Annotated in this window: 174 protein-coding genes, 6 tRNA genes and 1 pseudogene; 93 read left to right on the plus strand and 88 right to left on the minus strand. The window is 39.9% G+C overall.

Annotation, left to right across the window (positions count from 1 at the left end; all coding sequences use genetic code 11):
- The first annotated feature begins 129 nt into the window (after window positions 1–129).
- A complete protein-coding gene (locus Q0465_RS06760) occupies window positions 130–543 on the plus strand; it encodes a hypothetical protein (protein ID WP_298614354.1) in 414 nt (137 codons plus the stop codon).
- Between the two features lie 27 nt (window positions 544–570).
- On the opposite strand, the gene mnmA is transcribed toward Q0465_RS06760, so the two are convergent.
- The 5 genes from mnmA to Q0465_RS06785 all read right to left on the minus strand — a co-directional run bounded on the left by mnmA (window position 571) and on the right by Q0465_RS06785 (window position 5,873).
- Window positions 571–1,650 carry a tRNA 2-thiouridine(34) synthase MnmA gene (mnmA, locus tag Q0465_RS06765; RefSeq protein WP_298614356.1) on the minus strand — a complete coding sequence of 360 codons (1,080 nt, stop codon included), beginning with the start codon at window positions 1,648–1,650 and terminating at the stop codon, window positions 571–573.
- A gap of 11 nt (window positions 1,651–1,661) precedes the next feature.
- A complete protein-coding gene (gene trmB, locus Q0465_RS06770) occupies window positions 1,662–2,414 on the minus strand; it encodes a tRNA (guanosine(46)-N7)-methyltransferase TrmB (RefSeq protein ID WP_298614358.1) in 753 nt (250 codons plus the stop codon).
- An 18-nt stretch (window positions 2,415–2,432) separates the two neighbouring features.
- The gene (locus tag Q0465_RS06775) at window positions 2,433–2,909 is read right to left on the minus strand and encodes a gliding motility lipoprotein GldH (protein ID WP_298614360.1); all 477 of its coding nucleotides are present in this window, start codon (window positions 2,907–2,909) and stop codon (window positions 2,433–2,435) included.
- 235 nt (window positions 2,910–3,144) lie between these two features.
- Window positions 3,145–4,935 carry a membrane dipeptidase gene (locus Q0465_RS06780; RefSeq protein WP_298614362.1) on the minus strand — a complete coding sequence of 597 codons (1,791 nt, stop codon included), beginning with the start codon at window positions 4,933–4,935 and terminating at the stop codon, window positions 3,145–3,147.
- Window positions 4,936–4,997: 62 nt separating this feature from the next.
- Window positions 4,998–5,873: an LD-carboxypeptidase gene (locus tag Q0465_RS06785; RefSeq protein WP_298614364.1), complete on the minus strand. Its 876-nt coding sequence runs from the start codon at window positions 5,871–5,873 to the stop codon at window positions 4,998–5,000.
- Between the two features lie 129 nt (window positions 5,874–6,002).
- On the opposite strand from Q0465_RS06785, the gene metG reads away from it, so the two are divergent.
- On the plus strand, window positions 6,003–8,033 hold the full coding sequence (gene metG / locus Q0465_RS06790; RefSeq protein ID WP_298614366.1) for a methionine--tRNA ligase: 2,031 nt from the start codon (window positions 6,003–6,005) through the stop codon (window positions 8,031–8,033).
- A gap of 180 nt (window positions 8,034–8,213) precedes the next feature.
- On the opposite strand, the gene Q0465_RS06795 is transcribed toward metG, so the two are convergent.
- A complete protein-coding gene (locus Q0465_RS06795; RefSeq protein WP_298614368.1) occupies window positions 8,214–10,775 on the minus strand; it encodes a glycoside hydrolase family 2 protein in 2,562 nt (853 codons plus the stop codon).
- A gap of 414 nt (window positions 10,776–11,189) precedes the next feature.
- On the opposite strand from Q0465_RS06795, the gene Q0465_RS06800 reads away from it, so the two are divergent.
- The 5 genes from Q0465_RS06800 to Q0465_RS06820 all read left to right on the plus strand — a co-directional run bounded on the left by Q0465_RS06800 (window position 11,190) and on the right by Q0465_RS06820 (window position 22,370).
- On the plus strand, window positions 11,190–13,919 hold the full coding sequence (locus tag Q0465_RS06800) for a TonB-dependent receptor (RefSeq protein ID WP_298614370.1): 2,730 nt from the start codon (window positions 11,190–11,192) through the stop codon (window positions 13,917–13,919).
- Window positions 13,920–13,954: 35 nt separating this feature from the next.
- A complete protein-coding gene (locus tag Q0465_RS06805) occupies window positions 13,955–16,432 on the plus strand; it encodes a choice-of-anchor J domain-containing protein (protein ID WP_298614372.1) in 2,478 nt (825 codons plus the stop codon).
- 209 nt (window positions 16,433–16,641) lie between these two features.
- Window positions 16,642–18,957 (plus strand): family 20 glycosylhydrolase, encoded by a 2,316-nt coding sequence (locus tag Q0465_RS06810; protein WP_298614374.1) that lies wholly within the window; start codon window positions 16,642–16,644, stop codon window positions 18,955–18,957.
- Between the two features lie 41 nt (window positions 18,958–18,998).
- Window positions 18,999–20,765 (plus strand): bifunctional metallophosphatase/5'-nucleotidase, encoded by a 1,767-nt coding sequence (locus Q0465_RS06815; protein ID WP_298614376.1) that lies wholly within the window; start codon window positions 18,999–19,001, stop codon window positions 20,763–20,765.
- A 195-nt stretch (window positions 20,766–20,960) separates the two neighbouring features.
- The gene (locus Q0465_RS06820) at window positions 20,961–22,370 is read left to right on the plus strand and encodes a nucleoside transporter C-terminal domain-containing protein (protein ID WP_298614378.1); all 1,410 of its coding nucleotides are present in this window, start codon (window positions 20,961–20,963) and stop codon (window positions 22,368–22,370) included.
- A gap of 128 nt (window positions 22,371–22,498) precedes the next feature.
- Here the strand turns inward: Q0465_RS06820 and Q0465_RS06825 are convergent, their stop codons facing one another.
- Window positions 22,499–23,452 (minus strand): DUF4922 domain-containing protein, encoded by a 954-nt coding sequence (locus tag Q0465_RS06825; RefSeq protein ID WP_298614380.1) that lies wholly within the window; start codon window positions 23,450–23,452, stop codon window positions 22,499–22,501.
- 217 nt (window positions 23,453–23,669) lie between these two features.
- On the opposite strand from Q0465_RS06825, the gene Q0465_RS06830 reads away from it, so the two are divergent.
- On the plus strand, window positions 23,670–25,589 hold the full coding sequence (locus tag Q0465_RS06830) for a HAMP domain-containing sensor histidine kinase (RefSeq protein WP_298614381.1): 1,920 nt from the start codon (window positions 23,670–23,672) through the stop codon (window positions 25,587–25,589).
- Here Q0465_RS06830 and Q0465_RS06835 read toward each other — a convergent pair.
- Window positions 25,564–26,070 (minus strand): regulatory protein RecX, encoded by a 507-nt coding sequence (locus Q0465_RS06835; RefSeq protein WP_298614383.1) that lies wholly within the window; start codon window positions 26,068–26,070, stop codon window positions 25,564–25,566. The two genes, Q0465_RS06830 and Q0465_RS06835, sit on opposite strands and share 26 nt — an antisense overlap.
- Window positions 26,071–26,153: 83 nt before the next feature.
- Window positions 26,154–27,011, minus strand: coding sequence for a peptide chain release factor N(5)-glutamine methyltransferase (gene prmC / locus Q0465_RS06840; RefSeq protein ID WP_298614385.1), 858 nt, complete (start codon window positions 27,009–27,011; stop codon window positions 26,154–26,156).
- 143 nt (window positions 27,012–27,154) lie between these two features.
- Here prmC and cls point away from each other — a divergent pair, with 143 nt between their 5' ends.
- Window positions 27,155–28,609, plus strand: coding sequence for a cardiolipin synthase (gene cls, locus Q0465_RS06845; RefSeq protein ID WP_298614387.1), 1,455 nt, complete (start codon window positions 27,155–27,157; stop codon window positions 28,607–28,609).
- Between the two features lie 77 nt (window positions 28,610–28,686).
- The gene (locus tag Q0465_RS06850) at window positions 28,687–31,062 is read left to right on the plus strand and encodes a bifunctional UDP-N-acetylmuramoyl-tripeptide:D-alanyl-D-alanine ligase/alanine racemase (protein ID WP_298614389.1); all 2,376 of its coding nucleotides are present in this window, start codon (window positions 28,687–28,689) and stop codon (window positions 31,060–31,062) included.
- 89 nt (window positions 31,063–31,151) lie between these two features.
- On the opposite strand, the gene Q0465_RS06855 is transcribed toward Q0465_RS06850, so the two are convergent.
- Complete coding sequence (locus Q0465_RS06855) at window positions 31,152–32,072, minus strand: NAD(P)-dependent oxidoreductase (RefSeq protein WP_298614391.1); 921 nt, start codon at window positions 32,070–32,072, stop codon at window positions 31,152–31,154.
- A 159-nt stretch (window positions 32,073–32,231) separates the two neighbouring features.
- On the opposite strand from Q0465_RS06855, the gene mfd reads away from it, so the two are divergent.
- The 5 genes from mfd (at window position 32,232) to Q0465_RS06880 (ending at window position 39,577) form a co-directional block, all read left to right on the plus strand.
- Window positions 32,232–35,534: a transcription-repair coupling factor gene (mfd, locus tag Q0465_RS06860; protein WP_298614393.1), complete on the plus strand. Its 3,303-nt coding sequence runs from the start codon at window positions 32,232–32,234 to the stop codon at window positions 35,532–35,534.
- 38 nt (window positions 35,535–35,572) lie between these two features.
- Window positions 35,573–36,316, plus strand: coding sequence for a type III pantothenate kinase (locus Q0465_RS06865; RefSeq protein WP_298614395.1), 744 nt, complete (start codon window positions 35,573–35,575; stop codon window positions 36,314–36,316).
- Window positions 36,317–36,416: 100 nt separating this feature from the next.
- Window positions 36,417–37,736 carry a hypothetical protein gene (locus tag Q0465_RS06870; protein ID WP_298614397.1) on the plus strand — a complete coding sequence of 440 codons (1,320 nt, stop codon included), beginning with the start codon at window positions 36,417–36,419 and terminating at the stop codon, window positions 37,734–37,736.
- 9 nt (window positions 37,737–37,745) lie between these two features.
- Window positions 37,746–38,324, plus strand: coding sequence for an LPS export ABC transporter periplasmic protein LptC (gene lptC, locus Q0465_RS06875; protein WP_298614399.1), 579 nt, complete (start codon window positions 37,746–37,748; stop codon window positions 38,322–38,324).
- Window positions 38,324–39,577, plus strand: a complete 1,254-nt coding sequence (locus Q0465_RS06880; RefSeq protein ID WP_298614401.1) for a hemolysin family protein — start codon at window positions 38,324–38,326, stop codon at window positions 39,575–39,577. The genes lptC and Q0465_RS06880 overlap by 1 nt, the downstream gene beginning before the upstream one ends.
- Window positions 39,578–39,817: 240 nt before the next feature.
- On the opposite strand, the gene Q0465_RS06885 is transcribed toward Q0465_RS06880, so the two are convergent.
- Window positions 39,818–40,882 carry a mannose-1-phosphate guanylyltransferase gene (locus Q0465_RS06885; protein WP_298614403.1) on the minus strand — a complete coding sequence of 355 codons (1,065 nt, stop codon included), beginning with the start codon at window positions 40,880–40,882 and terminating at the stop codon, window positions 39,818–39,820.
- 436 nt (window positions 40,883–41,318) lie between these two features.
- On the opposite strand from Q0465_RS06885, the gene Q0465_RS06890 reads away from it, so the two are divergent.
- Genes Q0465_RS06890 through Q0465_RS06905 form a run of 4 tightly spaced genes read left to right on the plus strand, consistent with a single transcriptional unit; the run spans window position 41,319 to window position 44,075 of the window.
- Window positions 41,319–42,056 (plus strand): ABC transporter permease, encoded by a 738-nt coding sequence (locus Q0465_RS06890; protein ID WP_298614404.1) that lies wholly within the window; start codon window positions 41,319–41,321, stop codon window positions 42,054–42,056.
- The gene (locus tag Q0465_RS06895; RefSeq protein WP_298614406.1) at window positions 42,056–42,808 is read left to right on the plus strand and encodes an ABC transporter ATP-binding protein; all 753 of its coding nucleotides are present in this window, start codon (window positions 42,056–42,058) and stop codon (window positions 42,806–42,808) included. Before Q0465_RS06890 ends, Q0465_RS06895 begins: the two co-directional genes overlap by 1 nt.
- Complete coding sequence (locus Q0465_RS06900) at window positions 42,808–43,743, plus strand: DUF4296 domain-containing protein (protein ID WP_298614408.1); 936 nt, start codon at window positions 42,808–42,810, stop codon at window positions 43,741–43,743. Before Q0465_RS06895 ends, Q0465_RS06900 begins: the two co-directional genes overlap by 1 nt.
- Entirely contained in the window at window positions 43,740–44,075 is a 336-nt protein-coding gene (locus tag Q0465_RS06905) for a hypothetical protein (RefSeq protein ID WP_298614410.1), read from the plus strand. Before Q0465_RS06900 ends, Q0465_RS06905 begins: the two co-directional genes overlap by 4 nt.
- Window positions 44,076–44,258: 183 nt before the next feature.
- On the opposite strand, the gene Q0465_RS06910 is transcribed toward Q0465_RS06905, so the two are convergent.
- The 4 genes from Q0465_RS06910 to Q0465_RS06925 all read right to left on the minus strand — a co-directional run bounded on the left by Q0465_RS06910 (window position 44,259) and on the right by Q0465_RS06925 (window position 48,614).
- A complete protein-coding gene (locus Q0465_RS06910; RefSeq protein WP_298614412.1) occupies window positions 44,259–46,328 on the minus strand; it encodes a pitrilysin family protein in 2,070 nt (689 codons plus the stop codon).
- 64 nt (window positions 46,329–46,392) lie between these two features.
- A complete protein-coding gene (locus Q0465_RS06915; RefSeq protein ID WP_298614414.1) occupies window positions 46,393–47,703 on the minus strand; it encodes a pitrilysin family protein in 1,311 nt (436 codons plus the stop codon).
- 35 nt (window positions 47,704–47,738) lie between these two features.
- A complete protein-coding gene (locus Q0465_RS06920) occupies window positions 47,739–47,960 on the minus strand; it encodes a helix-turn-helix transcriptional regulator (RefSeq protein WP_298614415.1) in 222 nt (73 codons plus the stop codon).
- A gap of 3 nt (window positions 47,961–47,963) precedes the next feature.
- Window positions 47,964–48,614 (minus strand): DUF2975 domain-containing protein, encoded by a 651-nt coding sequence (locus tag Q0465_RS06925; RefSeq protein ID WP_298614417.1) that lies wholly within the window; start codon window positions 48,612–48,614, stop codon window positions 47,964–47,966.
- Window positions 48,615–49,115: 501 nt separating this feature from the next.
- Here Q0465_RS06925 and gpmI point away from each other — a divergent pair.
- The 3 genes from gpmI (at window position 49,116) to Q0465_RS06940 (ending at window position 51,663) form a co-directional block, all read left to right on the plus strand.
- On the plus strand, window positions 49,116–50,636 hold the full coding sequence (gene gpmI, locus Q0465_RS06930) for a 2,3-bisphosphoglycerate-independent phosphoglycerate mutase (protein WP_298614419.1): 1,521 nt from the start codon (window positions 49,116–49,118) through the stop codon (window positions 50,634–50,636).
- A gap of 108 nt (window positions 50,637–50,744) precedes the next feature.
- Window positions 50,745–51,329 carry a DUF3109 family protein gene (locus Q0465_RS06935; protein ID WP_298614421.1) on the plus strand — a complete coding sequence of 195 codons (585 nt, stop codon included), beginning with the start codon at window positions 50,745–50,747 and terminating at the stop codon, window positions 51,327–51,329.
- Between the two features lie 260 nt (window positions 51,330–51,589).
- Window positions 51,590–51,663 (plus strand) — tRNA-His (locus Q0465_RS06940).
- Between the two features lie 219 nt (window positions 51,664–51,882).
- Here the strand turns inward: Q0465_RS06940 and Q0465_RS06945 are convergent.
- Window positions 51,883–52,725, minus strand: coding sequence for a PepSY-like domain-containing protein (locus Q0465_RS06945; protein ID WP_298614423.1), 843 nt, complete (start codon window positions 52,723–52,725; stop codon window positions 51,883–51,885).
- A gap of 533 nt (window positions 52,726–53,258) precedes the next feature.
- On the opposite strand from Q0465_RS06945, the gene Q0465_RS06950 reads away from it, so the two are divergent.
- The gene (locus tag Q0465_RS06950; RefSeq protein ID WP_298614425.1) at window positions 53,259–54,563 is read left to right on the plus strand and encodes a trehalase family glycosidase; all 1,305 of its coding nucleotides are present in this window, start codon (window positions 53,259–53,261) and stop codon (window positions 54,561–54,563) included.
- Window positions 54,564–54,770: 207 nt separating this feature from the next.
- Here Q0465_RS06950 and Q0465_RS06955 read toward each other — a convergent pair whose 3' ends face one another.
- The 6 genes from Q0465_RS06955 to Q0465_RS06980 are packed head-to-tail and all read right to left on the minus strand — an operon-like array spanning window position 54,771 to window position 62,426.
- On the minus strand, window positions 54,771–56,162 hold the full coding sequence (locus tag Q0465_RS06955) for an MFS transporter (protein ID WP_298614427.1): 1,392 nt from the start codon (window positions 56,160–56,162) through the stop codon (window positions 54,771–54,773).
- A gap of 47 nt (window positions 56,163–56,209) precedes the next feature.
- The gene (locus Q0465_RS06960; protein WP_298614429.1) at window positions 56,210–57,643 is read right to left on the minus strand and encodes a sialate O-acetylesterase; all 1,434 of its coding nucleotides are present in this window, start codon (window positions 57,641–57,643) and stop codon (window positions 56,210–56,212) included.
- A gap of 10 nt (window positions 57,644–57,653) precedes the next feature.
- Window positions 57,654–59,879, minus strand: coding sequence for a glycoside hydrolase family 2 protein (locus tag Q0465_RS06965; protein WP_298614431.1), 2,226 nt, complete (start codon window positions 59,877–59,879; stop codon window positions 57,654–57,656).
- 28 nt (window positions 59,880–59,907) lie between these two features.
- Window positions 59,908–60,570, minus strand: coding sequence for a D-lyxose/D-mannose family sugar isomerase (locus Q0465_RS06970; RefSeq protein ID WP_298614433.1), 663 nt, complete (start codon window positions 60,568–60,570; stop codon window positions 59,908–59,910).
- Entirely contained in the window at window positions 60,557–61,579 is a 1,023-nt protein-coding gene (locus tag Q0465_RS06975) for a carbohydrate kinase family protein (RefSeq protein WP_298614435.1), read from the minus strand. Before Q0465_RS06975 ends, Q0465_RS06970 begins: the two co-directional genes overlap by 14 nt.
- A 4-nt stretch (window positions 61,580–61,583) precedes the next feature.
- Entirely contained in the window at window positions 61,584–62,426 is an 843-nt protein-coding gene (locus Q0465_RS06980; protein WP_298614437.1) for a class II fructose-bisphosphate aldolase, read from the minus strand.
- 406 nt (window positions 62,427–62,832) lie between these two features.
- Here Q0465_RS06980 and Q0465_RS06985 point away from each other — a divergent pair, with 406 nt between their 5' ends.
- The 5 genes from Q0465_RS06985 (at window position 62,833) to Q0465_RS07005 (ending at window position 72,372) form a co-directional block, all read left to right on the plus strand.
- Window positions 62,833–65,883: a TonB-dependent receptor gene (locus tag Q0465_RS06985; protein ID WP_298614439.1), complete on the plus strand. Its 3,051-nt coding sequence runs from the start codon at window positions 62,833–62,835 to the stop codon at window positions 65,881–65,883.
- A gap of 45 nt (window positions 65,884–65,928) precedes the next feature.
- On the plus strand, window positions 65,929–67,458 hold the full coding sequence (locus Q0465_RS06990; RefSeq protein WP_298614441.1) for a RagB/SusD family nutrient uptake outer membrane protein: 1,530 nt from the start codon (window positions 65,929–65,931) through the stop codon (window positions 67,456–67,458).
- Window positions 67,459–67,477: 19 nt separating this feature from the next.
- Window positions 67,478–69,715, plus strand: coding sequence for a hypothetical protein (locus Q0465_RS06995; protein WP_298614443.1), 2,238 nt, complete (start codon window positions 67,478–67,480; stop codon window positions 69,713–69,715).
- A gap of 105 nt (window positions 69,716–69,820) precedes the next feature.
- The gene (locus Q0465_RS07000) at window positions 69,821–71,080 is read left to right on the plus strand and encodes a hypothetical protein (protein ID WP_298614445.1); all 1,260 of its coding nucleotides are present in this window, start codon (window positions 69,821–69,823) and stop codon (window positions 71,078–71,080) included.
- Window positions 71,081–71,127: 47 nt separating this feature from the next.
- The gene (locus Q0465_RS07005) at window positions 71,128–72,372 is read left to right on the plus strand and encodes a hypothetical protein (RefSeq protein WP_298614447.1); all 1,245 of its coding nucleotides are present in this window, start codon (window positions 71,128–71,130) and stop codon (window positions 72,370–72,372) included.
- A 91-nt stretch (window positions 72,373–72,463) separates the two neighbouring features.
- On the opposite strand, the gene Q0465_RS07010 is transcribed toward Q0465_RS07005, so the two are convergent.
- Window positions 72,464–73,342, minus strand: a complete 879-nt coding sequence (locus Q0465_RS07010) for an AraC family transcriptional regulator (RefSeq protein WP_298614449.1) — start codon at window positions 73,340–73,342, stop codon at window positions 72,464–72,466.
- 220 nt (window positions 73,343–73,562) lie between these two features.
- Here Q0465_RS07010 and Q0465_RS07015 point away from each other — a divergent pair, with 220 nt between their 5' ends.
- Window positions 73,563–75,860, plus strand: coding sequence for a GH92 family glycosyl hydrolase (locus Q0465_RS07015; RefSeq protein ID WP_298614451.1), 2,298 nt, complete (start codon window positions 73,563–73,565; stop codon window positions 75,858–75,860).
- A 234-nt stretch (window positions 75,861–76,094) separates the two neighbouring features.
- A complete protein-coding gene (gene gcvP, locus Q0465_RS07020) occupies window positions 76,095–78,983 on the plus strand; it encodes an aminomethyl-transferring glycine dehydrogenase (RefSeq protein ID WP_298614453.1) in 2,889 nt (962 codons plus the stop codon).
- Window positions 78,984–79,186: 203 nt separating this feature from the next.
- On the opposite strand, the gene Q0465_RS07025 is transcribed toward gcvP, so the two are convergent.
- Genes Q0465_RS07025 through Q0465_RS07035 form a run of 3 tightly spaced genes read right to left on the minus strand, consistent with a single transcriptional unit; the run spans window position 79,187 to window position 81,222 of the window.
- The gene (locus tag Q0465_RS07025) at window positions 79,187–79,735 is read right to left on the minus strand and encodes an RsmD family RNA methyltransferase (RefSeq protein ID WP_298614455.1); all 549 of its coding nucleotides are present in this window, start codon (window positions 79,733–79,735) and stop codon (window positions 79,187–79,189) included.
- Window positions 79,726–80,565, minus strand: coding sequence for a DUF3822 family protein (locus Q0465_RS07030; RefSeq protein ID WP_298614457.1), 840 nt, complete (start codon window positions 80,563–80,565; stop codon window positions 79,726–79,728). Before Q0465_RS07030 ends, Q0465_RS07025 begins: the two co-directional genes overlap by 10 nt.
- Before the next feature lie 12 nt (window positions 80,566–80,577).
- Complete coding sequence (locus tag Q0465_RS07035; RefSeq protein WP_298614459.1) at window positions 80,578–81,222, minus strand: hypothetical protein; 645 nt, start codon at window positions 81,220–81,222, stop codon at window positions 80,578–80,580.
- A gap of 183 nt (window positions 81,223–81,405) precedes the next feature.
- On the opposite strand from Q0465_RS07035, the gene Q0465_RS07040 reads away from it, so the two are divergent.
- Both Q0465_RS07040 and mtgA read left to right on the plus strand, forming a co-directional pair.
- On the plus strand, window positions 81,406–82,845 hold the full coding sequence (locus Q0465_RS07040) for an ATP-dependent RecD-like DNA helicase (protein ID WP_298614461.1): 1,440 nt from the start codon (window positions 81,406–81,408) through the stop codon (window positions 82,843–82,845).
- 56 nt (window positions 82,846–82,901) lie between these two features.
- Window positions 82,902–83,609 carry a monofunctional biosynthetic peptidoglycan transglycosylase gene (gene mtgA / locus Q0465_RS07045; RefSeq protein WP_298614463.1) on the plus strand — a complete coding sequence of 236 codons (708 nt, stop codon included), beginning with the start codon at window positions 82,902–82,904 and terminating at the stop codon, window positions 83,607–83,609.
- Window positions 83,610–83,976: 367 nt separating this feature from the next.
- On the opposite strand, the gene Q0465_RS07050 is transcribed toward mtgA, so the two are convergent.
- The 5 genes from Q0465_RS07050 to Q0465_RS07070 all read right to left on the minus strand — a co-directional run bounded on the left by Q0465_RS07050 (window position 83,977) and on the right by Q0465_RS07070 (window position 89,958).
- Window positions 83,977–85,722 (minus strand): phospho-sugar mutase, encoded by a 1,746-nt coding sequence (locus Q0465_RS07050; protein WP_298614465.1) that lies wholly within the window; start codon window positions 85,720–85,722, stop codon window positions 83,977–83,979.
- Window positions 85,723–85,922: 200 nt separating this feature from the next.
- Entirely contained in the window at window positions 85,923–86,276 is a 354-nt protein-coding gene (gene rplS, locus Q0465_RS07055) for a 50S ribosomal protein L19 (RefSeq protein ID WP_298614466.1), read from the minus strand.
- A gap of 394 nt (window positions 86,277–86,670) precedes the next feature.
- Window positions 86,671–88,368 (minus strand): C69 family dipeptidase, encoded by a 1,698-nt coding sequence (locus tag Q0465_RS07060; protein WP_298614468.1) that lies wholly within the window; start codon window positions 88,366–88,368, stop codon window positions 86,671–86,673.
- A gap of 129 nt (window positions 88,369–88,497) precedes the next feature.
- Window positions 88,498–88,971 carry a DUF4293 domain-containing protein gene (locus Q0465_RS07065; RefSeq protein ID WP_298614470.1) on the minus strand — a complete coding sequence of 158 codons (474 nt, stop codon included), beginning with the start codon at window positions 88,969–88,971 and terminating at the stop codon, window positions 88,498–88,500.
- A gap of 111 nt (window positions 88,972–89,082) precedes the next feature.
- On the minus strand, window positions 89,083–89,958 hold the full coding sequence (locus Q0465_RS07070) for a nucleoside phosphorylase (RefSeq protein WP_298614472.1): 876 nt from the start codon (window positions 89,956–89,958) through the stop codon (window positions 89,083–89,085).
- A 304-nt stretch (window positions 89,959–90,262) separates the two neighbouring features.
- Here Q0465_RS07070 and Q0465_RS07075 point away from each other — a divergent pair, with 304 nt between their 5' ends.
- Genes Q0465_RS07075 through Q0465_RS07085 form a run of 3 tightly spaced genes read left to right on the plus strand, consistent with a single transcriptional unit; the run spans window position 90,263 to window position 92,476 of the window.
- The gene (locus Q0465_RS07075) at window positions 90,263–90,682 is read left to right on the plus strand and encodes a hypothetical protein (protein WP_298614474.1); all 420 of its coding nucleotides are present in this window, start codon (window positions 90,263–90,265) and stop codon (window positions 90,680–90,682) included.
- Window positions 90,670–91,968, plus strand: a complete 1,299-nt coding sequence (locus tag Q0465_RS07080) for a DUF3440 domain-containing protein (RefSeq protein ID WP_298614476.1) — start codon at window positions 90,670–90,672, stop codon at window positions 91,966–91,968. The genes Q0465_RS07075 and Q0465_RS07080 overlap by 13 nt, the downstream gene beginning before the upstream one ends.
- The gene (locus Q0465_RS07085) at window positions 91,952–92,476 is read left to right on the plus strand and encodes a ParB/RepB/Spo0J family partition protein (RefSeq protein ID WP_298614478.1); all 525 of its coding nucleotides are present in this window, start codon (window positions 91,952–91,954) and stop codon (window positions 92,474–92,476) included. The genes Q0465_RS07080 and Q0465_RS07085 overlap by 17 nt, the downstream gene beginning before the upstream one ends.
- Window positions 92,477–92,635: 159 nt before the next feature.
- On the opposite strand, the gene rny is transcribed toward Q0465_RS07085, so the two are convergent.
- The 3 genes from rny to Q0465_RS07100 form a co-directional block, all read right to left on the minus strand.
- Window positions 92,636–94,171, minus strand: coding sequence for a ribonuclease Y (gene rny / locus Q0465_RS07090; protein WP_298614480.1), 1,536 nt, complete (start codon window positions 94,169–94,171; stop codon window positions 92,636–92,638).
- Window positions 94,172–94,487: 316 nt separating this feature from the next.
- Complete coding sequence (locus Q0465_RS07095) at window positions 94,488–94,790, minus strand: cell division protein ZapA (RefSeq protein WP_298614482.1); 303 nt, start codon at window positions 94,788–94,790, stop codon at window positions 94,488–94,490.
- Window position 94,791: 1 nt separating this feature from the next.
- Entirely contained in the window at window positions 94,792–95,085 is a 294-nt protein-coding gene (locus Q0465_RS07100) for a hypothetical protein (protein WP_298614484.1), read from the minus strand.
- A 167-nt stretch (window positions 95,086–95,252) separates the two neighbouring features.
- Here Q0465_RS07100 and Q0465_RS07105 point away from each other — a divergent pair, with 167 nt between their 5' ends.
- From Q0465_RS07105 to Q0465_RS07215, 23 genes are all read left to right on the plus strand, one after another.
- Window positions 95,253–96,890, plus strand: coding sequence for a M23 family metallopeptidase (locus Q0465_RS07105; protein WP_298614486.1), 1,638 nt, complete (start codon window positions 95,253–95,255; stop codon window positions 96,888–96,890).
- A gap of 96 nt (window positions 96,891–96,986) precedes the next feature.
- A complete protein-coding gene (locus tag Q0465_RS07110; RefSeq protein ID WP_298614488.1) occupies window positions 96,987–97,253 on the plus strand; it encodes a hypothetical protein in 267 nt (88 codons plus the stop codon).
- 106 nt (window positions 97,254–97,359) lie between these two features.
- Window positions 97,360–99,009, plus strand: a complete 1,650-nt coding sequence (locus Q0465_RS07115) for a hypothetical protein (protein ID WP_298614490.1) — start codon at window positions 97,360–97,362, stop codon at window positions 99,007–99,009.
- 159 nt (window positions 99,010–99,168) lie between these two features.
- The gene (locus tag Q0465_RS07120; RefSeq protein ID WP_298614492.1) at window positions 99,169–99,570 is read left to right on the plus strand and encodes a DUF3244 domain-containing protein; all 402 of its coding nucleotides are present in this window, start codon (window positions 99,169–99,171) and stop codon (window positions 99,568–99,570) included.
- A gap of 912 nt (window positions 99,571–100,482) precedes the next feature.
- A complete protein-coding gene (locus Q0465_RS07125) occupies window positions 100,483–100,980 on the plus strand; it encodes a hypothetical protein (RefSeq protein ID WP_298614494.1) in 498 nt (165 codons plus the stop codon).
- A gap of 643 nt (window positions 100,981–101,623) precedes the next feature.
- On the plus strand, window positions 101,624–101,815 hold the full coding sequence (gene rpsU, locus Q0465_RS07130; RefSeq protein WP_009138113.1) for a 30S ribosomal protein S21: 192 nt from the start codon (window positions 101,624–101,626) through the stop codon (window positions 101,813–101,815).
- A gap of 136 nt (window positions 101,816–101,951) precedes the next feature.
- Window positions 101,952–102,833: a tyrosine-type recombinase/integrase gene (locus Q0465_RS07135; protein ID WP_298614499.1), complete on the plus strand. Its 882-nt coding sequence runs from the start codon at window positions 101,952–101,954 to the stop codon at window positions 102,831–102,833.
- A gap of 19 nt (window positions 102,834–102,852) precedes the next feature.
- Window positions 102,853–103,152: a ribosome-associated translation inhibitor RaiA gene (gene raiA, locus Q0465_RS07140; RefSeq protein WP_298614501.1), complete on the plus strand. Its 300-nt coding sequence runs from the start codon at window positions 102,853–102,855 to the stop codon at window positions 103,150–103,152.
- A 227-nt stretch (window positions 103,153–103,379) separates the two neighbouring features.
- Window positions 103,380–104,567: an elongation factor Tu gene (tuf, locus tag Q0465_RS07145; protein WP_298614503.1), complete on the plus strand. Its 1,188-nt coding sequence runs from the start codon at window positions 103,380–103,382 to the stop codon at window positions 104,565–104,567.
- A gap of 45 nt (window positions 104,568–104,612) precedes the next feature.
- Window positions 104,613–104,685: transfer RNA gene (locus Q0465_RS07150), tRNA-Trp, on the plus strand.
- A gap of 72 nt (window positions 104,686–104,757) precedes the next feature.
- Entirely contained in the window at window positions 104,758–104,949 is a 192-nt protein-coding gene (gene secE / locus Q0465_RS07155) for a preprotein translocase subunit SecE (protein ID WP_298614505.1), read from the plus strand.
- 17 nt (window positions 104,950–104,966) lie between these two features.
- The gene (gene nusG, locus Q0465_RS07160) at window positions 104,967–105,515 is read left to right on the plus strand and encodes a transcription termination/antitermination protein NusG (RefSeq protein ID WP_298614507.1); all 549 of its coding nucleotides are present in this window, start codon (window positions 104,967–104,969) and stop codon (window positions 105,513–105,515) included.
- A 25-nt stretch (window positions 105,516–105,540) separates the two neighbouring features.
- Entirely contained in the window at window positions 105,541–105,978 is a 438-nt protein-coding gene (rplK, locus tag Q0465_RS07165) for a 50S ribosomal protein L11 (protein ID WP_298614509.1), read from the plus strand.
- 24 nt (window positions 105,979–106,002) lie between these two features.
- Complete coding sequence (gene rplA, locus Q0465_RS07170; protein ID WP_298614510.1) at window positions 106,003–106,698, plus strand: 50S ribosomal protein L1; 696 nt, start codon at window positions 106,003–106,005, stop codon at window positions 106,696–106,698.
- Window positions 106,699–106,727: 29 nt separating this feature from the next.
- The gene (gene rplJ / locus Q0465_RS07175) at window positions 106,728–107,246 is read left to right on the plus strand and encodes a 50S ribosomal protein L10 (RefSeq protein WP_298614512.1); all 519 of its coding nucleotides are present in this window, start codon (window positions 106,728–106,730) and stop codon (window positions 107,244–107,246) included.
- Window positions 107,247–107,289: 43 nt separating this feature from the next.
- On the plus strand, window positions 107,290–107,661 hold the full coding sequence (rplL, locus tag Q0465_RS07180) for a 50S ribosomal protein L7/L12 (protein ID WP_298614514.1): 372 nt from the start codon (window positions 107,290–107,292) through the stop codon (window positions 107,659–107,661).
- 93 nt (window positions 107,662–107,754) lie between these two features.
- Entirely contained in the window at window positions 107,755–111,567 is a 3,813-nt protein-coding gene (gene rpoB / locus Q0465_RS07185) for a DNA-directed RNA polymerase subunit beta (RefSeq protein WP_298614516.1), read from the plus strand.
- An 85-nt stretch (window positions 111,568–111,652) separates the two neighbouring features.
- Complete coding sequence (rpoC, locus tag Q0465_RS07190) at window positions 111,653–115,906, plus strand: DNA-directed RNA polymerase subunit beta' (RefSeq protein ID WP_298614518.1); 4,254 nt, start codon at window positions 111,653–111,655, stop codon at window positions 115,904–115,906.
- 288 nt (window positions 115,907–116,194) lie between these two features.
- Entirely contained in the window at window positions 116,195–116,509 is a 315-nt protein-coding gene (locus Q0465_RS07195) for a DUF3467 domain-containing protein (protein WP_298614520.1), read from the plus strand.
- A 505-nt stretch (window positions 116,510–117,014) separates the two neighbouring features.
- Window positions 117,015–118,184 (plus strand): BACON domain-containing protein, encoded by a 1,170-nt coding sequence (locus tag Q0465_RS07200; RefSeq protein ID WP_298614521.1) that lies wholly within the window; start codon window positions 117,015–117,017, stop codon window positions 118,182–118,184.
- A gap of 19 nt (window positions 118,185–118,203) precedes the next feature.
- Window positions 118,204–120,855, plus strand: a complete 2,652-nt coding sequence (locus Q0465_RS07205; protein WP_298614523.1) for a BACON domain-containing carbohydrate-binding protein — start codon at window positions 118,204–118,206, stop codon at window positions 120,853–120,855.
- Between the two features lie 30 nt (window positions 120,856–120,885).
- On the plus strand, window positions 120,886–122,337 hold the full coding sequence (locus tag Q0465_RS07210; protein ID WP_298614525.1) for a BACON domain-containing protein: 1,452 nt from the start codon (window positions 120,886–120,888) through the stop codon (window positions 122,335–122,337).
- A 329-nt stretch (window positions 122,338–122,666) separates the two neighbouring features.
- Complete coding sequence (locus tag Q0465_RS07215; protein WP_298614527.1) at window positions 122,667–125,462, plus strand: FAD-binding and (Fe-S)-binding domain-containing protein; 2,796 nt, start codon at window positions 122,667–122,669, stop codon at window positions 125,460–125,462.
- 32 nt (window positions 125,463–125,494) lie between these two features.
- On the opposite strand, the gene Q0465_RS07220 is transcribed toward Q0465_RS07215, so the two are convergent.
- Together Q0465_RS07220 and Q0465_RS07225 are read right to left on the minus strand one after the other, a co-directional pair.
- Window positions 125,495–128,077, minus strand: coding sequence for a leucine-rich repeat protein (locus Q0465_RS07220; RefSeq protein ID WP_298614529.1), 2,583 nt, complete (start codon window positions 128,075–128,077; stop codon window positions 125,495–125,497).
- A gap of 561 nt (window positions 128,078–128,638) precedes the next feature.
- Window positions 128,639–130,018: an Ig-like domain-containing protein gene (locus tag Q0465_RS07225; RefSeq protein ID WP_298614530.1), complete on the minus strand. Its 1,380-nt coding sequence runs from the start codon at window positions 130,016–130,018 to the stop codon at window positions 128,639–128,641.
- 503 nt (window positions 130,019–130,521) lie between these two features.
- Between Q0465_RS07225 and msrB the strand changes: the two genes are divergently transcribed.
- Window positions 130,522–131,598 (plus strand): peptide-methionine (R)-S-oxide reductase MsrB, encoded by a 1,077-nt coding sequence (gene msrB / locus Q0465_RS07230; protein WP_298614852.1) that lies wholly within the window; start codon window positions 130,522–130,524, stop codon window positions 131,596–131,598.
- Window positions 131,599–131,772: 174 nt separating this feature from the next.
- Here the strand turns inward: msrB and Q0465_RS07235 are convergent, their stop codons facing one another.
- Together Q0465_RS07235 and Q0465_RS07240 are read right to left on the minus strand one after the other, a co-directional pair.
- On the minus strand, window positions 131,773–132,912 hold the full coding sequence (locus Q0465_RS07235; RefSeq protein WP_298614532.1) for a trypsin-like peptidase domain-containing protein: 1,140 nt from the start codon (window positions 132,910–132,912) through the stop codon (window positions 131,773–131,775).
- Between the two features lie 21 nt (window positions 132,913–132,933).
- A complete protein-coding gene (locus tag Q0465_RS07240) occupies window positions 132,934–134,076 on the minus strand; it encodes a hypothetical protein (protein WP_298614534.1) in 1,143 nt (380 codons plus the stop codon).
- Window positions 134,077–134,419: 343 nt separating this feature from the next.
- On the opposite strand from Q0465_RS07240, the gene Q0465_RS07245 reads away from it, so the two are divergent.
- From Q0465_RS07245 to Q0465_RS07255, 4 genes are all read left to right on the plus strand, one after another.
- Window positions 134,420–134,545: a hypothetical protein gene (locus Q0465_RS07245; protein ID WP_298614536.1), complete on the plus strand. Its 126-nt coding sequence runs from the start codon at window positions 134,420–134,422 to the stop codon at window positions 134,543–134,545.
- A gap of 12 nt (window positions 134,546–134,557) precedes the next feature.
- Window positions 134,558–134,689: a GNAT family N-acetyltransferase gene (locus Q0465_RS13680; RefSeq protein ID WP_367274305.1), complete on the plus strand. Its 132-nt coding sequence runs from the start codon at window positions 134,558–134,560 to the stop codon at window positions 134,687–134,689.
- A 21-nt stretch (window positions 134,690–134,710) separates the two neighbouring features.
- On the plus strand, window positions 134,711–134,908 hold the full coding sequence (locus Q0465_RS07250) for a hypothetical protein (protein WP_298614537.1): 198 nt from the start codon (window positions 134,711–134,713) through the stop codon (window positions 134,906–134,908).
- A gap of 103 nt (window positions 134,909–135,011) precedes the next feature.
- Window positions 135,012–135,587, plus strand: a complete 576-nt coding sequence (locus Q0465_RS07255; RefSeq protein ID WP_298614539.1) for a lipocalin family protein — start codon at window positions 135,012–135,014, stop codon at window positions 135,585–135,587.
- A gap of 391 nt (window positions 135,588–135,978) precedes the next feature.
- Here Q0465_RS07255 and Q0465_RS07260 read toward each other — a convergent pair whose 3' ends face one another.
- Both Q0465_RS07260 and Q0465_RS07265 read right to left on the minus strand, forming a co-directional pair.
- Window positions 135,979–136,962 carry an alpha/beta hydrolase gene (locus Q0465_RS07260; protein ID WP_298614541.1) on the minus strand — a complete coding sequence of 328 codons (984 nt, stop codon included), beginning with the start codon at window positions 136,960–136,962 and terminating at the stop codon, window positions 135,979–135,981.
- A 184-nt stretch (window positions 136,963–137,146) separates the two neighbouring features.
- Window positions 137,147–138,049: an SDR family oxidoreductase gene (locus tag Q0465_RS07265; RefSeq protein ID WP_298614542.1), complete on the minus strand. Its 903-nt coding sequence runs from the start codon at window positions 138,047–138,049 to the stop codon at window positions 137,147–137,149.
- Window positions 138,050–138,255: 206 nt separating this feature from the next.
- On the opposite strand from Q0465_RS07265, the gene Q0465_RS07270 reads away from it, so the two are divergent.
- Window positions 138,256–138,726: a GNAT family N-acetyltransferase gene (locus Q0465_RS07270; protein WP_298614544.1), complete on the plus strand. Its 471-nt coding sequence runs from the start codon at window positions 138,256–138,258 to the stop codon at window positions 138,724–138,726.
- Window positions 138,727–138,832: 106 nt separating this feature from the next.
- On the opposite strand, the gene Q0465_RS07275 is transcribed toward Q0465_RS07270, so the two are convergent.
- The 4 genes from Q0465_RS07275 to idi all read right to left on the minus strand — a co-directional run bounded on the left by Q0465_RS07275 (window position 138,833) and on the right by idi (window position 142,847).
- Window positions 138,833–139,009 (minus strand): hypothetical protein, encoded by a 177-nt coding sequence (locus Q0465_RS07275; RefSeq protein ID WP_298614546.1) that lies wholly within the window; start codon window positions 139,007–139,009, stop codon window positions 138,833–138,835.
- Between the two features lie 326 nt (window positions 139,010–139,335).
- Window positions 139,336–139,923: a phosphoglycerate mutase family protein gene (locus tag Q0465_RS07280; protein WP_298614548.1), complete on the minus strand. Its 588-nt coding sequence runs from the start codon at window positions 139,921–139,923 to the stop codon at window positions 139,336–139,338.
- A gap of 61 nt (window positions 139,924–139,984) precedes the next feature.
- Window positions 139,985–142,225 carry a multicopper oxidase domain-containing protein gene (locus tag Q0465_RS07285; protein ID WP_298614550.1) on the minus strand — a complete coding sequence of 747 codons (2,241 nt, stop codon included), beginning with the start codon at window positions 142,223–142,225 and terminating at the stop codon, window positions 139,985–139,987.
- Between the two features lie 82 nt (window positions 142,226–142,307).
- The gene (gene idi / locus Q0465_RS07290; protein ID WP_298614551.1) at window positions 142,308–142,847 is read right to left on the minus strand and encodes an isopentenyl-diphosphate Delta-isomerase; all 540 of its coding nucleotides are present in this window, start codon (window positions 142,845–142,847) and stop codon (window positions 142,308–142,310) included.
- 620 nt (window positions 142,848–143,467) lie between these two features.
- Between idi and Q0465_RS07295 the strand changes: the two genes are divergently transcribed.
- Complete coding sequence (locus tag Q0465_RS07295; protein WP_298614553.1) at window positions 143,468–145,999, plus strand: COR domain-containing protein; 2,532 nt, start codon at window positions 143,468–143,470, stop codon at window positions 145,997–145,999.
- Window positions 146,000–146,056: 57 nt separating this feature from the next.
- On the opposite strand, the gene Q0465_RS07300 is transcribed toward Q0465_RS07295, so the two are convergent.
- From Q0465_RS07300 to Q0465_RS07335, 8 genes are all read right to left on the minus strand, one after another.
- Window positions 146,057–146,362 (minus strand): hypothetical protein, encoded by a 306-nt coding sequence (locus Q0465_RS07300; RefSeq protein ID WP_298614555.1) that lies wholly within the window; start codon window positions 146,360–146,362, stop codon window positions 146,057–146,059.
- Between the two features lie 52 nt (window positions 146,363–146,414).
- Window positions 146,415–146,717 (minus strand): hypothetical protein, encoded by a 303-nt coding sequence (locus tag Q0465_RS07305; RefSeq protein ID WP_298614557.1) that lies wholly within the window; start codon window positions 146,715–146,717, stop codon window positions 146,415–146,417.
- 54 nt (window positions 146,718–146,771) lie between these two features.
- Complete coding sequence (locus Q0465_RS07310; RefSeq protein ID WP_298614559.1) at window positions 146,772–147,059, minus strand: hypothetical protein; 288 nt, start codon at window positions 147,057–147,059, stop codon at window positions 146,772–146,774.
- A 73-nt stretch (window positions 147,060–147,132) separates the two neighbouring features.
- Window positions 147,133–147,456 carry a hypothetical protein gene (locus Q0465_RS07315; protein WP_298614561.1) on the minus strand — a complete coding sequence of 108 codons (324 nt, stop codon included), beginning with the start codon at window positions 147,454–147,456 and terminating at the stop codon, window positions 147,133–147,135.
- A gap of 404 nt (window positions 147,457–147,860) precedes the next feature.
- Window positions 147,861–148,175 carry a hypothetical protein gene (locus Q0465_RS07320; protein ID WP_298614562.1) on the minus strand — a complete coding sequence of 105 codons (315 nt, stop codon included), beginning with the start codon at window positions 148,173–148,175 and terminating at the stop codon, window positions 147,861–147,863.
- Between the two features lie 33 nt (window positions 148,176–148,208).
- Window positions 148,209–148,529: a hypothetical protein gene (locus Q0465_RS07325; RefSeq protein WP_298614566.1), complete on the minus strand. Its 321-nt coding sequence runs from the start codon at window positions 148,527–148,529 to the stop codon at window positions 148,209–148,211.
- 53 nt (window positions 148,530–148,582) lie between these two features.
- Window positions 148,583–148,915, minus strand: a complete 333-nt coding sequence (locus Q0465_RS07330) for a hypothetical protein (protein ID WP_298614568.1) — start codon at window positions 148,913–148,915, stop codon at window positions 148,583–148,585.
- A gap of 547 nt (window positions 148,916–149,462) precedes the next feature.
- Window positions 149,463–150,941 (minus strand): alpha-L-fucosidase, encoded by a 1,479-nt coding sequence (locus Q0465_RS07335; RefSeq protein ID WP_298614570.1) that lies wholly within the window; start codon window positions 150,939–150,941, stop codon window positions 149,463–149,465.
- A 753-nt stretch (window positions 150,942–151,694) separates the two neighbouring features.
- On the opposite strand from Q0465_RS07335, the gene Q0465_RS07340 reads away from it, so the two are divergent.
- Entirely contained in the window at window positions 151,695–152,189 is a 495-nt protein-coding gene (locus Q0465_RS07340; RefSeq protein ID WP_298614572.1) for a hypothetical protein, read from the plus strand.
- Window positions 152,190–152,772: 583 nt separating this feature from the next.
- Window positions 152,773–153,477 carry a ribose 5-phosphate isomerase A gene (rpiA, locus tag Q0465_RS07345; RefSeq protein ID WP_298614574.1) on the plus strand — a complete coding sequence of 235 codons (705 nt, stop codon included), beginning with the start codon at window positions 152,773–152,775 and terminating at the stop codon, window positions 153,475–153,477.
- A 146-nt stretch (window positions 153,478–153,623) separates the two neighbouring features.
- Here the strand turns inward: rpiA and Q0465_RS07350 are convergent, their stop codons facing one another.
- Entirely contained in the window at window positions 153,624–153,854 is a 231-nt protein-coding gene (locus Q0465_RS07350) for a hypothetical protein (RefSeq protein WP_298614576.1), read from the minus strand.
- 364 nt (window positions 153,855–154,218) lie between these two features.
- Here Q0465_RS07350 and Q0465_RS07355 point away from each other — a divergent pair, with 364 nt between their 5' ends.
- Window positions 154,219–156,543 (plus strand): FtsX-like permease family protein, encoded by a 2,325-nt coding sequence (locus tag Q0465_RS07355; protein ID WP_298614578.1) that lies wholly within the window; start codon window positions 154,219–154,221, stop codon window positions 156,541–156,543.
- A 440-nt stretch (window positions 156,544–156,983) separates the two neighbouring features.
- Here Q0465_RS07355 and Q0465_RS07360 read toward each other — a convergent pair.
- The 5 genes from Q0465_RS07360 to mtaB form a co-directional block, all read right to left on the minus strand.
- Window positions 156,984–157,071, minus strand: a tRNA-Ser gene (locus Q0465_RS07360).
- 184 nt (window positions 157,072–157,255) lie between these two features.
- Complete coding sequence (gene nhaA / locus Q0465_RS07365) at window positions 157,256–158,590, minus strand: Na+/H+ antiporter NhaA (protein WP_298614580.1); 1,335 nt, start codon at window positions 158,588–158,590, stop codon at window positions 157,256–157,258.
- 140 nt (window positions 158,591–158,730) lie between these two features.
- The gene (locus Q0465_RS07370) at window positions 158,731–162,177 is read right to left on the minus strand and encodes a WG repeat-containing protein (protein WP_298614582.1); all 3,447 of its coding nucleotides are present in this window, start codon (window positions 162,175–162,177) and stop codon (window positions 158,731–158,733) included.
- A gap of 392 nt (window positions 162,178–162,569) precedes the next feature.
- Window positions 162,570–163,586 carry an NAD-dependent epimerase/dehydratase family protein gene (locus Q0465_RS07375; protein WP_298614584.1) on the minus strand — a complete coding sequence of 339 codons (1,017 nt, stop codon included), beginning with the start codon at window positions 163,584–163,586 and terminating at the stop codon, window positions 162,570–162,572.
- A 298-nt stretch (window positions 163,587–163,884) separates the two neighbouring features.
- Window positions 163,885–165,168, minus strand: a complete 1,284-nt coding sequence (gene mtaB / locus Q0465_RS07380) for a tRNA (N(6)-L-threonylcarbamoyladenosine(37)-C(2))-methylthiotransferase MtaB (RefSeq protein WP_298614586.1) — start codon at window positions 165,166–165,168, stop codon at window positions 163,885–163,887.
- Between the two features lie 139 nt (window positions 165,169–165,307).
- Between mtaB and lpxB the strand changes: the two genes are divergently transcribed.
- The 9 genes from lpxB to Q0465_RS07425 all read left to right on the plus strand — a co-directional run bounded on the left by lpxB (window position 165,308) and on the right by Q0465_RS07425 (window position 176,035).
- Window positions 165,308–166,462 (plus strand): lipid-A-disaccharide synthase, encoded by a 1,155-nt coding sequence (gene lpxB, locus Q0465_RS07385; RefSeq protein WP_298614588.1) that lies wholly within the window; start codon window positions 165,308–165,310, stop codon window positions 166,460–166,462.
- 577 nt (window positions 166,463–167,039) lie between these two features.
- Window positions 167,040–167,594 (plus strand): DUF3575 domain-containing protein, encoded by a 555-nt coding sequence (locus tag Q0465_RS07390; RefSeq protein ID WP_298614854.1) that lies wholly within the window; start codon window positions 167,040–167,042, stop codon window positions 167,592–167,594.
- A gap of 15 nt (window positions 167,595–167,609) precedes the next feature.
- Window positions 167,610–169,040: a tetratricopeptide repeat protein gene (locus Q0465_RS07395; protein ID WP_298614590.1), complete on the plus strand. Its 1,431-nt coding sequence runs from the start codon at window positions 167,610–167,612 to the stop codon at window positions 169,038–169,040.
- Between the two features lie 95 nt (window positions 169,041–169,135).
- Complete coding sequence (locus tag Q0465_RS07400) at window positions 169,136–170,254, plus strand: FimB/Mfa2 family fimbrial subunit (RefSeq protein ID WP_298614592.1); 1,119 nt, start codon at window positions 169,136–169,138, stop codon at window positions 170,252–170,254.
- A 71-nt stretch (window positions 170,255–170,325) separates the two neighbouring features.
- A complete protein-coding gene (locus Q0465_RS07405) occupies window positions 170,326–171,270 on the plus strand; it encodes a hypothetical protein (protein WP_298614594.1) in 945 nt (314 codons plus the stop codon).
- A 132-nt stretch (window positions 171,271–171,402) separates the two neighbouring features.
- On the plus strand, window positions 171,403–172,512 hold the full coding sequence (locus tag Q0465_RS07410; protein WP_298614596.1) for a DUF5031 domain-containing protein: 1,110 nt from the start codon (window positions 171,403–171,405) through the stop codon (window positions 172,510–172,512).
- 7 nt (window positions 172,513–172,519) lie between these two features.
- Window positions 172,520–173,701 carry a hypothetical protein gene (locus tag Q0465_RS07415; protein WP_298614598.1) on the plus strand — a complete coding sequence of 394 codons (1,182 nt, stop codon included), beginning with the start codon at window positions 172,520–172,522 and terminating at the stop codon, window positions 173,699–173,701.
- 70 nt (window positions 173,702–173,771) lie between these two features.
- Entirely contained in the window at window positions 173,772–174,665 is an 894-nt protein-coding gene (locus tag Q0465_RS07420) for a hypothetical protein (protein WP_298614600.1), read from the plus strand.
- Window positions 174,666–174,769: 104 nt separating this feature from the next.
- A complete protein-coding gene (locus tag Q0465_RS07425; protein ID WP_298614602.1) occupies window positions 174,770–176,035 on the plus strand; it encodes an LruC domain-containing protein in 1,266 nt (421 codons plus the stop codon).
- Between the two features lie 153 nt (window positions 176,036–176,188).
- Here the strand turns inward: Q0465_RS07425 and Q0465_RS07430 are convergent, their stop codons facing one another.
- Both Q0465_RS07430 and Q0465_RS07435 read right to left on the minus strand, forming a co-directional pair.
- The gene (locus tag Q0465_RS07430) at window positions 176,189–176,671 is read right to left on the minus strand and encodes a GNAT family N-acetyltransferase (RefSeq protein ID WP_298614604.1); all 483 of its coding nucleotides are present in this window, start codon (window positions 176,669–176,671) and stop codon (window positions 176,189–176,191) included.
- Between the two features lies 1 nt (window position 176,672).
- Window positions 176,673–178,196 (minus strand): hypothetical protein, encoded by a 1,524-nt coding sequence (locus tag Q0465_RS07435; RefSeq protein ID WP_298614606.1) that lies wholly within the window; start codon window positions 178,194–178,196, stop codon window positions 176,673–176,675.
- A gap of 406 nt (window positions 178,197–178,602) precedes the next feature.
- On the opposite strand from Q0465_RS07435, the pseudogene Q0465_RS07440 reads away from it, so the two are divergent.
- Window positions 178,603–178,937 (plus strand): annotated as a pseudogene (locus Q0465_RS07440) (hypothetical protein); the annotation flags it as partial.
- A gap of 181 nt (window positions 178,938–179,118) precedes the next feature.
- Here the strand turns inward: Q0465_RS07440 and Q0465_RS07445 are convergent.
- Window positions 179,119–179,454 (minus strand): pyridoxamine 5'-phosphate oxidase family protein, encoded by a 336-nt coding sequence (locus Q0465_RS07445; RefSeq protein WP_298614856.1) that lies wholly within the window; start codon window positions 179,452–179,454, stop codon window positions 179,119–179,121.
- A gap of 181 nt (window positions 179,455–179,635) precedes the next feature.
- Complete coding sequence (gene araJ, locus Q0465_RS07450; protein WP_298614608.1) at window positions 179,636–180,787, minus strand: MFS transporter AraJ; 1,152 nt, start codon at window positions 180,785–180,787, stop codon at window positions 179,636–179,638.
- Between the two features lie 767 nt (window positions 180,788–181,554).
- Here araJ and Q0465_RS07455 point away from each other — a divergent pair.
- From Q0465_RS07455 to Q0465_RS07485, 7 genes are all read left to right on the plus strand, one after another.
- Window positions 181,555–182,493 carry a DMT family transporter gene (locus Q0465_RS07455; RefSeq protein WP_298614610.1) on the plus strand — a complete coding sequence of 313 codons (939 nt, stop codon included), beginning with the start codon at window positions 181,555–181,557 and terminating at the stop codon, window positions 182,491–182,493.
- A gap of 446 nt (window positions 182,494–182,939) precedes the next feature.
- Window positions 182,940–183,380, plus strand: a complete 441-nt coding sequence (locus Q0465_RS07460) for a Fur family transcriptional regulator (protein WP_298614612.1) — start codon at window positions 182,940–182,942, stop codon at window positions 183,378–183,380.
- 318 nt (window positions 183,381–183,698) lie between these two features.
- Complete coding sequence (locus tag Q0465_RS07465) at window positions 183,699–185,702, plus strand: heavy metal translocating P-type ATPase (protein ID WP_298614615.1); 2,004 nt, start codon at window positions 183,699–183,701, stop codon at window positions 185,700–185,702.
- Between the two features lie 533 nt (window positions 185,703–186,235).
- Window positions 186,236–186,439, plus strand: a complete 204-nt coding sequence (locus Q0465_RS07470) for a hypothetical protein (RefSeq protein ID WP_298614617.1) — start codon at window positions 186,236–186,238, stop codon at window positions 186,437–186,439.
- A gap of 575 nt (window positions 186,440–187,014) precedes the next feature.
- Window positions 187,015–187,500, plus strand: a complete 486-nt coding sequence (locus Q0465_RS07475) for a tyrosine-type recombinase/integrase (RefSeq protein WP_298614620.1) — start codon at window positions 187,015–187,017, stop codon at window positions 187,498–187,500.
- A gap of 34 nt (window positions 187,501–187,534) precedes the next feature.
- Window positions 187,535–187,807: a DUF1016 N-terminal domain-containing protein gene (locus Q0465_RS07480; RefSeq protein ID WP_298614622.1), complete on the plus strand. Its 273-nt coding sequence runs from the start codon at window positions 187,535–187,537 to the stop codon at window positions 187,805–187,807.
- Between the two features lie 61 nt (window positions 187,808–187,868).
- Entirely contained in the window at window positions 187,869–189,194 is a 1,326-nt protein-coding gene (locus tag Q0465_RS07485; RefSeq protein ID WP_298614624.1) for a PDDEXK nuclease domain-containing protein, read from the plus strand.
- A 65-nt stretch (window positions 189,195–189,259) separates the two neighbouring features.
- Here Q0465_RS07485 and hxsC read toward each other — a convergent pair whose 3' ends face one another.
- The 9 genes from hxsC to tsaD form a co-directional block, all read right to left on the minus strand.
- Window positions 189,260–190,123, minus strand: coding sequence for a His-Xaa-Ser system radical SAM maturase HxsC (gene hxsC, locus Q0465_RS07490; protein ID WP_298614626.1), 864 nt, complete (start codon window positions 190,121–190,123; stop codon window positions 189,260–189,262).
- Window positions 190,124–191,527: a His-Xaa-Ser system radical SAM maturase HxsB gene (gene hxsB / locus Q0465_RS07495; RefSeq protein ID WP_298614629.1), complete on the minus strand. Its 1,404-nt coding sequence runs from the start codon at window positions 191,525–191,527 to the stop codon at window positions 190,124–190,126.
- Between the two features lie 2 nt (window positions 191,528–191,529).
- A complete protein-coding gene (gene hxsD, locus Q0465_RS07500) occupies window positions 191,530–191,874 on the minus strand; it encodes a His-Xaa-Ser system protein HxsD (RefSeq protein ID WP_298614631.1) in 345 nt (114 codons plus the stop codon).
- Between the two features lie 4 nt (window positions 191,875–191,878).
- Window positions 191,879–192,709, minus strand: coding sequence for a peptidoglycan-binding protein (locus tag Q0465_RS07505; protein WP_298614633.1), 831 nt, complete (start codon window positions 192,707–192,709; stop codon window positions 191,879–191,881).
- 72 nt (window positions 192,710–192,781) lie between these two features.
- Window positions 192,782–193,120 (minus strand): helix-turn-helix domain-containing protein, encoded by a 339-nt coding sequence (locus Q0465_RS07510; RefSeq protein ID WP_298614635.1) that lies wholly within the window; start codon window positions 193,118–193,120, stop codon window positions 192,782–192,784.
- Window positions 193,121–193,471: 351 nt separating this feature from the next.
- Window positions 193,472–193,544, minus strand: a tRNA-Gly gene (locus tag Q0465_RS07515).
- Between the two features lie 190 nt (window positions 193,545–193,734).
- A tRNA-Tyr gene (locus tag Q0465_RS07520) sits at window positions 193,735–193,817 on the minus strand.
- 101 nt (window positions 193,818–193,918) lie between these two features.
- Complete coding sequence (locus Q0465_RS07525; RefSeq protein WP_298614637.1) at window positions 193,919–194,848, minus strand: NAD(P)-dependent oxidoreductase; 930 nt, start codon at window positions 194,846–194,848, stop codon at window positions 193,919–193,921.
- 54 nt (window positions 194,849–194,902) lie between these two features.
- Window positions 194,903–195,922, minus strand: a complete 1,020-nt coding sequence (gene tsaD / locus Q0465_RS07530; protein WP_298614640.1) for a tRNA (adenosine(37)-N6)-threonylcarbamoyltransferase complex transferase subunit TsaD — start codon at window positions 195,920–195,922, stop codon at window positions 194,903–194,905.
- Window positions 195,923–196,095: 173 nt separating this feature from the next.
- Between tsaD and Q0465_RS07535 the strand changes: the two genes are divergently transcribed.
- Window positions 196,096–200,520, plus strand: a complete 4,425-nt coding sequence (locus tag Q0465_RS07535) for a translocation/assembly module TamB domain-containing protein (protein ID WP_298614642.1) — start codon at window positions 196,096–196,098, stop codon at window positions 200,518–200,520.
- Window positions 200,521–200,660: 140 nt separating this feature from the next.
- On the plus strand, window positions 200,661–201,872 hold the full coding sequence (gene rocD, locus Q0465_RS07540; RefSeq protein ID WP_298614645.1) for an ornithine--oxo-acid transaminase: 1,212 nt from the start codon (window positions 200,661–200,663) through the stop codon (window positions 201,870–201,872).
- A 61-nt stretch (window positions 201,873–201,933) separates the two neighbouring features.
- Here the strand turns inward: rocD and Q0465_RS07545 are convergent, their stop codons facing one another.
- A complete protein-coding gene (locus tag Q0465_RS07545; protein ID WP_298614648.1) occupies window positions 201,934–203,580 on the minus strand; it encodes a nucleoside kinase in 1,647 nt (548 codons plus the stop codon).
- 205 nt (window positions 203,581–203,785) lie between these two features.
- Entirely contained in the window at window positions 203,786–204,730 is a 945-nt protein-coding gene (locus Q0465_RS07550; RefSeq protein ID WP_298614650.1) for a lytic transglycosylase domain-containing protein, read from the minus strand.
- An 82-nt stretch (window positions 204,731–204,812) separates the two neighbouring features.
- Here Q0465_RS07550 and Q0465_RS07555 point away from each other — a divergent pair, with 82 nt between their 5' ends.
- The 3 genes from Q0465_RS07555 (at window position 204,813) to Q0465_RS07565 (ending at window position 209,946) form a co-directional block, all read left to right on the plus strand.
- A complete protein-coding gene (locus Q0465_RS07555) occupies window positions 204,813–205,976 on the plus strand; it encodes a MalY/PatB family protein (RefSeq protein ID WP_298614652.1) in 1,164 nt (387 codons plus the stop codon).
- 684 nt (window positions 205,977–206,660) lie between these two features.
- Complete coding sequence (locus tag Q0465_RS07560) at window positions 206,661–206,852, plus strand: hypothetical protein (protein ID WP_298614654.1); 192 nt, start codon at window positions 206,661–206,663, stop codon at window positions 206,850–206,852.
- 325 nt (window positions 206,853–207,177) lie between these two features.
- Window positions 207,178–209,946, plus strand: coding sequence for an ATP-binding protein (locus Q0465_RS07565; protein ID WP_298614657.1), 2,769 nt, complete (start codon window positions 207,178–207,180; stop codon window positions 209,944–209,946).
- 34 nt (window positions 209,947–209,980) lie between these two features.
- On the opposite strand, the gene Q0465_RS07570 is transcribed toward Q0465_RS07565, so the two are convergent.
- The 10 genes from Q0465_RS07570 to pstS all read right to left on the minus strand — a co-directional run bounded on the left by Q0465_RS07570 (window position 209,981) and on the right by pstS (window position 219,851).
- Window positions 209,981–211,114, minus strand: coding sequence for an acyltransferase (locus tag Q0465_RS07570; protein ID WP_298614660.1), 1,134 nt, complete (start codon window positions 211,112–211,114; stop codon window positions 209,981–209,983).
- Window positions 211,115–211,553: 439 nt separating this feature from the next.
- Window positions 211,554–211,627: transfer RNA gene (locus Q0465_RS07575), tRNA-Pro, on the minus strand.
- A gap of 139 nt (window positions 211,628–211,766) precedes the next feature.
- The gene (locus tag Q0465_RS07580; RefSeq protein ID WP_298614663.1) at window positions 211,767–212,579 is read right to left on the minus strand and encodes a NigD-like protein; all 813 of its coding nucleotides are present in this window, start codon (window positions 212,577–212,579) and stop codon (window positions 211,767–211,769) included.
- Window positions 212,580–212,733: 154 nt separating this feature from the next.
- Window positions 212,734–214,533 (minus strand): ATP-binding protein, encoded by a 1,800-nt coding sequence (locus Q0465_RS07585; RefSeq protein WP_298614666.1) that lies wholly within the window; start codon window positions 214,531–214,533, stop codon window positions 212,734–212,736.
- A gap of 117 nt (window positions 214,534–214,650) precedes the next feature.
- A complete protein-coding gene (locus tag Q0465_RS07590; RefSeq protein ID WP_298614668.1) occupies window positions 214,651–215,334 on the minus strand; it encodes a response regulator transcription factor in 684 nt (227 codons plus the stop codon).
- Window positions 215,335–215,400: 66 nt separating this feature from the next.
- On the minus strand, window positions 215,401–216,111 hold the full coding sequence (locus Q0465_RS07595) for a PhoU domain-containing protein (RefSeq protein WP_298614670.1): 711 nt from the start codon (window positions 216,109–216,111) through the stop codon (window positions 215,401–215,403).
- Window positions 216,112–216,173: 62 nt separating this feature from the next.
- Window positions 216,174–216,944, minus strand: a complete 771-nt coding sequence (gene pstB / locus Q0465_RS07600) for a phosphate ABC transporter ATP-binding protein PstB (protein ID WP_298614859.1) — start codon at window positions 216,942–216,944, stop codon at window positions 216,174–216,176.
- Between the two features lie 41 nt (window positions 216,945–216,985).
- Entirely contained in the window at window positions 216,986–217,849 is an 864-nt protein-coding gene (pstA, locus tag Q0465_RS07605; protein ID WP_298614672.1) for a phosphate ABC transporter permease PstA, read from the minus strand.
- A gap of 22 nt (window positions 217,850–217,871) precedes the next feature.
- Window positions 217,872–218,723: a phosphate ABC transporter permease subunit PstC gene (gene pstC / locus Q0465_RS07610; protein ID WP_298614674.1), complete on the minus strand. Its 852-nt coding sequence runs from the start codon at window positions 218,721–218,723 to the stop codon at window positions 217,872–217,874.
- Between the two features lie 63 nt (window positions 218,724–218,786).
- The gene (pstS, locus tag Q0465_RS07615) at window positions 218,787–219,851 is read right to left on the minus strand and encodes a phosphate ABC transporter substrate-binding protein PstS (RefSeq protein WP_298614676.1); all 1,065 of its coding nucleotides are present in this window, start codon (window positions 219,849–219,851) and stop codon (window positions 218,787–218,789) included.
- A gap of 1,024 nt (window positions 219,852–220,875) precedes the next feature.
- Here pstS and Q0465_RS07620 point away from each other — a divergent pair.
- The gene (locus tag Q0465_RS07620; RefSeq protein WP_298614678.1) at window positions 220,876–222,846 is read left to right on the plus strand and encodes a BACON domain-containing carbohydrate-binding protein; all 1,971 of its coding nucleotides are present in this window, start codon (window positions 220,876–220,878) and stop codon (window positions 222,844–222,846) included.
- A gap of 187 nt (window positions 222,847–223,033) precedes the next feature.
- On the opposite strand, the gene Q0465_RS07625 is transcribed toward Q0465_RS07620, so the two are convergent.
- Complete coding sequence (locus Q0465_RS07625) at window positions 223,034–226,411, minus strand: glycoside hydrolase family 2 TIM barrel-domain containing protein (protein WP_298614680.1); 3,378 nt, start codon at window positions 226,409–226,411, stop codon at window positions 223,034–223,036.
- Between the two features lie 224 nt (window positions 226,412–226,635).
- Between Q0465_RS07625 and Q0465_RS07630 the strand changes: the two genes are divergently transcribed.
- Complete coding sequence (locus Q0465_RS07630; protein WP_298614682.1) at window positions 226,636–227,367, plus strand: ATP-binding protein; 732 nt, start codon at window positions 226,636–226,638, stop codon at window positions 227,365–227,367.
- A gap of 9 nt (window positions 227,368–227,376) precedes the next feature.
- On the opposite strand, the gene Q0465_RS07635 is transcribed toward Q0465_RS07630, so the two are convergent.
- The 4 genes from Q0465_RS07635 to greA all read right to left on the minus strand — a co-directional run bounded on the left by Q0465_RS07635 (window position 227,377) and on the right by greA (window position 229,784).
- Window positions 227,377–228,021, minus strand: coding sequence for an HAD family hydrolase (locus Q0465_RS07635; RefSeq protein ID WP_298614684.1), 645 nt, complete (start codon window positions 228,019–228,021; stop codon window positions 227,377–227,379).
- 70 nt (window positions 228,022–228,091) lie between these two features.
- Window positions 228,092–228,571 (minus strand): PaaI family thioesterase, encoded by a 480-nt coding sequence (locus tag Q0465_RS07640; RefSeq protein ID WP_298614686.1) that lies wholly within the window; start codon window positions 228,569–228,571, stop codon window positions 228,092–228,094.
- 282 nt (window positions 228,572–228,853) lie between these two features.
- Window positions 228,854–229,249 (minus strand): HIT family protein, encoded by a 396-nt coding sequence (locus Q0465_RS07645; protein ID WP_298614688.1) that lies wholly within the window; start codon window positions 229,247–229,249, stop codon window positions 228,854–228,856.
- Window positions 229,250–229,307: 58 nt separating this feature from the next.
- Window positions 229,308–229,784: a transcription elongation factor GreA gene (gene greA / locus Q0465_RS07650; protein ID WP_298614690.1), complete on the minus strand. Its 477-nt coding sequence runs from the start codon at window positions 229,782–229,784 to the stop codon at window positions 229,308–229,310.
- A 507-nt stretch (window positions 229,785–230,291) separates the two neighbouring features.
- Here greA and Q0465_RS07655 point away from each other — a divergent pair.
- A complete protein-coding gene (locus tag Q0465_RS07655; RefSeq protein ID WP_298614692.1) occupies window positions 230,292–230,642 on the plus strand; it encodes a tetratricopeptide repeat protein in 351 nt (116 codons plus the stop codon).
- Window positions 230,643–230,686 lie beyond the last annotated feature (44 nt).

Consider the following 230,686-nt stretch of genomic DNA (forward strand, 5'->3'; position numbering starts at 1 on the left):
TCACGCCGATGGTACTGCCGCACAGGTGGGAGAGTAGGTAGATGCCGAATTTAAGGAGCCGTAATTTGCGGCTCCTTTTTTTATTCGGTAAAAATTCTCTATTTTCGCAGATAAATTAATAAGATATATATGTTATCACGCGATTATATTTCACGCATTATCCGTACATTCTTTGATTCGTTGGAACTGATATTTACGGGAGATAAAGAAAAGGAGGACGAAAGGAAAGAGCAATTGGAAAAATTGTATACCAATTATTTCGGGCAATTTCGTGATTTCTTTCTGGAAGAAGAAAAGGAAAAGATTCTGGAAAAATTGTCGGAGGATGATTATTTTGTTGAAAAATGCGGTATGCTGGGGGAGATATTATATCGGGAATTTCAGAGAAGTGAAGATGACATCTTCAAAGTCAATCTTGCTCATAAAATCGTATATTTTTATAATTATGTGAACGATCATTCTACCGATTATTCACTGGTTTATGTCAGTCGGATCCTGGAATTGGAAAATTATTGTAAAGCACACCTTACAAAGATAAAATAATTTAGGTTTATACGGCCGCAAGGTGAACTAAGCGATAATACCTCCGCCGACGACGTCATTTCCTTCGTAAAAAACTGCGCTTTGCCCGGGTGTGATCGAATCGGTGGCTTCCTGAAAAACGATTCTGAATTGCTCATTTTCGGGAAATATAGCGGCTAAACCACCAGCATTCCGGTAGCGAATTTTGACGGAAACAATTAACCCTGCCGGGACGCTGGAATATTTCATTAGATTAATTCCCTTTACATAGAAAATTTTACCTTTTAATTCTTCCTTTGTACCCAGAACGACTTTATTTTCCAAAGCATTGATCGCTACAACAAACATGGGATGACCTAAAGCTATGCCCAACCCTTTTCTTTGTCCGATAGTGTAATTCGGAAAACCTTTGTGCTCTCCTAACACCTTACCGGAAGTATCTACGAAAAGCCCCGGACCGTAATTCCCGGAAAAATTTTCTACCTGATTCGCCAGAAAATTCCGGTAATCATTATCGGGGATAAAACAAATTTCCTGACTTTCACTTTTTTGAGATAATTTTTCATATCCCTGTTCCAGGGCAATCCGGCGGACCTGAGGCTTTGTCAGTTCTCCCAGAGGGAAAAGTGTCCGGGCCAGGTTTTCTTGCGTTAGTTTCCAGAGAAAATAAGTTTGGTCTTTCGTTTCATCTATTCCTTTGCGTAGAAAGTAGCGGTCGTTTTCTTTTCCGATCCGGGCGTAATGACCGGTTGCAATATAGGTACAATTATACTCCTCAGCGGTTTCCAGTAATTTTCCCCATTTAATTGTAGAATTGCATAATACACAGGGATTGGGAGTTCGGCCCTGTAAATATTCATCTATAAAATTCCGGATAACGGTATTTTTAAATTGTTCCCGGATATCCAGAATATGATGTTCAAAACCCAGTTTTTCAGCCATCCTTTTCGCTTCAAAAAGAGAATCAACACTGCAGCATCCCTTTTCTTTTTCCATACATCCCCTGGATATATTATCGAATGTCCGGTATGTTATACCTACCAGTTCGTAACCTTGCTCTAGCAATAACATAGCGGCAACAGTACTGTCAATGCCTCCGCTCATCGCCATTAAAACCCTCTTTTTCATTTTTCTGCAAATTATTGTTTGGGGGATAAGTTCATATAACGGGCTTCACTGTGGTAATCATCTTTTTCTAGTTCAATATCAGGTTCTTGTATAAAATCACTACCTTCTAAAGCGAATTGAATGTATTTGATTGTTTTGCCTCGGGACAACCATTGTTGCTCGTAAAAAGTTTGAATACCCAAAATTTTATCCTGGCCTTCACAACGATATAAATCCTCTGTACAAATAAAAGCTTTTAACTGATTGTGTCCGATCAATGCAACCGTATAAGCAAACAGAAATGGACTGTCCGTTTTCAGGTGAATATGGCCGTTGGGGATCAGGATTTTTTTGTAAAGATTTAAAAAGCGGCTTCCTGTTAGTCTTTTACGGGCTTTGGCCATTTGGGGATCCGGAAAAGTAATCCAGATCTCCGATATTTCGTGAGGGGCAAAGACCGATTCTAACATTTCTGCATAAATACGGAGAAAGACTGCATTGGGCAATCCCTTTTCCAGAGCTATTTTGGCACCGTGCCACATCCGGGCTCCCTTGATATCTATTCCGATAAAATTTTTTTCGGGATAGAGTTCGCTTAAGCCAACGGTATATTCTCCTTTTCCGCATCCAATTTCCAATACAATGGGATGATTATTCTGAAAAATTTTTTCTCGCCAATGACCTTTAAGGAAATAGTCTGTTCGGAATATTTCTTTGTGTTTTGGCTGAAAAACGTTTTTCAGGACCTCCATTTCCGCAAATTTTGCCAGTTTATTTTTAGCCATGTAAAATGTTTAAATTTATTACTTTTCAGTGGGAGCAGATTTTGTTGAGCGGACAATCAAACCAACGTTTTTAATTCCCTTTAACACAGGAATGCGCATTCCTTGACGGACAGAAATAACATATTTGCCTGTGTTTAAGGAATAAGGAACGGGCAAAGGATATTCCAACGTTTTGAGAAGATTTCCTTTGCCTCTCCATTTGCCGTCAGTATCTGCAACAGTAATATTAGCAGAATCCCTGTAAATTGCTCGGGTAGAGTCGGCAATAGAGAGAAAACACCAAAGATTAGCCATTTCGTAATCTGTCGAATGCCGGATACACAGAATAAAATCGTATTTCCCGTTTTGGGGAATTTCTACTTCAAATTGAATGTCCGAATTGATCTTCCATTTTTCCTGAGGAATGTTTTGATAATCTTCATAGATAGCAGAAGAAAAACATCCTTCGAGAAAAAGAAAGAAAAAAGGGAGAAATAACAATTTTATTTTTTGCATAAATTCTCTGATCGCCGTTTATATTTGTTTAAATGTTCAGCTGTTCAGCAGGAGAGTGATTGGTTTATTCTTTTCTTTGAAGCTGTTACACTTTGTCGGTTAGCCTGTCTTAACCGGTTACGAAACGCTCTTGGTCTTTTCTCCGCTGAATATTTTTACATCTGAGTATTGCTTTAGGGATACAAAAATATAAAAATAATAATTTGCTTTACCGGAATAAAGCTATATATATCTGCTACCTGTGTTTTCTGGCAGCATAATCTTGTACCGTTTGCATTACTCGTAATAGGTTTCCTCCCCATATTTTTTTTATACTTTCAGAAGAATATCCGAGGCGTAATAATTCACGGGTGATATTTACCATTTCATTTGAGGCGTTACAGCCTTCTATACCTCCTCCTCCGTCAAAATCAGAACCAATGCCAACATAGTCTTCCCCGATTAAATTGACGATATAATCGATGTGTTGTATGGCATCTTTCAGGGTAGAACGGTGAGTTCGGGAGAGAAATCCTTCATAAAGGCATACTTGTACGACTCCTTTTACAGAAGCGATGGCTCTCAGTTGATCGTCGTCCAGGTTACGTGGATGATCGCAAAGCGCTTTTGCCGAAGAATGTGAAGCAATAACAGGAGTGCGACTGATGCGGATTACGTCGTAAAAAGTTTTTTCTGAGACGTGGGAAATGTCCACCATAATCCCGGTTCGGTTCATTTCCTGTATTACCTTTTGACCGAATTTACTCAATCCGTTGTGTTCGGGTTCTCCTTTTGCAGAATCGCAAATGCCGTTATTGCCGTTATGACAAAGGGTCATATAACTTACTCCCATCTTCTGGAAACGGGCTACATTCCGGATATTCCTTCCTAAGGCATATCCGTTTTCTATGCCGATAAAAAAGGTCTTTTTCCCATTTCTTTTCAGGTAATATAAATCTTCGGGACAGGTAGCCAGGCCTACCCATTCCTGATTGGCTTCAATTTGCTGTTTGATTTGATTGATAATAGTGACAGTACGTTCTGTCGCTTGACGTAACGATTCTTCATCCCGTTCTCCCTGTTTTAAATAAGCCGCCATAAATATACAGTCGAGTAAACCTTCCTGCATTTTAGGCAGAGAGACTTTGGCCCCGTTTTCTCTTTGTGCAATAGAAAAATCCTCGGTAAAAAAAAGAGGAGTATCCACATGAGAGTCAATGGTATAAATATGGGTATGTATTTGTTTGCATTTTTTGTACAGCTGGGCCTGGCCGACAAAATACTGAAACAAGTTTACCATAGCCGGGTCATTGGCTGCAGCCATTTTTTCCGGATGCCATTGTACGCTTAAGATCTGCGGTCCCGTATCAGATAACGGTTCAGAAGCTTCCAGTATCCCGTCGGAAGACAGAGCTGTATTCCGGAATCCGGGAGCAATATCTTTGTTGGACTCATGATGAAACGTATTCACAAGAATTTTATCCTGCCCCAGGATTTCTTTGAGTTTGCTGCCGGGAGCTACTTCCACATAGTGAGTTCCCTGATTTCCTTCTGCAGTTTGCTGGTGTTTTAATAAAGGGGAATTTATCTGAGAGTAAATATCCTGATATAAAGTGCCTCCAAAAAAGATATTAATTACTTGATGGCCTCTGCAGATCCCAAATATAGGCAATTGCCTGTCATAAGCCATTTTTAATAACATCAGATCGTATTGATCGCGCAATGCGGACAAATTTCCCAGTGCCGGTAAAGGTTCTTCCTGATAAAATAAAGGGTTGATATCGCCTCCGCCGGTGAGCAGGAGACCGTCCAGGGAAGAAAACATTTCTTCAAGAATGGCTAAATCCGTGTGGACAGGCAGAATAACCGGAATGCCGCCACCTGCTATAATAGAGTTGGTGTAATCGTTTTTTACAGTGGAAATCTCATTTTCCAGATTTGCAGATACTCCGATTAAAGGCAGGCGGTTGTGAACAGAAGAAAGTGTATAGGAATCGCAAAATTCGCGCAAGGTTGTCAAATCAGATAAATACGTAGGTTTATTCATGAGTAAATTGTTTTTAGTCAAGCAGGATGATAAATCCTTTTAAAATTGATAATAGGGAAATTTTATACGAAGTCAACTTCAATATCCGAATCATTTACGGCAAACCGAAGGTTGCTACCCAGTAGGATCGGATAGCTGTCCGGCTGATCGGATGAAGGAATACCGGTGTATACGGGATAGTCATAAGTTTCCGTAATTTCCTGTATCAGTTGAGTTAATTCAATATTTGTATTTAAATTTTTATTACATATGATTAATCCCCTCAAATGTTGGAAGATTCGGGAGAGCTTCATATACCTTATTATTTTTTCTGTTTCCAGATCTGTATAGCTGCTATCCAGAAAAAGTACGGTGCCTTTCAGATCGTGTTGAATCGTAGTCGATTGTAAATGATGAATGATACAGATATCACCTCCGGTTAATTCGGCTTCTACAATTCCCGGATAAGCTAAGGCATTTTTTTCTATTTTATAGCTCGTTATGCTTCCGAATAAAAAACCTTTAATACGTTCCAAAGCCATTGCTGTGAGATTAGGATAAGCGCAAAGCATGGGGGCATATAAGCTTTCCAGACCCAATTCATTTATTTGCGAATGAAAGATGGAGATTTCCTGACAGCCGATCAGCCATTTCGGATTCCCCTGAAAGAGAGAATAATCTAATTTTTCAATAATTCTCAGGCAACCGTATCCGCCGCAGGTACAAAAAATAGCCCGGATTTCTTCTTCGTCCATAGCCCATTGCATGTCCTGTAAACGTTCGTAATCACTGCCGGAGAAATGATTATACCTGGAAATAGCGTATCTTCCTCTGACAGGGATAAGTCCCCAGGAACATAATATCTTTTCAGCGTATTCAATACATTCCGGAGCGATTATACCTGCAGGAGAAACCAAGGCGACTTTGTCTCCGGCTTGAAGATAGGGAGGACGTAACATAGGTCGATTTATAAAAATTCAAACAAAAAATAATTTCCGGTTCGGACTTTCGGTTTATTCGTGTGCGAAAATACGATTTTTTTGTAAATTTGCGCCTTAATTATTCCGCAAATCATTAAAAATAAAAATATGGGTCATTTCAAAAGAAATCTAGTAACGACGGCTTTACCATATGCAAATGGTCCGGTACATATCGGGCATTTAGCCGGGGTGTACGTACCTGCTGATATTTATGTGAGATATCTAAGGGCAAAAGGGGAAGAGGTGGTATTTATCGGAGGTTCCGATGAGCATGGAGTGCCTATTACGATAAAGGCCCAGAAGGAAGGTGTAACGCCTCAGGATATTGTGGACCGTTATCATAATCTGATAAAAAAATCTTTTGAAGAATTTGGGATATCTTTTGATATCTATTCCCGTACGAGTTCGGCTACTCACCATGAGTTGTCTTCAGCTTTTTTCAAAAAATTGTATGAAGAGGGAAAATTTATCGAAAAAACATCCCAGCAGTTTTATGATGAAAAAGCCGGGCAATTTCTGGCAGACCGCTATATTATCGGAAAATGTCCCATCTGTGGAAACGAGCGGGCATACGGTGATCAATGTGAATCTTGCGGAACCAGTTTAAACGCTACAGATCTGATCAATCCGGTATCTGCCATAACCGGGAATACCCCTCAGCTGAAAGAGACTAAACATTGGTATTTACCTCTGGATCAGTATGAAAACTGGCTGAAAAAATGGATATTGGAAGAACATAAAGAATGGAAGAGCAATGTCTACGGCCAATGTAAATCCTGGCTGGATAACGGGTTGCAACCCCGTGCCGTCACCCGGGATTTGGATTGGGGAGTGCCGGTTCCGGTAGAAGGCGCAGAAGGTAAAGTATTGTATGTATGGTTTGACGCGCCTATCGGGTATATTTCTGCTACGAAGGATCTGACACCGGATTGGGAAAAATACTGGAAAGATAAGGAGACCCGGATGATCCATTTTATCGGGAAAGACAATATCGTTTTTCACTGCATCATTTTCCCTGCTATGTTAAAGGCAGAGGGAACTTATATTTTGCCGGATAATGTACCTGCCAATGAATTTTTAAACCTGGAAGGAGATAAGATTTCTACTTCCCGGAATTGGGCGGTATGGCTCCATGAATATTTGAGGGATTTTGAAGGAAAGCAGGATGTTTTGCGATATGTGCTGACCGCTAATGCTCCTGAGACAAAAGATAACGATTTTACCTGGAAGGATTTTCAGACCCGTAATAATAGTGAATTAGTGGCCATTTACGGGAATTTTATCAACCGGGCTCTTGTTTTGACCCATAAGTATTTCGGAGGCATTGTTCCTGAGCGGGGAGAACTGACAGATTACGATAAACAGGTGCTGGCAGAGATTCCTCAAATTATAGAGAGGGTAGAGAAAAATCTGGATCATTTCCATTTCCGTGAAGCATTGAAAGAATGTATGGGGTTGGCTCGTCTGGGAAATAAATATTTGGCCGATACGGAACCTTGGAAATTAATTAAAACAGATGAATCGCGGGTAAAGACGATATTGAATATTTGTTTGCAGATTGCTGCTGACTTATCTGTCCTTACAGAACCGTTTATGCCGTTTAGTGCTGCAAAGTTGAGGTTTTTTTTGAATGTAGCAACTGTGGCTTGGGAAAAGATGGGAGGGGACGTTATCCCTGCCGGACACCGGATTAATGAAGCCGGTTTATTATTTGACAAGATTGAAGACGAAGAGATACAGCGGCAAATTGATAGATTACTGGCAACAAAAAAAGCCAATGAATTGGCTAGTGTAAAAGCTGCAGCTGCTAAAGAAAATATTTCGTTTGAAGATTTTCAGCAAATGGACATCCGTGTCGGAAAGATAGTGGCAGCGGAAAAGGTGGCCAAAACCAAAAAGCTGTTAAAACTGACAATTGATACCGGGATAGATACCCGTACTGTGGTTTCCGGAATTGCTGAGTATTATACTCCCGAAGAAGTGGTTGGCCAACAGGTAAGTATTTTGGTGAATCTGGAATCCAAAAATCTGAAAGGAATCGAATCCCAGGGAATGATTCTGATGGCTGCAAATGCCGATGGTGTTCTCTCTTTTGTCCGTCCGGACAAAGAAATGATGCCCGGTTCCGAAATCCGGTAGTGCTGTTACCCATACGTTGAACAAAGACATTGGGGAAATTTATATTCCCCAGGGACAGCTCTTTGTACGCGCGTATGCTTGTCCAAAGACCCGTTGATTCAGCATATTCCGTTTGATAAAAGGAGGAATTTTCATTTCGTTAATCAGCGTGCTGTCAATGAAGGGGTTGGCAGAAATCTTTCATTGGAGGAAGCGGGTATTTATTGTGTAATGTTCCGCTTCTGTCTGGAATTCGATGATATAAGTTTTGCCGGGCAAAAGGTCGATGTAATTGTTGGAAAAAGTCATCCGGGTATCCGGAGAATAGAAAAGCACATTGCATGCGATTTTATTGGTCGTTGCTGTCAGGTATTTTTTCCCATTCTTTACAGATGTTTGAATTGTGATTTGCGGTTGCTTGGGTAATTCCAGATTTTTAGGTTCTGTGAAATAAAAGTATTGTTCGTCTAGGGTATTTTTCCCTTGGCAGATTTTCAATACAGCTACTACTTGGGTTTTCTTTTTCCCTTTTAAAAAGTCCTCTATAGAACAGGAAACAATTTTGTGGGATTGATTTGCTCCGATAGAAAACCGGTCTTTCAGAGTATTGTGTTTTTGACCGTCGAAATCAAATAGCTCAATGGAATAAGTTCCATTGATTTTTTGAAGAAGATCATTAGCTACCCAAAGTTCCAGCTCCGCCTGTTCGGTCTGAAGAGGAATCAAAATGGTAGGCTTACAGCTCTCCCGAATAGCATAATGGGCGGCTTTCCATTGGTGATAATAGTCGGTGGTGGACCAGCTGGCAACCGGCCAGCAATCATTTAATTGCCATACGAGGGATCCCATACAATAAGGCATTGCCTGACGGTGTACCTGCAAGGCTGTTTTCATTGCCCGGGCTTGTAACAACTGACTGGTATAGAGAAATTGTTCAAAATCTTCCGGAAGGGAATAATACCAACCCATGTACTCCTGTATTCTCAGGTTTCCAATTCCGCTGCGCTGATGGGAAGCCATAACCTCTGATTCAATATTGTAATCTTCCGGAAGGGTATATTTTTTTATCGTTGCAAATTCAGGAAAAGACTGGAAACCGTATTCGCTCATAAACCGTCCGATATGATTGGAAAATTCTTCCAGACGGTGCTTGCCATGCCATACTCCCCAATAATGGTTATCGCCACTGTTTCCCGCTTGTGATTCGAAATCGAGTTTGCCCGATCCGCCCATTGGAGAGGAGGGCCAATAAGGAGTATTTACAGAGTACTTTGCTACTGCATCCGGAAGAATCCGGTGAAAGATGGTTGTATATGCTTTAAATAACGTATCCTGTTGTGCAATGGTATATTGTTTTTTCCAGCCCCAGCCTCCGGGAGATCCCTGATGCCAGGCACCCCCTATTTCGTTATTGCCACACCATAAGGCTATACACGGATGATTCCGTAAACGCAGCAGATTATCTTTCGCTTCCTGCCGGATATTTTCCAAAAATTCAGGTGTACCGGGATACATGGAACAGGCAAACATAAAATCTTGCCAGATCATAATTCCGTTTTTGTCACATAGTTCATAGAAATAATCATTCTCATATATGCCTCCGCCCCAGACCCGGAGCATATTCATATGGGCATTTTTAGCATCTGCTATTACTTTTTCGTAATCAGACGGATTTACACGTGGTAAGAATACATCATTGGGAATATAATTTGCCCCTTTGGCAAATACAGGAATCCCGTTTAATTCGAAATAAAACGTTTCACCGTTTGTATCTTTTTTCCGGATGAGATGTAAAGTCCGTAAACCGGTAGTGATTTGCCGACTATCCAATAGACTGTCATTTCTTCTTACATTTATTTGAAAAGTATATAATTCCGGTTTCCCTAACCCATTGCTCCACCATAGACGAGGATTCCGTATATTTGCGGGAAGTCCGATGTGATTTTTCCCGTTTTTAAGTATGAGATTTTGCTGACTGATCGTTTTATTACTGTTAAGGATTTCGATTGTCACTTCCTGACGGCCTGCTGAGGTTACTGAAATTTCTGCATTCAGTTGGGCTGCTTTTTGGTTAACTTTCAATTGGTGAATAAAGATGTCTTCAATTTTCACGTCTTCCCAGGCTTCTATTATTACATTCCGCCAAATTCCGGAGGTAACTAAGCGGGGGCCCCAGTCCCAGCCATAGTTATAAGGAGCTTTACGGGTGAATACGCTTACTTGATTGTTGCCCATACCACCTAATATACTTTGATCATTTCCGGCCGGTAGTTTCAGACCGTAATTTTCCATTGCTTTTAATCCTTCCGTGACAGGAGAATAAAACACTACCCTTAGTTCGTTTTCTCCTTTTTGTAAAGGAGAAGAAATGTCGTAACTCCAAGTCCTGAACATATTGTCGGCATGGCCTAATTTCTGCCCGTTTAGATAAATATCGGCATAAGTGTCGAGGCCTAAAAAAGTCAGTCTTTTATGGCTTTTGTTCCATACCGTATCATTTATATAAAAGGTCGTTTTGTATTCCCAGTTTAATTTATCAATCCATTGCAATTCTTTCTCGTTTACCCGGTAAAAGGGGTCCGGAATTTGCCCGTTATCCAGTAAATCCGTGTGTACAGTGCCGGGAACAGAAGCCGGTAGCCAGCACCCTATGTTATATTGACGAAACGTCCAGTTTTGATCCAGATTTAATTTGCAGGGAATATTTGCCTGAAGGGGTAAAAAAAAGCAAATTATAAAAAAAGAAAAGAGTAATTTATTCATGTCTGAACGATTTAGGTGCATACCAAACAAAATTAATAATTTTTTTAAATAGTTACAAAATATTGTTTCATTACTCTCTTTGTTTTGAAAGTTTTTAAGTCCCTATGGTTGCATTTAAGCAGATCAGCGGGCCTGAATAATACAGATTATAGAATATTTATTCTGTAATTCCGGTCTGTTTCCTGCCTCTTTTTAAAAGATTCCTATTCTGTAAATATATGATTTTTTGAGTATTAATGAGTTGTTAAATGTACAATATAAACAGCAAAGAAAAGAAGTTTTTGTTAAGATTGAAAAAAGCCTATGTTTTTCTTTTATAATATTTAACTTTGTGACATGATTTTTTAAAATATACCTAAAAAAAACGTACGTTTTTTTGGTGAGGTGGCTAAATTAATAATTAAACGTTTTTATATGAAGAAAACCTTTGTAAAATGTCTGGTGTGTATAGTTCCTATGCTGTTGCTGGCATGGACGACTATGGCTCAGGGAGTCGTAAAGGGCAAAATTATTGACTCGCAAACAAAAGAAGAATTGGTAGGGGCAACGGTTATGGTGCAGGGAACCGGAGAAGGAGCGGCAACAAAGCTGGATGGAAGCTTTGTCTTGGAGACTTCTAAGATGGAGGATCAGGTTTTGATTTTTCGCTGTGTAGGGTATAGGGAATTGAAAAAGGAAGTAAAGATTACTGCTAAACCTCTCAATTTAGGAATAATCAAAATGGAAACCCAATCCATCGGTTTAGGTGACGTTACGGTAACGGCATCTGTTGCTGTTCGGAGAAAGACGCCGGTAGCCATTTCTGTGATTGAACCGGTAGAGATTGAAAATAAACTTTCAACACAGGAATTTCCGGAAATTTTAAAATCTACTCCAGGGGTATATGCAACGAAATCAGGAGGTGCTTTCGGAGATTCCCGAATTAATTTACGCGGGTTTGAGCAGGCTAATATAGCTGTTATGATTAACGGTGTCCCGATGAACGATATGGAATGGGGAGGATTATATTGGTCAAACTGGGCTGGTTTGTCGGATGTAACGCGTTCTATGCAGGTTCAAAGAGGTTTAGGTGCTTCTAAAGTTTCTTCTCCTTCCGTGGGTGGTTCTATAAACATTGTAACGCGTACTACAGATGCTAAAGAAGGCGGTTCAATTTCATATGCTTTGGGAAATGACGGCTACAATAAAGTTATGTTCAATGTTTCAACCGGTTTACGAAAAGGCTGGGCAATTACTTTGTTGGGTGCTAAAAGTTGGGGGGATGGTTATATACAGGGTACGGAATTTGAAAGTTATTCGTATTTTGCCAATATTTCCAAGCAGATTAATTCTTCTCATATGCTTTCTCTTACTGTTTTTGGTGCGCCTCAATGGCATAATCAGCGTAGTAATTACGATGGATTAACAATAGAAGGATGGCAAAATGTCGAAAAATATATGGGTAAAGACAGGCAATACCGTTATAATCCTACTTATGGTTTCGGTTTGCATGGAGAACGGAAGACTTCCAGCTATAATCGTTATCACAAACCCCAGATTTCCCTGAATCATTTCTGGACGATTAATGAAAAATCCAGTCTTTCTACCGTATTATATGTTTCTATTGGCCGGGGAGGCGGGTATAAAGGATTGGGAAGTACTTCCGATTATGCGAATCAGTGGTTTGGTTCCAGCAACGGAACGTTGAATACATATTTCCGGAATGCCGATGGAACTTTTGCTTACGATAAGATTTATGAGCTGAATGCTTCCAGTGAAAATGGCTCTTATATGGCCATGTCAAATTCCATAAACGAGCACAATTGGTACGGCTTAATGTCTACTTATACGACTACTATCGGTAAATATTTTGATGTTTATGGAGGAGTTGACTTACGGTATTATAACGGAACACATACCAATAAACTGGTGGATCTTTACGGTGGAGATTTTTTTATCGATCGCTACCGTGCTCAGGTAAATGCGAATAATAATGCCAATGCCAATAATCCGGAATGGGTAAATCAGAAATTGAAAGTGGGTGATGTTGTTTACCGGGATTACGACGGTTATGTAATGCAGGAGGGAATTTTCGGACAGGCTGAGTTTAACCGGGAAGCGCTGAGTGTTTTTGTTGCCGGTGCGGTATCGAATACTTCTTATTGGCAAAAAAATCATTTCTATTACGACAAAGACCATGAAAAATCATCTACTGAGAATTTTATTGGTTGGAATGTAAAAGGAGGGGCTAATTACAACCTGACCGATAATCACAATGTATTTGCCAATATTGGTTATATCTCCCGGGCACCTTTTTATTCCGGTGGGGTATTCTTATATGCTTTGAACAGTAATGCGACTAATCCGGATGCGGTCAATGAAAAAGTCTTTTCTTTGGAAGTCGGTTACGGTTTCCGTTCTTCCTTGTTTAGTGCCAATTTAAATCTTTACCGTACAGAATGGTTAGACAAGACGATGACCCGGACGATGGATATTACTTTACCTGATGGTACCAAAGACCGTTCGACAATTAATATGAGCGGAGTGAATGCATTGCATCAGGGAATTGAATTGGATTTTGTATTCCGTCCGATTAAAGATCTGGATATTAATGGTATGCTTTCAATAGGAGACTGGAAATGGAATAGCGTATCTACCGGTTATTTCTACAATTCCAGCGGGCAACCTTTGAAAGACAATAAAGGAAATATTGCTTCTGGTATACAGGCAGAAGATCATGCCAAGATGGTATTGGATTTAGACGGTACCCGGGTGGGAAATTCTGCACAGACTACCTTTGCTTTGGGTGCTAAGTTCCAACCTTTAAAAGGGTTGAGGGTAGGTGCTGATTATACTTACTGGATGCGGAATTATGCAAATTTCAGTGTAGGAGGATCGAATGGAAGTGATTTGGTTATGAATGGGTTTAAGGCTTATGAAACTCCGTGGAGAATGCCTTCTGCCGGAGAATTGGATATGAATGTGAATTATTCCTTCTATATCGGTAAAATCCGGGCAACATTGTTTGGGAATGTGAATAATGTATTGGATAATAAGTCTATTTCAGATGCAACAGACGGGGCGAATCACGATTGGAAAACGGCTTATCAGGTATTTTACAGATTCGGACGTAATTACTCTATTCGCTTGAAAATCGCTTTCTAAAGGATTCTGATTAATTTTAAAGATAAGATTGCAGTATGAGAAAAAATAATATTTATTTTTATTTCGCAGCCCTACTCTTATTAGTAGGTTGTGAAGATTTCGATGATAAAAATTTTGATGGCTTGGATGATATGACTCGTCCGGAGAATCAGATTAATAAGGAATACACCCTTACGGCAGATGATTATGTTACAATTAGTGGCTTGACAGTAGAAGGAGTAGAAGCAGACGCACTGAAGGCCGTAAAGACTAATTTTTACCTGACGGCAGCGACTCCGGCACACGATGTGATTCCGGCATTTTTGGCTAAAAAATGGTTTACCGCTTCTTCTGGTTCTGCTGTAAAGGTTACTTACGACTTTGGAGGAGAAACACCGCTTTATTTGAGTGAATTGGCAGCAGCTCAGACCTATACTGTCAGTGCTGCAGATTATGTTACTGTTTGGGATAATGATAAATATGCCTTTTTTACTCCGTCCAAAAATCCGGATAAAAATTTACCTAAAATATTAGCGGCAGCTTTCCCGGAAGCTGAAGGCGGAGCTTATGTTTTGGCCTCTTATTTGTATTCGGCTACAGAGCCCGGAGGTGACGGGGAAGAACCCGGAGCTCCTTTTACAGAAGATTTCGAGACTGTTACCCCCAATGCTGATGTGGATTTATCCGGTTGGACCAACTTTACAGAAAAAGGAACAAAAAAAACCTGGCAGGGCAAAGCTTATGACGGGAATAATTATGTACAGTTTTCTGCCAACGGAAGTGGTGAGGCTGAAAATGTGGGCTGGTTGATTACCCCGGGTATTGACGTTAGTATTTATACGGCACCGGCATTTACTTTTGACTTAAAAATAGGATATTACAATGCTGAGTGTTTACAAATATTGGTATCTGAAGATTTTTCTGGGGATCCGCTGACAGCTACCTGGAAAGATATTACGGCTAATTTCTACCTTCCGAAAGAACCTACCAGCGGATATTCAGCTGATTGGATTGTAGCCGGTGTGGCTGATATGAGCGGTTATGACGGAAAAATTTTTATTGCTTTTAAATATTCCGGTTCCGGTACGGATGGAAAGACCACTACTTATCAACTGGATAATGTATATGTGGGAGATAATGTTCCGGTGAATACGACCGAAGTATTCAAGGAAGATTTTGAAAACGTTACCCCCAATGCGGATGTAAACTTACCGGACTGGACGAATTTTACGGAAAAAGGTACAAAGAGGACCTGGCAAGGTAAATCTTATGGAGATAATAAGTATATTCAATTTTCTGCCAACGGAAGCGGGGAAGCTGAAAATGTAGCCTGGTTGATTACTCCGGGCATTAATATCAGTGCAGATGCTAGTCCTTTATTCTCTTTTGATCTGAAGGTCGGCTACTACAATGCAGAATGTCTGCAGATTTTGATTTCGAAGGATTTCAGCGGGGACGTTTTGGCAGCCAGCTGGGAAGAGGTAACTTCTCATTTTGTATTGCCGAAAGAACCAACCAGCGGTTATGCAGATAATTTTTCTCTGGCCGGTACACTGAATTTAAGTGCTTATTCCGGAAAGGTACATATTGCTTTCAAATATGTAGGTTCCGGTACAGACGGGAAAACCACTACTTATCAGATCGATAATGTAAAAGTGATTTCTTATACGGCTTCTGCTTCAGCAATTAGGCCTCTGGCAAATATGATTACCGAAAACCGGCTGGCAATGTATACTTTCAACGGAACAGACTGGGCTGAAAAAGATAACGTGGCCGTTGTAAATCCTGCTGATTATAAAGCTATGGGTGAACCGGGAAGCCATAATAATTTCAGTTCTACAATCAAAGCAGAAAATTACCTGCCACAGTTCCTGGGCGTGAAATTCCCTTATGCACAGGAAGGAGAGGTGAAAGCTGTGGTATATAGTTACTATACGGGTTCTGTCAACGAATTGAAAGCAGACGAATATATTTTTACTGGCGGAGCGTGGAAATACAATAACATTCCGGTAGAAACGGTTGCTGAACAGTATACTTATCTCGGAAAGTGGTTATATAACCCGAATGTTACCCTGATACTCACTCCGGGTAAAGGAATGGGAACCGGACATTTCCAGGCGTTAGCGGATTGGGTATGGGAAAATATCGATGTACCGGCCGGTATAAGTAGTAAGGGACTCGGATATGTAACTTCATACGGAAATAACGAATATTACTTCGGTAGTTCTGAATACCAGAATAACTTCGATTTCCGCCCGTCTGCCTGGAAACAACAGAATGGGGATGCTTATAATGCCATGAGTGAGGAGGATTTGAAAGCATTGATGTGGGAGAGATTACCGGAAGGTATCAAAATTATGTTGGAATGCATGTATCCGGATGCAGCTCCTGTTGAAGGACTGACCGTTCTTTACACAGTAAGTGTGGGAGTATATGATGGCAGCTCTACCCCTTTGTATACCTTACAGTATGAATTAACCGGAACGGGAGAATTTACTTATGTAGAAGATTCTTTGAAGAAAGAAGAAGAATAATATACACTTTTTCCTGGGCAAAGAGTCTGTCGGAATGCTTTTCCGACAGACTCTTTTTATAATTGTTACCGAAAGGGCAGAAACAGAAATAGAGAGGATAAATAACGTTTTTCTGGGAGTAGAGAATGCTTTTTAATTTGCAGAATCCCGTCATTTATTATAACTTGCATGCCCGAAATCCATCAGTTTTAATTTAATGCAGTAGAAAAATGAAAAAAGTCAGTTTACTTTTTCTTACCGCAATATGTGGTGTCGTGTTTTATGCTTGTAGTGATACTAAAATGCAGCAGTTAAATGTTGTACCCCGCCCGGCAGAGGTGCAAATAGAGAGGGGGCATTTTTTGTTGACGCCTCAGACAGAAATTCGTGTGGCGGGAGGTGAGGATATAATGGCGGCTTGTCATTTTTTTGCCAATTATGTGGGAAGAGCGTTCGGAACTCCTTTGAAAATTGTGCAGGGTAATGGTGCAAAGGGGGCTATTAATGTCCGGATCGATACGACATTGAAGCAAGAGGCATACCAGTTGGAGGTAAACCCCAAGGAGATTGATATTCTGGGAGGAAGTGCCCCTGCTGTATTTTATGCTTTTCAGACATTGCGTCAAATGACTCCGGCTGACATGGAGAAAGGAGAAAAAATGTCTGATACAGCGATTCAAAATGTTAAGGTAAAGGATGAACCTCGTTTTGCCTATCGGGGAGCTATGCTGGATGTTGGACGGCACCTCTTTTCCGTAGAGGATATAAAGGCGTTTATAGATATCCTGGCCCTACATAAATTAAATCGGTTTCACTGGCATTTGACAGATGACCAGGGGTGGCGGATTGAGATAAAGAAATATCCGGAGTTGACAAAGGTGGGGAGCATGCGGAAAGAGACTGTTATTGGACGGAATAGCGGGAAATACGATGGTCAGCCCTACGGAGGGTATTATTCCCAGGAAGAAGTCAAAGATATTGTAAAATATGCGGCAGACCGTTATATTACTATTATTCCCGAAATAGAACTTCCGGGGCATGCGGGGGCGGCTTTAGCTTCTTATCCCTGGTTGGGATGTACAGGAGGACCTTATGAGGTGGTGAAAGAATGGGGCGTTTTTGAAGATGTTTATTGTGCAGGAAATGAAAAAACATTTCGGTTTATGGAGGATGTGCTGGAGGAAGTGATTGCACTTTTCCCGTCTGAATTTATACACCTGGGAGGAGATGAATGCCCCAAAGACGCCTGGAAAAAATGTCCTAAATGTCAGAGGCGGATAAAAACGGAGAAGCTGAAAGATGAGAACGAATTGCAAAGTTATTTTGTCCATCGTATGGAAAAATACCTGAATTCTAAAGGAAGAAAACTGATTGGCTGGGATGAAATTCTGGAAGGAGGTATTTCTCAAACGGCTACGATTATGTCCTGGAGGGGGACCCGGGGCGGAATAGAAGCGGCCAAACGGGGCAATCAGGTTATTATGGCTCCTAATACTTATGTCTATTTGGATTATTATCAATCCTTAGACCGGGACAAAGAGCCGTTTGCAATCGGCGGTTATGTACCCGTTGAAAAAGTATACAGTCTGGAGCCGGCTTTGGGCTTAAAGCCGGAGGAAAGTAAAATGATCATTGGGGTACAGGCGAATACGTGGACAGAATATATAAAAGATTTCGGACATGTGGAATACATGGTCCTTCCCCGTTTGGCAGCATTGTCGGAAGTGGCGTGGACGCCCGCTACTGAAAAAGATTATGCCGATTTTATCAATAGAGTTGTGACTTTATCCGAACGGTATGAAGCGTTGGGGTATAATTATGCCAAACATATTTTGTCTGTAAAGGGGGTTACAAAATTGAACGAAGATAAAAAGAGATTGGAATTATTTTTGGTACCTTCCGTCGGAACCTACGAGATTCACTATACGATGGAGGGGAGTGTGCCAACTGTGGAATCTTCCCGGTATAGGGACAAACTGGATATATATAAAAGCTGTGAGCTAAGGGCCCGCTTGTTTAAAGAGGGAGAACCCTTAGGTAAAGAGTATCAGAAGAAATTTGATTTCGGTAAATCGACTTTCAAAAAGGCTACTTTATCCAGCCAGACGGCTATATCTTATTCTGCACAGGGAGGGAGCAGTTTGACTGACGGAGTAAGGGGAAGCGAAGATTTTCAGGATGGGAACTGGTTGGGTACTTCTATAGACGATATCGTATTGGTGATAGATATGGAAAAACCGACGGTATTTACAAAAGTGAGTGTCGGTTGTTTAAACCGTCCGTCAGACCGGATTTGCTTGCCGGAAGCGATAAAAGTCTATCAATCCAACGGAAATCAGTATTATTTTAAAGTTGCGGAATTGAAGAATATCGATTCTTTAGCAGATATGCAAACCCAAGGATTGAAAACTCTGGATATAGATGTAAAGAACGGGAATGCCCGTTTGATAAAAATCGTGGTGGAGCGTAAAAAAAATTTACCGGAAGGGCATCCTGCTACGGGGGCTGCTCCTTATCTGTTTGTGGACGAGATAGAGGTGAACTAGCAGGAGAGAAGTCGGGGGTGTGAATAATTAAATTATACGATATGAAGCTGAATTTTTGGAAACTTTTACCGGGACTATTGCTTTTAATACACCTGGTTTCATCTTGTGATTCAAAGCCGGAAAAAGCTGCTTTGACTATTTACTGCACCTCCGATGTCCACGGTACAGCCTTTGACTATGATTTTAAACGCAATAAGGAAAGCCGCAGTAGTTTGGCTAATGTCTCGGCTTATATAAAAGAGGAAAGGGCAAAAGACAGTACTGCCCTTATATTGCTGGATAACGGTGACTTTTTACAAGGACAACCGACAAATTATTATTATAATTTTGTAGATACATCCGGAGTTAATTTAACAGCTCAGGTTATGAATTATCTGAGATATGACGCAGCTTCCGTAGGAAACCATGATATAGAAGCGGGGCATCCCGTATATGATAAAGTGGTTAACGAATTCAATTTTCCCTGGCTTTCTGCTAACACCATACGGGAAGCTACAGGGAAACCTTATTTTAAACCTTACACTGTACTCTACCGTAAAGGGATTAAGATTGTTGTGTTGGGAATGACGACTCCCGGAATTTATAAATGGTTGCCTAAAAAATTGTGGGAAGGAATGGATTTTCAGGATATGGTTGAAGCGGCTCAATATTGGGTTCCTAAAATTCAAAAAGAAGAACAACCGGACCTGTTAATCGGACTTTTTCATTCCGGTTTTGATTATAATTATGCCGGGGAAAATGCCCAGACGCCAAGAAATGAAAATGCCGGCGTATTAGTGGCCCAGCAGGTTGATGGATTCGACCTCATTATTCTCGGGCACGATCATCAGGAAAAACAAATGGAGATTATCAATAATGCCGGACATAAAGTCGTTATACTGGATCCAAAATCCCATTCCACTTATCTGGGAAAAATTAATGTTGAGTTGAACAGGAACGGAAAGCAGTATGACAAAATAATTACCACAGAATTGATACCCTTATCTTCTGTACCTAAGGATACGGCTTACCTCTCTCATTTTACTCCTGAAATGGATAAAGTGAAAACTTATATTGGAGAAGAAATCGGAGAATTTACGGAATCTTTGTCAGGGCGGGATGGTATTTTCGGCCCGTCGGCTTTTACGGATTTTATTCATAATGCCCAGTTGGCAGCTACAGGTGCGGATATTTCTTTCAGTACTGTTTTACAGATGGATGCTTTAATCGGAAAGGGAAAAGTGACCATACGGGATATGTTTAACCTGTACAGTTATGAAAACGGCCTTTATATAATGGCCTTTACAGGTAAGGAAATCGATCAGTATCTGGAATATGCTTATGGTTTACAATACAATACGATGACTTCTGCCAAGGATCATTTATTGCGTTTTAAAAAAGATTCTACGGGAGAATTAATAAAAAATAGCAGAGGGAAATATGTATTGGTTACTGATTTTTTCAATTATTCCTGTGCAGCAGGTATTAACTATACCGTAGATTTGACAAAGCCGGAGGGCGAACGTGTGGAAATACATTTCATGTCGGACGGATCTCCTTTTGATGAAAACCGGACTTATCAGGTAGCGATTAATTCATATCGGGGAAATGGAGGTGGCGGACATCTTTCAAAGGGGTTGGGATGGAGTAAAAAAGAAATGGAAGCCCGCATCACGAAAATTATGCCGAAAGATGTACGTTTTTACATAATGGAATATATCCGGGAGAAAGAAGTATTAAGCCCTCAATGCCGGAAAGATTGGAAAGTGGTGCCGGCCAGATGGTTTAAGAAGGGGAAGGAACAGGATTATGATTTGCTCTACAATTGAGTGTCTGAAAGTTTAAATGTGAACATTTTTACAGTTAATCTGTTCAGAAAAATAGAGTATAATTTTCGGATTTTAATATTTATCTTTTAACTTTAACTGTTTTTTAAAAGAAAACGTTTGTAAGAATAGAGACGATCCTGTTTCTATATGAAAGTACGGCAAATCAGGGGAACTTGGATATTTAAATTATTTTATATGCGTGGTGTTTTAAAAAAAGTAATTTATTTATTACCTGTATTTTTACTGTTTACAGGTGATTTATTTGCACAGGTTGGAGAAGGAGTCCAGAGTGCTGTCAATATCGAAAGTCATATTTCTTTTATGTCTGTATTGAGGGGCTTATTAGGGATCGCTTCTTTGATCGGGATTGCGTGGTTGTTTAGCAGTAACCGGAAGGCAATTTCCTGGAAAGTAGTAGGGATAGGGTTAATTATACAGTTATTATTAGCAATAGGGGTCCTCTATGTACCTTTTGTACAGGCTTTCTTCGAATTTTTTGGAAAAATTTTCGTAACGATTTTGGATTTTACCAAAGAAGGGAGTGTTTTCTTATTAGGGGATTTAATGGATACTACAAAGACGGGTTATATTTTTGCTTTTCAGGTTTTACCGACGATTATATTTTTCTCGGCTCTGACCTCTTTATTGTTTTACCTAGGTATTATTCAGAAAGTGGTATATGCTTTGGCATGGGGAATGACGAAACTGATGAATATCTCCGGGATGGAATCGTTGTCTGTGGCTGGAAATATATTTTTGGGCCAGACAGAAGCGCCTTTGATGATCAAGGAATATCTGGATGACATGAGTCCTTCAGAAATATTTTTAGTGATGACAGGAGGCATGGCCACGATTGCAGGAGGGGTTTTGGCAGCTTATATCAGTTTTTTGGGAGGAGACGATCCTGTACAGCGATTGGTTTTTGCCAAGCATCTGCTGGCGGCTTCCGTAATGGCAGCACCTGGGGCTGTTGTATTTGCTAAGTTGTTGGTTCCTCAGACTCAAAAAGTGAATAATAATATTCAGATATCCAAGAATAAAGTAGGGAAGAATGTATTGGATGCGATTTCTAATGGAGCTGCGGAAGGCGTAAAATTAGCCGTGAATGTGGCAGGTATGTTATTGGTTTTTGTCGCTTTTATCGCTTTTGCGAATTATTTGTTTACGAAGTTTGGCAGTCTGGTCGGGTTGAATGAATGGGTAACTCAGGTGACAGATGGCCGTAGCACAGCTTTCAATTTGCAATTTATTTTAGGATATGCGATTTCTCCGTTGATGTGGTTAATTGGGATTTCTGCTGATGATATGGTATACGCCGGCAGTCTTTTGGGGCAGAAGGTTATTATGACAGAGTTTATCGGATATGTGGATCTGGCTAATCTAAAAGCTGCAGGAGCTTTTGCTCAGGCAAAATCTATTATTATGTGTACTTATTTTCTCTGTGGATTTGCTAATTTTGCTTCTATTGGGATCCAGATTGGCGGAATTGGCGGATTAACTCCTAAGAACAAACCGTTGCTGGCAAAATTTGGCATGCGGGCATTGCTAGCCGGGACTTTGGCTTCTTTGCTATCCGCTACTGTGGTCGGAATGATTATAGGATAAAACGTTTAAAAAATAAAATTTCCGGCTGATGAATAGAGAGGGAGTCTGATTAATAATCAGATATGTATTTCTGTCATTCTGTTTTTATCGGAAACGGGGACCGGGTAATCGAATGACTTTTCCGGACTTTACAGGTTTAGTGAAGGGGTTAAAGTACAAAGGGAAGGATATATTTTTCCCCAGGTTTTATCGGTCAGAGTAAGCTGTCCGAACAATTCTTCCAGTAATTCCGGTGTATAGCGGTTATAATCTTCTTTTCTGGGGGTGACCAGTAATCCTGCGAAGTCTACGCATCCCGGGCTGAATAGTATTTTATCCTCTCCTGCTGCATAAAATTGACGGGGACGTAAGCCACGTCGCGGGAAAATAATAACGTTCCAATGGGAGGAAGTATACCAGCAAAGAAGGTTAATCATAGGTTCCGGTTCAGACGGGATATTTTTTCTCAGTAAGGATAAAATTTGCAGGAAAAGATTTTCCAATACGATCCTCTGATCGGATTTCAATATGATGATTTTACGCAGGTAATTTTCAATCGTACCTATTTGATAAGAAGGATTGTTTTGCAGAACCGTCCAGTTTTCAATTTCTTTTTCTACGGGCATTACTCCTTGTGAGGCCATTTGGAAATGAAAGTGGTCCGGTGCAGATGCTCCGCATCGGGGACCATTGTAAAAGAGAGTATAACAGGGAAAATCTTTTGCCAGCCTTAACATATCTCCGAAACGTCCCTCTATCAATTGAGGGATATGGCTTTGGTCCGGAATGGTGAAATGCCTGTCGAATATCGGATAAGGATTGATGAAAATAGTATACCTGCTTCCGTAGGGGACTCCTTTTTGTCCGGGCAGAAGATGTGCGGGGCAGAGAAAACACTTTCTTTCTTTCAATGTTTTTTCATCTATCTGGGCTGCTGTAGAACGTATTCTTTCCGGATTATACTGAAGTTTTAAAAGGAAATGATCCCCTTGAAGCGTTCTGAACAAAGCTTTCCTGAGATTTAAAAAATTAGTTTGTGCTACTTTAAAATTCTCTAATAGAGAAATATACAATTGTTCCGGATCAGTTATAAGAGGAGCCATTTTGTTATTTATTTTGCCGTTCAGCTATTCTCCTTTCATTTTCCTGTATTTCCCGTTAAAAATTTTCCATATAAAGATTTATAGGTTCAGGAGATAAAAATTCTTATTATTTTACGGGATTCGAATATAGGACATTTTTTTTGTTTCAGTTATATTTCTCTCAAATATATAAAAATCAAATTAAAATTGAATATATTTGTCCTGTTTCAAACAAAAGGTGATAAATGTGATTTGGCATCGGATTCTGACAAGAATTATTTTTCTTTTCTTATTTCTGCAAAGTATTGTTCAGGCATTTGCAGAAGATTACGAACGTCCTATCCTGATCATCAGTTCTTATAATCCGGAAACATTTCAGACATCTCAGAATATTTCAGAATTCCTGGACGAATATAAACTTTTGGGAGGCGCCTATCCGGTAATCATTGAAAATATGAATTGTAAAAGTTTTTCAGAAGCTCCTCTCTGGAAATCTTATATGAAAAATATTTTCGATAAATACAGGGGAGAACGGCGTCCGGCTTTAGTTATTTTATTGGGACAAGAAGCGTGGGCTTCTTATATTTCACAGGAACAGATTATGTACGATATTCCTATCCTCTGTGGAATGGTGAGCCGGAATGCCATTATCTTACCGGATGATACAATTGAATTGGAGGATTGGGAGCCTGAAAGTCTGGATGTCCTGCAGGAACAAAAAATTAATGTAGCCGGTTTTTTGTACGATTATGATGTGGAAAAAAATGTACAGTTAATCCGGAGTTTTTATCCTAAGGTACGGCATATTGCTTTTGTATCGGACAATAGTTATGGAGGAGTAACCTTACAGGCATATGTCAAAAAAGAAATGCAAAAATTTCCGGATATTGATTTGATTTTGTTGGACGGACGTAAACATACAATCTATACAATTGTAGATAAAATAGCTAAACTGCCGGAAAATACTGTCGTTTTGATGGGGACCTGGAGGGTGGACAAGCATGAAGGGTATTTTATGCGGAATGCTACTTATTCCATGATGTCTGCAAATCCGAAATTGCCTGCCTTTTCTATGACTTCTATCGGTTTAGGGCATTGGGCCCTTGGAGGATATATGCCGGCTTACCGGAATATCGGGAAAGATCTGGCTCATCAGGCAAACACTATTCTTCATAAAAAAAACGGAGGGATTAAAAAAAGAATACAATTTATTCCCAATCAATATGAGTTTGATGTCCATAAGATAAAAGAATGGGGATTCGGAGATAAAGTATTACCTCAAAATGCCAGGTTACTGAATAAAGATATTAGTTTCTGGGAAAAATATAGCCTGCAACTGACATTTATTGCTTCTGCTTTTTTCTTTTTGCTAGTGGGCTTCTTCGTTACGCTGTATTTTTACCTGAGAACGAAAAAGTTAAAAGACGAATTAGAAGAATCAGAAATTGAATTATTGGCTGCCAAAGAAAAGGCAGAAGAATCCGACCGGCTGAAATCCGCTTTCCTGGCTAATATGAGCCATGAGATACGTACGCCCTTGAATGCGATTGTCGGATTTTCCAATGTTTTGGTCGCAGATGATTTTTCAGAAGATGAAAGGCAAAAATTTGTCAATATTATTCAGACAAATTCAGATTTGCTCTTACGTTTAATCAATGATATTCTGGATATTTCTCGTTTGGAAACGGGGAAATTAAAACTGACTTATGAGAAACACAATATCATTGATTTGTGTAGAGGAGTACTTTCAACGACAGCTTGTTCGCGTAAGGAAGGAGTGGTTTATGTCTTTACTCCTGAGGTTGAGAATTGTGAAATTGACACCGACGTACAGCGCTTGCAACAAATCCTGATCAACTTATTGTCCAATGCAAATAAATTTACTGAAAAAGGTGAAATCCGGTTGGAAGTAAAAATTGACGAGCCTGGAAACAAGGTAACTTTTTCGGTCTCTGATACAGGTTGCGGAATACCGCAGGAGAAACAACAAGTTATTTTCGACCGTTTTGCAAAATTGAATGAATATGCTCAGGGAACCGGATTGGGATTAGCTATTTGCAAGATTACAATCAATATGCTGGGAGGAGAGATTTGGGTGGATAAAAATTATACGGAAGGAGCTCGTTTTGTATTTACGCATCCGATACATCATCTTTAATGTCTTCCGGGCTGTCCGTTTGATTTTCTTCTTTTAATAAATTAAGGCAATGTCTGACGGTATCGTAATCAAAACCGCGGGCAAGACCGAACCGGATAAGGCGGGCCATAGCAGAGACTTCTTTTTCAGCTTTAAGTTTGTGTTGTTTTTGCCGGAATAACTGCAGGCAGGTTTGCTCGTAATTTTCTTTATCCAGTTCTTTTAAGGCCAGGGAAATAAAGTCCGGTGAAATCCCTTTTTGTTTGAGCATAAGGGAAATTTTTTGTTTTCCCCATTTATTAAAACGGAATTTATCCCGTGCATAAAATTGGGCATAACGCTTTTCGTTTATAAAATTATTCTTTTGCAAATACCCGAGTATAAAACAGATCTCCTTTTCCGGAATGTCCCATTTTTCCAGTTTTAGCCGGATTTCCTGACAACAGTATTCTTTTTTACTACATAGGGCTGTTACTGTTTTAAGTGCTTTTGTGGTATCCATTGTTCAGTTGTTTTCCCGAATGTTTATATGATAATGGAGAATTTTGTTCTTTTGTCTGTTTCCCTTCCTGTTGTATACTGTGTTTATCCTTGTGAAAGTTTGCATTTGACGAACCGGTCTTTTCCGAAAATATCCTGTTTCAGTTCGATCTGTTGAAAATTCAAATGGCAAAGCATCTCTTGGATTTCTTTTCCGAAAGCTTCGTTAATTTCAAAAAAGAGGGAGCCTCCCGGAAGCAGTATACGGGGGGACAGTATGGCAATTTGTTGGTAAAAGAGTAAAGGAGATTCGTCCGGCACAAAAAGAGCCTGATGGGGCTCAAAGTCCAGCACCTGTTTTTGCATCATTTTTTTTTCGCATTGACGGACATAAGGAGGATTGCTGACAATTAAATCGTATTTTTCCTCCTTTTCCGGCTTATAATCCAGAATATTTTTTTGTCTGAAGGCTACCGGAACCGAATGGGTTAAAGCATTGTCACGGGCGGTTTTTAGTGCTTCCTCTGATATGTCTATCCCCAGCACCTGTGCTGAAGGAAAAAGGCGGGATAAGGCAATGGCTATACAGCCGCTTCCCGTTCCTATATCCAGAATCCGCCTGGGAGAAGAAACCGATTCCCCAATCCAATATACGAGTTCTTCTGTTTCCGGACGTGGGATGAGCACTGCCGGATTGAGTTTGATTTTTAAACCGGCAAATTCTGTTTCTCCGATAATGTATTGAATGGGTTCGTTTTTTTTCAAACGTGCTATTATATGATAAAATTTATTTACGAAGCTTTCAGGTAAACTTTCGTATTTTTTGAGATGGATATTTATATTTGTATAATTTAAAACATCCATAAAAATGAGTCGGCAGATACTGCGGATTTCATTCTCGCTATATGTATCTTTCAACTCCGATAATGCGTATTGTGTTAGAGAAAAAAGGGTATCGTTCATAAGGCAAAAATAAGAAAATGTGCTGATATAACCATATCCATCAGGGAGAAGGGTAAAAAATTGGTATATTATTTGTTTAGGAAAATAGTTTTAAACACTCTCTGAGACAGAAAAATTTTATAGTGATCAGGTGATCCAGGATTATGAATTGGTCTGCTATTATAGTCTATATCGGAATTATATTGTATTTTCTTACAATATTGACTATTGTATTCAATATTGTGATGGAAAACCGTAATCCTGTGCGTACACTGGCATGGGTAGTGGTGGTTTTGATGGTTCCCTTTGTCGGAATGATTTTCTATATTTATTTTGGGGTGAATTACCGTAAAAGTAAGATGTTTTCTATGAAAGGGCTGGGGGATATGAAATGGTTGCAATATATGAGTGAGGATCAGAAACAGCGCCTGAAAAAGGCGGAGTTCCTGAAGAAGGAAGATATGGTAGAAGTGCGGAAACTCATGACGTTGTTATTAAACAATAGCAAGGCTTTACTTACCCGTTATAATAAGGTGGATGTTCTGAATAATGGGGCGGAGACTTTTCCGGCGATTTTTACAGCCTTGTCGAAAGCCCGGCGCTATATTCATTTGGAGTATTATATCATCGAAAAAGGAGAATTAGCCATACGTTTGAAAGAATTGCTCATTGTCAAAGCGAAAGCGGGAGTGGAAGTCCGCTGTATATATGATGATGTGGGATGCTGGAGTTTGCCGAAAAGTTTTATTCGTGAAATGCGGGCTGCCGGCATACAGATCTATCCTTTTTTACCGGTACGTTTTCATCGGGTGGCCGATAAGGCCAATTACCGGAATCACCGGAAGATTGTCGTCATCGACGGAGAAACGGCTTTTGTCGGGGGATTGAATTTCGCTGACCGTTATTTGACAGGTGTTCCCGGAATCGGGGTATGGCGGGATACCCATATGCGGGTGAGGGGGGAAGCGGTTACTTCTTTGCAGATTGTATTTTTAATAGACTGGTATTTTGTGCGTCAGGAATTGTTGTTGAATAAAGAGGAATATATGCCTTATAAGCGGGAGGATGGAAATGTTGTCGTGCAGACGGTGGCTTCTGGTCCGGATAGTGATTGGGCTTCCATACAACAGGCTTATTTTACACTGATCAACATGGCCAAGCATTATGTCTTTATTTCTACTCCTTATTTTATGCCGGGGGAGACGACTTTGAATTGTTTGAAAGCGGCTGCAATGGGAGGGGTTGACGTACGCATTCTTTTACCGCATAAATCCGATTCTTACCTGACAAACTGGTGTTCGCGTTCGTATGTGGAAGAACTGTTGGAAGCCGGAGTGAAAGTTTATTGGTATCAGAAGGGGATTAACCACAGTAAGGTAATTGTTGTGGACGGAATAGTGGCCAGTGTCGGGACTGCAAATGTAGATATGCGGAGTTTTGACGAAAATTTTGAGGTGAATTTAATTGTTTATGACCGGAATGTAGCTAAAAATCTGGCGACTTATTTTGTGGAAGATTTGAGGGATAGCGAAGAAGAAAGTATGCATCGTTGGAAATTCAGAACGCGGTGGCAGAAAGTTCAGGAATCGGTAGCCCGTTTGTTTGCACCTCTTTTATAAGAAGAGATACAGGGAACGTCCGTATTTTCCGGGATAGAAGATATTTTACAGGTATGACGTGGTTAAACAGATAAGAAATGGAAATTAGTATTGACAGCCGTTCAGTGATTACACCTGAATTGACTATGTTTTTTGCGTTAAAGGGGAAAAATCATGACGGGCATGATTATGTACAAGAATTATATGAGCGGGGGGTACGGAATTTTGTGATCAGTGAAAAGAGGAAAGAATTTGCCGGATTGACGGAAGCCCGGTTTTATGAAGTTGAAAATGTGCTGCAGGCTTTGCAGGAATATGCCGGAAAATACAGGAAAGAGAGAAAAGCTGAGGTGATCGGAATAACAGGTAGTAACGGTAAAACCATAGTGAAAGAATGGTTGTATCAGTTGCTGTCCGGGGATTTTTCCGTTTATCGGAGTCCGCGGAGTTATAATTCGCAGGTAGGTGTTCCTCTTTCTTTATGCGGGATAGGGGAGTCGACACAGATTGCTTTGATTGAAGCGGGAATTTCTTATCCGGGAGAAATGGACAAATTAGAACAAATGATCCGGCCTGATATTGGTATTTTCACCCATTTAGGAGACGCACATGGAGAGAATTTTACTTCTGTAGAGGAAAAACTGGCAGAGAAGGCAATTTTATTCCGGCATTGCCGGCTGTTGATCGGGCGGCAGGGAAAAGCCTTGGAAATGATAAGTAAACTCAATAAAGAGATTCAGATTATGAGTTGGGGGGAGCAAGAAAATACTGCGGTCTGCTGCCGGACGTTGCAGAGGAATGAAAAAGGACGTCTGGTGAGTATCCTCTATAAAGGGAAACGTTTTGAACTTAGCCTTCCTTTTTCCGATGAGGCTGCTTACGAGAATTGTATGAACGTCGTTTGTGTGCTTTTGTGGAAAGGAATAGATTTCAAACAGATTGCAGAGCGGATCGCATCATTACAGCCGATTGCCATGCGGATGGAGATAAAAGAGGGAATCAATGATTGCGTATTGATAAACGATTATTATAATTCCGATGCAGCATCCTTCAATTTGGCTTTGAATACCCTGAGTATGCAGGATGAAGCCAAAGGGAGAGCTGTTATTCTTTCGGATTTTATCGATACCGGTTCCGATGAGGAAACGCTCTATCAGGAGGTAGCTGAAAATCTGAAGCGGACAGGGGTTTCATTGTTTATCGGGATTGGGAGTAGCCTTAACAGGTATAGGTCTTATTTTCATCTGCCTTCCCGTTTCTATATGGATACCGATAGTTTTCTCAAACAGGAGAATCGGGAAAATTTCCGGGAACAAGTCATACTGATAAAAGGTGCCCGGCAGTTCCGTTTTGAATTTATAGCCGGATTCCTTCAGAAACAAAGTCATAATACCGTTCTGGAAGTGGATATGGATGCCATGATTTTTAACCTGAATTATTTTCGTTCCCTTCTTCCGGGACATACCCGTTTGGCGGTTATGGTCAAAGCTTTTTCTTATGGTTCGGGTTCCGGTGAAGTGGCTAGTTTGTTACAGTATCAGGGAGTAAATTATTTGATGGTAGCTTTTGCAGATGAGGGAGTTGCCTTGCGGGCAGAAGGAATAACCCTACCCATAGCTGTGATGAATCCGCAACTGGAAGCCTTTGATAATATGATTGAATTTTGCCTGGAACCTGAAATTTATTCTTTCGAGCTACTGAAAGCTTTTGATAAAGCTTTGATCAAACACGGAATTGAAAACTATCCCATACATTTGAAATTGAATACCGGCATGAATCGTTCCGGATTAGATGCGGAGGACATTCCCGATTTATTGGCTTTTTTTAAGGAGAAACGGCAGGTGAGAATCCATACCGTATTTTCTCATTTGGCCGGAAGCGACGAAGCCCGGCATGATGCTTTTACCCGTCGGCAAATAGAGCTTTTTGTTACCCTGACGGAGCAGATACAAAAACAGTTTGAGCATAAAATCCTGCGTCATATTCTGAACTCTGCCGGAATTGAGCGATTTACGGAATACAGTTTTGATATGGTCCGTTTAGGAATAGGCTTGCATGGCATCAGTGCTGTGGGAGCAGCTTTACAACCTGTCAGTTCTTTTAAGACATATATATCTTCCATCAGAAATGTTCCTGCGGCTCAAACCATTGGGTATGGACGAAAGGGAGTGACCGGCCGGGATTCCCGTATTGCTGTGGTGCCGGTCGGTTATGCTGACGGGTTAAACCGGCATTTGAGCAACGGGAGAGGGGAGATGCTGATAAGAGGCAGAAGGGTGCCTATTATCGGAAATATTTGTATGGATACTTGTATGCTGGATGTAACAGACACCGATGCACAGGTAGGGGACGAGGTTGAAATATTTGGAAAAAATATTCCTGTAACGGAAATTGCCGAAAAATTGGATACTATTCCTTATGAGGTTTTAACCGGCGTGGCCCAACGGGTCAAACGGGTATATTTTAAAGAATAAGATCTTTAAAAGCTTGTAAGAAATCCTTATACCGGTCGGCCGTAGGTAGTATTCCGGATTTTATGTATTGTTCTCATCGGAAGGAATGGTTATGGCAACCATTCCTCAATATTTCGAACGACGATCTTGACCCTTTCTGCAAATGCTTCTTTCGTTGCATACCCAATATGAGGGAGCATCAATAAATTCGGTGCGTTTAATAATTCATAAGTGCCGGGTAAAGGCGGTTCCTGATCGTATACATCTACAGCGGCCCCTGCTATTTTATTTTTTCTCAGCGCTTCGTGAAGTGCATCTTTATTGACAATCGGACCTCTGGCTGTGTTAATGAGGATGGAGTGGGGTTGCATGAGGTTGAATTCTGCTTCTCCTATAAAATCTTTTGTTTCTGCTGTTAGGGGAATATGTAAGGAAATAATGTCTGCTTCCTGGAGAAGGGTCGTTTTGTCTACCATGCGGATATTTTCCAGTTGGAGGGGAGTTCGGTTATAAGCGATAATCCGGCAACCGAATGCGAGCCCTAAATGAGCGACCTGGCGGCCGATGGCCCCTGTCCCGATAATTCCCAACGTCTTCTGATGTAATTCTGTTCCGAGAAAATTTTTACGGTCTCCGCCTAAACGGGTAATGGCATCTCCTCCTACTATTTTGCGGTAGACGGCGATCATCATTCCGATAGCTAGTTCTGCGACCGCATAAGTCGAATAGCCGGCAGCATTCCGGACCGTTATGCCTCTTCGTTTACATTCTTCCAAATCAATATGATCTAAACCGGTGAAAGCAACGGAAATCATTTTCAAATTCGGACAATTGTCTAAAAAATGCTTGCGCAAAGGGATATTGCTTACAACAATGATATCGGCTTCCCGTCCTCTTCTGATTAATTCCTCTTCGTCTTCCTTCCTGTCGGCATAGTAAGTTATCGTATGCCCTGATTTTTTAAGTGGCTCGCATAATTGTGAAATAACACATTCACATACTCCCAAGGATTCTAAAAATACGATGTGCATATCTTTTTGTTTTTGTAAATTCCAATTCTCGAACAAAGTTAGTTACTTTTTCTGTTTTTTTTCTCTTTTACAGGCTACTTTGAAGGGACTTCCTTTTATTTTTCATTTCTTCTATTCAATATTCGGTATATAGTTTTTATTTTTGTAAAAAAAAAGGAATTGGATATAAAAGAATTAATAGAACCCTATTTATCATCGGCAGTTATTGAAAAATTGAAGGCAAAATTGAAAGGCGTGGGTAAATACAGGCTTATCAATAATGCCGGCTCGGTGACTGCTGTCATTACGAGTGCGATGATAAAAGCCCGGCCGGGCTTTCGGGTGATAGTGTTGAATGACCGGGAAGAAGCTGCTTATTTTTATAATGATATGCTGGCTTTTACGGATGAGTCAAAGGTAAGTTTTTTGCCTTCTTCTTATCGCCGGACAATTAATCCGGAGGAAAAAGATAATGATTCTGTTTTGGTCCGGACAGAGGTACTTAAAAATATTGCCAATGCCCGTTCTCAGGTCCTCGTTACCTATCCGGAAGCTTTGGCGGAAAAAGTGGTGGCAAAAGAGGTGTTAGCCCGTATGTCGATGGTTCTGCACAAGGGGGACCGCTTGTCAATTTCTTTTGTAGAAGAATTATTGGATCAGTATAATTTTGTACAGAGTGATTTTGTATATGAGCCCGGACAATTTTCAATACGGGGAAGTATTGTCGACGTGTATTCTTTTGCGGAAGAACGGCCGGTGCGCATCGATTTTTTTGGAGATGAGGTGGAAAGTATCCGTTTTTTTGATGTGGAAACGCAGCTTTCGGAGCAATTGATCGAAGAAGTTGCACTTGTTCCGGATCTCAGTAATACTGCAGATCAGTTTGAATTTACAGAATTATTCCAGTATTTTCCGGAGAGACCTGTTTGGTGGATAAAGAACGGGATGTTCCTGCACGATCGTTTGAAGGCATTACAGGCGGAGACGGAAGCGGATATTTTAATTCCGGAGAGTGACTGGTTTGATTATATGGAAAAATGCAGTGTGGTTGAATGGGGACCGGATGTATTTTTCCGGGGGGAAACCATCGATGTAAAATGTGAAGCCCAACCGGTGGTGAATAAACATTTTGAATTACTGGCGGATACTTTGCAAACCAAACAAGCTGCGGGATATCAAATTTATATCTGTTCTGTCAATGATATGCAGATCCAGCGTCTCCGGGATATTTTTTCAGATAAAGGTTTTCCGGTTGATTTTACCTATTTGAAGGGAGTTATTCACGAAGGTTTTTCCGATGATCAGCTGCGGATCTGCGTTTATACGGAACACCAGATATTCGATCGTTACCATAAGTATAAACTGCAGACGACCCGTATCCGGAAAGGACGGGAATCGATTACATTAGGGGAATTGCAGAATCTGCACCCGGGAGATTATGTAGTACATGTGGATCATGGGATCGGACGCTTCGGAGGACTGGTAAAAATTAATAATAACGGAAAAGAGCAGGAAGCGATTCGGTTGGTATATAAAAATAATTCCGAGTTGTATGTTGGATTGTATTCTCTTCATAAAATATCCAAATACAAAGGGAAGGACGGGGTTCCGCCTACAGTTAACCGGTTGGGGGGAACGGCCTGGAATCAACTGAAACAGAAAACCAAGTCCAGGGTAAAAGATATAGCCAGGGAATTAATCGCTTTGTATGCGAAGCGGAAAAAAGAGGTTGCTTATGCTTACAGTAAAGACAGTTATTTACAGGAGGAAATGGAGGCTTCTTTTATGTATGAAGAAACCCCTGATCAAATGAAAGCAATAGAGGCTGTCAAAAGCGATATGGAACGTCCGCAGGTCATGGATCGTTTGGTATGCGGGGATGTGGGGTTTGGCAAGACTGAAGTGGCGATCCGGGCAGCCTTTAAAGCTGTAGCCGACAGTAAACAGGTGGCTATTTTAGTTCCTACTACCATACTGGCCTTTCAACATTATAACACTTTTGTCAAGCGGTTAGAAGGTATGCCTTGCCGGGTAGAATATATCAGCCGGATGAGGAAAAGTCCGGAAGTAAAAAAAGTCTTGGCTGATTTGAAAGCGGGAAAAGTAGACATTATTATCGGAACACATCGTTTAACCGGAAAAGATGTGGTATTTAAGGATTTGGGCTTGTTAATTGTTGATGAAGAACAAAAATTCGGAGTAGGGGTAAAAGAAAAATTGAAGAGTTTAAAAGTCAATGTCGATACCATTACCATGACGGCGACCCCTATACCCCGCACCCTGCAATTTTCGTTAATGGGAGCAAGGGATATGTCCATTATCCGCACTCCTCCTCCGAACCGGTATCCGATTGTGACAGAATTGCATCGTTTTGACGAAAAACTCATAAAAGAAGCGATATTGTATGAAATTTCCCGTAACGGACAGGTCTTTTTTATTCACAACCGGGTGGAAAATATCCGGGATATACAAGATATGTTACACCGGATAGTACCTCAGGTAAAGACTTGTATCGCTCACGGCCAAATGCCTGGGGAAGAATTGGAGAAAACCATGCACGATTTTATCCGGGGAGATTATGATGTGCTGATTGCCACTACCATTATAGAGTCCGGATTGGATATCCCGAATGCCAATACAATGATTATCAATCAGGCCCAGAATTATGGACTAAGCGATTTACATCAGCTGAGGGGAAGAGTGGGACGTTCCAATAAAAAAGCTTTTTGTTATTTACTTACCCCTTCACTGGAATTAATGAATCCGGATGCCAGGCGTAGATTGAAAGCTATTGAGGATTTCAGCGGATTGGGAAGTGGTTTTAATATTGCTATGCAGGATTTGGATATCCGGGGAGCGGGAAATATTCTGGGAGCAGAACAGTCGGGTTTTATATCGGAAATCGGCTATGAAACCTATCAGCGTATTTTAAATGAAGCCCTCCTGGAACTGAGGGAGGAAGAATTTCCGGAACTGAATACCGGACGGGAAGATACCGTCAGGGAATATGTTACAGAATGTAGTATAGAAACGGATTTTGAGATATTAATACCTGAAACCTATGTGGAAAATGTAAGCGAAAGAATCCGTTTGTACCGCGAATTGGATAATATAGGAGAAGAAATCCAATTGAAAAAATTTACAGAAGAATTACAGGATCGTTTCGGGGAATTACCTGCTCAGGTTAAAGGCCTGATTGAAATTGTAAAGATCCGGAAAAAATGCCAGGCATTGGGAATAGAGAGGGTTTTGGTAAAAAATGGGAAAATGATTGTATATTTTGTGGGAGAGCCAACCTCACCTTTTTATTCCTCTGCTATTTTTACCCGTTTGCTTAAATTTGTACAACGACAGGAGTTGCCTTGCCGGATGAGTGAGAAAAATGACAGACTTTCTCTGGTTTTTACCGAAATCACAAATGTGGAAAAAATGTCCAGATATGTAGAAAAAATGTTCAAAAATATTCTGGAAAATGAGGAATAAGTTTATCCCGGAAAAGCTATAAACTAATTTAAGGAAAAATGAATTTAATTATAGATGCTGGAAATACCCGTTTTAAATATGCTTTTTGCAGTCCGGGAAAAGAAATGTTTACAGGAGTGGACCGGGAAAAAATGCTGGAAGAGATAGAAGAATATACCGTGAAGGGAACGAAATTGGATATTTTTTTATCCGGAAGCGGAAAGATTGAAGAAGCTTTGAGAGAACAATTAAAAAGAACAGCTAACTATTGGCTGGATGGCGAAGGAGAAGTAATTTATCCTTTACAGATTGATTATCAGACTCCGGCGACCTTAGGGGTAGACCGGATTGCCGTTTGTGTGGGAGCTTGGAAGCTCTTTCCTCGAACCGATTTGCTGGTAATTAATTCGGGAACGGCTATTACTTATAATTATGTGACGCAGACCGGTATTTTTCTGGGAGGGAACATTTCTCCCGGTCAGCAAATCCGTTTCCGCTCTTTACACGAGTTTACTGCAAGATTGCCCTATATAGAGGGAGAGATGAATTTCGGGGAAATGGGCAGGACAACAGAGGAGGCGGTTCAGAACGGGGTGATGAATGGCATAGTTTTTGAAATACAGAAATATATTGAATTATTTTATAAAAATTTTCCGGAAGGTAAAGTTATATTGACAGGCGGAAATAGTTTTTTTATAAAAGATAAATTGATAGCAGGGATTGCTTATGAAGAAAATTTGGGTTTTATCGGTTTGAGTGATATCTTAGAATATAATAAAAAAGATAAGGAAACCTTAAATTAATAGTGCAATGCTGTGGTTTTTAAAAAAATAGTCCTATTTTTGCACGCAAAACGGAATAGATTTTTTACACAAAGATTCAGATACAATAAAAAAAATAATTATGAAGAAGTTTTTTGTCTTAGCGTTTGGTATTTGTTTATTTACAGGGGTTGTTAATGCTCAGACACTGGATTCGAAATACGGGATCGATAGTGCGAAAACGATTGAACAGGCCTCTATTTACAGTGAGTTTGTAAAACAGAAGAATTATAAGGATGCATTGCCTTCCTGGAGATATGTATTCAATAATGCACCCCGGTTTCAGTTGAACACTTATGTTAGGGGAGAAGATATTATGATGAATATGTATGCGCAGACAAAAAATCCGGCATATATTGATACGCTGATGATGGTTTATGATCAATGGATTAAATATTTTGGAGATCATTCCCGCTTCGGAGAAGGTTATACTTTGGGTAAAAAAGGATTTAATCTGTATCGTTTGAAGAATAACGACCCTGCTGCCGTCAAGGAAGCTTATGGTTATTTATATAAATCGTATGAACTGGAAGGAGCTAAAACGCATCCGCTGACGGTGAAAGTAACTTTTGCCGTGGCAGACGACCTGCTGAAGAAAGGAGAATTATCGAAAGACGATTATGTAAATCTGTATCTGGAGTTTTCGGATTATGCAGAAAAAGGGAAGTTGAATGGTAAGAATACGGATGCATATGTAGATATAAAAAATACTATTGACGCCTTGTTCTTTAATGCAGGAGTGGCTGATTGTGAAACTTTGGCCACTTTCTTAGGACCGAAGTTTGAAAAAGATCCGGAAAATTTGGAAGTTTTAAAAGAGGTGTCCAATTTATTGAGAAGAAGTGAATGTACAGATCTGCCTTTATTTGCAAAAGTAGCTGAGAATTTGTACAAGCAGGAACCGACAGCTGTTGCAGCTTACAACCTGGCGATTATGTTTTTGAAAAGACAGGAATACGACAAGACTGAAAGTTATTTAAAAGAGGCTATTGAAAAAAGTGATAACAACACAGATAAAGCAGATTACTACCTGAGATTAGCTCAAATCAGCCTTTCCAAGAAACAATTGATTGAGGCGAAGAAAAATGCGGTGGAGGCGATAAAATTAAATCCGAATTTAGGTGCTGCTTATATCATTATCGGAAATGCCTATGCAGCTTATAGCAGAAATTACGGAGAAGATGATTTCGACCATGCTTCTGTGTTCTGGGCAGCTGTAGATAAATTTGTCAAAGCAAAACAAGTTGACCCGTCAGTAACCGAGGAAGCCAATAAATTGATTAATGCTTATTCGCCTCATTTCCCCAGTAAAGATGAAGCTTTTTTCAGAAGTGTGACTTCAGGGACCCCTGTAAAAATCGGAGATTGGATCAGCGAGACGACTACAGCAAGGTTTAGATAAAGGCTGAATATGAGGATTCTCTCACGGATAATTTCTTATAAAAGCATTATTGTTCTGTTGGGGACAATAATGCTTTTGTCTTGTAAAAATGATATTAAAAAGGTAAATGCTCTTACCGACCGGAAATCTTTACCGGAAATGTCCGGAGAAAATATGGAAATGATTTATTCCGATTCTGCCCGGATTAAATATAAAGCTTATACTCCTCTCTACAATAAAATCCATACTGCAGAAGAGGAATACGATGAATTCCCCCAGGGTATTCATGTGATCTCTTATGATAAAGACGGGAAAGTGGTCGGAGAGGTAAAATCCAAATATGCCAAGAATCTGATCAAAGAAAAACTTTGGGAAGTTCGGAATCAGGTAGTCGTTATGAATGCAGAAGGAAAAAGGCTGGAGACAGAATTGTTGTATTGGGATATGGAAAAAGAATGGATTTATTCGGACCGCTACAGCCGCTTGATTGATGGCAATAATATATTGGAAAGCAGCGGGGGATTTGAGTCGGATCAAAATCTGAAGAATCCTGTTTTTAAAAATATTACCGATGGCGAAGTTCAATTTGAAATGAAGCCTAATAACTGATGTCAGCATTTACGGTCATATTAATTTGTCTCTTGTTATCTGCTTTTTTTTCAGGTATGGAGATTGCCTTTGTCGCGTCCAACAAATTGAGGATTGAAATTGATAAAACGGACAAAAGTATCTCTCAGACTTTAATTGACCTTTTTATTTCCAATTCCGGTATGTACATTACGACTATGCTGGTGGGAAATAATGTGGTAATGGTTATCTACGGTATTTTCATGAAAGATTATTTATCCGGGTATCTGGATTTTCTTCATCTTTCTTTGGGGATGAAAATGTTGGTAGAAACGTTGATTACTACTTTGATTATCCTGTTTTTTGCGGAATTTTTACCGAAAACTTTGTTCCGTTTGCGTCCGAATGCTTTTTTACGGGTGTTTGCCGTGCCTGTTTTTTTGTTTTATCTTTTATTTTTTCCCATTACTTATTTTTCCGTGTGGTTCGGCGGGGTTGTGTTACGGATTGTAACGGGCAGAAAAATGGAGCAAAAAGAGCCCAATAAAGCTTTTGGAAAAGTAGATCTCAATAATCTGATAGAGGAAGGAGAAGTTTCGGATGAGAAAAAAGAAGAAATACATGAGATAAAGCTTTTCCGGAATGCCCTCGATTTTTCTGAAATAAAATTGAGGGAATGCATTGTTCCCCGTACCGATTTGATCGGACTCCCCATCGATGCGGATATGAAAGAACTGACGGATTTGTTTGTGGAAACAGGTTTGTCCCGTATTCTCATCTATAAAGAAAATATAGATAATATTATCGGTTACGTACATTCCTCTTCTCTCTTTAAAAATCCGGTCAATATCGGACAGGCATTGAGTGGGGTGATTATCGTGCCGGAGACGATGTCCGCTTCTCATCTGTTGAATTTATTTATAAAACAACAGCGTAGTATTGCCGTAGTGGTAGATGAATTCGGCATCACTGCGGGTATTGTTACCATAGAGGATATTATGGAAGAAATATTCGGGGAAATCGAAGATGAACATGATCACCCCAGTCTGAAAGAAGAGGTCCTTTCTGATCATGAATATATTTTCTCAGGCCGTCTGGAAGTGGATTATCTGAATGAAAAATATGGTTTGAATTTACCGGAAAATGAAGAATACGAAACCCTTGCAGGCTATGTTTTGTATTTTAATGAAAGCATTCCGGCAGAAGGTGAAAAGATAGCGATCGATGATATTGTATTTGAAGTTTTAAATGTTAAAAATGCCCGGATCGAAGAGATCAAAGTCATTCTTCAATGAGTTTACGCAAATGTTGAACAAGTAAAAAGATTCAACTATTCAGGCGTTTCATTTTGGGTCACCGGCAGCTTTCAAACGGAAACAAATTCACCTGTTGCTGATAAAAGGAATAAATATTTCTGGCTGATTTGTTTTCATCAGGCCCGGGAGTACATTCGTCAAGAACTCGGAATCTGTCATTTATCAGGTTGGAAGACCTTTTTTTATTCAATACATAACTTCCTGTTTTATTTTCCCGGCTTATTTTTTGTATTTCAATTGTTTTTCAAAGTGTTTGATATGGTCTTCGTCTTTGATGTGACAGATCATGAGATAATTTTTATTCTCTGCGATAATCAAATCTTCTGCACCGTGAACGATTACTTTTTTTCGGCGGGGAACATTGACAATACAATTCCGGGAATTACGGAACAATACTTTTTGGGAATTAGCGGAATTGTTGTTTTCATCCTTTGAACTGAGAGCATGGAAGGCGTGCCACGTACCGACGTCCGACCAGCCGAACTGGCCTTTTAATACATAGACATGTGTGGATTTTTCCATAATCCCCACATCAATAGAAAGATTAGGGCATTCTCCGTATATGTTGTTTATGTATTCCTGTTCCTGTGGAGTATTAAAAGCCGGAATTTTTTCAAAGAGCGTATATAAATCATAAATGTGCTTTTTTATTTCCTGTAAGATATCGTTTACTTTCCAGATGAAAATACCGGCATTCCATAAGAATTCACCCGATTCATAGAATTTGACAGCTAAGTCCATATCCGGTTTCTCAGTAAACGTTTTTACAGCGGAAATCCTTTCATTTTTATCCTGGTTTTTAATTTGTATATAACCGTATTGGGTTTCAGCCCGGGAAGGTTCTATTCCAATCGTAAGGAGACCTCCCGAACGCTGTACAAAACCGATGCCGTTTTGGAGATCATTGAGATAGGCTTCATCATTCGTGATAAAATGATCGGAAGGAATCACCACCATCGTTGCGTCAGAGACAATACTTTGAATTTTAGCGGCAGCATAAGTAATACAAGTGGCCGTATTCCGCCGTAAAGGCTCTTTTAAAATATTTTTTAAAGGTAATTCCGGAATTTGTTCGTGAGTAATGTTTTCATATTCAGTACCTGTCACAATAAAAATATGATCGTTATCAAATATGCGGTGAATCCGTTCATAGGTTTGCCGGATAAAGCTCTTACCAAGATGTAGTATATCTGAAAATTGTTTGGGACAGTTGGTATTACTTACAGGCCAAAAGCGGTTTCCGATACCACCGGCCATAATGACACAATATGAATTTGAACTCATTATAATAACAGATTTGGATAATTACTTATGTTCTGCCACTTGAAAGTTATACATTCGTATATTTCTTTCGACTTATTCCATTACGTTATGAAATATATAAAGTTTATAAAAACAGTGAAAAAATGATTTTTTGATAGGATGATTTTTTTCATTCTTTTAGCGGTTAAACTTCTATTTCGGAAATTCCGGCAATCGGCCATCCCTTATTCAAGCGATAAAGTTTTCACTGTCAGCAAAGAAACAGAAGGTGGGTATTTGCTTTTTTCTTTCCTTCTTGTTGTCGAATATAATAATAAATCTCCTAATTATTATTTTTTTTGTATTAAATTTCCGTAAGGAACGATTATTTCGTATAACTTTGAACGGAAATAACCGTTGTTACAATATTTGCTGCTTTTTGGCTGCACCTGTTGTAAAAATAGTAATACAGTACCTCATGAGATTTTTATACAGGCTGGGTTCCTATATTTTATTTGTACGTAAAGCTTTTTCTAAGCCGGAAAAGAGGAGTGTTTATGTAAAAGAACTGGTGAATGAATTTGGAAAATTAGGATTGAATTCTATCGTGTTGGTAGTTATTATTTCTTTTTTTATCGGGGCAGTTTTAACCTTACAAACGGCCTATAACATGGCCAATCCTTTGCTTCCCCGTTATCTCATCGGTTATCTGACCCGGGAAACTCTTTTACTGGAATTTTCCTCTACAATAGTCAGTTTGATATTGGCCGGGAAAATCGGAAGTAATATTGCATCTGAAATCGGAAGCATGAAGATTACGGAACAGATAGAAGCTTTGGAAACAATGGGAGTAAATTCTGTTTCTTATTTGGTGGGACCTAAAATTATAGCTTCTTTTATTATTAATCCGATTTTGTATATATTCAGTGTTTTTATCGGAATCATTGGCGGACTTTTATCGGGTTTGCTGAGCGGAGTCGTTAATTTTGAGGATTTTATATACGGGTTGCACTTTTCTTTCAATCCGTATTATGTGACTTATTCCATTATCAAGACTCTTTTCTTTGCTTTTATTTTTACTTCCATACCGGCTTTTTATGGATATAATGTACAAGGAGGAGCCTTGGAGGTCGGGAAAGCTGGTACGAAAGCAGTTGTCGATAGCAGCATCGCTATTCTGACAGCCAATTTGATATTAACCCAAATTTTATTGTAATGATCCGGGTAGAAGGCTTATATAAATCATTTGATAATAAAACGGTATTGTCGGATATAAATGTCGTATTTGAATCCAAAAAAGTGAATTTAATTATTGGCAAAAGTGGATCCGGAAAAACTGTATTGTTGAAATCTTTGATCGGTTTACATACAATTAATAAGGGAAAAATATTCTATGGGGACCGGGATATTACTGTAATGACTTCCCGTCAGATTAAATCGCTCAGGGAAGAAATCGGAGTAGTATTTCAAGGAGGAGCTTTATTCGATTCCTTAACCGTATTGGAAAATGTAAAATTCCCGCTCAATCTTTTTACCAATTTCTCGGAAAAAGAAAAAAGGGAAAGAGCTTTATTTTGTTTACGCCGCGTAAATCTTACCGATGCTGATGACTTATATCCGGCGGAAATCAGCGGAGGGATGAAAAAAAGGGTTGCCATTGCACGGGCAATTGTTTTGGAGCCTAAATACCTGTTCTGCGATGAGCCGAATTCCGGTCTGGACCCTCTGACGGCCATTGTTATTGACAATTTGATTCAGGAAATTACGCATGAGTATGATATGACGACTATTGTCAATACACACGACATGAATTCCGTATTTGAAATAGGGGAAAAAATCGTGTTTATACATGAAGGCCGGAAAGAATGGGAAGGTACCAAGGAGGAGATCGCCAATACGGATAACAAAAATCTGAATGATTTTATTTTTTCTTCTAAATTATACAGAAAGCTAAAGAATTATTTGTAATGAAAAGGATATTCAACCCGGGAGAAGCCTGTATATGGGTAAGTATATTGCTGAGCTTTATGGCTTGCACCCAAAAAAAAGTTCCGTTGGACCAACAGCAATTTGTTGCTTTATTAGTTGATATGCATGTGGCAGACGGGACACTTGCTCAGTCCAAAAGTTATACTGCGGGTAATGAGAAAAGGAATTATGCCTATTATAATTCTGTTTTCCGGAAATACGGGATAGACCGGGCAGAGTTTGATTCTTGTATGCGGTATTATTCGGCTCAGACAGCTCTTTTTTCAAAACTATATGATGTCGTTATCGATAGTTTAAATAAGCGTCTTACCGATAAAAACCGGATTTTAAACGAATTGAGATCGAGGGATTCCGTCAATTATTTTCCCCGGACGGACACCATTCTTTTGGATACGGCAACTCCAATGATTACTGTGAGGGTCGATAGCATTACGTCTGGTTTATACCGGTTTTCGACAACTATTAAATTTGACACCCTGGATAAAGGGAAAAATAATCGTATTACGGCTTTTTTCCTTACTCCGGATGAGAAAGATACTTTGCATGTACGGGAGGTGAAGGTATTATCCGATACATTGCAACATCTCTATAATTGGTCGCAATATGTCGATTCGGCCTATAAGCATTTAGTCGTAAAAATGGTAAATACGGATCAGTCGAAGAAGCAAAATTTCCGTAAAGGCAGGATTTGGGGGACAACTTTGTACCGGCCTTATATTTCTTCAAAAACAGAAGAGCGACTGTCTAAAACGGCTGTGCGTCCCGAACAGGCGATTATGGAAGAGAGAGCTGCAGAGTTCAGGCGGGATGTGGAATTGACGACAGAGCAGACAGTTATTGTGGAAACAGAGCAGAAAGCTGTTTCAATCAGCGAGCAGGAAAAAACAGAAAAACAGCCAAAGAAAAAGAAATGAGGAAAATAGCCGCTAATTATCTTTTTTTTCCCGGTTATCCCCTTATAAAAAATGGTTATGTCGTTTTGGATCATAACGATGTAAAAGAAGTAGTAGATACCGGAGGAACTATCCGTGAAATACAAGGCCTGGAGTTTTATGGCGGTTTATTGGTTGCCGGATGGGTGTGCGAGAACAAGCTGAGCTATAGAGCAGGAGAACCTTTGTTACCGCTTATTGAGGAAATATACCGGACGGGAAGAAAAAAAATATCAGGGGTAGCTTTGATAACAGGGGCAGATTTAAAAACCTTGACTTCCCGTCAGGGAATGCAGGTTACATTGTTAAAATAAAATGCCCGCTTGGCGTAGAAAAGGAGAGGGCTGGGAAAAGGATACAATTCTGATTATAGTAAATGTTCCATTTGGATGAGTAAGGAGCCGTGCGAGGGACAGATCAGCACAGCATTCATCTGCTTGCGAAGGCAGTATATTCTATTCATCCAAATGGAACATTTTAATGCGTTTTAAACTGTACTATTGGAAATCTCCGGCTTTTAACCCGGAATTGATTTTAATGTCAGTTGTTTTTACCTCGATAGGCATGCCTTGCATACTGGTTTTGGAGACAAGAGGCATTAAAATTCCGTATTCTGTCGGTTGGTAATCTTCGAAAAGTACTTCCTGGGTCATACCGTCCTGACTGCCTACAGCTTTCACTTTTAGACCGTTTTCTACGTCGTAAAAAGAGTAAGTAACTGCTTTCCCTAAGGTTGTTTTTAATTTATAAGCATCTCTGCCGTTTACTTTTTCAACTCCTTCTAAAGTGGGATGATAGCCTAATTGAGCATATTCGGCTTCCAGCACCGGATAAGTTTGGGCTTTCAATTCAGCTACTTTTTCGCCTTCCAGAGTTTGGTTACCTCCGGCTCCGCTGATGATTGCCTTTGTACCATCAAATACGATTTTTTGCATGGTTGCTCCGTTCATAGACATTTCCATCAGGTATAAAGGTTTTGCCCCGTTTAAAAGATATTTTTGGCTGGTTATCAGCTTCATACCTTGTATATTCATTTCGGAAGTCAGGCTCATATCTTTGATCCCTTTTATTTTTTCGGCTCCTCCGATTGCTTTCAGATAAGCGTCTATCACCTTTTCTGGAGTAATATTCGGGGCAACGTTATTACTTACAGTTAAGGGTTCCCCATAATTGTCCAGTTCCGTAACCGTACCGTTTGTTGCTAATTTTTCCAATTTTTTCTTTTCTCCACGGTCATTTACAACCAGGATATAGGCGTTGTCCGGATGGATATATTTTTTCACGGCTGCATTGACGTCTTCTTTTGTAACCTTATCCAGTTTTTCCAGATAAGTGGTATAATAATCTTTGGGTAATCCGAACCTTTCGATATTATAAGCAAAATTGGCGATTGTAGAAGGAGATTCCAGACTTCTGGAAAAAGAGCCGGCCATTGTCTTCTTTACCCTTTCCAGATCTTCCTGGGAATAATTGGCCATTACCATATTCTGCATTTCTTTGAATACTTCGATAAGAGCACTGTCGGCTATATTGGACTTGACTTCTGCTGAAGCAGAAAAGGCTCCTGAACCGGGAAGTTCACTCTTACTTAAAGAAGAATAAGCTCCGTAAGTATACCCTTTTGTTTCTCTCAGGTTCTTGAATAATTTAGCTTGGAAACCACCGCCTCCTAAAATCTGGTTCATCACCTGAGCTGCTATAGCGTCCGGACTGTTTACTTTGAAATTGATCGGATAAGCTACCTGGATACTGGCTTGGGTTGCAGCATCTTTATTCGAGAAAATTACCTGCCGCCCTTGAGGTTGTTTGGGAACTTCATAAGTATGGGCCGGAGATTGTCCTGCTTTCCAGTTTCCCAGGTATTTTTCAGTCAGTTTTTTGGCTTCATTGAGGGTAATATCCCCTACAATCACTAAAACAGCATGATTGGGATGTATGTAATTTTGATAATAATTTTGGCAATCCTCTATCGTTACATTACTGATTGTGGCCGGGGTAATGACGTCTCCGTAAGGATGTGAATCTCCGAATAATGTCTTATTATAGATATTACTCATGATGGCTTGTGGACTTACTTCACTGGTTTTAAGCCCTGTCTGGGTGCGCAGGATGAGCTTGTCGAATTCTTCCTTTGGAAAAGTCGGGTGTAACACTACATCGGAAAGAATTTCCATCATCTGGTCTTTATATTTAGCTAAACCGGCGATTCCTACATATTCAGAAGATGTATATAAGTTGGCTCCAATGAAGTCTACTTCTTCGCTTAGTTGTTTCGGGTTTCTTTTTTCTGTCCCTTTTCCCCATAATTCTCCGGCAATATTCAAATATCCGGCTTTATCTTTTTCCAGAATTTTATCCCGGACAATATTCAGGCTGAAATTGACCTTGGGTATTTTATTATTTTCTACAACGAGTACTTTCAAGCCGTTGTTTAAAGTAAAACTTTTATATTCTCCGATATGAACGCGGGGCGCGGGGCCGGATTCCGGAGCTTTACTCCGGTCAACCTGTGCAGTGATTGACAAAGAAAAACAAATGGCAATCAGTAAAAAAACATATTTTTTCATCTTATTCTAATTTTCAATATTTTAATTCCAACTCTTTTCTATTCTTTCGGATAACTCAGAAAGTTTATTTTTTGTTTGGTAAATAGTATAATACAACCCGGTTTTCTTTGGTAAAATATTTTTGAGCTGCTTTTTGCAAGTCTTCTTTGGTGACAGCCATATATTTTCCTAGTTCTTCATTTACCTGATTGGTATTGTTATAATACGTATAGGCTGTAGCCAGATTTTCTGCCCGGCTGGCGATGGTAGAATTACTGCTGACTAATTCATTTTCAATCTGATTTTTCAGTTTTTGGAATTCTTTATCGGAAATCGGTTCTTTTTTCACCTTTTCCACTTCTACGTCTATGGCTTTTTCGAGTTTTTGTAAATCAACCCCCATATTCGGTAAAGCTAATATGACGGACAATCCCGGATGTTCCAGAGGAAGAGGGGTGGAAGCCAATTCCATTGCCAGTTGTTCATCGTTTACGATCGTAGAATATAAACGGGAACTTTCTCCTTCCGACAACAATGTGTTCAGCATTGAAACAGCGTAAAAATCGTCGGATTTCATTTCAGGAATATGGTAAGCCATAATGATGGCCGGAATCTGAATATTGTCGTATGCCGTATCTCTTACTTCCGCTGTTTGAACCGGTTCGTTCATAGGTGGTTGTATCACTGGAGCACCTGCAGGGATATCGTTGAAATAATCGTGTATCAGTTTTTTAGCCTCTGCCATGTTAAAATCTCCGACGATCGTCAGAACGGCATTATTCGGAATATAGAATTTTTTATGAAAATCGATAAAATCCTGATCTGAAGCGTTCCGGATGTGTTCTTCCGAGCCCAATACATCGTGTTGGTAAGGGTGTACTTTATAAGCTCTTTTCAAGGTTTCTGTTAGCAAGCGGCCGTAAGGCTGATTGTCGCGGCTCTGTCCCATTTCCTGGCAGACGACATCTTTTTGCGTTTTAATACCGATAGCTTCGATATTGGGGTGTAGAAGTCTCTCTGACTCCAGCCATAATCCCAAAGCAAGTTCATTGGAGGGAAGAAGCTCATAGTAATAAGTTCTGTCGAAAAAAGTATTGGCATTTAAATTTCCTCCGGCATTCATTACATACTTGTCATATTCATGCCTTTTGATGTTTTCAGTACCCTCAAACATCAGGTGTTCAAAGAAATGTGCAAATCCTGTCAGGTTCGGATCTTCATTTTTTGAACCGACATGATACATCAGGGAAATCACGATATTGGGAGTCGTGTGGTCCTCTTGTAAAATAACGTGCAATCCGTTATCTAACTTGTATTCGACAAAGTCGATTTTTCCGGATTGTGCTTGTACTAAAAAAGGCAAGCATAACGCGATAAGAATTAAAAATTTTTTCATAATCTCATTATTAAAGTTTATATAAAAATTATCAGTTAATTTATTTCTTTTTCTTCCGGGACATATTCTAAAATATCACCCGGTTGACAATGTAATACGCGACATATCGCTTCCAGGGTTGAAAATCGGATGGCTTTTGCTTTCCCATTTTTCAAAATAGAGAGATTTGCCGGCGTAATATTTACTTTTTCAGAGAGTTCATTCAGAGACATTTTACGGCGTGCCATCATCACATCTATATTTACTACAATAGCCATAATTTATATTGTTAATTTTTGTTCTTCCGACAAATCATATCCAATTGCAAATATTTCTGCGATTACCAGTATCAGAATACCGGCAAAAAGATCACCGAATTCATATATATCGACAGATGTTAAAAGCGAAGTTCCTTTCAATAAGTCGGAGAGCGATTGAGCCTCCAGATAATAAGCTAAATTACAGAGCAAAGAGGAAGCGATGAGTAAAATGCCGATCGCACGGATCAGTTTGATATTATCCCTGTTAAACAAATTGTCGTGCCGGAGGCTGTTGCGTAAAGAAAAAAGTACGACGAACAGAATAGTACAAATGGCAATGTAACAAGTGCCACTGAAAAGTTGGAGAATAATAGACCAGACTTGTATCTTTTGCGAAGAAATTTCAGACTTATTTATTTTTATGTTAGCAGCTGTTATCTGGGCTGTTATTTTTAAAGTGCTGTCTGCATTATATTGAATCGGAATGTCGTATTCAGAAGGGAGGGGAACGACCGGAATATTATAATAAGTATTCAAAAGAGAATTTTTATCTTCCGTACCTTTTTTAAAATCATTGCTGTTAATGTTTGTGACGAGAAACGTAATAATTAATCCCAAAAAAATGGCATATAATATATTCAAACGGAATATTATTTTTCGTTTTGATGTCATAACTTTCAATTGTTTCTTATCTTTCGTGACACAAATATAAAGTAAAGTTTAAAAAAAACAATATTTATTTATCGAAATTCGATAAATTTTTGTTCTGACTTTAAAATTTTAAGAAAGAATAAAGATAACAGGCAAACGTTTTCGTAAAAAAGTGAAGAATCTATTATTTCCCCGAAGGAGAAATCGGGATATTCCATTAACTTTGTAAATCTTTAGGTGGAAAGTAAATCGTAAATGTGAATGTCCGGTGATAAAGGATGCCTGATTTCTGCTCGTAGGGGTATTCAGAGATTGACAAGCGTTGGATCCTGGTTTAAAACAGGGCCCGGGATTGCCCTTTCGTGTGCCGGTTTCAAGAAGACGTATTTAATTGTAGAGGAAAACAGTGGGACATTTACACATTTGAACGCTTACACATTTATACTTTTAATTGTTGTTTCATCGATTTAAAGAGCAGAGAAGATGTAGAAATTGTAGAATAGAAAAAATAAAAAATAAGACATGAAAAAAGCATTATTAATGATATTGGATGGTTGGGGTATTGGTAAACCGGATGCATCCAATGCAATTTACAGTACTCCGACTCCGTTTATTAATTCTTTGATAGAAAAATATCCGCATGCGAAATTATACACCAGTGGGGAAAATGTCGGTTTACCGGATGGACAAATGGGAAATTCAGAGGTTGGGCATTTGAACATCGGGGCCGGAAGAGTTGTACTCCAGGACTTGGTACGTATCAACAAAGCTTGTCAGGATAATTCTATTATGCAGAATCCGGAAATTGTAAAAGCTTTTACTTATGCGCGTGATAATCATAAGCAGGTACATTTTATGGGGTTGGTATCTGACGGAGGAGTACACAGTTCTTTGGAGCATGTTAAAAAATTATGCGATATTGCTAAAGAATATGGTATTGCGAAAACTTTTGTCCATTGTTTTATGGATGGGCGGGATACGGACCCGCACAGTGGACTTGGTTTCATTCAGGATTTAAAAGAATATATGTCTCATTCTGCCGGTCGTATTGCGTCTGTAATCGGCCGGTATTATGCTATGGACCGGGATAATCGCTGGGAGCGGATACGGGAGGCATATGACCTGTTGGTATATGGAACCGGTTTTGAAACTCAGCACGTAGAAACGGCTATAAAAAAATCTTATCAGGAAGGTATTACAGATGAATTTATCAAACCGATTGTACATGTAACCAGTGATGGGAGGCCTGTGGGGCTTATTCAGCCGGGCGATATGGTCGTTTTTTTCAATTATCGGAATGACCGGGCGAAAGAATTGACGATAGCCTTGACTCAAAAAGACATGCCGGAATTCGGTATGAAAACTATGCCTTTGTATTATTGCTGTATGACCCCTTATGATGCAAAATTTGAAGGGCTGCATATTTTATTCAACAAGGAAAATGTAGAGAATACTTTGGGAGAAGTCGTGAGCAAGGCCGGGATGAAACAATTACGTATTGCGGAAACGGAAAAGTACGCTCATGTCACCTTCTTTTTTAATGGAGGAAGGGAAGCTCAGTTTGAAGGAGAAAACCGGATTTTAGTTCCCTCTCCGAAGGTAGCGACCTATGATTTACAGCCGGAAATGTCGGCTCCGGAGGTAGCTGAGAGATTGGTTGAACAATTGAATCTGAAATCGGCAGATTTTGTCTGTCTGAATTTTGCTAATGGAGATATGGTAGGCCATACAGGAGTTTACAAAGCCATACAAAAAGCCGTGGAAACGGTAGATGCCTGTGTAAATAAAGTTGTTACGGCTGCTGAGGCCAACGGATATGATGTATTGATCATTGCGGACCACGGAAATGCAGACCATGCTGTAAATGAAGACGGGACACCGAATACGGCACATTCCTTAAATCCGGTACCTTGCATTTGGGTGACAACCGAAAAAGGAAAAAAATTGAGAGACGGAGTGCTGGCAGACGTAGCTCCTACTATTTTACAGATTATGGAAATACCTCAGCCGGCAGAGATGAGCGGGAAAACGCTTATCGAGTGAAATTTTGCCGGAGGACATAAGCCGGAGAGCTAATGAAAAACAGCGGTTGTTGAAAGTGCCGCTGTTTGTTTTTGTTAAAATATGGTTGATTGAGTTGAGTCGGACTATATGGTACAGATTGGGAATGTTTTGGTCAGTTTTGATATTTTCGAAAAAAAATTTTGTTGTGATTTGAGTCACTGCAAAGGCATCTGTTGTATTGAGGGAGATTACGGAGCGCCTCTGGACAAAAAAGAAATAAGAAGTATAAAAGAGAATTATGAGGGAATAAAGGTTTTTATGAAACCGGAAGGGATAATGGCTGTGGAGAAACAAGGATGGGCCGTGAAAGATTGTGATAATGAATGGACGACGCCTTTGATAAATGGGCGGGAATGTGCTTTTGCCATCGAAGAAAATGGATGTTGCTGGTGTGCTATTGAAAAGGCCTGGGCTGAAGGGAAAAGTAACTTTCGGAAACCGGTTTCTTGTCATTTATATCCCATACGAATTGCTAAATATGTCGGGTTTGAAGCCTTGAACTATCATAAATGGAGTGTTTGCCGGGAAGCCCGTGTGAAAGGAGAAAAGCAAGGAATTCCGCTGTACCGTTTCCTCAGGGAAGCTTTGATCTTAAAATACGGGGAAGAATGGTATGCAGAATTGGAATATGCTGCCCGGGAATACGAAGCCGGTCGTCTTATTACACATTAGGGACGTGCCCTTTTGTGTAATTTTTCCCTGAATTATTGTTATTTCTGCTCTCATCTTTCGGATTTAAACGGAGCAGGTAAAGAATACGAAAATTCGCTGTAAAAAATCCCTGTTTCCTTTCTGTTTCTCTCTGTAAAGGCTGTTTTTATTCCTTTGAAACTTAAAAAAGGGTTTTGTAATCAGAATCTGGCTCCGATTTTTTTAAAAAAAGTTTGTAAAAAGAGAAATACTCCCTATATTTGCAGCGCGAAAGCAAAATGGTAGATGTAGCTCAGTCGGTTAGAGCGTCGGATTGTGGTTCCGAAGGTCGTCGGTTCGAGCCCGATCTTCTACCCTTAGAGACCGCTTGAAATTATTCAGGCGGTTTTTCTTTTAGGGAATAAAGAGCAGGCAGTAAGCGGTTTATACTGTTTATACCTTTACTGAAGTAAAACTAACAAACTATTTACCACAAACAAAAAGGCTTTATCATAGAAATGCAAATGATAAAGCCTTTTTAAATAACCGGGGACTGTCGGTCCCTCTTCTTTGGGTGCTATTGAAGACCTTTATTTTATTCCTTCAAATCGTCTCTAAGGGATAAGATTGTATCGTCATCGCTTGTTTTCAGCCTGATACAATAATAATTTCCGTGGCTTGATTCTTCATATCTCCGTTCTATAATAGTATATCCTGCATAATGTCCGGAAATATAATTCATGACCCAGTTTGGTAATTGTTCTGTATCATCTAAAGGCCGGGAAGTAGATAACCAATAGGCGTCCCAATCGAGTATAATTCTTTTTAAATAACTGTCATGCAAAACATATAATTCAATTTTCCCGTTATCATTTAGCAAAATACCAAGAATAGGGATTCCTTTATAATTATCAGTCATATACTGATTAATTTCCTGGGGTACTTCGATCAACCAGAATTGGTTTTGGTTTCCATATAAAGACTGGAGCAGTGTTCCATTTTCCTGTATATATATATCCTGTTTTATTTCCCCTTTGGCTACGCTAATCCGGTAAAGAGTTCCCTCCATCATCAAACGTTCTATCCGGGTTATTGCTGTTATTTTCTGACCAGCGTATTCTGAATTGCTAAAAGCATATTCGACAGCAGAGGGTAATGTTTGTGTTTTAGGCAGATCTGTTTTTGACATTTGCCATATACCGTTTGAATCAAACCAGGCGGTTTCATGGAAATTGCCGGCATCTGTAAAGGTAGCAATATAATAAGTACCGTATCTGCTCCAGGTCCGGGGTTGTGCAGAAGAATATTTATTGGAAAAAGCTTTGTCGATATTTTCCGGAATTTTCATTTCATCGTTTTTTGTATCATCACTGCAAGAGGGGATACAAAATAAAGAGAGAGACAAAAGGAGCGTTTCAAATAAAATCTTTGTTTTCATAAAATAATACAATTAGTTGTTTTTTAATTCAGAGGGAATAGGTTTTCCCGTTTTTATGAAATTCAGTCAAAATTTCAGGCTACAAACCTAATAAAATTATTACCAATGTATACTTTTATTGAGGGATTAATTAAAGGCCGTTCTGATAAAGAAATGAATAAAAATTAAAGAGAAGCAGATTTTATGACAGATTTATCTGATGAAAAACTGTGGATCAGCATATCGGAATGAATTTTATTGCTTTTTATTCCGAAGCGGATGAAGGGATATTTATTCAAAAACAGAACTTTCTGTTTTTGAATAAATATTCATTTTATAGAAATCTTTTAAAAGAACTTACTTCTTAACTGGCTTAAAAATCAACTTTAGATATGCTGATGCTAATGTAAAGGTAAAATTATGAAGAATTATAAATTTTGGATAAATATTCATTTATGTATAGAATAATTTTTAAAAACGAGTAATTATTAATATTTTTAAACCGTTAATATTTTCTTAAATCAATGTGGTGTATAAAACAAACAGTTAAACTTATGAAACGTGAATTAAAATTTGCAGGTATTATCCTATTAGTGATAGGAAGTTTTGGATGTAAAGAGACAAAGGAAGCGAAGGAAGATAATACTGAGGAGCGGAAAAAGTTAGAGTTAATTTATCAGGAATTGTCTGCTCAGTATGATTCATTGCGTCTTCAAGTTATCCGGGAACCTGCAGGTTATTTAAAATATCCGTATTTAATTCCGGCCGGATTTTATTCTCAATTGTGGGATTGGGATGCTTTTTTTATGGCGAATCATTTTATCAGTCAGGACAAACCGGAATACATGAAATATTGGGCTATGACTTATTTGGAAGGAATAGATGAGGAAGGGTATGTCGCCGGTGGGATGACGAAAGAGGGACAGCGTAAAATTTTCGGGAAATTTGCGATGAAGCCTTTTTTAGCACAGGGGGCTTATCAGTATTCCCGTTACGTTGACAATTTCGAATGGATTGAACCGTATTATGAACGTTTGGGCCGGATTTTTAAATACCGGAAAGAGACGCAATTGGATTCTCTCCGGGGGTTATACTATTGGGAAATTGCCATGCAGAGCGGGGCGGATAATAATCCGGCTATGAATTATTTTAAAGAGGATACGCGTTCGTATGATTGTGCAGATGCCTGTGCTTTTCAATACGGAGAATTGAGGGCTATGTCGGTAATCGCAGCGAAATTGGGTAAAACAGAGGATGCAGCTTATTATAAAAAGGAGGCGGATGATTTAAAGGCAAGTGTAAACAAGTGGCTTTGGAACGAAGAGGATCAGGTATACTACAATGTAGATCGTGTTACGGGAGATCAGTATAAGCGAATCAGTTATTCTTCTTTTGTGCCCTTAATGTATAAAATGGCTCCTGAAGAGAAAGGGAAAGTGATGATTGAGAAGCATTTATTAAATCCGGAAGAGATGAAATCGCCCTATGGTTTCAGGAGTCTGTCGAAAAAGGATTGCGATTATAATAATAAAAACATCATTGTTCCTTTTTCTAACTGGCAGGGACCGGTTTGGCCGATTGCCAATTACATTTACTCAATTGGATTAAAACACTACGGATTTGAAAATGAAATTGCCTGGTTAGGAGGAACTTTAGGTAAATTATTGACAGAGGATATCCGGAAATATGGAACCATGCATGAGAATTATCATGCCGAGACGGGGGCTCCCTTGGCGCCGGATCAGAACCATGTCGATAAAAATGGCAAATTTGTAGGATTTATCAGTTGGAATCTTTGTATGCAGAATGTTTTGGAGGGTGTTTTGTATGATAAGTGGATGTTATTGGAAATAGAATGACCCTAAAAAGGGGTTTCCTGAAATATTATTTTTCGGTTTATAACGGAAAATCTCCTTCTGACGCTTATTCAGGCTTCGCTGATTAAAGAAACTGGAGAATCTGATCATCCTTTCGGCTTCTGAAGTTCTTTAATCAGTGAAGTTTTTTAATAAATCCACCTCTCGTATCCTGAATTGAAAACATAAAATTTTCAGTATTTATCGGTCTTATGCTTTTTTTTGACGTTGTTCGGACAATTGTTGTTCAATTTGTTTCATTTTTTCTTCATTTAAAGGATAAAAGAAAATAAAGATAACAGAGCAGAGGGTCCCGACAGCTGGCAGGAAACTAAGCATTAATTTCAGGCCCGTAAGGACTTCTGTATTTTGTGCTACGTTTGCCTGGAAGCCGAAGGCAGCTAATAGCCAGCCTGTAACTGCCCCTCCCAGTGTCCATCCGAATTTTTGGGACATAGAAGAGGAGGAAAATATTAGTCCGGTTGCCCGTCGGCCGGTACGTATTTCCGAATAGTCCGTAATGTCAGCATACATACTCCATAATAGAGGAAAAATACTTCCGGCACACATACTGATAAGAACTTGTAATGTCATGATCAGAAAGATATCTTGTTTACCGGCAAAATAAAATGCGATACTCAGGACAGTTGCCAGGAGCATAGCATATAAATAAGTTTTCTTTTTACCGATGCGATTAGAGATAGGGGTTACCAGAAGAATGCCCGCGATATTGGCTGCCTGACCGAGAACGAAAAAAAGAGTAGTCAGTGACAGATGACCGAAAGAAGTGGTCGTATCCGAGGCTACGTAATATTTGAAATAATAGACGGCCCCTCCGTCCCGTATCGAGTTGAAAATTAAAGCAGATATGCCGGATGCCAGTAATATCCACCAGGGTTTATTGCGTAGCAGGTCGCAGAAATCTTCCCGTAGGCTGTTTTTTTCTTCTTTCAGGGGTTGTACTCTTTCACGGGTCCAGAAAAAAGTACAAAGGAAAAACAGTATGGCAAGAATGGCAAATACGCTGACAGCTGCAGTCCATCCTCTTGCGGCATCGACGGTTCCTGTATCTGTTTGCCCGAAGAATTGTACTAAAGGCTCGATCAGTAAGAGGGCGAGCAGACTTCCTCCGAAAGCGAAAATCATCCGGTAAGAAGACAATGCTGTACGGGTTTGGGGAGAATTTGAAATGACTCCCAGCAGAGAGGCATAAGGTACATTGATTAAGGAGTATACCATCATCATTGCGCCGTAAGTGATGTAGGCATATATAATTTTTCCTGTAGGGCTGAAATCGGGGGAACTGAATGTCAGGATACCGAGGATCCCGAAAGGAAGGGCTGTCCATAAAATGTAAGGGCGGAATTTCCCCATGCGGGTAGACGTACGGTCGGCCAGTATTCCTACTAACGGATCGATTAAAGAATCCCAAATCCGGGTTACCAGAAACATTGTACCGACAATTGCGGCGTTTAAACCGAAAATATCAGTATAGAAAAATAAGAGATACATCCCGAAGAGTTTCCAGAACATAGAAGAGGCGGCGTCTCCCAGGCCATATCCTACTTTTTCCCGAAAAGAAACGTGTGTATTATTTTTCATAAATTGTTTATTATTCTTATCGATTAGAGGTTTACCATTTTTTTATATTAACGGGAAGTATTCCAGCGGTCTGTCCGGAAAGGGAAAGCCGGTAGTCCCATCGTATTATAAAGGTTTACCCGTATAAAATTTTTGAAGCCATACCGGACGGCTTTCGGGCATTTGACTTTTGTACATACAATTTCAACTTCGGAGCCGTTTTTGATTTGAGCTTGTGCCGGATAAAATATGCGGTCGTCACCTGCGAGTTCAAAACCGCAGACAGGACGGTATAAGGGGGTTAATTCGGATTCTGATGTAAATTTTACGATTGCTTTTTCGTTTTCATAAGTTACGGATTCGAACCGTGGACCATAAGTGTCGTGACCTTTTTGGGAATAAGTTTGATGGAGGGCCAGCAAAGCCAGTCGTTGGCCGACCAAATCCTTACGGGAAGGGTGAATAAAACAGGAATCTCCGATGTCTGATGTAGCGGCTATACCGGAATAGGGTATGAGATTTAAAGCCTGAAGCTGGGCTTCTACAAGTAAAGGACGGAGAATGGGATTGGGTTGCTTTTCAAACTGATGTTCCGGAATATCGTAATCAAAGGGGGCAATTTCCACATAGAAAAAAGGCATTTCCGGATTTCCCCAAAGCTGACGCCAGGAGTGTACCATTTCGGCCATATTAGCAGCATATTTGTCGTGATGCCCTTTGTTGGATTCTCCCTGATACCAGATAAAACCCCTGGCGGTATAAGGCGTGATTGGAGCGATCATTCCGTTATAGAGGACTGCCGTTTTATCGAAATAAGTTGCGGTAGCGTCTGATTGCAAAATTGCGGCATCTATCTTCAAGGCAGATTCTAGGGGCATCCAGGTTTCGATCCGGGTACCTCCCCAGTCACTTTCGATTATACCGATAGGAATATTCAATACATCGGATAGGTATTTAGCGAAATAATAACCTACGGCACTGAAGTTGGCTGCACTTTCCATGGAAGAGGGAGACCATTGTCCACAACAATCTTCTTGTGGGGAAGAATGGGGCTGACGGCTGACTGTAAACAAACTTAAATCCGGGTAGCGATTTGCTTCCAATAAGGTTTCTGTAGACCGGAAAACAGGTTGTGAAGGGAAACCTTTTAATGGCATCTGCATATTGGATTGCCCGGAGCAAATCCAGACTTCGCCTATCCGGATGTGTTGAAGTTTTAGTACGTCGCCGTCGTCGAAGGTGAGGGAATAAGGGCCGCCCGCTGCAGGAGTTGGTACCTTTACCTTCCATTCGCCTTTTGTGTCAGCTTTCGTTATATAGCAGGAATCGTTCCAGGAAGGGGTGATCCTGACCTGCAGGCCAGGATCTGTTTTTCCCCATAAGTTTATCAGGCTATTTTGCTGAAGAATCATATGATCTCCCAGTATGGCAGGAAGTTTTACTTCTGCCTGTATTCCGCTATAGAGTAGCAAAAATATACTGATAATGAATGAAATTTTCATAACCGAGATTTTATTCTGTGATATTCAGCATAGCTGTTCCATTTGCCTTTGTTTTCGACGGGCGATAGAGAAGCGTATATTCAGCATTCAATTCCGGATGATTTTCAACTTCCAGTAGGAGCCTGAAACGGTCTGATTGTAAATGTGGCAGTTTATATCGGGCGGTCGGGCCGGCTAAATTCGTATTACTTTTGATGATTTCGGTATGCCATTTTAAAATAGTAATCTTTTTTTCTCCGGTATCCAGTGAGACGGTCACTTTCTTATCGGATAAATCCTGGAATAAATCATTCAGTATCCAAATTTCAGCAGAAAAACATTCCCCTTCCTGCCATACGAATTTACTGAGGCGTGCGCTGGCACAAACGGGACGGCAGGATTGCCCGACGGCATAAAAAGCAGGCTTGGGAATAGCCGGGTAAACAAGGAGAGAATTATTGGCAGCAGAGGGCCAGGGTTCGTTATAACACCAGTTGAGTGCCATGGCGCAATAAGGTTTTTGGCGCCGGGCTTCTTCGAAGATAGCCTTATAACCTTCGCATTGTAATAATTGGCTTTGAGCAATAAGTTCGTTTAATGTTTGGGCTTTGCCGAAATACATTTCCAAAATATCTTTACAGAGCCAGGTTTGTCCGTGCCAGGCTCCGAAAGCATGATGAGCTTCCCAGGCTGTTCCCGGACGGGGTGGCCATAATTCGGATGGAGGGATAATGCTTTCCAATACTTCCCGGGGAGAAATGCCCGGCATGCCAAACTCCGTATAGGCTGTATTATGACTTTTATTCATCGTTTGGAAGACTTCCTTGCCCTGATCGTAAAAGACATAATGGCCGTGTGCCATTCCCATAACGGGGGAAGTCGGATTAAAGGGAATCTGAGGGGTATATTCCAGGCAAAGGCTATTCAGTAAACGGAGTGGGAGCGATTGATCCGTCATTCCCGACCAGTTATTGAAGAGTTCATTTCCACCGCACCATAAGCAGAGGGAGGGATGATTCCGGAGGCGTTTTAAAATAGAGACTGCTTCTTGTTTTAAGACCGACAAATAATGGGCGTCATCCGGATAATTATTGCAGGCTAGCGGAAATTCTTGCCATACCATGATCCCTTTTTCGTCGCATAAATCATAAAAAATTTCTTTATTGACAATTCCTCCTCCCCATACTCTTAAAATATTAAAGTTAGCTTCTACAGCCATATCCAGGAGTGTGGAATAGCGGGCTTTTGTAATACTTCCCGGAAATATTTCAGGATTTACCCAGTTAGAACCTTTGGCAAAAATGCGTTTCCCGTTTATTTCAAACTGAGCGGGAGGGACACTTCTGGTTTTAGGAAATCCTGCGGGTTCCTGCCAGGCCCCTTCGTTCATCACTAATTTAATTCTTCTGAATCCTAGCTTTTGGGTAACAGACTGCAATTCTTGTCCCGATGAATTAAGCAGCGTAAATTCTGAAGAATAGAGATAAGGGGTACCATGGTCGTGAGGCCACCATAATCGCGGGTTTTCCACTATCATCTCCGGTAAAATTGGGGTTGCAGTGAAACAGCCTGTCAGTTGTGATACAATCTTTCCTTGCTGATCTTTTAATTGCCAGTGGTAATCGCATCCGTTTAGTTCCTGTCCTTTTATGCAGGGTTGAATACATACTTTTTCGAAATCTGTTGTTAATTCATAATCCAGATATACTTCCTGAATGTAAGATAAAGGCCTGATTTCAAGATAAGTATCATCCCATATCCCAAGGGGGATCAGACGGGGATGCCAATCCCAAAGGTAACTGACAGCGGGTTTCACGACCTGAGATGCCTGAGTGCGGTCGGCAGGGGAAGCATGCTTTTTGGGGGCGGGGAAGACGATTATCTTCAATTTGTTTTCTTCTTTCAGACCTGTTGTCAGGGGAATTTCTACAGGAGTGAACATTCCTTCCTGTGCTGCTAAAAATTGGTCGTTGAGATAAATTTCAAATTGATAATCAATTCCTTTTGAAATAAAAAATAAAGATTTTCCTATGGATAATTCCGGTTTTTTAAATTCGGTTTGATAGATATAATACATATCTTCTGTCCAGTTCAGTTTTTTATAATTATCACTGAAATAGAGGGAAGGATAGTTTTTGGCATTTGCAATATCTAACTGGACGGCACCGGGTACTGTTGCCGAAATAAATTCTTCCGGTTCGTTTTCTTTGACTGGAGTATAACCTACCGTCCACTCCAGGAATTGTATTGTTTTCATTACATCATTCTTCACGGTTCAACTTTCTTTATTGCGGATACTCTGTACAAAGCAGATATTTTGCCGGAGCATCTTCTTCTATCTCCGGAAATCTGCCTATGGGTTCAAAAAACCGGTTATCGTTGGCATCGTCATTGACGGTTGATACTTCTCCCACCATACAATTTCCATTTTCTGCCCAGAACGTATGATACATATAAGGTTCAAAACAAATGCTCTGTCCTTTTTCCAGGTAGACCATTCCTCCGCTTTTTATTTCCGTCTTGATTCCGTCTATTTTGACAATACAGTTTTCTGTGGTACGTTTTTCTTCTTTACTGGCTTTCCACAATTGAATACAAAGTGTACCTCCTCCCCGGTTAATGATATCTTCCATTTTTTTCCAGTGGAAATGGATGGGGGTAATTTGTTTTTCCCGAACCATCATGATTTTTTCGCAATAGGGTTTATGGTCGTATTTTAGGTTCCCGTTACGGATGGTCACTAAAGTCAGGCCTTCTTGTAAAAAATGGCCTTTCCCGAAGTCGGTAATATCCCAGCCCAGATTGTTAAGGCGTATTTCTTCACATTCTTTGCCTTTGCTTTGCCAGTCGGCAGGAGTCCATCCGGCCCATAAGGGAAGATAAAAGCAATTGGATTCAAAAAAGCGGATTGCTTCCTGGATATATTGGTTAATTTCACTTCTTTTCATAAGAGGAATAATTTAAGGTTATAAAATTTTTTAATTTATCAATGCCGGGTGCTCCGCCTGTACTTGTTGCATGATATAAGTTAAAACGGGCAGCAGTGTTTGCCAATATCAGAGCTTCCTGAAGAGGCAGATTTTCGTGTAGAGCGTAGAGCATTCCTGCACAAAAAGCGTCCCCGGCTCCTACTGTAGAAACGATTTCATTTTTTTCCACAGGGATAGAAGGGATTAGATAGGCTTCCCCTTGCTTATTACGGGCATAACCCCCTTCCGGGAAATGAATAGCGCACACTTGGTTCACTCCTTCCTGCAGGAGAGACGCTGAAGCTGCCTTTACGTTGTCAGGCAAGAGCATTCCTTGGGAATCCCTGAGCGGTAAACCACAACAGGCGCCGGCTTCTACTTCATTTATAATCAGGTAATCAATATAAGGAAGACAGGGAAGAAGTATTTTCCGGAAACGGTCGCTTTCTTCTGAGACGACATCTACTGAGGTACGGTATCCTTTTTCCTGAAGCTCTTTTAAAACCCGGGCTGCTTTGATGCCATACTGTTCGTCGGCTTTGTCCAGTTCATCCAGTAAAAGTAAATAACCCAAATGGAAAATACGGGCAGGCACATTTATAGGAAGAATGTGATTCCTGGAAAAACAAGCGTTTGCGCCTCTGAAATGAAAAAATGTCCGGCTTGAATTTCCATGAATTTCAGACATAACATCTGTGTAAGAAGTCGGTATATCTTCCAGACGATACATATACCGGTCATCGATTCCATAACGGTGAATTTCATTCATGACAAAATCCCCGTTAGCGTCTGTTCCTATACATCCTCCGGCGTAAAGGGGTATATTGGCGGATAAGCGGGCTAAGTCGACCAGGACGTTATGAGCGCATCCCCCTAATCCCTTTTCAATTTTTTCGATCGTAACTAAATTACCGGAAGAAGGATATTTTTCTATGAACTTTACAGTGTCCACCAACCATGAGCCGGCGGCTATGATTCCATTTCTCATCTTTTTAGACTTTTCCGTTACTTTCAAATAAAAGCATGTGTTCTTTTACCGTTTCTTTTGAAGCTTCCACCATTTGATATTTCATGTCAATATAATTGGGGTGGGTTGCAGTTTTAAAATACTCCTCTAATTTACGGGTGACGGCAATCTGGATTGCTGTCGCCACATTAATTTTGCAGATACCATTATGTATACAGGATTTAAAGTCTTCTACGCTGGTGCCGCTTCCACCGTGAAGGACCAAAGGCAAATGATTCCGTTCATTAATTTCAGATAAACGTTTAATATTTAAGCGGGGCGTAGCGATATATTTTCCGTGCAGGTTCCCGATAGCGATAGCTAGTGCATCAATTCCGGTCCGGCGGATAAAATATTCAGATTCGTCCACATCGGTAAATATGTCGGTTGATTCGTCTCTTTTTTGGGAGGCCTCTCCGACTTTTCCCAATTCAGCTTCCACCTCAATATTCAAAGCCCGGGCAATTCGCACGATTTCTTTCGTATTCCGTATATTTTCTTCCAAAGGAAGATTGGCTCCGTCATACATTACCGATTGAAAACCCAGTTTCATTGCCCTTACACAAGTCTCTAAACTTTGACCGTGATCCAAATGCACGCATACCGGTACGCTTGCTTTTTCTGCGCTTTCAATAAATACGGGAGCCATTTTTTCTATTGGAGAATAGGGAAATTGTACTTCGGCTAACTGGATAATAATAGGGGAACGTAATTCTTCTGCGGCTTGAATAGCCCCCATTGCATTTTCCAGGCTTAAACAATTGAAAGCTCCTACTGCATATTTGTTTAAATAAGCATCTTTTAAAATTTCTTTGAAAGGTACAAACATCTTTTTGGATTAAAATAACTCATTGCTTTCTTTCGACATGTCAAATGTAGATCGAAAGTTGATAGGCAAATAGTACAATATTGACCAAGAGTGATAGAATTTATACTTAACCCTTATTTCCTGCAAATTTAACATTATTATGCGATACCGGCGAAATGTGATCTGTTTTATATTTTGGTTATCAATTATTTAACGTTTTAAATTATTTACAATGTTAATGTATAAAAATGCATATTCTTAGTCAATATAGTATAAGTAAGATATCCTCAGCTCGTTTACATTTGTATGTGCGCTGATTCATTTTTGAAAATTGTTGTAAATGTAGAATTTTCATTGTTTTTTTCGACGAAAACGTTTTAAAAATGAAGGTGTTGCGTGATTACTAACGAAAAATAATAAAATTAACATGATGAAACGGAAATTATTCTTTGGTCTGGTTTCGCTGTTTATCGGTATTCATACGTTGTGTGCTCAGGATATATCGGTAAGCGGTGTAGTAAAAAGCAAAGGAGACGGACAACCTCTGCCGGGGGTTACAATCATAGTGAAAGGAACCTATTCGGGGGTAACGACAGATATTAATGGAATTTATACAATTAAGACGGATGCTCAAAGTACGTTAGAATTTCGTTTTGTGGGATATTCCACTCAGGAAATAAAGGTCGCAGGCCGGTCGAAAATTGATGTCTTATTGGCAGAAGAATCCCAGTTGTTGGAGGATGTGGTTGTAGTAGGGTACGGAACGATGAAAAAAAGTGATTTGACAGGAAGTGTTGCTTCTGTAAAAGCAGCTGAGGTAACAAAAGTGTCTTCGGGTTCTGTTGAGAAATTATTGCAAGGACGGATTGCGGGTCTGCAGATCATCAACAATTCGGAGGATAATCCTCAGGGGGGAGCAACGGTCCGGATCCGGGGCGTTAGTTCTATCAATGGTTCGAATGCTCCTCTTGTCGTTGTGGACGGTGTTCCTATGGGAGATGCCGGGAATTTAAATTCTATAAATCCCAATATTATTTCTTCCATTGAAGTTTTAAAGGATGCTTCGGCTACGGCTATTTACGGTTCGAGGGGAGCCAACGGAGTGATCATGATCACCACCAAAAATGGAAAAGGGGGAAAAGCAAACGTTTGGGTGAATGGTAAGGTAGGAGTCAGTATTTTCAGTAAGAAGCTCGATTATTGGAAAGACCCCTTAAAAATGGCAATGTTGGAAAATGAAGCTTATGAAAATGCTGGATTGGAAGCCCTTTATATTGGTAAAAAAGATGTAAACGGTGCGTATTATCCTTCTATAGCGGAAATCAGGGAAGGAGAATGGCCTTATTATACAGACTGGACTGATTATATTTTCCGTACGGCAGTTACACAGGATTATAATTTAGGTGTGGAAGGAAGTTCAGAGAAAAGCCGTTACTATATCAGTTTAGGATATTATAAGGCGGAAGGGATGCAAATCGGGGATGATTACGATAAATTGTCCCTGGATATGTCTTATGACAATGATGTGACACAGAATTTGTCCATAAAAACCAAAGCCGGTATTTTTAAAGGAAAACGGAATTACAATTATGGAATGGATTATTCCCGTAATCCTTTATTTCCGGTTTATAACGGGGATGGCACTTATTTTAAAGCGTATGATAAAGATTACGGCAACCCGGTAATGATGACTGAACAGCGGAAAAACATTGCCGACAATGTAGATGCTTATGCTTTGGTAAAAATGGATTGGGAGATCATATCTGATTTGAATTTTGCTCTTCAGGGAAATGTACGGACCGGAAATAGCAATACTTCTTTTTACAATCCTCCCCAATATACGGATGCGGGAGATCGGTTTGAGGGAGAAGGAGGAATTACAAACGGGAATTACCTGAATTATAGTATAGATGCCTACCTTACTTATAATAAATTATTTGGGAAAGATCATAATTTCTCAGTTATGGCGGGGATAAGCTATGAAGATAATGTCAATAAGGGATCTAGTATTACGGGTCGCGGATTTCAGAACCACGTTTTACAGGAAGAGAATTTAGCTGGGGCAGAGATTAAACTGGTCGGGAATTACCGGAGTGAAACCGAGCTGGCCTCCGCTTTTAGCCGGATTAACTATACTTATAAGAATCGTTATATGTTTACGTTTACGGGCAGGGCTGATGGTTCTTCCAAGTTCGGGAAAAATAATAAATGGGGATTTTTCCCCTCGGGTGCTGTGAGCTGGAGGCTGTCGGAAGAAGAATTTATTAAAAATCTGGAATTATTCGATAACCTGAAAATCCGGGCGAGTTATGGCGTTTCCGGAAATCAGGGAATTTCCCCTTACCAGACATTTGAACAATTCGGGAGTAATTATTATTATGTGGATGGGGAAGAGTATGTAATTTATGGCGTCGGGAAAGAAGTCGGAAGGGAAGGTATCGGAGATCGTTATGTATTGTGGGGAGGTATGCCGAATGCCGAGTTAGGATGGGAAAAAACTTCTCAGTTTGATATTGGGGTAGATTTTTCGTTGTTTAATAATCGTTTGGATGTAACTTTTGATTATTATAAAAAGGTTACGACTGATTTATTACGTGAAAAATTAATGCCACCCAGTAGCAGTTATGATAAAGTATGGGTAAACGACGGGGAAATCCGGAACCGGGGTTTTGAGTTGACGGTAAATGGACGGATTATTACGGAAGGGGCCTTCCGTTTAAATGCCGGATTAATTTTCAGTGCCAATCGCAATAAGGTAATCAACATTGGTACACAGGAAGATTCCGGTTATATTGAAGATGCGAACGGGCTTCGTTACCAACCTTATGGGGGAAGTGTATTTAACGATGCTTATTTGAATATTTTGGCTATCGGGAAGCCGATCAATGTGTTTTACGGATATCCGGTAGACGGAATCATACAGAATATGCCGGCTAATCCGACAAAAATGACCCGTCCCGGAGAATTCAATTATGCGGGATTGCGTGAGGATGGTTCTTTGGATCCGGACGCACGTTGTATTATCGGAGATCCGAATCCTAAATTTACCTCCAGTTTAAGTTTACAACTATCTCATAAATCCGGATTGGATTTATCCGTTTTATTCTATGCTGTTTACGGAAATGATATTTTTTCACCCCGGAAACTGGATGCGCCTTCTTTACGGGAAAAACGCTGGACACCGGAGGCACCTAACAACAACCGGCCCAGTTTACGTGCTGACCGTTCTTATTATGCTTCTTCCTGGTTTGTGGAAGATGGTTCTTTCTTACGTATCCAGAATATAACGCTGGGTTATACTTTACCTTCGAGTTATCTGAAGTGGGTAAAAAATCTGCGGGTATATCTGAATGTAAGCAATCCTGTTACTTTTTCTCATGTGAGTGAATATGACCCGGAAGTCGGGGAAAATGGTCGCGGACCTGTGGCATTTCCGAGGACTTGTACGTTTACTACCGGTCTGGAATTAAAATTTTGATACAGATCCTTGGAAATAAAAACTGTTAAATAATATCGAAAAGAGATGAAAAAGATTTGTATTTATATTTCATTGTTTTGGATTGGATTAACTGCCTGTTCGGATTTTCTGGAAGAAAAGCCTTATGGAGTCTATTCCAACCAAAATTATTATAATACAGAAGCTGATGCTTTATCTGCTTTATTGTATGCTTATTCACCGATAAATTATATTGAATACGGTGCCCGTTTCCTCTTTTATCTGACAGATGTGACCACTAATCAGTATAAAAACTATGGAAGAGTGAATGAAACCAACCTTTATATCTGGGATTGTAATCCGAATACAGATGAATTCCTTTATTTTTTCAAATATGCTTATCTCAGTATAAACCGCGCTAATTCCGTGCTCGAAAATGTGGTAAAGATGAATAATATTGATCTTAAAAATAAGAACCAGATCTTAGGGGAAGCTTATTTTTTAAGGGCTTTTAATTATTTTATGCTGGTACGGACTTATGGAAAAGTGCCGTTGCGGGTAAAGTCTGTTCAGGGTTCGAATGAGACGAATGCTCCATTGGCTTCCATAGAGACGATTTATACTTTAATTATAGAAGATTTGGAGGCCTCTATTTCTTTGTGCGGGATATCCAAGCATCAGGGAAGGGCGGATAAAGTCGGGGCTCAGGCTTTACTGTCAAAAGTGTATCTGACATTAGCTTCTTCGAAGATGACAGGAGCTCCGGGTTATGAATGGGTGGAAGACGGAGAGGCCATGTATGCGAAAGCTGCCCAATATGCAGGGGAAGTTGTAAATGGACAAACCACTTATTCACTGGATCCCGATCTGTTACGGGTGTATGATGTAAATCATTTTATAGATGGCAGCGAACATATTTTTATCACTTCGATGAACCGGGAGGCAAGTGGTATGGAAGGAAGCTACTCCCAGACTCCTCAAATGTTTGGGATCAGTCTGCCGGTGATTTGGATTTCTTCTTCACTGACAGGTGGAGCGGGAGTTCAGAAAGTGATAGACGGGAATCAGTCTTGCTGGAGTGTTTTCCGGGTGGATGCTGATTTTTACGATACATTTGACGATCTGGATTTGCGGAAAAAGCTTATGGTTTCTACTATTTATAATGAGAATGGAACGGTTTTGGCTACCTGGAGCCGGGATAATATTAATAGTTCCAACCCGACGGAGAATGCTTTTTATCATCCGTTCTGCCGTAAATATACGGACCCCGCTTCTTTGTCAAACCGCACGAGTGCGAATATATATTTAATCCGTTTTGCAGAAGTTGCTTTGACTTATGCAGAAGCTGCCGGTCCTACACAGGAGGGCTATAAATGGGTGAATGCTGTACGGGAACGGGCTGGTTTAGGAGAATTGACTCCCGGTTTGGATAAGACAGCCTTTCGGGAAGCGATATGGAAAGAATTGACTTTCGAATTAGCCTTTGAAGGGCACGGGTTGTTTGAACTCAGACGAATCAATCGGGTGATGCAGGAAATTACCAATAAGCAGGTTAAGGAAGAATATGCTTATTTTTTCCCTATTCCCCAGCGAGAACAGGATTTGAATAAACAATAACAGGATTAATCTGATATTTATGATACGTTTAAAACAGAATTTAATAGGATTAGGCTTATTGGCTTTGCTCGCTTGGGCGTGTGATGACGATAAGATGGAACTGGAAAAAGGAAAAGACTACACTTTATCCTCTCAGGCAGATGTAGAAGCTTTTACTATAAAGGAGGATATACGTACCTTGACGATAGAAGGAGAAGATATTACTGATTTGTCTACTTTAACTTTTCAAAGTGTAAAATCTTTGATTATTCGCAATACCGGGATTACGGAACTTTCATTGCCTCATCTGAATGCTGTCACAGTGGCTTTTGTCATTCAGGAAAATGAAAAGCTGCAGGCGATAACGGGCCTGGAAGGGTTTAAATTTATGAATGGTAGTTTGAGAATTGAAGATAATATTGCTTTAGAAAGTATTGCAGGTTTATTGCATTTAAAAACTTTCCGGGGGAGTTTGACCGTGAGCGGTAATATTATTTTCGGGGAAGATAAAGCCGGAGCCCCCGATGAGTATGGTTTAATGGTCGTGAAATATCTTTTGGACAACAGTATCATAGAAGGTACGGTGACCTTGGCAAATAATCATCCCGGGGCAGCGACCGATCCCAGCCGTATCGGACAAATGGGAGCGGGGGATATTCTGAGCTATATTATCGGATCCCGTGGAGATGCTGAGAAATTTTTGCCGGCGAACGATACTGTAATGGATCTCACTGTACGGGGAAGTGATATCAATGATGCCGTTTTGGCGGGAGTTGCCAGTAAGATCAAAGTCGTGAAGGGAAAAATGTTATTGGAAAATACCGGAGTAACGAATACGGAAGGATTTTTCGATAAAGTGGAATGTCTGGGGAGTATTGTGTTAAAAGATAATGCAGCTTTGTATAACTGTAATGGGTTTAAAGGATATACTGTAATTGGAGGAGATCTGATTATTGAAAACTGTCCGGAAATGACTTTCTGGTCGGGAGCCGGCTTTAGTTTTATTACAGAAGTGAAAGGAAATTTTAAAGTAGATCCTGCTTCTACGCTGACCGAAGGAGGGGCTGGTTTTGCTGCTTTGAGTCGTGTCGGTGGAAATTTTGAACTGAATGGAGACCGGGCTAACAACAGAGGTGATTTGTGGAATTGTGATACATGGCTGGTGAGGGGAGGCGGTTTAAAATATGTCGGAGGTGATTTTATTTATATGAATCATTTAAAGGTAAACGGCTTGGGCGGTTTCCAGAATATACTGCATATCGGAGGCAATGTGACGATTATGAATAACGGAGGCGGAGAAGGCGTGGGGGATATCCCCAGGGAGTCTACGGATAATCAGGTCGGTTACTGTCTGATCAAAGGCTTTTTAGATTTCGGAATTGTCTCTCCGACGGCTACGATTACCTTGGTGAATACTTCAGGGGAAATTATCGATGTCAATTCCTTGTCCGCCTGTGGGGTTTCTGTACCTGATTATGTATTGAACGGATTAGAAGAAGTAAACAATTTTAATCCTTCTTCTTCTGTGATCGGTGATTTGACGATACGGGGTGCGGATGTAACAGACCATGCTGTCTCCTTCATTAAAACAAAAGTAACGACTATTTTAGGGACAGTGACAATAGAAAATACGGCTTTGACCACTACTGAGAATTTCTTTGAAGCCATCGGGTGTAAAGGGGGAATTGTACTCCGGAATAATCCTGAATTATTCAATTGTAACGGCTTTAAGGGATATACGGAAATAGGCGGAGACCTGATTATTGAAAATTGCCCGAAAATGACGTATTGGTCTGATATGACCAATGGTGCCGGGTTTTGTAAAATTTCCAAAGTAGAAGGTAATTTCAAGATCGACCCGGCTGTAACGATGTCAGACGGAGGTATCGGATTGGCTTCGCTTGCGTGGGTCGGAGGAGATTTTGAGTTAAATGGCGACCGGACACAGGGGAGTATTTGGAATTGGGATTCCTGGAGGGTAACAGGAGGAGGGCTGAAACATGTTGGAGGAAATTTTACCGTAAAGAATCATTATAAAGTAAATGGTTTGGGAGGTTTTCAGAATATTGAATATATCGGTGGAGACGTGACGATTATGGACAACGGAGGACCGGATGGATATATTCCTTTGCAGAGTACGGAAAATCAGGTTGGATTTTGCCTGATTAAAGATTTTCTGACAAAGGGTGTTCTGAAAAAGAGTGAACCGCAGATTCAATTGAGGCAATCTCCTGATTCCCCCTGGATTGATATTAATACTTTACAAAATTGTAATTGAGAGAACAAAGTATAAACGGAGAAAAGAATAAAAGCCGGAAATGTGGAAACGATGGGAAATGGAATAGGCGTAAGGCTTTTATTCTTTTCGGATAAAAAATAGAATATGAAAAAGTTAGGAATATTACTGTTACTGCTGTGGGCGATTTGTTCTTGTTCAGAAGAAGATCACACAGAGATACCGGTCCGGGTCATTCAGCGGGATTATACGTTTTCCGGTGGAAGGATCGCCCGGAATGTTTTGGAAAGTTATTTATCGAGAGCCATTACGCAATCCGAATTTTTAGCGAGTGAAGGTTTTTATAACGATGGCGTTTATGAGTGTCCTGAGGATGACGAGCGTATGTTGTTGAATATCGGTGCAAAATTTATTGGAAGAGCTTTATATTCCTGGGGCTTTGAAGATCATTTTAATAATCCGGAATGGTTAGGGAATGCTAAAGCTAAACTGGAACGGATGCACGCTTCCGACCCGGATCTGATTTTTCAGGCGGGTATTTTTGAAATCGTAACGGATAAAGTGAATCAGTTGGCTGTTCCGGATTGGGTATTTACAGCTTTTGGAAAGGCTGTGGAAAACCGGAATTTTAATTACGATGCCATGAAAAATCCGGGAGGTAGTGGTGTAAATCAATGGGGGAATGGAAGTATACCGGATATTACCCAGGAAGAAACCCGTATGTTTTTCTATTATATGGCTGTGCGTTATATGGAGATTGGTATAGAAGCCATTCATTTCGGGCAGGTTGAATTGATCGCTATGGGAGATAAAGAGAATCATTATGCCGCCTGGAAAGATTTGCTGACTAAAGTGAGGGAAGCTGCCGGGACAAAAGCTCGCCGGGGAACTGTTATATGTGATGGACATATGCCTGGCGGAGGTATTGTTGCCGACGGAGAATTATTATTTGATTTTGTATCTTTCCCTATGCGTATCAAAGAGATATCGGGAGATCCTGAGAGAGCGGAATTGAAAAAGTTTTATTTAGATGCCATTTACGGATTGACGAAGGGCGGGGTAACTCCATCCGGTTGGGTATGCGACCGTTGCCCTTATCTGGTAGAATTTGATAATTACGGGATAAGTTCGCATCCCGGGGTAGTTAATATTTCAGAACATTTTGTTTGGGGATATGACGAAATCAGTTGGTTTTATAAACAACCGGAGGCTTATCGGAATGAATTTTTGATTTATGCGGATCAGTATATAAAAAGGGTGGATCCGGTTGGGTTTATAGAAATGCCCGGAAGCCGGGTGGTGACTTTGGAAAATGGAAATACGCGTTACCGGGCCAATAGGGTAAGCGAAAGTTTACCTTCTGCACAATCACAGGAAGAAACCATTAAAGCGATTTGGACGGAATAAAACAGCTGTAAAGCTAAAATGTAAATTAAAAATAGTCTGTTGAAGATATGAGAATCAGAGAAATAATTGTTATCAGTTTAGGGATGGTCTTTTTATGCGGAAGTTGCACTTCCGCTTCGGAAAAGGCCTGGCAATTTGACGGAGGTATCAGCCGGCCGGTGTTGGAAAACTATTTAGGCCGGGCTGTAACTATGGCTGAATTTTTGACAGTTGATCCTTTTTGTAATGATGGAGCATATCCGAATAAGGAAGACGATATCCGGCTGATCAAAAATACAGGAGCTAAATTTATCGGCCGTTCTATTTACCGCTGGGGAGGGGAACAAGTGTTAAATGATCCGGCTTTTTGGCGAGGAGCCCGTCAATTGATTGAAAAAGTACATACTTTTGATAAAGACGTCATTTTTCAGGCCGGAACTTTTGAAGCGGTTACCCGGGAAGTGAACCTGCTTAAAATTCCGGATTGGGTTTTTATAGCGTTGGGTTTGCCGGTAGAGGAGCGGAATTTTTCGTATGAGATGATGTTAAATCCCGAAGGTAAATACGTCGGATTGTGGGGGGAAGGGAGTAGTGTACCGGATATTACCCGTGTCGAAACCCAGTTGTGGTTTATGTATCTGATCGGTTCTTATATTCAAATCGGATGTGAAGCTGTTCATTTAGGACAAGTGGCTTTAATCGGGATGAATGATCCGGATTTCGAGACCTGGCAGAGCTTTTTGAAAAAGGTTCGGGATTATGCCCGTCAGCACGCCCGTCGGCATTGGGTGCTCTTTGATGCTCATACTCCGTCGGGAGGTATGTTAGCGGGGGAAGTGAGTCTGCTGGATTTTAATTCTTTTCCGTTACGTATTAAAGAAATTCCGGAAAAACCGATGGAAGGCATGCTGGAAATGGGGCATTTGGATGCTTTGTACGGAAGAAGTCTGGGGTGTATTACGCCCTCCGGCTGGAGTTGCGAAGCTTTGCCTTATTTAGTAGAATTTGATAATTTTGGAATAAGTGATCATCCCGGGGTTGCAAATGTAAAAGATCATTATGTGTGGGGATATGATGAGATCACCTGGTTTTATTTACAGTCCTCTGCTTACCGGCAGCAATGGTTGAAATATGCTTATGATTGGCTGAGGGAGAATGATCCGAATGGGCATCTGGAGATGCCTGTGGCCCGTGTGATTTCGACCGGAAATTCCGCAGATCCCAAGACATGCAGGGGGAATACTCCCAGTGAAAAATGTCCGCAGGGAATGGGGGTTGAGGAGACTATAAAAACTTTATGGAATCGTAAATAAATTGTAAATCCTGAAAAAGCTTTTTTCTTTTGGATACCCGGAACAGTATCGGATTGAAAAGCTTTTTCAGGATATGATGTCAATTTTTCATTTAAAGGGGGATAGTCGAGTCTTTTATCTTTTTACGGTAGTCGCTGGGTGTAAATTGCATTTTTTCTTTAAATACGCGGTTAAAATTCGAAATATTATTGAACCCGCATTCATAACATATTTCTGAAACGGAATGATTCGTTTCCATGAGCATTTTAGTTGCTTTTTTTACCCGGTAGTTATTGAGATAATCCCAAAACCGGTGTCGTGTACGTTGTTTAAAGAATCGGCTTACAGAAGAAGGGGACATCCCGATTAAGGCTCCGATTTGTTCCAGCGTTATTTTTTGCTGATAATGACTTTCAACATATTGCATAATTTTATTAATGCGCCGGCTTTGTTGTATCGAAATCTCTCCACAGTCTTCCAGTTTTGCCGGGATAAGGACCCTTTGATTTTCCGATACAGCTAATTCGTTCAGAATTTCGAAAAAGAGAATTACGCTGCTGAAATCTTTCAGTTCCACCAATTTATACAGTTTTTCTCTCACACTGGCCGTTGCTTCTTCTGAAAACTGAATTCCTACAGCAGCTTTTTCCAGTAAATTTTTTATATCCCTGAATTGATGAGTATTTAAAATATCAGAATGCAAAAGATTTTTCCCGAATTGGATAATAATTCCTTCACAAACAGTGTCTTTGTAATCCTCTCCTCTTTTATAACAATGTAAAACATCCGGTCCGATTAACGATAAGTCCGATTTCCCGAAGTCTTCGACAAGATTTCCGACAGTCCTTTTCCCGCATATATGTTCCATCAGACATAGTTCGTATTCGTCGTGGAAGTGCAAGGGAAAATTCAACCGGTGATTCGGATGATACCTGATCCAGAATAAACTATTTTTTTCGAGGGGTGTTATTTCTTTTAGTACATATTTCATAGAAAAACTTTTATACAAATATAATGTCTCAATTGCTCATAGTCAATAGTTTTAACAAAAAATAGGTTTCAATATTTTATTGGTTTCTGTCATTATTTCATTAGTTTGTTGACTAAATATCTTGTATTATTGTCTTACAAAGAAAAAGAGTGCGGAAGTATCCGGGCAAAAGTGGGACAGGGGGGGATGACCTTGAACGGTGTGATTAAAAATAAGAATGATGAAAAATAAGTTTTGGAATATCGTATTCGTAAGTTGTATCGGCTGGGGAATTTTAACCGCCTGCCGGGAGGAAACCGGTGTCGGAAAATATGTAGATCCGAATATCGGGGGAGTGGCGCCTTTGTTGACAACGGTTGTACCTCAGGTACATCGTCCCCATTCTATGGTAAGGATTTATCCCTTGACAGAGCCCCGTTTAAATGACAGATATTTATCGGATCATTTGTATGGTATTACTTTAAATATGCCCCGTTATCGTCTGGGAGAGGTTACTTCTATAATGCCGACGGCGGGCAAGCTGAAGACCGGATTTAAAGAGAACCGTTCGTTTTACGACCACGACCGGGAAATATTGCACCCGTGGAAACACAAAGTGTTTTTGGAAGATTTTGGTATAGAGGCAGAGTGGACAACTACAGAGCAGACTTGTCTTTTCCGTTTTAATTATCCTCAGGGGCAGCCGGCTAACGTACTCTTTCGTATTCGGGGAGAAGGAGAACTGAACATCGAAAACCGTCAGGTTGTCAGTGGCTGGGAAGCTGTAGAGTATGCTCGTCAGTATTTTTATGCGGAAATAGATCAGCCTTATGCAGCAGCAGGGACCTGGAAAGAAAAGAGTATTCGGGATTCCCTGAGTGTAAAAGGAAAAGATATCGGAGGATGGTTATGCAGCGGGTCTTTGGCAAAAGCTGAAATCCGGGTTGGAATCTCTTTTATCAGTGTAGAGCAGGCCAGGAAAAATCTGGAGCGGGAGACCAGGGGAAAAACATTTGAAGAGGTGGAAAAAAACTCTCGTCGGATATGGGAAGAGGCCTTGTCAAAAATTAAGGTCGAAGGGGGGAGCGAACGTGAGAAAAGAATTTTTTATACCTGTTTATACCGTACATATGAGAGAATGGTGAACTTTTCAGAGGATGGGCAGTATTACAGTGGTTTTGACCGTCGTATACATGAAGATAAGGGCCGGTCTTTTTATAATGATGATTGGATATGGGATACTTACCGTAACTTGCATGCTTTGGGAATGATATTGGAGCCGGACCGGAAAGCGGATATGCTTCAATCTTATGTTGAAATGTATAAACAATGGGGGTGGATGCCTAATTTCCCCGAGTTGACAGAATGGAGCGGAGATTGGGTGGGTTCCTGGGCGGCTGTTTGGAAAGGTGAACCCATGATTGGGAATCACACTGCCAGTTTGTTTGCAGAAGCTTATCAAAAGGGAATCCGGAATTTTGATCTGGAGAAAGCTTACGAAGGTATACGTAAAAATGCCTTGGAGGGAACTATGGTTCCCTGGCGTTCCGGACCGGCAAGTGAACTGGACCGTTTCTATGCCGAGAAAGGGTATTTCCCGGCCCTGGCGCCCGGAGAAGATGAGCCTTACGCTTATGTAGATCATAAATGGGAAAAAAGACAGGCGGTATCCGTTACTTTGGAACAAAGTTATGACGACTGGTGTCTGGCCCAGTTAGCAAAGGCAGTGGGAAAACAAGAGGATTATAAAATGTTGATGAAACGGTCCCGGAATTATCTCAATCTTTGGAATGCAGCTATCGGATATTTTGCTCCTAAAAATGAAAAGGGTGAGTGGATAGAAAACTTTGACCCGCAGTTATGTGACGGGTTTGGTGCAAGAAGTTATTTTGCCGAAGTAAATGCCTGTGTACATGTTTTTCATGTGCAGCATGATATCCCGGCTTTGATTAAACTAATGGGAGGGGACAAAAAATTTGTAAAGCGTTTGGATGAAGTGTTCAATGAACCATCGGTCATTGATAAATGGCAATTTATGGGACGGATGCCGGATGCTACCGGACTGCATGGAATGGTTCCTGTCGGAAATGAACCGGCTTTCCATATCCCTTATCTGTATAATTATGCCGGTGCTCCTTGGAAAACCCAGTACCGTACACGGCAGCTGGCAGAATTATGGTTTGATGACCGGCCTGGCGGCCTGCCTGGGGATGAAGACGGAGGAGCGTTGTGTGCCTGGTATGTTTTTACGGCTATGGGTTTTTATCCGGTAAATCCCGTTTCCGGAGAATATGCGATCAGTAGTCCGGTTTTTCCCCGCGTAGACATCAGCTTACCGGACGGAAAGACTTTTACTCTCCTGGCAAAAGGATGCTCCGGAAAATGTAAATATATACAAGCTGCCCGTTTGAATGGCAAATTATATAACCGGGCTTTTATTTCTCATGCCGATATTATGAAAGGTGGGGTGCTTGAATTAGAGATGGGAGAAACGCCTAATAGGGAGTGGGGAACAGAAAATTCACAAGGGAAGAACTGAGGAGATAATCGGTTGCAATTTAGGGGAGTTCTTGCAATGAAAGTAGTAAACTCCCTGTTTTATGATGGATGAGTTTAAAAGGGAAGCAGAAGAGCAATAGAAAAATTCCAGATTGTCTTTTCTGTTCCCTTTTTGTTTTTTGTTTTTTCTTTTTGTCCCTATGATAATTATCGTTAATTTTACAGTCGCGAAATTTAAAACGTTTTCAAAATAGAAAATAATAAATCATAAGGCATGGCAACAGAAAAATTTTTATGGAGGCATATCGGGCCTCGTCCTGAAGACATCGATGAGATGTTAAAGGTTGTCGGGGTGCATTCTTTAGAGGAATTGATTGAACAGACAGTTCCTGAGTCTATACGATTAAAGGGGAACTTGGATTTACCCGCACCGCTTACTGAAGCTGAATTTTTTAACCGTATCCGGGAAGTGGCTGCAAAAAATAAGATTTATCGGTCTTTTATCGGGCAAGGATACTATGATACTATATCTCCGGCTGTGATTATCCGGAATATCTTGGAAAATCCGGCTTGGTATACATCCTATACTCCTTATCAGGCAGAGGTATCTCAGGGACGTTTGGAAGCTTTGTTGAATTTCCAGACAGTGATATTGGAGTTGACAGGAATGGAAATTACCAATTGTTCTCTATTGGATGAGGCAACGGCTGCAGCTGAAGCGATGCAAATGATGTTTGCCTTGAGGAACAAGGATAAGAAAAAGAGTGGTGCCAATAAATTATTTGTAGATAATCAGGTGTTCCCTCAGGTAAAAGATGTTTTGATTACCCGTTCAGCTCCATTCGGTATAGAGTTGGTATATGGGGATTATGCCTCTTTTGAGTTTACGCCGGAAATATTCGGTGCTATAATACAATACCCTGCAGCAGACGGGCAGGTACGGGATTATAAAGCGTTTGTTGACAAAGCACATGAAAACGGAGTTTTGGTAACAGCGGATGCTGATATTATGAGTTTAGTATTATTGACACCTCCGGGAGAATGGGGAGCAGACATTGCAGTCGGTTCCACACAGCGTTTCGGAATCCCTATGGGATACGGTGGTCCCAGTGCTGCCTATATGGCTACCCGGGAAGAATACAAACGGAATATACCGGGGCGTATCATTGGGGTGACGATTGACGCACAGGGAAATAAAGCTTTACGACTGGCTCTGCAGACCCGTGAACAGCATATTAAACGGGAAAAGGCTTCTTCTAATATTTGTACGGCCAAGGCTTTGGATGCTACGATGGCTGGTTTTTATGCTGTTTATCACGGAAAAGAAGGTCTGGAAAGAATTGCCAAACACATTCATTCTGCAGCAGTTATCCTGGCTGAGGAAATACAGAAATACGGTTATACGCTTAAAAATGAAAAGTTTTTCGATACACTACGGTTCAATTTGCCCAATGGGGTAAAGGTGGAAGATATCCGCGACCGGGCATTGGAAAAGAAAATAAATTTACATTATACTGATTGTTGCTGTGGCGAAGCTGCAGTGGGGTTGTCTACTGACGAAAAGATCAACGAAGCTGAAATCAATACTATTATCCGGATTTTTGCAGAAGCTGCAGGTAAAAAGGCGGAACATGCTGAATTTTTGGATGAACGGACGGTGTTGGATCCGGAGATGATCCGGGACGATGATTTCCTGAATGAACCGGTATTTAAATTATACCATTCTGAGACGGCCATGATGCGTTATATGAAAAATCTCGAAAGAAGGGATATTTCTTTGGCTACATCCATGATCTCTTTAGGATCTTGTACGATGAAGCTAAATGCTGCTGTTGAAATGTTACCTTTATCCTGGCCTGAATTTGGAGCCATACATCCTTTTGTGCCTGTATCTCAGGCAGAGGGATATCAGCAAATGATACAGGAAACGGAAGCCATGCTGGCAAAAGTAACCGGTTTTGCCGGTTGCAGCTTACAACCGAATTCCGGAGCTGCCGGTGAGTATGCTTCATTGATGGTAATTCGCCAATATCATATTTCCAGGGGAGAAGCGCATCGTAACGTAATGCTGATTCCGGCTTCTGCCCACGGAACGAATCCGGCTTCCTGCACTATGGCTGGTTTTAATTTATTGGTTGTAGCGAGTACTTCTGAAGGGAATATCGATGTTGAAGATTTCAGGACAAAAGCGGTAGCCCATAAAGATCAACTGGCAGGAGCCATGATTACTTACCCCTCTACTCACGGTATTTTTGAAGAATCTATCAAAGAATTGGCAAAGATTGTCCACGAAAACGGTGGGTTACTGTTTATGGACGGGGCCAATATGAACGGACAATGCGGTTTGACAAGTCCGGGCACTATCGGAGCAGATATCTGCCATTTGAATCTGCATAAGACGTTTGCCATGCCTCACGGAGGAGGAGGGCCGGGGGTAGGCCCGATTTGTGCAGCAGCTCATTTAGTGGACTTTTTACCGACCCATTCCGTTGTAAAAACCGGTGGAGATAAAGGGATACATGCTGTTGCGGCTTCTCCTTACGGGTCCGTAAGCTTAATACCTATTACTTACGGTTATTTGTTGATGCTGGGAGGTGAAGGATTGAAAATGGTTACTCAGATGGCCATTCTGAATGCGAATTATTTGGCATCTTCTTTTGAAAAACTTGGGTTTAAGATTTTGTATAAAGGTAGTAAAGGCCGCGTCGGGCATGAAATGATATGGGATTGTACGTCTTTTAATAAAGAATACGGAATATCAGATCTGGATATTGCCAAACGACTGATGGATTTCGGTTTCCATGCTCCTACCTTGTCTTTCCCCGTTCACGGTACTTTAATGGTAGAACCTACCGAAAGTGAACCGAAAGAAGAATTGGACCGTTTTATCGAAGCGCTGAAGACGATACGGGATGAAATTCTGGAAATAGGAGAAGGTAAGGCTGACAAAACGGATAATGTCTTGAAAAATGCTCCTCATACCCATAAGGTGCTGACTGCTGATGAATGGACACATGCTTATCCGCGCAGTAAAGCAGCTTATCCTTTGTGTTGGGTGGCTGAAAATAAATTCTGGCCGCAAGTGGGACGTGTAGATGATGGTTATGGGGACCGGAATTTGATTTGTTCCTGTCAAGCTCTTTATGAAGAAGCTGATATATAGTTAAAGTAGCGGTTGCGTTCGCAACAGTATACGGAAAACGTCCGGAAAGATTGTTTAAGGCATAGATTTATGCCCCTTTAGAGGGCATGAGTAAGACAACAGGTATCGTGCCCCGAACATTCTTTCCGGACGCTTCTTTTGGAAGTCCGGTATCCTCCTACTTCCTCTGTGGTAAATATTTCAGGCGTTTTTTGTAAAAATGATCAGAGGGATTGTTTTTTACGGAATAAAGAAAAGTTTACGCTTCCGTATTTCCGTTTTTCGTAAAAATAGGGCAATGCCGAATAATCTACAGATGCCGGGTGTTCTACAACGGCAATGCCTGTTTCTGCCAGTAAATCATTTTCAAAAATGCATACCGGAACTTGTCCTATGTCAGGAAGGTTATAGGGAGGATCAGCGAATATAAGGTCAAATTGCTGTCCTTTCAGTTTACGGCAGGCCAGAAATGTATCTGTTTTATAAACTTTCATGGCAAGGAAGCCTAATTCTTTGGACATCCGTTTGATAAAAGCAAAATGATTATAGTTTGATTCGATTGCAATAATTTCGCTCGCTCCCCTGGAGGCAAATTCATAACTGATGCTGCCCGTACCGGAAAACAGATCCAGAACGGTGATTCCTTCAAAATCGATGTAATTACTCAATACATTAAATAGATTTTCTTTTGCAAAATCCGTAGTCGGACGAGCTGTGAAATTTTTGTCCGGAATGATTTGCCGGCCTTTGTGTGAACCGCTGATTATTCGCATACATCTATATTTAGAAAATGGACAAAACAGGAACTGTTTAATTTTTCATCGTTCAACAATCGGTTGAGACGGGTATCTTTTAGAACCGAGAGATTCGGGATATACGTGTTTAAGGTGTGGAATAGTTTCGGATCATTTACCAGTTCTCCGGAAATAGTTGTTTGTACCGTATCTTTATTGACTGTCATTCGTTTTAGGCTGTTCAATATATGAAACACGATATCAGGAATGGAACGGTAGGAGAAAGTATTGAATAAGACGATTTTTTTATTGCGTATAAATAAGAGGTCAAAATAGCGGTTTTGAATATCGACAAAAAGGTATTCCTGTTGAAAAACAGCTGCTGCAAGCGAATGGACAATAAAAGGATAAGCGTGGTTTACCATGACGGCTGCAGGGAAATGCTCTTTCAGGAAAGTCAAAAATTGGACAGGATGGGATTCTACAAAATAACTTTCCGTGTGAGAAAGGCTATGGGCGAGGAATTCCTCTTTTTTTTCAACAGGAAAGCAAAGCCGGTATAATTCAGCCACCTGATCTTTATGGAAAGCAGAAGCAGGAATTAAGGTCTTTTCTTGTGCACAAAACAGAAGATAAACTTTCTGGTAAGGTAAATTCAGAATTTCTTCAGTAGTCAGTATTTGATGAATTTTTGAGAAGCTTTCTATACGGGATTCCGGGCGATAAGTCTGGTGAGAGAATACCAGTAACTGACCGGATCTGTCGTGTATGCAAAATGAAAGTCCATCCGTTGCAAAACGGATGGACAAACTATATTGAATCGAATTCTCTTTTACAAAATGTTTATCTGAATGATATAAATTTTGCATGTAATCTGTTCATTATTCCCAGTTTCCTACATTATTGTTGGCTTCTTCTAAGTCCCCTACTTTCAGACCAGGATATTTTTTCAAACGCAATCTTTCTCCGTTTTCTTCCAGAATCTGTTCGTGATATTCTCCGTCAATATCTTCGAAAATTTTGTCATTTGAAATACGGGCTTCAAAAACCGGAACTTCTACACCGGAATCGGTTTTAATTTTCCCGGCTCCCATTTTAAATTCATATTTTTTGTTGGTAAACGGTACATATTTGATCATATCAATCGGGTAAGATTTTCCAAAGGTATTTTCCAATGCGTTTACCTGAATTTTCTCACGGATAATCAATCCTTTCTTGATTGCTTCTGCTTCCGTCATACCGGCTTCCAGTTGTTCGTCCGTCAAAGTACCGATAGAACGGACAATCGTTACAGAATCGTATTTCATGAAATGAATCAACGAATCTAAACTGGGAGTATATCTGCCGTATACACTCCGGAAAGCATCTTGTGCAGTGCGGATGTCTTTCAGACGTTGAATAATCTTTTCGTACCTTTGTTCCTTAATAGCTTTGAAACGCTGAGGTACCATGATGCTTTCATAGCATTTATAGCCGAGGAAAACAATCAGAATTACTAAAAGAATCTGAATAATTAGTTTTTTCATATTTAAGTTATTTTGTATATTAATTACGTTAAACAATTCTTTCCCGTTGTAGCTCTGAGCTATTAATCGTATATTTACACTAAATTTCAAACGATGGAAAACGCAACTTCAAAACTTCATTCCTGCTCGCAAATTTAGAAAAAAAATTAAATTAAAGACCATATTCGTCGATTAAATTTACAGATGATAGAAAAACATTTTGAAGAGATTGTATTAAAGTATTTTGATTTTGAATTCTCCCCTACACAAAAAAGTGCAATAGGGGAATTCGTACGTTTCTTTTTTGAGCGGGATGAGGAGAGTTTGTTTATATTGAAAGGCTTTGCCGGGACAGGTAAGACATCTTTGGTCGCAGCTGTTGTAAATGCTTTATTATCTTTTAATTATAAAGTCGTCTTGCTGGCTCCGACAGGGCGGGCGGCTAAGGTATTTTCCGGTTATGTCGGACAGCCGGCTTTCACGATTCACAAAAAAATTTACCGGCAAAAATCGGCTACTGAAGGAGAAGGTATTTTCGATCTGGGATTTAATGGTGGAGCTGATACATTGTTTTTTGTGGATGAAGCTTCTATGATAGCCAATGTAGGGGAGGAAAGCAATTTCGGTTCGGGGCGTCTGCTGGATGATCTGATGGAATATGTGTACAACGGAAGGAACAACCGTTTGGTGCTGATTGGAGATGTGGCTCAGTTGCCGCCGGTCGGTTTGGAAATCAGCCCGGCATTGGACCCTGTACAGCTTCGTTCGCTTTATCATTTGAAGATTTACGAGTCCCTGCTGACGGATGTCATGCGTCAGGCGCAGCAGTCCGGTATTTTATATAACGCTACTGTGATCCGGCAGCATATCGGGGAAAGTGCGGTGGAAGGCGCATTGAGGATAACTGCTTTTCCGGATGTGTACCGGATTAACGGGGGAGAATTATTGGAGGCAATAGACGATTGTTATGGAAAATACGGACTTGACGAGACGATAGTCGTCTGCCGGTCGAATAAAAGAGCTAACCGTTTTAATGAGGGAATACGCCGGGCTATTTTATACCGGGAGGAGGATTTTAGCAGTGGAGACCGGATTATGATTGTGAAAAATAATTATTATTGGGGAAAGGATTACGAGCATATTGATTTTATCGCTAATGGAGACATGGCGACGGTGAACCGGATAGAAAAGAGGACCGAATTGTATGGTTACCATTTTGCCCGGACGGCTTTGCACATTGCGGGTTATGAGGAGGAAATCAGTGCTTGGGTAATTCTCGATACGCTGACTTCCGATGCTCCTGCTTTAACGTATGAGGAAAATCGGAATTTTTACAACCGCATTGAAGCGGATTATGCTGATTTAACTTCCAGACGGAAAAGATTTGAGAAAGTACGGGAAAATGAATTTTTCAATGCATTGCAAATTAAATTTGCTTATGCCGTGACATGCCATAAAGCCCAGGGCGGTCAATGGGATGCTGTTTTTATCGATCAGGGATGGATTACAGAAGAAATGATGACATGTGATTATTGGCGGTGGTTATATACGGCTGTGACGCGGGCCCGGAAACGTCTTTATTTTATCAATTTCAAAGAGGAATTTTTTGAAGATCAGACTGAAACAGGGAGAATTTATAAGTAGGAGGAAGAAAGGGGCCAATTTTAATATTAATATATATTCCTGATTTTATGAAGAGTATGAAAACAAGAAAAAAATCCCTTATCAGACGCTTGTTCGCTTGGATCCGGAATCTTGTTTTGGCTTTTTTTGTATTGAGTTTATTTGCTGTCATTTTATATAAATATATACCGGTTTATATTACTCCTTTGATGTTGTTGCGTACAGGGGAACAACTGTGGAAGGGAGAAGATTTTCATTTGGAGCACCAATGGGTGCCTTTGGAGAAAATTTCTCCTGCTTTAATTCAGGCGGTGATTGCTTCCGAAGATAATCTCTTTTTAAATCACAAGGGGTTTGATTGGGAACAGCTGGAGAAGGCGATGGCTGAAAGCCGGAAAGGTAAAAGGCAGAGAGGTGCCAGCACTATTTCACAACAAACGGCTAAAAATGTTTTTCTTTGGCCTTCCCGTTCCTACTTCCGGAAAGGATTGGAAGCTTATTTTACAGTGTTAATTGAATGGATCTGGGGAAAAGAACGGATTATGGAAGTATATCTGAATTCAATTGAAATGGGAAAAGATATATACGGAGCGGAACGGATTGCCCGTATAAATTTTTCGAAACCGGCACGGCAGCTGACCTCTTCTGAAGCGGCTTTGATTGCAGCCACCTTGCCCAATCCTTTGCGTTTTAGCTCTGCCCGTCCTTCGCCTTATATACGGCAACGTCAGGCAGCTATACTGGATTTAATGAAAAAAATCGGCCCTGTAAAATTGTCCCCTTAATTGTAATCCGGATTTTTCAATTATTCACTTCCCTTCGGTATACTATTTTCTTTCCGTTCTTGCTTGCCGGGTTCGCTGATTCATAAAGCAGGAATCATGGTAAATGTATTAAATACTCGCGTATTATATTGAATTTTATGGATAAAACTATATCTGCCTTTAGACAGATCCGTTCGGATTTTCTGCCTTTCAGAAGGCAACATGCCTGTTCTATAGGGAAGTTATGTATTGAAACGAAGAAACCCTGGAAGCCAACTGCTTCCAGGGTTTCTTTAAAAATGATTCACGGACTTTGATTATTTCAATTTTTATGGAAGAGGAGGGTCTGCTGATCAATTTAATAAAAGTATAATCCTTTATTGATTTCTTAGCAGATCTTTAAATCTTCGACGATTCCTTCTATTTTTTTATTGGCAATTTGCTGTGCTTTCTCAAAATCTTCAATGCTTTTCATTTCAGCTCTGGCCTCAAAATAAAATTTGATTTTAGGTTCTGTACCGGAAGGCCGTACAGAGATTTTGCAACCGTCGGCCAGGAAGAACTGGAGTACATCGCTGGTTGTGGGAAAATCCATGGAAGTTATTTTGCCGGTATTCAGGTCCGTGGCTTTCAAATCGGCATAGTCTTTTTTGATGACAACACGGCTTCCGTTAATGCTTGCAGGAGAATTATGCCTGAATTCCGACATCATGTTTTTGATTTCCTGGGCTCCGCTCAATCCTTTTCTGACGATGTATATCATTTTTTCTTGTGAAAAACCGTATTCTGCATAAATTTCTTTTAGCAGGGTGAAAAGGTTTTTACCCTGGTCTTTGGCCCAAGCTGCAATTTCTGCCATCAGGGAGGTAGAAGATACGGCATCTTTATCCCGGGTAAAAGAACCGGGCATAAAACCAAAAGATTCTTCGCCTGCTCCAATATAACCGTCAGCTCCTTTTTTCCGGATCATATCGGCTATCCATTTGAATCCTGTATATACGTCATAACAAGGGATACCATTTTTTTCGGCAATTTCTTTAATGAGTTCTGAGGTGACTATGGTTTTGATCGTGTATTCGTTTCCTTTAATCAGTCCCAGTTCCTGCCGGCGGCGGATAATATAATAGGTAAAAATGATATTAGTCTGGTTCCCGTTGAGCAATATCCATTCTTTGTGATCGTTTTGGACAGCGATTCCAATGCGGTCCCCGTCCGGGTCGCAGGCCATTGCCAGATCAGCATTTATTTCCCGGGCTTTATCCAATGCCATTTTGAAAGCAGCGGGTTCTTCGGGATTTGCAGAAGCGACTGTCGGAAAATCTCCGTCGGGAATCATCTGTTCCGGAACGGTAGTTATATTTGTAAAGCCCCAGTTTCGTAAAGAAGCCGGTACGAGCTCGTAAGTCGTTCCGTGCAGGGGGGTAAACACAATTTTTAAATCGTGTTGATGCTGGATAGCTTCCGGGGAAAGACTTAACGTTTTTACTTTGGCTAAGAATTTTTGGTCTATATCTTTTCCGAGAATGATGATCTTATCTTTCACCGGTGTAAATTTGATATCGGTGACTTTTATTTTTTTTACTTCTTCAATTACATTTTTGTCGTGGGGGGGAACCAATTGGGAACCGTCTTCCCAGTATGCTTTATAGCCGTTATATTCTTTGGGATTGTGGGATGCTGTGATAATTACTCCTCCTTTACATCCCAATTCCCGGATAGCAAAGGACATTTCTGGAGTAGGACGGAGGTCCTCAAATAAATAAGCTGTAATGCCGTTAGCAGAAAAAATAGCTGCTACCGTTTCAGCAAAGTATCTGGAATTATGCCGGCAGTCGTGTCCGATACATACTGATTTGTGCGGATCATCCGGGAATGCTTTGTTAATGTAATCGGCAAATCCCTGAGTGGCTGCTCCAACCGTGTATATATTCATCCGGTTTGTTCCAGCCCCCATGATGCCTCTTAAACCTCCGGTACCGAATTCAAGATCATTGTAAAAAGAATCAACCAGTTCCGTAGCGTCTGCCGCATCCAGCATTTTTTTTACGGCTTCGCGGGTTTCCTGGTCATAAGCATCGTTCAGCCAGGCTTCAGCCTTAGCTTTGGCAGTCTTGATAATTTCAGTATTCTCCATAATTCCTTCGTTTTATATTGATAAATAGTTTGTATGTCTTCCGATTATACGGATTCTCTTCACAAATAGGATAAAAATCCAGCAGACTTAAAAAGCATTTTAATTTGGAGAATGAATAAACATAAAACTCCAATTTTTCTACAAATTTAAAAAAAATAAAAAAAGCCCTGCATTGCAGAGCTTTTATTTTCTTAAAAGGATTAAGATCTCTTTTCCTTGATTCTTGCTTTTTTACCCGTGAGTTCGCGGAAATAATAAATTCTTGCCCGTCTGACTTTTCCGGTTTTGTTTACTTCAATTTCTTTGATGTAAGGAGAATTCAACGGAAAAATTCTTTCTACACCTACGTTACCAGACATTTTTCTTACCGTAAAAGTCTTATTTTCACCTGCTCCTTTGATCTGAAGAACAACGCCCCGGAAGATCTGGATTCTTTCTTTGTTTCCTTCAATGATTTTGTAATGTACGCTGACTGTATCACCAGGGGCAAATGAAGGATGCTCAACTTGATTTTCGTTTGCAAATGCTTGCTCTGCAATTTTAATTAAGTCCATTTTTTTAGTTTTTAATAATTTTCCGAACGCAATATTACTACCTGAGCTTTTTGTAAGAGATTACGTACGTTGCCTGTTTTTAATATTCTGACGGGCCTCCAGGTACCCTTATATTATTCAATTGGGCAACAAAAGTAGAGAAATAATTTTGGATTGCAAAATATTTCCCAGGATATATTGAGTATTCCGGTGTTTAACTGTAAAAATATATAAAAGACGAAAGATACTTTCTGTTCCTGCCCGGACTTTTACAATAATCCCCTGATCCCGGAACCAACGGTACTGACTGGTTTGTCAGAAACGCTGGTTCGGTTTATCGCTGATCTACCCTTCCGCTTCTGGGAAAAGTATCCGGCAGATTGTAGAAAGTTTCGACTTTTAAACAGTTTTACTGTTATTCGACTACTTTTTGTTTATCTCCCATATAGTCAATAATTGTACGGAGATACCAGGCCGGAAGTGGAGGATTTTCGACTTTGGGATTTTTTTGTCCCGGTATAGCTGTTTTTATATTCCCGTCCATATAGCGGGTGAAAAGATAACCGTAAAAATCCCTCCAGGTATTTACTAACTGGTTACCCGTATTGCAGGAAAAATCAGTCAGGTAGGCTACTGCCAGCTTCGGGTCCTGTGCAATAATACTCATGGCTGCAGCATCTGTCATCTGTACGTAAGCTTTGTATTGGGTCTCCAGGGCTTTTTGTTTTGCCCGTATATCCGGATGAATGACATTATAGCGGGTGTAGGCCAGGTTCGTAACCTGATTGAATACCCAGAAAGCAGCTTTATTGGTGAACTCCATCATGCTTCCGTTCCCTACGGCATAGGCGTAAGGAACTTGGGTAGCAGAAGTGTACATCGGGAAATAGACCGTACTGGCTGCGTCATCTACGCCAAACCAAATGATGCCTCCTATTTCATCCGGTAACCAGCTTCGGCTCTGGCTGACAAAAGTAAAGCCTGTCTGTTGTGTGGCTGTTGCGCGTTCATTTACATAAGTAACAGTGTCTACTTTATAGTTCATCGGCCTCCAGCGGTAAGGACATTCATACGGACCTGCTCCCGGGTCTTTCCGCATATCCAGCTCAGTACCTTCCAGATGATTCCGCATAAAATCCATGATTTCCAGTACATCGACTTTCTGATTCGGTTTTATCCATAACGGCATACGGTTTAAGGCATAACCTTTTTCGTCTCTCTGGATATTTGTGCCTTTGGCATATTCCCAGTATTTTGCCATATCGGGGTTTAATTCGTTGAAAAATGCCCATACCCGGATTTCACAGGCCCTTGCCCCGCTGAAATCTACCGGTGCGTAAGTGTCGGAAAAACTAAAGTCTGTATTTTTATCCGTTTGCGGGTAAAAACCCTTTTGTTTGGCAAAAGAAATCACATCTTTAGCATATACCGTCGTGATCTCCTTATTGAAAATATCTTTGATTTTTTCCGAAGAAATGGAAGTCCGGCCTTCTAAAGGAAAAGTCGTGATCCGGGCTTGATTTGCATGTGCACATACATATCCGTCAGGAACCATCCGGGCTACCCAAACAGCTCCTTTTTCTCCTTCTCCTTTGCCGATCATTTCCATGATCCATACTTCATTCGGATCACTGATGGAAAAAGATTCTCCTTCGCTTGCATAACCGTAATCTTCTACCAGGTTTGTCATCACCAGGATGGCTTCCCGGGCATTTTTAGCCCTTTGAAGGGCCAGGTAAATTAAACTGCCATAGTCAATAATAGCCCCTTTTTGCGAAGAAAGTTCATGCCGGCCTCCATAAGTCGTTTCTCCTATAGCCAACTGATGCTCGTTCATATTACCGATTACATTGTAAGTATGCCGGACTTGGGGAATTTTACCCAGGTATTTCCCGGTATCCCATTCGTAAATTTCGACCTCACTGCCTTCCGGCCAATCTGCTGCCGGCCAGTGATAGAGTTCTCCATATAATACATGGGAATCAGCAGAATAAGTAATAACTGTAGAACCGTCTTTCGTTGCCGACTTTGTAAATAAAAAATTTGTGCAGGCCCATACCTCAGACACGCTCCCGATTAATATTAGAAGTACTAAGAAACTTAATTTACTCATGATTTATAATTTAGATTTGTTATTTAGACGAATCGTCCTTGTTGTACTGATTTTTCGGATCTTTATATCCGGACGCTATTATTCCTTCCTTTTTATCCGGTTTACCGGATGTCTTCTTTATCTTTCTACTTAGCGGATTCTATCGTAGGATTTCAAGGTCGAAATATCTTTTATAATGCCTCTCATGGCTAACCATGTAAGGATAATTCCAACAATGGGAAAACAAAAGCCTAATTCGATATGCCAGTTGCCTGTCGGCTTTACAATATTATAAGCCTGTGTGGAAACAAGGACAATCAAACCGATCATCAGAATAATATTGACCAGGCACATGCGTAATTGCAGTAATTGCTTTTTGTATAAAAAAATTGTAATGAAAGCCAGTCCTGTAATAATAATATTGAGTATCATGGAAAACCAGTTATAGGTGATAAACACAAAAGGATCTCCGGCTTGTATATATTTGGTGGTATAAAATAGAAAGAACGAATTTGATTCGATTGAATTCTGCGGAATTTCTAATTGAATAACCGGTAGGAAAAATAAAAGTCCGGTAATAACAAAAGTCAGAAATAGAAAAACGGATTGTAATCTTTGTATCATAATCGTAAAAGTTTAATAACTTCCAGGAATTAAAAAGTATCAGAAATATTAATAATCCGGATGATCTTTTTACTGTTTCCGGAAGAACATTGTTTTATAAAATATTACCGGTTAAAGGGTCAGTTTGTCTAATGTATAAGTGATTAATTTGTTCATATTACCGTGATAGTCTGCAGAAGCAGCTCCGGTCATTCTGTTGGCAATAATGAGGCAGATGGTAGCTGCATGATGGCCTAATAGATTGCAAAGACCTGTAATGGCTGCACTTTCCATTTCATAATTAGTTACTTTATAATCCTTATACCGGAAAGCTGTAATCCGGTCGTTGATGCCCGGCATAGCCAGAGGTAAACGCAATACCCGTCCCTGAGGCCCGTAAAAACCGACAGCAGTCAAGGTGATCCCTTTCGTCGTTATACCCTCTGTGTGCAGACGGGATACTAATAAAGGAGAAGCATTTACTACATACGGGTGGGCAGCTTCCGGAGTCCATTGACAATGCTGTACAAAAGCTTTTTCGAAATCCTGATCACATACTTGTTGGTTGTTTCCGTAAAAACGGAGCACACCGTCGCACCCTATGCTTTTTTCTGAAATGACAAAAGAATCGACGGGTATATCTGCCTGTACCGAACCGGATGTACCGATACGGACAATGTTCAAACTGCGCTTTTCATTCCGGATCTCTTTTGTTTTTAAATCAATATTTACTAATGCATCCAATTCATTTATCACAATATCGATATTATCCGGTCCGATTCCGGTAGATAATACGGATAATCGATGATTTTTATACGTTCCGGTAATGGTATAGAATTCCCGGTTACTTTTTTTCACTTCAATAGAATCGAAATGTGTCGCAATTGTTTCAACCCGTCCCGGATCTCCTACCAGGATGACGGTATCCGCCAGGTCTTCGGGCAATAAATGCAGGTGGAATATACTTCCATCTTCATTTGTTATTAATTCTGAAGATTTTATCGACATCGTTTTTATTTTAAAAGTTGGTTTTCACCTTTCTGTCTGGTTTCCCGGACATTTTATATTTATAAAACAATGAAAGCGTTAATAGCCTTCTTTTTTACCCTTTTTTATTTGCAGCTCAAAAATAAAAAGGTTTGAGGGATAAACAAAATAAACGTCCGATAAATGTTTAAAAGTTTGGATGTTCAAAGAGTTCATCCCCTTTATGTTTTGTGTGCGAAAACCTTCTGTTCAGATTTTGGAAGGATTAATATAAATTATCTATGATTTTTGTTAAATTCGCGTGAGTATATATGTGAGTGTTGTTATGGATATTGTTAAATTTCAAGGAACGGACAGAAAACTATACGAATATGTCAGTCCATTGGTGATGAACCCTGCTATTCTGCGGCAAAACAACAACTATCCTTTTAAAACGGGACCTAGATATGTGTGGTACATAGCTACCGGAAACGGGCAGATCGTAGGGTTTATGCCGGTAAAGAAAACAACTACCGGCAACTATATTATAGATAATTATTACGTAAAGGGAGATGATGTGCAGGTCCTTAAAGAATTATTGACGGAAATAATTACAGATAGGACGGGGCAAGGGGAACTTTGGGCTACAGTTCACAAACGTCATGTTAAACAGTTCGTACAAAATGGTTTTCAGATCTATATCGAGTGGAAAAATTATAATAAAATGCGGTATTATTTGGGGAAAAAAGCCATATGTGCAAATTAAATGTGTATGAAGCAGCGCAACAAAGGCTGAAGATTATTTTCGATTATTTTGATTATGTGTATGTGTCTTTTTCAGGAGGAAAAGACAGCGGCGTGCTTTTGAATCTTTGTCTGGATTATATCCGGAAATATGCTCCCGGACGTAAATTAGGTGTGTTTCATATGGATTATGAAATTCAGTACCAGCAGACAACCGACTACATCGAACGTACCTTATCGGAAAATCAGGATATTCTGGAGGTTTTTCACTGTTGTATTCCCTTTAAAGTTCCGACATGTACTTCTATGTTTCAGCTGTATTGGCGGCCTTGGGAGGAAAATCACCGGAATATATGGGTGAGGAACAGACCGGAAAACTGTTTTACGGAAAAAGATTTCGGGTTTTTTAGTCCGAAACTTTGGGATTATGATTTTCAAAAATTATTTCCCCACTGGCTGCGTCATCGGAAAAAATGCCGCCGGATTTGTTGTCTTGTCGGGATTCGGACCCAGGAAAGTTTTAACCGCTGGCGGGCAATTTACAGTGGTAAGAATTACCAGCGGCTGGAAGACTATAAGTGGACGCACTGTATCAGCCGGGGGGAATATAATGCCTATCCTATATATGATTGGAAAACGACGGATATATGGACCGCAAATGGCCGTTTTTGCTGGACTTATAACCGTCTCTACGATCTGTATTATCAGGCCGGAGTTCCGCTTTCCCGTCAACGGGTGGCAAGTCCGTTTATTTCTCAGGCTGTTCCCAGTCTGGCGATATACAGAGCCATAGATCCCGATACCTGGGGACGGATGATCGGACGTGTAAATGGGGTGGGAAGTGCAGGAATTTATGGAAATACTGCAGCTATGGGCTGGAGAAATATTACTTGTCCTCCCGGTTTTTCGTGGAAGGAATATATGCATTTTTTGTTGGGAACTCTCCCGGAAGAAACCCGTCTGAATTATCTGGATAAATTGTCTGTAAGTATTAGGTTCTGGCGGGAAAGAGGAGGATGTCTTTCTGAAAAGACTATTGAAAAACTGAAGGCAGCTCAGATTCCTATATCGATAGAAGAAACTACCGCATACCGGACTCACAAAAAACCTGTACGCATGGAATACCTTGACGATATCGATATTCCCGAATTCAGAGAAATCCCGACTTATAAACGAATGTGCATCTGTATTATGAAGAATGACCATACCTGTAAGTATATGGGATTTTCCCAGACAAAACGTGAACGGAGTATGAAAAAGTATGCGATGAATAAATACAAAGCTCATCAAAATGGCAAAAAAGATTGAAAGTCCTGTGTATACCGTCAAGGCTGTACCCCTGGAAAAAGTAGTGGCTAATAGTTATAACCCCAATGTAGTAGCGCCTCCGGAAATGCGGTTGCTGGAAATATCCATCTGGGAAGATGGATATACAATGCCCTGCGTATGTTATTATCTTAAAGAGAAGGATCAGTACGAGATCGTAGATGGCTTTCATCGCTATATGGTAATGAAAACTTCCCGGCGTATTTATGAAAGGGAAAAGGGATTGTTGCCAGTTGTGGTGATCGATAAGGATATATCCAACAGAATGGCTTCTACGATACGTCATAACAGGGCCCGGGGAATGCATTCCGTGGAGCTGATGTCCGGAATCGTGACAGAGCTGGTTCGTGCGGGCATGTCTGACAATTGGATTAGGCGTAATATCGGAATGGACAAGGACGAGCTTCTCCGGCTCAAACAAATATCCGGCTTGGCAGAATTGTTTGCCAGGAAGGAATTCAGTCTGTCGGAAGAAGAGCAGAAGGAATAAAAGGAGTATATTTCTACTGGTTTACTATTCGTTACCCTTAACTTCTTAAAATTAAAACGGATATATCATTCCGATATATCCGCTTTTGTAGATAAAATTGTAAAACGTTAAAAAATTGCCGGATGTGGTATTTCAATATTCAAACGAATACAATCTACTTTATTTTGCATAGGCTATTGCCCGTGTTTCCCGGATGACGGTGACTTTTACCTGTCCCGGGTAGGTCATTTCATCCTGAATACGTTTGGCAATATCGAATGATATTTTTTCGGCTTCGTTATCAGAGATTTTTTCACTTCCTACCACTACCCGAAGCTCACGTCCGGCCTGAATTGCGTATGTTTTTACTACCCCATTGTAAGAAAGGGCTAAGTCTTCCATGTCTTTCAGGCGTTTGATATACGATTCAACTACTTCCCGGCGGGCTCCCGGACGAGCTCCGGAAATGGCGTCGCAAGCCTGTACGATAGGAGCAATCAAAGTTGTCATTTCAATTTCTTCGTGATGAGCTCCGATAGCATTGCAGATATCAGGCTTTTCTTTGTATTTTTCAGCCAATTGCATACCTAAGATTGCGTGTGGCAATTCCGGTTCATCATCCGGCACCTTACCGATATCGTGTAGTAATCCGGCTCTTTTAGCTTTTTTCACGTTCAATCCTAATTCTGCAGCCATAATAGCGCATAAATTTGCCGTTTCCCGGGCATGTTGCAACAAATTCTGTCCGTAAGAAGAACGGTATTTCATTTTGCCGATGAGGCGGATCAGTTCAGGATGCAAACCGTGTATTCCCAAATCGATAGTTGTACGCTTACCGGTTTCAATTATTTCCTCTTCGATCTGTTTTTTTACTTTATTTACCACTTCTTCAATACGGGCCGGGTGAATTCGTCCGTCCGTTACCAATTGGTGCAAAGACAGACGGGCAATTTCCCTTCTTACGGGATCGAAGCCCGAAAGAACGATGGCTTCCGGCGTATCGTCTACAATGATTTCTACACCTGTAGCTGCTTCCAATGCACGGATATTTCGTCCTTCCCGTCCGATAATCCGGCCTTTGATTTCATCGGAATCGATATGGAAAATGGAAACGGCATTTTCTGTGGCTGTTTCTGTGGCTACCCGCTGTATCGTTTTGATGACGATTTTTTTCGCTTCTGTATTAGCCGTCATTTTCGCTTCTTCCATAATTTCATTTACATAGGAAACAGCTTCAGCTTCAGCCTCTTCTTTTAAGGAATTGATCAGTTTTTCTTTGGCTTGCTCCCCGGACATACCTGAGATAGCTTCCAGTTGTTCAATTTGTTGCTTTTTTAATTTATCCAGTTCTGTAACCTTCTTTTCCAATAATTCTTTCTGTACATCGATATTTGCTTGTAAAGATTGTAAATCTTTGGATTTTCGCTGTACCTCTTCCATCTTTTGGGACATAAACGATTCCTGTTGCTTCAGTTTGTTTTCGGCTATCAGCAATTTATTATTCCGGGCTGCAGCTTGTTTTTCATGTTCTGCTTTGATCTGGAGAAATTTCTCTTTTGCCTGGAGGATTTTATCCTTTTTGATGACTTCGGCTTCAGCTTCAGCTTCTTTGATAATATTAGCGCTTCTACGCTTCAGAGAAAGCCTGATCACCACATAACCGATCAAAAAACCGGCAACCAGGGCCACCACCCCTGCTATAATTATATTTGTCATATTGTTGAAATTAATTTATTTATAATTTATATACTATTAATGTAACTTTTTCGCTCAGATCGTTTTTTATTATTCGTATTGCTGCCTGAACAGCATAAAAAAACCCGCACTATTTCATTTAATAAAACCCCTGTATGACACGGGTAGAGCTGCCATTTGATTCAAACTTCCACTGTCCCGAAGGAACTCCGAAGAGTTGAGGCCTGTTTTCGGCAAATAAAGCATCCGCTCTAATTGTTTGAGTGTTGAGTTTTTCGCTTAAATTCGAAATAATGCGGGAATACCTTTACGAATAATTCAAAGAACGTTTATTTAATTACTCTTTGACGATTTCATCCATTTTTAAATTAATTTTTTCAATTTCACGAATCAACGGTTCACTATCATTCCTTTTTTCTGCCTGTATCAGCGCTACTGTATGCTGAAAGGCTGTCAGGTACAGAAAATCCAACGGATCGGCCTGTGTACCGTATTTTGCCTGAAATTTAGAAATCATATCATTAATACGCTTCGATGCTGCCCGGTAAATCTCTTCCTCTTCCTGACTCTTCGCAATGATCGGGAACTTTTTGTTCGCGATACTGACATTGATCGAAACCGTAGTATCTTTTTCACTCATATCAATTGTTCAAAAGAGCAATGCACTTGTCAATCTCCCGCACCAGTTGGTTAATCCGCATTTTCGCTTCGTAACTCCCGTCACTTTTGCCTGAAATTGCGTTTGCCACTCTGGCTGTTTTTAATTCTTCATTTAAAATCTGGTTCTCACTTTTCAGCTGTTCGATATCAGATAACAGTTGTTGTATCCTGCTTTCCTGATCTTTATTCTTTTCCAGTGAGGATATATATAATTTTATTAATCGTTCAACTTTAAATTTCAGCTCGTTTAAAACGGCATCTTGTCTTTCCGTCATGTTTTCAATAACTTGAAATGAATGGCTGCCCTTGTAAACAGCGCTTATTTTAAAGTGTTCTGAAAAGCAATCTTTTACCATCCTTTTCATGACAAAGATAATTTTTTTTCTTTATATTATCAAGAGTGTTGATATATTTGCAGAAGAAATTATGATGTTTTTAATCCATGAAATGTTTTTATCGGTATCGTATCATTGCTTTGTTTTTGTTTAATCATTTGTTATTAATCTCCTTATCGGCACAAACGAATGAGAATATTGCCCCCCTTCATATTCCTCTTTTGCTAAGCGGAAATTTCGGGGAATTAAGGGCTACTCACTTTCATTCCGGAGTAGATATAAAGACAAAGGGGGTTGTAGGATTACCCGTACTTTGTGTGAATGATGGTAAAGTAGTTCGGGTAAAGGTGTCAGCTACCGGTTATGGAAATGCCCTCTATATAGAGCATCCGGATGGAACAACAACGGTATACGGACATTTACAAAGATTTAACCGGCAGATAACAGAAGTTATAAGACGGATTCAATATGCAACGGAAAGCTTTGAAATAGATGAAGGTATGTCGGGACATAAACTGTTTTTCCGTAAAGGGGATACAGTCGCTTATAGCGGAAATACAGGATCGTCCGGAGGGCCGCATTTACATTTTGAATACCGCAATACTGTTTCCGAACATACCCTGAATCCATTGCATTATCTGAAAGTTAAAGATAATATAGCTCCCCGTATACGCACTCTTTATATATATGGTATAGATCAGCAAGGACGGGTAAAGATTTTAAAAAGGTGCGAAGTGAAAAATCTGGGAAATAATCGGTGCGTCGTAGCAAAAATGCAGCTGCCTGCCGGAAAAATCGGAATCGGGTTGTATATAACGGATGCGATGAATGATTCCTGGAATAAATTAGGGGTTTATGCTTTGGCTATCCGCGTGAACGGGGAGGAAAAGTTCGGGCTGAAAGTAGACTCTGCAGCTTTCGGTCAGGGAAGTTTAGTTAATGGATTGAAAGATTTCCGGCTCTACCGCGAGCGTCATGAGACGGTTTATCGGTGCTTCGGAAACCATCTTCCGGATTTAATGGGTGTAAAACTGGAGGGAGATGGATCTATCTTTTTGCAAAAAGGAGAAGTCGTAAATTTTGAAATAACAGCAGCTGACGTTTACGGAAATACAACCCGGCTGAGCTTTCAGCTGACTGGAGGGAAGGAAAGGAAGGAAGAAACGGCAACGGTATTGCCGGTCGGCCGGCCTCAACTGTTAAAAGCCGGCAATTATACTTTGGAATTAGCAGCTAAATCTTTGTTTAATGCTGTCGACCGGATTCAACTGATAGATTCCGCCGGTTGTTTTGTTACTTCTTATCGGGAGGAACCTTTATATCAGAAAGCCCGTTTGCATGTGAAGGGGGAGTTCGGGGAAAAGGCCGTAATCTGCCGTATAAAGGAGAAAGGAGACCCCGAAGCTTGTGTCACAAAACGGGACAGTTCAGGATTGTATTCTTTGGTAAACCTTTTAGGGAAATATAGGGTAACCGAGGATACTTGTCCGCCGGAAATTGAATATTTAGGTGTGATGGGAAGTGGGGTAAAGTTTAAAATCCGGGATAAATTTTCGGGTATACAATCTTATCGGGTGGAGGTAAATGGCCGTTGGTGTTTGTTTGAATACGATGCAAAGAGCGGGATCCTGAGGGGCCGTAAAAATGAACCTGCTTTCGTGAGGGGACAGTCTAATCAATTGGTGATAAAAGTGACAGACCGGGTAGGGAATTCTGCTTTAAAGCGATTCTCCATCAGGATTTGATTCAGAAAAGAATGAATGGTTAAAGGAAATACCTCCTGTTTTCCAGTTTAAATATATATTTTTAATTTTATAACTTTATCAGTTTAGATTTAAATTATGGATGAAAAGATAGAAAGATGGGTGGCAGAGGGCCGGATTACTGAAGCCCTTGCTGAACTGGAAAAATATCCTGACGGTCAGCAAGGAGAAGCGTGGTTGATGTATACAGGGGAATTATGTTATCGGTTGGGAAAAAATACAGACGCTTTGAATAAATTTAATGCTGTACTCCGCTTAAATCCGGAAAATGAAAAAGCTAGGGCTTATGTCGAGATGATAAACGGCGTGCTTGACTTTTTTTGTAAGGATTTACTCAATCCCTGACAGCTTTGGGTGTAGGCTGTACTCAGGGAGTAAAATTTACTCTGCTGTGTATTTTCCGGTTTATAGAAAATTCAAAGTTTATCTACGGTGAAAATTTTTCTATAAAATGAGAATTTTGGGTGTGTGTTTTATAACGTATTGTATATGGGGTTGCTCTCAGGGCGATTACCGTGCCGTATTACAAAAAGCAGAGCAATTTATGGAAACAGAACCGGATAGTGCTCTGAGTTTATTGGAAACAATAGATACTCGTCAGCTTACTTCCCGGGAAAATGCTTGCTATGCCTTATTGTACACTCAGGCGTTGGATAAAAATAATGAAGTTATACGAAATGATTCTTTAATTCGTATTGCAGTTAATTATTATGCCGGTCATCGGGATGCATTGCGATTGGCAAAGGCTAAATATTATCTGGGCTGTTATTATATGAGTGACGGACAAAAAGAAAATGCGATTAAAGTATTTTTAGACGCAGAAAAGTTAGCTCTTTCAGTAAGAGCATATAATTTATTAGGTTTAATCTATGATCAAATTGCAGTTTTACAGGAAAGACAATTTAATATTGTTCAAGCTCAAAAATTTCTTTCTCTTTCAGCCCATTATTTTCACAAAGCCAATAATTTGAAAAATGAGAATATTACGCTTTTAGGAAAAGGAAATATTTTTCGGTATACTAAACAATACGATAGTTGTATTTATTATTTAGATAAAGCTTTATGGATGGCGCAAATTAGAAAAGATACTTCTTTATTGGCTTTAACTCATAATTATAAAGGGAATGTATACATTTCTCAGGGCTATACCAGTATTGCAAAGCAAGAAGCCCTGGAAGCTCTTCGGTTGTTGGGAGAGAAGGCCTGTTCGGATTATTATGTTTTGTTGGGTGATATTTATTTACAGGAAAATAAATTAGATAGCGCAGAATACTATATAATAAAATGCTTAGGTAATATTCAGAGAGAAGAAAATAAAGCAGGCGTATGCGCCCGTCTACAGAAAGTTAATGAAAAAAGAAAAAATTTTTCTTTAGCTTTATTTTATGCTAAACAAGTAAACGCTTTGATCGATTCAATGCATAAGGATTTTAAAAAGAAATCGGTACTGGAATTTGAGCAAAAATATCGCTATAAGCAGTTACAGAGTGAGGCCGCTTTATTGAAAGCAAAACAGGCCTGGTTGTGGATGGTGGTAATTAGTCTGGGAGCTTTTATGGTTGTAATCATTGCTTTATATCAATATATTGCAGACAAGCGTAAAAAAGAACTGATAAAATACAGATTGCGTTTAGAAACCTTTGAGCATAAATTGACAATACAGGAGTGTACTTTACTGCAACTGAGTGGGAGAGATCAGAAATTAAAAGAAATTGTACAGCGGCAGATAGAAGTTACGAAAAAAATTATTGTGGCCACAACATTAAACGGAAGACAAGATCTGGACTATAAAAAGATACTGACCGATTTATTGGCAGTTAAAAAATGGGATGAATTTTGTGAGGGAATAAACATTTTATATGATGGGTTTGTGGAGGAATTAAAGAGAAATTATCCGATGTTGACGAATACGGATATAAAACTTTGTTGTTTGGCCTGTGCCGGATTTACAACCAAAGAGATAGCTTCATTTATGCAGGTAACGGATTGTACTGTCAATAACCGGCGTTGTGAAATAATGAAGAAGATTCACAATAACCGTAAACTTAAATTTAAAGATTTTATAAAAGAAATAGCTGGTAAATGTTCTTCTCACCTCTAATATTTGGCATTCTATTTTTTTTTCAAAAACGATGTACTGTTTAAAATAAACCTGATTTAGTATTACAATTATTTATAATTGATAATTATTTTATTCATAATATATGATATTATCAAATTTTTTTTTAATTTCAGGCAGCAAAATTTAAATTTTATGGCTATGAAAAAAATTGTATTGTTTGTATTGTTTAGTTGTTTAATGGTAGGAAGTTATGCTATAGATGACTATGATCCTGCTGATAGTGATTATTGGATTATCGTCTATCCTGAGCGACCAAAGACTACGGATCAGGCTCCTGTTCCGGTGACTGTTACCAAGACTTTTTCTGATATTTCGGTGATGTTTCTGGTAGAAATGGATGAAGTATTAATTGAATTTTTAGACAGCAAAGATATGGTTGTATTGAAAAAAGTTGTAAAAGGGGATCCGCTTCATCCTGTAGAAATTAATATTGAAAATTTGCCCAATGGAACTTATACCATCCGTTTTACGGAAATTAAGGAAACCGATAGTACTTATACCGGTAGTTTTGATATATGTGAGAGTGTAGAACAGGAGTGAATGATATAAATTAGACGTAAAGGGATAGAGGCCTTATAAATAAAGGCCTCTTTTTTTAATGAGGAAAAGGCTGATAAATTACTTATCGGCCTTTTCTTTTTTATGGGGTAACATATTATGTTTATTACACAAGAAGAGTACTTTTGCAAAATTAAATTTATTAGGTGCCCATTTGCAGAAAAGAATTCGGATATATATTATTTTCGATCTGGATCAATTTAAAGGGGTCGTGCAGATACTCCGGAGGGGGTGTGATAAATTTTAAAGAATGACGATTGATAGTCTGTGGATTACAAAATGAGGTGTGATAATTGTTTTTAAATTGATCTATCCTATTTGCAATATTTCCATTTACCTTTATTCTCTACCAAAATTGACGCATTATTAGAGGGATTTAGTTACATTGTAAGTAATATTAAGAGAATATTACAATATTAGGTATTTGCTTAAGTGAACTGTAGCAGCATATCTGCTATTTAGATTTTTTATTGCCGGAATCCCCCTTAAAAAACTTTAAATATTGGATTGAAATCCTTATCAGTCCGGTACGTTTTGAATTTAAAAAAACGACAGTTTTATATTTGTTTGGATACTTAATGTGTAAAATGTATGGGGGTAGAGAGATGGAAAATAAGCTATGGGAAAAGGTTTTTCTTTTTTTTAATTCCATAAAAACAGAATAATGTACATAATTTTGTATTTGTTAATTTATCATGCTTTGAATATAAAATTAGTGAAATACTGTTAATTATTTTATGTATATTAACAATACATATTTATATTTTAACTAAAAGAGACATTTTTACGCATTACAACAAGTGTTCTATAACAAAATTAAACTTTTAGTTTATTCATACAGTGAAAACATTGTGTGTGTGACTGTTTAATTCCTATATAAAAATTCTTTTTGTTATGAACGCTAAAATGTTGTTGATCCATTATCCTTATGGATTAAGGGTAGTACGTGTAAAAAGTTTAAGTGAAAATTTTATTATTACAAAGTTGAATGAGCATGATTATGAAGCTAAGAGTAGATGGAACGAATATGTGACGGTTCCCTATGATTCGAAGGATTATAAAATTGTTTTGCATCCGCTCTCTCATTTGAATAAACCTTTGAAAGTGAAGGATGTAGAAGTGAAAGCATCAGACCTGATCTGTAAAATTATTGCTGAAAGTATGAACTTGTCATTGGAAGGTGAGGATACTTCGTGGATTATCGGAGCAATTGCCGGTTATTTTGAAGATTCGGCAAGTTGCATCTTTTCGAATGAGATTATGCGCCGGGTTTATTATATTTTGCTGACGCTTCATTTTGATATTACGGGTTTGATCAGGAGAAACGAAGCGATGAGTGTAGGAGATTTGAAATATGATCCTTATGAATTTGAACCGGTGTTGATAGAATAATTTCTTCGGATGTTATTACAGTATTAATGGGTAAATGTTTAATTGTTCAAGTGTGGAAAGGGTTTTCTGTGGGAAGAAGGAGGAGAAAGGCATATTCCGTACACGTTTTTATTTAAAATGGTTGGGCAGAATCAGGTATCAGGAAGTAGAAACATTTTTAAATCAGGGCTCTAATGAGGGGAGGATACCGTAGGTAGGGAGGATGAGGTAATGAAGGATCCGTTTCGGTTACTAGGTTTGATCACATTTCTTCCTCTCTGGGGCATCTGGCCTTTAAATTCTGTTCCCCTTCCGCATTTAAACATTTATACTCTTCTCTATTTTCACGATTGAACACTTTCCCGTTTAAACATTTTCTTATTTCGGAATTTCTGAAATTAGAAAAAAAAATTTACCTTTGTCACTCTGTTTTTGAAAATATAATATATTATAAATCAATCCGCTTTGAAAGGAGGTGGGCTTATTCCGGGGAAATATAGATAATTAAACAGGATATTATGTCCAGGAAGAGTTTCTGCTGTGAGTTATTCCTATACAGTAGGAAGGGGTTTATAAAAACCGTATCTTCATCTATTCAGGAATAAGTGAAGGGAAGAATGGGAGTTGTATATATTATATGTATTATTTATAAAATTGAAAAATCATGATTATAGTACCTTTAAAAGAAGGCGAGAATATTGAAAGAGCCTTAAAAAAATTTAAAAGAAAATTTGAGAAAACCGGAATTGTAAAAGAGCTGAGGGATCGTCAGGCATTTACCAAACCTTCCATCCGGAATCGTCAACAGCATTTAAAAGCTGTTTATAAGCAGTCTTTGCAAATTGCCGAAGATTAAAAATATAAAAAGCGGGATTTGTTTATTCCGGACGAAAGTTTTATATTTAGGTACGATTTTTGAAGTCGGAAGCCCTGGATGACCAAAGGAACGGTTGGTTTTTTGAAAAGCTTTTGATTTTTAGTAGTATAAAATTATGGATATTGCACCCTTTCTGAGTTATCTGGAAAATGTGAAGAGGTATTCGCCTCACACGCTGCATGCTTATAAAGAAGACTTGGGGCAATTCCTGGATTATTGTGCTACCATTAAGGAGGTGAAAGATTTTCCGGACATTACTTCGAAAATCATACGGGAGTGGATCGTGATTCTGATGTCTAAAGGGCATAAGGCAACTACAACCCGGAGAAAGTTGAGTGTCTTACGTACGTTGTTTAAATATCTGATGCGGGAGGGACGGCTGTCGGAAGATCCGACGGAGACAATTCTTTTACCGAAGACCGGGCGTCGTTTGCCGGTATTCGTTCCCGATTATCAGATGGATGAATTATTAGACAGTGATGAATTCCAGGGAGGTTTCCGGGAGCTGAGGGACAGGTTGGTTTTGTTGACGGCATATTATACTGGTATGCGTCGCTCGGAATTAGTCGGGTTGAAGGTCCGGGATATCGATTTTGCCGGAAAAAGTCTGGTAATTACCGGGAAAGGGAATAAACAGCGGCTGCTACCTTTGGCCAATGAACTTCTGGAAGATATGCAGTGTTATCTGGAAGAAAGAGAGAAACGGGTGCAACAAGAGCACGGTTATTTTTTTATTACGGATAAAGGCACTCCTGTATATGATAAATTCATTTACCGCTTGGTTGTAAGATACCTGGGGAAGGTCACGACATTGTCCAAACGTAGTCCGCATGTCCTGCGTCATACTTTTGCGACACAGTTATTGAATAACGGGGCTTGTATAGAGGCTATCCGGGCTTTGCTGGGGCATACCGATTTATCTGCTACGCAGATTTATACTCATAATTCTTTTGAATACTTAATTAAGGTGTTTAACCAGGCTCATCCTAGGGCTTAAAATTAAAGGAGGAAATTCTATGGAAGTTAAAATTAATCCTGTTGGTTTTTCTACAAGTTCTCAACTTGAAGATTTTATTCAGAAAAAATTATCCAAGTTAGAAAAATATTACGATGGAATATTGGGCATTGAGACTACACTGAAGTTGGAAAAGGATGATAATTTGGAGAATAAAGTCGTTGAGGTGAGTATTTCGATTAAGGGCCAGGATGTTTTTGCAAAGAAAAATGCTAAAAAATTCGAAGAGGCTATCGATGAATTATATGATGTTTTAAAGCGTCAGCTTGTAAAAATTAAAGAGAAAGACAGAGAAAAATAAAGAGTAAAGTTTAAGGTCAGGGACAAAAAGAAATAGTCTATTCAACTCTAAACCATAAACTTTAACTGAAAATAATTTTGTCACACAAAATTATTTTTCTATATTTGCACGCTCGATAATCGGGCTTTTCTGTCGTATCCTGTATATGAAACTGATAGACAGGTTGTTAAGAATAAGACACAGATTTTTTGTAATAAATTGTTTAATAATAAAATTGTTTTTGAGTTATGGCTAAAGAAAAGTTTGACAGGTCAAAACCACACGTAAATATTGGTACTATCGGTCACGTTGACCACGGTAAAACAACTTTGACTGCAGCAATTACTAAAGTATTGGCTGAAAAAGGTCTTTCTGAAGTAAAATCTTTCGATCAGATTGATAATGCTCCGGAGGAAAAAGAAAGAGGTATAACGATCAATACTTCACATGTTGAATACTCAACAGAAAATCGTCACTATGCTCACGTTGACTGTCCGGGCCACGCTGACTATGTAAAGAACATGGTTACCGGTGCTGCTCAGATGGACGGTGCTATTTTGGTTTGTGCTGCAACTGATGGTCCGATGCCTCAGACCCGTGAACACATTCTTTTAGCCCGTCAGGTAAACGTTCCGAGAATCGTTGTATTCTTGAATAAAGTGGATATGGTTGACGATCCTGAAATGTTGGAACTGGTGGAAATGGAAGTTCGTGAATTATTGTCCTTCTATGGATACGATGGTGACAATACTCCGGTTATCTTAGGTTCTGCTTTAGGTGCTTTGAATGGTGAAGCAAAATGGGTAGAAAAAGTAATGGAGTTGATGCATGCCGTTGATGAATGGATTCCGCTGCCTCCGCGTGACAACGAAAAACCTTTCTTGATGCCGGTTGAAGACGTGTTCTCCATTACAGGTCGTGGTACTGTTGCTACAGGTCGTATTGAAACAGGTATTGTGCACGTAGGTGACGAACTGGAAATTATCGGTTTGGGTGCTGACGGAAAGAAAACAGTATGTACCGGAGTTGAAATGTTCCGTAAATTGTTGGATGAAGGGGAAGCTGGAGATAACGTTGGTTTGTTGCTTCGTGGTATCGACAAAGACGAAATCAAACGGGGTATGGTATTGGCAAAACCGGGTTCTGTTAAACCGCACAAGAAATTCAAAGCTGAGGTTTATATCTTGAAGAAAGAAGAAGGCGGACGTCACACTCCGTTCCACAATAAATACAGACCGCAGTTCTACTTACGTACGATGGACGTAACTGGTGAAATTACTTTACCGGAAGGAACTGAAATGGTAATGCCGGGAGATAACGTAACAATTACTGTTGAATTGTTGACTCCGGTAGCTTGTTCACTTGGTTTGCGTTTCGCTATCCGTGAAGGTGGACGTACCGTAGGTGCCGGTCAGATTACTGAAATCTTAGAATGATCATTCTATAAAAGCCTGAGGCTGACAGTTTGTCAGCCTCATTTTACGGATGTAGCTCAGTCGGTAGAGCATCGGTCTCCAAAACCGAGTGTCGGGAGTTCGAGTCTCTCCATCCGTGCGAAAAATTTTAAATTTTAAATTTTGAATTGTCAGTCAAATACAATTTGGGATTTACAATCTATAGTCTAAAATGAATATTAAAGGTTATTTCTCAGACGTATATAACGAATTGGTCAATAAAGTGTCCTGGCCATCCTGGTCAGAACTCCAGAGTAGTGCTACGATTGTAATGATTGCTTCCGTCATTATAGCGATTGGCATTTTTATAATGGACATTGTATTCAGAAATGTGTTGACCTTTATTTATAAGTTGTTTTATTAATAATCCGGAAAACTAAGATGGCAGAAATTAAAAAGAAGTGGTATGTCCTTCGGGTAATTGGCGGAAAAGAGAAGAAAGTGAAGGAATATATCGAGAGTGAAATTGCCAGTTTGGGGCTTCAGGATTACGTTTCTCAGGTTTTGATACCTACCGAGAAGATTTATCAGGTACGTAACGGAAAAAAAATCAGCAAAGAGCGGAATTTCTTTCCGGGTTACGTTATGATTGAGGCTGCCTTAGTTGGTGAGATTCCCCACATGCTTCGTGATATCACGAATGTAATTGGCTTCCTGGGGGAAACCAAAGGAGGTGATCCGGTGCCTATGCGTTTAGCTGAAATCAACCGGATTCTTGGAAAAGTAGATGAACTTGCGGAACAACCGGAAGAAATAAGTATCCCTTATTTCGTGGGCGAATCCGTAAAAGTTACAGACGGACCGTTCAACGGCTTTACCGGTGTGATAGAGGAGGTGAATAGCGATAAGAAGAGATTGAAAGTAATTGTCAAAATTTTCGGTCGTAAGACACCACTCGAATTGAGTTTCATGCAGGTAGAAAAAGAATAATTAATTTTTTGAGAGGAAAAAAATCATGGCAAAAGAAGTTGAAGCTCTTATAAAGCTACAGATTAAAGCTGGTGCCGCTAATCCTTCTCCCCCCGTAGGTCCTGCATTAGGTTCTAAAGGAGTTAATATTATGGACTTCTGTAAACAGTTTAATGCAAGAACTCAGGATCAGGCAGGAAAGATTATTCCGGTAATTATTCAGGTTTATGGTGATAAGTCTTTTGATTTTATAACCAAACAACCTCCTGTTGCTGTTCAACTTTTGGAAGTAACAAAGCTTAAATCCGGTTCTGCAGAGCCTAACCGTAAAAAAGTAGCCTCTGTTACCTGGGATCAGGTAAAACAGATTGCAGAAGGAAAAATGAGCGATTTGAATGCTTTCGAAATTGAAAAGGCAATGAGCATGGTAGCTGGAACTGCCAGAAGTATGGGGATCACCGTAGATGGTGAAAAACCTTTTTAATGAATTTGTAATACTTCAAACGTAATGAGTAAACTGACAAAAAATAAGAAGTTAGCTTTAGAAAAAATCGAAAATGGTAAAGTATATACCATTGAAGAAGCTGCTAAACTTGTGAAAGAGATTACTTTTACCAAGTTTGATGCGTCAGTTGACATGGACGTTCGTCTGGGAGTAGACCCGCGTAAGGCCAATCAAATGGTGCGTGGTGTCGTTACCTTACCTCATGGTACCGGTAAAGAAATCCGAGTTTTAGTACTTTGTACGCCCGATAAGGCTGAAGAAGCTAAAGCTGCAGGAGCCGATTATGTAGGCTTGGATGAGTATATTGAAAAGTTGAAATCAGGTTGGACTGATATCGATATCATTATTACCATGCCTTCTATTATGGGTAAAATTGGTGCTTTAGGACGAATTTTAGGTCCGCGTGGATTGATGCCTAACCCGAAAAGCGGTACTGTAACAATGGATATTGCGAAAGCCGTAACGGAAGTAAAGCAGGGAAAAATTGATTTTAAAGTTGACAAGTTTGGTATCGTACACACTTCTATTGGGAAAGTGAACTTTGACGCAGATAAAATCAGAGATAATGCTCGTGAATTCATGAATGTTATTCAAAAACTGAAACCATCTTCTGCAAAAGGTACCTATGTGAAGAGTGTGTTCCTGTCAAGTACAATGAGTCCCGGTATTAAATTAGACCTTAAGTCATTACTTGATTAATTATTAACCTTTAAAGGACCATTTGTAGAATGAAAAGGGAAGAAAAACAAGTAATCATAGACAATTTAACCGAGCAGATTAAATCATACAAGCATTTGTATGTAAGTGACATCTCTGAATTGGATGCCGCTGCGACTCAGGATTTGCGTAAAGAATGTTTTAAAGCAGGGATTAAATTAATACAAGTAAAAAATACTTTGTTAAGAGTAGCCCTCGACGGACTGGAAAACAATTATGAAGAACTGTACGGTTCTCTGAAAGGTTCCAGTGCTGTTATGCTTTCTGAAACAGGAAACGCTCCTGCGAAATTAATTAAAGAGTTCCGTAAGAGCCACGACAAACCTGTCTTTAAGGCTGCTTTTGTGGAAGAATGTGTCTATGTGGGTGACAACCAGTTAGATACTCTTGTTAGCATTAAATCTAAAGAAGAATTGCTGGGAGATATTATCTTACTGTTGCAATCACCGATGCAAAAACTTATCTCTTCTTTGGAATCAGGGAAGAATACTATCGGAGGCGTGTTGAAAACGCTGGAAGACAGAGCATAATTTTATTTTATCAGAGTAAAAAACAATTTAAATAATTATCGAAATGGCAGATTTGAAAAAACTTGCAGAGGAATTAGTAAACCTGACTGTAAAAGACGTAAAAGAATTAGCTGACATCTTAAAAGAAGAATATGGTATTGAACCGGCCGCTGCTGCTGCTGTTGTGGCTGCTCCTGCTGCTGGCCCTGCTGCTGCTGCAGAACAAACAGAGTTCGATGTTATACTGAAATCAGCTGGTGCTGCTAAATTAGGTGTAGTTAAATTAGTAAAAGAACTTACCGGTCTTGGACTGAAGGAAGCTAAGGAATTAGTTGACAAAGCTCCGGCTCCTTTGAAAGAAAAAGTTTCTAAAGAAGAAGCTGCACAATTGAAAGCTCAACTGGAAGAAGCAGGAGCTGAAGTTGAACTTAAATAGTTATAGAACCCCTCGGGTTTTAAAGGTTTAGAGTCTTTTTTGACTCTAAACCATTTTGTTGTTATTATTGTTTAGGTTCCAAAAAATTAATAGATGTCTTCAAATCATTCAAATAAAAGAATAAGCTTTGCATCCATAAAAAATCAGTTGGAATATCCTGATTTTCTTGAGATACAACTAAAGTCATTCAAGGACTTTTTTCAATTGGGTACTACTCCCGAAAACAGAAAAAACGAAGGCCTTTACACCGTTTTTAAAGAAAATTTCCCGATAACCGATACCCGGAATAATTTCGTGTTGGAGTTTCTGGATTATTTTATCGACCCTCCGCGCTATACGATTGACGAATGCCTGGAGCAGGGATTGACATACGGTGCGCCGTTGAAGGCGAAGCTGAAGCTGTATTGTACGGATCCTGAACACGAGGATTTTGATACAGTAATCGAGGATGTATACCTCGGAAATGTTCCTTATATGACCCCAAAAGGAACATTTGTTATCAATGGAGCTGAGCGGGTGATCGTGTCTCAGTTGCACAGATCTCCCGGCGTATTTTTCGGACAAAGCGTTCACGCGAATGGGACCAAACTTTATTCTGCCAGAATTATCCCTTTCAAAGGCTCCTGGATCGAATTCGCTACGGATATCAACAATGTCATGTATGCTTATATCGACCGGAAAAAGAAGTTACCTGTGACCACTCTTTTGAGAGCTATCGGCTTTGAAACGGATAAAGATATCCTTCAGATTTTTGATCTGGCAGACGAAGTGAATGTGTCTAAATCGGGATTGAAAAAAGTCGTTGGCCGGCGTTTGGCTGCTCGTGTTTTGAAGACCTGGGTGGAGGATTTTGTGGATGAGGATACCGGTGAAGTGGTTTCTATCGAACGGAATGAAATCATTGTAGACCGCGAAACTGTACTGGAAAATGAACATATCGATGCTATTGTAGAATCGGGAGCTAAGACGATTCTCCTGCATAAAGAAAAACAAAACCTGGCAGATTATGCCATTATATATAATACGCTGCAAAAAGATCCGTGTAATTCGGAAAAAGAAGCAGTACTCCATATTTACAGACAATTACGTAGTTCTGAGCCACCTGATGAAGCAACGGCCCGGGACGTAATCGATAAATTGTTTTTCTCCGATAAACGGTATGACCTCGGAGACGTGGGGCGTTACAAGTTAAATAAAAAATTAGGTCTGGCTACCGATCCTTCGGTGAGGATATTGACGAAAGAAGATATTATCGAGATTATCAAATATCTGATCAAATTACTGAATGCCAGAACAGATGTTGATGATATCGACCATTTGAGTAACCGGCGTGTACGTACGGTAGGCGAACAATTATATAATCAGTTCGGAGTCGGATTGGCCCGTATGGCCCGTACGATACGGGAACGGATGAATGTGAGGGATAATGAAGTGTTCACTCCGGTAGATTTGATTAATTCGAAGATACTTTCTTCTGTCATTAATTCTTTCTTCGGAACAAATGCTTTGTCTCAGTTTATGGATCAGACCAATCCGCTGGCTGAAATTACGCATAAACGTCGTATGTCGGCACTGGGACCTGGTGGTTTGTCGCGGGACCGCGCCGGTTTCGAAGTACGTGACGTTCATTATACCCATTACGGACGTTTATGTCCGATTGAAACTCCGGAAGGTCCGAATATCGGTTTGATTTCTTCTCTTTGTGTATATGCAAAGATCAATGAACTTGGGTTTATTGAAACCCCGTACCGCAAGGTGGAAGATGCTGTCGTAGATCTTTCCGCAGAAGGGGTAAAATATTTGTCGGCAGAAGAAGAAGAAGGTTTGGTCATTGCTCAGGCTAATGCCAAGGTAGATGAGAACGGTCATTTTGTAAACAAGCGGGCTAAATCGCGTAAGGACGGTGATTTCCCTGTGGAAGAAGTGGAAAAGGTCGATTTAATCGACGTTGCTCCGAACCAGATTGCTTCTATCGCTGCTTCTTTGATACCTTTCCTGGAACACGATGATGCGAACCGGGCTTTGATGGGTTCTAACATGATGCGTCAGGCTGTACCCATTATCAAACCGGAAGCTCCGATCGTTGGAACAGGTCTGGAAGGCAATTTGATCAAAGATTCCCGTACACAAATCGTTGCCGAAGGGGCTGGTGTTGTGGAAGCTGTGGACGGCCGTCGGATCGTGATCAAATACGATCAGACAGAAGAAGAGCGGTTTGTCAGCTTTGACGGAGATACCAGGGAATATATATTACCTAAATATAAACGTACGAATCAAAGTACGACTATTACATTGCGTCCTATAGTAAAGAAAGGACAACGGGTAGAAGAAGGACAGATTCTGACTGAAGGGTATTCTTCCGAAGGCGGAGAACTGGCATTGGGACGTAACCTGAAAGTGGCTTATATGCCCTGGAAAGGATATAACTACGAGGATGCTATTGTAATTTCTGAAAACATTGTACGGAATGATGTATTTACTTCAGTACATGTGGATGAATATTCTTTGGAAGTTCGGGAAACCAAGCGGGGATTGGAAGAATTGACAGCAGATATCCCGAATGTAAGTGAAGATGCAACGAAAGATCTGGACGAGAACGGTATGATCCGTATCGGAGCCCGTGTGGAACCGGGAGATATCCTGATCGGAAAGATTACTCCGAAAGGGGAATCTGACCCCAGTCCGGAAGAAAAGTTGCTGAGAGCAATCTTCGGAGATAAAGCCGGAGATGTCAAGGATGCTTCTTTAAAAGCTTCTCCTTCCTTGAGAGGAGTGATTATTGACAAGAAATTGTTCCAGCGTACAATTGGCGACCGGAAATCCAAAGCTGCCGGAAAGACCATTTTAAATGAGATCGACGAACAATTTGAACGCAAAGTCGGCGATTTAAATACATTATTGATAGATAAGGTATTTGAGTTAGTGAATGGAAAAACTTCTCAGGGCGTGAAAAACTATCTGAATGAAGATGTGATTGCCAAAGGGGTGAAGTTCACGATGAAAAACTTACAGAATTTGAATTATCTGGAAGTTAATCCGAACAAATGGACGACCGATAAGCAGAAAAACGATATGATCCGTGATTTGCTGCATAACTATGTCATTAAATACAAGGAAATCGAGGGACAGATGAAGCGTAAGAAATATAACGCTACAGTAGGGGATGAATTGCCTGCCGGCATTATAAAAATGGCAAAGGTATATGTTGCTAAGAAGCGGAAATTACAGATCGGGGATAAGATGGCCGGACGACATGGAAACAAAGGTATCGTTTCCCGTGTCGTAAGGATGGAAGATATGCCTTTCTTGGCCGACGGAACTCCGGTAGACATTTGTCTGAATCCGCTGGGTGTACCTTCCCGTATGAATCTGGGACAGGTATTCGAGGCTGTTTTGGGATGGGCCGGTAAAGAACTGGGCCTGAAGTTTGCTACTCCGATTTTTGACGGAGCCAGCCTGGAGGATATCAATTCGTATACGGATAAGGCCAGGGTACCGAGATACGGGACCACTTATTTGTATGACGGAGGTACCGGTGAGCGTTTCGACCAGCCGGCGACTGTAGGAGTAACCTATATGCTGAAACTGGGACATATGGTGGACGATAAGATGCATGCCCGTTCCATAGGACCGTATTCGTTGATAACACAGCAACCTTTAGGCGGTAAAGCCCAGTTCGGTGGTCAGCGTTTCGGAGAAATGGAGGTTTGGGCATTGGAAGCATTCGGTGCATCCCATATCCTGCAGGAAATCCTGACGGTGAAATCGGATGATGTTGTCGGAAGAACCAAGACTTATGAACATATTGTGAAAGGAGAACCGATGCCTACACCGGGATTGCCTGAATCTTTCAACGTATTGTTGCATGAGTTAAGAGGACTCGGGTTAAGCGTTAATTTGATATAAAAAGTTAAAGGTCAAAAGTTGAAGGGCAAAGGAAATTCCGGCGTTCTTCCAGCTTTCGGCTTTCGACATATAACGAAGTTATAATATGGCCTTTAGAAAAGATAGTAATACAAATAAGCCTAAAAGCTTTACAAAAATAGCAATCGGTTTGGCATCTCCGGAAGAAATTCTGGAACATTCCAGTGGGCAGGTGCTGAAGCCGGAGACAATCAATTACCGTACTTATAAACCGGAACGCGATGGTTTGTTCTGTGAACGGATTTTCGGTCCGGTAAAAGATTATGAATGTCATTGCGGTAAGTACAAACGCATCCGTTATAAAGGGATCGTATGCGACCGTTGTGGAGTGGAAGTGACGGAGAAGAAAGTGCGTAGGGAACGTATGGGACATATTCAATTGGTCGTACCTGTTGCTCACATCTGGTATTTTAAATCTTTACCGAATAAAATCGGTTATTTGTTGGGATTACCTTCTAAAAAACTGGATTCTGTAATTTATTACGAACGGTATGTTGTTGTTCAGCCGGGTATTCTGGCTGAAAAAGGAATTAGTCAGCTAGACTTCCTGACGGAAGAAGAATATATCGATTTAGTAGATGCTTTACCGGTAGAAAATCAGCATTTGGATGACGATGATCCCAATAAGTTCATTGCCAAAATGGGAGCCGAAGCAATCGGTATGTTATTGGAGAGGCTGAACCTGGACGATTTGTCGTATGAATTACGTCATAAAGCCAATACGGAGACTTCCCAGCAACGTAAAAATGAAGCTTTGAAGCGCTTGCAGGTCGTGGAAGCTTTCCGGGAAAGCAAGGAAGTAAATAAGCCGGAGTGGATGATCGTGAAAGTACTGGCTGTGATCCCGCCGGAGTTGCGTCCTTTGGTTCCCCTGGATGGAGGTCGTTTTGCTACTTCCGATTTGAATGATTTGTACCGTCGGGTGATTATCCGGAATAACCGTTTGAAAAGACTGATTGAAATCAAAGCTCCGGATGTGATCTTGCGGAACGAAAAACGAATGTTGCAGGAAGCTGTAGATTCGCTGTTCGATAATTCCCGTAAGTCCAATGCGGTAAAGATTGAAAATAACCGGCCGTTAAAATCTTTGTCCGACAGTTTGAAAGGGAAACAAGGACGTTTCCGTCAGAATTTGCTGGGTAAACGTGTCGACTATTCTGCTCGTTCGGTAATTGTCGTGGGACCAGATTTGAAAATGCATGAATGCGGATTGCCGAAAGATATGGCTGCCGAATTATATATGCCGTTTATCATCCGTAAGTTGATTGAACGCGGAATTGTAAAAACGGTAAAAAGTGCTAAAAAAATCGTAGATCGCCGGGATCCGGTCGTATGGGATATTCTGGAAAATGTGTTGAAAGGGCATCCGGTATTGTTAAACCGGGCTCCGACGCTGCACCGTTTGGGAATTCAGGCTTTTCAGCCGAAGTTGATAGAAGGGAAAGCTATCCGTTTGCATCCCCTGGCTTGTACCGGTTTTAATGCTGACTTTGACGGGGACCAGATGGCTGTACATTTACCTTTGGGAAATGAGGCTATTTTGGAAGCCCAGATTCTGATGCTTTGTGCTCATAATATTTTGAATCCGGCCAATGGTGCTCCGATTACCGTACCTTCTCAGGATATGGTATTAGGCTTATATTATATTACCAAATCGAAAAAGGGGGCCAAGGGAGAAGGACTGAAATTTTATTCTCCGGAAGAAGTTATTATTGCGCTGAACGAGAATGCTGTAGATTTGCACGCTCAGATTCAGGTGAAAATTGACGATATCGATAAGGACGGAAATCCGGTGCGGCATATGATAGAAACAACTGTAGGCCGTGTTATCCTGAATCAGTATACGCCGAAAAACTTCCCTTTCATCAATACTTTGATTACCAAAAAAGCACTGAGGGATATTATCGGAGATGTATTTAAAAAATGCGGGGTAGACGTTACAGCCAGATTCCTGGACGATATTAAAGATTTAGGGTATCTCAAAGCTTTCGAAGGAGGCTTGTCTTTTAATCTGGAGGATGTTATTATTCCACAGGAAAAGGATGCCCTTTTGAAGGAAGGATACGATCAGGTGGAAGAGGTGATGAACAACTATAATATGGGTTTCATTACCAATAATGAAAGATATAACCAGATTATTGATATCTGGACGCATGTAAATGCTAATCTGACTTCAACTTTGATGAAACAATTGGCTGCCGACAAGCAAGGATTTAACTCCATCTATATGATGTTGGATTCCGGAGCCCGTGGTTCCAGGGAACAAATCCGGCAGTTGGGAGGTATGCGTGGATTGATGGCAAAACCGCAAAAGTCCGGAGCAACCGGAGGACAAATTATCGAAAACCCGATTTTGGCAAACTTTAAGGAAGGATTGTCGGTATTGGAGTATTTTATTTCTACTCACGGTGCCCGTAAAGGTTTGGCTGATACTGCTTTAAAAACGGCTGATGCCGGTTACCTGACCCGTCGTCTGGTGGACGTCGCCAATGATATTACCATTACTGAGGAGGATTGCGGTACATTGAGAGGAGTGACTATCTCCGCGATTAAAAACAATGAAGAAGTGGTTTCTTCTTTGTATGAGAGAATTTTAGGACGTGTGTCCGTTCACGATATTTATCATCCGCATTCCGGAGATTTGCTTGTTAGGTCCGGAGAAGAAATAACCGAAAGTATTGCAGAAGCAATTGAAAATTCTCCGATAGAGCGGGTAGAAGTTCGTTCTGTTTTGACTTGTGAAGCGAAGAAAGGAGTTTGTGCGAAATGTTACGGACGGAATTTGGCGACCGGAAGGCTTGTCGAAAAAGGGGAGGCTGTTGGAACGATTGCGGCACAGTCTATCGGTGAACCGGGTACACAGCTGACGTTGAGAACTTTCCACGTGGGAGGTACTGCAGGTAATATTTCTACGGAGAACTCGCTGAGGGCCAAATACGATGGCGTTGTGGAATTTGAAGAAATGCGTTCAGTAGAATACGTACAGGAGAACGGGCAAAAATGCGATGTCGTTGTCGGGCGTTTGACTGAACTTCGGATGATTGATAAAAATACCAATATTGTATTGGTGACACATAATATTCCTTATGGAGCCAAGGTATTTGTGAAAAACGGAGCAGAAGTGAAGAAAGGCGATTTAATTTGTGAATGGGATCCGTTCAATGCTTTGATTATAACAGAATTCGCCGGTACGATTGGTATGGAAAATCTGTTGGAAGGGGAAACTTATAAGGAAGAGTCGGATGAAACAACCGGTTTCCGGGAAAAGGTCATTACCGAATTCAGGGATAGGACAAAAGCTCCGGCTATCTTGATTTTGGACGCCAAAGGAGAGGTGCTGAAGAGTTATAATTTGCCTGTAGGTGCCCATATTGTTGTAAAAGAGGGAGATGCCGTGGTTGCAGGTAATACAATTGTAAAAATCCCGAGAGCAGTGGGGAAAGCTGGCGATATCACGGGAGGTTTGCCCCGGGTTACCGAATTATTTGAGGCTCGTAATCCGTCCAACCCGGCTGTGGTCTCTGAAATTGATGGGGAGGTTACTTATGGAAAAATCAAACGGGGTAACCGGGAGATTATCATAACTTCCAAAGCCGGAGAAGTGAAGAAATACCTGGTATCTTTGACCAAGCAGATTCTGGTACAGGAGAACGACTATGTACGTGCCGGTACTCCTCTGTCTGACGGAGCAATAACGCCGACTGATATTTTAAATATCGAAGGTCCTATAAAAGTACAGGAGTATATTGTAAATGAGGTACAGGACGTTTACCGTATGCAGGGAGTGAAGATCAATGACAAGCATTTTGAAATTATCGTTCACCAAATGATGCGGAAGGTGCTCATTCAGGACTCCGGAGATACCCGTTTTCTGGAAAATCAGATTGTCGACAAGAATGAATTCATGGAAGAGAACGATGAGATGTTCGGCAAGAAAGTGGTCCTGGAAGCCGGCGATTCTGACCGGGTAAAACCCGGACAGATCATTTCTGCCCGTACGCTTCGCGATATTAACTCACAGCTCAAACGCCGTGATATGAAGATTGTACAATCCAGGGATGCCGTACCGGCAACATCTGCACAGGTGTTGCAGGGAATTACCCGGGCTGCTTTGCAGACTTCCAGCTTTATATCGGCTGCTTCCTTCCAGGAAACAACCAAAGTGCTGAACGAAGCTGCAATCTACGGGAAGGTAGATCCTCTGGAAGGACTGAAAGAAAACGTCATTTGCGGACACTTAATACCGGTCGGAACCGGAATGAAGGAGTTCAAAGGACTGATTGTCGGTTCAAAAGAAGAAATGGAAAAAATAACCAAATAAGAAGGGCGCCTCTTTTCGAGGCGCTTTTTTTATGATACTTCATTTAACTCTTGGGAATCCCGTAGAAAATCCGTAATTTTGAGTGATAGAAGTAAAAATGTTAAGTTGAAAATCACTACATATGCCCTTATCCGATAAAGATTCGTTTGAGAGGCTGCCAATAAACGAATTTCCTCCCAGGAATGCAAGAGGTTTAGTCCATTTTTGAAATGTAACCTGATTCATATTGGAACGTTTGAATCTTTTGGACATTTTTACTTATAATGTTGAACATTTGAATGAAGACTTATGGAGGAAAATAAACAACAGATAGATATAGAGTTAAGCCATGACGTCGCTCAGGGAACTTATGCCAATCTTGCGATAATTACTCATTCCAGTTCTGAATTTATCCTGGATTTTATCCGGGTTATGCCCGGAATACCGAAAGCAGAGGTGAAAAACCGCATTATTTTAGCCCCTGAACATGCTAAACGGCTTTTGCTGGTTTTGCAGGATAACATCCGTAAATATGAACAGGTCTTCGGGAAAATAAATCTGCCCGGGGAAATCCCGGCAACCCCTATCTTTCCTGTGAATCTCGAACCCCACGGCCAAGCCTGACGTGACAGGGGGACGGTTCTTTTGTCACCGAATTTTAAATTTAGCTGACGTTTTATTGCTTCGGTTTCAGGGACATTTCCTATTTTAAGTAGCGATTCATTTATTTCCGCTAACTGAATGGGAATTGCTTTAACATAGCAGTGGGAAAAAGAGGTTTTGTTTTGTCAATTGCTTTGTATTCAGTGTTTTGCTTACCTCGAATTCTTCTTGGGACAAACTGTACATTTTTTTTGCATTTTATTAAGATGTCGGAAAAGAATCCTATTTTTTGCGGGCGGTTCATTTTGTTCTCTTATTACCTGTTTCTCGGTACATTATTTAAAATACTGTCGTTATCCGCTGCATCAAACCTGTCCGTTTCTTTCCATTTTTAATCAAAAAAAATTCTTTTTCTTACAAATTGCGGTTTATATTACCTATAATAATAGTGTTTTATATCTAAATTTTTTTGCAATATTATAAATATATGTTAATTTTGTATTAATACTAAAATAACATCAAAAATATGAAACGTTTTTATCAAATGTTCTTGCTTTCGCTATTGATTTGTAGCGGATGTAAAGAGACAGACGAGTCGATTATGGTGGATACATTGCTTTTATCAAGCAATCGTTTTGCCGTCACCTCGAACGGCGGTAGTACTATCGTCGCTATTACTTCGTCGTCAGAATGGAAGGCTACGGCGGAGGCTACATGGATTGCATGTACGTCGGATAGTAATTATTTGACAATTAAGGTGGAACCGAATGTGGAAGAGGCTATTCGAACGGCGGAAATCGCTGTTGCAACTTCTACAATGAGTGAGAACATCATCGTTAAACAGGAAGGAATGCATTCCGGAGCATCTTTTGAGCTTGTCTATGATGAAAGTCATTGTACGATGGATTCTGAAGGAGCTGAATTCACTGTTACGGTGATTGCAGATGTGGATTGGAAAGCTGAGGCGGACAATTCTTGGTTTACAGTAGAGGTAAACAAAGAAGCCAGCCGATTCTCGGTGAAAGCTCCGCAGAATGCCGGGGACGAACGGCAACATACGACCTTAACCGTGTCTGCCGGGTATGTTACACAGCAGATTGAGCTGTCTCAGCAAACCCGTTCGGAAAACGTTTTTTATGCATTGGAAGGTGTATGGAATTGGAATGCGCCAAGCTGGTATTACGGAAATGAAATATTAGGCGGGGGAGTAAATGCTTCGTGCCGTCTGGAGACTTATGTATATAATCAACAATATAAATTATTGGACTTGTTTTTAACAGGGTCAGGCTTGTATGTTACCTATGATCCCCAAACGGGGGGATTCACTATTCCGCTGGGTTGGAGTGTAGGCTACAGTGATTCTTATATATTTTACATTTGTGGAGTTGATATGGAATCCAGGGGATTGTCATTTGAGGGGGCATTGACTTTCGTGCCTGAATCCGGTAAACTTGTAGTCAAAAGTGATGTAAGCGACAAATTCCCGTATGTAGGGATTGTCGGTTATAACGGACAGAATTACACGCTTTTCAATAATATTTGTTATGCTCTTATTGACGGTTCTGTACTCGAAAGAAGTGATTCTCAAAGTTCGGCTGTTCAGCATGCGGAATATGGACGAATTATCTCTGGGGAAACAATGGATCATGCCCGTAAGCGGGGATATGCGACTTTTGAAATAAACCGGAATCTCTAAACGTTAATACAAACTTTTTATGAAAAAAATATTTTTTTCTTTACTGGTATACTGTATTGCACTTTGTTCGTGCGAGAAGAATACCATTACCTACACTTATCCTGAAGTACCTCAGTCTCCTGAGGGTATGGCTACCTTGACTATTTCGTCAAAAAATAAACTTTATACAGCTAAGGATGAGCACACAGGCGATGTGACGTTCAGAAGCCGCGGCGGGCAGTTGGTTTTGAATGTTAATACTAATCAGGAAAATTGGGCATATGATGCTGCTGGTGCTACATGGCTGACATTGGAAAAAAATGAATTGGACGAGTTGCATATTGTTGCAGAGGCGAATATGGAGCTGGAAGGCCGGGAAGCTGTTATTACTTTGCGTGCGGGAGGAGAAGAAGATGCGTCAGCAGCAACAGCAACGGTTAACGTTTCTCAAAATGCTTTTGGTGCGTTGGAAATCGGATCTGTCCCTGACACAGCGCTTATTCCGGCCCGCGGCAATACTGTGGCAGAATTTCTGATCGATTGCGGAACAGACGAATGGACGTTTGATTGTCCTTGTTCCTGGTTATTAGTGGAGAAACAGGATAACGGTAAACTTGTGGCGACAGCAGAAGATAACCTTTCTTTCGAAGAACGTTCAATTGCCATTACGCTGACTGCCGGGTCCGGAGAAAATACGGTTTCCAGTACAATAGATGTTACCCAGCAGGCTGCTGCTAATGTTTTTTCCGATCCTGCAGCTCTCTCGTTTCCAAATGCAGGAGGACAAAATGAGGTAACGGTTATATCGAATTATGAATGGAATTATGCTTGCGAAGCCTCTTGGCTTACTATCAACCGCGAAGGCAATGTGCTTCACATTAAAGCTGCAGATTATACTGAGTCGGAAAACCGGGAAGCGGCAATTGTCATTACGGCGGGCGACGGGAAGGAGAATATTACCACTTATGCTGTTGCTGTAACACAGTTAGGCCATGATCCTACCACTATGGTATTCGTGTTAAATGTTGCGACTGACGGAGCTAAAGCCTATCTTCCGTTAGCCGGAGTCGTTAACTGTACGATCTCTTGGGGAGATACGAGTGTAGAAGATGTGACGACAGTAAACCCGTCTCATACTTATGAATATGCCGGTGAATATATCGTTACGGTTAAAGGAACGGTTACCGCTCTGACTTTCCCGAGTTCAACGTCGCCGATTACGGCTGTAATCCGCAGTTATATTACGGAGGTACGTCAATGGGGAACTACCGGACTAACCAGTCTCAATAATGCTTTTTATAACTGTGCAGCACTCAAAAAAATTCCTACAGATAGTGATCAATCATTTGCAGAGGTAGCTACTTTTTCCGGAGCGTTCCGTAATTGCAATCTTCAGGAGATTCCGGCCGGATTGTTTGTGTCGGCCACTCAAGCTAAGATTTTTGATTACGTATTTTGCGGCAATAAAGCGATTCAGGAGATTCCGGCCGGACTGTTTGATAACTGCGTGGAAGCGACCTCATTTGCTTCAACTTTTTATCAGGTTGAAGGTATCACTGCTATCCCTGCCGGTCTATTTGATAAATGTCCCGAAATTACTTCTTTGAATTCGGCATTTTCCTCTACCTCCATTGCAGCAGTACCGGCAGATTTATTGAAGAATCAGGCAAAATTGACGGTTGCCAGCAGTTTATTCTCCAATACCAAACTGACGGCTATTCCTACCGGATTTTTGGATAATTGCCCTGAAATTACTACGCTTAACGGAGCTTTCCGTGGTTTAGAAATTACTTCTATTCCGGAAGGATTGTTTAAAAATACGACAAAATGTACCAATATGGGGTATATTTTTGCTTTATGTGATAAACTGGAATCCATTCCTGCTCATTTGTTTGATCCGCTTACTGAAAGTACTCGTTTTGATTATGCATTTCAGGGATGTTCTGTTCTGAAGCGGATTCCGAATGCTTTATTTGCTAATTTCACGAAGTGTTCAACTTATGGTAGTGCATTTGCCGATTGTATTGCTTTGGAAAGTGTTCCCGGCGATCTTTTCGCTAATGCCAGCAATGAGACAGGCTCAGGCTCTGTAAGTTTCCTTAAAACATTTATGAACTGCGGATCCCTGACAGACCTTCCTGCAGAGCTTTTTGCAACTGCAGATGCCACTACTTTTGAAAAAACGTTCCAGAATTGTACAGGATTGAAGAATATTCCTTCCGGGTTGTTTGCAAATAAAAACCGGGTTACAACATTTGCCAATGTATTTGATGGGTGTACCCGGCTGACGAAACTTCCGTCAGATCTTTTTGCCGGTTGTATGGGTACGAAGACCGCCACATACATGTTCCATAATTGCGAGGCACTGGAAGAGGTACCTGAAGGACTATTTGATGCTTTTGAACAGGTTACGACTTATGCTTATACTTTCCAGAATTGTACGGCTTTGGAGAGAATTCCCGCTGGTTTGTTTGATGCATCCAAAGGACTTACTACCGTCAATTATTTGTTCGCTGGTTGCTCGAAACTAAGTTGTGAATCACCCTACACATCCGTTGAAGGTGTTAAAATACATCTCTATGAACGTACTACAAGCAATGGTTTTACAAAGGCTATTACTTCAAGGACAAAATGCTTTAACGGTTGTACGGGACTTACTGATTACGAGGACATACCTTTAGTATGGAAATAATCTAAAACGACAATTTAAAACAATTCGGAAATGAAAAAAATAATTTATTCGGTGTTCATTTTACTGTTATTCACAGGAATGGGATGTACCGATGACAAAAATGTATACGAAGTAATGCCTCCGGTTGCTCCGGCACTTTCGGTTTCTTCTGCAAAGGTGATATTCGATGCAGACGGGGGACAAAAGGAAATAGTTGTCCTCTCCGATATAGAAGATTGGTCGTATGAAACAAGTGCTTCCTGGGTAACAGTAACCCGTGAAGGGGATATGCTTGTAATTGCGGCAGAAGCTAACACTACTTCTCAAATTCTGACTTCAACGCTTACTGTTATTGCGGAGCGTGAGGGAAAGTCTGCTAAAAAGAATATCCTTCTTGCTCAAGCCACTTATAAAGCCCGGAATCTTTCAGAGGACGGTACAGCGAATTGCTATATTGTATCCACGGAGAATTCCTATCGGTTTGATGCGACAGTCCGGGGGAATGGCAACAAAACAGGGGATGGTACCTCTGGTTATATTGAAGCCTTCGGGATACAAATCGATACTTCAAAAGCCGCTTATGCTGACTTATTATGGGAGAGTACTTTTGAATTCAACCGTTCGTCCTGTGCGAATGTGATGGATGGTATGCCTTATTACGATAACGGTAAGATCTATTTTTCAACTGGTACTTATGAGGGAAATGCTGTTATCGCCCTTAAAGACGGTGGCGGTAATATCCTATGGAGCTGGCATATCTGGGTTTGTAACGAACAAATGAAGTCTTCGGCAGCTAATGGTTATGAATTTATGGACCGGAATTTAGGCGCGTTAAACAACGTTCCGGGAGATATTAAAAACCGGGGGCTTTTGTATCAATGGGGACGTAAAGATCCGTTCCTCCCCTCTGGTTCTTCTTACGGTTCGAAAGAAAATGAACCCAACCGCCAGGTAGGAAACGGCAGTGGGAAATGGACAATTGAAGGCCAAATGCCGCTTCCTGTTACGACAGCACCGGGGAACATTCCCCATTCGGTTCAGTATCCTATGACTTTTTTCAGTTCTTATACCTCGGGCGTTTATTCGTGGTATATAGCTGTAAAAAACAACGTGGCCTGTAACAATAACTTGTGGGGAGAAGAGGAGAGTAGCAATGGAATACAGAAAAGTATTTTCGATCCCTGTCCGGTTGGATATCGGGTTCCGCCTGCTGTGGCGTTCGGTGACCTTACCCAATCAGAAACGGAATATGCTGCGAATTGGAGTAAAGCGGAGTCTTACGGTCGTTATTGGACCGGAGGAAATGGCGATTACTTTCCTTTCTCGGGTATAATTTTAATCTTTGATGGTATCAATGATACAGGGACACGGGCCTATTATTGGTCAACGACAATGGTTCCGGATGATGTTTACAGTCGTGATCTCTATTTGGCATCCGGACGGGCAACTATATTCCGGGCAGGACATGCATACGGATGTAATATACGTTGCGTGAAAGAATAGTAAAAATTTCTGAGGAAATATCCGGAAAGTCGATTTTGAAGATAAAGAATGAATACTTTTTGAGGGAAACAGACGGATAAAACGGAAGTTTCTGAATCAATGATTCACCAGACAATAATAGTCTCAAAGGTAAAGCATTACTAATCGGAAGAATAAACTTTCCGGATGTTTATTTTAATTCCGTTAACAGATCAGTTTCTTCCTTTTTCAGAAAGGGAGAGACTGATTTCTTTTTGTGCCCTTTCCGAAACAAAATAGGCGGGCTTGTTGTTTAACTTATAAACAGAAAATGAAAACAAAATAGTAAAGGGGTCTTTAATAAAGGAAAAATGAGAGAGCGGCTTACACAGGATTTATCGGGAGTATTTGCAAAACATCAAATATTGACATCGGATTTATACCGGGAGATTTATTCGAGGGACGGTTCCTATTTTAATATAAAACCGGAGGTGATCGTACGTCCTGCAAATGCTGCCGAGGTACAGCAATTGTTGGCAATTGCCCGTTTACACCAGGTGAGTGTGACGTTTCGGACAGGTGGAACTTCTCTTTCCGGGCAAAGCGTAAACGAAGGGATTATTTGTGAGTTAAGAACGGCCTGGAAGAGGAACGAAGTGAGGGAAAACGGGAAAAAGATTTGGTTCGAACCGGGATTGACAGCTACTCAGGTGAATCAATTGTTGCGGAAGTATCAGACGAAAATAGGTCCGGATCCGGCTTCATCCATTGCTGCCATGATGGGAGGGATTCTCTCGAATAACAGTAGCGGAATGCAGGCGGGTACTCGTTATAATGCGTATCATACCTTGAGTTATATTGAATTTATATTAGCAAATGGGCATTGGTACAATAGTAGTTCAGCGGAAGACCGGCATAGATTTGAAGAGACGGAGCAGGAACTTTGTCAGGGGCTGACAGAAATCCGGAAAGAGATATTGAGTAATGAAACGCTGCGGAAACGTATAATAGAAAAATACAAAATAAAGAATGTCACGGGTTATAGCGTCAATGCTTTTATCGATTTCGAACACCCTATGGATATTTTTGCTCACCTTCTTATCGGAGCGGAGGGTACCTTGGGGTTTATTGTTTCTGCGGAGTTGAACACGATTCCATTACTGTCGGTGTATAGTTCCGCTATGCTGTATTTTGAAAATGCGACTTTAGCAGCGGCAGCGGCTCCGGTTATTGGTAGTAGCGGGGCTGTTGCGGTTGAAATGATGGATTATGCTTCTTTGGTTAGTTTGGATTCCGGTAAATTAGATTTTCCAAAAGGCACTACAGCTCTCTTAATCGATTATGGAGCATCCGGTTCAGACGAGATGCAGGCTAAAATTGCAGAATTGACTCCGGCTCTTCGTAAATTAAAAGGAATTTTGCGGATGGAAGATTTTACCCGTACCGTAGCCGAACGGGAACATTTATGGGAAATCCGGAATGGGATATTTCCTTGCGTGGCAGGAGCCCGTATCCCCGGAGATGCCGTTATTCTGGAAGATGTTGCGGCTCCGGTAGACCGGTTGTATTTGTTAGTGGACGGTTTGCAGCAGTTGTTCCGGAAATACGGTTATGTCGGTGCTGTATTTGGACATGCCCGGGACGGAAATTTGCATCCTCTGGTTACTTCCGGTATGCAGGAACGGAAAAAAGTTGAGAATTTTGCCTATTTTATGGATAGTATGGTGGACCTTGTTTTGTCTTTAGATGGCTCTTTAAAGGGAGAACACGGAACCGGCCGTGCTGTTGCCCCTTTTGTAGAGAAAGAATGGGGGAGTGAGATCTTCAGTATTATGCAGCGATTGAAGAAATTAGCTGATCCTCAGGGGATACTGAACAGAGGTGTCATCCTGAACCCTGATCCGGAAGCCCATCTGCATCCTTTGAAAGAAATGACACTTTTTGGAGAGGATTTTGGATACGAACATGCGGATACTTGTATAGAATGCGGGTATTGTGAACATGTTTGTCCTTCCCGGAATGTAACCTTAACGCCGCGTCAGCGTTTACAGGCCCGTAGGATTATTAAGCGGGAAGGCGGTAAAGAACTGGAGAAAGAGTATGATTATATTGGAGAGAAGACCTGTGCTGTTGACGGAATGTGTCAGTTACCTTGTCCCATGGGAATTAATACAGGAATTGTGACAGATGCGTTGAGGGTGAAAAAGGCCGGAAAAGAAGAGTCAAAAATTATGATGTATGCGGCTGAACATTTTGAAACAGCTGAAAAAGAGATACGGGGCGTTTTAAAACTTGCAGTGGGTACGGAAAAAGTTTTATCGCCTTATCCCTTGATATGGGCTACTGATATTATGCATCGGATCATTCAGCAATTCCCTCACTGGTCAGAGCATTTTCCGATGCCCCGGAAGTTACATTTCCGTGAGGAAGCCTATCCGGATTTTATTTATTTCCCCTCTTGTGTAACCCGGATTTTCGGAGCTTCTACACTGAAGAAAGTGGATTTGATAACGGCCGTCCTGAGAGTAGCAGATAAAACAGGAGTAAGGGTCCGTTTACCTGAGGATACCCAGGGTTTATGCTGTTCACAGATTTGGGGACATAAAGGAAATCCGGAAGGGCAGAAGTGGATGGCAAACCGTACGGTCGAATACTTTTATAAATGGTCGGATCAGGGACAAATTCCTATTTTTTGTGATACGACCTCTTGTACTCACACCCTGTTGTATGAAACCGGAGAAAAAGTACTGACACCGGGAAATTTTCAGAAATACAAAAAATTGAAAATATTGGATATTACAGAATGGCTTAGGGATTATGTCCTACCAAAGGCAGAACACATAAATCCTAAAAGCCGTATCCTTTTGCATCCTACCTGTGCTTGCCGGATTATGGGATTGGTACCGGCTATGTTGGAGATTGCCCAAAAATGCGCTAAAGAAGTTGTATTACCGGACAATTGGGGATGTTGCGGAGCTTCAGGAGACAGAGGTTTTATATTCCCCGAACTTTCCGAATCCGCTACCCGGGAAGAGAATCAGGAAATTGCTGCCCAAAAATTTGACGGTTGTTATTCTTTGGCTCGCACCTGTGAAATAGCCATGCAGGATCATATTAAACAACCTTACGAATCGATTGTATATTTGGTTGATGAAACGATAAGGTGACAAAGGAACCGTCCCTTTGTCACCATTTAGAGTTAATTTTCAGGTTGATAAGGCACAATGGATTTCCAGTCGTAACCTTTCCAGTTTGTAGCTGTTACATTTTGTATCTCGATGCCATTGGAATTGAGATAGAGGTCGCAAGTAGAATAAGAAGCCTCCAGAAATACGTCGGTAGCGTTGAATTTGATTTCTTCGGTGGTGCCGAACTTAATGGTCGTCAGACCGGTACATTTCCGGAAAGCCTTAGAATCGATATAGGTCACACTTGGAAGCGAGATTTCCGCTAAACTTGTACAGGAAAGGAACATTTGATACCCCAGAGTGTCGGCTTTCGGAATATTTATTTCCTGAAGTTTGATACAGTTATTAAAAGCATTGGTTCCGAAAAAGGTTACTTCCGGTAAAGAGATCGATTCAAGAGCACTGTTGGTATGGAAAACAAAATTACCAACGCGTTTTACGTTCGGTAGGTTTACCTGGGTGAGTGCCGTACAACGATAAAACATATAGCTGCTGAGATTGGTCAGAAGTGGAATATCGACTTCTGTCAAGGCAATACAATCTGCAAAACAGCGGGGATCGATTGTTTTTACAGAAGTGGATTTAAAACTTTTCAAAGAAGAACAATATTCAAAGCATTCCATACCTAAATATTCTGCTTTAGGAATGGACACTTCTTTTATACCTGCACATTTAGCAAAGGTATAGTTGTTCAGGGTTTTTGCATGGGGTAAGTCCAGGGACTGTAAACTAATACAATTGTTAAAAGCAAAGTTTCCTATATTTTCTGCTACAGGTAAGGAAAGATTTTCCAGTACCTGACAATCCTGAAAAGCGTTTTCACCGATGTACCGGGCTGAGGGTAATGAAACATTTTTCAAGGCTGCACATTTGTAAAAAGCATTTCCGGCAATCGTATCGGCTTCTGTCAACGTAACTTCTGTCAGCTGATTACAGGTGTAGAACGCTTTTTCCCCGACTCTGCCGGTATTCTTCAGACAGTCCGGAATCTTTTTTATAGCGGTATTGGTGAACATAAAGTCGGTAACCGTATTTAAAACCGGAGCTGTAAGGGTTTCAAAAGAGGTACACTGTGCAAAAATATAAGTTCCGGTCTTTCTTAATTTCGGAAATTCTGCAGAAACGAGGGCCGAACAATGTGCAAAAGTATAATCGTCAAATTCAGTCACTTCCGGAAGTAAAATAGAAGTCAGGGATTTACAATAATAGAATGTACCGTAATCTAACTTTTTAACTTGGGGAAGAGAAACATTTTTCAGAGCGGAACAAGTATAAAGAGAAGATTTGCCGGCTTCCTGTAAAACCGGAAAATTCACTGTGACAACCGCTTTACAATTGGCAAAAGCATAGGGGTCCAGTTTTTCGACTTTTTCACATGAAATCCGGGTTAGCTTGGAACAATTATAAAAGGTATGATCTCCTACGATTAGTGCTTCGGGGCAATCTATCGTCAATAGTGATGAGCAGGCCCTGAAAGCATTTGCTCCGATTCCCTTGGCCTGCAGTGCTTTAAAAGTAGTAAAGGAAGCCGGTAATGTAGTCTTTTTGGTGTCCGGATTATAGAAACAATTTTCCGGGATTGTTCCCGTATAATCCTGAATGGTAATAGAGGAAATACGCGGGAATTTCAATAAGGCTGCCCATGCTTCTTCGTTCATGTCCCCTGTGACAATTAATTCTTTGATATAAGGTGCTGTTACTTCCGAATAAGAAGCTAAAGCTTGTCCTTCAATGGTGAGTATTGTGTCTACGGGTAATGGTTCTGTTTTACCTGAATCTCCCCATTCTCCTGTTTCGACTTTTGCTACGACAACGGATTCCCCTTCAATACTTAGTGTATATTGATAGGCATATCCGGCGGTCATAGCCGGTATTCCCTGTAATGACATTTCTTTGTCGCCGGCCACAAAAGTAACGAAGTTTTCAGCGGCAGCTTCTTTATTTCCGGTTATGATCAAGGCTGAATAAACTGCGGACTGATTTTCCCCGGTTTGATAGGGAGTAACGACAACCGCTTCTTTTACTGCCACACCATTGGCAATACCTTTACAGGGAGAAGTAATCTTTACCTCTGTAATTGTACCTTCATAATCCGGAATGCGGAAGCTGACTTTCGTTGTAAGGCGGGAAAAGTGAAGGGTGGCGGTTTTGTTTGCCGGACTTTCTGCTATAAGAAAAGGATCGCAAATCATATAGTCGGCTGCAGCCAGATTTTTTTGGTCTTTCTGATCCGCCGGCAAAGAAAATGTTTTCATGGATATGTCGTCTGTGCCCGGATAATAACCGCTTAACTCTAATCCTTCTTCTCCCCAAAGTAGATATACATTGCTATCCACGGGTGTCCACACATTGTTGGTAAAATAGTAAAGGAAACTACTGTCATTTGTTACGACACAGATCTGATTGCCTGCTGCCCATTGCGTTCCTTGTACATCCTCCGGGTTTGTCCTGCTTTCCAAACCAATTACGGCATTAATAATGACCGCCTCTTTTTGAGCCGGAGGCGGAATAATTCCCTGTTCATCATCCTCTTTACATGAAAATGTCAAAATTGATAAAATTAAAACAGCCCACACTAAATAATTCTTTTTCATCCCAATAAGATTATAAGTTCTGTTACCCTTAAACAGAAATGGATAAATTTTTAACATAAGAAGGGTAATCTTTCAGACAGATCTTATGTTATTTTTCATAAGTTTTGGTTTATAAGATCAATTGCCTACTTAAAAAATACGACTTTAGGTATATTTATGCATTTCCTAATGTAAATTTCTTCAAATGAAAGAGAAAATAAAGTGTTTATCCCTTGTAATGCTCTTAATTTTGAAGGAGAAGAAATTATAAACTGCATAAAAATACAATTATATTTAAAAATAATTCATTTTTTTAAGTTAATTTTAGAAAGAACTGAAAAAACTTTTTTCAGTTCCGGCAAAACGAAAAGCTATCTATTGAGCCGGAGGACGATAGATTTCAGTAAGGGAATAAGTTGAAAATAGCCGTGTCACCTTTTTCTTCAATGGGGATTATGTTGTAGTTTCGTGTTGTCCGCAGGAGTATGCCGGTGGTTTTAAAGTCAATTATGGAAAAAGAAGTAGTTCTGTCTTATGCAAAAGGGAACTACTTCTTTTCGGGCAGATTATCTGTTCTGACCGTTAAAATGCCAGAATAGGACGGGCTACACAATCGCCGTCGTACCATTCGGTCATGCATTCGACAAGTCCGTCCTGACCGATGTTCATTATACATGCGGATTCAGCATCGTAAGGGGTTGAAGTCCACATGGAACCGTAATTATGGTAACTGTCGCTTCCGATTGTATGCAGTTCGTCTTTGTCTGCTGCGGAAATTTTGGACATAGTGGCGTTAAAGCGGGCCAGTACATCGTAAGAAACCTTTTCCGAGCAATAGAAGGTTGCATCTTTGGAAAGTGTCTGCCATTCTTTCATAACGGAGGCTACATCGCTGCCGCAAAGGTTGGCGACCATATCCCACATCTGCCCCGTACTGGGCAGGAACCAACCACTGGTAGAAGCCGGCGCTTCGAGGGGAAAATGATTTAATACCAGATCGAAAGCAGGCATCATCGTTGCTATATTATCAGTATAGGTTTCTTTTACGGTCTGGGTTTCGGTATATCCGTTTACATTACTATACCAGGTAGAAGCCAGTTTGGCTCCTTTCAGGCAGGAAAAATCCCAGTCCTGCGACCAGAAAGTTGTTTCTTTTTCCTCCCCGTGAGCGGTTTTGACAGCCATAACATAGCCGTGTGTATAACCGGCCTCCTGATCTGTTGGGGCAATGCGGTCGGGAAAGGTTTGAAAAACGATGCCGATCACTGTTTTATCTGCCAAAGGAGCTGGTTTGGTTTCTGCCCAGACAGCATTCAGCCCGTCCGCTTCTATGCTGATAAGGCCGCCATCGCTCCAACTTCCGTCGGAGTAAAAGTAATCTCCGATTTTAGGAGCCAAGGCGTTGACTTTTACCGAACAAGTTGCAGAGAAGTCGCCTGCAGTTGCCGTAATGACGGCATTTCCTGCGGCAATTGCTGTAACAATACCGTTTTCGACAGTAGCTACTTTGCTATTGTCCGATGCCCAGCTTACGGTTTTATCCGTTGCATTTTCGGGAGTAACGGTAGCTACAAGGGTATCCGTATTACTGATATAGAGTGTCAAATCCGTTTTGTTCAGGGAAATTCCGGAAACCGGTTCCGCTACTACCTTTACTTTACAATGAGCCGTGGCTTCTCCGGCTTTTGCAGTAATATTTGCTTCTCCGGTGCTTACAGCAGTTACGACCCCATTCTCCACCGTAGCTACGACTGTATTATCTGAGAACCACGTAACGTTTTGTCCAGTAGCATTGGGGAAGATCTGAACTGTGATCGTAAGTGTTTCACCTACCTTGATGGTACATTCTTCCGGATCTAACTTTATGACCGTGGACGGTCCTTCCTCTTTGTCATCCTCACAGGCAAATAAGCAAAGAGAGACAAAAATCAACAAGGTCCATTTGAAGAGTAATTTTTTCATACATTTTGGGTTTAATTATTAATATAAAAGTGATTTTTATACCGACATTCCATCAATCGGAAGCTCCAGAAATACGGATTTGCCTGTTTCTGAAGCCCTTGTCGAAGGGATGACAATCGATTTATTTAATAAATTTAAATATATAAAAATAATTAATATGTTACTTGTTTTAATAAAAATAGATGATATGAATATTTAATATTATCGTAAAGTCAAAAGAAGGGATTTAAAATGTATTTAAAATTTCCTGTTTGATAATAATATATATTTTAAGCATTTAAGCAGAGGAACTTTTGAGTATGTTGAACAGATGTATACATACATTTTTCTTTTTTATCCGGTGAACATTTATCTTTGTATACGGGAAGAGAAGAAAAAAGAAAGTTATGTGTAAATGGATAACTTTTAAGGGAGTATTTACGATAAAGGAGTAGGGTTAAAGATTAAAAATGAGAAGTTTAATAATTGTAATTGCATTACTGGCAGCAGGTCATTTATCCGGAATGATCTGGAAAGGAAAACCTGTTGCCAAAAAAGAGGAGGGGAGCGTAATGGATAATCAGAAGGAGATTTATTTAGCAGGAGGTTGCTTTTGGGGGACGGAGCATTTTATGAAACAAATCCGGGGGGTAAAAAGTACACAAGCGGGTTATGCTAACGGAAATGTCGTCAATCCGACTTATCAGCAAGTTTGTCGGGGGAATACCGGATTTGCAGAAACTGTAAAAGTCATATACGACCCGCAGGAAGTAGATTTACCGCTTTTACTAGGACTCTATTTTAAGACGATAGATCCGACGAGTTTAAACCGTCAGGGAAACGATAGGGGTACACAGTATAGGACCGGAATTTATTATACCGATAAGGCAGATCTTCCGGTAATAGAAGAGGCTGTCCGGACATTAGCCCGGAAATATGCGGAACCTTTGAGGATAGAAGTAAAACCTTTGACAAATTTTTATTCAGCTGAAGGTTATCATCAGGATTACCTGGATAAAAATCCCGGCGGTTATTGCCATATTAATCCGGCATTGTTTGAAGTTGCCCGGAATGCAAATCCGGAAAGACAAAAAGGAGCGGAATCCTCAGCTTCTGCAGCGTCCGATAAAATCAGGGGGCGGGAATACCGTAAACCGGATGATGACAGTTTAAAGATCCGTTTATCTGCGGAACAATATGCGGTTACTCAGAAAAATGCAACCGAACCTCCTTTCCGGAATAAATATTGGAATGAGTATAGAGAAGGTATTTATGTGGATATTACGACAGGAGAACCTTTATTTATCTCTTCGGACAAATTTGATTCGGGTTGTGGCTGGCCCAGCTTTTCACAACCCATACAGAAAGGATTGATTGAAGAAAGAATGGATACTTCACACGGGATGAGAAGGATTGAAGTGCGCAGCAAGACCGGAAATGCTCATCTTGGGCATGTTTTCAATGACGGGCCGAAGGAGAGCGGAGGTTTACGGTATTGCATCAACAGTGCTTCTTTACGGTTTATTCCCAAAGAAGATATGGAAGCGGAAGGATATGGGGAATATCTGCCGTTATTAAAGAAAGAAAATAAAACGAAGTAAATATTCAAAATTTCGGGTGATTAACAAGGGGCTGTGTCCCGTTAACACCGCCTCTTCTGTTCCGCAGAGGAACGAACCTCCGATTCTGTTTAAAGGCTATAATCAGGAGTTTCGTTCGTCTGCGGAACGTTTCTTTCCTTTTAAGGGGGAATTACCGGGAAGAGAGAAACACTTTTAAAACCCTACTTTGAATTCAGCCATCTGTTGTGTATTTTGTAAAGAAGAAGAGCTGTCTGAAGGATCGGTACGGGTGCAAGGTGGAAATCCGCACCCATAGGTTTCAGCCAGATAACCGGACAGTTGATCAGCCCGGGAAGCCATTTCCGTAATATTTTTCTGAATAATACGATCTGTATCAGCCAAAATGTCGGAAAGGTGAATCCGGTAAGATAGGAAAATCTGATTTCCATTCAGGCCGATTTGATAAGGACCCAGGTCCGGAACAGTTAACAGATAATTTAATAGAGGGCCGAAGTCCTTTTTGGGTAAAGTATTAATCGGAGAAGTACAGAATAAAAACGATTGCTGGTAAATGAATATACGGATTTCGGATTTATCCCGGTGAAAAGTCCAGTTTTCATGTCCTCTGCGGGCTAAAAGCGGGTTCACCCCCATATCTTCGATTGCTCTTTCGCAGTATACAGCGATATCGGTCAAGGGACGTTCGTTAAATAAATAGAAGGGAATTTTATTGCCGCAGGAGGGACAATAGTCTTCTTCCTCTGTGATGATTTCGTCACAGCAGCTGCATTGGAGATTGAGATATTCCGGGTTTAAATTCCGGCTTTTCTCCAAAAGGGGAAGTAAGGTCGGAATGGGAATTCCGAATCCCATATTGTCTGCATTCGTAAATTTACTGGTAGTGACAGCAATGACTTCTCCTTTTTCATTCAGCATGGGGCCTCCGCTATTACCGGGATTAACGGCTGCGTCTGTTTGCAGATGGTAATAACCGTCCATATATTGATGGGGAGAAGAAACCGTCCCTTCTGTAACTGTAAAGGGCATACCGAAAGGGTAACCGGCTACACGGATTTTACTACCGATAGCAGCTTCTTCTGAAGCCAGTTGTAATGCGGGCAGAAAGGAAAAATCGCTTTCTGCTTTCAGTAAAGCTACGTCCAGGTCCGGATTTGCCAGGACAACCTTTGCCGGATAACGGTTACGATGGTGATCCTCCAGGGCAACCTGACGGAATCCCTCTACTACATGACTGTTTGTAACAAACAAATTATAGTCTTTCAGGTAAAAACAACTGCCGGAACCTCTGGCTTGACTGACTTTATATATAGATTGATAAATTTGTTCTAACATGGTATATGATATTAATAATCTTTAAGCTGCAACCGGATTTTGATTGAGAGTTGTTTTCTGCGGGCTTTGCATAATGGTTTCCAAAGCCTGATATAAAATAGGGGCCGCCTGACTCCAGGGACGGGCTGAGGCTTGGGTTAAAGCTTTAACCAGAATATCATTCAAATCCTCCTGCATATGGTTGTAATAATAAGTTTCGTAGAATTTGTGTGTAATCCGAAGACAGACATTCCTATAGTCGCCGGCTTCCAGACTGGCAGTAACCTGTTTATAACATTTTTCGTAATTTTCCCTTATATTTTGTAAATTAGATCGCTGTTTATCAGAGATAAAAGTTGCTGTATAATAAAGACTTTCCGATAATTCTTCCTGGGAAAGCGACTGCAATTCTTCTAAGGTTTGTCTGGCACTCGTAATAATGGCTGCCAAAGGAATCGTACGGTCCAGATCCTGAATTGCTTTTTCCAGGGTATTGCGCAATTCTCCCTGAGGATGAACCGTATACATTATTTTGAAAAAAGTTGTGGAGAGGAGATTCCACATATCTCCGAATTTTCGCGAAGATTCAAAATACCTCAATCCTTGCAGACATTCCTTACAACTTTGCTGTATGGTATTATAGACATAGGCTGTTTCTTCCGGAGTATAGGGAGTAAAGAAAGGACGGTCTATCCGCTGTGCTGCAAATAAATCCCGGAATTCATAGTCATATTTACTCCCAATAGTACAAATCTCTTTCAGAACGTAACGGATTTTGCGGGGATGGGAAAATGTCAGAGGGCAATGGTATTCAAAATAAAAACGACCTTCTTTTAAAACAATGCATGCTAAATCGAGTTCGTTAAAATTCAGACTACTCACTTGCCTCATCATCGCAATTAAATTTTTTTCCGGCAGGGTTAGAAAAGGTACAGTAATATGGAGTTGTTTTTCGTCCTGCTTTAAGTGAATAAAAAGGGGACCATGAGGGATCTGGAACGCATTGCCTTGCGGATTATTATATGTATTTCTCAAATTCTTGTCAATAGAATCCAGCAACAAGTGAAGAGATTTTAAATATTCTCCGTTTTCAAAAGCTTCTATACTTAAGTCAAAGATTTCAGTATTGCTTTTGCTGGCTGTGGAAGCTATAACAGAAGGATAAAAAGTAAATGTCTGTTTCATGAAATAAAACTGTTGTTTAGATTTTAAGTTTATTTATCGGGCACGTATACAAAAATACATCGGCAAGAAGGATTTTGCAATATGTAACTAGCTGATTTTAGTATTTTTATGTAAATATTAGTTGCTTTAAATTTGATTAAGTAAACTTTAGATTTATGTCTTATAAATGAGATTTCGGGAGGTAAAAAAGGAAATAACAAGGTAGATATTAGCTAAAACAACATTTATTGGGGAATATAAAAATTTATTGTTTTTTTGAAAAATACTTATATAAAATTCCGGAATAAAATAGGCGGAAGTAAGCATAAAAGAGGATATAAAGGAATGAAATAAATTTTTGCTTATGGGTAATTTGAATAAAACGGGAAGCGGGGAAACACTGATGATATGGGAACGCGTAGAGGCAGATGCCATTCCTTATGCATTGCTTTATTTGGCAGATCCTTCCGGGGAGGATGTAGGGGATTAGATAAAAAGAGGGATTTGTTATCTGGCCGAATATAGAGGGGAAATTATTGGTGAATATGTATTACTGAAGACCCGGCCTTTCTCAATGGAATTGGTAAATATTGCTGTTGCTGAAAATTGGCAGGGAAAGGGTGTGGGGAAATAATTAATTTTTCATGCACTTGAAGTGGGACGAAGAAAAGGAGCTCAGATGCTGGAAGTGGGTACCGGAAATGCAGGGATAGGCCAATTGGCTTTATATCAGAAATGTGGTTTTACAATAATAGAGATAGATTTCGATTTTTTCCGGAAAAATTATACGGAGAGCATCTTTGAGAACGGGATTGAATGCCGGCATATGGTCCGTTTGAGTATGGATTTATAAGCCAGATGGATGTATTTATTTTTGTATGTTTATAATTCTGTTTTATTTATTTAATTTTGTAATATCTATTTTGTAAAACAGTCTCATCTAAAAACGAACAGATATGAAAACAGGACAATTATTATTCGGGATACTCTTCTTGATTTTTTGGGGGAGTGCGTGTCAAAACAGTAAAGTACAATCCATAAAGGGGGTGATTACTGAAGCTTCAATGAATACACTGATGATCACTACTGCCCGGGGAGACGTATTGACAATCAGTACTGTAAATGCAGAAAAAGTAGTAAAAGATGGGATTTTATTGGGGGATACTGCGACTGTATATTATGCCGGAAAGCCTGAAAGGGGAGTATTAATGGCAACTAAAATTGTAGTAGTGCCCGGACAAAGGGAATGTCCGAAGATAGTGGGGACATGGTTGGAGACTGTTAACGGGATGCCGGGAGAAACGCAGGGAATACGTTTGGAAACAGATGGTATGGCGGAATCAGTCAATATGGCTACTTTGGTATACGAGCGGTGGCAGAAGGAAGGGGATAAACTGCTGTTGAAAGGAAAAAGTCTGGGAAATGGACAGACCATTGTTTTTACGGATACATTGCATATTGAAAAACTTTCAGCTGATTCCCTGATCCTGAAGAATGGGGATTACAGCTTGAGGTATTTCAGAAAGAAATGACCGGTTTACTATCTTGTTTTGCCTGAAAGCTTGGGGTTGCGTTCGTTATAGCGTAACATTCCGTTTCCGCTGTAGAGCCTAGACTTCCTCCTTTTAGACGCATGCGCCTGATGCTGGTGGATAACCCGGCTGTAAGGCCGCTGCAGCTTCCCATCCTCTTCCCTCGCCAGGCCTCTGAGGCAAAACAAGACGGAGGAGAAGCTGTCTGTACCTTGAATAACCGGTATTCAGGGCGGTTTGTTCAGAACCGGAGGTCTGTTGTATTTGCCGGATCCTGCAGAAATAAGTGTCTTTTCATTTGAAATCCGGAATGTTAAAAAGCACCGGGTTATTTGCCGGCTGATCAGTTCCCGTTTTAGAGAACAGACTTTTCGGATTTCTTATTGTCTGCTTAATTCAGGTATTTTTTTAGCATGGCGCTCGTTAACAGGATAAGGGCGCGGACTTCCGGAAGTTTTGCAAATCCGTTAAGCATGCCCCAATCGTGTATAACTCCGTTAAAACGGACTGTTGCTACATCTACTCCTGCTTCGTCGAGAAGGCGTCCCAATGCTTCCCCCTGATCGCGGAGAATATCGTTTTCGGCTACTTCGATTAAAGTGGGCGGAAGTCCTTCTAATTGTCCGGCAGAAGCCTGTAAAGGGGATAAATGGATGTCCTTTCTGGCTTTTTCGTCCGTAGTATACTGATCGAACATCCATTTCATCAAAGAACGGGTGAGAAAACGTTCTTCTCCATATAAATCATAGGATTCCCAATTGAACGTTGCGTCCGTTACGGGCCACATCAGAATTTGTACTTTGATTTCGGGGCCTTGTTTTTCTTTTGCAAGGAGACTGGTAATAAAGGCCATATTACCCCCTACGCTGTTTCCTACAATGCCGAGTTTATGCCCGTCTACTTGAATTTCATCCCCATTTTCAGCAATCCATTGGGTAGCAGCATAAATTTCGTGTATCGCTTGTGGAAATTTTGCCTCGGGCGAAGGAGTGTACTCGATAAAAACACAGGCCAGACCGGATTCTGTCACCAAATCCCGGACTAATCGTTTATGAGTAGGATAATCTCCCAATACCCAGCCTCCTCCGTGAATAAATATAAATGCAGGTAGTTTTCCTTCCCTTCCTTCAGGACGAATAATATGGAGTTTGATTGTAAATTCTCCCGCCTGTATATTTTTTTCGGATTCTTCTATGCCGGAGAGGTCTGTCTTTACATTTGCCTGTGCATCTGTCAATACTTTACGTGCTTCCGGGACCGGCAGGGATTCTACAGGTTTCCCTCCGGCATTGAGAACTTTCAAATATTCTTTTGTGCCTTTGCTGAGATGTTTATCTTTCAGATAATCAGGAGTTTTCGGCGAATTTGTTTTCATTATTTTGTTTTTATCGGGTTTAAATGTTCAAGTGATATCGTGCCTGAAAGATCAGGTGAAGAAATGATTGACAGTACTTTGTACCGGATCAGAATACAGGTAATCAGAAACTTTTATTTTGCAAGTCGGCAAAATAAAAGTTTGGCAAGGGAAGATAGGTGAGCATTTTTACGTTTGAATAGACTTAACTAGTGTGATGTCCTCCGGTGACTCCGTATACTTCTGCAGTTGTATAACTCGATTCATCGGAAGCCAGTAATACATAAGTTCCGGCTAATTCTACAGGCTGACCGGCTCTTTGCAGGGGAGTTGTCTGTCCGAAATGCGCCAGTTTCCCTTTAGGTTGGGCTTCTGTTACTTGCAAAGGCGTCCAGATGGGACCCGGAGCCACACAATTTGCCCGTATTCCTTTAGGGGCGAGTTGTTTTGCCAATCCCCGGGTAAAAGCGATAATAGCAGCTTTTGTTGCTGCATAATCGAGTAAGTCCGGATTGGGTTGAAATGCCTGGATCGAACTGGTCGTTATAATGGAAGAGCCTGCAGGCAAATAGGGCAGAGCGGCTTTTATCAGCCAAAATAAACTGAATACATTGGTTGTGAAAGTCTTTGTAATATCTTCTGTTCTTATTTTTTCGATGTCGTCTACAGATTTCTGATATCCGGCAACTAAGGTCAGGATGTCCAGACCTCCCAGTTTTTGATTTGCTTCCTGCACCAGTTTACTGCAGAAGTGTTCGTCTTCCAGATTCCCGGGGAGGAGAAAGGCTTTGCGGCCTGCTTTTTCAATATAACAGGCGACTTCTTCGGCATCACATTGTTCTTCCGGTAAATAATTCAGGACAATGTCCGCACCTTCCCGGGCATAAGCTATAGCGGTAGCCCTGCCTATTCCAGAGTCTGCACCTGTAATTAATGCCTTACGTCCGGCAAGGCGTTGATGACCTTCGTAGCTTTCTTCTCCGCAGTCCGGCTGTGGCTGCAATTTTTGTTGTATACCCGGTGACGGCTGAGGTTGTTCTTTATACCCTCCCGTATAATAACTTGTCAGCGGATTTTTTAATTTTTCTTTTGTGTTTTTCTTTTCCATATACAGAGATTTAATGAATAACTTCTTTAGTGAAACGAAGGGACCTTCAGGTTTGTTTATTTGTTTAACGGATGCTTTGGATTTTAAATAATTTCTTACTTTTGGACAGATCAGGAGGGAATGTATTAACCTTACAGAAAAGGAAAACGCTTTTTTAGATAGGTAGGAAGGTAAATGAAAAGGCATAACTGACTTTTATATAAATCATGAGATATCGGATTCGTAATGCAGAGTATAGGGAAATTCCTGTTTTGGCCCGGCTTTTTCAGGAGACATTGGTTCAGGTGAACAGCAGGGATTATACCGGACCGCAAATAGAAGCATGGGGACGAAGAGCGGATGAAGAGCGTTGGAAAGAGTTATTTAATAGCTCTTTACAATTTATGGTTGCTGAAAATGAGGAGTATGAGATTGTCGGATTCACGTCCGTCAATAGCCGGGGATATATTCATTCGATGTTTGTCGATTACCGTTTTCAGCGGAAAGGAATTGCTTGCTTGTTATTGGCAAAGGCCGGAGAATATGCACGTGAAAACGGGGCTTCTGTATTAAGCGCAGATGTGAGTATTACGGCCCGTCCTTTTTTTGAAAAACAGGGTTTCTGCATAAAACAGAAAAACAGGGTAAATTTAGGGGGCATAACAATGATTAATTATACCATGGAAAAACAGCTCTGATTTCCGCCTTTTCTTACATAAGATATTTTTTAAAATCAGTAAATATATCTGTTATTTTCACTGATTTTCAGATGAATATGGGAATGGGTGTGGCTATATTCTGTAATCAGGGAGTTCCTTGTTCAATTTCGGCTGGCACTGCTCCCGGGTCAAGTTCATTTTCTTTTACATCTCTTGTTCTGACGAGGAGTATTACGATCAGTAGAATGCAAATGATGGCTACTATAGCAAAGGCTGTTATGGTATTTTTCTTTTTTTTCATCTCTCCTTTTTTGTCAGCCAAAAGGCTACATTGACTCTATTTATAACGTAAAAGGAGATATTCTTGTTGTGTTTTTACGAATAAGGTCTGAAATTTTATTTGAAAAAGTTTAAGTGTTTTGTATTTTCAGGTAAATATATTTTTCAAATGTAGTATATACTTTTCCGGGGAATGAAAAAGGCCGTTCCTGATAACTTTTATTATTAAAGTTATAGATAAGTCTAAATGGACATTTACACTTTTGAACCCTTATACCTTTTTATCTTTGAACATTTAGCCCCTTAAACATTTGCATCTTTTATCAGGCCTTTCGTTTGGAAAAAAGCCGGGAATCAAAGTTTTGAAAATCAGGGAATCCAGTGCAGAATACCGTTTACGGGATTTTGTGCCCTCCATTTTTCAAACTCGGAATAATGACGGATTCCGTCCCGGAGTACAGCCTGATAATACTCTACCCCTATAATTTTTTCATTTTCGGGAGTTTCATTTTTCAGACGCAGTATCGTTTCTTTGGTTTCCGGTGTCAGGAGAGCGAGAATACGGTCAGCCATTTTTTCAAAATACCCGTCATAAAAAGATCCTTTTAAGATATGGATCATATCGATTTGCCATAAATCGTTCTCCTCATCTCTGTACCAGGCGTGCCATTCGAGGCATTTTTCTTCCGTAGCGGAGAGATTTTTGTATTCAATTTGTACAATAGAAGGGTTTTCGGCTATTTTTTGGATAGCGGTAAAACTTTGGGTAAGGTCTAATGGATCGGAGTAAATATGAAAATCAATATCCCGGTGTTTCATTAACAACCCCATACGCAGGGAGCCCACTAGGTGCGGTTCGGCTCCGACAGATTTCCAGATGGGGATTAAATTGATTTTATCAATAATTTTCCGGGCTTTTTCCTGATTTTGGAGGGCTATACTTAAAATGTCTTTCATAAATTCAATTGTGGGCTGCAAAATTAATTAAATTTCTGCTTTGTCCAAAAATAAAGGGATATCAGTAATTTAATGTAATACCGGCACCCCACTTCAGATCATTATCATAGCCAGCGGCCATGCGGAGGTAAGGCAGCAGAATGTAGGCGAGGCCAAACGAATATTCCCGGTCGGTATTGCCCATGACATTCAGACGTAAACGGGAAGTTAAGGGGATATCGTCCCGTTCCAGTTGCAAACGGAAATGTCCGTAGGTGTCGATTTGGGCTCCGGCATTAAATAAGAGGGGCAAAGTGTAACGGATACCGGCCGTCCCGGCCAGGCTACGGTCGTATTTTCTCTTTTGTCCGAACAAATTTTTCTCCCCTTTTTCTCCCTTACGGTAACTCCATTCCACACCTAAGTAAGGATAAAGCCATTGCATTTTTCCGAGATAACGCCCTAGCCGGATTTCTGTTTCATAGCCATGCCTGTCGTTGTAACCGGTTTGCCATTCTCCCTGTAAACTCCAGCGCGTATTACTGAGTTCCGTTTGTCCCTCATTACCATTCGTCGCAAAATTATTTTGAATAGTGAAGTAAAATTTACGATCCGGATGATATACTCTTCGCCAGGCCTTGGTGGTATCAGGAAGTTGCGGATTAGGAGGCGAATCTTCGTACCGGAAAACACGTCCCATACCGCTCATCATGTGGTAGAGAATATGACAGTGAAAATACCAGTTTCCCCTTGTCTTTTCATTGGCATTGAATTCGATCGTATCGGTTTCCATCGGTAGGAGGTCAACCGTAAATTTTAAAGGAGCGTAAGCGCCTTGCCTGTTTTTAAGCCGGAAAAAATGACCGTGTAAATGCATGGGATGCCGCATCATTGTATTATTATACAGAATAAGACGGACATTTCCCCCTTCTGTTAGGGGGATCAAATCCGCTTCCGAAAGCGTTTTATTATTGAGCGACCAGACATAGCGGTCCATATTTCCCGTTAATTCCAGGTATATTTCTTTGAAGGGTCTTCCGGAAGGAAGATTTGTGGAAACCGGCGATTTCAATAAACTGTAATTCAGTGTTTTTATATTTCTGTTTCCCATTTCGTGCCGGGTATGCATAGAGGAAGTAGTGTTTGTATCCTGAGAGCTTTTTTTACCATCCATTGTTTGGGAGGTTCGTTCGGGATACATGACCTGATTCATGTCCATGCGTTGTAGTTCCATTTTCATATTTCCCTTTTTCATATTTCCGTCCATTTTCATCATTTTATTCATCATTTTCATGCCGGCAAAATAATTGAGTTTTGGAAGCGGAGCTACCGTTTTTTTGTTTCCCTTTCCTAACCAAAGGGAAGCAGAACCCTCCCGGTCTTCAGAAGTAGCCCGTAATTCGCAGGAAGTGCTGTTGTCCGGTACCGTTAAAAGAATATCATAAGTTTCTGATACAGCAATCATCATGCGGTCCACTTCTACAGGTTCGACCTCTTTTCCATCGTTGGCGACTACCGTGATTTTACCTCCGGCATATTGAAGCCAGAAATAAGTGGAAGCCGCTCCGTTAATAATACGCAAACGTACTGTATCTCCTGCCTTTAATGAGTACAGTTCCGATGTCTGCTGTCCATTTAATAAAAAACAGTTATAATATACATCGCTTACATCCATGGCTTTCATCCGTTTCCATTCATTGAGGAATTTCGTTTTGAATTGTCCTTTCCGGAGAGCTTCCCCATAACTTTGTACACTTCCTTTGCGGATGGAAAACCAATCCGAACCGATGTGAAGCATTCGGTTTACCTCTTTAGCCTTCCGGTTTGTCCAATCGCTCAAAACCACTGGATAATCCGGTAGAGTGTCCCGGTGTTGTATAGCAGAATAGTCTTTACCTTTCCGGATAATAAATGCTCCGTACAGGCCTTTTTGTTCTTGTAGACCGAAATGGGAATGGTACCAATAAGTTCCGTTTTGAATAATTGGAAAATGATAAATATGAGTTGTATGCGGTGCTATAGGTGCTGAGGTGAGATAAGGAACCCCATCCTGTGGTTGGGGCAATAGTATACCGTGCCAGTGAATGGAGGTTGGATGTCCGGATAAATTATGTACCCGGATAACGGCCGTATCCCCTTCTGTGAAATATAAAGAAGGAGCCGGAATTTGTCCGTTTATGGCAATTGCTTTTCTGGCTTTACCGGTGTAATTTACTATTGTATCATTTACATATAGATCGTATTCCACTTTATTCTGGGCTTTTACCCCAAAAGTAAGAAAGAGAAAACTGAAGCAATATATACAGATCCGGATTTTTTTCATACCCTACTGTTTCAGACAAAAGGTTTACTTGTATCCAATGGGGAGACTATGTGGTGTTGCTGTACAGCCTAAAGGGAAAGACTCATACTTTTTGTTTCTGATGCTGAAGCACTTCCCGGTAAATTTGACGAAACCATACGGTATATTTTTCCGGATGAATTCGTTCGTCCAATCGGATGATGTCTAAGGGTAAATATTTCCAGTCCCAAACTGTAAGGGGATTTACGTCTGGTATATTCTCCGTAAAACCGGTAAATACATGTTCGTATTCATATTCTGTAACCCCGTGATCCAATTTTGCTTTGTAGGTAAAACAAAATGACTTTTCGAGGGAACATTTTAATCCCATTTCTTCCTGAAGCCTTCGTTGGGCTGCTTCCAACGGTACTTCTCCCGGATGAGGATGCGTACTGCAGGTATTGGACCATAATCCTCCCGAATGGTATTTAAAGGCTGTGCGCCTTTGCAAAAGCCATTCTCCTTTGTGATTAAAGACGAAGACGAGTACAGCCCGGTGAAGAAAACCCCGTCGGTGAGCTTCTAACTTGTCCATAGTACCAATGGGTTGGTCGTTTATATCCACCAATATAACTTGTGTGGCGTTAGGGGTATTGTATTCCATAATTCTTCAACATTTAATTCCTCAACGATATTTCGGAAGACAATAATGCCTCGTTTAATTTTTATTTTCTAATTTATATTTCCTGTTTTTCCAGGAACTTTCCAATGATACTATCATTTGGGACCGTAAGCCTTCAGCTGAAAGTGAAATAACAGTTAATCGATATAAGATAAAAAAGAATAATTTCAGAATCCCTTTTCTGTTCTGATAAGTCGTTCTGTCTTCTTTCTATTCTTATCCCTCATCCTGCTGCAGATCTACTCTCCGAACATAGTTTACGAAATTGTCAGATAGTTGGTTACCTCTTTTATGCGCCAAGAATAATTTTTTAAATGGGATGGGAAAATGAAAATGAATGCTTACGCCTTAGAAAAGTTATCAAAGGTAAATTAGAAACATTTTTTTACAATTATTTTTGGTTTAATAACATAATATATCATTCTTTTTATGCGTAAAGAAAGGGTGAAATGGATAAATTTGCAAAATTGGTGATTGAATAAGTATGGGTTTAAGGTGGGGTATAAGTGTATCCCTATAGAAAAAGGCTGTGAGGAAGAATATTTATCTTTATTTTCTATGGGGAGGGATATTTATATTTGATAATAATAAACCATACGATTATGGATGTGGAGGCTTTTGAAAAAAGAATAGGACAATATTTAAAGAAGTCGAGGGAGGAGCAGGTGTTATATTTTGCTTGGCATTGTGCTGTCCGGGCTTTGCCTTTTTTAAGTATGGAAGGGAATTTTAATTATTGGGAAAAACAGGAGCGGCAGCAATTTTTATATACAATTTTTTCTACGCTGGATAAAAATATCTGGGCTGTTTTACAAAGGAAAGAAGAAGGTTTTTATGATGTAGCCGGTGTTGCTGTGGAGAATACCGAAGGATTGGCTTTTACAGCTCATCGCAATACAGTGGCTTATGCCATTTTTACCGTTACGGATGCTGTCTATTCTTTGCTGGATAAATATTATGCTGTGTATGCAGCAACAGACTTGATATATGCAGCGGAAGATTATTGGGGCGAACAACCGGATTTCATTTCATTGCTTTTACGGGATCTGAGAGGTTTAAAAATGCCGTCTTCTTTAAAAGCTCAGGAATTACAGAAAAAGTATCACAAGCTTTGGTCGGTTTGGGAAGAGGCTATGCGGACAGAAGATTGTGCCTATTGGGGACGTTTATACCGGAATATTTACCGCAACGGATTTACTTTTGACCGGGAAGCTTTAAAACGGCGCCTGAGCGTACCTAAAGAAATCCGGGAACAAGGAGCTGCAGCGGTTGGCCATTATCTGGAAGAACTGGAAAAGCAGGGGGCCATACAATTCAATGAAGCCCGTATCATTATCCTGGGAGATAAAGGAGCCGGAAAGACGAGCTTAGCCAGACGTCTGATTGATCCCAAAGCTCCGATGACAGAAGATAATGAGAGTACTGCCGGAGTGGATACTTTACTTTGGGAATTGGAGAAGCAAAATGTAAATGTACACATCTGGGATTTTGCGGGTCATACGGTTACTCATGCTGTACATCAGTTTTTTCTTTCGGAACATTGCTTGTACATTATCGTTTATGATGGACGCACTGAAGGAAGAAACCGTCTTGAATATTGGTTAAACCATATGACAAATTACGGAGGGGATTCAGAAGCTATTATTCTGGTGAATGAGCGGGACCTTCATAAGGTTGATATTCCTATTAATTCGTTGAAAGAACAGTATCCGATAGCAGCTTATTATTCTTTTTCTATCCGGGATAATAAGTCGGAATTAGCTGATTTCCGGGAATTTGTAGTGAACTATATCAATAGCCATCCTTCCTGGAATAACCAGGAAATTCCGCAAAATTATTATAAAGTAAAAGAGGAACTGGAAGAATATTTTATTCCGAGCGATCCCGTGAAGAAAAAAGAACATATTACAAAAAGTGAATTGGAGAGAATTGCCCGGAAATATTATGTACAGAACATCGAGATATTGCTGAAAAACTTACATGCTTTGGGTATCAGTCTTTGGTATAAGGATATGGAGGAGTTTGACACTTTGGTATTGAATCCCGAATGGATCAGTCAAGGCGTATATAAAATTATCAACTGGGTACATCAGGAACAGCGGTATTCGCTGACGTTGAAAGATTTTGAAACGGTATTCCGGGAAGAAACGGATCGTTATCCGGTAGAAAAACATCCGTTTATTTTCCGATTGATGATATTTTATGAGTTGGCTTATGAAACAAAGGAGGGCGGATGCCTGATTATTCCTCATCTCCTGCAGGAAGACCGTCCTGTCCGTTTGCCTGATTTCCCTATTGGAAATAGCCTTATGTTACAATATCGTTCCGAACAGCCTTTACCTCCCAATACTGTTTCCCGATTTATTGTCAGACACAACCGGGAAATTAAACACGAAGGAGGATTTTATCAGGTATGGAGATACGGGGCTATTCTGGAAGACGGTTGCGGTACCATTGCCCTGGTAAGAGAGGAAGACCGTACAATCAGTGTCTCGGTAAAAGGATTTCAGAAAACAGCTTATCTCACTGCTCTTCGGAAAACACTTAATGATATCTTCAATTCGTATAAAACCCGTAAACCGGAGTTGAGGTATGCCATTAAAATCTTTGGAGAGATTCCCGGGAAAGAGGAAGGTATTTTATGGCTTACAGATAAAAAGATATTTAATCATGCTCAGGATAAAGTGCCTTATTATGACGATATCGGACAACAGAATATTGATATGGATAAATATGTGGTGAATTATAACATAAATGCTGAGAATATTATCGGAGGGAAAGGAATTCTGATCAATAAATCTGTACGGAATAATTTTAATTTTTACGACTGTAATATCCGGGTACAGGGGTGTTTAAACGATTTAGCCCAGTTATTAAATGAAAAAGGAAAAAAAGAAGAAGCCCGGGAATTGGAGACAATGGCAGGAATGCTGGAAAAGGCTGAGTCTTATAAAACACCGGAGGAAATGAAGAAAAAAGGGGTTTTGAACCGGTTAAAACGCCTGACAGAAGAATTGGGAAATCCGGATTCTCATTTATCTAAAATAGTGGAAGGAGTAAAGGCAGGAGTAAATATTGCCAAGGATATTATAAAAGGTTATAACGATTTGGCCCGTTGGGTAGGATTGGATTGAAATATACGTAAAATGAAGTTTCTCCTCTTGAAAAATGAAGAGGAGAAACGGTAGATCTTATTGAACGTAACAGGCAATTACGATTGTTTTACAATCAAAAGTAGCACAGCCGCAACTTATTACCGGACCTTCGGTTGGAGGCTCCGGACCTACGCATTTTTCTGATTCGCATTTTTGGGATATAGGTTCTACGGTACATTCCATTTGCCAGGTATCACAGTTACCGCTTTCTGCACACGCATAATCTTCCGTTGGGCACTTGCCATAATCAGAGTTAGCCATCCCTCCCCGGAGTTTTAAAAGTTCATTTCCGGATAAAGTGGATAATACTTCCTTCTGAAATTCTAATTTGATTTTTTTCATAATTTAGATTTAGAAATAATATAAAAGATGTTTTCTTTTATTTCGAAGGAGTTTAACATATCGTATCAAAACTAGGAATTGTAACACAATAACCGCTTTCTTCGACTAGAGTCCCTTCATCTATTTTGTGTTCTAGTTGTGGCTCTGTGCTTCCGCTTCCGCAGGATAAATCACTAAGGCATTTACCCTGCCAGCTGTCTTGGTCTGTACACTCGCTTGATGCCGTACAGGGACCGTCTACTGTGGGACAGCTATTATAGGAAAAAGCCGTGTTTCCCCCCTGAATTTGAGAGAGTTCATTACCGGATAAAGTAGATATAACTTCTTTGCGGAATTCTAAATTGATTTTTTTCATAATGTAAATGGGGTATGTTATTAGCTAAAAATATAAATTCTTTTATTCTGTCTTTCATTCATTATCGTTATCTGAAAAAATCTGACAATAATCGCTTGGATGTTTTTCGGGGGCCTGCTCCAATACAGGATCGTTGGATATACTTCCACAGGCTTTATCGCTAAAACATTTGCCTTGCCAGCTATCTAAGTCTGTACATTCACTTGTAGCCGTACAGGGACCGTCTACTGTCGGACAACTATTGTAGGAAAAAGCCGTATTTCCCCCCTGAACTTTTGAGAGCTCCTTTCCGGATAATAGGGATATGACTTTTTTCCGGAATGTTAAATTTAACTTTTTCATGTTATTTCAGTAAATAATATAATAACTGTCCTTTTCCTATTGTCAAACAATTCAGGACAATCTTATATTTCCATTATTCCTCAATCAGACAAGAATAATCAAGCGTATCACATCCGCCATAAGAGACGCAACCACAAGATTCATGTGCCACAGGAATATCGTCTGTAAAATAAGATTGATACGGCTCTGTGGAACCTCCTTTACAACCTGCATCACTGAAACATTTTTTTTGTACGCTATTCTGGTCTGTACACTCGTTTGTGGCTGTACAGGGGCCGTCTACTGTAGGACAACTGTTATACGAAAAAGCTGTATTTCCTCCTTGGATTTTAGAGAGTTCCTTCCCGGATAAAGTGGAGATAACTTCTTTGCGGAATTCTAAATTGATTTTTTTCATAATGTAATTTTTAATCTTTCTTTTTGTCGGTTTTAAAAAATATATGGGAATTGGGTAATTTTTTGTTTATAATTTTATACAATTGTCTGCTGTTTTACATTCACTATAAGTGGCACATCCGCATGTCCCGGGATCAACAGGGTTAACAGGACCGAGACATTCTTTGGTTATGCAATTTTTAGATTCCAGTAGGCACACTGTTTGTACAGAATCCTTGTCTGTACATTTACCAGTTGCTTGACAATAATGATCGACAGATGGGCAACTATTGTAGGAAAAAGCCGTATTTCCTCCCCTGATTTGAACTAAGTCGTTTCCGGATAATGTAGAAATTACCTTTTTCCGGAATTCAAGTTTTATTTTTTTCATATTTGTTGTTACAAATGAATGACTGAGTTTGTATTTTATAAGGCTTCACAAGCTATAAATAGAGATTCACAGTTGTCATAGGTTACGCATCCGCAAGTACCGGGATCTTCCGGTCCTACCGGAAATTCACATAAATTTGTCTCACACTTCTGGGTATTATAAATATCGCTAAGGCATTTGTTCTGCCAGCTATCTTGGTCTGTACATTCCCGGGAGGCTGTACATTGCTTGTCTACAGTCGCACATCCGTTATAAGAAAATGCCGTGTTCCCACCCTGGAACTTTGCAAGCTCATTTCCGGATAATTTAGAGATTATCTTTTTCCGGAATTCAAGTTTTATTTTGTTCATTTTTAAACTTTTAAAATATATGAAACAAAGAAATTAAATATCTGGTAAAATTTCTATTGGAGCACATTCATGTTTTGACAGACATTCGTATGTATAACAGCTGTCACAACTGCCACTATTCGGTATGGGGTCTAGGCGATAATGTAACTTTCCTCCGTGTCCATTGTTGTCGCTCAGACAATTTCCCTGGATACTGTCCTGATCTGTACATGCATTGGTCGCTCCGCACTGGCTGTCGACTGTCGGACAACTATTGTAGGAAAACGCTGTATTCCCTCCTTGTAAACGGGATAAATCATTTCCGGATAAAGTGGAAATTACTTTTTTTTGAAAATCTAAATGAATTTTTTTCATAATTGTATCGTTCGAGTTTAGGAATTTTAAAAGTGGATTGACAGTTATTATTTTTATAATGCTTCTGATACACACAAGTTTGATTCCTGACAAAATGTAGTTTCCGGACAGCGGCAAGTATAGGCTAATTCACAATATTTGGGAGTCGATTGATCTGTATCTACCCCAATTACCGGGCGATTACCGCCTCCCAGGCCGTTGCTAAGACATTTACCTTGGCAACTTTCTTGTTGACTGTCACAGTTTACAATGCTATTACATTCTTCTTCTGTATTACAAGCATCGATTGAATAAATTTTTTTAGCACCGCCCAAAAATTTAGATAATTCAGTACCTGATAATACAGAAATTACTTCCTTCTGAAATTTTAATTGAATTTTTTTCATAACACGATCTGTTGAATTTCTATTTTATTCTCTGTCTTAACCACAATAAAAGAAATAAAATCATTCAATGTTGACTGACTGTCTTTTGTTTGTGTATAGTTGATTTAATAATTTTTTTTTGTTATAATTTGTGATTTAAATATTCCAATTTTGATATATTTATAATAATAATTTGAATATGATAATATAATAAAACATAATGTAACAACAAATTTAAAGATATTATAGAAATATCCTAATTTTTAACAATTTATTTTTAAATGGAAAGGAATCAAAATCTTTTTTAGCGTGAAAAACTTTCGGAGGAGAACGATGAGATTCGAATTTTATTTGTTTAAATGTTCAAATTTATTTATAGTTGAATAACAGATGACTGCTTTCGGGAGAAATATATTGACAGGACAAATATTGCAGATGTATTTTTTTATCAGAACCGAAAATCAGTTTCTCATTGAGTTGTCCGGTAAGTTCCAGTCAGATTATTGTTTTTGTTTTATTGTTCTGTAAACTTTTGGTGTTGTTAATAAATCATCCGATCCGATTTTTATTAAATAACATTTTCTAGTTTTAATGTCCAGGCGTAGTTGCAAGGGACTTCGTCGTATGAAATCAAAGGCATATTGATTATTAAATTATCCCCTTTCTGTTTCCATTTGATTTTTTTCTTTAAACCTAATAAACTGACTTTGGTTTTGGGTGTTGAATAGACATTTTTTAAAATGAGTTTTCCTTGGGGAAAATGGGGAAGGATTGCATAGATACAACTGTTGTCTTGGGCTGTGAAAAATACTTCTTTTACGGCGTATCCTGGTTCCGGGTCGACTGTTTGTTTCAGGATTTCATTCCCACTGACATAAAGCTTCCCTTCTGTTTGCCAGTTTTGATCGCCTTTTGACCATTGGATACTTTGTTTCCAAGGGTGTGAACCGTAAATAGCTTCTCCGTTTACTTTTAACCATTGTCCTATTTGTAATAAACGTTCTTGCATAATCGGTGGAATTTTTCCATTGGCATTTGGACCGATTCCTAAAAGAAAGTTCCCACCTTGGCTGACAATATTAACCAGGGTTAATATCAAAGCCTGTGGTTGTGTATAATCTTCAATATCTTCATTTTGATTAAGCCCAAAAGAGAAGCCAATTCCCCTGCATTCTTCCCAGGGTTTATTGAAGGTACTATTGTTTTTACTGTATTCACAAGTATAATAATCTCCATGACGCTGTCCTGTATTTTGGGCCCAGCGGTCATTGACAACAACACTATCTTTGACGGGAGATTCATTGTATAACCAAGCGAGTATTTCCGGTGTTCTCCATTGTTTATCTGTATATTGGTCCGGACCGTCTACCCAGATTAAATCGGGTTTGTAATTATTTACTAAATCTTTGAATTGGGGGAAAAAGTGTTTTTCTACGAAGAGTGCCATTGTCTCGGGTTGATAGAGAGGATTTCCCCATTCCCGTAATGAAAAATAATATCCTACTTTTAGGTTTGCTTGTCGAAGCGCATTAGCGTATTCTCCTACCAGATCCCGTTGAGCTCCGGTTTCCATACAATTCCAGGGACGCCCGTAAGCAAGTGAGGCCTCTTTACTGGGCCATAAGGCAAAACCTTCATGGTGTTTGGTTGTCAGGACGACATATTTGGCTCCTGCCTCCAGAAATAATTTGGCCCAAGCTTCCGGATCATAATCCTGTGCCTTGAACATTTGAGCGAAATTCGCGTATTCAAAGTCTTTTCCATATGTTTTTGAATGGTAATCATAGACTTCCGTACCTTTAAAATCCCCATTCCCGAATAGTTTTTTATTGTCAAGCCAGTATTTATACCATTCTTCGTAAGTACCTTTGGGAGACCAGCTGGGAACGGAATACAATCCCCAATGAATAAAAATTCCAAATTTAGCGTCTTTGAACCAGGCAGGGGACGGACGTTTATCTAAAGATACCCAGTCTGGCGTATAAATTTGAGGTTTAGATGAAAAGGGAAATAGACTTAAAAGCAAGAGTAAACAGAAATTTTTCATAAATTGTATCGGACTGATTAGGATTTTGTCGTATTCAAAGATATAAACTAATCTATACTTTTGAAATAGGTTGAGATATTTAAATGTATAGAGAATATGTGACGGGGAAGAGAGTAAGATTTCCATGGAAAGCAGAAAATAACGTATGAATAAATAAAGATCACATTCAGTAATGCTTATAATAGATTTTCGTTTTTGAAAAGCTGTATAATATTTACTTCGGATCTGTTACTGGCTACCAGTAGAAATGAAATAAATTAAAAGTTTTTTCTATATAAGTGTATTTATACAGAAAGAAGTCTTATTTGTTTTGCTCATCTGATTCATTTAATTGTTTTTGAGTGTTTTTGTATCACGATAGCAATTTATCAGAATTTTTAGAATGACGGTTATTGTGAATGAAATTATGAAGTGAAGAATTTATATTCGGATACAAAGTATGTATGATAGTATTTCCTGATTTTCTCTTGGTTTATTACGATTGAGACGCTTTATATGGTGTTTCTGTCCACACAATTATATGATGACGCATATAACCATTGCTGTACAATTGCTATAAGAGAATGTTATATTTTAGCACTTATCTTTAATAATGAGTACATATTCTTTAATTTAGAGTACTTGTAAAATAGTTTTTGGCATATAGATTACATAGTTAAATTATAAAATGTAAAAATAAAATTTACAGTAGGTGAATAGAGAGGGCAAAGATTGTACTGAGGAAGGGGATATGAAAAGTTTAATGTTTTGTTTGTGTATACTTCGTTTTATGTGTTCTACCGTATGAGGCAGGAAGTGGAGGGTATATTTACAATGAGAAGACGAATGAACCTTTGGCGGGGTAAATGTCGCTTATCAGTTAAAAGGAGAAACCAAAGGGGCGCTTGGGTCATAAATGGTTTTTATGAAATTGTTATGCTTGCAGAAGGGATTGATTTCTCTCATTCCCGTCGTATCGGAAATTTTGATGAGTGCAGAAGAATGAATATCTTTTCGGATAAGGGTTACCAGCAGGGAGATTGTAACCGAAGAGTGAGAGCCGGAGGAAATGCGACTTATCATCAGGCCGGTAAAAAGATAGTTAATTACGGTGCCGGCATTCATTTTTTATCGGATAAATACGGCGATTTCCTTATTTGGCGTTCTCCCTCTCAGGCATATCGTCCTTCTCCTTTTACAGATATGGGGAGAGATGGAAATCCGTTTCAGGTGGTTCCTTTCTATAATTTTAACCATCCGGACAGGTAAAATAAGGGATGTTTTTGTCGGTCAGATAATATTATACAGACGGTTGAGCCAGCTACTTTATCCGATATGCTGAGTAATAGGGGAACCAATGTAAATGAATTGGCAGGTTTTATTTCTGAAATGCAAAATGGAGACTGGATGAAATATTTAAGACCCGTGATCAGATTGGCTTTAGCTGAAAATTAGCAGGAAATTATTGACGCGTTAGTGGAAGAGTTCGGAAATTTGTTGCCCACAATTTTTTTCAATGCTACTACGGCAGATTATTGCGATTTAATCGCTTGGGGGTTGAATACTTTGAAATATCAGGAGGTCAGAAAATTTACTTCGGGATACTTTTAAGGTAAATTAGAATCCGGTTGCAAGCCCATACACCCTATTCATTTATTCCCTATTTTTGCGATAAAAGATCCCGGTCTTTTAAATAAAATTCATTTGTATCATGCAAATCATAAATTGTATACAAACTTTTAGGATAAAAAATTTTCCAAAGACCGCAAAGATATGCGTAATACAAATTTTAAGATGAGACCGTCCTTCAGGTCAAATTGCTAGATGAATATTAACGTTGAAAATGAAGACAATGCAATGGAAAAATAATCTCCTTTTTCGTTCAGGCTGGTCAGGAGCGATTGTGAACCGGGAAGCCAAAAAGGGGGTAGCCCGGAAACTGGCAGAAAGAGCCAAAAACGGCGATACAATAGGGGCAGGTTCCGGTTCTACGGTCTACCTGACAATACAGGCTTTAGGGGAAAGAATCCGGGAAGAAAATTTGCATATAACCGTTATTCCGGCTTCTATCGAAAGTGCTATGGCTTGTTTGCAATTTGATATTCCGCAGACGACTCTTTGGGAGAAAAGACCGGATTGGACTTTTGACGGAGCAGATGAAATTGACGGGGAACATAATTTGCTGAAAGGACGTGGGGGAGCTTTGTTTAAGGAAAAACTGTTAATCCGGAGTAGTAAAGAAGTATGCATTGTGGCGGATAAATCGAAATTTGTTTCCCGTTTAGGCGTTAAATTCCCCGTTCCCGTTGAGGTATTTCCGGACGCTTTGACTTATGTTGAAAATAAAATCCGGCAGCTCGGAGCTACGGAAATTGTTCTGCGTCCGGCAAAAGGAAAAGACGGGCCTGTCATTACAGAAAATAATAATCTTATTTTGGATGTCCGTTTTGAACAGATTTCCGCTGATTTAGAAACGGAAATAAAAGCCATTACCGGAGTGATTGAAAACGGTTTATTTATAGGATATCCGTTGGAAATAATAAGTTCGGATCAATAGATTTCTTAAAAATTATGCCGGAATAACTTTTATAAGAGAAAGGGAACTGGTTCTGTTTTGTAAAGTTTTTTCTTTACGTAGGAAACAAATTCCGGTTCTGAAAATAAAAAGTAAACCGGCACAACTTAAATTTTGAGGACCTGTATTTAATCGTGGCCTTCTGTTTTGACAATCTTATTGTAAAGCCCCATAATCAAAAAAGGAGCTGCCCATTGTCCGACAAATAATGCGGCATGGTTACGTTTCATACATTTTAAGGCTAATGAAAGCCCCATAGCTGTCAGTGCGGCTGTTAAATAAACTCCAGACGGTATTTTAGACGTCTGCTTCTCAATGGCAATAGTGCCCTTCCCTTCTCTTGGTGTATCTGGATTCATATATTCAATATTTATGGGTTAATAATTCTCTTTTTAATTCTCTCATGGGAAAAAAGGGATGCCAGAAATTTCCGGACAATATGTATTTTTTACGGACAAAAAGAAGAATGAGTTTCTTTTTTGATGTTGTATATTGTTGATAATGAATAAATATTGTTGGTTTTATCCCCGGGGACGGGGGAAGGTGCTATAATATAAGGCCGGAAGAAAATGCCTTATACATATATGTCCATAATTTTTACAAAGATTGTCTAAAAAATAGACAATATAAAAGAAAGATATTGTTGTATGTGATTGATTTATAATTATATACGTAAATGGTACAAATATTGTTTATCTTTACAGCAATAAATCGGTTGAAATAATGAGTCTTTCGAATATCAATTTATTTTTCCGGAATCTATGTCGAAATAAATTATATACAGGTATCACTGTTTGGGGATTTGCTTTCTCGTTGACCTTTGTAATCTTGTTAGGAGCTTATATCCGTCAGGAATTATCAGTGGATCAGTTTCATAAAAACAAAGACCGGATCTTTCGGGCGGTAAATGAAATACAATCGGGGTTTGGAACATTGATAGGAGGAGAATTGCAAAATAAATATCCGGAGATCGAATGCTATACCCGTTTGCATGAAAATTCCGGTTTTATAGAGAACTTACAACACGAGAAAGTTACGTTTAATTTTTTGATGGTGGATTCCACCTTTTTCAGAATGTTTTCTTTCCGTTTGTTGGAGGGGGAACCGTCAGAAGTGTTGAAAGGCCGGAATTCGGTAGTACTCACCCGTTCGTATGCCCGAAAATTGTTTGGGGATGAGGAAGTGATAGGCAAAGAAGTGAATATTAACGGAAATTTTAAATTAATTATTACGGGAATTATGGAGGATATGCCGGATAATACCCATTTCAATTCCTGTGACGGTTTATTACCTTTTCCTTTTTTGGCTGATTTTTGGGATAATCCGGCTTTATTTCAGAATAATGGGAATAGTTCTTTCGGATTGTATTTTCTGGCTAAAGAAGGGACAGACTTGAGAGCGAAAGCTCCGTTGGTGCTAAAAGATTTTCAGGAGAATTACTGGATGTATAAACGGGGGTATAAAAAAGAGTTTGCCTTTGAGCCTTTGACGGAAACCTATTTTGGCGGAAAAAGCGGACAGGGAATACATGGAAATAGTAAAATGCTGGTGATGTTGCTGGCGGCTATTGCCTTTGTGATTTTGTTGTTGGCTATGATCAATTATAATAATTTATCGGTAGCTCAGGCAGGATTCCGGGCGAAAGAAGCAGCGATTAAAAAATTGTTGGGAACCGACAACCGGCATTTATTCCGGCAATTTATACTGGAATCGGAAGCGCTTTGTTTTATTTCTTTTGGATTGGCTATTGGTTTGAGTTTGTTATTTCAGCCTGTTTTTAATCAGTTACTGAATACAAATGTATCGATTGGAGTCCAATTCACAGGGATGGCTGTAGGAATCGCTATACTGGGGGTAGTGGTTTTGGGATTGATTGCGGGTATTACACCGGCTTATTTGATTACTCGTTTCAATCCGGTCGATGTCGTAAAAGGGGCTTTTCGTAAAAAGACAAAAGGAATTTACAGTAAAGCCTTGATTTCATTTCAGTATACCGTAGCGATTATTTTAATCGTTTGTACAATAGTGATTTGGGAGCAGACAGAATTCTTACGTAATTATAATCTGGGATTCGATAAAGAGAATATAATTTATATAGATAACAATGCGATAAGCGGGGCGCAAAAGATGGGGTTGCGAAGTGAGTTTGCTCAAATACCCGGAGTAGTCGGAGTATCATTTGTGTGTGGAAGTCCGGTAGATGGCGGAAACAATCAATCTTTTATGTATAAAGAAAAACCGCTTAGTTTTCAGGAATTTAAAATTGATACGGCTTTTTTTCAATTGATGGGAATTAAGGTGAAGAGGAACGATGTGGCAGAATCGAAACGAGGATTATGGTTGAATGAAGCCGGGGTAAAAGCATTAGAATTGGGTGAAAATCCTACAGAATGCAATATTTTCGGAGAGAGGAGTGTACCGATAGTAGGTGTCGTACAGAATTTTCACTTTCGTGATCTTACAGAAGAGGTCGGACCGGCTTGGTTTCTTCCGTTGGAAGAGGGGGAGTGGCCTTGGTCCATTTTAGTGAAAATAGATTCTCCCCATATAGGTAAAATATTTAAACAAGTGACAGAAACATACCGGCAGTTTGCAGGTGGGGTCCCGTTTGAAGCTGAGTTTATGGATCAAACCATCAATCAATGGTATGAAAACAGCGAGCGTACGGGACGTCTGATCGGTTACTTTTCTGTTTTAGCCATTATTTTGTCGATGATGGGCATTTTGGCTATGGCTACTTACTTTATTCAGCAACGGGTAAAGGAAATCGGAATCCGGCGGGTAAATGGGGCTTCAGTGACGGAAGTATTGCATATATTAGTGGGTAGCTTTATGAAATGGATAATTCTGGCCTTTATTTTAGCTTGTCCGTTTGCTTGGTATGCGATGTCCAGTTGGTTAAGTAATTTTGCTTACCGAATCGATTTAAACGGGTGGATTTTTGGGATTGCCGGTGCGTTTGCAGCCTCTATTGCTTTACTTATTGTGGGTTGGCAAAGTATCAAGGCTGCTACGATTAATCCCGTGAAATCCTTGAGAAGCGAATAGCACCCAGGGACGGGGGAAGGTGCTATAGAGGACAGAATATTTGATTAGGTGATTATATACTTCCTTAGCGTATAGGGGCGTAAGAGGATGTTGATGGACAGACGTTTCTACCCTTGATTTGTTTACTGTTACCCTTAATAAAACAGGTGTTTCACCGTTTTTAGACACTTTTGTTTTTTGATGAAAAGCAGGATTTTAAAGTTTTTTTCTCATACTTTTTAAGTTGTTCTGAGGTTGATAAAAGTAGGCAATGAAGTTGAATTTGGCGTTGTACAAAATATAGCAAACCATTGGACGAAAACGACATGACTGGAAATTGGTGACATTTTTCAAAATATGTGAGTGTCCCTGATTTCTGCTATTTTTTGCTTTTTTGCCGGAAAGTAAAAGCCCTGTAAACTGCTAATTTACAGGGATTTTCTTGATTTTGCTTTCGTTCTTGGCGGAGAGAGAGGGATTCGAACCCCCGGAAGCTCTCACTTCAACGGTTTTCAAGACCGCCGCGATCGACCACTCTGCCATCTCTCCAAAAGCGATGCAAATATAGCGGTTTTTAAGGGAATAACAAAGAAATATATTCTTTTTTAGAAAATAATTTGAAAACAGATCGGCCGGCTGGAGCCGGTTAAGAGAAATGATGAGAGGATAAGATAACCTTTACAATAAAGGAAAACCGGAAGCGATAAGGAGTTGTTGAATATGATTGCTGATTTTAATCGGTGTTTTTTAATACTTTATTCAGAACCAGATAACCACATATACCGGCGAATATGGAGCCTGAAATGATGCCCAATTTGGCTTGATTTAACAACATGTTTCCGTTTTCGCCGAGACCGGCATACGAAAGATTGGCGATAAAAAGGGAAACCGTAAAACCGATACCTCCCAACAAAGATATACCAAAAAGATTCCGTTTATTCATTCTTTCAGGCATTGTCAGTAAACCTGTTTTGACAGCCAGCCAGGTAAAAGAAAAAATACCGATTAATTTTCCGAATACCAGGGAAATAAATATGGTGAGTGTCACTCCTTCTAAAGTCCCTAAAGAGAAATCTGAAAACGTGATACTTGCATTTGCAAAGGCAAACAAAGGCATGACAATATAGTTTACTAAAGGATGCAGATTATCGTCTAGAGATTGAAGCGGGCTGATGGCTTTGTCGGAGGTGGCTTCTATATGCTTTAAAACGGAAAGTTCAGCATTTGAAAGTATGTTCGAAGAGGGACTTGTTTTTTCTGGTAAACGGTCCAGACTTTGACGGATATCCCGGGTATAGTCCGGCAGATAAATTTTGGGACGGGCAGGAACAGTAAAAGCGACAATTACTCCCGCAATAGTCGGATGGATACCGGAATTGAGGAAAAGATACCAGACAATAATCCCAAAGAAAATATAGAATAATTTACTGCTGATTCCCAGACGGCCGCCTCCCCATAATAATCCAATAAAAAGGAGAGACCAAAGCAAGTATTCTAAAACAAGTTGATTGCTGTAAAACAGGCCGATCACGATGATTCCCCCGATATCATCCACTACGGCAAAAGCAGTCAGAAAAATTTTAAGACTTAAAGGAACTTTTTTGCCGAGGAGAGAGAGTACCCCCAGGGAAAAAGCAATGTCCGTAGCCATGGGAATAGCAGCTCCTTTCGCTGCCGGACCGGCAGGGCTGATGGCCGAGAAAATTAAAATAGGGATAATCATGCCGCCACAAGCAGCAATGACAGGCAGTAAAGCTTTGCGGGGCGAAGACAGTTCCCCTACTAAAATTTCCCGTTTGATTTCTAAACCGACTGAGAAAAAGAATATTGCCATTAAAGCATCGTTGATCAATGCCAGAAAATTCATGTTGGAACCATGGCTGTGAAAAAGACTGAAATCTCCGAACTGGAGCACAACTTCTTTGGCGAACCAAGAATTATAGTGTTCCCGGAAAGGAGAATTGGCAATGATCATTGCAATGATTGCAACGAAAAGCAGAACGGCACCACTATTGATTTTGTGCTGAATGAAATGACGGATAGGGTATTTGAAAATATCTTTGTTCATTACAAACGACTTCAATTTATAGGGCCAAATTTATTAAAAAATACTAATAAATTATAAAAGAAATACAACTAAATTTTAAGATTTATCCTATAAAATTTAATTGCATTTCTTTTTTACCGGGAGATGAAAAATAGTACTTTTTATTTAAGTCTGATATTGCCCCAATCCGTTCCTAAAGAAGGGGAAGGGGTAACAGAGGGAGTTTGAGTATGTCGGTTGATTACCCGGGCTTGTTTTTGTACCTGTTCGAAGAGGTAATTTCCTAACTCTTCTAAAGTGACTTCTCCCTGGCTTTCCTGTAGCTTTTTCAATAAGAAATAGGTAAACAGTCCATGCCCTTTTTCCAAATAAGGGTAAGCGGTCTGATCATCAGAAGCAGCGCTGAATACTATTGTATTCCCGCTTGGGGTAGCGGGTACCGCTTTTAGAGCTACGCTCCGGCTTTGGGTTAACATCTCACCGTCTCGTTTTGCTCCACTGAAACAGGCATCCAGAAAAACGATGACATTTTGTGTATTCAGATTGCCTAATTCCCGGTATAATTCTTTTAGAGGATAACAGACCTTGCTGTCGATTCCGGAAGCATCTACGGGTAGCAGGCAGGCGTCCCGCTTATTATCATCCGGGATTCCGTGGCCTGCATAATAAAAGAGAATCCGGATATTTCCTTTATGGGTATAGGCTAATTCCTGCATATCCCTTATTGCTTCCAATAGAATGCCGTAAGTGGCATCTTTATAGAGACGGATGTTTTCCTGAGGGATTCCCAATGTTTTATGGCAATATTCACTGAAAATATTCCCGTCATTGGTGGCCATAGGAACAGGAGCTAACAGCCTGTAATTTTCGTTTGAAATAATAATGGCAAAAGTATTTTTATTTTTTGTCTCTGTTAAAGGAATGTTCTGATCTACATCGGATTTTGCCATTGTCATTTTCTTTGTGGAAATCCGTTGCTCTCCTTTTGTTCTTTCCGAAGGATGGGAGTGGGGGACAATTTCTATGGAATCGAAATCGTAGTTGATTTCGGTTGTCGTATAATTTAGAGAAGCTTCATTACTGTATTTGTAAGCCATTCCGTCTGGCTGGGTGAATATCAGCTCGGCTATGGCAAGCCGGTCATTTTCGATAAAATAATGGGGATAGAATTGTGTCTTATTCCACTGCAACAGAAAATCCTGTGCTTTACCGAGGGGTACAGGCAACAGCATTTGACCATATCTTTCACATTCTACCAGATAAACCTCGTGATCTGGATCGTATGGACCTAGGTTCAGCTGTTCCGGGAAAATCATCCCGGCTTTGTATAGGAATGCTTGTTCTGCTTCCTCTGTCAGTTCTTCTACTTTATGCTTTCGGCTCGGTTCGTTTACTCTTTTTTGCCAGTCGGCCGTTTTTTCATAATCTCCTTTTTTTTGCCATTTATTAATGATATCTTCTACATATTGTTTGGCGAAATCACTGAAGCTGATTTGTGAAACCTGAATGTAATTTTTTAATATTCTTTGCGTGATATCGTGGTTAAAAGAAGAACGTCCGTTGAGCTGAAGTGAAAATTCTTTTCCGCTTGTGTCAAAATAACCACATTTATTTTCCTGAGTAAAATAAGCCAGCTTTTCAGAGAAAGGATGAATATAATCGTATACGGGAGATTTAAAATAATTTCCTTTTTTATCGATAAGTCCGTAAGTTTTTTTTCTGTTTTGACCGTCTGTATTTTCTGAAATAACGATAGCCAATCCGTTGGAAAACTGATAGATATTGGATTCTATATGATCGTCGGATTGAACTGGGATGATCATTTTGCCTGTTTTATCGATAAATCCACTTTTCCCGTTATCCGTACATACATAGGCCAGTCCTTCGGAAAAAGGTAAAGCATAGGTATAAAGTCCCGGAAAAGCCTGTTGTCCGTTTTTATTAATATAGCTATAACTCTTCTCTTTACAGACAGGGACTAGTCCTTCGGAAAAAGGCCGGGGTTCATATTTGTATTTTAAAGGAATGACTAATTTTCCGGTCTTGTCGATATAACCATACACCCTGTCGTCGTAATTTTCGCCGCAATCTCCGTTTCCAACAGCTGCCAGTCCTTCGGAGAAGGCTGTCCCCCATTCATATGGGAGTTGAATGACGATCCGGCCGTTTTTGTCGATATAGCCGCTTTGATGATTGAGAACAACATAAGCCAAGCCTTCGGAAAAAGGAGAGGCTATATCGTATTGAAAGGGGATACTGATTTTTCCGTTTTTGTCGATATAGCCGTATTTTCCGTTTTGTATCAAAACGATTAAGTCTTCTGTAAAAGAAGTACCAAAAGGTATTTCATAAAGACAGGGAATAAAGATATATCCTGTCTTGTCGGCATATCCTTTTTTGTTGTCGTCCGAAGTTAACTGGAAAATTTTTTCTGTTTCATCGTAACAGATGTATTTATATTTTGCAGGAATAATTTCTTTGCCGGAGAGGTTACAAATGCCTTTCCGGCTTCCGATAGAAACTTCATAGTAATCCATACCTGCAGAAATGGATGTATACTTATCAGGTGCAATAATTTCTTTGCCGTTCAGATCATATACTCCTGTATAAATATTTTGTTTTACCAGATAATACCCCTCATCCTGATTAGAGGTAATATATGTAAATTTACCGGGGGGAATAATTTCTTTCCCGAATAAATCACATATCCCTTTCTTATCCTCTATCTCTACCTGATAGTAATTATTCTCGAAACAGGAAATAGCTGTATATTTTGTAGGAGGAATGATTTCTTTTCCGCTGATATCGCATACTCCCTGATATTTTCCCTGATGCACTTCAAAAAAATGTCTCCCTATTTTTATTTCGTTAAACCCCATGGGTTGCCAACAGGAAATAGAGGTGTATTTGCTGGGAGGAATAATTTCTTTGCCGTTTAAATCGCAAACGCCATAATATTTATCCTGACAGACAATATAAAAAGAAGTATTTCGGGTGAATACAGAAGTTAAATGGTCTTCATTTTGTATGTAAGTATATTTGTTCGGTGCAATGATCTCTTGTCCGTATAAATTACATACTCCGTAGTAATTTTCACGGCTTACAATATAACTGTTTTTCGCAAGATCATAGAGAATAAAGTCGTATTTGTGTTCCGATATAGGTTCTCCTTTTTTATTTATAAACCAGTATTTTTTTTCTTGGCTGACATAACCTATACCCGAACGGAAAGAACTCGCATAATCGTATTGGAGAGGGATGATTTGTTTGTTATAGCTGTTTATATATCCGTATTTCCCCTTCAGGCAGGCAGGAGCTATTTCTCCTGGCCTTTCATCGTCAAATTCCCCGAGATTTTCATATACGAAGGGAATGGCAATTTCCCCATTTTTACGGATATATCCGAATTTACCTTCCTGTTCTACCCGGGCCAGATTATTTTTTCCGAATTTAAATGCCTGGTCATATTGGGGAGAGATTATCCATTTTCCGGTTTTATCCGTATAGCCGTATTTTTTAGAAGTTCGATCGAGTTTATAGTTTAGTTCTTGTCCGGAACTTAAAATTGAAATATACAGAAGCAGTACAAAAAGGACAGGCTTTTTCATAGGATTAAGTTTAAAATCGTATCAAATATATTAAAAAATATTTTTTAATATAAAAGAAATTAATATTTAATTTAAAAGTAGAAATTGTTTTTAAAAGATGGATAGGGAAATTTGGTTCAAGTTGGTTCAAACCAGAAAAGATTTAGATAATCCTCAATAAAGAAAGGTAGCCGAAGTATTTTTATCGGATAATGACTTTCCGTACCTTACCGGTATCTGTCGGTAATTCCGTAAACCGGAGTGCTTCAGGATTTGACTTAAATCTGAATTATTCGTTATACTTCGGAGGGGCTGTTCCTGTGTTGGGGACAGAAAACATTAATCCCTTATTGAAATAAGGGACTTTTTAGATGCTTGGATTTCTTCGGTTTTCTCTGAATCGGTTTGGGCTTTTATTTGTAATACGCTTTATACCAATCGGCAAAATTTTTGATTCCTTCTTCCAGAGAAGTAGAAGGAGTGTACTGATAATCTTCCTTTAAGCGGGAGGTATCTGCCCAGGTTTGATACACATCACCGGGTTGCATACCCACATATTCCTTTTGGGCTTCTTTACCGAGATATTTTTCCAATAGTTGGATAAAATCCAATAATTTTATTGGTGAACCGTGTCCGATATTATAGATGACGGCAGGCACTCCGGCAACTTCCCGTCTGGCTTTTTCCGGATGGGCAACTATTGTCGTAATGCCTTTTATGATATCGTCTATGTAGGTAAAATCCCGGGATAAGTTCCCGTTATTAAAGATATGGATGGGTTCATTACGGTCGATCGCTTTGGCAAAAAGCATAGGGGCCATATCAGGACGTCCGTAAGGTCCGTAAACAGTAAAGAATCGTAATCCGATCGTATGTATTTGATACAGATAAGAATAAGTGTATGCCATTAATTCGTTACTTTTCTTGGTTGCAGCATACATACTGACCGGGTGATCCACTTGTGCAGTCTCTTTAAAGGGTATTTCTGTATCGTTCCCATAGACGGAGGAGGAAGAGGCATAAATCAGGCGGGGACAGGAATAATATCGGCAGGCTTCCAGAATATTTAAAAAACCGACGATATTGCTTTCCAGATAAGCTTGCGGATTTTTCAGGCTATAGCGTACTCCAGCCTGAGCTGCCAGATTAATGACACAATCGAATTTATTGTTTTGAAAAACAGCATTTAGATTTTTTTTGTCGCATAAATCTAATTGCTGGAATCTATAGAGAGGATAAATCCCGGATGGGATAATTTGTCCGTATGAACCTGGAAAAATTCCGCATTTTTTTAAACGGGCATATTTTATCGATGTATCATAATAATCGTTAACAGAGTCGATCCCATATACTTGATGTCCCTGAAGTAAGAGAGCTTCCGTAAGGAATGAGCCAATAAAACCCGCAACACCGGAAACTAATATTTGCATGATTTGAGCGTTTAGTTGTTTTTCAGAACAAATGTATAAAAATAAAATTTTTTCCATACAAAAAGGAGAAGAATAAAATAAGTCGTTGGTATTCCAACGACTTATAACTACTAACCCTAAACAGAAACAAACTATGAAAAATTTCTTATTGCAAAGATACAATTTTGTTGAGTTTTGTCTAATTAAATATTGTTAATTACCTACAATAATTATAGTAATTCGGAAAATGAGCCGGAGTATTTTGCATGGATTTAAGTTTATATTTTTTTATAAACAAAACAATTTTATTTTTTTCAAATTACTCTTTCCTGAAGACTTCTGCTTTTAAGGTAAGAGGCAGGATCTGGTTTTTCCATTCCGCACGATAGGGCGATTCTACCCTTATGTAATTGTCGGTAAATCCGCAAATCATGCCGTTTACCTGATTGTCTTCCCACAAAACGGGCCGGGTTTGTCCGATAAAACGGTGATAGAACTGGTTTAATTTTGTTTCAGAAATACGAAGAAGTAAATTTACCCGCCTGTGTTTTTCCTGAGAGGAAACAATGTGGGGAATTTCGAGAGCTTTTGTGCCTGCCCTTTCAGAATAAGGAAAGACATGTAACTGGGAAATATCCAGTCCTTCAATAAAACGATAAGCGTCTTCAAAATGTTGTTCTGTTTCTCCCCTCATTCCGGCTATAACATCGACTCCGATAAAAGCATCCGGGCGGTACTGCCGGATTTTATTTATTTTTTCTGCAAAAAGCTCCCGGTTATATCTTCTTTTCATCAGTTGTAAGACTTCGTTATTTCCCGATTGAAGAGGAAGGTGAAAGTGTGGCATAAATCTGCCGGAAGAGGCTACGAATTGCAGAATTTCGTCTGTCAACAGATTCGGTTCAATGGAAGAGATCCGGAAACGTTCCATTTCCGTAGTCTTATCCAGTGCAGAGAGCAGTTTTATAAAACTTTCCGATGAATCTTTTCCAAAATCACCGGTGTTGACCCCGGTGAGTATAACTTCTTTAATCCCTTTTGAGGCAACGGCTTTTACAGCCTGGACAATCTGCCCGATAGAAGCGCTGCGGCTCTTTCCCCGGGCAAAAGGAATAGTGCAGTATGTACAAAAATAATCGCATCCGTCCTGTATTTTCAAGAAGCAACGGGTACGGTCTCCGAAAGAATAAGCTAAATCAAAGTCTGACAGTTTAAAAATGTCGCAGGAATGGGATTCTCTTTCTACCGTAGTTTCATAATTTTCTAAATGCTGACGTACCTTAAATTTTTCGGAGGCACCCAGTACCAGGTTTACACCTTCTATTTCCAGTATTTCTTTTGCTCTTAACTGGGCATAACAACCCACAACTACTATATAGGCGTCGGGATTACGATGGATAATTTTGCGAATGAATTGCCGGCCTTTATGTTCAGCTATATCGGTGACGCTACAAGTATTGATGACGAAGATGTCTGCTTTTTCTTTTTCCCCAACGGTAATAACATCTGCTTCTTCCAGACTGTGTTTTATGGTAGAGGTCTCCGAAAAATTTAATTTGCAACCCAGCGTAATGTAAGCCGCCTTTTTCCCTTTCAAAATCATATCCGTCTTAATTTAGGGCAAAAGTAATTATTTTGAGTGTATTTTTTATCTTTGCAAAGGAAAGTTACTGCTAAGAGTCCTGAACAGATGTCAGATAATCTTTAAGCTGTAATCTGCATAATTGTAATTTCTGGTTTACATGAAATATTATATTATATCCGGGGAAGCCTCAGGAGATTTACATGCTTCCAATTTAATCAAAGGATTAAAACAAAATGATGAGTACGCTCAGTTCCGCGGTTGGGGAGGGGATATGATGCGGGAAGCCGGATGTGAGGTCGTGCGTCATTATAAAGATACCGCCATCATGGGTTTTCTGACGGTATTGAAAAATCTGGGGAAAATTAAAGAGAATATTCATTTGTGTTGTAAAGATATAACAGACTGGAAACCGGACGTATTGATTCTTGTCGATTATGCCGGTTTTAATTTACGGATAGCGAAGTTTGCTAAATCTTTCGGTTTGCCTGTGTTCTATTATATTTCTCCTAAATTATGGGCATGGAATACAGGCAGGGTGAAGAAGATCAAGAAGTATGTAGACAGAATGTATGTGATTTTTCCTTTTGAAACAGCATTTTACCGGCAATATGCTGTTGAAGTGGAGTATCAAGGTAATCCATTGGTAGATGCTATTGCAGAAAGGCCTTATCAGACAGAGAATTTCTCAGAATTTATTACCTGTTATCAATTGCCTGCTAAACCGATTATTGCTTTACTGGCCGGGAGCCGCTCACAGGAATTAAAACATGTATTACCGAAGATGTTGGAGATGGTCAAGCATTTTCCGGATTATCAATTTATCATTGCTGGCGCACCTGCCATGACGGAGAATGATTATAAACCCTATTTAAAGGGGAGGAATATTCCTATTATTTATGGACAGACTTACCGTTTATTAAAACAGTCGCGGGCAGCATTGGTTACTTCCGGGACAGCTACCCTCGAAACAGCTATTCTAAAAATTCCTCAGGTGGTATGTTACAGCGGAGAAGGGGGAGCATTCAGTTATCTGATGTTTAAACTTTTTGTGAAGGTCAACTATATTTCTTTGGTGAATCTGATTTTGGGAAAGAAAGTTGTAAAAGAACTTTTGATGCAGCAATTAAATGAAAAGAATTTAAAGCGTGAATTACAGCTTATTCTGCCGGAAGGACCTGCACGGAAAAAAATGCTGGCAGACTACGACGAGATTAACCGGCTTTTGGGAGAACCGGGAGCTTCAGGACGATTTGCCCGACAAATGGTAAAAGATTTGGAACTGGTTTTAGGTCAGAAAAGAAATGAGCTTTGAGAAAGCAAAACTTAAGATATTCATATAGTTTATAAGTGAAATAAAAAGCTGAAAGGTAGACCTTTTAAAAATAGTTAGATTTTTTCTGATCAATTTTTATAGTAAAAATCATTCTTTCAAAGGGAAAATATTCTATGTAAAAAAAAGAATTAAAAAAAATATTCTTATAAATAGTTTATAAAATATTAATATTATCAAATAATTTACTCATTTAAAATACAAATGAAATAAAATAAACCGTTTGATTATTCAATTTTCGTGTACTTTATAAGAAGTTAAAAAAAAATTTTTTAACCCGGAACGAAAGAAAAATAAATACTTTTTATAATTCATTTTACTGATATTTTTTACTGATATCTTCCTAATTAAGCTTATAAATCAGTATTGACATTTATTATCTTTTTTTTGTTTTTCCTCCAAAGAATTTTTAGGTAAAATTTTATTACTTCATTTATTGACTTTAAAAAATTCAGGTAAAAAGTTAAAGAGTAACTTCTTGATAAACAGAACGTATTTACACTGACAAATTTATTTTTTATCAAAGAAAATCAGAGGGTAGGGCATGAAAAAGAGAATAATGAAGCATTTTCTGTTGGTAACTATTATTTTGATAGTAACTTTAATGACTTGTCACGGTCAAGAAGTTGCAGTAAAGACAAACTTGCTTTATGATGCAACGACGACGCTTAATCTGGGGTTTGAGTTCGGATTAGGCAAACGATGGACGATGGATCTTTCCGGTAATTATAATCCATGGAAATTTGGAAAATATCGTTTAAAACACTGGTTGATACAACCGGAATTCCGTTATTGGTTTTGTGAAAAATTCAATGGTCATTTTATAGGTTTGCATGGACATTATGCAGAATATAATGTTGGAGGGTTATTTTTCAATGATAATATGCGGAATAACCGTTATCAGGGACATTTATACGGAGCCGGCATTTCTTATGGATACCAGTGGGTCTTGAATAATCGGTGGAACTTGGGTGCTACTATAGGGGTAGGCTATGCCCGATTAAAGGACGATAAATATCCGCGGGCAGCCTGTGGAGAAAAAATCAGGACGGAAAGCCGCAATTACTGGGGAGTTACTAAGGCTGGCGTAACTATTGTTTATATTATCAAATAGCTAAAATTCCAGGCGATGAAAAGTATATATTTTCTATTTATAGTGAGTATTTTATTAGCAGGGTTGGATGCCTCTGCCCGGAAAAGGGAGATCGGTATTGTAAGAGTGGTAAATGCACAGACAATCCGGAATGGTTCTCAAATGGATGTGGATTTGGTATTAGATTGCAGTAATCTGGCCATCCCTTCGAACGATCAGTTGAAAATACAACCGGCTATTATTGACAATACGGGAGATACAGTGCGGATGCCTTATTTGCTTTTCCCCGGAAAGATAAGAGATAAGGTCAATCACAGAAAAGTACGTTTATACGGAGATAAGTTGCAGAAGCCTTATCAGACGGTTTATTTTGTACCTCAGCAAGAATCGGTGGTCGTTTATAATCAAAGTATCCCTTTCGATGAAAGTTTGTACGGAGGACGACTGGTTTTGTTGCCGGAGATTGAAGGCTGCGCAGAATGTCAGCGGGATCTGGCCGAAATACCTGTTGCGATTATTCCCTATCCGCCCAGAGTAGCTTATATCATTCCACCGGTTCAGACCCGTGAAGAGCAGTGGACGCCGATTTATATTTATTTCCCTTGGGATAAAGCCGTCATTTTGCCTGATTTTATGGATAATCAAGCTGAATTGGAAAAAATAGACCGGTCTTTTGAGCGGGTAGCAGATAATCCCCGTGTAAAACTGGAAAAAATATGCCTTAAAGGTTATGCTTCGCCAGAGGGAGCTTATGCCTATAACAGCCGTCTGGCCGCACGGCGGGCTAATGCTGTACACCACTATATCCGTGATAAATATTCGGTTAACGATACATTGTTTTTGGTAGAATCTGTCCCGGAAGATTGGGAAGGGCTGCGTAAACGGGTGGATTCTTCGGATTTAAATTATCGGAATGAGATTATCGAAATTATTGATTCTACCGTGGACCCTGATGCTAGAGACAGCCAATTGAAACAGATAGATAATGATGTGACTTATCGTTACCTGCTAAGGAATATTTATCCTGTATTACGCCGGGTAGATTACGGAATCCGGTACAATATTGAAGAACCTTATACGGTACAGGAAATAGCAGAGATGCTGAATGCACATCCCGAACAGATTAGTTTGAATGAATTGTTTTTGACGGCAGGAAATTATCCTCCGGGTTCAGAAGAATTCAATCAGGTCTTTGTAATTGCTTCTCAGTTTTATCCCAACGATGAAATTATCAATACTAACCGGGCTGCTGCAGCCCTGGAAGAAGGGGATTTAGAAGGGGCACGGCAATGTCTGGAACAAGAAAATCATTGTCCGCAGGCATGGAATAATTTGGGAATTTTATTATGGCAGGAAGGCCGGCAGGAGGAAGCTATCAGCTGCTTTGAAGAGGCAAGGGCCAATGGATGTCAGGAAGCAGATTATAATCTGAAACAATTAGTAACTCAAAATAATGTTCAAAATTAAGAAAAGTTTGATTCAGGATAATTCCTGCGAATAAATTCAAAGGATAAAATTCAATTTTTATAACTAGAATATTAACCAAATTAAAAAAAAGTGAGATGAGAATGAGGCGAATGTATTTTTTTATGGTTTTGGCTGTACTCGGTATGGCTGCTTGTGAAAAGGAGGATATGAAAATATCTCCGGAAGATCAAAACTTAACTACGGTGAAATTCGAAATGGATGCAAGTAATCTTATACATGGAGGAGCAACCCGCTCTGTTCAACCTGTATATTCGAATGCTGGTTTTTCTATTTATGCTTTCCGTCAGGAAGACAGTGGGAATGATTTTATCTGCAATCAGGTTATCGATGGTTCCAGCATGAGTTATGATGCTGATAATAAAAAATTGACAGGTACGGCGCGCTTACCGATCGGAACCTATCGGTTTATATCTGCTTATGGTTTGGCAAATCCTGCTAATATCGCTATGCCTGCAATGATTTCACAAACATTGACGGATGATTTAGGATATACGCATCAGAAAACCGGTAGTGTACCCGAAATTTTTCTGGGAGAAGGAGTTGTAGCAAATCTTCCTTCTTATACGCTTGGTTTAACTTCACAGGCGAATCCTGTTGTGACGGCTACATTGAAAAGAGCCGTATCCCGGATTGACATTTTATTTATTAATGCGACTAAAAACGGGACTACTTATACAGAACAGGTGTATCCGGATGGAGAAAATATTTTTGGTAATAAGGATTTGGAAGTGATTCAGTTAAAATTAGCCGGTCTGAATGAAAAAATGAATTTTTTAGGCAATCGGTTAGGGACTGCTACTATAGATGCTGATCTTAATGTGTCAGATTTAAATCAGGCTGTAGTTATCGGAACCAATCCGGGTCAGACAGCTGTAGGAACAGACGGTTTTGTCAATTATGATAATATTCAGGGGAAGGATGTGATTTATGGTTCTGCTCATATCGCTGGTCCTTATGTATTCCCTGGGAATGATGCTTCTAAGAATACAAGCTTGAATCTTTATATTAAACCCACGGATAGTGTAGGGCGTACAATCACTATTGCTGATAAATTACCTTTGGAAAGAAATAAAGTGACTTTAGTAAAAATATATGTATTGGAAGGAAATGTATTTACTACTAAAGTGAACTTTGAGGTAGAGATCCAAACCGAATGGCTGGGAGAAAATGAAGTTGTCGGAGAAGTAAATTAATTACGGGAAAATAGAATCAAGTATTGATAGTAAAAGGAAAGTTTCGAACCGATTGATTAAAACTGTAAAACATGAAGGGAAGGAATATTGTATACTGGGCGTTATTGTTACTGGCTGCTTCTTGTGTGAGAGAGAAAGAAGGGAGAGAAATAGAAGAATCAGTTTTAGCTACACGTTCCGTTACTTTAAATGTAGGGATGGAAGATGTTTCAGTTTTAATCTTCGGTCGGAACGATCCTGATTTTACGTATCGCAGCAGTATTGTTTCGGGTTGGGATACGCAAGGAAAAACAAGTATCCGCCTGGAGGTCGGAGATTATAAATTCTTGTTTTTCAAATTGTCGGGGTTACATACTTTTTTAGATCCTGAATCATTAACAAATGCTGTTACTTTTGCAGACATAAAGGTTAAAGCAGAAAAAGATCCGGCCCGGGACGGATATGTATGGCCGGCAGATGAACTTTGGTTTCCAGAAAGTGCTGCTATGGCCGATGAGATCTATTCTATCCAGGGAGGAGAAACGGTACGGAATACCTTAACAAGAGCTGTAGGACAAATTGTTCTCCAATTAAAACGCGGGATTCCGGAAAACGGGGAAATCGATTCTTTGCCGTATCCTGCAGGGAAGACGATTATGGATAATATAGAAAAAGTTTCTTTGGACATTGCGGGAGTAGGAGAGGCAGCAGATATTAGAGGAGGAATCGGAAACAGCAAAGTGTTCTGGACAACCGCTCAGGCTAACCGGATTACGAAAAGTGGTTTTGCCATATTTGAAGGTCCTTTCGTATTTCCGTCCGGTACGGGGCAGGAAACAAACGTGAATGTCGTTTTGCTGCCTAAATCAGGCAGTGCTTTCCCGGAACTTTCAAAACAAGTGAAGGGAAAGGTAGAGAGGAACAAACGTCTGGTCATTACACTTTGGGTAACTTCTACCTATAAATTTATCGGGATTACAGTAAAAACTGATCCGATTTCGGCAGAGACCGACGGGGATCAGGGAATATGGAATTAGAAAACGGCCTATTTATGATGCCCATTTACGGATTTGCGTATTGGGTTTCGTAAATCTAAAGATGAGGAGTTATTTGAATATATAAGTTAGAAATAGAGGAAAGAGTTTAGCGTTTATTTAAATAAAAAGGGAATGAAAATAACAGGAATATTCCGGATAATATTTTTTTTGGGATGTGGCATAATGGGAATAGCTTGTTCCGATTCCTGGACAGGGAAAAAGGAAGGAGGAGATACCGATGGTTACCCTGTACTGCTGGAATTAAAAGGAAGGGGGGCATCTGATAATTTAATATATGAATTGTGTATTTTCCGTAAATTACCCGCAGATCCTGATTATCTTCTGGATACATCTTTGGTCTTGCAGGGCAATGGCCAAGACCGGCTCCGGCTGATGAACGATGATTTGAAGAATTACGATTACCGCTTTTTGTTTATAGCGACTCCCGGAAACCGTCCGGAGATAGGTATAGGCGGAAAAAACGGTCAAATGCCGCTTCCGGAAAAGAGTACCTGGGCCGATACCCGTATTATTGTACAACAAGATTCCCTGACTTTGGATAATTATTATGCTATTTTGGATAAACAGGGAAAAGAATTGTGGGATAACGGAGAAATCGAAGGAATATTGACCCGTTTGGTGGGACAAATGGTATTTGATTTTTATAAAATAAATGAATTAAATGTTCCGGTTGATGTAGACCCGTTAACAGCAGATTCTGTCGTTTCTGTTTTCGATCGTGTCTATCAGATTGATATTACTTATACAGGATTAGCGACAGCTATCGGATTTCCGGAGGAGACATTGCCTGTTGGGATGATGGAGCAGGGTACGGTCGTGAGACATATTTATCCCCGTCAAGACGAGCGGTTTAGGGTAAGCATACCTCAGCCCGAAAATCATTTATATGCGACAGCTTTTGGAGTAAAGGGGAGTGCAAGAATTTTAGGTGACTGTTTTCTGCCTGCGGATAAAACCGTCAGAGTCAATATGGTATTTCACTATTTTGATACGACTCCTGTCTGTGAAAATGGGCATGGAGATGCTCCGCATACAAAGGATTGTTATTCCAAAGCACAGATTGCTCTGAATTTGCCTGCAGTTACAGCGTCTTCTGGTTTAAAGATATTGCCCGATTGTTTTACACGAAATAAAGGAGGGATTTATTGTAACCGGATTATTGATATACCTCATACAACGGGTATAACGATTGATGTAGATTGGAAGAATACATTTAAATAGAAGAGAGATGAGAAGAGATAAGATTTGGTGGTTCGGGATACTGGTTTTATTATTTCTGGCTTGTCAGCAGGAGCATTATTGGGAAAGTGACGAAATACTGGCTGAAGGAGAAGAAAATATCGGGGTATCTTTTACTATTTCTCTGGCATCCGGAATGAAGCTGGATTCGGAAATTGTACCGATGAATATAACCCGGGCCGGAGGGGATACCGTTTTGACCCGTATTTGCAATGAATATAAGGCTATTGTAGTAAAAAAGGTAGATACCCGATGGATTATAGACCGGATTGTTTCTCCAAATCTGGGAAAAGGTTCGGCTTGGTCAGAGTTTGGACTAAAAAGAACGGATGTGCTGAGCTCTCTACAACTCGAATTACGGCCGGGCACTTATCGTTTGGTCCTTTTTTTAAATCCTACTTCTGCGAAGTGGAATGAGGACTTAAAACCCGGAATGGTCGTGGAGAATGAAGACGGAACCGTCGTTCCTCCAAAAGTATTGGAATACCTTATTGGTGATTCCGGATATCCAAATGTCGGACTCCGCATGCTGATCCGGGAACTTTTTACTGGTTCTGTGGATTTTGTTGTGAGAAAGACCGATCAGTTGAATCAGGATCCCCATGAAAATCTGCATTCTGTTCAGGTATCCCGGAAAGTGGCTTGTTTCCGGGTCGTATTAAAAGAAAATCCGGAGGCTCCGCACTTTGGAACTACAGAACAGAGTTTTAAGGCGGTTTTTACAGCAGCTGCCGGAAAGTATTTTCCGGATGGACTGGATATATGGGGGAATGCCTGGTATGATAAGGTAAATCCTTGTCATTCAATGGGGGTGTGTATGGTATCCCGTTATCCGCAAGGAAGAACGGATTATTTGGTTTCTTCCTGGACAGGAGTGACTGTTTTCTCTCCTTATTATATCGTAGATGATCAGAATGAAGGGTTACCCTACACAATCAGTGATATTAAAATATTCGGACAGTCGGGAGTACCTTACCAGGTATTTAAGTGTCCGCAAGGTTATACTACCACCCGGGTTTTCAGAACGTCTTATATCGATGGCATTGTTTTGCGACCGATCAATAAGATTTTTTCGGATGAGACTACGCAGGCCGGAGTTTACCTGGAAGAAATAAATGAAGATCCGGGAATCTTATTTGGTCCTTTTATGGAATGGAATAATAAATATTAGTATATTAAAAAGGAGAAAAGGATGGAAATACATTTTTCCTGATAAATGAAATACGGAGAGAGCTTGAAGTATGAAAACGAAAGTATGGTTTATAATGGGGATATTCTTTATCCTGGCAGGTTGTATCAAAGAAGATCTGGATCCTTGTCCGCTTGGAAGGGTAAAGGTAAATGTCTATGCTGAAAAATTTCAGAATTCTTCAGAAAATGCTATGGATAATGTGGAAGGAAGTATAAAAGATCGTATCCGGCATTTGCGTTATTATCTTTACCGGGAAGGGAAAATGGAGCAAAAAGGTATTGTCAGTGATTGGTCTGCTGTAAACGGAGCTTTTTACGCTTTGACTTGGGAAGGGCTCGAATGGGGAGACTATGAATTGATATTGGTAGGTAATTCTACGAAAAATGCTTTATCCGGGGATGAAAATATTGCTGATAATTTAGTGTTGACTTATCCGGGGAGCGAACTGACAGAAGATTATTTTGCTGCCGTTTTGCCGTTTACGGTAAACTGCGATTGTGAACTGGAATTTAACACGGCTTTGTCCCGTTTACAGTCAGTTGTTCGTTATACATTTAAAAACATGCCTGCGGATCTGACGGATATCGAAGTAGAAATGTCCCGTCTGGCAACTAAAAAATATATTACGGGAAGTTATGAGGGAGAAGGAAGTGCTGTAAAGAAATATGCTGTTCTCCCTGTACGGGCAGAAACTGCTGCCGGATTTATTATCGGGACTTTCCCGACACTTATGGATACTAAGGCTGTTTTGAATATGAAGTTATACCGGAATCATGAAGTGGAGCCTTATTACAATCAGGTAGTGACAGACACTCTTAAAGTAAAGCGGAATCAATTGTTAGATATTATTACTACGTTCTCTGACGGTAAAATTGATTTTGAAGTCCGGATCGACGGTAGTTGGGACGGTTTTACCCCCGGCGGAGATACGGAAATAGAATGATGCGGAAAAAGAATAATTAATAAATTCATTTTCAAAGATATAAAATTTGTTTTGTCGTATGAATGTCCTATTTTTGTTCTGTATTAAATAATAATAGTGCAATCATGAAAATATCTTTGTTTAAAATTATTGTTATTCTTTTCCCTTTCCTGTTCTATGCTTGCGTCAATTCCGATTCTTTGAATAAGACGAAGTTGCAGGATAAGGTAACGGAGTTGAAAATTCCAGCCGGATTTGATTGGAAGACTTCTGCAGATATTCGCTGTGATTTTACAGCTCAGCACGATTCCAGGGTGTACGTTTCATTGTCCCGGAATACATCCCCTTTTGCTTCTTTTATAGTGGGAGAAAATGCAGATCAGGTCACTTTAAATGTCCCTACTTATTCGGAATGTTTGTATGTACAGTATGAAACAACGGAAGGATTGTCCGGAGCTAAAGAGCTGCCGATTACGGAAGGGGTTGTTGCTTATCGTGTTCCGGATGACAGTAAAGAATATCGTTCGGAAGGAACTGCCGTTTCGGCTCAGGCAGATGAAAAACCTTATGCTGACCGGAAAGAAAATGTTATTTATTACCCTGCAGACGGTTGGGGTACTTTAATGTTCGAAGATTTATGGCCGGACTACGGAGATTATGATTTAAATGATATTGTAGCCAATTTTAAAGCTCAGGTATATGTGGATGACAAGAATAAAGCAGAGGCTATTTTAGTGGGTATACGTTTAAAAGCCGTCGGAGGAATCTTCCCGTATGAATTTTATTTGCATTTACTGGGAGTAAAGAGTTCAGATATTGATGAGATTGTTCCGTACAATATAGTCAATGCCTCCCCTGCTATTGATTTTGTAGCGGTAGAGCCTGCTAACGGAGATAATGCTCTTTTCCTTTTTAAGGATGTAAAAAATAATCCAAACCGGCCGGCCGGAGGAAAATATATGAATACAGAACCGGGTTATGAGATGGCAGAAAAAGATTTGGTTGAAGTTGCCTATGTGTTATATTTGACGAAACCGCTGCCACTGAATAAAGTATTGTACGATTCTTTTGATTTCTTTATCGGAAATACTTCCAACCAGAAAGAAATACATATTAATGGTTATAAGCCGGTTCTTTTCAATCAGTCTATTTATGTAAAATATAGAAATGAAAGTGTAAATACCGACAGATCAAATGATTTTTATACTTCAAATACCGACTTAATTTGGGGAATAAAAGTACCTGCAGCGATTCCGCATGCTTATGAAAAAGTTGAATTTACCTTGGCTTACCCCAATTTTGCAACCTGGGCCCAGTCCGGAGGAAATCAGTGTCAGGATTGGTATGAGAATACAGGTAACAACCGGGTAAACAGTAATTTGGTAAAATAATTTGCCCTTTAAAGGCGGACCTTTGGAAGTTTTATAGATTTTTATTTAGTTGAGATTTTGTGGGCTGTAAATGCTGATTTGCCTGTTAGCAGGACTTAAATCTCTTCCTGTATAAATAAAAATCAAGAGTACGAAAGGTCCGTCTTCTTTGTATTAAAGTTTTAAGCGAAAAATTTCAGATACGGCTGAAAATCCGTTTTTACGGAAAAAACCATGTGCTGAATGATTATCTATGCCGGATTCCAGATAACAATTTTGTATGCCAAGCGCTTTAAAACAATCTAAAGCTTTTGTCAGGAGTTGTTGTCCGATATGTTTTCCTCTGCAGGCCGGGGCAACCCCCAGATCAAAAATTACACCATAGGGCTGGGCTCCGTCGTTCGTAATACCAAATAAGGTAAATCCGATGATTTTACCTTTTTCTTCATATAAGAGTATTGTATTTTCCGGATTAGCAGATTGTCTGTCCAGGTATTGAAGCCATTTTGTTTTATAATCTTTTGCTAGTTGTCCGCGGTCTGTTGCAATTCCCATTTGGAGTTCACCGTGTGAAATATATTCTTTATGAATCTCTATAAGGGAAGAAAAAAACTCACATAGGGCGTGCCGGTCATCTATTGTATATTTCCGTATCATGTTAAGAATAATTATCGTATTTACAAACTTTTCTTTGTTTAATATATCTTGCTGTCATTTTCAATAAAACCACCAGGCCGTAAGCGATGCCAATGGAAGTAATGATGACTAAAACGATAGCTGTTTGTCTGCCGAGCGCTTTGGATAAACTGGACAGCAAAGGTACATTTTCTCCCTGTAAAACTACACTAAAAAGGGAGGCGACAGAAATAAACAGAAGGATATATTTCGTATCGTTGGATTGACGAATTTCTATGACATTATTGGCATTGTTCAGTGATTTGTCTACCCGCCTGATGGTGATGTCCAATTGTTTTTCGTCTTCTTCAATTTTTAGATTCCGGGCCGTTTCGTAAAACATGTGTTTATGCGACATATAGCGAAGATAACGTACGGAATCCAGTTGGAGGAGAATATTAGATAATTTTACACTGAGGCGTGCATTTTGTTCGATCATATTGTGAATGTTTTCATTCACAGCATTTTTAGAATTATAAATGTACTTGTTTAAAACATAATTGATGGTATGTTTTTTAGCCAGTAAAATTTCCAATAAAACCAGGTATTCCGGCCAGCTGACATGGTAACGGTCCCTTCTCCCCAGATGTTCCTGCCAATCGGTAGGAGCTTCGTTCCCTCTTTTGCCGTAGGTACCGAAAACGACACTCATGTTTTCATTGGTTAAAACCAGATCGTCTGTGTCAATGGCTATGTTTCTGCCGCAGATTTCCGGAAAGCTGGAATCCATCCGGTAAGGCCATTCTTCAGGGTAAAGGGTCATTAATCCAACGAGTTCTGCCTGATGGGCTGTTTCGATATGCTGGATAATGTCGTCTTCCCGCATTTGAGAAAAATCGATATTCCCTTGATGTCCGATAGATTCCCAGATATCAATAAAAATATAATTGTGTGCAGGATAGTAGAATTTGCTTTCCGGGGATTTATCAAAAAAATTCCGGTACCGTTTTTGGATTTCTTCAAAAGTGATTTTTACCTCCTTTACAGGTTCTTCGCAAAACAGGGCTTCTGCATTTAAATGGAGATTGGTGATTTTTACCTTTTTCAAAGCCCCGTCTATTTCTTGTTTCTCTGCTTCCTGATTATAAACCCAATGTTCAACATGCTGTACAATTCCGGCTATAATAATTAATTGGTCCGTATTAAAAGGCTCACTGATTTGACAAAAAGGGGTCGTATCAATTTTCCCTCCGGGAGGTACAATAATCCGATAAGAGATTTCTACTGTAGCATCAAAAAATACAGCCGCCCATACATGTACATGGCCTTTTAAAGTAGCTGTATTCGGTTTATCAATTGTGATTTCGATATCAAAACCTTCCAATTCATACCGGTCTACAATCTTGTCTTTATGGGTAAAAAGCTGGTCGTCTATATTCCCTTCTTTTATCGGTTTTATAAAACCGCAATGGGGGATTTTTATTTGAGGAGAGGTAAATGTTTGAATCAGTATGATGGAAAATTCATTGTATAGTAAACCACATTCACATTGACCTAGATTTTTCATAGCAACACTATTTTTTACAAATATAGAGATTTTTTGCAGGTAAGCTTTCGGGTTTTACGATAAACGTTGACGATTTTTATTCACAGGGAGGGACTTTTAGGATTAAATCGGAATAAATCTATATATTCAATTATACTTCTTTTGAAGGAAGAAAAGCCTGATAATGAGGAAAAATGCATTTCATATAAGATTAAACTAAAACAGCCCGAAAGCCCATTCCTTTTACAGACTTATAGAAATTCCAGCAAAAGTTCTTTTTTTAGTATTTCTACATTCATATTTTCGATGCAGAGGTCCCCCTCTTTGACCATTTGATTAATTTCTTTCGATTATGCCGGGCGTTTTACATTTAAATAATCGGCTAACTGAGTTTTGTTATGCACCATTTTGATAATATCCGAGTTCGGGCGTTTGGGGGCAGGATCCGCAAATTGATAAAAACGGAAGATTTGTTATGAATGAAGTCTGGGCCCGTTTGAATTTTGGAAAAGGTTTTTTACTCAGTTGGGGAGACAGACTTTATCCTATGATGATGAACGTATTCTCGGGGGATTGGATTGGAATGTGGCAGGGCGTTATCACGATGCATTAAAACTAGGGTATGAAAGCAAGGTTCATCGGCTTCACCTTATTCTGGCCTTTAACCAGAATGATGAAAAGGTCCTGGGCGGAACCTATTATAAGGCTGGAGGACAGCCCTATAAAAATATGCAGTCAGCTTGGTATCGTTATCAAGCTGAACAGAACCGTTTCGGGCAGACTCTGGAAATGTTGAAGGCTTATCCTTTGGAGGAACGGATTTGTTTTGAAGAGTTGTGTCATTTTGAATTGAGCGATTTATATATGAACGTAAATGATAAACGTGCTGTTGCTGAGATCAAAAAAATGGCGGAGTTACACAACGAAGGGATACAGATGAATCTTACTTTCCAGCGTCTTTTGCAGAGGAATATTTGGAAAGTAAAAGTGAAAGGGCTTGCCTGCGTTCCTCTGGAACAAGTCGGATCCGGGTTTCACCATGAAGTATAATGCTTTCATAAGCAGTCGTAAATTTATCTGCAATAACCCGGGTTTTCCCGACAACACAAAAGGAGACTTGCGGGCAAAGTACAATACAATGTAATTTACGGCCTTCGGGAGCACAGTGCATGTAGATCGAGTTACGGTTATCCCAGACGTAGTTGACAGGGACTCCATAAGCTCCTCCCTTTTCACCTTGCAAAGAAAGAATTCCGAATTCCCCTTTCCTCTGCAACATAATGGCGTTTTCTTCTTCTAATAGACGATCCTGTCGTCTGATGTTTCTATTGTTGTAATCCAAATACTCTTTTAAAAATGAAGGAGGGATTTTATACAAAATAGGGGCAAAATTAATTATGCAATTGTCATCCGGATGACAGTTAATCGGATTTCAGTTGCCTCCGGTATTCCTGAAGCAATCAGTGGGCCGCATTTTCGTATTTCTTAAAGAATATTGTCAGTAAGATAAATCCCAACAGGGCGAAAGGAACACCGATTAAGGCCGGATACTGATAACCGAGACCGGCTTTCAGAGGCAACCCTCCAAGTGTGGCCCCTATCGCATTTCCTAAATTAAAAGCTACTTGTATACAGGCGGCTCCCAATAATTCTCCGCCTTTGGCGAAATGAATGATGGAAACTTGCAACGGACTGGATACCGCAAAGAGTCCCATTGTACAAATACACATCAGTATTGCAGTAAGCCAGTCGATACGGGCAGCAAAGAAGATGGACAACAAGGCAAAGCAAATTATTATCTGCGTAAAAGCTGCGACCCGCCCGGGACTATATTTATCTGCAAGGCGTCCGCCTGCCAGATTCCCAAGTACCATACCCCCTCCAGCCAATATCATCAGAAAGGTAATACTTCGGGCAGGGAAACCTGATACTTCCGTCAGAAGCGGGTTGATATAACTGTACCAGCAAAAGACACTCCCATTGCCAAACAGTGTAGCACCCAGAATAAGCCAGGGGGCCGTTGTCTTCAGAAAGCGGAATTGCCCTTTAAAGCCTCTATCCGGAAGTCCTTCTACCGGGGGCACCCACTTCCAGATGAAATAAAGTACGATAATACCCCAAACCCCGACGAGCAAAAAGGTAAGCCGCCAGGATAACAGCGTGCTCAGAAAAGTGCCTAGAGGAACCCCGAAGAGATTGGCTACGGTCATACCAGCAATCATAATGGAAACTGCTTCAGAACCTTTCCCTTTATCGGCCAGTTTTTCAGCCACAATAGAAGCTACTCCGAAATAAGCTCCGTGTGGAAGGCCGGAGATAAAACGGGCCCCTAACATAAACCAGTAAGTGGGAGAGAAAGCAGCCAGGGTATTACCCATCATCATGATAGCGATTAACCCCAGTAATATTTTCTTTAACGGCAGTTTGCGGGCAAGTGTCAGCAGGGGAGCTCCGGCACAAACACCTAATGCATAGGCAGAAATCAAATGTCCTGCCGTTGGAATAGTGATGTGCAGGTCTTTGGCTACGTAAGGTAATATAGCCATCATAACGAATTCTGCTATTCCAAGGCCCAGAGTACCGAATCCCAAAGCAATAAGACTCTTTTTCATGACAATCAGAAGTTTAAAAAATAAGTAGAGGAACGCTATTATTTAAGTGTCCGATTCTTTTATCGAAATCGTCTCTTTTAAAGTTCAGGTAGTTTTAGATTATTTTTACCGGAATGATTCCGTTTAAATAAGTAAAACAGGGATGATTTATGGATTATCCTTAAAATAAAGACCGTATAAAAATTGTTTGTTTATTCTATTACAGAAAATACATTTCCGGCTGTTTTTATTTGTAAAAAAAGCACCGGTTTCCGCATCGTTTCCTTTTTTCATTTACTGAGCATTTAATGAATTGCCAAGGGCTGAACGGGATGTTCGACAAAGTCAGCGCAAAAATAATTATATTTTTAACTTCCTATTTTTCCCCTTTGAATAAGGTAACTATTTTTTGAAAGTTTTTTTCGGATGTTGTAGAATTATGCCTGTTCAAGATTGAAAAAATTTAAGAGATTAACGGCACTTTACACCGGATGGGAATTCGCCCGATGCCTCACAGAACCCTTCGGTTCCGATTAAAAAAGAATCAGGGGCCGTCGTTCTTCGAATCAGCAAAGCATTTGTACCCTTGTTCCTTGGAAACCAGCCTGAACATTTTTCTTTTTAAACAAATTTAAATCTGTCCTTTATGCCGTTCTGTTGTTGACGGATTTGAATTGTTCAGGCAGTTATTCCCCTTTTATTTGCATGTATAATTTATGTTTCGCATGGATTTGTTTTGTGAATAGAATTGTTGGGAAAATATTATTTTTGTCGCCAAAATAATTGCTATGAATGTAAAAGCTAAAGGTTATTTGTTGGGCGCTATTGCTGCGGCTACTTACGGGATGAATCCTTTATTTGCCCTTCCGCTTTATAAGGCGGGGATGAATCCGGATTCTGTCCTTTTTTTCAGATACCTGTTTGCTATTCCGATTTTGGGCATTATGCTTAAAGCGAGGGGAAGGAGTTTCAAATTAAAACGAAAAGAGGTTATTCCTTTGATAATTATGGGATTATTGGTTGCCCTTTCTTCTCTCACCCTATTCCAGAGCTATAACTATATGGAGGTAGGAATTGCTTCGACTTTGTTATTTGTATACCCGATCATGGTGGCATTGATCATGGCAGTGGTTTTTAAAGAAAAATTAAATTTACTGACTGTTTTGTGTATTTTACTGGCATTGGCCGGCATAGGGTTGCTCTATAAGGGAGGAGGTAATTCCACTCTCAGTCTGACGGGTATAGCTTTAGTCATGGTTTCAGCCCTTTCTTATGCTATTTATATTGTAGGGGTAAATCAATCTGTACTGAAAGATATTGCAACGCTCCGGCTGACTTTTTATGTTTTGCTTTTCGGACTGGCATTGTTTCTGGTACGTGTAGATTTCGGGAGCCGTTTGATTGTTGCAGACGAATGGTATCTTTGGGGGAATCTGCTGGCTTTGGCTGTTTTTCCGACTGCGATATCGTTTCTTTGTACTACTCAGGCCATACAGTATATCGGTTCTACTCCGACAGCTATTCTCGGGGCCCTGGAGCCAGTGACGGCTGTTTTTTTCGGGGTTGCTGTTTTTGGAGAATCATTGACGCTGAGACTGGGTTGCGGAATACTGTTGATTATTTTGGCTGTGACCTTGATTATTGCCGGAAGTAATATTACAACATATCTGGTGCGTTTCAGAAAACTGTTTCCGAGAATCCCGGTTAAGAATAAAAAAAATCGGTAATCCGGTTCAATATTCCGGACCTCTTTTGTCTGGCCGTTTTTCCTATTCAGTATTATTCAGATTGGTTTAGCTGGAAAGGGATACGGAAAAGCATATATTTTTCAGTTTTGCAACTCAGTTGCATTTCGTTTGTTGTATTTTTACGATCAGGTAAAACAGAGGAGGCCGAAAGGAAATTTCATTGACAGACAGGTCGTTTTTTAAAATGGTTCCCGGCTTGTTGATTCAATATTCAGCTATTTGCAGGTTCGGCTATTTCGGATCTTCTGATAAATTTTTGGGGGGAAGTGAATAAACGAAACGATATTCCGGACTGATCGGTTTTACGCCGGACTGATTGTTTGTCAGACATGGAATTGCCGGACAAATAGAGGCCAGGTACAAATTGCCCTTCGTCATTTGAAAATAACACATTTAAGTTTGGAATAAATAGAATAAAGAAAATTATGTCCGTAGAACAATGTGAAGAAAAGCTGAAAGATAAAGGTGTACGTCCGACAGCAGCAAGGATTCTTATTTTGCAAAAATTATCTGAATTAACCCGTCCTGTTTCTTTATTTGAACTGGAAGCACAATTCGGAACTTTGGATAAGTCGACAATTTCCCGTACACTATCTGTTTTATTGGAACATCATGCTATTCATTCCTTTGAAGATGGCAGTGGCTCTATGAAATATGAAATATGCCGGAGTCCGTCCAATACTTGCTACATTGGTGACAGACATATACATTTCTATTGTGAAATATGCCATAAAACAGAGTGTATAAGCAATGTAAAAATCCCTTTGGTACAATTGCCCGAAGGATATGTGATAGATACGATTAATTATACCGTGAAAGGAATTTGTCCGGCTTGCCGCAGGAACGACAATTCGTTATCCGTTTAAAAATTCAGTGGTTTACCGGACTGGAAATCCGGTTTTTTTATTTTCAGGTTGTACTTTTCTGGGAAGCAGTTAATGTCTGGCAAATGAATTACAGGAATATTCCTGATAAATTTTTCCCCGGATTTATGCATAATTTCAGGTCTGTAAAACTTACCCGGTTTCTGCCCGGTCTTTTTCAAACGGACCGGCATTGTTCTTCTCAGTACTTTTGCATTGATCCGGTAAAGGTAAATTTAGAAATTACCTGACCGGATTTTGCAATCCGGTTGCGAAACTCTTCTTCTATTTTTGTAACGAATAAATTAAAAAGATACAGTTATGGGAGAAATATACCAGCATCATGCGCATTCCTTTCCGGGTTCCCGGGCTCAGGCCGGGATGCCTTCTCCTGATGGAGAATGTTGTCATAACAGTTCTAAAGAATGTGCTCACGATCATGCAAGTAAGGCCTGGGGACTTGTATGTATCCTTACCTCTTTTGTGTTGTTGGGAATAGGACTTTTTTTACGGCATTCAGGAACGGCTTGGTTTGCTTATGCAGGAATAGAATTGGTTTGGTTTTTGGTTGCTTTTCTGCCGGTGGGATTACCTGTTTTACAGGAAGCTTTGCATGCATTGCGGCAGAAAGATTTTTGTAATGAATTTTCATTGATGGTTATGGCTGCAGCAGGTGCATTTTGTATTGGAGAATATCCCGAAGCGGTGGCTGTTATGCTTTTCTATACAGTAGGTGAAATGTTACAACACCGGGCTGTAGACCGTGCTTCCCGGAATATCAGCCGATTGTTGGATGTCCGCCCGGAACAGACGGAGGTATTGCGTGCACAAGGGTATATCAGTGTATCCCCCCGGACCGTGGGTATTGGTGAGCAAATTCAAATAAAACCCGGTGGACGGATTCCCTTAGACGGCATATTGCTGGAAGAACAGGCTCTGTTTGATACTTCGGCATTGACAGGGGAGAGTGTGCCGCGGACCATAAAACGGGGCGAAGAAGTACTTGCCGGAATGGTGGTTTGCGGTCAGACGGTACATTTGCAGGTAAACCGGCCTTACGGCCAAAGTGCACTGGCCCGCATACTGGTTTTGGTGAAAAATGCTGCGGAGCGTAAGGCTCCTGCGGAATTGTTTATCCGTCGTTTTGCGCGGATTTATACTCCTGTGGTAACCTTGTTAGCCCTGCTCATTGTCGTGCTTCCTGCTTTTATAAGCCTGTGGATTCCTGCTTTTCATTATGTTTTTGCGGACTGGTTGTACAGAGGATTGGTATTTTTGGTTATTTCGTGTCCCTGTGCGTTAGTCATCAGCGTACCGTTGGGGTATTTCGGAGGAATAGGGGCGGCATCCCGTGCCGGAATTTTGTTTAAAGGCGGGAATTATCTGGATGCTATTACAAGAATAAATACAATTGTTTTCGATAAAACGGGTACGCTCACAAGCGGACATTTCAACGTAACCGGCATACAGTGTCAGGGCATTTCCGCTGCTGATTTATTGGGCATTTTGCTTGCTGTAGAACAAAAAAGTACACATCCCGTTGCCCGGGCAGTTGTTTGTTATGCAAAGGAGCGGGGAATTATAGCCGGAGAAGCCGGAGAGGTAAGTGAGCTGGCAGGTCATGGTATGGAAGCCATTGTAAACGGGCAGCGGATCGTGGTAGGTAATATCCGTTTACTGACAGGACGGGGTATCGCTGTGCCGGTGCAGTTGTCCGATAACATTGCGACTGTTGTGGCTTGTGCCGTCGATGGGCAATATGCCGGGCATTTGTTATTGTCCGATACCTTGAAAGAAGATGCCATAGAAACCATCCAGCGGTTGAAAGAACTGAATGTGACGGATATTCGTCTGTTGTCCGGTGATAAAAGTGAGATTGTAGCGGAGTATGCCGGACGTTTGGGTATTGATAAAGCTTATGGAGACCTCTTACCGGAGGATAAGGCGGTCTATGTGGAAGAGATGACTGCAGAACCGGGTAAATCAGTGGCTTTCGTAGGAGATGGTATGAATGATGCTCCGGTATTGGCATTGAGTCATGTAGGAATTGCTATGGGAGGATTGGGATCGGATGCTGCCATAGAAAGTGCAGATGTCGTAATTCAGACCGACCAGCCCTCGAAAGTAGCAACGGCTATTATCATCGGACGTACGACCCGGAATATTGTTCGTCAGAATATTGTGGGGGCCATTGGGGTGAAGGGAGTTGTTTTGCTGGCAGGAACTTTGGGATATGCTACATTGTGGGGAGCTGTTTTTGCTGATGTCGGAGTAGCCTTGCTGGCTGTTCTCAATGCTGTCCGTATCCTGAATAAGAAATTCTAAAAAAGTACCCCGGGGACGGGGGAAGGTGCTATTTTATATTTGTTGTTGGGTTTTACTTGCGTCCTGGTCTGCTTATCGGCTTATTTAGCAGAGTTTTTAAAATCGTCCGGAGGATTTTGATTAAGAGGTAGTCGGAAATGCGACAAAATTGCGACAAGACATTAAAGACAAAGAAAAAAGCAGTCACATTTTCATGTAACTGCTTGATTTCCAGAGAGCGGAAAACGGGACTCAAACCCGCGACCCCCAGCTTGGAAGGTGGACAAAAGATGTACGTATTCTATTTGAAGTTCTTTAAGTCTGATGTAATTTTGCACTGTAGATGAGATAATCGCGTGTTCAATTCTCTTGGATTTACTTGTTTTTGTTTGTATTAGAATTGTGACAAAAACGCGACAGAACAGTGAAATAAAACATATTCTGCGACAAAATTGCGACAAAACAACACGCATGAATTGAGTTAATAATCGATTTATTGCGTACTTATGTATCAGACAACAATTCCTAACAAAAAAGGTTGATTATTCAAATTAATGACAGCCGAAAACCGGAAGCGTAAAGATTCCACCTTTCCAATCGGATTAATCCTGAATTTCTGCGGTCAGCGGAAACTGATCATATTGGATATATCCGCAAAGCCCAAACAATGGAATACCGATTTTGAACGGTTCATCGCAACAGGTTCACAATCCTATCCCGATGCACTGATATGTAATGCATACCTGAATTCATTATGATCTGGAAGAAGCCGTTTCCGATTTTGTCAAACGAAAAATCTCTTTTATAAACACGATGACTATAGAACGTCTGTTTGTTGAAAAGAAAACAACCAAATTCAAAAGTTATGTTCTGCAATTTATAGAATAACTCGAAAAACAAGAGCGTTTCGGACACGCCCGGACTTTCCGTGAATTACTATATTATCTTGGATGATTTGATAAATCCTTAGACAAACGCATGTTTGCAGATATCAATTATGAATATGTTAGGAAATATGTCTAGGAGCAATTGAAGAACGGATGTAAGAAAGGTGGCATATCCGTTAACGTCAGATCGCTAAGAACAGTACACAGCCATTCAGGATAATGTCGGAAGTCTTGAAACCTACCCCTTTTCAAACCGCTATAGGACAATGACGGGCAAAAAGATTTTCAGCGTAGATACGCAACTGAAAACCAAAACAAGAAAACGATTTATTCCGAAAAAATATCTTCTACAGTTTTATAACTATCAATTCAAGAATCCTGTTTATACGAGAACACAATATCTATTCTTCTTCTCTTTCTTCTGTGGGGGAATTAACTTTGTGGATATGTCAACGCTAAAGAATACCGATATTCTTAGTGGCTATACCAAAGAGGGAATAGCACAGAGATATTTTATATACGAAAGGGATAAAACCCATGAACCGATAGAAGTGGATTTGAATAAAGACATAGAACAACAAATCAACTATCTGAAAGAAAACTTTCCCTGTATGGAAAACTATCTGTTACCCATCGTAACCACTGATGAAAACGGAAAGGCTTTGTATGAACACATCCTGAATAAACGGAAGAAATTCAACAAATACCTGAAAAGGATGGCAAAACTGATGGAATTTCCGGAGGGATTAGAAGACCTTTCTACCTATTTCGCCCGTCACAGCTTCGCCATGATTTTATTCAATAAAACCAAGAGTATTGATATCGTTTCGGCAGGTTTGCACCACGTAAGTACAGAAACGACCAAAATATACCTTGAGGGATTTGGTAAGGATGAAATAGCGGGAATGACGGATGGATTATTGGCTTCGTAATTAATTTTATAGCTTTGCATAAAATAATGGAATCATGAGTAAACCAATCAAAACCGATAATAGTTACAAGGCGTGGATTATGGAGCTAAAGCAACGTATCCGGCTGTCGCAGATCAAAGCAGCTGTAAAGGTGAACATAGAAATGTTATACCTGTATTGGTCTATCGGCGAGGATATAGTGAATAGAAACGCTGAGGCGGTGTGGGGAAAGAGCGTTATAAACCAACTTTCACAGGATTTGAAGGATGAATTTCCGTATATGAAGGGTTTTTCTCCACGTAATTTGGTTTATATGAAGCAAATGTAATTGTTATATAATAGTGGCGAGAATTTGCAGCAACTTGCTGCAAAAATTGATGATGTTCCTAATGTTATTGATGAAGCTGTTTTTTTCTATTCCTTGGAGACATCAAATGTATATCCTTGATAAGATCAAAGATGTGAAAGAGGCGTTGTTTTATGTGCATAAGACCATAGAGAACGGATGGAGCAGGAATATGTTGCTGAATATGCTTGATACGAGGCTTTATGAGGTACAAGGGAAAGCAATAACTAATTTTGACAGATTATTGCCTGTTCCGCAAAGTGATCTGGCGCAAGAGACACTGAAAGACCCGTATAATTTTGATTTCCTAACGATGAGGGAGGGATATGTGGAAAAGGAGCTGGAAGATGCGTTGACAGAGAATATCACTAAGTTTCTGCTTGAATTGGGAAATGGGTTTGCTTATGTAGGAAGGCAGGTGCGGATTGTGGTGGGGCAAAAGGAGTTGTTTATGGATTTGTTGTTTTATAATATAAAGCTACATTCGTATGTTGTTATAGAATTGAAGACCGGAGAGTTTAAAGCGGAATATGTAAGTAAGCTGGGATTGTATGTTACCGCGGTGAATCACCAGATGAAGCATCAGATGGATAATAATACCATCGGTTTGCTGATTTGTAAGACGGAAACCCAAAGTCAAATGCGTCCTAGTTTGGGAAATAAGGTTGGTCATATATCTCTTAGCTTTTCTCCTAAAGATAAAGAACGCCTGACAGATAAATACATGACAGATACTGCTAATGAATATCTGAAAGGTATGGGAATAATTGATACACAATATTTGATCGTCCGTCATAATGATCGGGAACATCCGCATTGTCATATCGTTTATAATCGTGTCAATAATTTCGGACAGACGATTAAGGATTCTAATAATTTTCGTAGAAATATAGAGGTATGCAGAGATATAACTCTTTCACGTAAGTTATACATGCCACAGGGAAAAGAAAACGTTAAGATAGAGCGTTTACGAGAACCCTATCGAACTAAGTTTGAGATTTGGCAAACAATAAAGCAAATATTAAATAATATCCGTTCTTGGGAAGAATTAAGGTCATATTTGCATAATCAAAATATAGAGATCAGTTTTAAATATAAGGGAACAACAAAGGAAATACAAGGTATTATTTTCTTGAAAGGAAAATATTCTTTCAAAGGCTCTGCCATAGATCGCAGTTTTAGTTATGCAAAAATAGATCGTCAAATAAAGAGAAATATTTCTCCCAAACAGCAAGAAACTTTGGAACAGACATTACAAAAGCCATGTTCTGATCAATCAAAGAGCCTAAATGACATCATTTTTTCTAATATAACAAACCGTCTTAATTTATTAGGGATACCGACCTCAAATACTACATTGGAGTGTTAAGGACGAAGACGAGAAAATAGAAGAGTTGTTAAATTCTCGAAAAAGAAAATTAAGGTTATAATGTTTTATATTGAATGAATGTAAGCACTTTGTTGTTTGGAAGTAGAGAATAAACCACAGCATATGTTCTTAGCATCACAATTATTGCACATTGGAAGGTATTTAGTTTTCCAATCCGAAATAGATTTACGGGCATATTCATGTAATGTTGGCTTTAACAAACAATGAGGAAGATTGAAAATAGAAACATTCATACCCCAAGTGGCTAGATCTAAAACGGCTTCTTCAAGTTGATTCTGATATTGAACCGGATCAATCCAGACTTGAGAATGATTTTTAATGGAATAGCCAATATCCTCTAATCCCATGAATGATATATAATCCACAAAAGGGAGATTTTTATATATAAATTTAGAAATTCTTGGAAGACGTAAATAGTTTATCTTATTAATAACAATACGAAGTTCGATAGAAATTCCAATTTCAGCTAAATGATACAACCCTTTCAATGTTTCAGAATATGAGCCTTTCACTTGTGTAATATAATCATGGTCGCTTGAATAATCTGAATGCATTGGAATACCCAGTAAAAGATTTGAATAATTACATTTAGCCAATTCTTGCGTATAGTTTATATCGGCAAAAGCTCGTCCATTTGTAAGAATATGTATAAGGGTTTGAGGCAGATATTCATGAATATATTGTAGTAAATCAAATAATTTTGTACCTAATAAGGTTGGCTCTCCTCCTGTAATTCCAATATCTGTTAATTCTTTTGGTGCAGTGGAGACAGCCGCTAAATTTCTTGAAAAGTAAAATTCAATATCATCTTTATCTAATGGTGGTTGAGCACACATTAAGCAACGGTTATTACATTGTGATGTAACAAAGAGTGTGTTATCATTGGAATTAATATCAATCTCTCTCATTTAGTGACAATCTTTAATCCAAGTTTTAAAAATAGGCATAACCTCTTTTTCTCTTTCTATTAACAATGAAAAGATATGTTTGATAATAGCCTTATGCTTTTTACATAGGAAAGATGAAGGCCGATGGCCATATACATCTTTTTGAGTGGAATAATTCCTAACCGGATCAGCACCACAATAAGTTTGAAAAGCACAGTCAGAACATCCTGCAATCACTTCTGTTGCCCACGTCTGAGCTAATTGTTGTGCTTTCTCTCCATAAAAAATATCTGTATATTTATCTGTGACGTGGCCAAGACGAAAAGTATAATCCTGATATTCAGCTAACATACGTGATTCATCAGAAGCATATACGTAACCATCATAATTATAAACGATCACATTATTAATAATTCCTGCAGGTGATTGTAGATCAACAAAACCACAACAGAAAGGAGTAAGTATTTTACGTAATATTAGTGCCGTAAATTCCTCAACAAATATTTTACCAGATTTATTTATTTCTATGATATAGTCTAATGCAGTCTTATAAAATTCCACAAAATACTGATAATATGAATTCCAATCATTATCTGTTGCTAAGCCATATGGATTCAATGGACGGAGAAATATACTATTAAAACCGTTTTGTATATATGAATCAATAATTTCGTGGGGAAATTGTAAGGAATAATCTGAAGTTGTCATCAATGCAGACACTCGATCATTTCCTAAATGTTGTCGGGCCTGATTTATTCCAGCAATAACTTGGGAATAGCTGTTTATTTTACCCCGGTTTTTATTGTGTAGAAATTCCGGTCCATCCAAAGAAGTTGAAATAAGTACGTTATATTCAGAGCAAATAGAAAGTAATTCTTCTGTAAAATGGATAGAATTAGAACATAAAACGTAAGTGATTTCTTTTTGAAATATCTTATTTCTTTGCTCTGACATTTCAATAGCAAACTTTAATAATTGAGGCACTAAAGAAGGTTCTCCACCCTGAAATTCCATTGTGATAGCAGGTGAGGGACTCTGGAACATTAAATCGATAGCTTTCAAGAGGGCACTCTCTTTCATATCGAAAATTTCCGAATCACATTCTTTACTGGAAGCTTGACAGTATATACAATTTTGATTACATCTTAGAGTCAGAACAAAAATGTGTAAAGTAGTAAACAGGTCAAGAAAGGCTTTCTTTGTTCGTAATCTCGCAGCATAATTATCTATTAGATCAGGCAGTGGTGTTTCACTGATGAAGAAAGAGGCGATTAAATCTTTATAGATTTCTTCAGCTTCAGTTATTTCTTTATTAACAATCCTTTCAACAGTATGCTGTGGTACAATCAGATAATCGCCGGCTTCATTTACTAATATTTCATTTCCTTTCAAACGTTCGAAGCGAAAAGGTAATAAATAATACATACTCAGTTCATTAAATTAAAATCTTCGAACTCATCATTGTTAGCAAACGCTTTTACATAGAGAATATTCCGAATATTTTTAGTTTCCTCAATGATAATATCCCGATTCTTATAATCAATAAAGTCCTGACTGATTTTCTCTTTTAGATATTTAAAATCCTGTTCGGAAATAGGTAACTCTTTCTTTTCTAATATTATATCTTGGATTGTACCTGATTTATTTTGCCAATAGATCAGATATTGATCAGTAAGCCAGTAAAGTACTTTACTGACTACTTTTTCATTGAAAATGGTGAGATCAATAGAAAGATGTATTTTATTCTCAGCAGTTAATTCAAAAAGGAACATGCTATTATTTTTTTAGGAAATAGACCGTTTGTGTTTCGACAATTCCATCCGCATCTATGTTTTTACTGTTTTGGAATTTAATAACAGCATTTTTCAGAGCTTCATCAAATTCAGAGCTTCCTTTAGACATTATGCCAGTAAGAAAACCTTTGTCAATTAAAATGTTTTTTAATTGAGTTACATCCGTCCCTTTCATACCTTTTTTCAAAATACGGTCACCTAAATTAATTTTTTCGTCATTAACAGTATTTTGAATTTGATATGTTTTGAGTTTATTTATCGTATTATTCCCGACAATACCATCGATACTCTGATGGGTTGTTTCCTGAAATCTTTTCACAGCTTCAATTAGTTTTCCTGAATAAATGATGTAGTCAGATTTATCTTTAACTATATCTTTTTCGGTAAAAAATCCTTTTTCAATTAATAAAGTTGTCAATTCTTTAACATCTTTTCCCTTCATGCCAGATTTTATAATTCTATCACCTAAAGAGTAATTAGTAGTTGGTACTGATGCAGTACCACTACCGTAGTTTGAATAAGAGCTTGTTGTGTAATTACCAACAGAACTACTTGAACGATGTGAAGAATGAGAACGGTGTGAAGAGTGCGAACGATGGCTTCGATGTCCGGCAATCATATATGAATTATCGCCCGTAAATTTTAATATAAATTTTTGTGAGAGATCACTCTTTTTTGAAATTTCCGAATTAGTAGTATTAGTATCTATCTTTGAAAGATTATAAGAAATAGCTTTTGAACTATTTGTTGCTATTATTGAGGTTGCAGAGGTCAGGAAAATATTCCTCAACAGTTTCTCAAATCTTGATTTCATACAAAAATGTTTAGGTTTGATAAAATTTCGTTTGCAAACATAAACAATATGTATAAGAATTGAAAAAAATAATTATGTAAATTTATTGTGCATAATATTATTTTTCTTTTCGATGAACTCATTTAAATCTCCCATACGTTTATTCACCATCCATTTCTCTGTTTCATCTCGTTTAAACATAAGCTTCTTTCTACCATGTGCTGCACGATAAACGGGAATTTTCTTTTGACGGACTAATTGATAAACGGTATTCTTTTTATAACCTGTGATCTCGCAAAAGGTGTCGATCCCGAAGTATTCAGGTAAAGATTCTTTTACCGGTTCTTGGGTTGGTAATAATTTTTGTAGTAGGGAAGTAAATTGTTCCACTGTCAGATAAACTAATAGAGTATCAGGTTTTATTTGTTCCATATCGTCAATTGTTTTGTGTTTTGTACAAAGATATGACAAATGGAAAGTATAACATACAGGTGAATAATAAGTTATATGTATATGTACTACATAGAGGAAAAGAATTTAACTAATCCGATTAGCTATATTTTACACAAAATCAACAGGAAGATAGGGTAAAATGTCTTACCTTTGAAAAGACAATAAAATACAGTCAGACACCCATAATGATGGGGAGCGACAGATTTATTGTAAAAATTCGTGTGAGTTTTTTGACATTTTTGTAGTCGGAAATGCGACAAAATTGCGACAAGACATTAAAGACAAAGAAAAAAGCAGTCACATTTTCATGTAACTGCTTGATTTCCAGAGAGCGGAAAACGGGACTCAAACCCGCGACCCCCAGCTTGGAAGGCTAGTGCTCTATCGACTGAGCTATTTCCGCAAGACATTCCCCTAAACAGGACAGGCTCACTTTGCCCGCCGGTCCGGAAGGGAGAAACTCACAAATTTTATACGGCGAAAGACGGGATCTTTCTTACTAATTTTAAAACTTTTGACTTACAAAAGTGTGCTTTTGACTGCAAAAATTTTCAAAATCACCGGATGCTACAGCATCCGCCGTTTAAAATTTGTGGGGAGAGCAGGATTCGAACCTACGAAGACATAAGTCAGCAGAGTTACAGTCTGCCCCAGTTGGCCGCTTTGGTATCTCCCCTTTCAAAGAACGCTGTTTTTCTTTAGCGGGTACAAATATAGAGTAAATTGTTTATTATACAAATTATTTTTCTAAAAACCCTGAATTTTTGTTCCCTTTGTTTAGTTCACCACATTTGTCGGTTGTCCGTTCAGATAATTGTATATATTGTCCAGTGCTTCTTTAGCCATAGCAATCCTTCCGTCGTATGTGGCTGTACCAATGTGGGGTACGAGAATAACATTGTCTAAGGAATATAATATTTCCGTAATATGAGGTTCCCGTTCGAATACATCCAAAGCGGCTCCGGCTATTTGCCGTTTTTGCAGGAAACGGCTGAGGGCTTCCTCATCTATAACGGCTCCACGGGCTGTATTGATAAGAAAAGCTGTATTTTTCATCAATTCCAATTCCCTTTCTCCGATTAAATGATGAGTGGCTTCCGTAAGAGGGGTATGAATAGAAATAAAATCGGATTCTTTTAAGAGGGTATCCAAATCTGTTCTCCGGTACCCGGGAATTTCTGTTTTCCGGTTATAATAGAGAATATGCATACCGAAGGCGGAGGCCTTGCGGGCTACGTTTTGTCCGATATGTCCCATTCCGATAATTCCCAGTGTTTTGTCTTTCAATCCATATCCTAAATTTTTCATGACTCCCCACATCCCTTCTTTTTCGGTCCGGATTCTCCGGTCGAATTCTCCGATCCTTCTGGCAATGCCCAGCATCAAGGCCATACATAATTCGGCTGTAGGATTACATACCGATTCGGGAGTATTACATACTGTAATTCCTTTTTCCCGGGCATATTGAATGTCAATGTTATTGTAACCTACCCCGTAATTACTGATAAGTTTCAGTTTTTTCCCTGCGTCAATGATTTCTTTGTCGATAGGGCGGCTGAAAATAGCCAGCAAAATATCGTATTCCGGAAGCATCCGGATAATTTCGTCTTTTGTTAACTTTTCTCCTTCCGGGAACGTAATTTCCCAGTTGGGAGGAAGATTTTTAAAAGGTTCGCGGGGGATATCGTAGGTGACCAGAATTTTCATGGTGATAAGGATTAAATGTTCAATACTGCAATGTCTGAGAATCTGAAATAAATTTTAATCGAGAGTCGTCCGGGCAAAGGGAACAGCCTCCAGGCCCACGAACTGTCCGGCTAAGTACTTATAATAACCGGTAACGGCAACCATTCCGGCGTTATCCAGAGAAAATCCCAAACGGGGAATAAAAACTTCCCATCCGGATTTTTCAGCTTCTGTATGTACGGCATTTTGTAAGGCAGAGTTTGCCGAAACTCCTCCGCCGATAGCAATTTGTCGGATTCCTGTTTGTTTAGCTGCTTTTTTCAATTTTGCCAGGAGTATATCGACTACTGTTTTTTGCAGGGAAGCACAAAGATCGTTTAGATTTTCCGTAATAAAATCCGGATTTTTATTCAACTCGTCCCGGATAAAATAGAGGAAAGAAGTTTTCAGACCGCTGAAACTATAATCCAATCCGGGGATTTGGGGTTTATTGAACACGAAACGGACGGGATTGCCGGTTTTCGCCAGACGGTCGATGACCGGGCCGCCGGGATAAGGTAAACCCATTACTTTTGCGCATTTATCGAATGCTTCTCCGGCAGCATCATCTATGGTCTGGCCGATCATTTCCATATTCAGGTAATCGTGTACGACGATAAGCTGTGAATTGCCCCCTGAGACTAATAATGTCAGAAAAGGAAAACCGGGATGGCGGCTTTCCACACCGGGTTCTTTGATGAAATTAGCCAGAATATGGGCTTGGAGGTGGTTCACTTCAATCATCGGGATACGGTTCGCAATGGCAAACCCTTTTGCAAAAGAAGTGCCGACAAGTAAAGAACCGAGTAATCCGGGGCCCCGGGTATAAGCTATGGCATTGATATCCTGAATACGGACTCCGGCTTTATGGATTGCTTCTGAAACGACAGGAATAATATTCTGCTGATGGGCTCTGGACGCTAATTCCGGTACAACTCCCCCATAAGCTTCGTGAACTTTTTGGCTGGCAATAATATTGGATAATACGATTCCGTCTTTCAATATAGCGGCAGAAGTATCATCACAGGATGATTCAATTCCTAATATAACGGTCATGATAAATGAATTAAAATTGAAAGCTGAAATAAAGTTAAAAGCTAACAATCGGGAATTTAGCCTTTATCTTTCGTGCTGAATCTCTTTCAAATATTGTGCAATATTAATACTTTTGCCTTCAAACTAAAAATAGTGAGGGTATAAAAAATTTTTTTCGCATATTATTTTATAGTGTGGCGGGTTGTCTGTTGGTGTTACTGATCCTGTATGCTTCCCTGCATAGTTCGTATGTACAAACCTATCTGGTTCGTCTGTTTACAAATAAGATAGAACAGACGACAGGAGTAAAGATACAGATTGGGGGAGTAGATTTCCGTCCGATGAAATCGCTGGTATTGAATGATGTTTTATTAAAGGATTACCGGAACGATACGCTATTGTATTGCGAAAATTTTCATGTTAAAATCGATTCTTTCCGTTTTTCTACTCAAAGTTTTATTGTGAGGGATATTACGCTGGACCGGGCTTATTTCAATTTATGGATTGTAAGGGGAGAGGGGGAAGAGGAGGCGAAAATGAATCTGGATGTCTTTCTGGATTCTTTGCAAAAGGGAAATGAGAAACATCCGGAGACTTTATCCGGAAGTAATACCTGGCGGGTAGATTTAAAGAAAATCCAGGTTAAGGATTCCAGAGTAGTCTATAAAGAAAGTGAATATGAAGCGGTGGATTACGGTATAAACTGGACAGATGTGGAGTGCAGGCATGTCAATGTTTCTGTTACAGAACCGGATTTTTCCGGCGGAAAATTTGCGGTAAAGGTTTCCGGTTTGAATTTTGAAGAAAAATCCGGATTTATAATCCGGGATATGGAAGGACAGGTGATTGCTGCCGATTCCAGTTTGCTGATTCAGCAATGTAAAATTTATACTGAGCGGAGTTTTCTGGATTTGCAGAAATTGGAATTCAACTGGGTGCCCGGCCGACGCGACTGGCGGAACTTTACTACTAAAATGCAACAGTATTATCGTCTGGGAAATTCTGAAGTCAGTTTTATCGATTTGGCTTATTTCAATGGAGTTTTACGTGGAATAGACAATACCGTAAAATGCCGGGGGATTGTTTCCAATACAGTAAACCGGATTGAGGGGAATAATCTGGTATTTGCTTTAGGAAAAGATTCCCATTTTAGGGGAAGTTTTAAATCTCAGGGTTTGCCGGACGTTTGGAATACTATTTTTGAAATTCATCTGCAGGATGCTTATTTAAATCCGGAAGATCTGGAGACGATTTACTTGCCTTGGTTCAGGCAAAATATAAATGTACCTACGCCTTTACATCATTTACCTTTTTTTGAACTGGACGGGGTTTTCAAAGGGAAAATTACAGATTTTATTTTTTTGATTAATAGCCGGACAGAAGGGCTGAAGGGGGATTTTAAGCTGGTATATTCTCCTTATGGTGCAGATTCCTTGGGTTGTACGAAGATTTCCGGTGATTTTAATTTTCCTGTTGTCCATTTTGGAAAATTGGGAGGAACTGATTTATTGAAATACGGTGTTTTGACCGGAAATTATCAGGGATATATGGATGATTCTCATACCGAGATTGATCTGTGGAGCAGAATTCCTTCTCTTCAGATCGGGAAAGGGAAAATCAGGGATGCTTCGGTTTCCCTGTCTGTGAAAGACGATGTGACCAGTATACTATATTCTCTGGATAATGATAGTGTACGGGCTACAGCTGCTTTAAATTATAATCCGAGCGGAGGAGTTGATTTTTGGGGAGTTAAAGGCTTTATGGAGATTAACAACCTTTCTGATTTTGGTTGGGCTTTGTCGGAGGGGAAAGAGTCGGTGAGGACAGATTTTGATTTGGTTTTTGCAGAACAGGATAAGCGGAATCATTTTTGTAATTTTACGTTTTCCAATTTTTCTTATACAGGTCCGCAAGGACATTTTCTATTGGAAAACATCGGTTTGGAAAATCGTCTGGACAATGGATATTATATGACCAGTTTGCTTTCAGATGTCGCCGATGCCCAGATTGAGGGGCATTATACCGGCATTTCTCCCCTGGCATTCACTGAAAAGTTAATACAGGGATATTTACCTGCTTTTCGGCATAAAAAAAATAAATTAGCGAAAAAGGAGAATTTAGACTTCCGCTATGAGGTCGTGATTAAAGATGCCGGAAAGGTTTTGAGGGCGATATACCCTCAGCTGAGTATTTCTGAAGGCAGTAAAATAGCTGCTTACTATGGTAAAGATAAAGCCATTCATTTGAAAATGGATGCTGACACCATCCGTTACCGGGATTTTTGTGTGACTGCTTCGGAGATAGGACTGGAAGGGGATACGGAACGTTTACGATTGGTTTATACGGCAGATAAATTTGAATACGGGGATTTGTCCCGTTTATACAATGTCCGGAATACTTTGGTTTTAGGGGATAATAATATAAGCAATAAATTAATTTGGAGTAATTGGGAGGCCCAAACCTATAGCGGGGAATTGTCTGCTGATATAAAATTTGTTTCCCGGGGAGAAGAGGAGTATGTGACGGAAATCAATATTCATCCCGGGGTGATTATATTATCTGACAATGTGTGGCAGGTTGACAAATCGTGGATAAATGCGGTCGGTAAAGAGATTACAATTGAAGACTTCCGGATTAGCAATGGAAATCAGTTTTTGTCTGTAAACGGGGCTATTTCCGAAGATCCGGAAAAGGAGCTTTCCATCCGGGTAAATCAGTTTGATCTGGCAGAGCTCAGTCGTATAATTACAGATAATCGTTTGCATCTTTTTGGAACGACGAGCGGGGAAGTGGTTGTTCAGGATTATTATAAAGATAATTTACTGTATTCGGATATAAATGTAGAGAATTGGGGGATTACGCGGGATACTTTGGGTACTTTGCGACTGTTATCGGCTTGGGATCCCGATAGCAATGCCGTTATTCTGCGGGCTAAAAATGAGGTGGGATCCGTCATACCGCTTCAGGTATCGGGATATTATCAACCTTTGAACGATCAGTTGAATGTAGATATTCAGTTGTCTGAAATCGGACTGGATCGTTTGGGAATATATGCTTCGGATTATTTTACAAAGAGTACCGGAGGAATATCTGGAAAAGTCAAACTTTCCGGTTCCAGTTCGCGTCCCGATTTTTCCGGCCATTTGTTTTTGGATTCAGTATATTTAAATCTGAGAGATATGAATACTTCTTTTTTTATGAACGATAGTATTTATATTGACCGGAGTGACTTTATCCTGAAAGATTTTGTAGTGAAGGATGCGCAGAACAATGTGTCGGTTTGTTCTGGACGTTATCGGTTTTGGGAAAACCGGTATGATCTGAATATTGCTTCCCGCAATTTTTTACTGTTGAATACGACTTCCAGCCAGAATGAGTCTTTTTACGGAAGTGTGTATATCAGTGGTCTCACCAACATCAATAACCGGGATGGGGTCACCAACCTTACCGTCAACATTCGTCCGGAGAAAAATTCCCGTTTGTTTATTCCACTGACTTCGGCTTTATCGGAAGAAGACGGGAATTTTCTGCATTTTGTCAATCCCAACCAGCCTATGCGGAGGAAGGGGAATGTAACAAGCAGCAGTAATAATTTGACATTAAATGCCAATCTGGAAGTAAATGATAATCTGGAGGTACAGGTCGTGTTTGATCCTACGATCGGAGATATTTTGCGGACGAAGGGGAACGGGGATGTTAAAGTGACTTTGGATCAGGACGGTATGATTAATATGTTCGGGGAATATAAAATATCCAAGGGGGATTATTTGTTTACACTCAGTAATTTGTTGAATAAAAAATTTGTGCTTACTCCGGGTGGAAGCATTAGCTGGAACGGTTCACCCTATGATGCTACAATTGATATCAACGCAATTTATAACCTGAAGACTTCTTTATATGAATTACTGACAAGCAGTAATTCCAATGCGGACCGCTCGACAAAAGTACCTGTAGAATGTGTTTTGAATCTGAGTGATAATTTGGCGAATCCCTTGGTAAAATTTAACATCAATTTCCCGACTTTGGATACGCAAACCAAGGGATTTGTTCAAAGTCTTTTCGCTAGTCAGGATGAAATTAATAAACAGGTATTTTCTTTACTGATTCTGAATAAATTCTATACGCCTGATTATATGAACTCGACGGATATGGCGGAACGGAATGCTGGTTATCAGGCCGGGGTAACGACGGCAACCGAGCTGGTATCGAATCAGCTTTCCCGTTGGTTATCACAGATCAGTAATAATTTCGATATTGGGTTTTCTTATCGCCCCGGGGATAATATTACGACCAATGAAATTGAAGTTGCCCTTTCTACTCAGATATTGAACGATAGGGTGACTTTATCGGCGAATGGAAATGTTGATGTGGGAGGGACAAAAAATGTAACATCCAGTTCGGCCAACAGTAGTAATATTGCCGGAGACTTCGATGTGGAAGTAAAACTGAACAAGCAGGGGACTTTGAAATTAAAGGCCTATTCCCATACCGATGAAAAAATTGTTTATAATGCAACGGAGACCATTCAGGGAGTTGGTATTTCTTATCAGGAAACCTTTGATACCTTCCGGGAATTATTGCACAAATATTTTGCTTTTCTGAAGAAAAAAAAGACATAAAAAATTTCGTTATTACCGGTCAGATTTTACTTTACAAATATTTTCTCTGTAAAAAAGAAGTAAAATAATTTTATTTATTGCATTTTTTTCTCAAATTGCATTCTGCAAACGATTACGATATTTCCTAAAATGATATAATTATGAATGCAAAGGATTACATGGACAGAGAGGCCCGTTACGGAGCCCATAATTATCATCCCCTGCCCGTAGTGCTGGAAAGAGGTGAAGGTATTTTTGTCTGGGATACGGATGGTAAACGTTATTTTGACTTTTTATCAGCTTATTCTGCTGTAAATCAGGGACATTGTCATCCCAAGATCGTGAAAGCAATGAGCGATCAGGCGCATAAGCTGGCTTTGACTTCCCGGGCTTTTTATAACAATGTTTTGGGGGAGTGGGAAGAGTTTGTAACCCGTTATTTCGGATATGATAAAGTATTACCGATGAATACCGGAGCAGAAGCGGATGAAACAGCCCTAAAACTTTGCAGGAAATGGGCTTATATGAAAAAAGGTATTCCTGACGGAAAGGCTAAAATTATCGTCTGCGACGGAAATTTTCACGGTCGTACCATTACTATTGTATCTTTATCCAATGATCCGGAATCTTACGGTGGTTATGGTCCGTTTACTCCTGGATTTATTAGAATTCCTTATAATGATCTCCCGGCTTTAGAGAAAGAATTGCAGGATCCGCATATCGCTGGCTTTTTGGTAGAACCCATTCAGGGAGAGGCCGGTGTATATGTTCCGGATGAAGGATATTTAAAGAAAGCCTATGAGTTGTGTAAGGCCCGCAATGTTTTATTTATTGCCGATGAGGTACAGACAGGGATTGCCCGTACGGGGAAATTACTGGCTTGCGACCACGAAGGGGTGCGTCCGGATATTTTGGTTTTAGGAAAAGCTTTGGGAGGAGGAGTGATGCCTGTATCCTGCGTATTGGCTGACGATGATATTATGTTGTGTATCCGTCCGGGAGAACATGGTTCTACGTTTGGGGGGAATCCTATTGCAGCTAAAGTTTCCGTTGCGGCCCTGGAAGTAGTCCGGGATGAAAAATTAGCGGAAAATGCAGAAAATTTAGGAAAAATCTTCCGGGAAAAAATCCGCCAGATTCCGTCCGACCGAATTGAGTTGGTGAGGGGAAAAGGGTTATTGAATGCTGTAGTGATAAAGCCTAAAAATGGAAAAACAGCTTGGGATGTCTGTTTAAAAATGCGGGATAAAGGTTTGTTGGCCAAGCCTACCCACGAACATATTATTCGCTTTGCGCCTCCTTTAATTATCAATAAAGTAGAGTTAATGCAGGCAATTGGCCTGATTGAAAATACTTTTGCAGAGTTAGATTAAAAAGTAAAAACGGCTCTCCTTCATCCAAAATTCAGCAGGAGAAGAGCCGTTTATTTTAATATCAATATTTGAAACTGCTTCCACCCAGGAATTCCCTCAAAATGGAAGTGGTGGGGATTTCTCGTGTGGGCACGGCTTTTATATAGGAGAAAAATTTCAAAAGCCTCAAAGCCTTGGAATGTTCGGGATATTGTCCCCTGACTTCTCTTAGCAGAGGTTCTGCCTGTTGTTTTAAAGCTCCTAATTCATAGATCAGAGCAGAATTAAAGATGATATCGGCTTCCTCCTGATAAGGTACAATGTGTTTTTCTTCTCCTTTTAATACACTTTCCCAGCGTTTTAAGGTTTCCAGGGCGGAATAATTGCGGTATTTGTAGTCCCTCACCATTCTCCGGATCAAACGGTTGTCTGCCGGATTGATCAGATTGTGGTTGTCGATGGAGATAGACGTCAAAGCGGATACAAATATTTTAAATAAAGCTTCCGGGGGTAAGAGCTGAGTTAACTTTGGATTCAGCCCGTGAATGCCTTCGACAATAATCACATTGTTTCTATTGATTTTCAGTTTTTCTCCGTCATAGTAACGTTGTCCTGTTTCAAAAGAAAATTTAGGAATCTCCACTTCTTCTCCTTTGAGGAGTCGGAGCATATTATCGGAGAACGTTTCTATGTCCAGGGCGTCGATGCTCTCAAAATCGAATTCTCCCTTTTCATCCCTGGGCGTATTTTCCCGGTTGACAAAATAATTGTCCAGGGATAACATGATCGGCCGGATACCGTTTACCATAAGCTGTATGCTGAGCCGTTTACTAAAAGTTGTTTTCCCCGAAGAGGAGGGACCGGAAACTAAAATTACTTTGACTTTTTTACCTTTTGCTTTGATTTTATCCGCAATTAAAGAAATTTTCTTTTCGTGCAGCGCCTCGCTGATTTTAATCATCGCTCCGGCATATTTCATTTCTACAATTTTATTCAGTCCTCCGATATCTGAAACTCCTATGATTTTGCCCCATCTTTTATATTCACTGAATATTTGAAATAGTTTATTTTGAGCTACCAGGGGAAGCACTTCAGCAGGACGTTTGCGATCGGCTAGCCGGAGCAACATACCGTCTTTATAAGGTTCCAGACCAAAAGTTTCCAGACATCCGGTAGACGGAGCCAGGGTCCCGTAAAAATAGTCGGCTGTGTCCTGAATATAGTAAACGGATGTATAAAGCCTTCCCCGGGTTTCCATCAGCTCGGATTTATCTTTCAATCCTTGTTTTTTAAATATCTGGATGGCTTCTTTGGTGGGGATTTCTTTGCGGATAATCGGGTAGTCTGCTTGGATGATTTCCTGCATTTTTTTGTGGATGTTTTCAATCACTTCCGGACAAAGGCAGACATCTTTATTGGCTATCCGGCAAAAAATGCCGTTGGAAATAATATATTCAGCAATTAATGTCTTTTGGGGGAAAAGCGAATGTACGGCTTTGTAAAGTACAAAAATCAATGAACGTGTATAGATGCTATACCCATCCAAAGTTGTAATATCAATAAAATTGACTTGCATCGGATTCATGATAATGTATTGTAAATCCTGCAGTTGATTGTTTACCAAAGCGCCTAAGAATCGCCTGTGGTTGTCCGGGAATACGATTTTTTTTAAATCCCGTAAATTACTACCTATTTCTATTTCGTAGTATTTTCCGGTATTTTCGCACATTATATTGACTTTTTCCATATGGGTTGTTGATATGCGTAAAGCAGATTATTAAAGTTTGGCTGTTTTATTCAATTCCTTGCAAATAGTATGCCTGTTTTGGCTTTTAACGAGAAGGGACCGGAATTTATCAGCGTTAATCTTCCTTAATTTAACAGCAGATTATATTTTAAAAAGGGAAGATACTTTCTATCCCGGAAGTGTGTATTTATCTGTAATTTTCCGGGTTTACCGGAATTAAAATTTCATAAACTTTATGTTCGTGATTTTTCAGGCCGGATTTTCTTAACCAGGGATTAAAACGCTTGAGAGTTTTATATGAAATTTTGTGTTTATGAGCGAAATCGGCCCAACTTTCGACAGTACCTTTTACTTTGACTTTTTTTGTTTTTTCCACAGGATTTGCCGACTGTATGTCGAAATTATAGAGTAATGGATTATTCAGAATTTGTTTCAGGGCCAGAATACGGAATACGTATCTTTCTGTCTCTTCCCCTAATAATAAATCGTAATAATTATTTTCTTTCTGAATACCGATTTGTTTCCGGATCATATTCGGCCCGGCATTGTAGGAAGCTGCGGCTAGGGTCCAGGTGCCGAAATTATCGTAAGCTTTTTGAATATAAGCAGCGGCAGCTAAGGTCGATTTTTCCAAGTTGTACCTTTCGTCGATTTCGTAGTTTACTTCCAGACCGGCTTCCCGGGCGGTCCCCGGCATAAATTGCCAGATCCCTGCGGCACCTGCCGGAGAAACAGCAAGCGGGTTCAGATTGCTTTCAATGACTGCCAGATATTTGAAATCTTCCGGAATTCCTTGTTCTTTCAAAATCGGTTCGATACGGGCAAAAATACGGGGAGCATTGCGGAGTACCTGAATAGTATGGGAGTGTAAATATGTATTGACGATTAACTCTTTGCGGAGGGCTTCCTGAACGTCCAAGCGGTGTAAAGGCACTTTTTCGCCGGCAAAACTGATCTCTTCCGGCAGTAAAACATCCACAGTGAGGGGTTGTGGTTTATCCTGTTGATACTCTAAAGGCATAATGTTGGCTTGCTCTGAACTGGCCCGGGCAGAGGAGTAATATAAAATACCGAGGACTATCATCAGGGAAATGGTGATGCCGGCGTATATTAATGGAAACTTCTTTTTCATTCCGAGTTAAGTTATTTATCTTTGCCGTAAAGATAGTGCATAAAAAGCGAAAGTGGACGATTAAAAAATAAAACGTGGGTAAATGAAATATAATTTTGATGAAATTATCGACAGAAGCGGTACAGACTGTGTGAAGTACGACGATCTTTACCGTAATTTTGGTACTACTGACCTATTACCAATGTGGGTGGCAGATATGGATTTTAAGGCAGCTCCCCAAATTGTAAAAGCGGCAGAAGAATGTTGTAAACGGGCTGTTTTTGGTTATACCTTCCGGACAGATGAGGCCAAGCAGGCTTTTATCGGATGGGTCGGAAGAAGGTATAACTGGCATGTACGGCCCGAATGGATGAGTATCAGTCCGGGTGTCGTCACGGCTTTATGTGTTTCTGTCCGCGCTTTTACAGGAAAGGGGGATAAGGTATTAATACTGACTCCTGTTTATCCGCCTTTTTTAGGGGTAGTAAACGACAGTGAAAGAGAATTGGTTTGTAGTAGTTTGGTTATCCGGAATAACCGTTATGAAGTGAATTGGGAAGATTTTGAGGACAAGTTGCGGCAGGGGGTTAAACTGTTTATGTTGAGTAATTCTCATAATCCGGTAGGCCGGGTGTGGACAAGAGAGGAGTTGGAACGTATGGGGCAATTGTGCTGTAAATACAATGTGATTATTCTTTCGGATGAGATTCATGCCGATCTGGCCTTGCCCGGTTACCAGCACACTGTTATGGCTTCCGTATCAGAAGAAATTGCAGCCCGTACGCTGACGGCAATGGCTCCAAGTAAAACGTTTAATATTGCCGGCATGATGAATTCTCTGGTAATCGCTTCTTCTAAAGATTTATTAGATCGTTATAATAAAGTGATGTACGCTTTACATTTGGATGTCGGAAATATTTTCGGACATGTAACCTTAAAAGCTGCTTATTTGTATGGAGAAGAATGGCTGAACGAATTGGTAGTCTATTTACAGGAAAATGTGAATTTTGCAGCTGACTATATCCGGAAGGAATTACCTTATGTAAAAATGATCAAACCGGAAGGTTCTTTTTTGCTTTGGCTGGATTTTCGGGGGACCGGTTTGACGCATGAAGAAGTAGGGGATCTTTTGGTTTACAAAGCGAAAGTTGCACTTAATGACGGTATTCCTTTTGGAAAAGAAGGTTATGGTTTCCGGCGAATGAATATCGGATGTCCCCGTAGTGTTTTGGAAGAAGGATTGGAACGGATAAAGAAGGCTTTTTGACGGGTGAATGTTTAAGTGTTCATATTGTTCAATTGTTCAAAGGAGGGGTGGAAAAAATGAAAGGGATTGTAATTGGAAGTTTGAGTAAAATGGGATGCGGGATAGCGTAAATAGAAAATCTAAAATTTACCGGAAGCCAGAATAAAACATAGAGAATTATACTATAGATAATTATTCATACACAGGTGCTAACCGCCTGTGTATTTTGTTTTTTTTTTGGAAAATGTATTCGTGACATAATCTCCGTACAGGTAGAGTGCACCCAGAAAAAGAATATCGTTTTTATTAAAACAAATTTATTAAATCACTTAAACATTTTTACTTTTAAACAATTGATCATTTAACCCTATAACCGAAACATCACTGTTTTCCTTATTTATAGTTATTACTGAAATATGACTAATAAAATTGAAAGCATTGTCGGAATAAAAATAAATATTGGAGAACTAAATGATAAATTAAAAAATTGATTGACAATAAAATATGTTATTCCCAAAAGGTTCGTTTCTTTTTGGCAAAGTTAATTTTTTATTTGTAATTATTAAATAATTATAAGTTTTTTAATCTGTTGATAATCAATAAAAATCTTATTTTAATTTGATTTTTTCGCCTAAGAACAGGATGGATGAAGAATCAAAAGTAAACGAACGTATTGTATGGTTATTATTTATTAATCCTGTTTGTATGAAAAGCTATTATAATTATCTTTTTTCAGAACACAGAGTTATTTATCAGCAATTAGGACGGAAATATAAATTAGCTCCTTACCGTGTTTATCAGTTAGCTCATGGGAATAAAGCCAGAAATTTGTCGGAGAGAAATGTACTGCACGAACTGATGAATTTGAAAGTTATAAAAGACGTCCAATGGTGGTAAATAAGGAAAAAATTCAATTTGGAAATCCTAAATGAATTAAATAGGAAATGTATGATATTTTAATAGTTGACCTTTTATCGGACCGGAAAGCTTGGATGTAGGTTTCTATATTTTTAAACCAATATACTTTTTAAACTATTGATGTTTTCCTTTGGGAAATCTTATGATTTTTCATACTCCACTTTAAAGGGATCATCTGCTTTTGAAATTTTTTATTGTTTTTTGTGTTTTTGGCAACCTGAAAACGGAATAAATAATACTTTCCGAACTTGAAATCTGTAATAATTGCCTACATTTGTCTCTGTGGTATAGAAGTTAAAATATTATGGATTATTTTGATGACAGACAAATCGAACGTCTGATGGGTAAAGCGCGAATAGGTTGGTGGGAGGCAGACTTTGTTAAACAACAATATCATTGTTCTCCATTTATCAGTCGTTTATTAAATTTAGGGCCGGATGGGGTGATTCGTTTTGAAGATTTCCGGGAATTGATTTGCCAGGATTACCGTTTGCGTACGGTAAATGAATTTTCCTTTGGAAAGACACAAAACGTATATGATCAGGTTTATCCGATTAACACTACTGAAGGAATACAATGGGTTCGGGTGAAACTTTGCTCTAAAGAAACAGATGCGGAAGGCAATCTAAAGACATATGGTTTTATGGAATGTCTGGATTCTCCTGAAAATGAGAGTCCCGTTGAATCGACTATGCAACGGGTAAACAATTTGTTCAGTCAGCAAAATAGTATCTCACATTCTTTGTTTTCTATTTTTCAGACAGAAGATATCGGGAGTGTCATTCAGAAAATTTTAGGAGATATTTTACAGCAATTTCCTAAAGGCCGTACTTATATTGTAGAATACAATGCAGAAAATCAGACAAGCATCTGCCGTTATCAGGTAAGTAACGATATTTTCTCTTTTGAAATATCCCATATCATAGATATACCGGTCAGAAATGACAGTTGGTGGACCAGGCAGCTTATAGATCAGGCAATGCCGATTATTTTAGCCAATTTAAATGAATTACCACCTGAAGCAGAAAACATCAAAAAATATTTACAGGAACAGGGCGTTCATTCGACTCTGGCTGTACCTATGTTCTCCCGGGACGGAGTATGGGGGTACGCCGGAATTGATATTGCTGATAAAAATCATATCTGGAAAAACGAAGACTATCAATGGTTTTCTTCTTTAGTAAATATTATCAGTATATGTATGCAATTCCGGAAAGCGGAGGAACAGGCTTTGGCAGAAAAACAGTATCTGGCCGATTTATATAAACATATGCCTATTGGTTATACACGACTGGGATTGGTATACAATGAGCAACAGGAAATCGTTGATTATGTCTTAAAAGACGTCAATGAGGCTTGTCTGGAGATATATAATATCGGTGCAGATATTGTCGGTAAACGGGGCAGTTCGTTAAAATCGGAAATTCAGTTCGAGTTACAGATTTTTAAAAATGTCGTTAAAAGTAAACAACCGCTGGAAAGAAATTTCTACCTGGAGAAACAGGATAAATATTGTCATTGCGTTATGTATTCTCCTTATGAGGGTGAAATCGTAACCTTGTTTTCAGATATGACGGATACGTTTAAAGCTCATGAAGCTTTGGACAGGAGCGAACGGATTCTCCGTAATATTTACCGGAATTTACCGGCCGGAATTGAATTGTACAATGAGAAAGGTAATCTGATTGATATCAATGATAAAGAATTTGAAATTTTCGGTATAAAGAAAAAAGAGGATGTTTTGGGCATCAATATCTTTGATAACCCCATTATGCCGGAAGAGATGAAAGAAAAAATGCGTAAAAGGGAAGATGCCAGTTTTACGCTGGATTATGATTTTTCGAACTTGAAAGGTTATTATCCTTCCGATAAAACCGGTAAAATCAATTTACTTACGAAGATTACCGCACTTTATGATTCTCAAAATAATTTTACAAACTATTTGCTCATTCATATTGACCGGACGGAGGCTACTGTTGCTTACAACCAAATCCGGGAGTTCAAAGACTTCTTTACCCTTGTCGGGGATTATGCCAAAGTCGGCTATGCTCATTATAATGCTTTGAGCCGTGATGGCTATGCATTGGACAGTTGGTACCGGAATGTGGGAGAAGCTGAGGGGACTCCTTTGCCCCAGGTCATTGGGGTATACACTCCGTTTCATCCGGAAGACCGGGAAGTAATGATTGATTTTTTAGAAAAAGTGATCCGGGGAGAGGCTTCCAGCCTCCGGAGAGATCTCCGTATTTTCCGTAAAAATGGCCAGCAAACCTGGACTCGCACCAATGTTTTGGTCCGGGATTATCGTCCGCAGGAAGGCGTGATTGAAATGCTCTCGATCAATTATGATATTACAGAGCTGAAAGAAATAGAAGCCAAATTGATTGCTGCCAAAGAAAAGGCGGAGGAGTCCGACCGTTTAAAATCTGCTTTCCTGGCAAATATGAGTCATGAGATCCGTACCCCTTTGAATGCGATTGTCGGTTTTTCTACTTTAATGGCTGAAACCGATAATAAAAACGAGCAACAGCAATATCTGGAGATTGTGGAAAAAAATAATGAGTTATTGTTACAACTTATTTCAGATATTCTCGATTTATCGAAAATTGAAGCCGGAACTTTTGAAATAAATATGGAAGAGGTGGACGTAAATCAATTGTGTGAAGATATTATCCAGATATTGAAATATAAAACGCCTCCGGGAGTAGAACTTCTGTTTAGCGAGCATCTGCCGGAATACTGTATCCGGAGCGATAAAAAACGCATTCAGCAAGTACTTACGAATTTTATAAATAACGCCCAGAAATTTACTACTCATGGGACAATTGCTCTGGGCTACCGGATTTGCGGGCAGGAGATAGAATTCTCCGTTACCGATACCGGTATCGGCATTCAGCCTGAAAAGCAAGCGGAAATTTTCCAGCGTTTTGTTAAACTCAATAATTTTGTCCATGGTACAGGTTTGGGGCTTTCTATCTGTAAAAGCATTATAGAACAAATCCATGGGCGGATCGGTGTACAGTCCGAACCGGGAAAAGGTTCCCGCTTCTGGTTTACGTTGCCTTTAGTGTGATAGGGGATCCGGGTACATCCCCCTTCTCCTTGCGTTATTTTTGTTTTAAAAATCGGCTTGTCAAATATTTCCGTACCGGTATATCATACAGTTTCAAACAGATATAAGCCAGAAGAATGCTTCCGATCACCACTCCTGCTGCTCCGGGTAATGATCCCCGGAAAGTAAGCTGGTTATTCTTTACCCAGGCATAATACAAATAAATAAAAGGATAATGTACCATATACAGAGGATATGAAATCTCTCCTAGGAATTTGCATAGCCGGGTGGTATACTTGTCAGTCGTTTTTCCTGAGGCTCCCAGATAGACAAGAATAGGAAAAAGCAGAGCAAAGCATACCGTATCATACAGCCCGTTCATCCACAAATATTCCGCTCCGCCTATACGGGGTACGGACAGGAGGGCAACAATGGACAGACTGCAGATCCAAAAAGCTCCCTTTATGTTAGCAGGCTTGAAAATACGGAAAAGGAGCAGTCCCGCAGAAAAAGAAAATAACAGCCGTAAGAATCCCGCGGTAAATTCTATCCCCGTCAGGGAAAATCCGGCACATATATCTCCGTAAGGACCTCCAATGGCAAATACCGCTAATCCGCATCCGGCAAAGAAAACTAAACCCGAAAGAGCTTTGGTAGAAAATTTACGGATAAATAAAGCATAAAGAATATTACCGATATACTCAAAGAATAAAGACCAGCTTGGGCCATTTAAAGGATACATTTCTCCCAAACCGCGGATTTCGGTTCCGGGAGTAGCTGGAATCAATAATGCGTTGATAAATGTGGCGGTAAGCAAAGCCAGTACCGTTACTTTCGATACGTCCCATACGGGGCAGCCTTGAAAATAAAACACAACGGCTCCTATCAAAGCTCCCATTACTACCATCGGATGCAGGCGTATCACCCTGCGTTTGAGGAATTCTTTTATTTTCATTTTCCCCCAACGGTCGTCATAAGCATAACCGATGACAAATCCGGATAATATAAAGAAGAAGTCGACTGCTAAATAACCGTGATTGATTCTCTGATCTATATGACTGGTGGCAAAAGCTTCAAATATATGGAACCATACAACAGTGATAGCTGCTACTCCACGCAACCCATCAAGTATTTCATAATGAGGTTTAGTGTTGGGAAAAGCAGCCGTAGAGGTTTTTGTTTTCCGCATAAGATAAATTCTATTTTTAATATTCTCACCTTTTAAAAGAAAGTGACGAAAATAAGTAATTTTTCTTAGATAATTACAATAACTTCCTGTTAACCTTATTTTGTAAGTGACAGTTTAAACAGGTGATTCCCTTGGTTATTTACCGGGCATAAGTCCAGATAAAATCATAGAGGGGTTTTCCGAATTATTTAAAAACTTCTGATTTTAAATATAAAAAAGAGAACTTGTAGAATCGATATTTAACGGTATATTCAAATTCTCACATATATACTGAAGAGTGTATCGAAACTTTTCATTCAGACACTAAAATAATTATGGTGGAGCGATGAATTTATAGGGTAAATAAATGTGAATTATTTAACATTTTAAGGTAAAAACGGTCCGCTAACGGCATAAAAAAGCAGCTACATTTTCATGTAACTGCCTGTTTTTTCAATTGTCGGGGTGACAGGATTCGAACCTGCGACCCTCTGCTCCCAAAGCAGATGCGCTACCGGGCTGCGCTACGCCCCGTTATCGTGGGGACAAAGGTAATAATAGTAATTGGAAATCCAAGGATAGAAATTAAATTTTTAACAAAATTATAGAGGAAGAAATTTCCTCTATAATTTGATGTTGAGTTTATATAAATAAGTAGAGTGAGGTTTAAGCGTTAATGTATGGCTTCTGTCTGAAATAAGGGAATTTCAGTCGGATTTATCTCGGGTTTTACCAGTTTGTTTTCCTGGGGAAACCAAGTGAGATCTACTGTTTCTTCGTTATCCAGACTGTTGTATTTAATGCGCAATAATACGGAATCCGCATTGGTCGTCAAAAGCTCTTCCGCCCGGAAAGAGACGATTCCATGGTATTTGTAGTTATAGGGATCATTGAAGGCATTGTGGCGGAATTCTAACAGGATGCGGTTGTCTGCTGTTTTTTCCGGATGACGGGCCAGATTGATGGCATGCTTTAAATTGGGAGCGCCTGCACCGTAGTAGAAATCGAAATTGATAAACTCCGGACTGATCCAGAGGTTGTATAACTGTACGGGATCGTTTCCCAGACTGTCGGAAATTTCCGTGTTGTATTCGATAATGTCTTTGGTCAGGATTTTGTAAATCTCATTTATCCTTACATAGTAATCAAACTGATCGGTACTGTCCGCTTCCCCTAAAAGGTTAAAGTAAATCAGGACGCGGTCATTGTTTTTGAATTCGGAAGGAATGTTCCAGACAGAAGGACATACTACAGCTCCCCGGTCCGTTGCAATAGTATTGATTTCCCCATTTTTGTGAATAATGCCGTAGTCACTGTATTCATACCGTAAATCCTCGTATTTATCATTACAAGAAGTAAAGAGGAATCCGGATAGGGTAAGGAAAAGTAGAAAAACGTAACGGCTTTTCTTATGCAATAAGCGCTCCCTTTTCAACACATCAGCGAGGGATGAATTGTACGTAAATAAATGATTGAAAATTCCCATAATTATTACTTAGTTGTTCTATTACTTAATTACTGTCTGCAAAGACATTTAAAAGATGTATGAAAACGGAAATAGTTGCGTAGTATTACATTTTTTAACTTTTTCACCGGATAAGTCGTAAATCCCGGGTTCCGGATTGTGAGAACTCAGGCTTTTAAAGGAGTTTAGAGAATCCTGTTGAAATGGTTTGATTCAATAGAGTTTTTTTTCGTAATGAAAAGATAAATTCCAGTCCGCCGTCTTTTCTGTTTTTGGCGGAAATCTGTCCTTTGTGGAAGAGTACGGCATTTTTGACAATGGATAAGCCCAGACCGGACCCGCCGTTTTTGCGGCTTCTGCCCTCATTGATCCGGTAAAAGCGATCGAAAATCCGCTCCAGGTGAGTTTCGGCCACTCCGCATCCGGTGTCGTACAAAGAAAAATAATAGTATTCCACATCTTCTGTATAATTGTCGATACCGATGGTGATTTTTTCTCCGGCATAACTGATGGCATTGTCCATTAAATTCCGGAAAATGGAATAGAGTAAAGTATGATTTCCTTCGATTTCCACGCTTTCGTCTACATTATTGAATACTTGGATGTGATTGGACTGAATTTGATTTTGCAGGTCGGTTGTAACTTCTTCAATTGTATCGTGGATATTGACGCATTCCTTGTCAAAAAGATCGGCAGCTTCCTCCGTTTTGGTAATCAGGGCTACATCCCGGATCAGGTCCGACAGACGGAGTACCTGGGTATAGGTACGTTCTAGAAAAAACTTTTGTTTTTCCGGTGCAATACCGGGTTGATCCAGTAAGGTTTCGATATAGCCCCGGATGCTGCTTACAGGTGTTTTTAATTCGTGGGCAATATTATTGGTCATTTCTTGTTTCAGCAATCTGTTTTTTTCAGAATTGGAGATATTATTTAAGGTTACTTCGAAACTATTGTCCTTGAAGACGATCAATTTTACGGCGAAGTGTTTCCCGCTTTTGGAGATTTTTCCCTGATAAATGGGCTGGGTGGTCGATTGCGGATTTACCGGTGTATTTTTTTTCAGGAAAATGCGCAAGTCTTTAAAATCCAGTTTTTCCAGAATTGTATTTACTTCAAAAGTCGGTTCGTCCAGAATGATATTAAGGTATTGGATAAAATGCGTATTGGCATATATTTTTTGTCCGTCGGCAGAAAAAATACAGATCCCTTCTTCGGAGTAATGGAAATGGCGGAGCAGTTTTTCTTTTTCCTGACGGAGTTGGTTTTTACTTTCTTCCAGTAATTTAAAATTACTGATAATTTTATTTCCGATGACTCCCAGTTCTGTATCCGGGAAATGGATTTTCTCGTATGCGGGTTGATTGTTTTCCGCAGAAGTTATAAAATCATTCAGACCGCTAATGGCTTTCCCGAACCGATCCGCCAGATAGAGTAGAGAAATAAGGGCAATAAAGAAAAGAAGAACAATAAAATACATAAAAATATTGTCACCTTCCAGATAATCTTTCAGTTCGACATTATAGGGGAGGGCAACTCTTATGTAGTAAGGGGAATGGTGATAAGCATAATAATAATATTCTTTTCCCTGTGTGGTTGAAAAGCGGATAGCACTGCCGTTGTCATGTATCAGGGCAGAGGCGATTTCAGGGCGATGCAGGTGATTTTCAATTTCCCGCTCTTCCGGTATTGTGTTGTCAAACAGAACTTTTCCTTTTTCATCAATAATGGTGAGCCGCAGGCTGTCCGGCAAAAGGGGAAGAATTTTGCTGAGTGTGTCCAGACCTGTATCCGGTCGCATCTGCTTTTGGCAGATATAATGGTGGATGACCTGGGTATAAGTGTCCAGATTGGTACGCAGGTTTTCCGTTTTATATACTTTTTCCCGATTGCGTTGGACTAAGACGATAATAGTTGTGAATACCAGAAATACCAGGAAAAAATAGAAAAATATTTTCTTTTTATAAGATAAATGCATCGGGGGTATATATTAAAAGTTGTTTGAGTTCCGTTTTATTGTCCGGGGGCAAGTCGTTTTGTTTATAATCCGAAGACGGGATTGCCCGGGCGTTTTGTACTGAATACCCGTTTGTACTCAGGTTTCAAAACAATAGCCGTATCCGGAACGGTTGACAATATGTTTGCCGAAATCTCCCAGTTTTTTTCGTAAGCGGGTGATGTGCACATCTACCGTTCTTTCCAATACATATCCATCATCGGTCCAGACTTTCGTCAGGAAGTCTTCCCTGGAAAAAATCCGGTTCGGAGATTTTGCCATGGTACTCAGAATTTCAAATTCCTTTTTCGTTAGTAAAATCGGTTGTCCCTTTAAAGTGACATTTTTGGAAACCAGGTTGATGGTCAGATCTCCTGTTTCTATCGTTTGTTTTGTTTCCGGCAAGTCGTGATTGCCGGTTCTTTTCAGTACGGCCTTTACGCGTGCACTGACTTCTTTGATAGAGAAGGGTTTGGGAATATAATCATCTGCTCCCAGACTAAAACCGGTCAGCATGTCGTTTTCCGTGTCTTTGGCAGTCAGAAAAATGATGGGTACGTCCAGATGCATATCTTTTCTGACTTTTTCAGCCATTTTAAAACCGGACATACCTTCCATCATGACATCCAGTAATATCAATTTATATTCTTCCGAGATGATTTTTAATGCTTGTTCTGCAGAATTAGCGATATCTACAGCAAAACCTTCGCTCTCCAGGTTAAATTGAAGAATCTCGCATAAATCCTCTTCGTCGTCGACTACTAAAATTTTTTTCCTTTCCATATATTGTTTGTGATTTAAATAGTTGTTTTTATGCGGGAGGTAGCTCCGTAATCTTTTGTTACACCTTTATCCCTCACTGCCTGCCAGCAGGGTGTCTGTTTTTTCTTTTCCCTGATGTTTGATATTTATCCCTTCCATCAGATAGATTGCCGCTTCTGCAATATTAGTGGCATTATCTCCGATCCGCTCAATATTGTAAGATATACTGTTCAGGCTTAAAATGTCAGTCAATTGCTGTTCTTTTAATGTCTTATCTGCATGTTGCGTCCTTAATTTTTTTGTTAATTCATGATGTAAGGTGTCGACGGTATCGTCCAGTCCAATTGTTTCTTTGGCCAGATTGTTGTCTTCACAGGTAAAGGCAAATATAGCATTTTGCACCATGTTTTCTGCAGTGGCCCATAATTTTGATATATGATTTTTATAGGAGGGGAAGATTGTTCCCCGGGTATTAACCTGATTCATAAAGAGAGAAATGTTGATGAGAAGATCTCCTATCCGTTCCAGGTATGCCGTCATATCGTAATAAGCCATAATCTTGCGTAAGTCGCCTGCCCGGGGATTGTAAAGTACAATGGTATGAATGACTTCGTTCCGCATCTTTACCTCCAGGCTGTCGATAATGCGTTCGTTATTGTTGATTTCCGTATAGATTTCCGGAAGCGTATTCGTTTCCATCAATCGTTGGGTCAGATGGATTTGCTGTATGACTATTTTTGACATCACTTCAAAATCCTGATTTATTCTCAGAAAGAATTTTTCTCTCAGTCTGTTCATAATTGATCTGGTATTCCGGGTTCTTGTAAATTTTCTAAATTAATTAGGGCATGGCCTTGGGATTATCCGAATTGACCGTTCAGGTATTCTTCTGTCCGTTTATCTTTCGGATTAGTAAACATATTCTGGGTATTGTCATATTCAATGAGTTCCCCGAGGTACATAAACATCGAGTAGTCTGAAATACGGGCAGCCTGAGACATATTGTGAGTGACGATTATAATGGTGAATTCATTTTTTAATTGTAATAATAATTCTTCTATCCGGTTTGTAGCAATGGGGTCGAGGGCGGAGGTCGGTTCGTCCATCAGCAGGACTTCCGGTTTTAAGGCCAGAGCCCTTGCGATACAAAGCCGTTGTTGCTGACCTCCTGAAAGGAAAGTCCCTTTTTTTAAAAGAGAGTCTTTCACTTCGTTCCACAAACCGACATTTGTCAGGCATGTTTCCACCAGCTCATCCTTTTCCCTTTTAGGGAGCGAGATCCCGTTCAGTTTGTAACCGGCCAGGACATTTTCGTATATACTCATGGTCGGGAAAGGATTGGGACGTTGAAAAACCATGCCGGCCATCCGCCTTACTTCCATGGGATTCATTTTCAATATATTCCGGTTATTCATCAGAATTTCGCCGGATATCCGTATATCGGGATAGAGCTCATGCATACGGTTAATGGTCCGCAGAAGTGTACTTTTTCCGCAGCCCGACGGTCCCATAATGGCTGTAATACATTTTTTCCGGATGCCGGCATTCACCTCATTTACAGCATTTTTTCCCGGCGTGTAGGAAACAGATACGTTTTTCAGTCTTAAAATAAAATCTTCAAGAGCAGGCATAACCGTCTGTTTTTGGGTTTCTGCCTGAGAGCGTTTTAAAATTATTGTATTTTCCATTTCCGGGCGACTTGTTTGGCTATAAGGTTTAACAGGAGAATTAATAGTAAAAGAAACAGAGAGGAACTCCAGATCATATCTAGTAAGTTTGGGTCGTTATAGAATTCCCAGATCAATAGAGGTACGGCACTGGTCGGTTTGAGTATGTCCCAGTTGACAGCGGAACTTCCCAAGGCTGTAAGCATAAGGGGGGCGGTTTCTCCCATGACCCGCGAGATGGACAGTAAGATGCCCGTAAATAGTCCGCCAAAGGCGGAAGGGAGCAGGACTTTCAGGATAACACCGGTATAAGATGCTCCGAGAGCTAATCCTGCTTCTTTCAGACTGGCGGGCAGCATTTTCAAGGTTTCTTCCGTAGAGCGGATAATCAGCGGGAGCATCATGATTGCCAGGGCAATACTGCCGGCCAGAGCGGAATAGCTGCCTGAAGGTTTCACAATCCAGGCATATGCAATGATACCGATGATAATGGAAGGACTGCCTTGAACCAGGTCTGTCAGAAAACGGATCAGGGTTGAAAACCAGGTTTTCGGTTTTTCCGATAAATAAATGCCTCCCAAGATGCCGCTTGGAATAGCTAATATAGAGGCAATAATTACCAGGATTAAAGTGCCTGTGATTCCATTGGCAATCCCCCCGGGAATAATTTCTCCGCTGCTGCGAGCCAGCATTGCATCTAAAGTGCTGGGGGCTGTCTCGGTAAAAAAATTCAGATTGATTTGTTTATATCCTTTCTGAACGACTTCCCAGATGATTAGAATTAAAGGAATTGCCGTAAGTCCGGAAAAAATGCATACAGTCCAAAAGAAAAGGCGGTCTTTCAAATGGCGATAGGCTAAACTACTCATAAATTTCTTTTTATAGGAGGGTTTAACTTAGTTTTTTTAGAATTAATTTCCCGATCAAGTTAATCAGGGCTGTAATCAGAAATAAAAGCAGGCCTATAGCGATCAGACTGCTTAATTTTAAACCGTCAGCTTCCCCGAATTGATTGGCAATAACGCTGGCCATCGTATTTCCGGTATCCGTAAGCGCATGCGGAAGGTTATTGGTGTTTCCGATCAGCATGGTTACGGCCATTGTTTCTCCCAGGGCTCTTCCCAAAGCAAGAATATAACTGGCAAAAATACCGGAACCTGAAGAGGGAAACACTATATTCCGGATGACTTCCAGGCGGGTGGCCCCCAAACTGTAAGCACCTTCTTTTAATTCTTCCGGGACCATAGAAATAAATTCAGCGCTTAAAGAAGTGGCATAGGGAATAATCATGATGGCCAGGACAAGGGAGGCTGTCAGAATACCGAACCCCTGACCGGAAAGGCCGGAGTCTGTAATCAAAGGCCGGAGGGTATAAAAGCCCCAAAGCCCATATACTATGGAAGGTATTCCGGCGAGTAAATCAATAACGGCGCTGATGACAGACGAAATTTTTTTCCCTTTGAAATATTCACCGATAAACAAGGCTACCGGCAAAGAAAAAGGCAGGCAAAATACTAATGCCAGGAAAGACGTGAGTATAGTCCCGGTGATAAACGAAAGGGCTCCGTATTGTTCAGCTTCGGGATGAGGATTCCACTCTGCCGAAAATATAAAACGGAAAAGGCCGAAGTGTTCAAAAGCCGGAAGCGCCCCACTGACCAGGGAATAGAACATTCCGCCGCAAATCAGGAGAATCAGGAAAGCACAAATAAAAAGTAGCCGTTTGAAAATAGAGTCCCGCATACTTTTAAGATTTGATAGCTGTGATTTTAAATATTCAATACATTTGAAATCATATTAAAATCGTTATTTTAATAAGGGTTCCCCGTTGAAGGTTACCGATTGTAATAATAGTCTGGCATTTTCTTTAGCGGTAGAGGGCAAGGGTGAATAATGCGCTTTCGTACTCAGGTTCTGTGCTGCATCACTCAGTATCCAGTCCAGTAATTTTACATTCGCTTCTGCTTGTTGCCGGGAACGATTGTGATATGCTTGTTCTTTGTACAAAATAATCCAGGTGAAACAACTGATGGGATAGGCATCGGCAGCCGGGGAATTGGTAATCATCGTCCGGCTGTAGGAAGGAAGTTCGATAGAAGCTGCTGCTGAAATACTTTCTGTGCCGGGAGTGATAAAATTACCGGCTTGGTTTTGTAACAAAGCTACGGGTATTTTCAGGGCAAATGCGTATTCCGAACCGATGTATCCGATGGCTCCTTCTATTTGGCTGATGGTACCGGCTACTCCCGGATTTCCTTTTGCTGCCAGGCCAGCCGGCCATTTCAGTGCTTTTCCGCTTCCGACCTCTACGGCCCAGTCTTCACTGACTTTAGAGAGATAATCGCTGAATACATAAGTCGTTCCGCTTCCGTCAGAACGGTAAACGACGTTGATCGGTTTATCCGGTAAGGAAATGTGGGCATTTATCGCTTTGATTTGAGGATCATTCCATTTCGTTATTTTCCCCAGATATATACCGGCAATTATTGTTCCGTTGAGTTTCAACTCTTTTATTTCCGGTAGATTATAAGCCAACACAACGGCCCCCAAACAAGTCGGAATATGGATCGTTGGGGAAGGCATTTCGCTGATTTCCTTATCTGAAAGAAAAGCATCGCTACCGGCGAAATCTACAATTTGGTCTTTAAGGCTTCGTATACCTCCGCCGCTTCCGATACCTCCGTAAGTGACAGCAATACCTGTTGAATCTTTATAGGTTTTAAAAGCCAGATTATAATAGGGAAGGGGAAAAGTCGCTCCGGCTCCGGTAAGCGTAATGTTTTCAGCATTTGTGAGACCTGATTTGTTTTTTGTCGGATTTCCACAGGCAGTTGTTCCCCATACTAAAAGAACAATTAAGAATCTATTCATTTTATTTCTGTTTAATTGATAGTCTTTTTACTCATGCAATATTACATTCCCGTTGTGAAGGGGGTGTTACATTTTGATTACGTTTCTGTTACAGAATTAATTTATTGATAATCAATGCTTATTACGATTACAAATCGGTTTTTACAAAAACAACAGATACAGGTTAAGTACTCATGTAAATCATTTTAGAAAAATAAAATTTTCCCTTTACCGGAGAAAATTTATCTAAAGAAAGAAGAAAAAATTAAAAATGGTTTATAAAGGACAACATTCAAAGCATCTGAATCAGTTTGTTAAGTAAATTGAAAGGTGAAAAAGATACAGATTTGGATCATTTTAAAAATCGCATAGGGTTTCATGCGGCATTACAGTAGATTATGAATTTAGGGAGTCAATGTTTTTAGAATCCGGACTGTATGTCACGGTAAAAGGAGCGAAGTATAAAGAAACAGAGGACAATTATAAGTGGGAAGAAAAATATAATATTACTTATTTACAGTTACCTGTCTTGTATTCTTAGGAATATAAATTGCAAAATGGTGTAAAAATTCACGCTAAAATAGGACCTTATTTTGCTATAGGATTAGCTGCAAAAAATAAATGGGAAGAAGGCTATGAACGTATTAGGCAAGAGTGTGAGGTGCCGATATTGTTGGTTATTATCTATATAATATTTCCTGCTTTTTCATTGCTTTTCAGTGAGTGGATAAATATTTACAAAATAGCTTTTCTTTCCAAAGGGGGCTGAATGCTAAGCGGGGATTGGTTGTAGAATGTTCAGGATCAGCCCCTTTTTATCTATATTTCTGAAACGAATTATTCTGTATCGCTTGAAAGAAAATCTTTATCCATGAAACAGCTTGTAGATAAGGTTATTTCATTTCTGAATAAAATTGATAAGTCTTTATGAGCTATCGTTTTACGATTCAAAAAAGAAATTTCTTATATTTTAAGAAAATTATAATTTTATTATTATAAAAGTTCTATTTTTGGTGGAGATAGCAAACTTATAAATACAAACCTTATGAAAAAAATTTTGATGTTATTGCTGGGTGCAGCCTTGTTTTTTACGGGTTGTGAGAGTGATCCTACCCTTGTGCTGGAGCCTTCTGTTTCGGAATACGAGATAGAGGCTATTGGTGGAGAATTTACTATTGAGGTGACGGCTAATTTGGAGTATTCGGTTAAAATTCCAGGAGAGGCCGCAAAGTGGCTTTCCTTGGTTGGTAAAGACGCCGGTGAGCATACAGAAACGCTTACTTTTAGTGCTGTGGCCAATACAGCCGGTGAAGCTCGTGAAACAGAGGTAGATCTGATTGCTTCTTCCGGCGGTTTGGTACAGAGTATTCACATCACACAGAAAGCTGTACGGATTGTAAATATAGATGAGAAGACTTATACGCTTGCGGCTGAGGGAGAAACGGTATTGGTTCCTGTGACCACCAATACGGAATATACCGTGACTATTCCGGAGGGAACGACATGGCTTACGCGGATAGAAGCGCGGAGTGAAATGCGTGAGGATATGCTGACTTTCGCGGCAGAAAGGAATGCGGATGGAGAAGAACGTTCTGTGGAAGTTATCATTACGGCAGAACCCGATATCAAACGGCAAATTGTCTTCGTTCAGCCTTCTGTGGCTATTCCTCAGGCTTTTGTCGTTTGGATGGAAGGGGAAAGTAGTAATCCTTCCGATTGTCTGATAAAGGCAGTGTCCACACGGGAGCTTGCAAACAGCGGATCTGTAGCCGATTTGAGTGCAGTAACCACTGCAAACTGTTATGTCGTTCCGGCTGCTGTAGAGGATCGTACATACCGCTTTAATGCCAACGTCATGGGGAATGGTTCGGAAGGCATAGCTGCCATGAATAATGGAAATTCCGTAAGTGGTTCCTTGCAGTTGGGGGGAGGAGTTACAGTGAGGGGGGATGCTTTGATAAGCGATGAATTGGCTGACTCTTATATTTATTTTACAGTGAGCGGAGGGCGTAAAGGGAATGCCGTTATTACGGTTTACGGAAGTGATGCCACTGCCGGAGCTCTCTGGACATGGCATATTTGGGTCGTTGATGCAAACGACAATCCGACAGAGGCACGTAATCTCCAGGTTTACAAATTTACAGCCGATAATATTCCTACGGCTACGGATCCCTCAAAGTGGATACTGACAGAAGAGCAATGGACGGCGATTGCTGACGTACAGGTCATGGACCGTAATTTGGGGGCAGAAAAAGCCAGTCCGGGCGAAAATTCTGCTGATTTTCTGCTCACAGCAGGACTGAGCTATTGCTGGGGATTCAATGTTCCTTTCCCCGGGGCACTTCATGCTGTCAATGGTTCTTCTGCTTTGACACAGTTGTGGTCACTGAAGCAAGGAGCTACAGAAGCAGAAGCTGTTCCGGCACGCTATACCGGGGAGGAAGGTTCTTCTGTTTGTCATTCAATGGATCTCAGGGAGGCCATAGCGAATCCCGGAAGGGGATGCTCTCTGGTGGGTGAAGCATACTATAATCTCTGGGGACAATATACCCCGCTTTCTTACACCAATTATTACGATGATGCCCGGAATCCGGGTTATATTTCGCTTGATTATACTCATAAAAGTATTTTTGATCCTTGTCCTGCAGGTTATTGCTTGCCGCCCCAATACCTGTTTTTGAGTTTTCAGACCACTTTCACAAAATACAATAATGGTAAAATGACTACTGCTAATGCCGAAAATCTCGCCACTTTGAAGGACGATAAAGGAGTTTGGTTTTATATACAGGGAGCTGGCTCGGGCGAGAAAGCCTGGTTCCCCTTAACCGGTTATTATGGCAGCGGTGTCGGTAGTTTTAGCAGTATAGGAACTTATGGTTCGCAATGGACCTCTGCTCCGGATTACCGGTCTACAACTTATGGGGCCAATTTTTATTTCAGTGCTTCTGTTTGTTGTCCGCCGACCAACAACTCCCGTTATTTCGGTTACTCTGTACGTTGTGTAAAAGAACGTTAGGCACTGGCCGGAATGTAAATGAATATCCGGAATCGGTTTTTAGAGAATTGATTCGGGTTTCCTGAAGGAAGCTGATGAATGGAATTGAAATGCCTGATCAGGCATCCGATATCATTTTTCTAAAAACCGATTCCGGACTTTTTGTATACCTTGTTGATCTAAACTTTTACACTGAAAGATAAAAGGTTTAATAATTTATTCTGGATTTAGAGATTATTTCCGAACTACCGGAGAGGGGTACTAAAGTAAATCCCCATTTATAATCCTGATTGGCCGGAATATTGTAACCGGCTTCCGGGCGGGCTCCCCAACTACTATACCCGGCAACTCCCTGCTGTTTCATGTCTACACATACTTCAACGTAATTGCGGGGTTTTATGTCGTTAATATGGTGCATTCTTCTCAGTTTATTTTTAGCCAGTTCCGGATTGTGGTTTGCCACCTCTTCCGGAGTGAAATTGGACCATTGGTAATCGTGAGGAAGTGCTTCTTCCGAGTCAAAATCTTCAATTGCGTTCCTCAGGGCATTAAATCCGATTGTACTGTCAGCTTTGATCAATAGCCCCTTTCCATCAGTTGCCGTTAATGCCAGCCAGCGGGTATCGGTATGATGACCGTTTTCCTGGGGACGCACGTAAGGATAATAAAGTTCTTCGGCTGTGGATTGATAGAGTCCTACTAAGGTGCCTGCATTCCGGTCCAGGTAATTTTCTTCCGGACCGCGTCCGAAATATTGTATCTGGTTGAACAGGACCGGTAAGCGGAACCGTACTCCGATACGGGGTACTTCCAATTTGGATGTCAGTTCACGGGCCGCTTTTACTTCCGGGCTGAAGGTAGCCGTACGGGTAGCTTCTGAAATCTCTGTAGGAGCTTCTTCCATAGAGGTGGACGTAAATTCTGCGTTCACTTTTACAACTCCGTCGGGGAAAATTTTATAGTGAACGATATATAAATTTCCGGCAGCTAAAAGATAGGTAGCTTTAATAACGGCAGCATTTCCTTCTTCGGAAATAGTAGCATCCGTCACATGGAAATTTTTACTGGATTGTTTCCACACTTGTAAACGGGTAGGTGCCCCGTTACCATAATCGTTATCCGTAGGAGCCCGCCAGAAGTTTGGCTGGATTCCGAAGCCTTCAGGAAAATATTCCGTTCCTTTGAAACGATAGGAAGTTACTAGTCCATTCTGCTTGTTAAACACAAAATTTACCTGAGGAGATGTTGCAATCAGATTATTTCCTTCAGTTACCGTTTTTAGTTTAGGACCTCCTTTAGGTGCGTAATGTAAGGCTTTTAAAGGATTCGGAAGTTGGAATTGTTCTTGTGCTATCAGACTGCCGGCCGGAATGCCCGGCTCTGCATTCCGGTTATATACATAAAAATTAAGATAATATTCCATTCCCTTGGCTGCTCTCAATGCAAGAGGAATGTTTACTCTTTCCGTCTGTTGCGGGGCCAATTTTAGAGAAAGTTCTTTTTCAGAGATTTTTTTGCCATTTGCCGTCACCGTATATTTAATTCTATACGGTGAAAGATCAGTGAAATAAAAACGGTTTGTAATATCCACCGGAAAACTTTTCAATGTGGATGTTGTCTCTCCGGAGGAGAGCGCATTTGCCGGTGTGGAAAAAGCAATATTTTGGTGTACATATTTCACTTCGGCCATTGCCGGATGCGGATCCCGGTCCGGATTGACAATACCATTGATCAGGAAATTTCCGTCACTGGGGGCATTTTTCCCGAAGTCCCCGCCATAAGCCCAGTAACCGCCGTCTTTATTCACCCAGATACCTTGGTCTACCCAGTCCCAGATAAAACCTCCCTGTAAGTTCGGGTATTTGTAAATAGCTTGCCATTGGTCCCAAAGGTTTCCGGAAGAATTTCCCATAGCATGGGAATATTCTGAGGGAACGACCGGGCGGTCACTGCCGTTTTGCCCGATGTGTTCCAACCATTTGGCACCGGGATACTGAGGCACATACATGTCTGTATTCCACTCCCACAGAGCACGTTCGTAACATACAGGCCGATTCATACCGTCTTTTTCCCGGTCTTTTATCCACAGATAAGTCTGATAAAAATTATATCCGTTTCCAGCTTCATTTCCGAGCGACCAAATGGTGACACTGGGAAAATTTTTGTTTCGTTCATACATATTGATCGTCCGGTCCATGTGGGCTTTCAGCCATTCCGGATTATTACCCAAAGTTCCTCCCTTGCGTAAATCGTAATACATCCCGTGGGATTCTATATTTGCTTCGTCGTATACATATAAACCATATTCGTCACATAGTTCGTAAAAACGGCGGCTTTGCGGATAGTGACAAAGACGGACAGCGTTCAGGTTATTTTGTTTCATCAGTTCAAAATCCTTCCGCATCAATTCTTCGGTTACATAATGGCCGGTAAGGGGGTCGTGTTCGTGTATATTGACTCCTTTTAATTTAATGGGTTGTCCGTTTACCATCAATACCGTATAAGGACGTCCGTTAACGTCTTTTTCTGCAATTTCACGGATTTCAAATTTCCGGAATCCGACTTTAAAGGGGACGACTTCAAGAGTCTCTCCTTCTTTTTGCAGGATCATCAATAATTGATAAAGCCGGGGATTTTCGGAAGTCCAGGTATCTACGTGGGGTAAAGTCTTTTGGAAATCCACTGTTTTGACACTTCCAGCTTCTACATTTATGTTTTTAGAGGAAGAAGCAACAGTTTTTCCCTTACTGTCCAATAATTCGTAAAGAGCTGTTAGTTGTGCGGGCTGGGAACTGCTGTTACGTAAATCCATGCTCAAAGCAAATATTCCGTCTTTATATTGTCCGTCTAGGGTAGAAATGACCCGAAAGTCTTGGAGGGCCGTTTTAGGTTGTGACCAAAGATAAATATCCCTTTCGATCCCGCTGATCCGCCAAAAATCCTGACATTCGAGGTAAGAGCCGGTACTCCAGCGGTAGATTTTCAGGGTCAGGACGTTTTTACCGGCTTGAACATAAGGGTTAATGCGGAATTCTGCCGTATTTTTTGAATCTTCACTATAACCTACTTCCTGTCCGTTAATATAAACGTATACACCGGATTTGGCGCCGTCGATGTTCAGGAAAATATCTCTGTTCATCCAGTCGGCAGGGATTTCAATATCCCGGCGGTATACTCCGACGGGATTGGCTTCCGGTAAAGTCGGAGGCTGTGGTTTACGGGGTTTGAATTCGTATCCGTGATTCGTGTAAATAGCTACTCCATATCCTTGTACTTCCCAGTTCCCCGGTACCTGGATATCATGCCAGCGGTCTGTAGAAAGTGACGGATCCGTAATGTTTTCCGGAAGATCTTTGTAAGAATCAACGAAATAGAATTTCCATGTTCCGTTTAGCAGTTTGTAAAACTTGCTGGAAGAGTAATCTGATTTCAGGGCATTTTCACGGCTCTCATAAGTCATAAAAGAAGAGCGGGGATATTCTTTATTGACGGCTACCGTCTGAACATCTTGCCAGTAAGGTTTGTTTTGGGCTGTCGTTTGCTGTACGCAAAAGGCACATACGATAAAAAATAGGATTTTTTTCATGAAATTGATCGGTTGATTATAATAACATTTAATTTTGACAACACTTTTGGATTGCTTACGCCTCTGTCCTGAACCCCGTAAAATAATCAGCTGTCTCCCTGCGAGATGACAGAGACGAAGATAGTGAAATATTTTACAAAGTAAAAAACTTTAAAAAAAAGAATTCCGCTTATTTTTGCAGATTGAAAAAGTGGAAAGCCGGAAATTAATTATTTAGATCGATTATGGGAAACAAAGAAGAAAAGCTATTTATGCGGGAATTTTTCCGGAAAGCCGGTAAAGCAATATACGATTATCAGATGATGGAGGAGGGAGAGAAGATATTGGTGGGGGTTTCGGGAGGAAAGGATTCTTTGGCTTTGCTGGAAGTACTGGCCTTGAGGGCCAGGGATCCGAAAAACAATTACACTGTCGTCGCTGCCCATATTGCCGTTGAAAATGTTGTTTATGAAACGGATCACACTTATATACGGGAATTATGCGATCACTTGGGGGTAGAATTGGTGGTAAGGACTGTAAATACCGAGGTAAAAGAAAATTCCGGGAAACCGGCTTGTTTTGTGTGTTCCTGGAACAGGCGGAAAGCTTTATTTGAAATCGCAAAGGAATTAGGGTGTAAAAAACTGGCATTGGGACATCATCGGGATGATGCCGTAGAGAGTTTGCTGATGAGTATGATGTTTAACGGGACGATAGCCAGTATGCCTCCCCGATTGACTATGTTTAACGGTACCTTTACTTTGATTCGTCCTTTTATTTATATCACCAACGAAGAAACGGCCCGCTATGCCGTTTACCGGAATTTTCGGAAACAAAAAAAGTGTTGTCCTCATGAGCATGCTACAAACCGGGATACTGTGCGGCGCCTGCTTCAGGAACTGGAAACTTTTTCTCCTTGTGTACGGAATAATTTATTTGCAGCTATGAAAAATATACAACAGGAGTATTTGCCTTGAGCGGAGGGCTCAGTTGGAGTATAACAGTTCCGGGATTTGGTCCATCTGAGAGATTATTTTTGCCGTTTCAGCCAGCCGGCCGGAGCTATTATGTCCCCCTGTATATAAGAGTACATCAAATCCCAGAGCCTTTGCAACTTCCGCATCGTGAATGGTATCCCCTATCATCAGGGTTTCTGCAGGGCAAAGGTGATATTTATCAACCATCTGTTTCCCCCGTTCGACTTTTCCGGAGGCGTATATATTGTCTGAACCGCATACCTGGTAAAAAAAATCCTGAATATGGAAATCGGTTACCATCTGTTTCAACAGATCTTCCCGTAAAGCAGACAGAATATATTGTTTTATCCCCAAATGCTGAATTTGACGCAATGTATCCGTAACTCCCGGATTCAGGCAAATTCCCTTGGCACAGAGATCATAAGTCTCTACAAAATCTACTGAAATTTCGTGTAAACTTTCTTGTTGAAGGTCAAATCCTACTTTACGGTAAAAATCTTCTACAGGAAAACCAAATACGTCCCGGTAGGTGGCTAAGCTGAGGGTTGGAAGTCCTCTTTTTTCGAGCATGCGGTTCAGGGTATTAACCCCTGTATTTACATCATTTAATAAGGTTCCGTTCCAATCCCAGACTACATTTTTATATTTTTTCATTTTTGCCCAGATATCTGATTATTTCGTTGTGTTAGCGCTTCACTTTCCATTCAGCCTTTACAGGCATATCCTATTTATAAAAAGCCTCGACTCCCGGCCAATCCAGTTTTCGCTTTGCGATTTCTTCGGGATAAATCATATATATGACTTCCGCTTCGGTAGCCAGTTCTCCTGCCGCATTAAATAATTCCACATGAGCTGTGACGAAGCGTTTTTCTGTTTTTACAGTTTTTGCCCTTAACGTAATTTCGCCTTTGTTTGTATATACCGGTTTCCGGTATTTTATCTCCATCCCGGTTGTAACTCCTGCTGTTTTGGCGTAAGAGAATATGGCCCAGCTTGCGATTTCATCGATCAGTGTAGCTTGTATTCCTCCGTGTAAGACGTGAAAGAAACCCTGATAATTTTCAGAAGGCATCCAACGACAGCTAATGTAGTCTCCCTCATCGACAAATTTGCATTTTAGTCCGTAAGGGTTTGTGGGAGAGCATCCAAAACAGTTATATCCTTCTAAGTCTGCATAAGCATTATACATTTCACGCTTTTTCATAATTTCACGCTTTATTTCAGCGGATAAAATTAATATATTTCTGAAAAATAAGAAATATCTCCCTAAGGATGGCCTTGGGAGAGAAAGATTGATATTTTCTGTGGAAATCGGTTTAAATTCTGCTGATTAACGGAACGGAAATGCCTGATTTAGAGAGGGCATTGCAGGTTCGTTAATCAGCGATTTGTCAGATAAGTAGGGATCAGGCAGGAATGCTGTTCATTCAGAAGTGTCTTCCGGAAAGGTATGTTCGGAAAAAATAATTCCGGTCTTTTCCGTAATTTATGCTAAATTCGAAGCGATCAAGTCAGCGCATGCCTGCATTTCCGCTTTGGAGAAATCCTTTTTCGGATTGGAAAAATTCAAATCATTCCCATTTTGGAGGGGTACTAAATGAATGTGGGCATGAGGCACATCCAATCCTAATACTGCTATGCCGATCCGCTGACAGGGAACACTTTTTTGAATGGCTTTTGCTACTTTTTTTGCAAAAACCATCATTTCCGCTAATTCCTCGTCCTTCAAGTCAAAAATATAGTCTTCTTCCCGTTTGGGAACAACTAGAGTATGTCCTTTTTGCAATGGAGCAATATCCAGGAAAGCATAAAATTTTTCAGATTCGGCTACTTTATAAGAGGGAATTTCTCCCTGGATTATTTTGGTGAAAATAGAGGCCATCTTTTTTATTTTTTGAATCGGTCATTTTATTGTCTAAGATATTCTTTCCCTTTTTGAACTAGAGGGTAATATCTAAAATTTCAAATTCCATTTCTCCGGCCGGAACTTTTACGGTGACTTTATCGCCTATCTTTTTACCAACTAAAGCCTGGGCTATAGGAGTATGTATAGACAATTTACCGGCTTTAAAATCCGCCTCTGTCTCGGACACTAACGTATAAGCCATTGTTACTCCTGTTTTGATATTCTTTATGGTGACTTTATTCAGCATTTGTACTTTAGAAGTATCCAATTGGGATTCGTCAATAACCCGGCAACTGGCAATTGTATCCTGTAATTGAGCTATTTTGGCTTCTAACAGGCCCTGAGCATCTTTAGCTGCATCGTATTCCGCATTTTCTGAGATATCACCTTTTTCAATGGCTTCTCCAATAGCTTTGGATATTTTAGCTCTTTCCACATTTTGGAGTCTGTCAAGCTCGTCCTGGAGCTTTTTTAAACCCTCTTTCGTTACGTAAGATACTTTTCCACTCATAATATATAATTTAGGCTCTAGTTAATACATAAAAAAAATAAATGACACTTATCCTCCAATAAGTGCCTTTTATCTAAAAAAGAATTCCTATAATTGGGAATCCTCACCTCCGATACAAAAATATAAATTTCTCCGGAATAAAAAAAATTTTTTAGTTTTTTTATTCAAACGTTTTCAGTCTCTTTCTTTTCCCGTGTAAAAATAAGGTAAACAACAGATATAGTTTTGATTAGAATTAAGAAATAAATTCTTTTCAGAATAAACGTATAATCTTACAATTATATTTCTATCAATAAGTTATGCGACTGAATAACGTCCGTTTATTTTATGTAAAAACCGCTGGGAGAAATGGATAAAATATTCATTCGAAACGAATTGATAATGAATTAAAAAAAAACAACTTTATTGAGTAAAAGCGAAGTAATTTTTTTTTATTTTTGACCAAAATAAACGACGTTTTGTGTGTGAAGCAAAGTCGGTTTTACCTCTTATAATTTGCAGTTTCCCATGGAAAAGGATGAAAATAATTTAACTTTCTGTCCTAAAAAGGCTGAAGCGGAAAAATTTTATAACCGGGGCAGTTATGAGATGGCATTCCGGCTTTATTTGGAATTAGCTGAAACGAAAGATCCTTCCGTCTTTTTTATGTTGGGAAATATGTATCATTACGGTCTGGGTACATCGGTAAATTTTGAAAAGGCTTTGGTTTATTATAAGATGGCGGCAGAAAAAAAAGAAATGAGGGCCCGTTGCTGTTTGGCTTTAATGTACTATAGAGGAGAAGGGGTAAAAAAGGATCTGCTTATCGCAAAGCGTTTACTGGATGCGGATGCTGAAGTCGATATCCGTTCTTTGTAAAGTTGAGAACTGTTAGGGAGAGGATAACGAGGGATTTTCTTCAA

Source organism: uncultured Odoribacter sp., from assembly GCF_937966165.1.
Lineage (GTDB): Bacteria > Bacteroidota > Bacteroidia > Bacteroidales > Marinifilaceae > Culturomica.

What these genes read in the sequence shown, in the direction of transcription:
- Q0465_RS07255 (WP_298614539.1), top strand. Translation starts at nt 135,012, where the DNA reads ATGAAAACAGGACAATTATTATTCGGGATACTCTTCTTGATTTTTTGG.
- Q0465_RS07060 (WP_298614468.1), bottom strand. Translation starts at nt 88,368, where the DNA reads ATGAGTAAATTAAGTTTCTTAGTACTTCTAATATTAATCGGGAGCGTG.
- Q0465_RS07405 (WP_298614594.1), top strand. Translation starts at nt 170,326, where the DNA reads ATGAAGGGAAGGAATATTGTATACTGGGCGTTATTGTTACTGGCTGCT.
- Q0465_RS07410 (WP_298614596.1), top strand. Translation starts at nt 171,403, where the DNA reads ATGAAAATAACAGGAATATTCCGGATAATATTTTTTTTGGGATGTGGC.
- Q0465_RS07220 (WP_298614529.1), bottom strand. Translation starts at nt 128,077, where the DNA reads ATGAAAAAGAATTATTTAGTGTGGGCTGTTTTAATTTTATCAATTTTG.
- Q0465_RS07325 (WP_298614566.1), bottom strand. Translation starts at nt 148,529, where the DNA reads ATGAAAAAAATTCATTTAGATTTTCAAAAAAAAGTAATTTCCACTTTA.
- rpoB (WP_298614516.1), top strand. Translation starts at nt 107,755, where the DNA reads ATGTCTTCAAATCATTCAAATAAAAGAATAAGCTTTGCATCCATAAAA.
- Q0465_RS06970 (WP_298614433.1), bottom strand. Translation starts at nt 60,570, where the DNA reads ATGAAAAGAAGTGAAATTAACCAATATATCCAGGAAGCAATCCGCTTT.
- Q0465_RS07545 (WP_298614648.1), bottom strand. Translation starts at nt 203,580, where the DNA reads ATGTGCGAAAATACCGGAAAATACTACGAAATAGAAATAGGTAGTAAT.
- Q0465_RS07375 (WP_298614584.1), bottom strand. Translation starts at nt 163,586, where the DNA reads ATGCAAATATTAGTTTCCGGTGTTGCGGGTTTTATTGGCTCATTCCTT.
- Q0465_RS06805 (WP_298614372.1), top strand. Translation starts at nt 13,955, where the DNA reads ATGAGAAAAAATAATATTTATTTTTATTTCGCAGCCCTACTCTTATTA.
- Q0465_RS06975 (WP_298614435.1), bottom strand. Translation starts at nt 61,579, where the DNA reads ATGAGAAATGGAATCATAGCCGCCGGCTCATGGTTGGTGGACACTGTA.
- gcvP (WP_298614453.1), top strand. Translation starts at nt 76,095, where the DNA reads ATGGCAACAGAAAAATTTTTATGGAGGCATATCGGGCCTCGTCCTGAA.
- Q0465_RS06815 (WP_298614376.1), top strand. Translation starts at nt 18,999, where the DNA reads ATGAAGCTGAATTTTTGGAAACTTTTACCGGGACTATTGCTTTTAATA.
- rplJ (WP_298614512.1), top strand. Translation starts at nt 106,728, where the DNA reads ATGAAAAGGGAAGAAAAACAAGTAATCATAGACAATTTAACCGAGCAG.
- cls (WP_298614387.1), top strand. Translation starts at nt 27,155, where the DNA reads ATGAATTGGTCTGCTATTATAGTCTATATCGGAATTATATTGTATTTT.
- Q0465_RS07570 (WP_298614660.1), bottom strand. Translation starts at nt 211,114, where the DNA reads ATGCGGAAAACAAAAACCTCTACGGCTGCTTTTCCCAACACTAAACCT.
- pstS (WP_298614676.1), bottom strand. Translation starts at nt 219,851, where the DNA reads ATGAATAGATTCTTAATTGTTCTTTTAGTATGGGGAACAACTGCCTGT.
- Q0465_RS07390 (WP_298614854.1), top strand. Translation starts at nt 167,040, where the DNA reads ATGAAGCATTTTCTGTTGGTAACTATTATTTTGATAGTAACTTTAATG.
- Q0465_RS07260 (WP_298614541.1), bottom strand. Translation starts at nt 136,962, where the DNA reads ATGAAAACAAATTCGCCGAAAACTCCTGATTATCTGAAAGATAAACAT.
- Q0465_RS07420 (WP_298614600.1), top strand. Translation starts at nt 173,772, where the DNA reads ATGAAAACGAAAGTATGGTTTATAATGGGGATATTCTTTATCCTGGCA.
- Q0465_RS07460 (WP_298614612.1), top strand. Translation starts at nt 182,940, where the DNA reads ATGTCCGTAGAACAATGTGAAGAAAAGCTGAAAGATAAAGGTGTACGT.
- Q0465_RS06935 (WP_298614421.1), top strand. Translation starts at nt 50,745, where the DNA reads ATGGTACAGATTGGGAATGTTTTGGTCAGTTTTGATATTTTCGAAAAA.
- Q0465_RS06760 (WP_298614354.1), top strand. Translation starts at nt 130, where the DNA reads ATGTTATCACGCGATTATATTTCACGCATTATCCGTACATTCTTTGAT.
- mnmA (WP_298614356.1), bottom strand. Translation starts at nt 1,650, where the DNA reads ATGAAAAAGAGGGTTTTAATGGCGATGAGCGGAGGCATTGACAGTACT.
- Q0465_RS06870 (WP_298614397.1), top strand. Translation starts at nt 36,417, where the DNA reads ATGAAGAAGTTTTTTGTCTTAGCGTTTGGTATTTGTTTATTTACAGGG.
- Q0465_RS07350 (WP_298614576.1), bottom strand. Translation starts at nt 153,854, where the DNA reads ATGAATCCAGATACACCAAGAGAAGGGAAGGGCACTATTGCCATTGAG.
- metG (WP_298614366.1), top strand. Translation starts at nt 6,003, where the DNA reads ATGGGTCATTTCAAAAGAAATCTAGTAACGACGGCTTTACCATATGCA.
- mtgA (WP_298614463.1), top strand. Translation starts at nt 82,902, where the DNA reads ATGAAAACAAGAAAAAAATCCCTTATCAGACGCTTGTTCGCTTGGATC.
- Q0465_RS07425 (WP_298614602.1), top strand. Translation starts at nt 174,770, where the DNA reads ATGAAAATATCTTTGTTTAAAATTATTGTTATTCTTTTCCCTTTCCTG.
- Q0465_RS07085 (WP_298614478.1), top strand. Translation starts at nt 91,952, where the DNA reads ATGGCAAAAAAGATTGAAAGTCCTGTGTATACCGTCAAGGCTGTACCC.
- pstC (WP_298614674.1), bottom strand. Translation starts at nt 218,723, where the DNA reads ATGCGGGACTCTATTTTCAAACGGCTACTTTTTATTTGTGCTTTCCTG.
- Q0465_RS06865 (WP_298614395.1), top strand. Translation starts at nt 35,573, where the DNA reads ATGAATTTAATTATAGATGCTGGAAATACCCGTTTTAAATATGCTTTT.
- Q0465_RS07075 (WP_298614474.1), top strand. Translation starts at nt 90,263, where the DNA reads ATGGATATTGTTAAATTTCAAGGAACGGACAGAAAACTATACGAATAT.
- Q0465_RS06855 (WP_298614391.1), bottom strand. Translation starts at nt 32,072, where the DNA reads ATGCACATCGTATTTTTAGAATCCTTGGGAGTATGTGAATGTGTTATT.
- Q0465_RS07215 (WP_298614527.1), top strand. Translation starts at nt 122,667, where the DNA reads ATGAGAGAGCGGCTTACACAGGATTTATCGGGAGTATTTGCAAAACAT.
- Q0465_RS07080 (WP_298614476.1), top strand. Translation starts at nt 90,670, where the DNA reads ATGTGCAAATTAAATGTGTATGAAGCAGCGCAACAAAGGCTGAAGATT.
- Q0465_RS07435 (WP_298614606.1), bottom strand. Translation starts at nt 178,196, where the DNA reads ATGAAAAATCTAGGTCAATGTGAATGTGGTTTACTATACAATGAATTT.
- Q0465_RS07125 (WP_298614494.1), top strand. Translation starts at nt 100,483, where the DNA reads ATGAACGCTAAAATGTTGTTGATCCATTATCCTTATGGATTAAGGGTA.
- Q0465_RS07400 (WP_298614592.1), top strand. Translation starts at nt 169,136, where the DNA reads ATGAGAATGAGGCGAATGTATTTTTTTATGGTTTTGGCTGTACTCGGT.
- Q0465_RS06945 (WP_298614423.1), bottom strand. Translation starts at nt 52,725, where the DNA reads ATGAAAACAAAGATTTTATTTGAAACGCTCCTTTTGTCTCTCTCTTTA.
- Q0465_RS07000 (WP_298614445.1), top strand. Translation starts at nt 69,821, where the DNA reads ATGAAAAAGTTAGGAATATTACTGTTACTGCTGTGGGCGATTTGTTCT.
- Q0465_RS07200 (WP_298614521.1), top strand. Translation starts at nt 117,015, where the DNA reads ATGAAACGTTTTTATCAAATGTTCTTGCTTTCGCTATTGATTTGTAGC.
- prmC (WP_298614385.1), bottom strand. Translation starts at nt 27,011, where the DNA reads ATGAACGATACCCTTTTTTCTCTAACACAATACGCATTATCGGAGTTG.
- Q0465_RS07265 (WP_298614542.1), bottom strand. Translation starts at nt 138,049, where the DNA reads ATGGAAAAGAAAAACACAAAAGAAAAATTAAAAAATCCGCTGACAAGT.
- Q0465_RS06885 (WP_298614403.1), bottom strand. Translation starts at nt 40,882, where the DNA reads ATGAGTTCAAATTCATATTGTGTCATTATGGCCGGTGGTATCGGAAAC.
- Q0465_RS07595 (WP_298614670.1), bottom strand. Translation starts at nt 216,111, where the DNA reads ATGAACAGACTGAGAGAAAAATTCTTTCTGAGAATAAATCAGGATTTT.
- Q0465_RS07115 (WP_298614490.1), top strand. Translation starts at nt 97,360, where the DNA reads ATGAGAATTTTGGGTGTGTGTTTTATAACGTATTGTATATGGGGTTGC.
- Q0465_RS07430 (WP_298614604.1), bottom strand. Translation starts at nt 176,671, where the DNA reads ATGATACGGAAATATACAATAGATGACCGGCACGCCCTATGTGAGTTT.
- tuf (WP_298614503.1), top strand. Translation starts at nt 103,380, where the DNA reads ATGGCTAAAGAAAAGTTTGACAGGTCAAAACCACACGTAAATATTGGT.
- trmB (WP_298614358.1), bottom strand. Translation starts at nt 2,414, where the DNA reads ATGGCTAAAAATAAACTGGCAAAATTTGCGGAAATGGAGGTCCTGAAA.
- lpxB (WP_298614588.1), top strand. Translation starts at nt 165,308, where the DNA reads ATGAAATATTATATTATATCCGGGGAAGCCTCAGGAGATTTACATGCT.
- Q0465_RS06810 (WP_298614374.1), top strand. Translation starts at nt 16,642, where the DNA reads ATGAAAAAAGTCAGTTTACTTTTTCTTACCGCAATATGTGGTGTCGTG.
- Q0465_RS07005 (WP_298614447.1), top strand. Translation starts at nt 71,128, where the DNA reads ATGAGAATCAGAGAAATAATTGTTATCAGTTTAGGGATGGTCTTTTTA.
- Q0465_RS06835 (WP_298614383.1), bottom strand. Translation starts at nt 26,070, where the DNA reads ATGGATACCACAAAAGCACTTAAAACAGTAACAGCCCTATGTAGTAAA.
- Q0465_RS06880 (WP_298614401.1), top strand. Translation starts at nt 38,324, where the DNA reads ATGTCAGCATTTACGGTCATATTAATTTGTCTCTTGTTATCTGCTTTT.
- Q0465_RS07065 (WP_298614470.1), bottom strand. Translation starts at nt 88,971, where the DNA reads ATGATACAAAGATTACAATCCGTTTTTCTATTTCTGACTTTTGTTATT.
- Q0465_RS07415 (WP_298614598.1), top strand. Translation starts at nt 172,520, where the DNA reads ATGAGAAGAGATAAGATTTGGTGGTTCGGGATACTGGTTTTATTATTT.
- Q0465_RS06990 (WP_298614441.1), top strand. Translation starts at nt 65,929, where the DNA reads ATGAAAAAGATTTGTATTTATATTTCATTGTTTTGGATTGGATTAACT.
- Q0465_RS06960 (WP_298614429.1), bottom strand. Translation starts at nt 57,643, where the DNA reads ATGAAAATTTCATTCATTATCAGTATATTTTTGCTACTCTATAGCGGA.
- Q0465_RS07225 (WP_298614530.1), bottom strand. Translation starts at nt 130,018, where the DNA reads ATGAAAAAATTACTCTTCAAATGGACCTTGTTGATTTTTGTCTCTCTT.
- Q0465_RS06780 (WP_298614362.1), bottom strand. Translation starts at nt 4,935, where the DNA reads ATGAATAAACCTACGTATTTATCTGATTTGACAACCTTGCGCGAATTT.
- nusG (WP_298614507.1), top strand. Translation starts at nt 104,967, where the DNA reads ATGGCAGAAATTAAAAAGAAGTGGTATGTCCTTCGGGTAATTGGCGGA.
- Q0465_RS06995 (WP_298614443.1), top strand. Translation starts at nt 67,478, where the DNA reads ATGATACGTTTAAAACAGAATTTAATAGGATTAGGCTTATTGGCTTTG.
- Q0465_RS07330 (WP_298614568.1), bottom strand. Translation starts at nt 148,915, where the DNA reads ATGAAAAAAATTCAATTAAAATTTCAGAAGGAAGTAATTTCTGTATTA.
- lptC (WP_298614399.1), top strand. Translation starts at nt 37,746, where the DNA reads ATGAGGATTCTCTCACGGATAATTTCTTATAAAAGCATTATTGTTCTG.
- Q0465_RS07480 (WP_298614622.1), top strand. Translation starts at nt 187,535, where the DNA reads ATGAGTAAACCAATCAAAACCGATAATAGTTACAAGGCGTGGATTATG.
- Q0465_RS07505 (WP_298614633.1), bottom strand. Translation starts at nt 192,709, where the DNA reads ATGAAATCAAGATTTGAGAAACTGTTGAGGAATATTTTCCTGACCTCT.
- rpoC (WP_298614518.1), top strand. Translation starts at nt 111,653, where the DNA reads ATGGCCTTTAGAAAAGATAGTAATACAAATAAGCCTAAAAGCTTTACA.
- Q0465_RS07210 (WP_298614525.1), top strand. Translation starts at nt 120,886, where the DNA reads ATGAAAAAAATAATTTATTCGGTGTTCATTTTACTGTTATTCACAGGA.
- mtaB (WP_298614586.1), bottom strand. Translation starts at nt 165,168, where the DNA reads ATGATTTTGAAAGGGAAAAAGGCGGCTTACATTACGCTGGGTTGCAAA.
- rpiA (WP_298614574.1), top strand. Translation starts at nt 152,773, where the DNA reads ATGCAATGGAAAAATAATCTCCTTTTTCGTTCAGGCTGGTCAGGAGCG.
- tsaD (WP_298614640.1), bottom strand. Translation starts at nt 195,922, where the DNA reads ATGACCGTTATATTAGGAATTGAATCATCCTGTGATGATACTTCTGCC.
- Q0465_RS07355 (WP_298614578.1), top strand. Translation starts at nt 154,219, where the DNA reads ATGAGTCTTTCGAATATCAATTTATTTTTCCGGAATCTATGTCGAAAT.
- rplL (WP_298614514.1), top strand. Translation starts at nt 107,290, where the DNA reads ATGGCAGATTTGAAAAAACTTGCAGAGGAATTAGTAAACCTGACTGTA.
- Q0465_RS06775 (WP_298614360.1), bottom strand. Translation starts at nt 2,909, where the DNA reads ATGCAAAAAATAAAATTGTTATTTCTCCCTTTTTTCTTTCTTTTTCTC.
- rplK (WP_298614509.1), top strand. Translation starts at nt 105,541, where the DNA reads ATGGCAAAAGAAGTTGAAGCTCTTATAAAGCTACAGATTAAAGCTGGT.
- Q0465_RS07105 (WP_298614486.1), top strand. Translation starts at nt 95,253, where the DNA reads ATGAAATGTTTTTATCGGTATCGTATCATTGCTTTGTTTTTGTTTAAT.
- Q0465_RS07280 (WP_298614548.1), bottom strand. Translation starts at nt 139,923, where the DNA reads ATGAAAGACATTTTAAGTATAGCCCTCCAAAATCAGGAAAAAGCCCGG.
- gpmI (WP_298614419.1), top strand. Translation starts at nt 49,116, where the DNA reads ATGAAAAAAGCATTATTAATGATATTGGATGGTTGGGGTATTGGTAAA.
- Q0465_RS07300 (WP_298614555.1), bottom strand. Translation starts at nt 146,362, where the DNA reads ATGAAAAAAATCAAATTAGAATTTCAGAAGGAAGTATTATCCACTTTA.
- rocD (WP_298614645.1), top strand. Translation starts at nt 200,661, where the DNA reads ATGAATGCAAAGGATTACATGGACAGAGAGGCCCGTTACGGAGCCCAT.
- Q0465_RS06825 (WP_298614380.1), bottom strand. Translation starts at nt 23,452, where the DNA reads ATGGCTCCTCTTATAACTGATCCGGAACAATTGTATATTTCTCTATTA.
- Q0465_RS07295 (WP_298614553.1), top strand. Translation starts at nt 143,468, where the DNA reads ATGGATGTGGAGGCTTTTGAAAAAAGAATAGGACAATATTTAAAGAAG.
- idi (WP_298614551.1), bottom strand. Translation starts at nt 142,847, where the DNA reads ATGGAATACAATACCCCTAACGCCACACAAGTTATATTGGTGGATATA.
- Q0465_RS07315 (WP_298614561.1), bottom strand. Translation starts at nt 147,456, where the DNA reads ATGAAAAAAATCAATTTAGAATTCCGCAAAGAAGTTATCTCCACTTTA.
- Q0465_RS06785 (WP_298614364.1), bottom strand. Translation starts at nt 5,873, where the DNA reads ATGTTACGTCCTCCCTATCTTCAAGCCGGAGACAAAGTCGCCTTGGTT.
- Q0465_RS07120 (WP_298614492.1), top strand. Translation starts at nt 99,169, where the DNA reads ATGAAAAAAATTGTATTGTTTGTATTGTTTAGTTGTTTAATGGTAGGA.
- Q0465_RS07445 (WP_298614856.1), bottom strand. Translation starts at nt 179,454, where the DNA reads ATGTTGCAGAGGAAAGGGGAATTCGGAATTCTTTCTTTGCAAGGTGAA.
- Q0465_RS07205 (WP_298614523.1), top strand. Translation starts at nt 118,204, where the DNA reads ATGAAAAAAATATTTTTTTCTTTACTGGTATACTGTATTGCACTTTGT.
- rpsU (WP_009138113.1), top strand. Translation starts at nt 101,624, where the DNA reads ATGATTATAGTACCTTTAAAAGAAGGCGAGAATATTGAAAGAGCCTTA.
- araJ (WP_298614608.1), bottom strand. Translation starts at nt 180,787, where the DNA reads ATGAAAAAGAGTCTTATTGCTTTGGGATTCGGTACTCTGGGCCTTGGA.
- nhaA (WP_298614580.1), bottom strand. Translation starts at nt 158,590, where the DNA reads ATGAACAAAGATATTTTCAAATACCCTATCCGTCATTTCATTCAGCAC.
- Q0465_RS06820 (WP_298614378.1), top strand. Translation starts at nt 20,961, where the DNA reads ATGCGTGGTGTTTTAAAAAAAGTAATTTATTTATTACCTGTATTTTTA.
- Q0465_RS06955 (WP_298614427.1), bottom strand. Translation starts at nt 56,162, where the DNA reads ATGAAAAATAATACACACGTTTCTTTTCGGGAAAAAGTAGGATATGGC.
- Q0465_RS06795 (WP_298614368.1), bottom strand. Translation starts at nt 10,775, where the DNA reads ATGAATAAATTACTCTTTTCTTTTTTTATAATTTGCTTTTTTTTACCC.
- Q0465_RS07465 (WP_298614615.1), top strand. Translation starts at nt 183,699, where the DNA reads ATGGGAGAAATATACCAGCATCATGCGCATTCCTTTCCGGGTTCCCGG.
- Q0465_RS07285 (WP_298614550.1), bottom strand. Translation starts at nt 142,225, where the DNA reads ATGAAAAAAATCCGGATCTGTATATATTGCTTCAGTTTTCTCTTTCTT.
- hxsC (WP_298614626.1), bottom strand. Translation starts at nt 190,123, where the DNA reads ATGAGAGAGATTGATATTAATTCCAATGATAACACACTCTTTGTTACA.
- Q0465_RS07475 (WP_298614620.1), top strand. Translation starts at nt 187,015, where the DNA reads ATGTCAACGCTAAAGAATACCGATATTCTTAGTGGCTATACCAAAGAG.
- Q0465_RS07555 (WP_298614652.1), top strand. Translation starts at nt 204,813, where the DNA reads ATGAAATATAATTTTGATGAAATTATCGACAGAAGCGGTACAGACTGT.
- Q0465_RS07310 (WP_298614559.1), bottom strand. Translation starts at nt 147,059, where the DNA reads ATGAAAAAGTTAAATTTAACATTCCGGAAAAAAGTCATATCCCTATTA.
- Q0465_RS06915 (WP_298614414.1), bottom strand. Translation starts at nt 47,703, where the DNA reads ATGAAAAAATTTTTAATTCTTATCGCGTTATGCTTGCCTTTTTTAGTA.
- Q0465_RS06980 (WP_298614437.1), bottom strand. Translation starts at nt 62,426, where the DNA reads ATGTTTGTACCTTTCAAAGAAATTTTAAAAGATGCTTATTTAAACAAA.
- rny (WP_298614480.1), bottom strand. Translation starts at nt 94,171, where the DNA reads ATGACAAATATAATTATAGCAGGGGTGGTGGCCCTGGTTGCCGGTTTT.
- Q0465_RS07470 (WP_298614617.1), top strand. Translation starts at nt 186,236, where the DNA reads ATGACAGCCGAAAACCGGAAGCGTAAAGATTCCACCTTTCCAATCGGA.
- Q0465_RS07245 (WP_298614536.1), top strand. Translation starts at nt 134,420, where the DNA reads ATGGGTAATTTGAATAAAACGGGAAGCGGGGAAACACTGATGATATGG.
- Q0465_RS07455 (WP_298614610.1), top strand. Translation starts at nt 181,555, where the DNA reads ATGAATGTAAAAGCTAAAGGTTATTTGTTGGGCGCTATTGCTGCGGCT.
- Q0465_RS06800 (WP_298614370.1), top strand. Translation starts at nt 11,190, where the DNA reads ATGAAGAAAACCTTTGTAAAATGTCTGGTGTGTATAGTTCCTATGCTG.
- Q0465_RS07070 (WP_298614472.1), bottom strand. Translation starts at nt 89,958, where the DNA reads ATGTCGATAAAATCTTCAGAATTAATAACAAATGAAGATGGAAGTATA.
- Q0465_RS07590 (WP_298614668.1), bottom strand. Translation starts at nt 215,334, where the DNA reads ATGGAAAGGAAAAAAATTTTAGTAGTCGACGACGAAGAGGATTTATGC.
- Q0465_RS07565 (WP_298614657.1), top strand. Translation starts at nt 207,178, where the DNA reads ATGGATTATTTTGATGACAGACAAATCGAACGTCTGATGGGTAAAGCG.
- Q0465_RS07395 (WP_298614590.1), top strand. Translation starts at nt 167,610, where the DNA reads ATGAAAAGTATATATTTTCTATTTATAGTGAGTATTTTATTAGCAGGG.
- Q0465_RS07645 (WP_298614688.1), bottom strand. Translation starts at nt 229,249, where the DNA reads ATGGCCTCTATTTTCACCAAAATAATCCAGGGAGAAATTCCCTCTTAT.
- Q0465_RS07370 (WP_298614582.1), bottom strand. Translation starts at nt 162,177, where the DNA reads ATGAAAAAGCCTGTCCTTTTTGTACTGCTTCTGTATATTTCAATTTTA.
- Q0465_RS07625 (WP_298614680.1), bottom strand. Translation starts at nt 226,411, where the DNA reads ATGAAAAAAATCCTATTTTTTATCGTATGTGCCTTTTGCGTACAGCAA.
- Q0465_RS07040 (WP_298614461.1), top strand. Translation starts at nt 81,406, where the DNA reads ATGATAGAAAAACATTTTGAAGAGATTGTATTAAAGTATTTTGATTTT.
- Q0465_RS07320 (WP_298614562.1), bottom strand. Translation starts at nt 148,175, where the DNA reads ATGAACAAAATAAAACTTGAATTCCGGAAAAAGATAATCTCTAAATTA.
- Q0465_RS06900 (WP_298614408.1), top strand. Translation starts at nt 42,808, where the DNA reads ATGAAAAGGATATTCAACCCGGGAGAAGCCTGTATATGGGTAAGTATA.
- rplS (WP_298614466.1), bottom strand. Translation starts at nt 86,276, where the DNA reads ATGGACTTAATTAAAATTGCAGAGCAAGCATTTGCAAACGAAAATCAA.
- Q0465_RS07240 (WP_298614534.1), bottom strand. Translation starts at nt 134,076, where the DNA reads ATGAAACAGACATTTACTTTTTATCCTTCTGTTATAGCTTCCACAGCC.
- raiA (WP_298614501.1), top strand. Translation starts at nt 102,853, where the DNA reads ATGGAAGTTAAAATTAATCCTGTTGGTTTTTCTACAAGTTCTCAACTT.
- Q0465_RS07655 (WP_298614692.1), top strand. Translation starts at nt 230,292, where the DNA reads ATGGAAAAGGATGAAAATAATTTAACTTTCTGTCCTAAAAAGGCTGAA.
- Q0465_RS06920 (WP_298614415.1), bottom strand. Translation starts at nt 47,960, where the DNA reads ATGGCTATTGTAGTAAATATAGATGTGATGATGGCACGCCGTAAAATG.
- Q0465_RS07640 (WP_298614686.1), bottom strand. Translation starts at nt 228,571, where the DNA reads ATGAAAAAGCGTGAAATGTATAATGCTTATGCAGACTTAGAAGGATAT.
- hxsB (WP_298614629.1), bottom strand. Translation starts at nt 191,527, where the DNA reads ATGTATTATTTATTACCTTTTCGCTTCGAACGTTTGAAAGGAAATGAA.
- Q0465_RS07095 (WP_298614482.1), bottom strand. Translation starts at nt 94,790, where the DNA reads ATGAGTGAAAAAGATACTACGGTTTCGATCAATGTCAGTATCGCGAAC.
- Q0465_RS07550 (WP_298614650.1), bottom strand. Translation starts at nt 204,730, where the DNA reads ATGAAAAAGAAGTTTCCATTAATATACGCCGGCATCACCATTTCCCTG.
- Q0465_RS07630 (WP_298614682.1), top strand. Translation starts at nt 226,636, where the DNA reads ATGGGAAACAAAGAAGAAAAGCTATTTATGCGGGAATTTTTCCGGAAA.
- Q0465_RS07270 (WP_298614544.1), top strand. Translation starts at nt 138,256, where the DNA reads ATGAGATATCGGATTCGTAATGCAGAGTATAGGGAAATTCCTGTTTTG.
- Q0465_RS07050 (WP_298614465.1), bottom strand. Translation starts at nt 85,722, where the DNA reads ATGGAGAATACTGAAATTATCAAGACTGCCAAAGCTAAGGCTGAAGCC.
- Q0465_RS07235 (WP_298614532.1), bottom strand. Translation starts at nt 132,912, where the DNA reads ATGTTAGAACAAATTTATCAATCTATATATAAAGTCAGTCAAGCCAGA.
- Q0465_RS07135 (WP_298614499.1), top strand. Translation starts at nt 101,952, where the DNA reads ATGGATATTGCACCCTTTCTGAGTTATCTGGAAAATGTGAAGAGGTAT.
- Q0465_RS06910 (WP_298614412.1), bottom strand. Translation starts at nt 46,328, where the DNA reads ATGAAAAAATATGTTTTTTTACTGATTGCCATTTGTTTTTCTTTGTCA.
- hxsD (WP_298614631.1), bottom strand. Translation starts at nt 191,874, where the DNA reads ATGTTCCTTTTTGAATTAACTGCTGAGAATAAAATACATCTTTCTATT.
- Q0465_RS06925 (WP_298614417.1), bottom strand. Translation starts at nt 48,614, where the DNA reads ATGACATCAAAACGAAAAATAATATTCCGTTTGAATATATTATATGCC.
- Q0465_RS07525 (WP_298614637.1), bottom strand. Translation starts at nt 194,848, where the DNA reads ATGAAAATTCTGGTCACCTACGATATCCCCCGCGAACCTTTTAAAAAT.
- Q0465_RS06905 (WP_298614410.1), top strand. Translation starts at nt 43,740, where the DNA reads ATGAGGAAAATAGCCGCTAATTATCTTTTTTTTCCCGGTTATCCCCTT.
- pstB (WP_298614859.1), bottom strand. Translation starts at nt 216,944, where the DNA reads ATGCCTGCTCTTGAAGATTTTATTTTAAGACTGAAAAACGTATCTGTT.
- Q0465_RS07010 (WP_298614449.1), bottom strand. Translation starts at nt 73,342, where the DNA reads ATGAAATATGTACTAAAAGAAATAACACCCCTCGAAAAAAATAGTTTA.
- Q0465_RS07035 (WP_298614459.1), bottom strand. Translation starts at nt 81,222, where the DNA reads ATGAAAAAACTAATTATTCAGATTCTTTTAGTAATTCTGATTGTTTTC.
- Q0465_RS07015 (WP_298614451.1), top strand. Translation starts at nt 73,563, where the DNA reads ATGAAAAATAAGTTTTGGAATATCGTATTCGTAAGTTGTATCGGCTGG.
- Q0465_RS06965 (WP_298614431.1), bottom strand. Translation starts at nt 59,879, where the DNA reads ATGAAAACAATACAATTCCTGGAGTGGACGGTAGGTTATACTCCAGTC.
- Q0465_RS07620 (WP_298614678.1), top strand. Translation starts at nt 220,876, where the DNA reads ATGAAAAAAATTTTGATGTTATTGCTGGGTGCAGCCTTGTTTTTTACG.
- Q0465_RS07030 (WP_298614457.1), bottom strand. Translation starts at nt 80,565, where the DNA reads ATGCAAAATTTATATCATTCAGATAAACATTTTGTAAAAGAGAATTCG.
- Q0465_RS07195 (WP_298614520.1), top strand. Translation starts at nt 116,195, where the DNA reads ATGGAGGAAAATAAACAACAGATAGATATAGAGTTAAGCCATGACGTC.
- msrB (WP_298614852.1), top strand. Translation starts at nt 130,522, where the DNA reads ATGATCTGGAAAGGAAAACCTGTTGCCAAAAAAGAGGAGGGGAGCGTA.
- Q0465_RS06850 (WP_298614389.1), top strand. Translation starts at nt 28,687, where the DNA reads ATGGAAATTAGTATTGACAGCCGTTCAGTGATTACACCTGAATTGACT.
- rplA (WP_298614510.1), top strand. Translation starts at nt 106,003, where the DNA reads ATGAGTAAACTGACAAAAAATAAGAAGTTAGCTTTAGAAAAAATCGAA.
- Q0465_RS07485 (WP_298614624.1), top strand. Translation starts at nt 187,869, where the DNA reads ATGTTATTGATGAAGCTGTTTTTTTCTATTCCTTGGAGACATCAAATG.
- Q0465_RS07585 (WP_298614666.1), bottom strand. Translation starts at nt 214,533, where the DNA reads ATGCATTTATCTTATAAAAAGAAAATATTTTTCTATTTTTTCCTGGTA.
- greA (WP_298614690.1), bottom strand. Translation starts at nt 229,784, where the DNA reads ATGAGTGGAAAAGTATCTTACGTAACGAAAGAGGGTTTAAAAAAGCTC.
- Q0465_RS07025 (WP_298614455.1), bottom strand. Translation starts at nt 79,735, where the DNA reads ATGCGAATAATCAGCGGTTCACACAAAGGCCGGCAAATCATTCCGGAC.
- Q0465_RS06985 (WP_298614439.1), top strand. Translation starts at nt 62,833, where the DNA reads ATGATGAAACGGAAATTATTCTTTGGTCTGGTTTCGCTGTTTATCGGT.
- Q0465_RS06890 (WP_298614404.1), top strand. Translation starts at nt 41,319, where the DNA reads ATGAGATTTTTATACAGGCTGGGTTCCTATATTTTATTTGTACGTAAA.
- Q0465_RS06950 (WP_298614425.1), top strand. Translation starts at nt 53,259, where the DNA reads ATGAAACGTGAATTAAAATTTGCAGGTATTATCCTATTAGTGATAGGA.
- Q0465_RS07560 (WP_298614654.1), top strand. Translation starts at nt 206,661, where the DNA reads ATGAAAAGCTATTATAATTATCTTTTTTCAGAACACAGAGTTATTTAT.
- Q0465_RS07510 (WP_298614635.1), bottom strand. Translation starts at nt 193,120, where the DNA reads ATGGAACAAATAAAACCTGATACTCTATTAGTTTATCTGACAGTGGAA.
- Q0465_RS06895 (WP_298614406.1), top strand. Translation starts at nt 42,056, where the DNA reads ATGATCCGGGTAGAAGGCTTATATAAATCATTTGATAATAAAACGGTA.
- pstA (WP_298614672.1), bottom strand. Translation starts at nt 217,849, where the DNA reads ATGAGTAGTTTAGCCTATCGCCATTTGAAAGACCGCCTTTTCTTTTGG.
- secE (WP_298614505.1), top strand. Translation starts at nt 104,758, where the DNA reads ATGAATATTAAAGGTTATTTCTCAGACGTATATAACGAATTGGTCAAT.
- Q0465_RS07580 (WP_298614663.1), bottom strand. Translation starts at nt 212,579, where the DNA reads ATGGGAATTTTCAATCATTTATTTACGTACAATTCATCCCTCGCTGAT.
- Q0465_RS07305 (WP_298614557.1), bottom strand. Translation starts at nt 146,717, where the DNA reads ATGAAAAAAATCAATTTAGAATTCCGCAAAGAAGTTATATCTACTTTA.
- Q0465_RS07100 (WP_298614484.1), bottom strand. Translation starts at nt 95,085, where the DNA reads ATGACGGAAAGACAAGATGCCGTTTTAAACGAGCTGAAATTTAAAGTT.
- Q0465_RS07635 (WP_298614684.1), bottom strand. Translation starts at nt 228,021, where the DNA reads ATGAAAAAATATAAAAATGTAGTCTGGGATTGGAACGGAACCTTATTA.
- Q0465_RS07110 (WP_298614488.1), top strand. Translation starts at nt 96,987, where the DNA reads ATGGATGAAAAGATAGAAAGATGGGTGGCAGAGGGCCGGATTACTGAA.
- Q0465_RS07335 (WP_298614570.1), bottom strand. Translation starts at nt 150,941, where the DNA reads ATGAAAAATTTCTGTTTACTCTTGCTTTTAAGTCTATTTCCCTTTTCA.